At 66.5% G+C, this 171,264-nt stretch carries 178 protein-coding genes, 1 tRNA gene and 1 pseudogene (1 of these 180 running past the window's edge); 53 read left to right on the top strand and 127 right to left on the bottom strand.

Going from position 1 to position 171,264, the window contains the following annotated elements; translation table 11 throughout:
• Window positions 1-511, bottom strand: the 5' portion of a protein-coding gene (fabD, locus tag AC1DNE_RS07250) for an ACP S-malonyltransferase (RefSeq protein WP_441470590.1). It extends 434 nt beyond the left edge of the window; the window shows 511 of its 945 coding nt (coding positions 1-511); its start codon is at window positions 509-511; the stop codon falls past the left edge of the window.
• Between the two features lie 334 nt (window positions 512-845).
• Between fabD and rpsF the strand changes: the two genes are divergently transcribed.
• The 10 genes from rpsF to AC1DNE_RS07300 all read left to right on the top strand — a co-directional run bounded on the left by rpsF (window position 846) and on the right by AC1DNE_RS07300 (window position 10,642).
• Window positions 846-1,277 (top strand): 30S ribosomal protein S6, encoded by a 432-nt coding sequence (rpsF, locus tag AC1DNE_RS07255; protein ID WP_441470591.1) that lies wholly within the window; start codon window positions 846-848, stop codon window positions 1,275-1,277.
• 2 nt (window positions 1,278-1,279) lie between these two features.
• Window positions 1,280-1,525, top strand: coding sequence for a 30S ribosomal protein S18 (gene rpsR, locus AC1DNE_RS07260; RefSeq protein ID WP_038367644.1), 246 nt, complete (start codon window positions 1,280-1,282; stop codon window positions 1,523-1,525).
• A 180-nt stretch (window positions 1,526-1,705) separates the two neighbouring features.
• Window positions 1,706-2,653, top strand: coding sequence for a DUF2232 domain-containing protein (locus AC1DNE_RS07265; protein ID WP_476840996.1), 948 nt, complete (start codon window positions 1,706-1,708; stop codon window positions 2,651-2,653).
• Between the two features lie 32 nt (window positions 2,654-2,685).
• Window positions 2,686-3,249 carry a 50S ribosomal protein L9 gene (rplI, locus tag AC1DNE_RS07270; protein ID WP_441470593.1) on the top strand — a complete coding sequence of 188 codons (564 nt, stop codon included), beginning with the start codon at window positions 2,686-2,688 and terminating at the stop codon, window positions 3,247-3,249.
• Window positions 3,250-3,469: 220 nt separating this feature from the next.
• Entirely contained in the window at window positions 3,470-4,957 is a 1,488-nt protein-coding gene (locus AC1DNE_RS07275) for a replicative DNA helicase (protein WP_441470594.1), read from the top strand.
• Entirely contained in the window at window positions 4,957-6,084 is a 1,128-nt protein-coding gene (gene alr, locus AC1DNE_RS07280) for an alanine racemase (protein ID WP_476765207.1), read from the top strand. The genes AC1DNE_RS07275 and alr overlap by 1 nt, the downstream gene beginning before the upstream one ends.
• A 163-nt stretch (window positions 6,085-6,247) precedes the next feature.
• Window positions 6,248-7,648: a DNA repair protein RadA gene (gene radA, locus AC1DNE_RS07285; protein ID WP_476765120.1), complete on the top strand. Its 1,401-nt coding sequence runs from the start codon at window positions 6,248-6,250 to the stop codon at window positions 7,646-7,648.
• 106 nt (window positions 7,649-7,754) lie between these two features.
• Window positions 7,755-8,372, top strand: a complete 618-nt coding sequence (locus tag AC1DNE_RS07290) for a CvpA family protein (protein WP_441470597.1) — start codon at window positions 7,755-7,757, stop codon at window positions 8,370-8,372.
• A 40-nt stretch (window positions 8,373-8,412) separates the two neighbouring features.
• Window positions 8,413-9,885 (top strand): amidophosphoribosyltransferase, encoded by a 1,473-nt coding sequence (gene purF, locus AC1DNE_RS07295; protein ID WP_441470598.1) that lies wholly within the window; start codon window positions 8,413-8,415, stop codon window positions 9,883-9,885.
• A gap of 16 nt (window positions 9,886-9,901) precedes the next feature.
• The gene (locus AC1DNE_RS07300; RefSeq protein WP_441470599.1) at window positions 9,902-10,642 is read left to right on the top strand and encodes an SDR family NAD(P)-dependent oxidoreductase; all 741 of its coding nucleotides are present in this window, start codon (window positions 9,902-9,904) and stop codon (window positions 10,640-10,642) included.
• 10 nt (window positions 10,643-10,652) lie between these two features.
• Here the strand turns inward: AC1DNE_RS07300 and AC1DNE_RS07305 are convergent, their stop codons facing one another.
• The 4 genes from AC1DNE_RS07305 to AC1DNE_RS07320 all read right to left on the bottom strand — a co-directional run bounded on the left by AC1DNE_RS07305 (window position 10,653) and on the right by AC1DNE_RS07320 (window position 14,304).
• Window positions 10,653-11,057: an NUDIX hydrolase gene (locus AC1DNE_RS07305; protein WP_441470600.1), complete on the bottom strand. Its 405-nt coding sequence runs from the start codon at window positions 11,055-11,057 to the stop codon at window positions 10,653-10,655.
• A gap of 16 nt (window positions 11,058-11,073) precedes the next feature.
• Window positions 11,074-12,171 (bottom strand): NAD(P)/FAD-dependent oxidoreductase, encoded by a 1,098-nt coding sequence (locus AC1DNE_RS07310; protein WP_441470601.1) that lies wholly within the window; start codon window positions 12,169-12,171, stop codon window positions 11,074-11,076.
• Window positions 12,171-13,559: a ribosome biogenesis GTPase Der gene (der, locus tag AC1DNE_RS07315; RefSeq protein WP_441470602.1), complete on the bottom strand. Its 1,389-nt coding sequence runs from the start codon at window positions 13,557-13,559 to the stop codon at window positions 12,171-12,173. Before der ends, AC1DNE_RS07310 begins: the two co-directional genes overlap by 1 nt.
• Before the next feature lie 82 nt (window positions 13,560-13,641).
• Window positions 13,642-14,304, bottom strand: a complete 663-nt coding sequence (locus AC1DNE_RS07320) for a tetratricopeptide repeat protein (protein WP_441470603.1) — start codon at window positions 14,302-14,304, stop codon at window positions 13,642-13,644.
• A gap of 192 nt (window positions 14,305-14,496) precedes the next feature.
• Here AC1DNE_RS07320 and AC1DNE_RS07325 point away from each other — a divergent pair, with 192 nt between their 5' ends.
• Complete coding sequence (locus AC1DNE_RS07325) at window positions 14,497-15,522, top strand: purine-nucleoside phosphorylase (protein ID WP_441470604.1); 1,026 nt, start codon at window positions 14,497-14,499, stop codon at window positions 15,520-15,522.
• A 24-nt stretch (window positions 15,523-15,546) separates the two neighbouring features.
• On the opposite strand, the gene queA is transcribed toward AC1DNE_RS07325, so the two are convergent.
• The 26 genes from queA to AC1DNE_RS07455 all read right to left on the bottom strand — a co-directional run bounded on the left by queA (window position 15,547) and on the right by AC1DNE_RS07455 (window position 38,804).
• Window positions 15,547-16,632, bottom strand: a complete 1,086-nt coding sequence (gene queA / locus AC1DNE_RS07330) for a tRNA preQ1(34) S-adenosylmethionine ribosyltransferase-isomerase QueA (protein ID WP_441470605.1) — start codon at window positions 16,630-16,632, stop codon at window positions 15,547-15,549.
• A 155-nt stretch (window positions 16,633-16,787) separates the two neighbouring features.
• On the bottom strand, window positions 16,788-17,258 hold the full coding sequence (locus AC1DNE_RS07335) for a peptidylprolyl isomerase (protein ID WP_291658294.1): 471 nt from the start codon (window positions 17,256-17,258) through the stop codon (window positions 16,788-16,790).
• A complete protein-coding gene (locus AC1DNE_RS07340; protein WP_441470606.1) occupies window positions 17,258-17,908 on the bottom strand; it encodes a hypothetical protein in 651 nt (216 codons plus the stop codon). Before AC1DNE_RS07340 ends, AC1DNE_RS07335 begins: the two co-directional genes overlap by 1 nt.
• Window positions 17,909-17,933: 25 nt before the next feature.
• Window positions 17,934-18,482 (bottom strand): peptidylprolyl isomerase, encoded by a 549-nt coding sequence (locus AC1DNE_RS07345; RefSeq protein WP_441470607.1) that lies wholly within the window; start codon window positions 18,480-18,482, stop codon window positions 17,934-17,936.
• Window positions 18,483-18,936: 454 nt separating this feature from the next.
• Entirely contained in the window at window positions 18,937-19,167 is a 231-nt protein-coding gene (locus tag AC1DNE_RS07350) for a DUF1467 family protein (protein WP_441470608.1), read from the bottom strand.
• Window positions 19,164-19,556 carry a RidA family protein gene (locus tag AC1DNE_RS07355; protein ID WP_441470609.1) on the bottom strand — a complete coding sequence of 131 codons (393 nt, stop codon included), beginning with the start codon at window positions 19,554-19,556 and terminating at the stop codon, window positions 19,164-19,166. Before AC1DNE_RS07355 ends, AC1DNE_RS07350 begins: the two co-directional genes overlap by 4 nt.
• A gap of 5 nt (window positions 19,557-19,561) precedes the next feature.
• A complete protein-coding gene (gene mce / locus AC1DNE_RS07360; protein ID WP_441470610.1) occupies window positions 19,562-19,966 on the bottom strand; it encodes a methylmalonyl-CoA epimerase in 405 nt (134 codons plus the stop codon).
• Window positions 19,967-20,002: 36 nt separating this feature from the next.
• Window positions 20,003-21,673: a ribonuclease J gene (locus AC1DNE_RS07365; protein ID WP_441470611.1), complete on the bottom strand. Its 1,671-nt coding sequence runs from the start codon at window positions 21,671-21,673 to the stop codon at window positions 20,003-20,005.
• Window positions 21,674-21,932: 259 nt separating this feature from the next.
• Window positions 21,933-22,688, bottom strand: a complete 756-nt coding sequence (locus tag AC1DNE_RS07370) for a biotin--[acetyl-CoA-carboxylase] ligase (RefSeq protein ID WP_441470612.1) — start codon at window positions 22,686-22,688, stop codon at window positions 21,933-21,935.
• Window positions 22,689-22,699: 11 nt separating this feature from the next.
• Window positions 22,700-24,127 carry an NADH-quinone oxidoreductase subunit NuoN gene (gene nuoN, locus AC1DNE_RS07375; protein ID WP_476765117.1) on the bottom strand — a complete coding sequence of 476 codons (1,428 nt, stop codon included), beginning with the start codon at window positions 24,125-24,127 and terminating at the stop codon, window positions 22,700-22,702.
• Window positions 24,128-24,136: 9 nt separating this feature from the next.
• Window positions 24,137-25,651, bottom strand: a complete 1,515-nt coding sequence (locus AC1DNE_RS07380; protein ID WP_441470614.1) for an NADH-quinone oxidoreductase subunit M — start codon at window positions 25,649-25,651, stop codon at window positions 24,137-24,139.
• 4 nt (window positions 25,652-25,655) lie between these two features.
• Window positions 25,656-27,692 carry an NADH-quinone oxidoreductase subunit L gene (gene nuoL, locus AC1DNE_RS07385; RefSeq protein WP_441470615.1) on the bottom strand — a complete coding sequence of 679 codons (2,037 nt, stop codon included), beginning with the start codon at window positions 27,690-27,692 and terminating at the stop codon, window positions 25,656-25,658.
• A gap of 29 nt (window positions 27,693-27,721) precedes the next feature.
• Complete coding sequence (gene nuoK, locus AC1DNE_RS07390) at window positions 27,722-28,030, bottom strand: NADH-quinone oxidoreductase subunit NuoK (RefSeq protein ID WP_061968159.1); 309 nt, start codon at window positions 28,028-28,030, stop codon at window positions 27,722-27,724.
• A complete protein-coding gene (locus AC1DNE_RS07395; RefSeq protein WP_441470616.1) occupies window positions 28,030-28,653 on the bottom strand; it encodes an NADH-quinone oxidoreductase subunit J in 624 nt (207 codons plus the stop codon). The genes nuoK and AC1DNE_RS07395 overlap by 1 nt, the downstream gene beginning before the upstream one ends.
• Before the next feature lie 232 nt (window positions 28,654-28,885).
• Window positions 28,886-29,374: an NADH-quinone oxidoreductase subunit NuoI gene (nuoI, locus tag AC1DNE_RS07400; protein ID WP_038367698.1), complete on the bottom strand. Its 489-nt coding sequence runs from the start codon at window positions 29,372-29,374 to the stop codon at window positions 28,886-28,888.
• Between the two features lie 19 nt (window positions 29,375-29,393).
• Window positions 29,394-29,624 carry a hypothetical protein gene (locus AC1DNE_RS07405; protein ID WP_441470617.1) on the bottom strand — a complete coding sequence of 77 codons (231 nt, stop codon included), beginning with the start codon at window positions 29,622-29,624 and terminating at the stop codon, window positions 29,394-29,396.
• A gap of 2 nt (window positions 29,625-29,626) precedes the next feature.
• Complete coding sequence (locus AC1DNE_RS07410; RefSeq protein ID WP_476765115.1) at window positions 29,627-29,791, bottom strand: hypothetical protein; 165 nt, start codon at window positions 29,789-29,791, stop codon at window positions 29,627-29,629.
• A gap of 32 nt (window positions 29,792-29,823) precedes the next feature.
• On the bottom strand, window positions 29,824-30,876 hold the full coding sequence (gene nuoH / locus AC1DNE_RS07415; protein ID WP_441470619.1) for an NADH-quinone oxidoreductase subunit NuoH: 1,053 nt from the start codon (window positions 30,874-30,876) through the stop codon (window positions 29,824-29,826).
• Window positions 30,877-30,882: 6 nt separating this feature from the next.
• Window positions 30,883-32,961, bottom strand: a complete 2,079-nt coding sequence (gene nuoG / locus AC1DNE_RS07420; protein ID WP_441470620.1) for an NADH-quinone oxidoreductase subunit NuoG — start codon at window positions 32,959-32,961, stop codon at window positions 30,883-30,885.
• Between the two features lie 4 nt (window positions 32,962-32,965).
• Window positions 32,966-34,270, bottom strand: coding sequence for an NADH-quinone oxidoreductase subunit NuoF (gene nuoF, locus AC1DNE_RS07425; protein ID WP_441470621.1), 1,305 nt, complete (start codon window positions 34,268-34,270; stop codon window positions 32,966-32,968).
• 10 nt (window positions 34,271-34,280) lie between these two features.
• Window positions 34,281-35,210 carry an NADH-quinone oxidoreductase subunit NuoE gene (gene nuoE / locus AC1DNE_RS07430; protein ID WP_441470622.1) on the bottom strand — a complete coding sequence of 310 codons (930 nt, stop codon included), beginning with the start codon at window positions 35,208-35,210 and terminating at the stop codon, window positions 34,281-34,283.
• Window positions 35,211-35,500: 290 nt separating this feature from the next.
• Entirely contained in the window at window positions 35,501-36,691 is a 1,191-nt protein-coding gene (locus AC1DNE_RS07435) for an NADH-quinone oxidoreductase subunit D (protein WP_441470623.1), read from the bottom strand.
• Window positions 36,688-37,128 (bottom strand): GFA family protein, encoded by a 441-nt coding sequence (locus AC1DNE_RS07440; RefSeq protein WP_441470624.1) that lies wholly within the window; start codon window positions 37,126-37,128, stop codon window positions 36,688-36,690. The genes AC1DNE_RS07435 and AC1DNE_RS07440 overlap by 4 nt, the downstream gene beginning before the upstream one ends.
• On the bottom strand, window positions 37,128-37,733 hold the full coding sequence (locus AC1DNE_RS07445; RefSeq protein WP_441470625.1) for an NADH-quinone oxidoreductase subunit C: 606 nt from the start codon (window positions 37,731-37,733) through the stop codon (window positions 37,128-37,130). The genes AC1DNE_RS07440 and AC1DNE_RS07445 overlap by 1 nt, the downstream gene beginning before the upstream one ends.
• A gap of 40 nt (window positions 37,734-37,773) precedes the next feature.
• Window positions 37,774-38,358: a NuoB/complex I 20 kDa subunit family protein gene (locus AC1DNE_RS07450; protein ID WP_441470626.1), complete on the bottom strand. Its 585-nt coding sequence runs from the start codon at window positions 38,356-38,358 to the stop codon at window positions 37,774-37,776.
• Between the two features lie 65 nt (window positions 38,359-38,423).
• On the bottom strand, window positions 38,424-38,804 hold the full coding sequence (locus AC1DNE_RS07455; protein ID WP_400510278.1) for an NADH-quinone oxidoreductase subunit A: 381 nt from the start codon (window positions 38,802-38,804) through the stop codon (window positions 38,424-38,426).
• 340 nt (window positions 38,805-39,144) lie between these two features.
• Between AC1DNE_RS07455 and AC1DNE_RS07460 the strand changes: the two genes are divergently transcribed.
• A complete protein-coding gene (locus tag AC1DNE_RS07460) occupies window positions 39,145-39,852 on the top strand; it encodes a YcbK family protein (RefSeq protein ID WP_441470627.1) in 708 nt (235 codons plus the stop codon).
• A gap of 71 nt (window positions 39,853-39,923) precedes the next feature.
• Here AC1DNE_RS07460 and AC1DNE_RS07465 read toward each other — a convergent pair whose 3' ends face one another.
• Window positions 39,924-42,485: a bifunctional acetate--CoA ligase family protein/GNAT family N-acetyltransferase gene (locus tag AC1DNE_RS07465; protein WP_441470628.1), complete on the bottom strand. Its 2,562-nt coding sequence runs from the start codon at window positions 42,483-42,485 to the stop codon at window positions 39,924-39,926.
• Between the two features lie 178 nt (window positions 42,486-42,663).
• Window positions 42,664-43,437, bottom strand: a complete 774-nt coding sequence (pcaD, locus tag AC1DNE_RS07470) for a 3-oxoadipate enol-lactonase (RefSeq protein ID WP_476765112.1) — start codon at window positions 43,435-43,437, stop codon at window positions 42,664-42,666.
• A 117-nt stretch (window positions 43,438-43,554) separates the two neighbouring features.
• Between pcaD and AC1DNE_RS07475 the strand changes: the two genes are divergently transcribed.
• The 7 genes from AC1DNE_RS07475 to AC1DNE_RS07505 all read left to right on the top strand — a co-directional run bounded on the left by AC1DNE_RS07475 (window position 43,555) and on the right by AC1DNE_RS07505 (window position 49,972).
• Window positions 43,555-44,205, top strand: a complete 651-nt coding sequence (locus AC1DNE_RS07475; RefSeq protein ID WP_476765111.1) for a TetR/AcrR family transcriptional regulator — start codon at window positions 43,555-43,557, stop codon at window positions 44,203-44,205.
• 14 nt (window positions 44,206-44,219) lie between these two features.
• Window positions 44,220-45,458 carry a metal-dependent hydrolase family protein gene (locus AC1DNE_RS07480; RefSeq protein WP_476840997.1) on the top strand — a complete coding sequence of 413 codons (1,239 nt, stop codon included), beginning with the start codon at window positions 44,220-44,222 and terminating at the stop codon, window positions 45,456-45,458.
• Between the two features lie 18 nt (window positions 45,459-45,476).
• A complete protein-coding gene (locus AC1DNE_RS07485; RefSeq protein WP_441470632.1) occupies window positions 45,477-46,697 on the top strand; it encodes an ABC transporter substrate-binding protein in 1,221 nt (406 codons plus the stop codon).
• A 74-nt stretch (window positions 46,698-46,771) separates the two neighbouring features.
• On the top strand, window positions 46,772-47,635 hold the full coding sequence (locus tag AC1DNE_RS07490) for a branched-chain amino acid ABC transporter permease (protein ID WP_476765109.1): 864 nt from the start codon (window positions 46,772-46,774) through the stop codon (window positions 47,633-47,635).
• On the top strand, window positions 47,635-48,519 hold the full coding sequence (locus tag AC1DNE_RS07495; RefSeq protein WP_476765108.1) for a branched-chain amino acid ABC transporter permease: 885 nt from the start codon (window positions 47,635-47,637) through the stop codon (window positions 48,517-48,519). The genes AC1DNE_RS07490 and AC1DNE_RS07495 overlap by 1 nt, the downstream gene beginning before the upstream one ends.
• Window positions 48,516-49,274, top strand: coding sequence for an ABC transporter ATP-binding protein (locus AC1DNE_RS07500; RefSeq protein ID WP_476765107.1), 759 nt, complete (start codon window positions 48,516-48,518; stop codon window positions 49,272-49,274). The genes AC1DNE_RS07495 and AC1DNE_RS07500 overlap by 4 nt, the downstream gene beginning before the upstream one ends.
• Window positions 49,271-49,972, top strand: a complete 702-nt coding sequence (locus tag AC1DNE_RS07505) for an ABC transporter ATP-binding protein (protein ID WP_441470636.1) — start codon at window positions 49,271-49,273, stop codon at window positions 49,970-49,972. The genes AC1DNE_RS07500 and AC1DNE_RS07505 overlap by 4 nt, the downstream gene beginning before the upstream one ends.
• Before the next feature lie 65 nt (window positions 49,973-50,037).
• Here the strand turns inward: AC1DNE_RS07505 and AC1DNE_RS07510 are convergent, their stop codons facing one another.
• The 3 genes from AC1DNE_RS07510 to AC1DNE_RS07520 are packed head-to-tail and all read right to left on the bottom strand — an operon-like array spanning window position 50,038 to window position 53,311.
• Window positions 50,038-51,510: a protein adenylyltransferase SelO gene (locus tag AC1DNE_RS07510; RefSeq protein WP_441470637.1), complete on the bottom strand. Its 1,473-nt coding sequence runs from the start codon at window positions 51,508-51,510 to the stop codon at window positions 50,038-50,040.
• Between the two features lie 40 nt (window positions 51,511-51,550).
• Window positions 51,551-52,867, bottom strand: a complete 1,317-nt coding sequence (locus AC1DNE_RS07515; RefSeq protein WP_441470638.1) for an MFS transporter — start codon at window positions 52,865-52,867, stop codon at window positions 51,551-51,553.
• A 45-nt stretch (window positions 52,868-52,912) separates the two neighbouring features.
• The gene (locus tag AC1DNE_RS07520) at window positions 52,913-53,311 is read right to left on the bottom strand and encodes a MarR family winged helix-turn-helix transcriptional regulator (protein ID WP_441470639.1); all 399 of its coding nucleotides are present in this window, start codon (window positions 53,309-53,311) and stop codon (window positions 52,913-52,915) included.
• A 235-nt stretch (window positions 53,312-53,546) separates the two neighbouring features.
• Here AC1DNE_RS07520 and AC1DNE_RS07525 point away from each other — a divergent pair, with 235 nt between their 5' ends.
• The 6 genes from AC1DNE_RS07525 to AC1DNE_RS07550 are packed head-to-tail and all read left to right on the top strand — an operon-like array spanning window position 53,547 to window position 61,033.
• A complete protein-coding gene (locus tag AC1DNE_RS07525; RefSeq protein WP_441470640.1) occupies window positions 53,547-54,392 on the top strand; it encodes a VOC family protein in 846 nt (281 codons plus the stop codon).
• Between the two features lie 59 nt (window positions 54,393-54,451).
• The gene (locus tag AC1DNE_RS07530) at window positions 54,452-56,056 is read left to right on the top strand and encodes an ABC transporter substrate-binding protein (protein WP_441470641.1); all 1,605 of its coding nucleotides are present in this window, start codon (window positions 54,452-54,454) and stop codon (window positions 56,054-56,056) included.
• 56 nt (window positions 56,057-56,112) lie between these two features.
• Window positions 56,113-57,090, top strand: coding sequence for an ABC transporter permease (locus AC1DNE_RS07535; protein WP_441470642.1), 978 nt, complete (start codon window positions 56,113-56,115; stop codon window positions 57,088-57,090).
• A 3-nt stretch (window positions 57,091-57,093) separates the two neighbouring features.
• The gene (locus AC1DNE_RS07540) at window positions 57,094-57,924 is read left to right on the top strand and encodes an ABC transporter permease (RefSeq protein ID WP_441470643.1); all 831 of its coding nucleotides are present in this window, start codon (window positions 57,094-57,096) and stop codon (window positions 57,922-57,924) included.
• Window positions 57,921-59,555, top strand: coding sequence for an ABC transporter ATP-binding protein (locus AC1DNE_RS07545; RefSeq protein ID WP_441470644.1), 1,635 nt, complete (start codon window positions 57,921-57,923; stop codon window positions 59,553-59,555). Before AC1DNE_RS07540 ends, AC1DNE_RS07545 begins: the two co-directional genes overlap by 4 nt.
• Window positions 59,552-61,033, top strand: a complete 1,482-nt coding sequence (locus AC1DNE_RS07550; RefSeq protein WP_476765105.1) for an NAD(P)-binding domain-containing protein — start codon at window positions 59,552-59,554, stop codon at window positions 61,031-61,033. The genes AC1DNE_RS07545 and AC1DNE_RS07550 overlap by 4 nt, the downstream gene beginning before the upstream one ends.
• Before the next feature lie 18 nt (window positions 61,034-61,051).
• On the opposite strand, the gene AC1DNE_RS07555 is transcribed toward AC1DNE_RS07550, so the two are convergent.
• Together AC1DNE_RS07555 and AC1DNE_RS07560 are read right to left on the bottom strand one after the other, a co-directional pair.
• A complete protein-coding gene (locus AC1DNE_RS07555; RefSeq protein ID WP_476765104.1) occupies window positions 61,052-62,335 on the bottom strand; it encodes an NAD(P)/FAD-dependent oxidoreductase in 1,284 nt (427 codons plus the stop codon).
• A 190-nt stretch (window positions 62,336-62,525) separates the two neighbouring features.
• Window positions 62,526-63,710, bottom strand: coding sequence for a MalY/PatB family protein (locus AC1DNE_RS07560; protein ID WP_441470647.1), 1,185 nt, complete (start codon window positions 63,708-63,710; stop codon window positions 62,526-62,528).
• Between the two features lie 326 nt (window positions 63,711-64,036).
• Here AC1DNE_RS07560 and AC1DNE_RS07565 point away from each other — a divergent pair, with 326 nt between their 5' ends.
• Window positions 64,037-65,416: a M20/M25/M40 family metallo-hydrolase gene (locus AC1DNE_RS07565; protein WP_476766384.1), complete on the top strand. Its 1,380-nt coding sequence runs from the start codon at window positions 64,037-64,039 to the stop codon at window positions 65,414-65,416.
• Window positions 65,417-65,500: 84 nt separating this feature from the next.
• Here the strand turns inward: AC1DNE_RS07565 and AC1DNE_RS07570 are convergent, their stop codons facing one another.
• From AC1DNE_RS07570 to cyoA, 5 genes are all read right to left on the bottom strand, one after another.
• Window positions 65,501-66,256, bottom strand: coding sequence for an SURF1 family protein (locus AC1DNE_RS07570; RefSeq protein WP_476766383.1), 756 nt, complete (start codon window positions 66,254-66,256; stop codon window positions 65,501-65,503).
• Between the two features lie 154 nt (window positions 66,257-66,410).
• Window positions 66,411-66,785, bottom strand: coding sequence for a cytochrome o ubiquinol oxidase subunit IV (gene cyoD, locus AC1DNE_RS07575; RefSeq protein WP_476766382.1), 375 nt, complete (start codon window positions 66,783-66,785; stop codon window positions 66,411-66,413).
• Window positions 66,782-67,417, bottom strand: coding sequence for a cytochrome o ubiquinol oxidase subunit III (cyoC, locus tag AC1DNE_RS07580; RefSeq protein WP_476766381.1), 636 nt, complete (start codon window positions 67,415-67,417; stop codon window positions 66,782-66,784). The genes cyoD and cyoC overlap by 4 nt, the downstream gene beginning before the upstream one ends.
• Window positions 67,418-67,426: 9 nt before the next feature.
• A complete protein-coding gene (cyoB, locus tag AC1DNE_RS07585) occupies window positions 67,427-69,427 on the bottom strand; it encodes a cytochrome o ubiquinol oxidase subunit I (protein ID WP_476766380.1) in 2,001 nt (666 codons plus the stop codon).
• A gap of 31 nt (window positions 69,428-69,458) precedes the next feature.
• Window positions 69,459-70,589: a ubiquinol oxidase subunit II gene (cyoA, locus tag AC1DNE_RS07590; protein WP_476766379.1), complete on the bottom strand. Its 1,131-nt coding sequence runs from the start codon at window positions 70,587-70,589 to the stop codon at window positions 69,459-69,461.
• Window positions 70,590-70,725: 136 nt separating this feature from the next.
• Here cyoA and AC1DNE_RS07595 point away from each other — a divergent pair, with 136 nt between their 5' ends.
• Window positions 70,726-72,051 carry an MFS transporter gene (locus AC1DNE_RS07595; protein ID WP_441470654.1) on the top strand — a complete coding sequence of 442 codons (1,326 nt, stop codon included), beginning with the start codon at window positions 70,726-70,728 and terminating at the stop codon, window positions 72,049-72,051.
• A 128-nt stretch (window positions 72,052-72,179) separates the two neighbouring features.
• On the opposite strand, the gene AC1DNE_RS07600 is transcribed toward AC1DNE_RS07595, so the two are convergent.
• Together AC1DNE_RS07600 and AC1DNE_RS07605 are read right to left on the bottom strand one after the other, a co-directional pair.
• Entirely contained in the window at window positions 72,180-72,962 is a 783-nt protein-coding gene (locus AC1DNE_RS07600) for an enoyl-CoA hydratase/isomerase family protein (protein WP_476766378.1), read from the bottom strand.
• Between the two features lie 13 nt (window positions 72,963-72,975).
• Window positions 72,976-74,169 (bottom strand): CaiB/BaiF CoA transferase family protein, encoded by a 1,194-nt coding sequence (locus AC1DNE_RS07605; RefSeq protein ID WP_476766377.1) that lies wholly within the window; start codon window positions 74,167-74,169, stop codon window positions 72,976-72,978.
• Between the two features lie 242 nt (window positions 74,170-74,411).
• Between AC1DNE_RS07605 and AC1DNE_RS07610 the strand changes: the two genes are divergently transcribed.
• Window positions 74,412-76,775 (top strand): heavy metal translocating P-type ATPase, encoded by a 2,364-nt coding sequence (locus AC1DNE_RS07610; protein ID WP_476766376.1) that lies wholly within the window; start codon window positions 74,412-74,414, stop codon window positions 76,773-76,775.
• A 62-nt stretch (window positions 76,776-76,837) separates the two neighbouring features.
• On the opposite strand, the gene AC1DNE_RS07615 is transcribed toward AC1DNE_RS07610, so the two are convergent.
• Window positions 76,838-77,179 carry a hypothetical protein gene (locus AC1DNE_RS07615; protein WP_441470658.1) on the bottom strand — a complete coding sequence of 114 codons (342 nt, stop codon included), beginning with the start codon at window positions 77,177-77,179 and terminating at the stop codon, window positions 76,838-76,840.
• 548 nt (window positions 77,180-77,727) lie between these two features.
• On the opposite strand from AC1DNE_RS07615, the gene AC1DNE_RS07620 reads away from it, so the two are divergent.
• Together AC1DNE_RS07620 and trmFO are read left to right on the top strand one after the other, a co-directional pair.
• Window positions 77,728-77,883, top strand: a complete 156-nt coding sequence (locus AC1DNE_RS07620; protein WP_441470659.1) for a DUF1127 domain-containing protein — start codon at window positions 77,728-77,730, stop codon at window positions 77,881-77,883.
• Between the two features lie 181 nt (window positions 77,884-78,064).
• Entirely contained in the window at window positions 78,065-79,471 is a 1,407-nt protein-coding gene (trmFO, locus tag AC1DNE_RS07625; RefSeq protein WP_441470660.1) for a methylenetetrahydrofolate--tRNA-(uracil(54)-C(5))-methyltransferase (FADH(2)-oxidizing) TrmFO, read from the top strand.
• A gap of 245 nt (window positions 79,472-79,716) precedes the next feature.
• Here the strand turns inward: trmFO and AC1DNE_RS07630 are convergent, their stop codons facing one another.
• The 5 genes from AC1DNE_RS07630 to yajC form a co-directional block, all read right to left on the bottom strand.
• Window positions 79,717-80,604 (bottom strand): phytoene/squalene synthase family protein, encoded by an 888-nt coding sequence (locus tag AC1DNE_RS07630; protein WP_441470661.1) that lies wholly within the window; start codon window positions 80,602-80,604, stop codon window positions 79,717-79,719.
• Between the two features lie 109 nt (window positions 80,605-80,713).
• A complete protein-coding gene (locus tag AC1DNE_RS07635) occupies window positions 80,714-81,091 on the bottom strand; it encodes an Mth938-like domain-containing protein (RefSeq protein ID WP_441470662.1) in 378 nt (125 codons plus the stop codon).
• Between the two features lie 8 nt (window positions 81,092-81,099).
• On the bottom strand, window positions 81,100-82,062 hold the full coding sequence (gene secF, locus AC1DNE_RS07640; RefSeq protein WP_441470747.1) for a protein translocase subunit SecF: 963 nt from the start codon (window positions 82,060-82,062) through the stop codon (window positions 81,100-81,102).
• Window positions 82,063-82,095: 33 nt separating this feature from the next.
• Window positions 82,096-83,706 carry a protein translocase subunit SecD gene (gene secD, locus AC1DNE_RS07645; protein ID WP_441470663.1) on the bottom strand — a complete coding sequence of 537 codons (1,611 nt, stop codon included), beginning with the start codon at window positions 83,704-83,706 and terminating at the stop codon, window positions 82,096-82,098.
• Window positions 83,707-83,794: 88 nt separating this feature from the next.
• On the bottom strand, window positions 83,795-84,070 hold the full coding sequence (yajC, locus tag AC1DNE_RS07650) for a preprotein translocase subunit YajC (protein ID WP_441470748.1): 276 nt from the start codon (window positions 84,068-84,070) through the stop codon (window positions 83,795-83,797).
• A gap of 324 nt (window positions 84,071-84,394) precedes the next feature.
• On the opposite strand from yajC, the gene AC1DNE_RS07655 reads away from it, so the two are divergent.
• Complete coding sequence (locus tag AC1DNE_RS07655) at window positions 84,395-85,279, top strand: ATP-binding protein (RefSeq protein WP_441470664.1); 885 nt, start codon at window positions 84,395-84,397, stop codon at window positions 85,277-85,279.
• Window positions 85,280-85,478: 199 nt separating this feature from the next.
• On the opposite strand, the gene AC1DNE_RS07660 is transcribed toward AC1DNE_RS07655, so the two are convergent.
• The 15 genes from AC1DNE_RS07660 to AC1DNE_RS07730 form a co-directional block, all read right to left on the bottom strand.
• A complete protein-coding gene (locus AC1DNE_RS07660) occupies window positions 85,479-86,861 on the bottom strand; it encodes a peptidoglycan DD-metalloendopeptidase family protein (protein WP_441470665.1) in 1,383 nt (460 codons plus the stop codon).
• Window positions 86,862-87,028: 167 nt separating this feature from the next.
• Entirely contained in the window at window positions 87,029-87,691 is a 663-nt protein-coding gene (locus AC1DNE_RS07665; RefSeq protein ID WP_441470666.1) for a protein-L-isoaspartate O-methyltransferase family protein, read from the bottom strand.
• 19 nt (window positions 87,692-87,710) lie between these two features.
• Entirely contained in the window at window positions 87,711-88,472 is a 762-nt protein-coding gene (gene surE, locus AC1DNE_RS07670; protein WP_441470667.1) for a 5'/3'-nucleotidase SurE, read from the bottom strand.
• 1 nt (window position 88,473) lies between these two features.
• Window positions 88,474-90,033 (bottom strand): serine--tRNA ligase, encoded by a 1,560-nt coding sequence (gene serS / locus AC1DNE_RS07675; protein WP_441470668.1) that lies wholly within the window; start codon window positions 90,031-90,033, stop codon window positions 88,474-88,476.
• Between the two features lie 144 nt (window positions 90,034-90,177).
• Window positions 90,178-90,981: a twin-arginine translocase subunit TatC gene (gene tatC, locus AC1DNE_RS07680; protein ID WP_441470669.1), complete on the bottom strand. Its 804-nt coding sequence runs from the start codon at window positions 90,979-90,981 to the stop codon at window positions 90,178-90,180.
• Window positions 90,978-91,679 carry a Sec-independent protein translocase protein TatB gene (gene tatB / locus AC1DNE_RS07685; protein WP_441470670.1) on the bottom strand — a complete coding sequence of 234 codons (702 nt, stop codon included), beginning with the start codon at window positions 91,677-91,679 and terminating at the stop codon, window positions 90,978-90,980. The genes tatC and tatB overlap by 4 nt, the downstream gene beginning before the upstream one ends.
• 99 nt (window positions 91,680-91,778) lie before the next feature.
• The gene (locus AC1DNE_RS07690; RefSeq protein WP_441470671.1) at window positions 91,779-92,024 is read right to left on the bottom strand and encodes a twin-arginine translocase TatA/TatE family subunit; all 246 of its coding nucleotides are present in this window, start codon (window positions 92,022-92,024) and stop codon (window positions 91,779-91,781) included.
• A gap of 81 nt (window positions 92,025-92,105) precedes the next feature.
• Complete coding sequence (locus tag AC1DNE_RS07695) at window positions 92,106-93,146, bottom strand: ABC transporter ATP-binding protein (RefSeq protein ID WP_441470749.1); 1,041 nt, start codon at window positions 93,144-93,146, stop codon at window positions 92,106-92,108.
• A 245-nt stretch (window positions 93,147-93,391) separates the two neighbouring features.
• Entirely contained in the window at window positions 93,392-94,090 is a 699-nt protein-coding gene (gene scpB / locus AC1DNE_RS07700) for an SMC-Scp complex subunit ScpB (protein ID WP_476766375.1), read from the bottom strand.
• Entirely contained in the window at window positions 94,087-94,917 is an 831-nt protein-coding gene (locus tag AC1DNE_RS07705) for a segregation and condensation protein A (RefSeq protein WP_441470673.1), read from the bottom strand. Before AC1DNE_RS07705 ends, scpB begins: the two co-directional genes overlap by 4 nt.
• 46 nt (window positions 94,918-94,963) lie before the next feature.
• On the bottom strand, window positions 94,964-95,974 hold the full coding sequence (gene nagZ / locus AC1DNE_RS07710) for a beta-N-acetylhexosaminidase (protein WP_476766374.1): 1,011 nt from the start codon (window positions 95,972-95,974) through the stop codon (window positions 94,964-94,966).
• 117 nt (window positions 95,975-96,091) lie between these two features.
• Window positions 96,092-97,186 (bottom strand): TRAP transporter substrate-binding protein, encoded by a 1,095-nt coding sequence (locus AC1DNE_RS07715; RefSeq protein ID WP_441470675.1) that lies wholly within the window; start codon window positions 97,184-97,186, stop codon window positions 96,092-96,094.
• A gap of 184 nt (window positions 97,187-97,370) precedes the next feature.
• Complete coding sequence (locus tag AC1DNE_RS07720) at window positions 97,371-98,969, bottom strand: SPOR domain-containing protein (protein ID WP_476766373.1); 1,599 nt, start codon at window positions 98,967-98,969, stop codon at window positions 97,371-97,373.
• A 97-nt stretch (window positions 98,970-99,066) separates the two neighbouring features.
• Window positions 99,067-100,833, bottom strand: coding sequence for an arginine--tRNA ligase (gene argS / locus AC1DNE_RS07725; RefSeq protein ID WP_476766386.1), 1,767 nt, complete (start codon window positions 100,831-100,833; stop codon window positions 99,067-99,069).
• A gap of 188 nt (window positions 100,834-101,021) precedes the next feature.
• Window positions 101,022-102,275: a deoxyguanosinetriphosphate triphosphohydrolase gene (locus tag AC1DNE_RS07730; protein WP_441470677.1), complete on the bottom strand. Its 1,254-nt coding sequence runs from the start codon at window positions 102,273-102,275 to the stop codon at window positions 101,022-101,024.
• A gap of 86 nt (window positions 102,276-102,361) precedes the next feature.
• On the opposite strand from AC1DNE_RS07730, the gene AC1DNE_RS07735 reads away from it, so the two are divergent.
• On the top strand, window positions 102,362-102,712 hold the full coding sequence (locus AC1DNE_RS07735) for a HesB/IscA family protein (protein WP_441470678.1): 351 nt from the start codon (window positions 102,362-102,364) through the stop codon (window positions 102,710-102,712).
• Window positions 102,713-102,716: 4 nt separating this feature from the next.
• On the opposite strand, the gene AC1DNE_RS07740 is transcribed toward AC1DNE_RS07735, so the two are convergent.
• The 3 genes from AC1DNE_RS07740 to AC1DNE_RS07750 form a co-directional block, all read right to left on the bottom strand.
• A complete protein-coding gene (locus AC1DNE_RS07740; protein WP_441470679.1) occupies window positions 102,717-103,598 on the bottom strand; it encodes an HD-GYP domain-containing protein in 882 nt (293 codons plus the stop codon).
• A gap of 379 nt (window positions 103,599-103,977) precedes the next feature.
• Entirely contained in the window at window positions 103,978-104,592 is a 615-nt protein-coding gene (locus AC1DNE_RS07745) for a cold-shock protein (protein WP_441470680.1), read from the bottom strand.
• Window positions 104,593-104,777: 185 nt separating this feature from the next.
• Window positions 104,778-105,533 carry an SIR2 family NAD-dependent protein deacylase gene (locus AC1DNE_RS07750; protein ID WP_476766372.1) on the bottom strand — a complete coding sequence of 252 codons (756 nt, stop codon included), beginning with the start codon at window positions 105,531-105,533 and terminating at the stop codon, window positions 104,778-104,780.
• A gap of 106 nt (window positions 105,534-105,639) precedes the next feature.
• Between AC1DNE_RS07750 and AC1DNE_RS07755 the strand changes: the two genes are divergently transcribed.
• Window positions 105,640-106,824: an aminotransferase gene (locus AC1DNE_RS07755; RefSeq protein ID WP_441470682.1), complete on the top strand. Its 1,185-nt coding sequence runs from the start codon at window positions 105,640-105,642 to the stop codon at window positions 106,822-106,824.
• A gap of 156 nt (window positions 106,825-106,980) precedes the next feature.
• Here AC1DNE_RS07755 and AC1DNE_RS07760 read toward each other — a convergent pair whose 3' ends face one another.
• Window positions 106,981-107,373 carry a hypothetical protein gene (locus AC1DNE_RS07760; protein ID WP_476766371.1) on the bottom strand — a complete coding sequence of 131 codons (393 nt, stop codon included), beginning with the start codon at window positions 107,371-107,373 and terminating at the stop codon, window positions 106,981-106,983.
• A 293-nt stretch (window positions 107,374-107,666) separates the two neighbouring features.
• Here AC1DNE_RS07760 and AC1DNE_RS07765 point away from each other — a divergent pair, with 293 nt between their 5' ends.
• Complete coding sequence (locus AC1DNE_RS07765) at window positions 107,667-108,641, top strand: VOC family protein (RefSeq protein WP_476766370.1); 975 nt, start codon at window positions 107,667-107,669, stop codon at window positions 108,639-108,641.
• 18 nt (window positions 108,642-108,659) lie between these two features.
• Here AC1DNE_RS07765 and AC1DNE_RS07770 read toward each other — a convergent pair whose 3' ends face one another.
• Window positions 108,660-110,189, bottom strand: coding sequence for a UxaA family hydrolase (locus AC1DNE_RS07770; protein WP_441470685.1), 1,530 nt, complete (start codon window positions 110,187-110,189; stop codon window positions 108,660-108,662).
• Window positions 110,190-110,798: 609 nt separating this feature from the next.
• Between AC1DNE_RS07770 and AC1DNE_RS07775 the strand changes: the two genes are divergently transcribed.
• Window positions 110,799-111,371: a hypothetical protein gene (locus AC1DNE_RS07775; RefSeq protein WP_441470686.1), complete on the top strand. Its 573-nt coding sequence runs from the start codon at window positions 110,799-110,801 to the stop codon at window positions 111,369-111,371.
• A gap of 343 nt (window positions 111,372-111,714) precedes the next feature.
• On the opposite strand, the gene AC1DNE_RS07780 is transcribed toward AC1DNE_RS07775, so the two are convergent.
• Window positions 111,715-112,062, bottom strand: coding sequence for a phasin family protein (locus tag AC1DNE_RS07780; protein WP_441470687.1), 348 nt, complete (start codon window positions 112,060-112,062; stop codon window positions 111,715-111,717).
• Window positions 112,063-112,355: 293 nt separating this feature from the next.
• Here AC1DNE_RS07780 and AC1DNE_RS07785 point away from each other — a divergent pair, with 293 nt between their 5' ends.
• Window positions 112,356-114,020, top strand: a complete 1,665-nt coding sequence (locus tag AC1DNE_RS07785) for an SPOR domain-containing protein (RefSeq protein WP_441470688.1) — start codon at window positions 112,356-112,358, stop codon at window positions 114,018-114,020.
• A 157-nt stretch (window positions 114,021-114,177) separates the two neighbouring features.
• Here the strand turns inward: AC1DNE_RS07785 and AC1DNE_RS07790 are convergent, their stop codons facing one another.
• Both AC1DNE_RS07790 and AC1DNE_RS07795 read right to left on the bottom strand, forming a co-directional pair.
• Window positions 114,178-114,897, bottom strand: a complete 720-nt coding sequence (locus AC1DNE_RS07790) for a DnaJ domain-containing protein (RefSeq protein ID WP_476766369.1) — start codon at window positions 114,895-114,897, stop codon at window positions 114,178-114,180.
• Window positions 114,897-115,634 (bottom strand): VWA domain-containing protein, encoded by a 738-nt coding sequence (locus tag AC1DNE_RS07795; protein WP_476766368.1) that lies wholly within the window; start codon window positions 115,632-115,634, stop codon window positions 114,897-114,899. The genes AC1DNE_RS07790 and AC1DNE_RS07795 overlap by 1 nt, the downstream gene beginning before the upstream one ends.
• 248 nt (window positions 115,635-115,882) lie before the next feature.
• Between AC1DNE_RS07795 and panC the strand changes: the two genes are divergently transcribed.
• Together panC and AC1DNE_RS07805 are read left to right on the top strand one after the other, a co-directional pair.
• Window positions 115,883-116,731, top strand: a complete 849-nt coding sequence (gene panC / locus AC1DNE_RS07800; protein ID WP_476766367.1) for a pantoate--beta-alanine ligase — start codon at window positions 115,883-115,885, stop codon at window positions 116,729-116,731.
• A gap of 117 nt (window positions 116,732-116,848) precedes the next feature.
• Window positions 116,849-117,943: a linear amide C-N hydrolase gene (locus tag AC1DNE_RS07805; RefSeq protein WP_476766366.1), complete on the top strand. Its 1,095-nt coding sequence runs from the start codon at window positions 116,849-116,851 to the stop codon at window positions 117,941-117,943.
• Between the two features lie 9 nt (window positions 117,944-117,952).
• On the opposite strand, the gene AC1DNE_RS07810 is transcribed toward AC1DNE_RS07805, so the two are convergent.
• Together AC1DNE_RS07810 and AC1DNE_RS07815 are read right to left on the bottom strand one after the other, a co-directional pair.
• Window positions 117,953-118,390, bottom strand: coding sequence for a DUF1489 family protein (locus tag AC1DNE_RS07810; RefSeq protein WP_441470693.1), 438 nt, complete (start codon window positions 118,388-118,390; stop codon window positions 117,953-117,955).
• A gap of 65 nt (window positions 118,391-118,455) precedes the next feature.
• A complete protein-coding gene (locus tag AC1DNE_RS07815) occupies window positions 118,456-118,812 on the bottom strand; it encodes a VOC family protein (protein ID WP_476766365.1) in 357 nt (118 codons plus the stop codon).
• A 33-nt stretch (window positions 118,813-118,845) separates the two neighbouring features.
• Between AC1DNE_RS07815 and AC1DNE_RS07820 the strand changes: the two genes are divergently transcribed.
• Both AC1DNE_RS07820 and AC1DNE_RS07825 read left to right on the top strand, forming a co-directional pair.
• Window positions 118,846-119,613, top strand: a complete 768-nt coding sequence (locus AC1DNE_RS07820; RefSeq protein WP_441470695.1) for an SDR family NAD(P)-dependent oxidoreductase — start codon at window positions 118,846-118,848, stop codon at window positions 119,611-119,613.
• Window positions 119,610-120,455, top strand: a complete 846-nt coding sequence (locus tag AC1DNE_RS07825; RefSeq protein WP_441470696.1) for an aminoglycoside phosphotransferase family protein — start codon at window positions 119,610-119,612, stop codon at window positions 120,453-120,455. The genes AC1DNE_RS07820 and AC1DNE_RS07825 overlap by 4 nt, the downstream gene beginning before the upstream one ends.
• 191 nt (window positions 120,456-120,646) lie before the next feature.
• Here the strand turns inward: AC1DNE_RS07825 and AC1DNE_RS07830 are convergent, their stop codons facing one another.
• The 3 genes from AC1DNE_RS07830 to AC1DNE_RS07840 form a co-directional block, all read right to left on the bottom strand.
• Complete coding sequence (locus AC1DNE_RS07830; RefSeq protein ID WP_441470697.1) at window positions 120,647-122,632, bottom strand: acetyl/propionyl/methylcrotonyl-CoA carboxylase subunit alpha; 1,986 nt, start codon at window positions 122,630-122,632, stop codon at window positions 120,647-120,649.
• A gap of 31 nt (window positions 122,633-122,663) precedes the next feature.
• Window positions 122,664-123,356, bottom strand: a complete 693-nt coding sequence (locus AC1DNE_RS07835; protein ID WP_441470698.1) for a cation efflux transmembrane domain-containing protein — start codon at window positions 123,354-123,356, stop codon at window positions 122,664-122,666.
• 157 nt (window positions 123,357-123,513) lie between these two features.
• Window positions 123,514-124,260 (bottom strand): SDR family oxidoreductase, encoded by a 747-nt coding sequence (locus AC1DNE_RS07840; RefSeq protein ID WP_476840998.1) that lies wholly within the window; start codon window positions 124,258-124,260, stop codon window positions 123,514-123,516.
• A 153-nt stretch (window positions 124,261-124,413) separates the two neighbouring features.
• On the opposite strand from AC1DNE_RS07840, the gene AC1DNE_RS07845 reads away from it, so the two are divergent.
• Together AC1DNE_RS07845 and AC1DNE_RS07850 are read left to right on the top strand one after the other, a co-directional pair.
• The gene (locus AC1DNE_RS07845) at window positions 124,414-125,499 is read left to right on the top strand and encodes a Kelch repeat-containing protein (RefSeq protein WP_441470700.1); all 1,086 of its coding nucleotides are present in this window, start codon (window positions 124,414-124,416) and stop codon (window positions 125,497-125,499) included.
• A 188-nt stretch (window positions 125,500-125,687) separates the two neighbouring features.
• Window positions 125,688-126,353: a hypothetical protein gene (locus tag AC1DNE_RS07850; protein ID WP_441470701.1), complete on the top strand. Its 666-nt coding sequence runs from the start codon at window positions 125,688-125,690 to the stop codon at window positions 126,351-126,353.
• Window positions 126,354-126,545: 192 nt separating this feature from the next.
• Here the strand turns inward: AC1DNE_RS07850 and AC1DNE_RS07855 are convergent, their stop codons facing one another.
• Complete coding sequence (locus AC1DNE_RS07855; protein WP_441470702.1) at window positions 126,546-128,153, bottom strand: carboxyl transferase domain-containing protein; 1,608 nt, start codon at window positions 128,151-128,153, stop codon at window positions 126,546-126,548.
• A 212-nt stretch (window positions 128,154-128,365) separates the two neighbouring features.
• Window positions 128,366-129,070, bottom strand: coding sequence for a lipoyl(octanoyl) transferase LipB (gene lipB / locus AC1DNE_RS07860; RefSeq protein ID WP_441470703.1), 705 nt, complete (start codon window positions 129,068-129,070; stop codon window positions 128,366-128,368).
• 134 nt (window positions 129,071-129,204) lie between these two features.
• Here lipB and AC1DNE_RS07865 point away from each other — a divergent pair, with 134 nt between their 5' ends.
• From AC1DNE_RS07865 to AC1DNE_RS07885, 5 genes and pseudogenes are all read left to right on the top strand, one after another.
• Window positions 129,205-129,474, top strand: a complete 270-nt coding sequence (locus AC1DNE_RS07865; RefSeq protein ID WP_441470704.1) for a FliM/FliN family flagellar motor switch protein — start codon at window positions 129,205-129,207, stop codon at window positions 129,472-129,474.
• 126 nt (window positions 129,475-129,600) lie between these two features.
• Window positions 129,601-129,685: transfer RNA gene (locus AC1DNE_RS07870), tRNA-Leu, on the top strand.
• 215 nt (window positions 129,686-129,900) lie between these two features.
• Window positions 129,901-130,674 (top strand): annotated as a pseudogene (locus AC1DNE_RS07875) (glycoside hydrolase family 25 protein); the annotation flags it as partial.
• A gap of 354 nt (window positions 130,675-131,028) precedes the next feature.
• Entirely contained in the window at window positions 131,029-131,967 is a 939-nt protein-coding gene (locus AC1DNE_RS07880) for a glycoside hydrolase family 25 protein (RefSeq protein WP_441470705.1), read from the top strand.
• A 90-nt stretch (window positions 131,968-132,057) separates the two neighbouring features.
• Window positions 132,058-133,050, top strand: coding sequence for a CorA family divalent cation transporter (locus AC1DNE_RS07885; RefSeq protein ID WP_441470706.1), 993 nt, complete (start codon window positions 132,058-132,060; stop codon window positions 133,048-133,050).
• Window positions 133,051-133,105: 55 nt separating this feature from the next.
• Here the strand turns inward: AC1DNE_RS07885 and AC1DNE_RS07890 are convergent, their stop codons facing one another.
• From AC1DNE_RS07890 to AC1DNE_RS07900, 3 genes are all read right to left on the bottom strand, one after another.
• Window positions 133,106-134,719, bottom strand: coding sequence for a M14 family metallopeptidase (locus AC1DNE_RS07890; RefSeq protein WP_441470707.1), 1,614 nt, complete (start codon window positions 134,717-134,719; stop codon window positions 133,106-133,108).
• A gap of 102 nt (window positions 134,720-134,821) precedes the next feature.
• Window positions 134,822-135,808 carry a CDF family Co(II)/Ni(II) efflux transporter DmeF gene (gene dmeF, locus AC1DNE_RS07895; RefSeq protein WP_476766364.1) on the bottom strand — a complete coding sequence of 329 codons (987 nt, stop codon included), beginning with the start codon at window positions 135,806-135,808 and terminating at the stop codon, window positions 134,822-134,824.
• 17 nt (window positions 135,809-135,825) lie between these two features.
• Window positions 135,826-136,092 carry a metal-sensing transcriptional repressor gene (locus tag AC1DNE_RS07900; RefSeq protein ID WP_441470709.1) on the bottom strand — a complete coding sequence of 89 codons (267 nt, stop codon included), beginning with the start codon at window positions 136,090-136,092 and terminating at the stop codon, window positions 135,826-135,828.
• Between the two features lie 207 nt (window positions 136,093-136,299).
• Here AC1DNE_RS07900 and AC1DNE_RS07905 point away from each other — a divergent pair, with 207 nt between their 5' ends.
• Together AC1DNE_RS07905 and AC1DNE_RS07910 are read left to right on the top strand one after the other, a co-directional pair.
• The gene (locus AC1DNE_RS07905; protein ID WP_476766363.1) at window positions 136,300-137,472 is read left to right on the top strand and encodes an isovaleryl-CoA dehydrogenase; all 1,173 of its coding nucleotides are present in this window, start codon (window positions 136,300-136,302) and stop codon (window positions 137,470-137,472) included.
• 134 nt (window positions 137,473-137,606) lie between these two features.
• The gene (locus tag AC1DNE_RS07910) at window positions 137,607-138,125 is read left to right on the top strand and encodes a gamma-glutamylcyclotransferase family protein (protein ID WP_476766362.1); all 519 of its coding nucleotides are present in this window, start codon (window positions 137,607-137,609) and stop codon (window positions 138,123-138,125) included.
• A 117-nt stretch (window positions 138,126-138,242) separates the two neighbouring features.
• Here AC1DNE_RS07910 and AC1DNE_RS07915 read toward each other — a convergent pair whose 3' ends face one another.
• From AC1DNE_RS07915 to AC1DNE_RS07925, 3 genes are all read right to left on the bottom strand, one after another.
• Window positions 138,243-140,036 (bottom strand): ABC transporter ATP-binding protein, encoded by a 1,794-nt coding sequence (locus AC1DNE_RS07915; protein ID WP_441470712.1) that lies wholly within the window; start codon window positions 140,034-140,036, stop codon window positions 138,243-138,245.
• A 317-nt stretch (window positions 140,037-140,353) separates the two neighbouring features.
• Window positions 140,354-140,527: a hypothetical protein gene (locus AC1DNE_RS07920; protein ID WP_441470713.1), complete on the bottom strand. Its 174-nt coding sequence runs from the start codon at window positions 140,525-140,527 to the stop codon at window positions 140,354-140,356.
• Window positions 140,528-140,537: 10 nt separating this feature from the next.
• The gene (locus tag AC1DNE_RS07925) at window positions 140,538-140,951 is read right to left on the bottom strand and encodes a rhodanese-like domain-containing protein (protein ID WP_441470714.1); all 414 of its coding nucleotides are present in this window, start codon (window positions 140,949-140,951) and stop codon (window positions 140,538-140,540) included.
• 133 nt (window positions 140,952-141,084) lie between these two features.
• On the opposite strand from AC1DNE_RS07925, the gene AC1DNE_RS07930 reads away from it, so the two are divergent.
• Window positions 141,085-141,777 carry a DUF599 domain-containing protein gene (locus tag AC1DNE_RS07930; RefSeq protein WP_441470715.1) on the top strand — a complete coding sequence of 231 codons (693 nt, stop codon included), beginning with the start codon at window positions 141,085-141,087 and terminating at the stop codon, window positions 141,775-141,777.
• Window positions 141,774-142,043 carry a DUF3253 domain-containing protein gene (locus AC1DNE_RS07935; protein ID WP_441470716.1) on the top strand — a complete coding sequence of 90 codons (270 nt, stop codon included), beginning with the start codon at window positions 141,774-141,776 and terminating at the stop codon, window positions 142,041-142,043. Before AC1DNE_RS07930 ends, AC1DNE_RS07935 begins: the two co-directional genes overlap by 4 nt.
• Before the next feature lie 2 nt (window positions 142,044-142,045).
• On the opposite strand, the gene AC1DNE_RS07940 is transcribed toward AC1DNE_RS07935, so the two are convergent.
• The 9 genes from AC1DNE_RS07940 to crcB all read right to left on the bottom strand — a co-directional run bounded on the left by AC1DNE_RS07940 (window position 142,046) and on the right by crcB (window position 150,415).
• Window positions 142,046-142,834: a YdcF family protein gene (locus AC1DNE_RS07940; protein ID WP_441470717.1), complete on the bottom strand. Its 789-nt coding sequence runs from the start codon at window positions 142,832-142,834 to the stop codon at window positions 142,046-142,048.
• A 181-nt stretch (window positions 142,835-143,015) separates the two neighbouring features.
• Entirely contained in the window at window positions 143,016-143,519 is a 504-nt protein-coding gene (locus AC1DNE_RS07945) for a lysozyme inhibitor LprI family protein (RefSeq protein WP_441470718.1), read from the bottom strand.
• 51 nt (window positions 143,520-143,570) lie between these two features.
• Entirely contained in the window at window positions 143,571-144,191 is a 621-nt protein-coding gene (locus AC1DNE_RS07950; RefSeq protein WP_441470719.1) for a glutathione S-transferase family protein, read from the bottom strand.
• A gap of 165 nt (window positions 144,192-144,356) precedes the next feature.
• Window positions 144,357-146,357: an acetyl-CoA carboxylase biotin carboxylase subunit gene (locus AC1DNE_RS07955; protein WP_441470720.1), complete on the bottom strand. Its 2,001-nt coding sequence runs from the start codon at window positions 146,355-146,357 to the stop codon at window positions 144,357-144,359.
• Window positions 146,358-146,571: 214 nt separating this feature from the next.
• Window positions 146,572-146,928 (bottom strand): hypothetical protein, encoded by a 357-nt coding sequence (locus AC1DNE_RS07960; RefSeq protein WP_441470721.1) that lies wholly within the window; start codon window positions 146,926-146,928, stop codon window positions 146,572-146,574.
• A 515-nt stretch (window positions 146,929-147,443) separates the two neighbouring features.
• Entirely contained in the window at window positions 147,444-148,121 is a 678-nt protein-coding gene (locus tag AC1DNE_RS07965; protein ID WP_441470722.1) for an HAD-IA family hydrolase, read from the bottom strand.
• Window positions 148,122-148,209: 88 nt separating this feature from the next.
• Window positions 148,210-148,713 carry a hypothetical protein gene (locus AC1DNE_RS07970; protein WP_441470723.1) on the bottom strand — a complete coding sequence of 168 codons (504 nt, stop codon included), beginning with the start codon at window positions 148,711-148,713 and terminating at the stop codon, window positions 148,210-148,212.
• Between the two features lie 110 nt (window positions 148,714-148,823).
• On the bottom strand, window positions 148,824-150,035 hold the full coding sequence (locus AC1DNE_RS07975) for an RluA family pseudouridine synthase (protein WP_441470724.1): 1,212 nt from the start codon (window positions 150,033-150,035) through the stop codon (window positions 148,824-148,826).
• Window positions 150,032-150,415 (bottom strand): fluoride efflux transporter CrcB, encoded by a 384-nt coding sequence (gene crcB / locus AC1DNE_RS07980; protein ID WP_441470751.1) that lies wholly within the window; start codon window positions 150,413-150,415, stop codon window positions 150,032-150,034. Before crcB ends, AC1DNE_RS07975 begins: the two co-directional genes overlap by 4 nt.
• Before the next feature lie 110 nt (window positions 150,416-150,525).
• On the opposite strand from crcB, the gene AC1DNE_RS07985 reads away from it, so the two are divergent.
• Window positions 150,526-150,894 (top strand): hypothetical protein, encoded by a 369-nt coding sequence (locus tag AC1DNE_RS07985; RefSeq protein ID WP_441470725.1) that lies wholly within the window; start codon window positions 150,526-150,528, stop codon window positions 150,892-150,894.
• A gap of 137 nt (window positions 150,895-151,031) precedes the next feature.
• On the opposite strand, the gene AC1DNE_RS07990 is transcribed toward AC1DNE_RS07985, so the two are convergent.
• Together AC1DNE_RS07990 and AC1DNE_RS07995 are read right to left on the bottom strand one after the other, a co-directional pair.
• Window positions 151,032-152,342: a replication-associated recombination protein A gene (locus tag AC1DNE_RS07990; RefSeq protein ID WP_441470726.1), complete on the bottom strand. Its 1,311-nt coding sequence runs from the start codon at window positions 152,340-152,342 to the stop codon at window positions 151,032-151,034.
• Window positions 152,339-153,775: a DegQ family serine endoprotease gene (locus tag AC1DNE_RS07995; RefSeq protein ID WP_441470727.1), complete on the bottom strand. Its 1,437-nt coding sequence runs from the start codon at window positions 153,773-153,775 to the stop codon at window positions 152,339-152,341. The genes AC1DNE_RS07990 and AC1DNE_RS07995 overlap by 4 nt, the downstream gene beginning before the upstream one ends.
• 154 nt (window positions 153,776-153,929) lie before the next feature.
• On the opposite strand from AC1DNE_RS07995, the gene AC1DNE_RS08000 reads away from it, so the two are divergent.
• Entirely contained in the window at window positions 153,930-154,349 is a 420-nt protein-coding gene (locus tag AC1DNE_RS08000; RefSeq protein ID WP_441470728.1) for a BLUF domain-containing protein, read from the top strand.
• Between the two features lie 93 nt (window positions 154,350-154,442).
• Here AC1DNE_RS08000 and rplQ read toward each other — a convergent pair whose 3' ends face one another.
• The 29 genes from rplQ to AC1DNE_RS08145 all read right to left on the bottom strand — a co-directional run.
• Window positions 154,443-154,859, bottom strand: a complete 417-nt coding sequence (gene rplQ / locus AC1DNE_RS08005; RefSeq protein WP_441512834.1) for a 50S ribosomal protein L17 — start codon at window positions 154,857-154,859, stop codon at window positions 154,443-154,445.
• 112 nt (window positions 154,860-154,971) lie between these two features.
• Window positions 154,972-155,988 carry a DNA-directed RNA polymerase subunit alpha gene (locus tag AC1DNE_RS08010; protein ID WP_441470730.1) on the bottom strand — a complete coding sequence of 339 codons (1,017 nt, stop codon included), beginning with the start codon at window positions 155,986-155,988 and terminating at the stop codon, window positions 154,972-154,974.
• Window positions 155,989-156,079: 91 nt separating this feature from the next.
• Window positions 156,080-156,469 (bottom strand): 30S ribosomal protein S11, encoded by a 390-nt coding sequence (rpsK, locus tag AC1DNE_RS08015; protein ID WP_043237079.1) that lies wholly within the window; start codon window positions 156,467-156,469, stop codon window positions 156,080-156,082.
• 116 nt (window positions 156,470-156,585) lie between these two features.
• Complete coding sequence (gene rpsM, locus AC1DNE_RS08020) at window positions 156,586-156,954, bottom strand: 30S ribosomal protein S13 (RefSeq protein WP_126110534.1); 369 nt, start codon at window positions 156,952-156,954, stop codon at window positions 156,586-156,588.
• 454 nt (window positions 156,955-157,408) lie between these two features.
• Complete coding sequence (locus AC1DNE_RS08025) at window positions 157,409-158,608, bottom strand: ABC transporter substrate-binding protein (RefSeq protein WP_441470731.1); 1,200 nt, start codon at window positions 158,606-158,608, stop codon at window positions 157,409-157,411.
• Window positions 158,609-158,839: 231 nt separating this feature from the next.
• Complete coding sequence (locus tag AC1DNE_RS08030; RefSeq protein ID WP_441470732.1) at window positions 158,840-159,433, bottom strand: adenylate kinase; 594 nt, start codon at window positions 159,431-159,433, stop codon at window positions 158,840-158,842.
• 1 nt (window position 159,434) lies between these two features.
• Window positions 159,435-160,772 (bottom strand): preprotein translocase subunit SecY, encoded by a 1,338-nt coding sequence (gene secY, locus AC1DNE_RS08035; RefSeq protein WP_441470733.1) that lies wholly within the window; start codon window positions 160,770-160,772, stop codon window positions 159,435-159,437.
• Window positions 160,773-160,926: 154 nt separating this feature from the next.
• Window positions 160,927-161,403 (bottom strand): 50S ribosomal protein L15, encoded by a 477-nt coding sequence (rplO, locus tag AC1DNE_RS08040; protein WP_441470734.1) that lies wholly within the window; start codon window positions 161,401-161,403, stop codon window positions 160,927-160,929.
• Between the two features lie 12 nt (window positions 161,404-161,415).
• Window positions 161,416-161,610, bottom strand: coding sequence for a 50S ribosomal protein L30 (rpmD, locus tag AC1DNE_RS08045; protein ID WP_476840999.1), 195 nt, complete (start codon window positions 161,608-161,610; stop codon window positions 161,416-161,418).
• 10 nt (window positions 161,611-161,620) lie between these two features.
• Window positions 161,621-162,184, bottom strand: coding sequence for a 30S ribosomal protein S5 (gene rpsE, locus AC1DNE_RS08050; RefSeq protein ID WP_047582054.1), 564 nt, complete (start codon window positions 162,182-162,184; stop codon window positions 161,621-161,623).
• 242 nt (window positions 162,185-162,426) lie between these two features.
• On the bottom strand, window positions 162,427-162,789 hold the full coding sequence (rplR, locus tag AC1DNE_RS08055; protein WP_441470736.1) for a 50S ribosomal protein L18: 363 nt from the start codon (window positions 162,787-162,789) through the stop codon (window positions 162,427-162,429).
• 11 nt (window positions 162,790-162,800) lie between these two features.
• A complete protein-coding gene (gene rplF, locus AC1DNE_RS08060; protein ID WP_441470737.1) occupies window positions 162,801-163,334 on the bottom strand; it encodes a 50S ribosomal protein L6 in 534 nt (177 codons plus the stop codon).
• A 38-nt stretch (window positions 163,335-163,372) separates the two neighbouring features.
• Window positions 163,373-163,771: a 30S ribosomal protein S8 gene (gene rpsH, locus AC1DNE_RS08065; RefSeq protein WP_400506018.1), complete on the bottom strand. Its 399-nt coding sequence runs from the start codon at window positions 163,769-163,771 to the stop codon at window positions 163,373-163,375.
• 13 nt (window positions 163,772-163,784) lie between these two features.
• Complete coding sequence (rpsN, locus tag AC1DNE_RS08070; protein ID WP_199085556.1) at window positions 163,785-164,090, bottom strand: 30S ribosomal protein S14; 306 nt, start codon at window positions 164,088-164,090, stop codon at window positions 163,785-163,787.
• A 36-nt stretch (window positions 164,091-164,126) separates the two neighbouring features.
• Entirely contained in the window at window positions 164,127-164,693 is a 567-nt protein-coding gene (gene rplE / locus AC1DNE_RS08075) for a 50S ribosomal protein L5 (protein ID WP_199085555.1), read from the bottom strand.
• Complete coding sequence (gene rplX, locus AC1DNE_RS08080; RefSeq protein ID WP_377838317.1) at window positions 164,686-165,003, bottom strand: 50S ribosomal protein L24; 318 nt, start codon at window positions 165,001-165,003, stop codon at window positions 164,686-164,688. The genes rplE and rplX overlap by 8 nt, the downstream gene beginning before the upstream one ends.
• Complete coding sequence (rplN, locus tag AC1DNE_RS08085) at window positions 165,003-165,371, bottom strand: 50S ribosomal protein L14 (RefSeq protein ID WP_055730187.1); 369 nt, start codon at window positions 165,369-165,371, stop codon at window positions 165,003-165,005. The genes rplX and rplN overlap by 1 nt, the downstream gene beginning before the upstream one ends.
• 210 nt (window positions 165,372-165,581) lie before the next feature.
• A complete protein-coding gene (gene rpsQ / locus AC1DNE_RS08090) occupies window positions 165,582-165,824 on the bottom strand; it encodes a 30S ribosomal protein S17 (protein WP_441470738.1) in 243 nt (80 codons plus the stop codon).
• 10 nt (window positions 165,825-165,834) lie between these two features.
• Entirely contained in the window at window positions 165,835-166,047 is a 213-nt protein-coding gene (gene rpmC / locus AC1DNE_RS08095; RefSeq protein ID WP_400506013.1) for a 50S ribosomal protein L29, read from the bottom strand.
• 11 nt (window positions 166,048-166,058) lie between these two features.
• Window positions 166,059-166,472 carry a 50S ribosomal protein L16 gene (gene rplP / locus AC1DNE_RS08100; RefSeq protein WP_112581124.1) on the bottom strand — a complete coding sequence of 138 codons (414 nt, stop codon included), beginning with the start codon at window positions 166,470-166,472 and terminating at the stop codon, window positions 166,059-166,061.
• A gap of 18 nt (window positions 166,473-166,490) precedes the next feature.
• Entirely contained in the window at window positions 166,491-167,222 is a 732-nt protein-coding gene (gene rpsC / locus AC1DNE_RS08105) for a 30S ribosomal protein S3 (protein ID WP_149128654.1), read from the bottom strand.
• A 10-nt stretch (window positions 167,223-167,232) separates the two neighbouring features.
• Window positions 167,233-167,613, bottom strand: coding sequence for a 50S ribosomal protein L22 (gene rplV / locus AC1DNE_RS08110; RefSeq protein ID WP_055730183.1), 381 nt, complete (start codon window positions 167,611-167,613; stop codon window positions 167,233-167,235).
• A 3-nt stretch (window positions 167,614-167,616) separates the two neighbouring features.
• Window positions 167,617-167,895, bottom strand: coding sequence for a 30S ribosomal protein S19 (gene rpsS, locus AC1DNE_RS08115; protein ID WP_441470739.1), 279 nt, complete (start codon window positions 167,893-167,895; stop codon window positions 167,617-167,619).
• Window positions 167,896-167,903: 8 nt separating this feature from the next.
• Entirely contained in the window at window positions 167,904-168,746 is an 843-nt protein-coding gene (gene rplB / locus AC1DNE_RS08120) for a 50S ribosomal protein L2 (RefSeq protein WP_441470740.1), read from the bottom strand.
• Window positions 168,747-168,762: 16 nt separating this feature from the next.
• Window positions 168,763-169,074: a 50S ribosomal protein L23 gene (locus AC1DNE_RS08125; protein ID WP_149128651.1), complete on the bottom strand. Its 312-nt coding sequence runs from the start codon at window positions 169,072-169,074 to the stop codon at window positions 168,763-168,765.
• On the bottom strand, window positions 169,071-169,691 hold the full coding sequence (gene rplD / locus AC1DNE_RS08130; RefSeq protein WP_441470741.1) for a 50S ribosomal protein L4: 621 nt from the start codon (window positions 169,689-169,691) through the stop codon (window positions 169,071-169,073). Before rplD ends, AC1DNE_RS08125 begins: the two co-directional genes overlap by 4 nt.
• Window positions 169,691-170,419 (bottom strand): 50S ribosomal protein L3, encoded by a 729-nt coding sequence (rplC, locus tag AC1DNE_RS08135; protein WP_476841000.1) that lies wholly within the window; start codon window positions 170,417-170,419, stop codon window positions 169,691-169,693. Before rplC ends, rplD begins: the two co-directional genes overlap by 1 nt.
• A gap of 69 nt (window positions 170,420-170,488) precedes the next feature.
• Window positions 170,489-170,797 carry a 30S ribosomal protein S10 gene (gene rpsJ, locus AC1DNE_RS08140; RefSeq protein ID WP_043237115.1) on the bottom strand — a complete coding sequence of 103 codons (309 nt, stop codon included), beginning with the start codon at window positions 170,795-170,797 and terminating at the stop codon, window positions 170,489-170,491.
• 66 nt (window positions 170,798-170,863) lie between these two features.
• Window positions 170,864-171,264 (bottom strand): EF-Tu C-terminal domain-related protein (locus AC1DNE_RS08145; RefSeq protein ID WP_476841001.1); only part of this gene is annotated, 401 nt, incomplete at its 5' end.

Raw genomic sequence — 171,264 nt, forward strand, 5'->3', positions numbered from 1 at the left:
CGACCTGGCCGCCGCCATTATCGTTCGCTGCCTCGCAAACTTCGCCCTGAGCGGCATCGGCCGCGATTGCGCGGGCCTGGTCCAACTCGGCACCGAGAAGGGCTGCCATCGCGCCCTGCCCGACCGGAACCGCCTTCTGCATGGCATCGCCGCGGATGCGCAGCAGCCGGGCGGCGTCCGCTATGGAGAAGGTGCCGGCGGCGGCGAGCGCCGAATACTCGCCGAGCGAATGGCCGGCAACGAAAGCGGCGTCGCGCTTCAGATCGAGCCCGGCCTCGGCCTCGAGCACGCGCACCACCGCCAGGCTGACGGCCATCAGCGCCGGCTGGGCATTGGCGGTCAGGGTCAATTCCTCAGAGGGGCCGTCCCACATCACAGCCGATAGCTTCTGCGACAGCGCCGCATCGACCTCGTCGAAGACCGACTTCGCGGCGGGAAAGTTTTCGGCCAGGCTCTTGCCCATGCCGACCGCCTGCGAGCCCTGGCCCGGAAAGATGAACGCTGTGGTCATGCTGTGAAACGCCCCGGTCTTCACCAATGGTCTTATATGACGCGGCTGTCACATCGGTTCCGCCGCCAAGTCAAGCGCGGAGGCCAAGTTTTCCGCATATGCCCGGCACTTCGGGCCAGATTCCGATTGCCATGACGCCCCGAACGCTGTAACGACCGCCTCCTGCTTGTTCGGCCGGAGGCTGAACGGATGGCGCTTGGCCGCTACGGTCTGCGCAGGCTCCGATGGAGTCGTCATCCCGTGTCTCCGCCTTCGAAGAAATCCTGTCGGGCCTTATCCAGGGCTCGGAGGGCTCCGCGCCGAGCGAAGCAGGGTGAAACAAGGAAGGCCACATATGGCATTGTACGAGCATGTGCTGCTCGCGCGGCAGGATGTCAGCGCGCAGCAGGTCGAAGCTCTTGTCGAGCAGTTCAAGGGCGTGATCGAAGCGAATGGCGGCGCCATCCGCAAGGTCGAGTACTGGGGCGTCAAGTCCCTCGGCTATCGCATCAAGAAGAACCGCAAGGCTCACTACACGCTGCTGAACATCGAGGCTCCCTCCGCCGCCGTGCTGGAGATGGAGCGCCAGATGCGCATCAACGAGGACATCCTGCGCTTCATGACCGTCAAGGTCGACGAGTTGGAGGAAGGCCCGTCGGCCATGCTCCAGAAGCGTGACCGCGAGGACCGTCCGGAGCGTGGCGGCGATCGTTTCGAGCGCGGCCCGCGCCGTGATCGTCCGCGTCGTGAAGACGAAGCGACCGAAACCGTCGAAGCGGAGGCCTGAGAATGTCGACTGCATCCGCTGGCGCCCGTCGCCCCTTCTTCCGCCGCCGCAAGTCCTGCCCGTTCTCGGGCGAAGGCGCCCCGAAGATCGACTACAAGGACGTGCGTCTGCTCTCGCGCTACATCTCCGAGCGCGGCAAGATCGTTCCGTCCCGCATCACGGCGGTCTCCGCCAAGAAGCAGCGCGAGCTCGCCCAGGCGATCAAGCGCGCCCGCTTCCTCGGCCTGCTGCCCTACGTCATCCGCTGAGCCGTTCACCCGGTTCCGGATACCGATAATTCCCGGAGGCGCCTCCCGCGCCTCCGGTTCTCGCTTTCAAGATCAACCAGTCGCCTGGCGGTGAAACTCCACCGGGTTCGTTGAGGCCCGAGCGCCTCTCACCCTGCCGAGCCGGAAGGCTTGCGAGCAGCGGGACAGCAGGACGGACGCATGATTCCGATTGTCGGCATCGGCGCGGGCCTCGTTTCGGCCCTGCTTTTTTCAGTGGTGATCACCGGATCGCCGCTGGCGGCGTTGCTGTATTCAGCCGCCCCCCTCCCGATCTTCATCGCTTCGCTCGGCTGGAACCACCGTTCCGGACTATTCGCCACGGCTGCCGGAGCGCTCGCCGTCGCGGTTGCGCTCGCGCCGACGGGCGGCATTGCCTTCGCCCTGATCATCGGCCTGCCGGCCTGGTGGATCGCCTATCTCGCCTTGCTCGCCCGCGGCGACGCCCAGGGCGGGGTCGAGTGGTATCCCCTCGGCAACCTGCTGCTCTGGATCGCCGCCACCGCCGCGATCGCCACTGTCGGCAGCGCGCTGGTGATGACGACCGACTACGAGACCTATCGGTCGGTCATCGCGCGGATGATCGAGAACCTGCTGAACGAGATGGTGCGCGGCAAGATTGTCGCCCTGCCCGCCGACATCCAGGTGAAGGAGCTCGCGCAAAGCCTCGCGCCGGCCGTGCCGCTCGGCATCGGCGCCTCCTTCGTCACCACCATCACCGCCAATCTCTGGCTCGCGGCGCGCACCGTGAAGATGTCCGACCGGCTGCCGMGCCCCTGGCCCTTCATTCCGTCGGCCTCCCTGCCGCGCCAGGCGCTGCTGCTCCTGGCCGGCGCTGCCGTGGTTGCGGCGATGGGCGGCTTCATCGGTGTCGCCGCGACCGCGCTGGTCGGCGCGCTGTTCGCCGCCTTCATGTTCAGCGGGCTTTGCCTGCTGCACGACATCTCGCGCGGCCGCCCCTGGCGGCTGCCGATGCTGGTCTCGGTCTATGTCGCGCTCATCGTGATGCAGGCCGTGCTGACGCCGCTGCTCGCGCTCGTCGGCCTCGTCGATACGCTTTTCGGCCTGCGCAGACGGGCCGCGCTGCCGCCTCCGCCTACCCGTTCCTGAAACCCAGACTTAAGACATCAAGGAGAAGACCCATGGAAGTGATCCTGCTCGAGCGCGTCGCCAAGCTTGGCCAGATGGGCGACGTCGTCCGCGTCCGCGACGGCTTCGGCCGCAACTACCTGCTCGCCCGCGGCAAGGCGCTGCGCGCCACCGAGGACAACAAGAAGCGCTTCGAGAGCCAGAAGCTCGAGCTCGAGACCCGCAACCTCGAGCTCAAGTCGGAGGCCGATTCGGTCGCCGAGCGCCTGAACGGCCAGAGCGTCACCATCCTGCGCCAGTCCGGCGAGTCCGGCGTGCTCTACGGTTCGGTCTCGACCCGTGACATCGCCGAGGCGCTGACCAAGGACGGCTTCCACGTCTCGCGTGGCCAGGTGACGCTGAACACCCCGATCAAGACGCTGGGCCTGCACACTGTCCCGGTCGTGCTGCACCCGGAAGTCGCGGTCACGATCACCGTCAACGTCGCCCGCTCGGCTCAGGAAGCCGACCGTCAGGCCGCCGGCGAGAACGTCACCGCCCGCGAGGAGTTCGATCTCGACGATCTCGGCCTCGAGGTCGGCGCGGCGCTGGCCGAGGCCGGCGACGACGACCGCTGAGCCAAATCGCCTCCGGGCTGAGTCAAGGGCGCCGTGGCAACACGGCGCCTTTTTCGTTCTGTGGCCTGTGCAAAGGCGTGGATCGCGCAGCGTCCTACTGGCATGAGCTGTCGGGGTGCTAATCTAGATGTCTTCCGACTCAGCAGCCGCCTTGCGTTCCGTGTGCCGCGGCCGAATGTCGGCTTGAACCGTAAGCCCGCCCTTACCTATCAAGGCAGCCATGGCCTCCGCGACAGCCCTCGTCACCCGCCTCGAAAACCGCGAGCCGGATTTTCGCGTCCAGCCTCACAACATCGAGGCCGAGCAGGCGCTGCTGGGCGCGATCCTGGTCAACAACGACGCCTTCTATCGCGTCTCCGACTTCCTCCTGCCGGACCATTTCTTCGAGCCGATCCACCAGCGCGTCTTCGAGCTGGTGGCGAGCCTGATTCGTGCCGGCAAGATCGCGACCCCGATCACGCTAAAGACCTTCGTCAACGACCTCGACCTCGGCGAGATCACGCCGAGCCAGTATCTCGCCCGCCTCGCTGCCGAAGCGACGACCGTCATCAATGCCGGCGACTACGGCCGCACGATCTACGATCTGGCCGTGCGCCGGCAGCTCATCGGCGTCGGCGAGGACCTCGTCAACGTCGCCTATGACGCGCCGGTCGAGATGCCGCCGCGCGAGCAGATCGAGGAAGCCGAGCGCAAGCTCTACGAATTGGCGGAAAAGGGCCGCTACGAAGGCGGCTTCCAGAAATTCGACGGCGCGCTTCGCCTCGCCATCGATATGGCGGCGAGCGCCTATCAGCGCGCCGGCGGCCTCTCCGGCATCTCCACCGGCCTGCGCGACGTCGACCAGCGCATGGGCGGCCTGCAGCGCTCCGACCTGCTCGTGCTCGCCGGCCGCCCCGCCATGGGCAAGACCTCGCTCGCCACCAACATCGCCTTCAACATCGCCAAGGCCTGGCGCGGCGAGCGGCAGGAAGACGGCACGATCAAGAGCGTCGACGGCGGCATCGTCGGCTTCTTCTCGCTCGAAATGTCGGCGGATCAGCTCGCGACGCGTATCGTCGCCGAGCAATCCAGCATCTCGTCCTACAAGATCAGGCAAGGCCGCATCACCGAGGGCGATTTCGCCCGGCTCACCGACGTCGCCGCGCAGATCGAGAAGCTGCCGCTCTATATCGACCAGACCGGCGGCATTTCGATCGCACAGCTGATGGCGCGCGCCCGGCGGCTCAAGCGCCAGAAGGGGCTCGACGTCCTCTTTATCGACTATCTCCAGCTCCTTTCCGGCTCGGCCAAGAGCGGGCAGAACCGCGTGCAGGAGCTGACCGAGATCACCACCAGCCTGAAGGCGCTGGCAAAGGAACTGAACGTCCCGATCATCGCGCTTTCCCAGCTCTCACGTCAGGTCGAGAGCCGAGACGACAAGCGCCCGCAGCTCTCGGACCTTCGCGAATCCGGCTCGATCGAGCAGGACGCCGACGTTGTGATGTTCGTTTACCGCGAGGAATACTACCTCAAGGGCAAGGAGCCGCGCCCCGGCACCGAAGAACACAACAAGTGGCAGATCGAGATGGAGGCCATGCACGGCGTCGCCGAGCTGATCATCGGCAAGCAGCGCCATGGCCCAACCGGCGCCGTGGCCTTGCAGTTCGACGCCGATGTGACGCGCTTCTCCGACCGCGCCGACGATCTGCGCCTTCCGGACCGTGAATGATGACAGTCGATTCCCATGATTCCGGCGCCTATGGCGCAACGCTGACGATCGATCTCGACGCGCTGGTCTCGAACTGGCGTCTTCTCGGCGAGCGCGCCGGCACCGAGGCTGGCGCCGTCGTCAAGGCAGACGCCTATGGCCTCGGCATCGAGCCGGTCGTGACCGCGCTGGCGAAGGCCAGCTGCAAAAGTTTCTTCGTCGCGCATCTCTCCGAGGGCATTCGTGCCCGCAAGGTTGCGCCCGAGGCGGCGATCTATGTGCTGAACGGACTGCTGCCCGGAACCTGCGGCGCCTATGCCGAGCATGCGCTCTCGCCCGTCCTCGGCTCGCATGAGGAACTGCTGGAATGGGCCTCGTTCCGACAGACCGGCGCCAGGACACGCCCCGCTGCGCTGCATGTCGACACCGCGATGAACCGGCTCGGGCTCTGGCCCGGCGAAGGACTCAATCTCGCCCGCGAGAAATCCGGCGTGATCGCAGCGGCCGATATCGGTCTGGTGATGAGTCATTTCGCTTCGTCGGAGGACAAGACCGATCCGGCCAATGCCCGTCAGATCGCGGCCTTCGCGGAGATCGCGGCCGCGCTCCCCGATGTTCCGGCCTCGCTCAAGAACTCCTCGGGTCACTTCCTCGAAGACTGCCCGTCCTATCAGCTGACCCGGCCGGGCTATGCGCTCTATGGCGGCAACCCGACGCCCGGAAAGCCGAACCCGATGCGGCCCGTCATCGGGCTGGAAGCGCGGATCATCCAGATCCGCGAGGTCGAGGGCGGCACGCAGGTCGGCTATAACGGCCGCTGGACCGCCAAGGGCAAGCGCAAACTCGCAACGATCAACCTCGGCTATGCCGACGGCTATCCCCGCAACGGCAGCTGGACCGACGCCACGACCGGCGGCTCGGCGCTGCTGGATGGCGTCCTCTGCCCCTTCGTCGGCACGGTCTCGATGGACCTGATCATCATCGACGTCAGCGAGGCTCCGGCAGACGCGGCCCAGCGCGGAGCGAGCGTGACGCTGATCGGCGGCCCGCTCGACCTCGAAGCCGTAGGCGCCGGCGCCAAGACGATCGGCTACGAGGTCCTGACCAGCCTCGGGCGACGCTACGAGCGCCGCTATGTGGGGCTTTGACAGTGAGTCACGCCGTCATTCTCGGGCGAAGCGCAGCGCAGACCCGAGAATCGCATGACGCGAAGGCAGCAGCGCCGTCTTCGGAAGGAGATGCTCGGGTCAAGCCCGAGCATGATGCGGCTGCAATGACATTCGCGCCTTGCCAACCGCGGCTCCCCGGCTGATGGCCAAGCGCGGTCCGACCTACCATTGCCAAGCCTGTGGCGCGGTCTATCACCGCTGGCAGGGCAAATGCGACGCCTGCGGGACATGGTCCTCGCTGGTCGAAGATGCGCAGGTTGCACCCGTCCCGGGCGGCGGAAGGCCGTCCTCGAACGGGCGGGCGCGCGGCCGTGTCTTCGCGCTGGAGACGCTGAAGGGCGAGACGCAGGATGCCCCGCGCATCATCTCCGGTATCGGCGAACTCGACCGCGTCACCGGCGGCGGCTTCGTGCCGGGCTCGGTGCTGCTGATTGGCGGCGATCCCGGCATCGGCAAGTCGACCCTGCTGATGCAGGCCTGCGCCGCGCTCGCCAATTCCGGCAGGCGCGTCGTCTATGTCTCGGGCGAGGAATCGACCGGCCAGGTCCGGTTGCGCGCCGAGCGCATGGGGCTGGCGGAGGCGCCGGTCGAGCTCGCGGCCGAGACCAATGTCGAGGACATCGTCGCAACGCTCGGCCAGGGCCAGCGCCCTGCCCTCGTGGTGATCGACTCGATCCAGACCATGTGGTCGGGCGAGGTCGAGAGCGCACCGGGCACGGTGACGCAGGTGCGTGGCTCGGCGCAGGCGCTGATCCGCTATGCCAAAACCAGCGGCGTCTGCCTGATCCTCGTCGGCCACGTCACCAAGGACGGCCAGATCGCCGGCCCACGCGTGGTCGAGCACATGGTCGATGCCGTGCTCTCGTTCGAGGGCGAAGGCGCCCATGCTTTCCGCGTTCTGCGCGGCCAGAAGAACCGCTTCGGTCCGACCGACGAGATCGGCGTCTTCGAGATGACCGGCAAGGGACTGTCGGAGGTCACCAATCCCTCGGCGCTTTTCCTCTCCGGACGCGACCAGCCGGCGCCGGGTGCGGCGGTCTTCGCCGGCATCGAAGGAACGCGGCCGGTCCTGGTCGAGATCCAGGCGCTGGTCGCGCCGACGTCACTCGGCACGCCGCGGCGCGCCGTGGTCGGCTGGGAGAACAGCCGCCTCGCCATGGTGCTCGCCGTGCTCGAAACGCATGGCGGCCTGCGGCTCGGGCAGCACGACGTCTACCTCAACGTCGCCGGCGGCCTGCGCGTCAACGAGCCGGCGGCCGATGTCGCGGTCGCGGCGGCGCTGGTGTCATCGCTCAGCGGCGCGACCCTGCCGCCTCACGGAGTTTACTTCGGCGAGATCGCGCTATCGGGCGCGATTCGGCCGGTTTCGGTCACGCCGGCCCGCCTGCGAGAGGCCGCCAAACTCGGCTTCGAGGCCGCGCTGATGCCTGCCGGCGGAGCCGATCACGGCGATGGCGGCGGGCTCAATCTGCGCCGTTTCGGCCATGTCACGGAACTCGTTGCCGATATTGCCGCGCGCGCACCTCGCAGAGATGTGAAATGACTTCCCCGAAAGGGTGACGCAGACGGCGGGAACGCGTATAGCAAAGCCGAAACGGTCACTCTATTTGCGGCCGGCCGGCACCAGACCACAGCAAAGCGGCCCTCCCATGCCTGTAACCATTCTCGATCTCGTCGTCATCGGCGTGGTTCTGATCTCGGCTTTGCTCGCTGCCGTCCGCGGCTTTACGCGCGAAGTGCTTGCGATCGCCTCCTGGATCGCGGCCGCAGCGGTCGCCTGGGTGTTCCACCCGCAGCTCCTGCCCTTCGTGAAGCAATACATCCCGGCAAGCTCGGCGCAGGACACGATCGCCCTCGTCGCCTCGATCGCCGCGCTGTTCCTCGCGACGCTGATCGTCGTCTCGATCGTCACGGCCAAGATTTCCGACTTCGTGCTCGACTCGCGCATCGGCGCGCTCGACCGCACGCTCGGCTTCGTCTTCGGCGCCGCGCGCGGCCTGCTGCTGGCGGTGATCGGCTATCTCTTTTTCACCGGGCTGGTCGGCAACGAGAAGATGCCGACCTGGGCCAAGGACGCCAAGGCCAAGCCTGTGCTGGAGGAGACCGGGCGCTCGCTGCTCGCGATGCTGCCGCAGGATGTGAATGCCGATTTCATCAAGAATCTGCTGAAAAAGCAGAAGCCGGAGGAAACCACCGAGGCCCCGGCGGAGGAACCGCGTAGCCCGGCGGCGCCGGCACCGGTTGCACCCGCCCCAACCCGTCCCTAATTGACGCGTAGAGTCACCGTCCCCACGCGTGGAGCTCGCCATGATCTCGCAGACCGAGACTGAGACCGCCTTCGACCCCAATGCCGACCGGCTGCGGGAGGAATGCGGCGTCTTCGGCATTTTCGGCCACTCCGACGCGGCGGCGCTGACCGCGCTCGGCCTGCACGCGCTCCAGCATCGCGGCCAGGAGGCGGCGGGCATCGTCTCCTTCGACGGCAACCGCTTCCATTCCGAGCGCCGCCTCGGTCTCGTCGGCGACGCCTTCTCGGAAGCGAGCGTCATCGACAAGCTCAAGGGCAAGCAGGCCATCGGCCACGTCCGCTATTCGACGACGGGCGAGACCATTCTGCGCAACGTCCAGCCGCTCTTCTCCGAGCTGCATGGCGGCGGTTTCGCCGTGGCGCATAACGGCAACCTCACCAACGGCCTGACACTGCGGCGCAATCTAGTCCGCGACGGCGCGATCTATCAGTCGACCTCCGACACCGAGGTCCTCCTCCATCTCGTCGCCCGCAGCCGCAAGCAGCAATTCGTCGACCGCTTCATCGAGGCGATCCGCCAGATCGAGGGCGCCTATGCCTTCGTCGGCATCACCAACAAGAAGCTGATCGGCGCACGCGATCCGCTCGGCATCCGCCCGCTCGTGCTGGGCGAGCTCGACGGCTGCCCGATCCTGACCTCGGAGACCTGCGCGCTCGACATCATCGGCGCCAAGTTCATCCGCGAGGTCGAGAACGGCGAGGTCGTGATCATCTCCGAGAGCGGTATCGAGAGCCACAAGCCCTTCCCGCCGGTGCCCGAGCGGCCCTGCATTTTCGAGTACATCTACTTCGCCCGCCCCGATTCCATCGTGAAGGGCCGCAGCATCTATGAGCGCCGCAAGGCAATGGGCGCGGTGCTGGCGCAGGAATCGCCAGCCGATGCCGATGTCATCGTGCCCGTGCCGGATTCCGGCGTGCCGGCAGCGCTCGGCTATTCGCAGGCGAGCGGCATCCCCTTCGAGCTCGGCATCATCCGCAACCACTATGTCGGCCGCACCTTCATCGAGCCGACGCAGAAAGTCCGCGAACTCGGCGTCAAGCTGAAGCACTCGGCCAACCGCTCGGTCGTCGAGGGCAAGCGCGTCGTGCTGGTCGACGATTCGATCGTGCGCGGCACGACCTCCTTCAAGATCGTGAAGATGATGCGGGAGGCCGGTGCCCGCGAGGTGCATTTCCGCATCTCCTCGCCGCCGATCACCCATCCCGACTACTACGGCATCGACACGCCCGACCGCGAGAAGCTGCTCGCCGCCACGCATTCGCTGGAGGAAATGCGGCAGTTCGTCGGCGCGGATTCGCTGGCCTTCATCTCGGTGAACGGGCTCTACCGCGCCATGGGCCATGAAGGGCGCGACCCCGCGCGGCCGCAATTCACCGACCACTGCTTCACCGGCGACTACCCGACCTCACTGACCGACGTGATCGGCGAGAGCGCCAAGCAGCAGATCTCCCTGCTGGCCGAAGCCGGCTGAGCCACCGGAAGCCGATATGACCAAGCCTCTCGAGGGGCGCCTCGCGCTCGTCACCGGCGCCTCGCGCGGCATCGGCCGCGCCGCCGCGCTCGCCTTCGCGCGGGCCGGCGCCCATGTCGTCGCGCTCTCCCGTACGGCCGGCGCCCTGGAGGAGCTCGACGACGAGATTCGCGAGATCGGCGGAACCGCCACGCTCGTACCGCTCGACCTCAGCGACGCCACGGGGCTGGAAAAGCTCGGCCCAGCCCTGCTGGAGCGTTGGGGCAAGCTCGACATCCTGCTGGCGAACGCCGGCATCCTCGGCCCTCTCACCCCGCTCGGCCACGCGACCGAGAAGGACTGGGCCAAGGTGCTCGACACCAACGTCACCGCCAACTGGCGGCTGATCAAGTCGCTCGATCCGGCGCTCCGCGCCTCGGATGCAGGCCGTGTCCTGCTGATGTCGTCCGGCGCTGCGCATAAGTGCACGGCCTATTGGGGGCCGTACTCGATTTCCAAGGCCGCGGTGGAAGCGCTGGGGCGCACCTACGCTGCCGAGACGGCAACGACGCCGGTCAAGGTCATGCTGGTCAATCCGGGGCCGCTGCGCACCCGCATGCGCGCCGAGGCGATGCCGGGCGAGGACCCGATGACGCTGAAGACGCCGGAGGATCTGGCGCCGCATCTGGTCAGGCTCGCCTCGCCGGACTGGACCGAGAGCGGCAAGATCTTCGACTTCCCGCAGGGCAAGGTGCTGAGCCCGCAGCTGCCGGCCTGAGCCGGCTGCGTCAGCCCTGCGAGGCCCGCGCGAGTGTGATCAGGTCGGGAATGGTCAGGTTCGGGAGAGCCGCCATTTCCTCCTGGCTGAACCAGCGGATCTCGTCATGCTCGTCGACGAGATTGGCAGCCTCGCCGCCTTCCCAGGCGCGGACCACGTAGATGTGGTGCAGCGCCGCGCCATTGCGCTCGGGAAAGCGCTCGGCTTCCGACAGCACGAGTTCATAGCGGGTCGGCGTCAGCCCGACCTCCTCGCGACACTCGCGGATCAGAGCGCGCTCCAGCGCCTCTCCGGGCTCCACGCGCCCACCGATCGCGTCCCAATGGCCGGGCCAGGCCTGCTTCCAGACGGCGCGCAGCCCGAGCAGCACCTTCCGGTCCCGGTCGACGAAAAGCGCGCTCACGGTTTCGAGCATGCGCGCCCCGCCGTGCTCACTCGGCCCTGAGCCAGCGCAGCAGCCCGGCCTGATCGCCGCTCTCGACCGCCGCCGCGACACGCCGGCCGACCGAGGCTCCGAACTTGTAGCCATGGCCGGAGCAGGCCGAGACAGCCGTCACCCGGCCGATCTGCCGTGAGAGGAACTTGCGGTCCGCGGTGAAGGTGTAGGCGCAGGTCACGACGCGATCGACCCGGTACTCGGCGATGCGTGCGAAGGGCGGCGAGAAATAGTCGCGCAGCATCTCGCCCTCGCCTAGGCGCGGCTCACGCTCCTCGGCCGGCTGGCGCGGGCGCTTGTGGATGCCGGCGCCGAACTTGAGCCCGGTTCCGTCGACCGGCGGCAGGACGTAACCGTCGATCGTGCCGCCGACATCGACGATGACCGGCGCCGCCTGCCAGGCTGCCTTCAGATCCTCCGGCGGGTCGAGATAGACCACCGCGGTGCGATAGGTGGTCAGGGTCTCGGCCAGATCGGGCAGCAGCTTCAGCACCCAGGCCCCGGCCGACACCACGACGCGGTCGAAGCTCGCCTGCTCGCCATCGGCCAGGGTCAGCTTGCCGGCCTCCGGATCGATGGCCGCAACCTCCACGCCCTCGCGAATCATGGCTCCGCGCTCGCGCAGCAGGCGCACCAGCCCGGCCGCGATGCGGGCCGGAAACAGCGCACCGCCCTCCCGGTTGAGGTAGGCGTAGCGGATCGTTGCCGCGTCGAGGAAGGGGTAGCGCCGGGATGCTTCCGCCGGCTCGTAGAGCTCATAGGGCGAGCCGACTCGGTCGAACCCCTGCAGATAGGCGTCGCCTTCGTCATCCGGTGTCTGCGAGACGCCAAGCGTGCCGCAGGGTGCGTAATGGCGCGTGCCGAGATCGGCCCAGAGCTCCTCCCAGGCCTCGAACGCCTCGCTGATGGTGCGGGCATAGCCGTCTGCGCCGGCATAGGCACGGCGGATGATGCGGTGCTGGTCGCCGGAGGCAGCGTAGGGGTTGGGGATCTGCGGCGCCTGCTCGAAGAGCGTGACGTCATGCCCGCGCTTGTTCAGCGACCAGGCGGTGGAAAGCCCGGCGATTCCGGCGCCGACGACCGCGATCCGCATCAGCCCTTGCGCTCCTTGTCGTAGGGATTCTGGCCACCGCGCCGGTGCAGCCGGATCGGCGTGCCCGGCAGGTCGAAGCCTTCCCGCAGGTTGTTCACGAGATAGCGGACATAGGAGATCGGCAGATGCTCGAGCTGGTTGCCGAACAGCGCGAAGGTCGGCGGGCGCGCCTTGGCCTGCGTCATGTAACGAATCTTGATGCGCCGCCCGGCCACGGCCGGCGGCGGATGCGCCGAGAGCACGCCTTCCAGCCAGCGGTTGATGCGCGCGGTCGAGACGCGGCGGTTCCAGACCTCGTAGGCCGAGAACACCGCCTGCATCAGCCGGTCGATGCCCTCACCGGCGAGGCCGGAAAGCGGCACGATCGGCACGCCACGCACCTGCGCGAGCAGATGATTGGCCTTCTCCTTGAGCTCGGCGAGCAGGCCCTGCTTGTCGGCGACGAGGTCCCATTTGTTGAGGCCGATGACGACGGCCCGGCCCTCGCGCTCCGTCAGGTCGACCAGCGTCAGGTCCTGCTTCTCGAAGGGGATGGTGGCGTCGAGCAGCACGACCACGACTTCGGCGAAGCGGATGGCGCGCAGCGAATCCGCAACGGAGAGCTTCTCAAGCTTCTCCTCGATGCGCGCGCGCTTGCGCATGCCGGCAGTATCGAAGAGCTTGACCTTGCGGCCGCGCCATTCCCAGTCGACCGAGATGGTGTCGCGGGTAATGCCGGCCTCGGGGCCGGTCAGCAGACGCTCCTCGCCGATGATGCGGTTGACCAGAGTCGACTTGCCTGCATTGGGGCGGCCGATGATGGTGACGCGTAGCGGCCGGTCGGGATTGTCGTCCTCGTCGGCAACCTCCGCCGGAACGTCCGCCCAGGGGTCTTCCTCTTCTTCCTCGGGCTCGTCCGGGATGAAGGGTACCAGAGCTTCGAGCAGATCGGCCGTGCCCTCGCCATGCTCGGCCGAGAACGGCACGGGGTCGCCGAGGCCGAGCGAATAGGAGTCGATGATGCCGTCAGCGCCCTTCTTTCCCTCCGCCTTGTTGGCGAGCAGGATCACGGGCTTGCCGGAGCGACGCACCAGATCGGCAAAGGGCTGATCCATCGGCGTCAGGCCGAGGCGTGCATCGATCATGAACACCACGACATCGGCCTGGGCGATCGCGGTCTCGGTCTGGGCGCGCATGCGGCCGGCGAGCGAATCCTTGTCCGCCTCCTCGAGGCCGGCCGTATCGATGACCTTGAAGCGCAGATGGCCGAGCGTGGCATCGCCCTCGCGGCGATCGCGCGTGACGCCCGGCCGGTCGTCGACCAGCGCGAGCTTCTTGCCGACGAGCCGGTTGAACAGCGTCGACTTGCCGACATTGGGCCGGCCGATGAGGGCGACGATGGCTGTCATCAGACTTCACATTCCATCGTCACTCCGGCGCGGCCGCAAGACCGGAACGGAGTGACGGAAGCGTTGGGAGCCAGGCTCCGGTTCAGTTCTTCACCGTGACGGGCCCGCCGCGGACGAGAGCGAGATACAGTTCCACGCGCTGGCGCAGCGCCTGCGGAGCCTGAGGATCGGTGATCGCGGCATCGAACCAGCGGCCGGCTTCGTCGAATTGATTGGCCTTGAGCGCGGAGATGCCGAGGAATTCGCGGGCCGAATGGCGCCAGGCCCCCTGCGGGCTCGCCAGCGGCTCCAGTGTCGTCTTGACCTCCGCATAGGGCGAGAGATCGACGCGCAGGATGCCGGCACGCAGCTTGGCGAGGTCGCGATAGGTCGCGTCCAGCGTGGCGTCGTTGGCGAGCGCATCGAAGGCGGCAATGCCGGCAGCCGCATCGCCCTTGGCGGTTTCGGCGGCAAGGCGGAAGCGCGCGATCAGGCGATAGCCGGCGGGCGCGCTGCTGGCGAGTTCCTTCAGGATCGTCTCGGCCTGCGTGCTGTCACCGTCTCGGGAGGATTTCAGGGCCGCTTCGAGGCGCGCGCCCACGGCCTGCGAGGCCTGGTTCTCGCGGTGCAGCCAGAATTGCCAGCCTGCTACCGCGACTACGGCCAGCACTGCGAGGCCGGTGATGAGCCAGCCATATTTCTTCCAAAGCTCCGCCGCCTTGTCGCGCCGGACTTCCTCATCGATCTCGCGAAAAATATCGGCCATTTGACTGTCAAAATCCCTGTTGGGAGCCCGGTAGCATTTTCGAGCGGCGAAGGCGAGCCGGTTCAGCGAACGGATCGTCACGCCTATGACAAAGCCGCGATGGACGCCCCTGCCCGCGCCATGGCAGAAGCGGCGCAGCGCTTGCTGCGCCCGACCCGGACGGCCCTTTCAGTTTTGGCCGTGGAGAGACCCATGAATCAGATCACCGCCAGACGGAGCGGCCTCGCCGCCATGACCCTTGCCGCCTTTGCATTCGGCTCGCTCGCGCTTCCCGCCGCGGCGCAAACCCAGCCGATCAAGGTCAAGGTCTTCGTCGGCGCCATGTTCGAGATCGGTGAGAACACGGGCGACCGGGCGGGCGAATTCCAGCACTGGTACGAGCGTTACTGGAAGGCGAGCCAGCCGCACACGGTCAAAGGCGCGCTGAAGCCGATTTACTGCAACGACGACGGCGTCTGCGGCGCGGTGCTCGGCATGGGCAAGGTCAATTCCTCGTCCTCGATGCAGGCGATTCTGCTCGATCCGGCCTATGACTTCTCCCAGACCTATTTCGTACTCAGCGGCGTTGCCGGCACGCCGCCTTCGCGCGGCACGATCGGCGACGTCTCCTGGGGCAGCTGGCTGGTCGACTACGACCTCGGCCATCGCTGGGCGCCGGAGGAAGGCAAGCCGGGCGAGCCCGTCTTCATGCCGCGCAAGGGCTATGAGAGCTACCGCGTCTTCCAGCTCAACCCGGCGCTCGTCAACTGGGCGGTGAAGCTCAGCTCGGGCGTCAACCTGCAGGATTCCGACTCGGCCAAGCAGTATCGCATGCGCTACCCCGACAAGCGGGCGCAGGCTGCTCCGTCCGTGACGGTTGGCACGCATATGACCGGAGACACCTTCTTCCACGGGCCGGGCCTGTCGAAGGAAGCGCAGTACATGGCCAAGCTCTACGGCGCCGACGACTATGTCATCACCGAGATGGAAGCCGCCGCGATCACGCTGGTGATCAAGCGCCAATTCGGCACCGACCGGATCCTGAGCCTGCGCGGTGCGGTCAATTTCGACCAGGGCAACCCCGACGAGACGACGCTGCAGCATCTCGACCCGGCACCGGGCCAGACCGCCGGCGGCTTTGCCGAGACCGTCGCCAATATCGAAGCTGTCGGCTCGCGGGTGGTCGATCACATCACTGCCAACTGGGCGGAATGGCAGAACGGAGTGCCGGCGAAATAAGGCCCGCCAAAGGGCCCGGGACGCTCAGCCTGCCCGGAAGAGCAGGCTGCCGTCCCCGTAGGAATAGAAGCGATAATTCGCAGCGATCGCATGGGCATAGGCCCGCTTCATCATGTCGAGCCCGCAGAAGGCGGAGACGAGCATGAACAGCGTCGAGCGCGGCAGATGGAAGTTCGTCATCAGCAGGTCGACCGCCCGGAAGCGATAGCCAGGCGTGATGAAGATCGCCGTGTCGCCCGAGAAAGGCCGGATGGTTCCGTCCTCCGCTGCCGCGCTCTCGATCAGGCGCAGCGAGGTGGTGCCGACGCAGACGATCCGCCCGCCCTTCGCCTTGACGGCGTTGAGGGCAGCCGCCGTCTCGGCCGAAACGGTGCCCCATTCGGAATGCATGCGATGCTCGTCGGTATCCTCCGCCTTCACCGGCAGGAAGGTCCCGGCGCCGACATGCAGCGTAACGAAATGGCGTGAGACGCCGCGCGCCTCCAATTCAGCCAGAAGCTTCGGCGTGAAATGCAGCCCGGCGGTCGGCGCTGCCACGGCGCCGTCGTTGCGGGCGAAATTCGTCTGGTAGTCTGTGGCATCGGCGCTGTCCGTCGGGCGCTTGCCGGCGATATAGGGCGGCAACGGCAATTCGCCGAGCCGCGCGATCGCTTCGTCGAGATAGGCGCTGGTCAGGCTGAACCGCAGCTCGATCTCGCCCCCCTCGCTTTTGCCGATCACCTCGGCCTGCAGGCGGCCGAGCTCGCACGCATTGCTCGCCCCGTCCGCATCGAAGACCACGGTCTCGCCGAGCGCCAGCTTCTTGGCCGGCCGGGCGAAGGCGAGCCAGCGATCATCGCTCTCGCGCTTGTGCAGCATGATCTCGATGCGGGCCGAATCGGCGCCGCGATAGCGCCGGCCGCGCAGGCGGGAGGGAATGACGCGCGTGTCGTTGAGGACGAGCGCGTCCCCGGGCTGGAGCAGCGAGACGAGATCGCGAATGCCGCGATCCTCCAGCGGCTCGGGCGCATCCGGGCGCACCACGAGCAGCCGCGCCGCATCGCGCGGGCTAACGGGCCTCAGCGCGATCCGATCTTCCGGCAGGTCGAAGTCGAAGAGACCGACATCCATCGTCAGCAAGACTCTTCCAAAAGCAGCGAGCCCTCATCCTGAGGAACGAGCGGAGCTCGTGTCTCGAAGGATGTGCCAGTGTGTACTGGAACCGCCCTTCGAGACGCCGCGCAAGCGCGGCTCCTCGGGACGAGGGCTCGCCTTGAGCGAAGTCCTCAGGCCGCGTCGGCCATCACCTTCATCGAGACGATGGAATCGGGATCGCGCACCGGCTCGCCGCGCTTGATCTTGTCGACATTGTCCATGCCTTCCACGACCTCGCCCCAGACCGTGTACTGCTTGTCCAGGAAGCGCGCGTCGTCGAACACGATGAAGAACTGGCTGTTGGCCGAGTTCGGATTCTGCGCGCGAGCCATCGAGCAGATGCCGCGGACATGCGGCTCGGCGTTGAACTCCTGCTTCAGGTCCGGATAGCTCGAGCCGCCGGTGCCGGTGCCATGCGGGCAGCCGACCTGGGCCATGAAGCCGTCGATGACGCGATGGAAGACGATGCCGTCATAAAAGCCCTCGCGGGCAAGCAGCTTGATGCGCTCGACATGGCCGGGAGCGAGGTCGGGGCGCAGCTTGATGACCACCTTGCCCTTGGTGGTTTCCATCACGAGGGTGTTTTCGGGATCGAGCGACATTAGCTCTGCCTTTCGTTAGGCGGCACACGGCCGTGGAAACGGATGATGAAGGGTCGCCCCGCGATACTCGCTCCGAGGCCCTTCGACAACCTCATCGGTGTGCAGGAATGGATGGCGGCAACGGCGGAATCGCTGAAGCGCCTCTGGAACTCGGGATCGCCGCGTCGCGTCTCCCAGGTCACGCGCGGCTGCCCGAAGAGGCTGCCGTCGCGGCGCAGGCTGAAGCGAAGCGAAACCATCGCGCCAGTGAGATCCCCCGGCAAGGGCGGCGGATTCCAGCAGCGCCGCAGGGCCGGCGCGATATCGGCCAGCTTGTCGGCGGTCCCCCCCTCTTCCCGCGGCGTCTCGGGCGATACCGAGCCGATCAGGCCGATTTCGCCGTTGCGGCGCATCGGGCTCTGTGCCCCTATGCGGCGCTGCTCCATGCCCGGAATGTCGTTGTCGCCGCCGAACGGCCCGCCGATGCCTGGGTTGTAGCGCTGGCCGCTCTGGGGCGGCAGGATCGGATTCTGGGAGCCGGAAGGCGGCGGCAGCACGGGATTTTGCGAGCCGGAGGCAGGCGGCAGACCGAGGTCGCGCGTATCCTGCGCGCCCGCGCCGCCGCCGAGGATCAGCAGAGTGAGAATGCCTGAAAGGGCCGTCCGCAGCATGGTTCCAGCCCTCCCCGGTTACATCTCACTTGGCGTCGGTGGCCATCCGCATGCGGACGATCTTGTCGGGGCCGGTCACCTGGCCGCTACCCTGCGCGCCCTTCTTGATCTTGCGCACGGCGTCCATGCCGGAGACGACCTCGCCGAAGAGCGTGTACTGGCCGGTCAGCGGGCCGCAACCCTCATAGCAGATGAAGAACTGGGAATTCGCCGAATCCGGCGACTGCGAGCGCGCCATGCCGACGGAGCCGACCTTGTAGGGGGTCGGGGTGAACTCGGCCGGCAGGTTCGGCAGGTCGGACTTGCCGGTGCCGGTTCCGGTCGGATCGCCGGTCTGGGCCATGAAGCCGTCGATGACCCGGTGGAAGACTATGCCGTCATAGAAGCCGCGCTTCACCAGAGCCTTGATCTGGGCGACATGCTTCGGCGCCAGATCCGGCCGCAGGCGGATCGTCACAGGCCCGTCCTTGGTCTCGAGGATGACGGTGTTCTCCGGATCCGGCTTCGGGCTCTGGGCCTGGGCGAAACCGAGCGAGGCGACGACTGCAAGGGCGGCGAGCGAGCTGCGCAGCATGAATATCTCCATGGCCACCGGCGAGCCCGGCGGATGGCCGTAGGTAGCGATATCCTTTGACCGGAACAAGGCACCCTTCCCTCGCGAGCACGGCCGCGGGCACCGGCGAAAAGAACGTTGTTGCACTGCACAAGTGCAATGGAGATCAAACTTGCAAAAATTTCAGGCTGCATTTGTCTAAACTGATGACAGAGCCGTCACAATCAGCTAGACCATCTCCCGCTGGGAGCGCTTTGCTAGACAGGGCGCTGCGGACCAGGTCTCGGGAGGACAAACGCCCGCCTAGTATCCGAGTCGCACGCAACTAGACGCGCGCCGATGCTGCGGTAAAAAAGACTACCCAAGGCAAGGCATTGGCCTTGCCTTTTTCTTTGCCGGCTCTCCGGCGAGCTGCCGGACGAACCTTCCCAGATCGGCTGCAGGTGGAAACGCCCCGCAACCTAGGGCGCCGCGCTCAGATGTCGTAGGTCACCCAGACATACCAGACACCGGCGAAGATCACCGCGGCGATGACCGAGGTGACCGCGGCCTTCTTGAGCAGCCCCGGCAGGATCGGCGCGCCGGGCTCCGTACCTTCGACGACATCCCCTGTCTCGTGCTGGCTGCGGATGCCGAAAGGCAAAACGGCGAAGAGCGTGATCCACCAGATCACGAAGTAGAGCGCGAGGCCGCCGACGACGTTCATGCGCCCCTCCCGGCCAGAGCGATGCAGGAAAATGCCACCCGGGCCTCGGTCGGCACGCCGAAGCGCGCGGTGTGGCGTGCCGGCAGGCCGTTCGGGAAATGCTTCACATATTCGGCGTTGCAGGCGGCATAGTCGGCGGGATCGGTGATCAGCATCGTCATCTGCACGACGCGGTCGAGCCCGCTGCCGGTCTCCGCAAGAATTTCGGCGATGCGGCCGAGCGCGTTGCGGACTTCGTCCGCCGGCGTATCACCGCGATGAATGCCGCGCGCGGGATCGTGCGGCGCCGAATGGCCGGATACGAAGATCATGCCGCCGGCAACGGTCGCCGCGCTGAAGGGACGTGGCGAGCCCGGCTCGGGCTCCCCGACGAAAGCGATCTCGGACATGACGTTCAGGCCTGTTCCAGTTCGACCAGCGTGCCGAGGAAATCCTTGGGATGCAGGAAGAGCACGGGCTTGCCATGGGCGCCGATGCGCGGCTCACCCGAGCCGAGAACGCGCGCGCCCCGCGCCTTCAGCCGGTCGCGCGCAGCGAGGATGTCGTCGACCTCGTAGCAGATGTGGTGGATGCCGCCGTCGGCATTGCGCTCGAGGAACTTCGCGATCGGGGAGTCGGCGCCAAGCGGCTCCAGCAACTCGATCTTGGTGTTCGGCAATTCGACGAAGACCACGGTGACGCCGTGCTCCGGCTCAGGCTGCGGCTGCGACACCCGCGCACCCAGCGTGTCACGATAGAGCGCCGTCGCGGCCGCGAGGTCCTTCACCGCGATGGCGACATGGTTGAGGCGTCCGATCATCTTCGTCTTCTCCAGCCCGGCGGTGCTGCGCCCGTTCTACACCTCGACCACCAGCGCATGCACCAGCGGCTTCTTGCCCCACTCCTCGTTCACGGCACTGCGCACCCCGCGCTCCAGCGCGTTGCGAAGGGCTTCCGGGTCGCGGCGGCGGGCCTTGGGGATACCGTCGAGCAGCTCGCCGACGGTGTCGGCGACATATTCGTCGAAATCGGTGCCGTCGCGGGTGCGCGGCGGCAGGCCGAGCACGGCGATCTCCGGCTCGCCCGCAATACTGCCCTTCTCGTCGACCGCAACCGCAATCGAGACGATGCCCGCGAAGGAGAGCCGCCGGCGCTCCTGCAGCGTCTTCTCCAGCGCGTTCACCAGCAGCGAGCCGTCCTGATAGAGACGGCCGTGCGGGGCTTCATCGACCTTTCGGGCGCCCTCGCCCGAGATCGCCACGACGTCGCCATTGCCGGCGCGCAGCACATGCTTCACGCCGAGGCTGCGGGCGAAGCTCTCATGCTCGGCGAGATGCAGGTCCTCGCCATGGGCGGGAATCGCGATCTGCGGCTTCAGCCAGCCATAGAGCCTGGCCATCTCCTCGCGGCGGGGATGGCCGGAGACATGCACGAGATGGGTGCGGTCCGTGATGATCTCGATGTTGTCGCGCGCAAGCGCATTGAGGATGTTGCCGACCGACTTTTCGTTTCCGGGGATGGTGCGCGACGAGAAGATCACGCGGTCGCCCGGCGAGAGCGCGATCTCGGGATGGTCGTCCGCGGCAATGCGCGAGAGCGCGGCGCGCGGCTCGCCTTGGCTGCCGGTCAGCAGCGCCACGACCTTGTCGCGCGGCAGATAGCCATAGGCATCGACCGGCCGGAAGGCGGGGATACCATCGAGATAGCCACACTCGCGCGCGACGTCGATGACGCGGTCCATGGCGCGGCCGACGACCACGACCTCGCGCTCGGCAGCCATTGCGGCTTCAGCAACGGCGCGCAGCCGGGCGACGTTGGAAGCGAAGGTGGTGACTGCGACGCGACCGGGCGCCGACGCCACGAGCTCCTTGAGCTTGGCAGCAACGTCCGCCTCGCTCGGGCTGATGCCGTCGCGCATCACATTGGTCGAGTCGCAGACGATGGCCAGCACGCCCTCCTCGCCGAGCTCGCGCAGCCGCTTCTCATCAGTTGGCAGGCCGACGCGCGGCGTCGGGTCGATCTTCCAGTCGCCGGTATGGACGACGAGGCCGGCCGGGGTGCGGATGGCGAGCGCGTTCGACTCGGGAATCGAGTGGGCCACGGGGACGTATTCGATGTCGAACGGCCCGAGCGTGATGCGCCCGCCCTGCGGCACGACGTTGATCTCGACATTCGGCGCGCCCGGCTCGGAGAGCCGGCGCGTCGCGAGAAGGCCGGCGGCGAAGCGCGTGCAATAGACCGGCGCGCGGAGGCTGGGCCAGAGCGCGGCGAGCGCGCCGATATGGTCCTCATGGGCATGGGTGATGACGATGCCGAGGAGGTTCGCCCGCTCCTCGATGATGTAGCGCAGATCGGGCAGCACGATATCGACGCCCGGCGCTTCCGGGCCGGCGAAGGACAGGCCGCAATCGACCAGAATCCATTTGCGTCTCCCCTCGGGCCCGAAGCCGTAGAGAGCGGCGTTCATGCCGATCTCGCCGAGGCCGCCGAGGGGAACGAAAACGAGCTGGTCGCTGGAACGGGTCACTGGCAATCCTGAAGGCATGGCAGTCGCCAACAGCGCATCATTGCGCGCCGATGCCGACTTGCCGGGAGGTCTTTCGGGATACGCGGTGCATCCCGGACGAAGCGAAGCGGAGACCCGGGATCCATGCCGGCGCGATTCCGGCTCGCGTTCCGGCATGGATCCCGGGTCGTCCTTCGGCCGCCCGGGATGACCGCGTGGAACCGACGAATTCCTCTAGCATGGTCGCGACGCGGCAGGCCAGCATGGCCGCCCACGCATCTCAGGCCGCTCCGAAGAAGAGATCGCCCGCATCGATGACCCGCCGGCCGGCTTCCGTTTCGAGTTCGAGACGCCCTGTCGGGTCGAGACCGACAAATCGCCCCGCCAGCGGACCGTCAGGCAGGCGGATGGTGATGGCCTCGCCGAGAAAGGCGGCGCGCTCGAGCCAGGCGGCACGGATCGGCCCGAAGCCACCGGGCTGGGACCAGATGGCGAAGCGCTGGGCGAAGGCATCGCTCAGCCCCGTCAGCATCGTCTCGACATTGGCCTGCGGCGCCGCCGCCTTGAGGAAGGTCGCGGGATAGGGCGTGTCGGAGGGGCAGGAGGCGATGTTGACCCCGCAGCCGACGATGACGTTGAGCCGCCCTGCCCGGCTCTCGCCTTCGAGCAGCAGCCCCGAGGTCTTGGCGCGGTCGAGCAACAGGTCGTTCGGCCATTTCAGCTTGAGTCCCGACGCGGCCGGGCCGAGCAGTTTCGCGGCGGCATCGTGCAGGGCGAGCCCCACCACGAAGCCGAGCTGCGGCGCCAGGGCCGGCTCGCAAGGGTCGGTCAGCAGCAGGCTCGCATAGAGATTTCCGGGGGGCGAACCCCATTGCCGGCCGTGCCGCCCTCTGCCCGCATTCTGGCTGCGGGCGACGATCCAGAGCTTGCCCGGCTCGCCCTGATCGAGCGCGCGACGAGCTTCCTCCATGGTGGAGCCGACCTCGTCCCGAATGATCAGCCGGTAGCCCGCGGCGCGGGCGGCCTCACCGAGCACGCGCCCTCGGCTCAGAAGAGCGACTTCGCCGCTGCCTCTGCCGCATTGAAGAGCGGCGCCGGCAGGAGCGAAAGCACCAGCACGAAGATGGTGGAGAACAGCAGCACGGTGCGCACACCGTAATCCGCAGTCTCGAAGTCCGGCTTCGGATCGTCGAAGTACATCACCTTGACGAGGCGCAGATAATAGTAGGCACCGACGACGCTGGTGATCACGCCGACGACGGCGAGCACGTAGAGCTTGGCCTCGATCGCGGCGAGGAAGACGTACCACTTCGCCCAGAAGCCGGCGAGCGGCGGGATGCCGGCGAGCGAGAACATCATCATCGACATCGCGAACGCCATCCAGCGATTGGTACGGGACAGGCCGGCAAGCTCCGAGATGTCCTCGACCAGTTTGCCGTCACGGCGCATCATCAGCACGCAGGCGAAGGCGGCGAGCGTCGTGGCGAGATAGATCGCCATATAGGTCATCACCCCCTGCACGCCGCCGGGGGTGCCGGCGGCAAGGCCGACCAGCGCGTAACCCATATTCGCGATCGAGGAATAGGCGAGCAGGCGCTTGATATTGCGCTGGCCGATCGCGGCGAAGGCGCCGAGCGCCATCGAGGCGATCGAGATGAAGACGATGATCTGGCGCCAGTCCTGGATCGCGCCCGGGAAGGCGCCGACGAAGATGCGGACGACCATCGCCATGGCGGCCATCTTGGGGGCCGAGGCGAAGAAGGCGGCGACCGGGGTCGGAGCGCCCTCATAGACGTCCGGCGTCCACATATGGAACGGCACGGCCGAGATCTTGAAGGCGACGCCGGCGGCGATGAAGACGATGCCGAAGATCAAGCCGATGCCGGCATGCCCGCCCTGCGTCGCCGCAGCGATGCCGGAGAAGGTGACGGTGCCGGTGAAGCCGTAGACCAGCGAGGCGCCATAGAGCAGCATGCCGGAGGAGAGCGCGCCCAGCACGAAGTACTTCAGGCCCGCCTCGGTCGACTTCGCATTGTCGCGGTCGAACGCCGCGACGACATAAAGCGCCAGCGACTGCAGCTCGAGGCCGACATAGAGGCTGATGAGATCGTTGGCCGAGATCATCATCATCATGCCGATGGTGGCGAGCACGACGAGAATGGGGAATTCGAAGCGCATCGCCCCCTCGCGCCGCAGAGTGTCGGCGGAGAGAAGGATCGTGGCGCCGGCGCCGATCAGCGTCAGCACCTTCATGAAGCGGGAGAAGCCGTCGGCGATGAAGCCGTTGTTGAAGGTCAGGAGCTTGCCGCCGGCCGAGACGACCAGCACCAACGCGACCGCAAGCAGCACGAGCGCGAGGCCTTCGAGCAGGCGCGTCGCGCGCTCACCCTGGATCGCGCCGATCAGCACCATCGCGATGGCGCCGACGGCGAGGATGATTTCCGGCAGGGCCGGGCCGAGAGCGGGCAGAGCCATGACGAGACCTTACTGCACGGCCGCCACTGCCGTCTTCGCGACAGTGAGCGCAGCCTGATAGTTCTTGATGAGCGCTTCGGTCGGCGCCGCGAAGGCGTCGAGGATCGTGTGCGGCTGCACGCCGTACCAGATCGTCAGCAGGACGAGCGGGACCAAGATCGCGATCTCGCGGCCGTTCAGGTCCTTGATGTCCTTGAGCTCCGGCTTGACGAGCTCGCCGAAGACGACCCGGCGGTAGAGCCAGAGCGCATAGGCGGCCGAGAGAATGACGCCGGAGGTCGCGAAGAAGGCAACCCAGGGATTGGCGCGGAAGGCGCCGACCAGCGTCAGGAACTCGCCGACGAAACCGGCGGTGCCCGGCAGGCCGACATTGGCCATGGTGAAGACCATGAACACCACCGCATAGAGAGGCATGCGGTTCACCAGCCCGCCATAGGCAGCGATCTCGCGGGTGTGCATGCGGTCGTAGATCACGCCGACGCAGAGGAAGAGCGCGCCCGAGACGAGGCCATGGCTCATCATCTGGAACATCGCGCCCTGGATGCCCTGCGGCGTCAGGGTGAAGAGGCCCATGGTGACGAAGCCCATATGCGCCACCGAAGAGTAGGCGATCAGCTTCTTGATATCCTCCTGCATCAGCGCCACCAGCGAGGTGTAGACGATGGCGATGACGGACAGCGCGAAGACCAGCGGCGCGAAATAATGCGACGCCTCCGGGAACATCGGGATCGAGAAGCGGATGAAGCCGTAGCCGCCCATCTTCAGCAGGATCGCCGCCAGGATGACGGAACCGGCCGTCGGCGCCTCGACGTGCGCGTCGGGCAGCCAGGTATGGACCGGCCACATCGGCATCTTCACCGCGAAGGAGGCGAAGAAGGCGAGCCACAGCCATGTCTGCATGCCGGCCGGGAACTTGTGGGCGAGCAGCGCCGGAATGTCGGTCGTACCGGCGTTCCAGTACATCGCCATCACCGCCAGCAGCATCAGCACCGAGCCGAGCAGGGTGTAGAGGAAGAACTTGTAGGAGGCGTAGACGCGCCGCTTGCCACCCCAGATGCCGATGATCAGGAACATCGGGATCAGGCCGGCTTCGAAGAACAGGTAGAACAGCACGAGGTCGAGCGCCGCGAAGACGCCGATCATCAGCGTCTCCAGGATCAGGAAGGCGACCATGTACTCTGCCACCCGCTTCTCGACCGAGGTCCAGGAGGCGAGGATGCAGAACGGCATCAGGAACGCCGTCAGCACGATGAAGGGGAAGGAAAAGCCGTCGACGCCGAGCTTGAACTTGATGGCATCAGAGACCCAGCCATGGGTCTCGACCATCTGGAAGCCGGGGTTGGCCGTGTCGAAGCGGCTCCAGGCGACGCAGGCGAGCACGAAGGTCAGCACCGTCGTGATCAGCGCCGCCCAGCGAGCGTTGGAGTCGACCGAGGCCTGATCGCCACGCTGCGCCAGGATGAAGGCAGCGCCGACCAGCGGCAGGACCAGAAGACCGGTGAGGATACCGAAACCGAAGGACATCATCTCACCCGCGGGTCACAAGATACCAGGTCACCAGCCCAGCGACGCCGATCAGCATCGCGAAGGCATAGTGATAGAGATAGCCGGTCTGCAGCCGGACCACCCGGTTGGTCACATCGACCACGCGGGCCGAGATGCCGTCCGGTCCGAGGCCGTCGATGACCAGGCCATCGCCCTTCTTCCAGAGGAAGCGGCCGAGCCATTTCGCCGGGCGCACGAACAGGAAGTCGTAGAGCTCGTCGAAGTACCACTTGTTCAGCAGGAACTGGTACAGCGCAGGGTTCGCAGCGGCGAGCTTGCCCGGAATGTCCGGGCGGCGGACATACATCCAGTAGGCGAGCACGAAGCCGGTCAGCATCGCCACGAACGGTGATGCCACGACCCACTTGGGCACCTCGTGCATGGTGTGCAGGATGTGGTTGTCCTTGCCCATGAACAGCGCCGACTTCCAGAAATGCTCGAAGTCGTGACCGACGAAGTACTCCTTGAAGGCGACGCCCGCGAAGATCGCGCCGACCGAAAGCAGGGCGAGTGGCAGCAGCATCACCCAGGGGCTCTCATGCGGCGTGTGATCATGGCCGTGGCCGTGATCGTCATGCGCGTGCTCATTGTGACCGTGTGCGGCATGGTCATGGTCATCATGACCATGCGAGTCATGGCCGTGGCCCCAGCGCGGCGCGCCCTCGAAGGTCATGAAGTAAAGCCGCCAGGAATAGAAGGACGTCATGCAGGCGGCGACGACCAGCAGGATGAAGGCATAGGAGCTGGCGAAGCCACCATGCTCGACCGAGGCATAAGCGCTCTCGATGATCGCATCCTTCGAGAAGAAGCCGGCGAAGCCGAAAACCGTCCCGGGGATACCGACGCCGGTCAGCGCCAGGGTGCCGATCGTCATCGCCGCCGCGGTCAGCGGGATGTGCTTACGCAGGCCGCCCATGCGGCGCATGTCCTGCTCGTGGTGCATCGCGTGGATGACCGAGCCGGCGCCCAAGAAGAGCAGGGCCTTGAAGAAGGCGTGGGTGAAGAGGTGGAAGATGCCGGCGCCGTAATTGCCGACGCCGAGCGCGACGAACATGTAGCCGAGCTGCGAGCAGGTCGAATACGCGATGACGCGCTTGATGTCGTTCTGCACGAGGCCGACCGTCGCGGCGAAGAAGGCCGTGGTGGCGCCGATGACGACGACGACGGTGAGCGCGACGGGAGCATACTCGAAGAGCGGCGACAGGCGCGCCACCATGAAGACACCGGCAGTAACCATGGTCGCGGCATGGATGAGGGCCGAGACCGGGGTCGGGCCTTCCATCGCGTCAGGCAGCCAGGTGTGGAGCAGGAACTGGGCCGACTTGCCCATCGCGCCGACGAACAGCAGCAGGCAGGTCAGGGTCAGCGCGTTCCAGTCATAGCCAAGGAAGCGGAAGCCCTGGTTCACGAACTCGCCGGCGCGCGGGAAGATCGCGTCGAAGGCGACCGAGCCGAACAGCACGAAGACCAGGAACATGCCGAGCGAGAAGCCGAAATCGCCGACGCGGTTGACGATGAAGGCCTTCATCGCCGCGGCATTGGCCGAGGGCTTCTGGTACCAGAAGCCGATCAGCAGATAGGAGGCGAGACCGACGCCCTCCCAGCCGAAGAACATCTGGACGAGATTATCCGCCGTCACCAGCATCAGCATCGCGAAGGTGAACAGCGAGAGATAGGCGAAGAAGCGCGGCCGGTGCGGATCCTCGTGCATGTAGCCGATCGAGTACAGGTGCACGAGCGAGGACACCGTGTTGACGACGACCAGCATCACCACGGTCAGCGTGTCCACGCGGAAGGCCCAGTCGACCTGGAGGCTGCCGGAGGAGATCCAGCTCGCGACCTGGATCCGCGTCGTGGCGGAGCCGAAGCCGACCTGGACGAAGGCGACCCAGGACAGGATTGCCGAGACGATGAGCAGCGAGGTCGTGACGATCTCGGAGCCGCGCGCGCCGATCAGCCGGCCGAAGAGGCCGGCGATCAGGAAGCCGATCAGGGGGAGGAAGACGATCAGGTGATACATGGCCGTGAGGTCCAGGCGCCGGACAGCGCTCAGCCTTTCATCATGTTGATGTCTTCCACCGCGATCGTGCCGCGGTTGCGGAAGTAGACGACGAGAATGGCGAGGCCGATCGCGGCCTCAGCCGCCGCCACCGTGAGTACGAGCAGCGCGAAGACCTGTCCGACGATGTCGTTCAGGAAGCTCGAGAAGGCGACGAAGTTCAGATTGACCGAGAGCAGGATGAGCTCGACCGACATCAGGATGACGATGACGTTCTTGCGGTTGATGAAGATGCCGAGCACACCGAGCGTGAACAGGATGGCGCTGACGGCGAGATAATGGCCCAGTCCGATCGTCATCACGCCATCTCCTCGGGAACGCCGGCGCGCGAGGGCACCTGCTTGACCTCCATCGCCGCGTCCTTGGTACGGGCGTTCTGGGTCGGGACGTGCTGGCGCTTGATGCCGTGCCGCTCGCGCAGCGTCAGCACGATCGCGCCGATCATGGCGACCAGCAGCACGAGACCCGCCGCCTGGAAGTAGTAGACGTACTGGGTGTAGAGCACGCGGCCGAGCGCCTCGGTGTTGGTGACGCCGGCAGGGATCGCGGCGACCGGCGCCTTGACGATCTGCGGGTCGATGACCCAGGCGCCGACGACCAGCAGCAGCTCGACGGCGAAGATGAAGCCGATGAGCGCACCGACTGGCAGATAATTCAGGAAGCCCTGGCGGAACTCGGCGAAATCGACGTCGAGCATCATCACCACGAAGAGGAAGAGCACCGCGACCGCGCCGACATAGACGACGACCAGCAGCATCGCGAGGAACTCGGCACCCAGCAGCATGAACAGCCCGGCCGCATTGACGAAGGCCAGGATCAGGAACAGCACCGAATGCACGGGATTGCGTGAGGTCACCACCATGAAGGCGGATGCCACGGTCACCCCTGCGAAAAGATAGAAGAAAGCCGCTGCGGCATTCATCTCGGCCAGCCCTTCCCGCCCCTTTTCGGCGCGGTCCTCGTTTGGTTCGTGCTCCGGGACTCGGGATCCCGGTGCAATTTGGAGCGTCTATAATCAGGCCCGCCGGACGCGACAACCGCGCGGCGGGTCTGGTCTCATTCCAAGGGCGTCAATCTCGGGCGAAGCGAAGCTCAGACCCAAGAATCTCCTGCAAGAGATGCTCGGGGCAAGCCCGAGCATGACGGCCAGTTCATCATCGATACGGCGCATCCATCGCAATATTGCGCGCGATCTCGCGTTCCCAGCGCGCGCCGTTCGCGAGCAGCTTGTCCTTGTCGTAGAACAGCTCCTCGCGCGTTTCGGTCGCGAACTCGAAATTCGGCCCCTCGACGATGGCATCGACCGGGCAGGCTTCCTGGCAGAAGCCGCAATAGATGCACTTCGTCATGTCGATGTCATAACGGGTGGTGCGGCGCGTGCCGTCGTTGCGGCGCGGACCGGCCTCGATGGTGATGGCCTGCGCCGGGCAGATCGCCTCGCAGAGCTTGCAGGCGATGCAGCGCTCCTCGCCGTTCGGATAGCGGCGCAGCGCGTGCTCGCCGCGGAAGCGCGGCGAGAGCTGGCCCTTCTCGAACGGGTAGTTCAACGTCGCCTTCGGCTTGAAGAAGTAGCGCATCGACAGGCCGATCGCCCCGACGAACTCCTTCAGCAGCAGGCCCCTTGCGGCTTGCGCGAGTGACATCGCCTTCGTCCTTCCATCCTCAGCCGAACAGCGTCCGGCCGATCACGAAACCCAGGATCGGCATGAAGCCGATCGTCATTGCCATCAGCGCCCGCCGCAGGATGCGGATGCGGCGCTCATAATCCATCTTTTCGGCCTCTGTCGTCGAGTGATCCGTGCGCCTCAGCGCCCCGATCACCACGGCCGAGATCAGCCGGTATTCCAGCAGGCCCAGCCCGAAGCCGATCAGGGCGCCGAGGAAACCCGCCATGTTCATGCCGCCAGCAGCCCAAGCCACTGAACAGCCTTGTATCCGCCGAAGCCACCGACAACCGCGGCGGCCACCGCCCGTCCGAGCGCCACGTCAAGCGCATCGAAGATTCGGCTTCGCCGCGCCCACCAGCACGCCGAGCCGTACAGAACCAGTGCTGCGATCATACCGAATGCAATTCCGGAGATCGCAGCCAAACTCACCCGCCGACCGGACCCCAGCCCGTCAACTGCAGCACCAGCGCCACGATCACCACGCTGGCGATCGAGAGCGGCAGGAAGACCTTCCAGCCCAGACGCATCAACTGGTCGTAGCGGTAGCGCGGCACGAAGGCCTTCACCAGCGCGAACATGAAGAACACGAGGCAGACCTTGAGCGCGAACCAGAACACGCCGGGCAGCCAGGTGAAGGGCGGCAGCGCGACCGGCGGGGCCCAGCCGCCGAGGAACAGGATCGTCGTCAGCGAGCACATGGTCATGATCGCCACGTATTCGCCGAGCATGAACAGCAGGTACGGCGTCGAGGAATACTCGACCATGAAGCCCGCCACGAGCTCAGATTCCGCCTCGGCCAGGTCGAAGGGCGGCCGGTTCGTCTCGGCCAGCGCCGAGATGAAGAAGACCACGAACATCGGGAAGAGCGGCAGGAAGTACCAGTTCAGGATGCTGAGCCAGGGCACGCCGAGCGCATGGGCCAGGCCACGGTTCTGCTGGGCTTCGACGATAGCCGAGAGGTTGAGCGAACCGACGCAGAGCAGCACGGTGATGATGACGAAGCCGATCGAGACCTCGTAGGACACCATCTGCGCCGCCGAGCGCAGCGCGCTCATGAACGGGTACTTCGAGTTCGAGGCCCAGCCGGCCATGATGATGCCGTAGACGCCGAGCGAGGAGATCGCGAGGATGTAGAGCACGCCGACATTGATGTCGGCGATCGCCCAGCCTTCCGCCACCGGGATCACCGCCCAGGCGCCGAGCGCCAGCAGGCAGGAGATGAAGGGCGCGAGCAGGAAGATGCCCTTGTTGGCGCCGGCCGGGATGATCGGCTCCTTGAGCGCGAACTTGATCAGGTCCGCGAAGCTCTGGAACAGCCCCCAGGGACCGACGACGTTCGGGCCACGGCGCAGCTGCACCGCCGCCCAGACCTTGCGGTCGGCGAGCAGTATATAGGCGATGAAGACCAGCAGGCAGACCAGCAGCAGCAGGCTCTTGCCGAGGATGATCGCGATATCGAGGACGAGGTCCCAGTTCATGGCCGGTTACTCCGCCGCCTGCTGGTGCCGGCCCGAGGCCAGCGCCGAGCATTCCGCCATCACGGCAGAGGCACGCGCGATCGGGTTGGTCTGGTAGAAGTCACTGACGGCCGGGGCGAAGCCCGCCTTGTCGGTCTTGCCGCCAAGGCCGGCGAGCTTGCCGATCTCCGCTGCGTCGTTGACGGGCAGACCGTCGAGCGCCGCGAAATGCGGGTGCGCCCCGTAGAGCGCCTTGCGCAGGCCGGACAGGGAGTCGAAGGGCAGCGTCTTGCCGAGATGGCCCGAAAGCGCACGCAGGATCGCCCAGTCCTCGCGGGCATCGCCCGGCGGGAAGGTAGCGCGATCCGCCATCTGCACGCGGCCTTCGGTGTTCACATAGGTGCCGGACTTCTCGGTATAGGCCGCACCCGGCAGGATGACGTCGGCGCGATGAGCGCCCTTGTCGCCATGCGTGCCCTGGTAGACGACGAAAGCGCCTTCCGGCACCTCGATCTCGTCGGCACCGAGCAGGAAGAGCACGTCGAGCGCACCCGGCTGGACCATGGCGGCGGCATCCAGACCGCCCGATCCATGAGCGTTTTCTTGCGGCACGAAGCCGAGATCGAGCGCACCGGCGCGGGCGGCGGCGGTGTGGATCACGCCGAAGCCGTTCCAGCCTTCGGCAATCGCGCCCAGCGACTGCGCCGCCTTGGCGGCGAGCGAGAGCACGGCCTCGCCGTCGGCGCGGGCAAGAGCCCCCTGCCCGATCAGCACCATCGGCTTGCCGCCGGCGGATGCGGCGGACTTGACGATATCGGCCAGCGTCTCCGGGCCGGCGCCGAGATAGTCGTAGGAATAGGTCAGGTCGGCCTTCTCGCCGATGACGCCGATCTTGAAGTCACCGCGCAGCCAGCGCTTGCGGATGCGGGCATTCAGGATCGGGGCCTCGCGGCGCGGGTTCGAGCCGATGATCAGCAGCGAGGTCGCGTCCTCGATGCCGGCGATGCCGGCGTTGAGGAGGTAGGAGGCGCGGCCGAACTTCGGATGCAGCTTCGTGCCGTCCTGGCGCGCGTCGAGATTGGCTGATCCGAGCGAGGCGATCAGCGCCTTCAGCGCGAACATCTCCTCGACCGCGGCCAGATCGCCAGCGATGGCGCCGATCTTCTCAGGCGCGGCAGCCTTCACCTTGGCGGCGATGGCGGCGAAGGCCTCGTTCCAGCTCGCCGGGCGCAGCCGGCCGTTCTCGCGGATATAAGGCCGGTCGAGGCGCTGGGTCTTGAGACCGTCGGCGACGTGCCGGGTCTTGTCGGAAATCCACTCCTCATTCACCGCCTCGTTGAGGCGGGGCAGGATGCGCATGACTTCCTTGCCGCGCGAGTCGACGCGGATGGCCGAGCCCACCGCGTCCATCACGTCGATGCTCTCGGTCTTGGAGAGCTCCCAGGGGCGGGCCTTGTTCTGGTAGGGCTTCGAGGTCAACGCGCCGACGGGGCAGAGATCGACGATATTGCTCTGCAGCTCCGAGCTCATCGCGTGCTCGAGATAGGTCGTGATCTCCATGTCCTCGCCGCGGCCGATGGCGCCGAGGTCGGAGGCACCGGCGACCTCGGTGGTGAAGCGGACGCAGCGCGTGCACTGGATGCAGCGCGTCATCGTCGTCTTGACCAGCGGCCCGATATACTTGTCCTCGACGGCGCGCTTGTTCTCGGCATAGCGCGACGTGTCCGCGCCATAAGCCATCGCCTGGTCCTGCAGGTCGCATTCGCCACCCTGGTCGCAGATCGGGCAGTCGAGCGGATGGTTGATGAGCAGGAACTCCATCACCCCTTCGCGCGCCTTCTTGACCATCGGCGACTTGGTCGAGACGACCGGCGGCTCGCCGTTCGGGCCAGGGCGCAGGTCGCGCACGCCGATGGCGCAGGAGGCCTGCGGCTTCGGCGGGCCACCCTTCACCTCGACGAGGCACATGCGGCAGTTGCCGGCGATCGAGAGCCGCTCGTGGAAGCAGAAGCGCGGCACCTCGACGCCCGCCGCCTCGCAGGCCTGGAGGACCGTGTATTCGGCGGGTACGTCGACCTCGATGCCGTCGATGAGGAGTTTCGTCATGGTCTCACTCCGCCGCCATCAGACGCACAGGCTCGCTGTGCGGGTTGGCGGCATAGTCGTCGATGCGCTGCTCGATCTCGTGCCGGAAATGCGCGATCAGGCCCTGGATCGGCCAGGCCGCGGCGTCGCCGAGCGCGCAGATGGTGTGGCCCTCGATCTGCTTGGTGACGTCGAGCAGCATGTCGATCTCGCGCTTCTGGGCGCGGCCTTCGGCCATGCGCTCCATGACGCGCCACATCCACCCCGTGCCCTCGCGGCAGGGCGTGCACTGGCCGCAGCTCTCATGCTTGTAGAAATGGCTGATGCGGGCAATGGCGCGGACGATGTCGGTCGACTTGTCCATGACGATCACCGCCGCCGTGCCGAGGCCGGAGCGCAGCTTCGAGAGCGAGTCGAAATCCATCGGCGTGTCGATGATCTGCTCGGCCGGAACCATGCGCACCGAGGAGCCGCCGGGGATGACCGCCTTCAGATTGTCCCAGCCGCCGCGAATGCCACCGCAATGCTTGTCGATCAGCTCGCGGAAGGGGATGCCCATCGCCTCTTCGACGTTGCAGGGCTTGTTCACATGGCCCGAGACGCAGAAGAGCTTGGTGCCGACATTGTTCGGGGTGCCGATCGAGGAGAACCAGCTCGCGCCGCGGCGCAGGATGGTCGGCGCGACCGCGATCGACTCGACGTTGTTCACCGTCGTCGGGCAGCCGTAGAGGCCCATATTGGCGGGGAATGGCGGCTTCAGCCGCGGCATGCCCTTCTTGCCCTCGAGGCTCTCCAGCAGCGCCGTCTCTTCGCCGCAGATATAGGCGCCGGCGCCGTGATGCACATAGAGGTCAAAGGGATAGCCGTGGACGTTGTCCTTGCCGATGAGCTTGGCCTCATAGGCCTCGTCGACAGCGCGCTGCAGCGCTTCGCGCTCACGGACATATTCGCCGCGGATGTAGATATAGGCCGCATGCGCGCCCATGGCGAAGGAGGCGATCAGGCAGCCCTCGACCAGCGTATGCGGGTCGTTGCGCATGATCTCGCGGTCCTTGCAGGTGCCGGGCTCCGACTCGTCGGCGTTGACGACGAGGTAATGCGGACGCCCGTCGCTCTGCTTGGGCATGAACGACCATTTCAGCCCGGTCGGGAAGCCGGCACCGCCGCGCCCGCGCAGGCCGGACTTCTTCATCTCGTCGATGATCCAGTCCCGGCCCTGCTCCAGCAGGAACTTGGTGCCATCCCAGGCGCCACGCTGGATCGCACCCTTCAGGGTACGGTCATGCAGGCCGTAGAGATTGGTGAAGATGCGGTCGCGATCTGCGAGCATGATCTGATCCTCACTCCGCCGGCTTGTCGCCGCTCTTGGCGGTCTTGGCACGCGAGCGGGTCGTCTTCGGCTTGCCGTCGGCGGACGGCGTGTCCTGGGCGGCGCTGCTCGGCTGGGCGGGCTCCGAAGGCTTTGGGCGGCCAGCGGCGGCGGTCTCGCTTGCAGGCTTGCTGGCGACGGCGGCCGGCGTGGCTTCGGCCTTCTTGGCGTCGGCTTCGGCAGTCTTCTTCGCTTCCGCCTCGGCTGCAGCCTTGGCGGCTGCGGCTTCGGCCGTGGCTTTGCGCTGCTCGGCGATGCGCTTCTGCCAGTCGCCGGCGCCGATCATCGAGCCGTCATAGAGGGCCTTGTCGGTCAGGGTCTGCGGACCGCCTTCGGGCTCGGAGCCGGTGCGGCCGTTCTGCGGGCCGGGCTGGGTCGGCCGGCCGTTGCGCAGGTCGTCGAGAAGCTGGCGGAAATTGGCCGGCGTCAGATCCTCGTAGTAATCGACGTTGATCTGCGCCATCGGCGCATTGCAGCAGGCGCCGAGACACTCGACTTCCAGCCACGACAACTTGCCGTCGGCGGTGACGGTCGATTGCGGGCCGATGACGTCTTCGCAGACCTTCTTCAGCGCTTCCGCGCCGCGCAGCGCGCAGGGCGTCGTGCCGCAGAGCTGGACGAAATACTCGCCCACCGGCTGCAGGTTGAACATGGTGTAGAAGGTCGCGACCTCCAGCACGCGCATCGGCGCCATGCCGAGGCGCCGGGCGACGGTCTCGATCACGGCGCGCGAGACCCAGCCCTCCTGCTCCTGCGCCTTCCACAGCAGCGGGATGACGGCCGAGGCCTGGCGGCCCGCCGGGTACTTGGCGATCTGCTGGTCGATCCAGTTCTCGTTCGCCGGGGTGAAGGCGAAGGAGGCCGGTTGGACAGGATCAGGTGCGAGACGACGGACGGACATTCGGCTTTCTCAACCCTGGCAATAGCTTCGATAGTGGGCGGCAGCGCGCGGCAGAGCCGGCGCACAACGCCCATAATTCGGATCCTGGCCGCCGCAACTGCAGCTGAAGACCGGATCCGTACAACGGCGGACATAAATCCAAGAGCACCAGCTCACATAGCCTGGCTGATCCTTGGCAACATAGCGAAACCCGGCCTTCTCGAGCTGCTGATAGGTCGGACGGCCCTGCGCCGACGCGCCGCAAGCGGCGATCGCGCACCCGACCAGACCGATCAAGACAGCGGCCAATCTCACCGATCGACCTCCCCAAACACGATGTCCAGCGAACCGAGAATCGCGGAGACGTCGGCGAGCATGTGCTTGCGGCACATGAAATCCATGGCCTGGAGATGGGCGAAGCCCGGGGCCTTGATCTTGCAGCGATAGGGCTTGTTGGTGCCGTCCGAGACCAGATAGACGCCGAACTCGCCCTTCGGCGCCTCGACGGCGGCATAGACCTCGCCGGCCGGCACCTTGTAGCCCTCGGTGTAGAGCTTGAAGTGGTGGATCAGCGCTTCCATCGAGCGCTTCATCTCGCCACGCTTGGGCGGCACCATCTTGCCGTCGAGCGAGGAGACCGGGCCGCCGCCATCGGCCGCCAGCAGCTTGTCGCAGCACTGCTTCATGATGCGCACCGACTGGCGCATCTCTTCCATGCGGATGTGGTAGCGGTCGAAGCAGTCACCGTTCTTGCCGACGGGGACGTCGAATTCCATCTCCTCGTAGCATTCGTAGGGCTGCGACTTGCGCAGGTCCCAGGGCGCGCCGGAGCCGCGCACCATCACTCCCGAGAAGCCCCATTTCCAGCAGGTCTCGAGGTCGACCACGCCGATATCGACGTTGCGCTGCTTGAAGATGCGGTTGTCGCTGAGCAGCCCTTCGAGGTCGTCGCAGACCTTGAGGAACGGATCGCACCACTCGGCGATGTCGTGGATCAGCGAGACCGGCAAGTCCTGATGCACGCCGCCGGGGCGGACATAGGCCGCATGCATGCGCGCGCCGCAGGCCCGCTCGTAGAAGATCATCAGCTTCTCGCGCTCCTCGAAGCCCCAGAGCGGGGGCGTGAGGGCGCCCACGTCCATCGCCTGCGTGGTGACGTTGAGCAGATGCGAGAGGATGCGGCCGATCTCGGAATAGAGCACGCGGATGAGCTGGCCGCGGCGCGGCACGGTCACGCCGACGAGACGCTCGACCGCCAGCGCAAAGGCATGCTCCTGGTTCATCGGCGCGACATAGTCGAGCCGGTCGAAATAGGGCACGGCCTGGAGATAGGTCTTGGCCTCGATCAGCTTTTCCGTGCCGCGGTGCAGCAGGCCGATATGCGGATCGACGCGCTCGACGACCTCGCCGTCAAGCTCCAGCACGAGGCGCAGCACGCCGTGCGCCGCCGGATGCTGCGGGCCGAAATTGATCGAGAAGTTACGGATGTTGTGCTCGGTCATTGCCGGCCTTCCTGCTGCGCCTGGAAGCGCGCCATCACTTCTGCGCCCGTCAGCCGCGGGCGCTCGCCGGCGAAGTCGTAGAGCGCCGGCTTCTCATCGATGAAGATCTCTTCGAGGAACTTGAACGAGCTGGTGTCGTCAAAGCTCTGGAAAGCCACGGCAACATGGTCCCCGCCCTCGCGCAGCCGCCAGAACAGGCTCGAACCGCAATTGCGACAGAACTGGCGCATGCCCCAGTCGGAGGAGACATAGCTGCCGAGCTGGCTCCCGTCCTCGATCGTGACCTCGCCGCAGGGCACGGCCATGAAGACCCCGCCGCTCCAGCGCCGGCACATGCCGCAATGGCAGACGTCCATCTCGTGCTTCGTCGGCACGGCGCTGAACCGCACCGCGCCGCACAGGCAGCCGCCGGACAGTTTTTGCGCCGCAGCCGCCATCACGCCCCCTTCGCCTTCTCGTCACCCGGCAGCACGTAGTCCGTGCCTTCCCACGGCGAGAGGAAATCGAAGTTGCGGAATTCCTGGTTGAGCTTCACCGGCTCGTAGACGACGCGCTTCTGTTCGTCGTCGTAGCGGACCTCGACGAAGCCGGTCAGCGGGAAGTCCTTGCGCAGCGGGTAACCCTCGAAGCCGTAGTCGGTGAGGATGCGGCGCAGGTCCGGATGGCCGGAGAAGAGGATGCCGTAGAAGTCGTAGGCCTCGCGCTCGAACCAGTTCGCCGCGGGGAAGACATCGATCACGGAGGGAACCGGCGTCGCCTCGTCGGTCTGGACCTTCACGCGGATACGCCGGTTATGGTGCGGCGCCAGCATATGATAGACGACGTCGAAGCGCTTCTCGCGGCCCGGATAGTCCGCGCCGGCGATATCGGTGAAATTGACGAAGCGGAAGCGCGGATCGCTGTAGAGCACCCGCAGCACCTCGACGATCGAAGCCGCCTCGGCATGAACTGTCAGCTCATCGAAGGCGACGACCGCGTCCGTCACCGCGCCGGGCAGCGCGGCCTTGATCTCTTCGCCGAGTTTTACGAGCGCTTCGCTCATCGTCTCACCCTATCGCCTGCAGCATCGACCGACGGAGCGCTCAGCGCTCGATCGTGCCGGTGCGGCGGATCTTCTTCTGCAGCAGCAGCACGCCGTAAAGCAGCGCCTCGGCCGTCGGCGGGCAGCCCGGGACATAGATGTCGATCGGGACGATGCGGTCGCAGCCGCGCACCACCGAGTAGCTGTAGTGGTAGTAGCCGCCGCCATTGGCGCAGGAACCCATCGAGATGACGTAGCGCGGCTCCGGCATCTGGTCGTAGACCTTGCGCAGCGCCGGGGCCATCTTGTTGGTCAGGGTGCCCGCCACGATCATCACGTCCGATTGGCGCGGTGAGGCGCGCGGCGCGAAGCCGAAGCGCTCGACGTCGTAGCGCGGCATCGAGAGCTGCATCATCTCGACGGCGCAGCAGGCCAGGCCGAACGTCATCCACATCAGCGAGCCCGTGCGGGCCCAGTTGATCAGATCGTCGGTGGCGGTGACGAGAAAGCCCTTGTCGGCGAGCTCGTTGTTGATCTCGACGAAGAACGGATCACGCGTGCCGACCGGCTTCCCGTCCGGGCCGAGAAGCCCCCGCGGTGCCTGCGCGACGAGCGGGTCGCCGCGATCGATCGCTGTGATTGCCATAACCTAACCCTCGTGAACCTTTGCCTGCCAGATAGGAAGCGGAACTCCGCCCCGCGATCCGACAGTCAGTCCCACTCCAGCGCGCCCTTGCGCCACTCGTAGACGAACCCCACGGTCAGCACGCCGAGGAAGATCATCATCGACCAGAAGCCATACCAGCCGAGACTGCCGAAGGCGACGGCCCAGGGGAACAGGAACGCGACTTCGAGATCGAAGATGATGAAGAGAATCGCGACCAGATAGAACCGGACATCGAACTTCATGCGGGCGTCGTCGAAGGCGTTGAAGCCGCATTCGTAGGCCGAGAGCTTTTCCGCATCCGGCTTCGAATAGGCGATCGCGAAGGGGGCGATCAGCAGGGCCAGGCCGATGACCGCCGAGACACCGATGAACAGCACCAGCGGCAGGTAGTCGCTCAGGATCGATGACACCGGAAGAGCTTGCATGGTCGAACTCACTTCAGACGGCCGCGGGGCGGCTCGCTGTCCCAGTCGCTTAGACCCTCGATTAGAATGAAGCAAGACTCCGCCGCGCCGCACAATCGCGCGAGCGGGTTGAATGCAGCGCAGGATGGGGCAGAATTCGTCTGCGTCCGCACACCCTCTCCGCCGTTCTGGGCGGAATTCCGTCGGAAACGCGTATTTTCAGCTGCAGGGACGGGCAGAAATCCGTTCACCGTGCCGAATCGTTCCCGGCCGGCAAGCCTGCCACGCCCGAAAGGCCTTCGATGTCTAAGCCGTTTCAGCCCGCCTTCGCGCCGAATCCGGCAATGGTTCCCGCGGCGCGATGAAGCCCGCCTGCCTGCGCGCCGCGGTCGTCCCGGCGCTTGCCCTTCTGCTTTCCACAACATCGGCCATGGCCCAGGAGGGCGAGCGCGTCCGCGCGCCCTTGCCGCCGCAGCGGCCGTTCGATCTCGATCTGGAGGGCACGCCGAAACTGCCGGACATCATCGTGCCGCGGGCCGCTTCCACGACAGCGCCGTCACCCCGCAGCGCCGCTCAGGACACGCCTCCTGCAGCGCCGGGGCCCGAAACACCTGAGAGCACTCCCGCCTCCGTAACCCCGCCCGCCGAAAGTACTCCGCCCGCCCCCGGCGAGCCGGACGACGATGAAGGCGTGGAATGGCCGAAGCTGACGCCGGGCCAGAAGGCCGGCGCCGAGCCCGACTTCGACCCGAACGAGAAGCCCGAGCGGCCGGGAATCTCGACCGATCCCGGCACCTCGATCACCTGCCTGCCCGACCAACTGAAGCAGACCCTCGGCAAGATCGTGGATCGCTATGGCGCGGTGAAGGTGACTTCGACCTGGCGGCCGCCCTGGCGCGCGCGGCGCGGCTCCTATCACAAGGGCTGCCAGGCCATGGACTTCCGCGTCCCGGGCGTGCGCCCGCGCGTCGTCCTCGAATGGGTGCGCAGCCTGCCGGAGGTCGGCGGGCACCATGTCTACTGGAACGGGCTGATCCACATCGACACGGGACCGCGCCGACCCTGGTAGGGAGCGGCGCTCCCGCCATCTTCCCTGTTTGAGCGGCCGCGAACGCGGCCGCTCATTCCTTTCAACCGGGATCAGGGCCCTTCGGCTGCCTCCGAATGGCCCGGCGCATCCAGCCGCAGCGTGACCCGCTTGACCGAAACATCATCGGGGTCGAGCGCAATCTCGAAACCGAGGCTGTGACAGAGAGCGAGCATCGGCCCGTTCTCCGCCAGCACCTGGCTATGCACGCGGCGGATGCCCTCGGCCCTGGCCCAGTCGATCATCAGCATCATCAATGCGCGGCCAAGCCCCATGCCTTTCAGGTCCGAACGCAGCAGGATCGCGTATTCGGCCTCGACATGTCCGGGGTCGGCATGGAGCCGGACCGCTCCGGCAGCGTCGCCGCTGCCGTCCTCTGTGGCGATGAAAGCCATCTCACGCGCGTAGTCGAGCTGGGTCAGGCGCGCGAGGAAGCTGTGGCTGAAGGATTTGAGCGGCGCGAAGAAGCGCAGCCTCAAATCCTCCGGCGTCACCCTGTTCAGCATCGCGCCGATCAGGAGTTCGTCTTCCGGCTTGATCGGGCGGACCGAAAAGCTCCGCTCGCCCAGCTCCAGCCGCCTCGTCCACGCAGCCGGATAGGGGCGGATCGCCGGGCGCCGGCGGCGCGTGGGGTCGGGTTCCAGCGCGATGCGGGCATCGACCGTGACGGCGCCGTTCGCATCGGCCAGGATCGGATTGAGATCGAGTTCGCGGATCTGCGGCAGCTCGGACGCCATCTTCCCCAATGCGACCAGCACCATGGCGATCGCGCGCCGGTCGGCCGCCGGGACATCGCGATAGGCCGCCAGGATACGCGAGACGCGGGTTCGCGAGATCAGGCTCTCGGCCGAAGCGAGATCGAGCGGTGGCAGCGCGACATGCGTATCGGCGATGAGCTCCGCCGCGGTTCCACCCCGGCCGAAAACGATCACGGGACCGAAGCAGGGATCAGTGGCGAATCCGGCGATCAGCTCCCGTGCCTTGGCGCGGTGCGCCATCGGCTGCACCATGAAGCCGGTCAAGCGTGCCTGCGGCCGCTGCCGGCGAAGGCGCTCCGCCATCTGCTCCGCGGCCGCGCGCACCGCGCCTTCGTTGCCAAGGTCGAGTTCGACGCCGCCGACATCCGATTTATGCGGAACGTCGGGGGAGACGATCTTGAGCGCGACAGTTCGTCCTGCCTCGAACTGCGCCCTGGCTGCCGCAACCGCCGCCTCGGCATCGGGGGCGATGACGAGATCGAGCGTCGGGATCCGGAACAAGGCGAGCAAACGCGTCACCTCATCCGGCTCGAGCCAGCTGCGTCCTTCTCCGAGCGCCCGCTCGATGATTGTCTCGGCGGCGGCGACGTCGGGCGGGTCGTCGTCATCGACCGATGGCGGCGTTGCCATCAGCTCCTTGATCAGCCCGGCATGACGGGTGAGGTGCTGGAACCCTACGACCGCCTCTTGCTCCGTAGCGAAAGAGGGAATCCCGGCGGCGGCGAAGATCGCCGCTGCGCTCTCTCCCGCTCCGATCCAGGCAGCGAGCACGGGCTTGGCCCGCGCGTCCCGGCGGGCACGAACGACCGCCCGGGCGCAATCCAGCGGATCAGCTGGCGCGACCGGCGCGTTGAGCGCCAGCACCGCGTCGACCGTTTCCTCCGCCAGCAAGCGCGAGACCGCTTCATAATAGTCCTGCGGGCTACGGACGATCTCAGGCTCCCGGCGCGGCGGCTGGGAGCCTGCCGCCTGCCGCAACCTGCCAGCGGCCAGCGCGGCGAGCCCCTCCCCGTTGCTGACGATGGCAAGCCGGCCGGCATCGGCCGACCGGGCCCGGCCGAGCGTCTCCGCGGCGGCGAAGAGTTCGTCGAGATCGTTCACGCGCAGCAGCCCGGCGCGATGAAAGGCTGCGTCATGCGCGGCATCGCTGGTCACGATCAGCCCGGCGTGGGTCAAGGCCGAGGAGGTGCCATCGGGGCGCGGTGGCTTCAGAACCAGCACGGGCTTGATCCGCGCGGCAGCGCGTGCCGAGGACAGGAAACGCGCGGCATCCGTGACCTCGTCGATAGCCAGCAGAATGGTGCGTGTGTGCGGATCGGCGGCAAAATGATCGAGGCAATCGGCGATATCGACATCCGCCCCCTCGCCTACGACCACGGCTCCTGACAGGCCGATCTCGCGACGCCCCGCCCAGGACAGGATGCCGGCGGCCACCGAGTTGGACTGCGCGGCCAGCGCCAGCGTGCCGGCGGAAAGATGCGTAGGCACTGCGGTCGCATTGAGGCCTAGGCGGGGAGCCGCGATCCCGAGGGACGACGGCCCGACCAATCTCACCCCCGCGGCACGGGCGGCCGCGCACAGCCGGTCGCGATCGGCGGCGTCCCCGTCCGGCACCAGCAGACCGGCGCAGCCGCGCTCCCCTGCCGCGGCCAGCGCCCGTTCCGCAGCCGCGCTGGAGGCGATGACGAGATCGGAAGGCGGCATGGACGGCAGGTCGTCCTCCCCGGAGAGCACGACCAGCTTGCCCCGATAAGCGCCCGCCTGGATTTGCCTTGCCAGCTCATCCGGTTCGGCAGCGCCGGCAATCACGGTGATTGTGGCAGGCTCGAGCAGGCGCTTGATCAGGGCGAGCGTCATCGGTCGGCCATGTCCGTTTGCAGCGGTGCGATCAGAAACGATCCTGGCCGCTCCGGCCAGGTGTCATCGACAGCTTTCACATACGATCGCGCACATCCCGTGACGAGCCTCTCGAACGAGCTGGCACGTCACAGTTCTCCCATGTCCGCGACCAAGACGCGACGACCTTCCGTTCCCATCATCCGAGAAATGCATCGACCTCGGCGCCGAATTGCTCGGCCTGCTCGATATTCGAGATATGGGCCGCGTCCAGCAGGCACTTGCGGGCGCCGGGTATCGCCACTCGGATAGCCTCGCCATCGGCCGGTGTCGTGGCCGGGTCCTTCGATCCGACGATCACGAGAACCGGATTCCGGATCGACTTGATCGACTCCCGCTGGTCCATGTCGCGGATCGCCATGCACGACCCTTGATAGCCGATGACGGGCGTCCCCAGAATCATGGCCCGCATCCTCTCCATGGTCTCGGGAGCCGCAGCGCGGAAGGATTCCGGGAACCAGCGCGCGATCGTCGCCTCGACGAGCGCTTCCATGCCGCCACTTTCGGCTGCCGCGACGCGGCCGTTCCAGAGATCGGCCGGCCCCATATAGGCGGCGGTATTGGCCAGGACCGCCCGCTCGATTCGGTCCGGCGCATGGGTCAGCAGCCACATGCCGACCATGCCACCCATCGAGAGCCCGCAAAAATGTGCGCGTGCGACGCCGAGTGCATCGAGCACGTCGAGCGCGTCCCGCCCCAGTTGCTGCATCGTGTAGGGAGCCGGCGAAACGATGCTGCGGCCATGGCCGCGCTGATCGTAGCGGATCACGCGGAAGCGCTTCGACCAGAGCGGAATCTGGTCGTCCCACATGGACATGTCCGAACTGAGCGAATTCGAGAGCAACAGCGCAGGCGCCGTATCGCTGCCGTCGATGCGCACTTCGAATTCCTCATGGCCGATCTTGATCCGCATCGCCGTCGCTCCGTCCGTTTCGGTCTCTTTGTGTGCTGGGGATATCATTGTGCGCAACAACAGAAAAAAGAAACATGCATGCTTGTCTGTTTGTTTCACGCCGACTAAGGTCCCCGGATGCCGCCATCAGCCGAGAAGCAGCGCCGGACTCAGGAGGAACGCTCGACGGAAACGCGGGCGCGGCTCGTCGAGGCGACGCTCGACCTCCTGGTCGAACGCGGCTACGCGCTTGCGACGACAGCAGATATTGCGGCCCGCGCAGGCGTCACCCGTGGCGCGCTGAACCACCATTTTTCCGGCAAGGACGATCTGATCGTCCAGTCCGTGAGCCATCTGCTCCGGAGCTGGATCGACGAGATCCGCGAGGTCGCCGAACTCGTCAAAGCCGGAAGCCTGTCCCTCTCCGAATTCGTCGATCGGATGTGGGAATTGTTCTCCGGCAAGCTGTTCCTGGTCACGCTCGAGCATGTGACGGCCGCGCGCCACAATCCCTACCTACGCGAACAGCTGGTTTCGGTGACGCGCGAATTCCATGCGGCGCTCGACGGCACCTGGCAGGATTTCTTCGACGGAACCGGCCTGCAGAAGCCTGAGGTCGAGGCCGCCTTCAACGCCACGCTCTGCCTGATGCGCGGCATGAGCCTGCAGACCATCCTGCGCGACGACCCCGCCTATTACGCGCGCCTTCTCGGCTTCTGGAAGACGGTCCTGGCCGAGCACTCGCAGAGCAGCCGCGCAAGCGAAGGCGCCATTTCCGTTCTGACATAGCAAGGCAGACTCCAGTGACACAGGCGATCATCTTCGAGAATGCAAGGCTGCTCGACGGGTCCAGCCCGGAAGGCGAGCATGACCGCTTCGTGCGCATCGAAGGCGGGCTGATCCGCGAGGTCTCGGACCGTCCCATCGCCGACGGCGGCGCGCGGCGCATCGATCTCAAGGGCCGGACCCTGATGCCCGGCCTGATCGACTGCCATGTCCATGTGATCGCCAATTCCGCGAATTTCGGCCAGAACGCGCTCCTCCCGGATGCGCTCGTCGCCTTGCAGGCCGTAAAGCTGATGGGCGAGATGCTCCATCGCGGCTTCACCATGGTCCGCGACGTTGGCGGCGCGACCTATGCCCTCGTCGAGGCGCAGGAGCAGGGCCTCTATGTCGGCCCGCGCCTCGTCATCTGCGGCAAGGCCCTGTCGCAGACCGGCGGACACGCCGATTTCCGCGGCCGCTACGACAACCGCGAGCCCGACTACCAGACCCATCAGCTCGGCTCGCTCGGGCGCATCTGCGACGGCGTCGACGCCTGCCGCGCGGCCGCGCGCGACGAGATCCGCCAGGGCGCGCAGTTCGTGAAGATCATGGCCAATGGCGGCATCGCCTCGCCGACCGATCCGATCGCCTTCCTCGGCTTCAGCGATGCCGAGATCGCCGCGATCGTCGAGGAAGCCCACAACGCGCAGACCTATGTCGCCGCGCATCTCTATACCGACGAGGGCATCGCGCGGGCCGTGAAGCTCGGCGTCCGTTCGATCGAGCACGCCAACCTCGTCCAGGCCGCGACCGCGCGCCTCATGCATGAGCGCGGCGCGATCGCTTGCCCGACGCTCGTCACCTATGAGGCGCTGAACAACGAAGGCGCCTCCTACGGCCTTCCCCCCTCCTCCGTCGCCAAGATCGACGACGTCCGCCTGCGTGGACTGGAATCACTCGAGATCATGCGCGAGGCCGGCGTGACGATGGCCTACGGAACGGACCTGCTCGGCGCCATGCATCGCCACCAGTCGGAGGAGTTCGTCATCCGCGGACGCGTGCTCCCCGCCATCGAGGTCATCCGCTCGGCAACCGTCAATGCGGCCGAGCTGATCGGCATGACCGGCAAGATCGGCACCATCAAGCCCGACGCCTATGCAGACTTCATCGTGGTCGACGGCGATCCGCTGGCCGACCTCTCGCTCCTGACGGGACAGGGGCGCAACATGCCGGTCATCATGAAGAACGGCGACTTCATCAAGAACGAACTGAACTAACCAAAAAGGGAACAGGCCATGACCACCAACCGTCGTCAGTTCATCGGCACGCTGGGTGCCGCTTCGGCGCTGATCGCAGCGCCTTCCGTCCTGCGCGCACAGTCGCAGGGCGTCTTCCGCATCGGCGCGCTCTGCCCGGTCACCGGCGCCGGCGCGCCTTACGGCTCCGGCATGCAGAAGATGATCATCGCCGCGGCCGAGATCGTCAACGCCGCTGGCGGCGCGGCCGGCCGCAAGATCGAGGTCGTCGCGGAGGACACGCAGACCAGCCCGCAGGCCGGCGTGCTCGCCGCGAAGAAGCTGATCGACGTCAACAAGATCCAGGCGCTGTTGGGGACGTGGTCGTCCGGCGTCTCGCTGGCGGTGCTGCCGCTGACCAACGACGCCAACATCATCATGATGAATACCTCCGGCGCGCCGGCCCTGTCCGTGCCTCCCGCCAACGCCAAGGGCCTGGCCTATCGCTTCCAGGCCACCAATGATCGTTTCGGCAGGGCCTTCGCCGAGATCTGCGTGAAGGAGGGCTTCAAGCGCCCGGCCACCATGGCCTTCAACAACGCCTCCGGCATCGGCAATACCGAGGGCTTCCGCAAGGCCTGGGAGGCGAAGGGCAACAAGGTCGTCGAGAACGTCGTCTACGAGCCGAACCAGGCCTCGTACCGTTCCGAGCTGCAGAAGGTGCTGGCCGCCAATCCCGACGTGATCGTGACCGGCTCCTACCTCTCCGATACCACGATCATCATGCGCGAATGGTTCCAGACCGGGCAGCCGGTCAAGTGGATCATCCCCGGCTGGGCAGCCAACCCCGATCTGGTGAAGGCGACCGGCCCCGAGGTCGTCGAGGGCGTGATCTCCGTCGACTCGGTCTCCAACGAGACGGCGCCGTCCTTCAAGGCCTATGAAGAAGCCTATCAGAAGGCGACCGGCCAGTCCGGCCAGTCGAACATCTTCAGCGCCATGACCTGGGACATGGTCCATGCGCTCGCCCTGGCGATCGAGGCCGCCGGCTCCACCGAGACGGCGGCGATCAATGCCAAGATCCGCGAGGTCTGCAACCCAGACGGGACGAAGGTCTACGGCTACGCCGAGGGCAAGGAAGCGCTGAAGAAGGGCAAGATCAACTACGAGGGCGCCTCCTCCGTCCTGGATTTCGACCAGTACGGCGATGTCTCCCCGTCCTTCGGCGTCTTCTTCATCGAAGGCGGCAAGCTCAACCGGCGCTACGTCGTCAACATCTGACGCATCGCCCCTGCAGGCCATCGCCTGCAGGGGCCGCAGGCTCCGGCCGCGGCGATGCCCGACCAGGTTGCTCCATGTTCTATGCTCAGCTTTTCATAAACGGGTTATTCCAGGGCCTCGTCATCGGCCTGGCGGCGCTCTCGATCACCCTCGTCTTCGGGATCGCACGCTTTCCCAACGCTGCGACCGGTGACTCCATGACGCTCGGCGCCTATGCGGCGCTGGCCGCCCACAAGGCCAGCGGCTCCTTCATCGTGGCCGGGCTCGGTGCGGCCGGCGCGACCGGAATCGTCCTGCTCCTCGCCTATTGGAGCGTGTTCCGGAAGCTCGCAAACCGATCGGTCGTCGCGCTTCTCGTCGCCTCGATCGGCGTCGCCTTCGTGCTGCGGGCGGCGCTCGGCGTCGCCTTCGGCCATGGCCAGCAGGTCTTTCAGGTGCCGCTCTCGCGCCCCTATGTCTTCGGCGGACTGCGCATACTGCCGCTCGACCTGCAGATGGCGCTGGTCGCGCTCATCACCCTGATCGCCGTCTTCGGCCTGCTCTACCTCACCGCGATCGGGCGGCAGATGCGTGCCGTAGCGGACAACCGCGACCTCGCCCGCGTCTCCGGCATCCGGCCGGGCCGCGTCATGATCGCGCTCTGGCTGCTTGCCGGCGCCGTCGCCGGCATTGCCGGGATGATGCTCGGCATGAAGACGATCGTGACCCCGGAATTCGGCTGGGAAATGCTGCTGCCTGCTTTCACCGCGGCGATCCTCGGCGGCATCGGCTCACCGGTCGGCGCGGTCGTCGCCGGGCTCATCCTCGGCGCGATGCAGGAGGTTTCGACCCCCTTCGTCGGCTTCACCTACAAGATAGCCATCGCCTTCCTGATCATGCTCGCCGTCCTGCTGGTCAGGCCGCGCGGATTGTTCGGTCGCGTCGAGGGAGTGCGCTGATGGAAGCCTATCTCGTCGCGATCGGCATCATCGCGCTGATCTACGTCCTGCTCAGCCTCGGGCTGACGCTGCAATACGGGCTCACCGGCCTGATCAATTTCGGCCATGTCGGCTTCTTCGCGATCGGCGCCTATGCCAGCGCACTGCTCGTCATGAACGGCGCGCCGTTCATCGTCGGCTTCGCGGGCGCGGCCCTGTTCGCGGCAGTGGCGGCGTGGCCGATCGGCCTGGTCTCGCTGCGCCTGCGCGACGATTACTTCGCCGTCGTCACGCTGGGATTCTCGGAGGTCGTGAGGATCGTCCTGACCAGCGAGCGCTGGCTGACCAATGGCGTGCAGGGTATTCCCGGCATTCCGCGGCTCTATTCCGGCCTCGGCGGCGCTGCCGGGCAGCTCGCCACCTTCGCCACCATCCTGGCCGTCACCGTGGTCGCCGCCTGGATGATCCGCCGCATCGCGCGCTCGCCCTTCGGCCGCATCATCGAGGCGATCCGCGACAACGAGGAAGCGGTGCAGGCGCTGGGCAAGGACCCGCCGCGCTTCAAGATCCAGGTGCTCGTGGTCGGCGCGGCGCTCGCCGGCATCGCCGGCGCCTTCTACGCCCACTACATCACCTACATCGTGCCCGAGCAGTACATCCCGCTCGTCACCTTCTATGTCTGGATGGCGATCATCATGGGCGGCGTCGGTCGCGTATCCGGCGCGGTGATCGGCTCGGTAATCCTGATGGCCTTCCTCGAAGGCTCCCGCTTCATCCGCGACATCGTGCCGGGCATCTCCGAGGTTGACATGGCCTCGGTCCGCATCGGCCTCGTCGGCCTGCTGCTGATCCTGTTCATTATCTATCGGCCGCAGGGGCTCATGGGGGATTACACCAAGCGATGAGCCTCGAAATCCGCAACATCACCAAGTCCTTCGGCGGCTTTCAGGCCCTCGACGGCGTGCGCCTCACCATCGAGACCGATGCCCTGTTCGGGATCATCGGCCCGAACGGCGCGGGCAAGTCGACACTGTTCTCGGTCATCTCCGGCTTCGTCCCGGCCGACGCCGGCGAGATCCTGCTGAACGGCGAGCCCATCGACGCACTCTCCCCGCCGCAGCGCGCCCGCGCCGGCATGGTCAGGACCTTCCAGGTTCCGCGCGAGTTCTCGCATCTGACGGTGCGCGAGAACCTGATGGCCTCCGCCCCCGATCAGACCGGCGAGAGCCTGCTCGGCCTGTTCTTTCGCCCCGGCCAGGTCCGCAAGGAAGAAGCGGCGATCGCCGAGACCGTCGAGCGCACCATTGCCTTCCTCAAGCTCGGCAAGGTCGCCGACGTGCCATCGGGCAAGCTCTCCGGCGGCCAGAAGAAGCTGCTCGAACTCGGCCGCGCCCTGATGGTCGAGCCGAAGCTCATCCTCCTCGACGAGCCCTTCGCCGGCGTCAATCCGGTGCTGATCGGCGAGATCATGGAGCGGATCGAGGAGCTGAACGCGCGTGGCATCGGCTTCGTCATCATAGAGCACGATCTGCAGGCGCTGACCCGGCTCGTGCCGCGGCTCGCCGTCATGGATCGCGGCAAGGTTCTGGCCGAGGGCGCGCCCGCCGCTGTCCTCGAGGATCCCGTCGTGCGCGAAGCCTATCTCGGAGGCGTGTCGTGACGCTGCTGGAAATCAAGGACGTCCGCGGCGGCTACGGCGAGGTCGACATCCTCAACGGCATCTCGCTGTCGCTGCAGAAGGGCGAGATCCTAACGGTCGCCGGCACCAACGGCGCCGGCAAGTCGACGCTGGCGAAGGCCATCGTCGGCCTGCTGCCGCGCGTCTCCGGCGGCATCCGGTTCGAGGGGCGCGACCTGCTGCCGCTCGCGACCGAGGATCGTATCGCGGCCGGCATCGGCTATGTCCCGCAGGTCGCCAACGTCTTCGGCTCGATGAGCATTCTGGAGAACCTGCAGGTCGTCGTCGGCGTACGCGATCAGGCACAGCGCATCCGCGAGCTCTTCGAAGCGTTCCCGCTGCTCGGCGAACGCAAGCGTGCGCGCGCCGGCTCGCTCTCCGGCGGCGAACGCCAGCAGCTCGCCTTCGCCCGCGCCCTGATGACGCGCCCGCGCCTGATGATCCTCGACGAGCCGACGGCGGCCCTTGCCCCCGCCAAGGTGGCCGAGGCCTTCGCTCTGATCAAACGCCTGCCCGAGCTCGGCGTCTCGGTTCTGGTCGTCGAGCAGCGCGCGCGCCAGTCGCTCGCGATCTCCGACAATGGCTGCATCCTCGACGGCGGCAAGGTCGCGCTCGCTGGCCCCGCCCAAAGCCTGCTCGACGATCCGAAGGCAGCAGAGCTTTATCTCGGCCAGCACTGACGAAGCGGCCGCTGTCCAAACGGCAGCGGCCTGCAAGCCCGGGTCATCCCTGGAGGCGCAAAACGCTAGGTGCCGCAGAAGGTTGCCAGCACGCGCTCATGCACGGCCGGCGGCTGAGCGTAGTCTTCACGGCCCGGTTGCTCATCATAGGGTTTCGCCAAAACGGCGAGCAATTCCACGAACGGGGCCAGATCGTCCCGTTCCACGGCTGCCTGGATCACCGCCTCGACCCGGTGGTTCCGCGGAATGAACAGCGGATTGACGCTTCGCATCGCGCGCTGCCGCTCTTCCGCGGAGGGGCTCTCCTGCTGCAGCCGCTGCTGCCAACGGCCGTACCAATCGTCGAACTCTCCGGGATTGCCGAAGAGCTCGCGGCAGCTCTGCCCGTTGCCCCCGGCATCATCGCTGAGCCGCCGGAAGGTCAGCGTGAAATCCGCCTGTCCGCGCTGCATCGTGTCCAGCAGTCCCTTGATGAGCGGGACGTCATCGGGCTCTTCGGTCGCGAGGCCAAGCTTGCGGCGGAAGCCGGCGATCAGCGCGGCCTGGAACAGTTCATTGAAGCGGTTGACCGCGTCCTGCGCGATCGCGACGGCCTTTTCCTGGTCATCCGCCAGCAGCGGCAGGAGCGCCTCCGCGAGCCGCGTCAGGTTCCACAGCGCGATCGGCGGCTGGTTGCCATAGGCGTAGCGTCCGTGCTCGTCGATCGAGCTGAAGACGGTCGCCGGATCGTAGCTGTCCATGAAGGCGCAGGGGCCGTAATCGATGGTCTCGCCCGCGATCGACATGTTGTCGGTGTTCATCACGCCATGGATGAAGCCGATCAGCATCCAACGCGCAACGAGATCGGCCTGCGCGGCGACGACGGCTTCCAGCAGGGCAAGATACGGCGCTTCGCTCTCCGCCGCCGGCGGGTAGTGCCGCGCGATGACGTGGTCGGCGAGGAGGCGCAGCGCCTCGACATCGCGCCGCGCTGCGAAGAACTGGAACGTCCCGATCCGGATATGGCTGGCGGCAATGCGGGTCAGGATGGCGCCGGGCAGCAGCGTCTCGCGCCGAACCGTCTCGCCAGTCAGCACCGCCGCGAGCGCCCGTGTCGTCGGCACGCCGAGCGCGGCCATGGCTTCGCTGACGATGTATTCGCGCAGCACCGGCCCCAGCGCCGCCCGCCCGTCGCCGCGCCGCGAGAACGGCGTCGGGCCGGCTCCCTTGAGCTGGATGTCGCGGCGCTGGCCGTCACGGTCCACCACTTCGCCAAGGAGGATGGCCCGGCCGTCACCGAGCTGCGGGCTGAAGCCGCCGAACTGATGCCCGGCATAGGCCGTCGCGATCGGGGTCGTGCCCTCGACGAGGCTGTTGCCGGCGAGCAGGGCCAAACCGTCCTGCCCTTTCAGCCAGCCCGGATCGAGGCCAAGCTGCCGCGCCAGCGCCTCGTTCAGCTTGATCAGCCGGGGTGCCGCGACAGCAGTCGGGTTCACCGCGGCATAGAACCGCTCCGGCAGGCGCGCATAGGAGTTGTCGAACGGAATCGCGATCATCATCCGTAGATATGCGCGCCAGCCGGCATGGCAACGTCAACCCTCACGCAGCCACCGGGACGAGGCCCCGCTCGCGCGGCTCGCGCACCGACACGATTGCCACGGCAGCGATGAGGCAGAGCACGCCGGCAATGAAGAAGGCCGGCAGGTAGCTCGCATAGACCGTGCGGCTGAAACCCGCCCCCCAGGCGGCGGTAGCGGCGCCGAGCTGATGGCCGGCGAAGATCCAGCCGAAGACGAGGTTGGCGCGTTCGCCGAAGCGGTCGGCCGCGAGCTTCACCGTCGGCGGCACCGTCGCCACCCAGTCGAGCCCGTAGAACACCGCGAAGATCGAGAGCTCGTAGAAGCTGAAGCTGGTGAAGGGCAGATAGATCAGCGAAAGCCCGCGCAGGCCATAGTACCAGAACAGCAGCTTGCGGCTGTCGAAGCGGTCGGACAGCCAGCCCGAGCCGACCGTGCCGGCGAAGTCGAAGACACCGATGATCGCAAGCATGCCGGCTGCGGCCACCGGCGCCATGCCGAAATCGCCGCAGAGCGAGACGAAATGGGTCTGCACCAGGCCGTTCGTGCTGGCGCCGCAGACGAAGAAGGTGCCGAACAGCGCCCAGAAGATGCCGGAGCGCGAGGCGTCCTTGAGTGCGACAAGCGGCGAGGCCAGCATCGCGCCCAGCGTCGCGGGTGCTGCTGGCGGCGCTGCCGTCGGAGCTGTCGCGCCATAGGGCGCCAGCCCGATATCGGAGGGCCGGTCGCGCATCAGGATCAGCACCGCGACAGCGGCGAGCAGCAGCATGACGAGCACGACGGCGAGCGCGCTGCGCCAACCCACCGTCTCCGTCAGCGAGGCGAGCAGGGGCAGGAAGACGAGTTGGCCCGTCGCCGTGCTGGCCGTGAGCAAGCCGATCACAAGACCGCGCCGTGCCGCGAACCAGCGCGTCGCGACTGTCGCGCCCAGCACCATGGCCGTCAGCCCTGTGCCGAAGCCGACCACGACGCCCAGGAACAGCATCAGCTGCCACAGCGTCGTCATGACGAAGGAGCCGAGCACACCTGCGGCGATCAGCGTCAAGGCGACGGCCGCGACGCGCCGGACGCCGAAGCGGTTCATGAAGGCAGCGGCGAACGGCCCGATCAGCCCGAACAGCACCAGGCGGATCGCGAAGGCGGACGAGATCTCCGATGTCGACCAGCCGAACTCCTGATGCAGCGGGCCGATCAGGACGCCGGGCGCACCGACGGCGCCGGCCGTCACCAGCATGGTCAGGAAGGTGACCGCCGCGACCACCCAGCCATAATGGATGCCGCGGCGGGCGAAGAAGCGGGGTAATGCCGAGTTCTCGGCGGAGACGGCTATCTGCGACATGAGAGCATCCAATTTATGGGTATATACCCGCTTAAGATTAAACGATCAGAGAAGATCGCTCAGCTCGTTGAGAGCCTTGAGACGCTCGGCGCCAAGACGCCCGGTGATATCCTGCTGGCACGTCTCCCAGAGCGGAGATGCCTCCTCCAGAATCGCCTCCCCCTGCGCGCTCAGCGACACGACCAGCTCCCGCTGATCTTCGCCGCGCCCCAGTTGTACGAGGCCCATCTTCTCGACCACGCGGATATTGCGCCCCATGGTCGATCGATCGAGTTCCAGAAGCCGGCCCAGTTCCGTCAGGCTGACTGGCTGATGCCTCCGGACGTTCCTGAGGATCGCGAACTGGGCGATGTTGATCCCCACCGGCGCCAAAGCGGCGTCGTAGAGTCCCGCAATCTTGCGGGTCACGGTCTTGAGGCGTGTGCAGTAACAGGCGATGGACATCGTTGCGGGTATATGCCCGCTTCGCTGCAAAATCAAGCGCGATTCGACGACCGCGCCGCGGCGTATCCAGCGCAGCCGGCCCGCATGGCACCGACCGCAAAAAGGAGATCATTCATCTCTAAAATCGGAAAACAACGATAAGGACATTCCCCATACCGCCCGACTAGATTGCCGACCGAAGAAGGAAATTCTTCGCTTACGCCGCTGCAGGGCGGCAATATATCGGACCGGCCGGATGTCTCTCGATCATGTTCTCGGTGTCGACCATGTCGTCGTCGCCGTTCGCGACCTCGCTCTCTCGGCCAAGGCCTGGGAAGGGCTCGGCTTCACCGTCTCGCCGCGCGGGCTACATTCGCCGCATATGGGCTCGGCCAATCACACGATCATGCTGCAGGAGGATTATCTCGAACTGCTCGGGATCGTCTCCGACACCGACCAGAACAAGCCCACGCGCGATTTCCTGGCGAAGCACGAAGGTGTCGAGCGCATAGCCTTCACCACCGACGACGCCGCGGCCGGAGCAGCCGAGATCACGGCGCGCGGCTTTCCGGCGATCGGACCAGTGCATTTTGGCCGGCCGGTGCCGCTTCCCGGCGGTGGCGAGGCCGATGCCAAGTTCAACGTCTTCCGCTGGCCGCTCGACGAGCAGCCCGGCGGCATCCGCATCTTCGCCTGCCAGCACCTGACGCGCGAGAACGTCTGGATCCCGGTTCTCCAGCAGCACGCCAACGGCGCCGTCGCGCTGCGTCGCATCGAGATCCTGTCGGCCGATCCGCAGGCCGCCGCGGCACATCTCTCGCGGCTGATCGACGAGCCTGCCCGGCAGGAGGGCGCTGCGTGGCGCGTCGCCTCCGGGCGCTCGCGCGCCGACATCCTGTTCTATACCGCCGAGACTTTCGCCGAGCGCTATCCCGGCGCCGTGCGGGAAGGCGCGGCGCCGAAGGGCGTCGCTGCGCTGGTGCTGGCGACGCGCGATCTCGACGCCGCCGCCAAGGCCTCCGGAGCGATCCGCCACGGCGACGCCGCCAGCGTCCCCGCCGCTCGCGCCTCCGGTTCCGTGCTCAGCTTCGTGCCTGCCTGACCGGCACGGCTCCTGCATTCCGTCTTTCAGCCTCCGAGCTCAGATCGTCGAGGATCCCCATGGACTTCACCCGCCGTTCCATCCTGATGACCTCCGCCGCCATCGCGGCCAACGTCGTCAACCCGTTCAAGGCCTTCGCGCAGGAGACGCCGCGTAAGGGCGGCGTCTTCGGCGTTCACTACGGCGCCGAGCAGCGCCAGCTCAACCCGAGCCTGCAGGCCTCGACCGGCGTCTACATCATCGGCGGCAAGATCCAGGAGCCGCTGGTCGATCTCGATGCCAACGGCAACCCGGTCGGCGTCCTCGCCGAGAGCTGGGAGGCGACCCCGGACGGCAAGACCATCACCTTCAAGCTGCGCAAGGGCGTGACCTGGCATGACGGCCAGCCATTCACCTCGGCGGACGTCCAGTTCACCGCGATGGAGATGTGGAAGAAGATCCTGAACTACGGCACCACGCTGCAGCTCTTCCTCACCGCCGTCGACACGCCCGATCCGCACACCGCGATCTTCCGCTACGAGCGGCCGATGCCGCTGAACCTGCTGCTGCGTGCCCTGCCCGATCTCGGCTACGTCTCGCCGCGCCATCTCTACGAGGGCAAGGGCGACATCCGGAACAACCCGGTGAACCTCGCGCCCATCGGCACCGGCCCGTTCAAGTTCGTCTCCTACGAGCGCGGACAGCATGTGATCGCCGACCGCAACCCGAACTACTGGCGCGAGAACGCGCCCTATCTCGACCGCATCATCTGGCGCGTGATCACCGACCGTTCGGCCGCCGCCGCCCAGCTCGAAGCCGGCCAGTTGCACTACAGCCCGTTCTCGGGACTGACGATCTCGGACATGGCCCGCCTGTCGCAGGACAAGCGCTTCATCGTCTCCACCAAGGGCAATGAGGGCAACGCCCGTACCAACACGATCGAGTTCAACTTCCGCCGCAAGGAACTCGCCGATATCCGCGTGCGCCGCGCCATCGCGCACGCACTGGATATCCCGTTCTTCATCGAGAACTTCCTCGGCGACTTCGCCAAGCGCGGCACCGGGCCGATCCCCTCGGTCTCGACCGGCTTCTACCCGGCCGACAACGGCCCGCAATATCCGTTCGACAAGGCGCTGGCGGTCAAGCTGCTCGACGAGGCCGGCTACAAGCCCGGCCCTGGCGGCACGCGCTTCTCGCTCCGGCTGACACCCGCCCCCTGGGGCGAGGACATCTCACTGTTCTCCACCTTCATCCAGCAGTCGCTGGCGCAGGTCGGCATCAAGGTCGACATCGTGCGCGTCGACGGCGGCGGCTTCCTGAAGAGCGTCTACAACGACTGGGATTTCGACCTCGCCACCGGCTGGCACCAGTACCGCAACGATCCGGCCGTCTCGACCACGGTCTGGTATCGCTCCGGCCAGCCAAAGGGCGCGCCCTGGACCAACCAGTGGGACTGGAAGGACGAGGCCGTCGACAAGATCATCGACGACGCGGCGACCGAGGTCGATCCGGCCAGGCGCAAGGCGCTCTATGGCGAGTTCGTGCGCAAGGTGAACACCGAGCTGCCGATCTGGACGCCGATCGAACAGATCTTCGTCACCACGATCAGCGCCAAGGCCCGCAATCACTCGAACACCCCGCGCTGGGGTTCGTCGAGCTGGCACGACCTTTGGTTGGCCGAGTAAGAACTGGAGAGCGGGCCGGCCTCTCGCGCGGCCCGCGACAACACGGCGCGTAGACCATGCGTATTCTCACCCTTGCGGGGCGGCGGCTCGCCGCCTCGATCCCGACGCTGTTGCTGATCCTGATCGGCATCTTCCTGCTGCTGCAGTTCGCACCCGGCGACACTGTCGACGCCATGATGGCGCAGATGGGTGGCGGCGACGCCAAGCTCGCGCAGGAACTGCGCCGCTTCTATGGGCTCGACCTCTCCACCGCCGAGCGGCTCGGCCAGTATCTCTGGCGGCTGGTCCGCTTCGATCTCGGCCATTCCGCCATCTACGGCAAGCCGGTCGCCAGCGTCATCGCCGAGCGCCTTCCCGCGACGCTGCTGCTGATGGTCTCCGCGCTTTCCTTCGCCTTCTTCGCCGGCATCGTATTCGGCGTCCTCGCCGCGCGCGACGTCAATCGCTGGCGGGATACGCTCATCTCGACGCTCGGCCTGATCTTCTACGCCACGCCCTCTTTCTGGTTCGGGCTGATGGCGATCGTGGTGTTCTCCGTGCATCTGCAATGGCTGCCGGCCGGCGATTTCGAGGATATCGGCGCTGGCCTCACGGGTTTCGCCCGCACGCTCGACATCGCGCGCCACCTCGTCCTGCCGACGCTGACGCTCGGGCTGATCTATCTCGCCATCTATCTGCGGCTGATGCGCGGCGCGATGCTGGAGGTCCTCAACCTCGATTTCGTCCGCACCGCCCGCTCGAAGGGCCTCGACGAGACGCGGGTCATCACCCGCCATGTCCTGCGCAACGCGCTGCTGCCGATGGTGACGCTGATCGGCCTGCAGGCCGGCACGATGCTCGGCGGCTCGGTCGTCGTCGAGAGCGTCTTCTCGCTGCCCGGCCTCGGCCGCCTCGCCTATGAATCGGTAATTCAGCGCGATCTCAACACGCTGCTCGGCATCGTCTTCGTCTCGGCGCTGCTGGTGATCGTCGTGAACTTCATCGTTGACCTCCTCTACGCGCGGCTCGATCCGCGCATCGCGCCGGAGGGCTGAGCAATGGACGCCCTCAAGCGCTATTTCCGCAGCCCGCCGGCGGTGATCGGCCTCGTCCTTCTGCTCCTCGTCATCGCGATGGCAGCGAGCGCCGGCTGGCTCTTCCCGCGCGATCCGCTGGCGCTCGCCGGCCGGCCGCTGCAATGGCCGCTCGCCAATCCGCGCTTCCTGCTCGGCACCGACAATTCCGGCCGCGACATCGCCGCCCAGATCTTCTACGGCGCGCGCATCTCGCTGCTGATCGGCATCGTCGCCACGGTCATCGCGGTCGCGATCGGCATCGTCATCGGCGCGCTGGCCGGCTTCTATGGCGGCAAGGTCGACACCGTGCTGATGCGCATCACCGAGGCCTTCCAGACCCTGCCGAACTTCCTGCTGCTTCTGGTGCTCGTCGTCGTCTTCGGCTCGACGCTGCCGACGGTCATGGTCGCGATCGGCATCGTCTCCTGGCCGGCACCGGCCCGCCTCACCCGCGCCGAGTTCCTCTCGCTGCGTAACCGCGAATTCGTGCAGGCCGGGCGCACCATCGGCCTCTCCGATCTCAAGCTGATCTTCGGCGAAATCCTGCCCAACGCGCTGCCGCCGGTCATCGTCTACGCCAGCGTCGTCATGGCGGTCGCTATCCTGCTCGAAAGCTCGCTCGCCTTCCTCAAGCTCTCCGACCCCAACGTCGCCTCATGGGGCAATCTGATCGGGCTCGGCCGCGACGTGCTGCGCGTGCAGTGGTACGTCTCGGCCATCCCCGGCTTCGCGATCGTGCTCACCGTGCTCGGCGTCTCGCTGGTCGGCCAGGGACTGAACGACGCCCTCAACCCGAGGCTCAAGGGACGATGAGCGCGATCCTTACCCTCGACAGACTGACTGTCGGCCTGCCGGAGGGAGCCGACCGGCCCCACGCAATGAAAGACGTCTCGCTGGAGCTGAAGGCGGGCGAGATCGTCTGCGTCGTCGGCGAATCCGGCTCCGGCAAGTCGATGACCGCCAATGCGATCATGCGGCTCCTGCCCACCGGCGTCGCGATCGAGCGCGGCCGGATCCTTTTCGAAGGCCGCGACATCGCCGCGCTGAGCGAGGCCGAGATGCGAAAAATTCGCGGCGCCGGCATCGCCATGATCTTCCAGGAGCCGATGACGGCGCTGAACCCGCTGCGCTCGATCGGCGACCAGATCGGCGAGATGCTCAGCATCCATACCGCTCTCGACAGGCGCGCGATCGCGGCCCGTGTTCAGGACCTCCTGACGGAAGTCCAGATCCCGGAGCCCGAGCGCGCCGCCAAAGCCTATCCGCACGAACTCTCGGGCGGCCAGCGCCAGCGCGCCATGATCGCAATGGCGCTCGCGCTCGACCCGAAGGTACTGATCGCGGACGAGCCGACGACGGCGCTCGACGTCACCACCCAGGCACAGATCCTCAAGCTCATCCGCGAGCTGCAGGCGCGCAAGGGCACCGCCGTGCTCTTCATCACCCACGACTTCGGTGTCGTCGCCGAGATCGCGGACCGCGTCGTGGTGATGCAGCACGGGCTCGTCGTCGAGCAGGGCGAACCCAAGACCGTCCTGAGCCGTCCCAGCCACCCCTATACCCGCCAGCTCATCGCGGCCGTGCCGGCCCTGAAGCCGCCGCCGCCACGTCCGCTTTCGGACGAGCCGATCCTGACGATCGAGAACGTCTCGAAGACCTATCGCACCGGCGGCTTCCTCGGCCGTGGCCAGCGCGTCACCCATGCGGTGAAGAACGTGACGCTCGCCCTGCCGAAGGGCGCGACGCTCGGCATCGTCGGCGAGTCCGGTTCGGGCAAGTCGACGCTGGCGCGCTGCATCATCCGGCTGATCGACCCCGATGCCGGCGCGATCCGCCTGAAGGGCGAGGATCTGACCAAGCTCTCGCGCTCGGAGATGCGCGCGCGCAGCCGACACATCCAGATGGTGTTCCAGGACCCCTTCGCCTCGCTCAATCCCCGCCGCAAGGTCGGTGACCTGGTCGCGCAGGGCCTCGTCGTCAACGGCATGCCGCGCCGGCAGGCTTTGGAGCGCGCCCGCGAGCTCTTCGGCCTCGTCGGGCTCGATCCCGCAGCAGCGGACCGCTATCCGCACGAGTTCTCCGGCGGCCAGCGCCAGCGTATCGGCCTGGCGCGGGCTCTTGCGCTCGAACCCGACGTCCTCGTCGCCGACGAGCCGGTCTCGGCTCTCGACGTCTCCGTACAGGCGCAGGTGCTCAAGCTCCTCGCCGATCTGCGCGAGCGGCTGGGGCTCTCCATCGTCTTCATCACCCATGACCTGCGCGTCGCGTCGCAGGTCTGCGATCTCGTAGCGGTGATGAAGAACGGCGAGGTCGTGGAGGCCGGCACGGTGGCCGAGGTGTTCGGCCAGCGCAAACACCCCTACACGCAGGCGCTGCTCGCCTCGATCCCCGGCCAGGGCTTCGGCACGGCCGAGGCCCTCCGCAAAACGGCGGAGGTTCCATGATGAAGCGCATCGCGACGCCGGTGCCGATCGCCGGCGGCCTTGCTCGGCATGAAGCGCAGGTGAAGCGCGACCTCGCCTTGCTTGGCTTCCCGGCCAAGCCCTGGCTCCATCCGCGGACGATAAATGCGAGCGAGCCGGTTCTCGACGTCGCCATCATCGGCGCCGGCATGAACGGTATCGCCGCGGCTTCGGCACTTCTGGCCAAGGGCATCGTCAACATCCGCGTGTTCGACGCCAACGAGCCGGGGCGCGAAGGCCCGTGGAATCGCTATGCGCGCATGGACACGCTGCGCTCGCCCAAGACGCTGACCGGGCCGGCCCTCGGCATCCCCTCGCTGACCTTCGCCGCCTGGTACATGGCGAGCTTCGGCGAAGCGGCGTGGGAGGCCCTCTACAAGATACCCAATGCCGTCTGGGTCGATTATCTCGGCTGGCTGCAGCGCGTGCTGGATCTGCCGGTGCAGCACCGGACCACGCTGTCGAAGCTGCGGCCGCATGACGGCCTGCTCGCCCTCGATATCGAGACAGCGGAGGGAGCGAAGACCGTCTTCGCGCGCCATGTCGTTCTGGCGACCGGGCGAGGCGGCGCCGGCGGCGATGTCTGGCCAGACATCGTACCGTTGGCGCTGAAGCCGGCCTTCGCAGCCCACAGCAACGACCCGATCGATTTCGACAAGCTGCGCGGCAAGTCGGTCGGCGTCATCGGCGGCAGCGCCTCGGCCTGGGACAATGCCGCAACCGCGCTGGAGCAAGGCGCGGCAAGCGCGGCGATGTATCTGCGCCGGCCGCATCTGCCGCAGATCAACAAGGGGCGGGGCTCGGCCAACCCCGGCTACTTCCACGGTTGGGGTGCCCTGCCGGATGCCGAGCGCTGGGCGCTCGCGGCCTATCTCGACGATAGGCTGGCGCCGCCGCCGCACGAGACTGTGTTGCGCGCCCTGAGATCGGACGGGCTCGACATCCGTTTCCGCCACAGCGTGGCGGCCGTCCGCCGCGAAGGCGAACAGGTCGTGCTCGACATCGACACGCCCGCGGGCCGGATCGAACGTCGTCACGATTTCCTCGTCGTCGCCACCGGCTTCCAGATCGACGCGGCCAGCATCGCGGAACTGGCGGACTTCGCGCCGCATGTCGCGCGCTGGAGCGATCGCTACACACCGCCGACCGGGCTCGCCCGCCCCGCCCTGGCGCGGGCGCCCTATCTCGGCCCGGGCTTCGAGCTCCAGCCGCGCGACGCCGATGCACCGGCCGAACTCTCGCGCATCCATCTCGTCAATCACGGCGCCCTTGTCAGCCATGGCGCAATCGCGAGCGACATTCCCGGCGTCGCCATCGCCGGAGAGCGCGTCGCGCAGGCGCTCGTCGCCGGCTTCTTCCGGCAGGACATCGCCGAGGTCCGGCGCGATCTCGAAGCCTTCGACGAGCCGGAGCTGAAGGATACGCCGTTCTTCAGGCCGGAGGATTTCCCGCATTCCTGACGCGGACGGTGCACGCCATCAGCGCGGGCCGGTTTCGCTGCCCTTCGTCTGCCCCTGCGTGATCAGGCGGGCGCTGCGGTGCCCGCTGACATAGATCCACAGCCAGTTCAGCGCGACGGCGAGGCGGTTGCGCAGGCCGATCAGGAAGAAGATGTGCGCGATGCCCCAGGTCCACCAGGCGATGCGCCCCTTCAGCTTGATCCAGCCGAAATCGACGATGGCCGCACGCTTGCCGATGGTCGCAAGATTGCCGGCATTGCCATAGGCGAAGGGCGGCGGCGCGGCCTTGCCCTTCAGCCGCGCCGTGATCACCCCGGCGACATAGCGCCCCTCCTGCTTGGCCGCAGGCGCGACACCCGGCACCGGCTTGCCGTCCGCTGACACGACATGGGCCGTGTCTCCGACGACGAAGATGCTGGCGTCGCCGGGGACGGTGAGGTCGGGCTCGACCATCACCCGCCCGGCCCGGTCGGCCGGCGCTCCCAGCCATTCCGCCGCCGGCGAGGCTGCAACGCCCGCTGCCCACAGGATCGTCTTCGCCGGCAGGAAGGTGCCCCCAAGCTCGATACCGTCCTCGGTGCAGCGCGACACCGCACGGCCGGTCTTGACCTCGACGCCGAGCCGGGTCAGCGCGCGGTCCGCATAAGCCGAGAGGCCTTCGGTGAAGCCCGCCAGGATGCGCGGGCCCGCCTCGACCAGAACCACCCGCGCGCTGCGGGTATCGAAATTGCGGAAGTCGGTGCGCAGCGTGTCATGCGCCAGCTCGGCGATCGTGCCGGCGAGCTCGACGCCCGTCGGCCCCGCCCCGATGATGACGAAGGTCAGCAACTCGGCGCGCCGGGCCTTGTCCGTCTCCCACTCCGCCTGCTCGAAGGCCGACAGCACGCGCCGCCGGATCTTCGTCGCATCCTCAAGCGTCTTCAGGCCGGGCGCATAGGGCTCCCATTCGTCATGGCCGAAATAGGCATGGCGCGCCCCGGTCGCGAGGATCAGGCTGTCGAAGGCGAGCGGCGGCTCGCCTTCTATAAGCACGTTCTTTGCGTTCCTATCGACGCCGACGACGCTGCCCAGGAGCGTGGTGACGTTCGGATAGCGGCGCAGCAGCGAGCGGACCGGCCAGGCGATCTCGGAGGTCGGCAAAGACGCCGTCGCGACCTGATAGAGCAGAGGTTGAAAGAGGTGGTGGTTGCGCCGGTCGACGACCGTGATCCTGACCGGCGCGCCGGCAAGGTTGCGCGCTGCTTCCAGCCCGCCGAAGCCGGCCCCGACGATGACGACGTGGTGGGGGGCGGCAGCCGTCATCGGCTATCCGATGCCGGCGAAGCTGCGGCGACGATATCCGGAGATGCGTCTCATGAGGTCTCCCGCTCCAACCAATAAGCCGGTGCGGGCCCGGCGAAAAGCGGAGAGATCAATGCGGGGCGCGACAGCCGTCCCGCATCAGGCGCAACGCGCGTTCTGCCTGCCAGGCGCGGCGGCCCGGCAAACAGCGCTACTGCAGGTCCCGGAAGGCTTCCTGCAGCCGCTCTACGGCCTCGACCACCGTGGCGCGCGGCGTGGCAAGATTGAAGCGCAGGAAGCTGTCGCCACCCGTGCCGAAGCTCGGGCCGTGGTTTACCGCGATCTTCGCCTGCTTCTCGACACGGGCGGTGAATTCCGCACGTTCCATGCCGGTTCCGGCAAGATCCACCCAGGCGAGATAGGTCGCCTCGAGCGGCATCGAGCGCAGGCCGGGGATGGCATTCACCCCGTCGTCGAACAGCTTCCTGTTGCCGTCGATATAGGCCACGAGCCGGTCGACCCAGGCCGCGCCCTCCGGGCTGTAGGCGGCGGTCGCCATCGCCATGCCGAAGGAGTTGGGCGAGATGCCATGCGCGTTCATCCGCGCGCGGAAGCGCTCGCGCAGAGCCTCGTCGGGGATGATGACATTGCCGATATGGGCCCCGGCGATGTTGAAGGTCTTGGTTGTCGCCGTCATCATCACGAGGCGGTCGACGATGTCGGGCGCCGCGAGCGGCATTACTGTGTGCCGATACCCCGGCATGACCAGATCGTGGTGGATCTCGTCGGCGACGAGTATCAGATCGTGGCGCTTGCAGAACGCCGCGATCTCGCGAAGCTCGTCGGCGGTCCAGACGCGCCCGCCCGGATTATGCGGCGAACACAGGATCAGCATCCGCTCGCGGCCGGTCATCTGCGCGTCCCAGCCGGGAATGTCGAGGACGTAGCGGCCGTCCTCGACCGGGAGCTGGCACTCGACGACCTGCCGGCCGGCAGAGCGGATGATGCGGGCGAAGGCGTGGTAGACCGGCGTCATCAGCACGACGCCGTCGCCCGGCGCGGTGAAGGCATCGACGCAGAGGGCCGTGCCGTTGACCAGGCCGTGGGTGGTGAAGATCGCCTCCGACGCCACCTCCCAGTCATGGCGGGTCTTCATCCACCAGCGGATGGCGTCACTATTGGTGCGGTCATCGCCGAAATAGCCGTAGACGCCATGGCTTGCCATGCGCTCCACCGCCTGCTGGACGCAAGGAGGCGGCCGGAAATCCATGTCGGCCACCCACATGGCGATGCCGTCGGAAGCCGACACGCCATAGTTCTTCTCCATCGTGTCCCATTTGGCGGAATGGGTTCCGCGGCGGTCGATCAGCTCGTCGAAGTCCGGCATTCTAAACATTGATTATCCCCAGAAGCGGCCGCGAGTGTTTGAATCCGGTCCGCTTCCGCCCGTTTTGCCGCGTCGGATCGCGGGCGTAAACCGGCGAAACCACCACGGCAGCTTTCGAAAATCAGCATGACGACGCGGACGAAGAGCGCGGCGACGGTCGACCTCCCGGCTTGTCCTTGCCGCATGGCCGCTGCGGCGGGAATGGCGAGGCGTTCCGGTTGAGAGGCGCAGGATCACCGCCTAGGCTGGCCGCGCTCCCGCTCGGGAGCCGGCCCGACCTGCGGGCCGTCCTTGATTCACAATCGCAACGTTTTTCCGCAAAGGCCTACAACGCAATGGCTTCCTCCGACGCCTTGGCTCCGGTCTTCGATCATATCGAAGCCAACCGCAGCACCTTCCTCGACCGGCTGATCGACTATCTGCGCCACCCGAGCATCAGCGCCGAGAACATCGGCATCGCCGAGGTCGGGGCTCTCTTGGTCGAGATGCTGACGGAGATCGGGCTCGAGACCAGCCTCGTGCCGACCGAAGGACACCCCATGGTCGTCGCCCGCTGGGAGAAGGCGCCGGGCAAGCCGACGGTGCTGCTCTACGGCCATTACGACGTGCAGCCACCGGACCCGCTCGACAAGTGGGTTTCCCCGCCCTTCGAGCCCACGATCCGCGACGGCCGCCTCTATGCGCGCGGCGTCGGAGACAATAAGGGCCAGCACTTCGCCCAGATCCTGGCAATCGAATCCCATCTCAAGGTCCATGGCGAACTGCCCTGCAACGTCATCCTGCTGCTGGAGGGCGAGGAGGAGATCGGCAGCCCGCGCATCGCCGGCTTCGTGCGCGCCAACCAGGACAAGCTGAAGGCCGATCTCGCCGTCACCGCCGACGGCCCGCGCCATTCCAGCGGCGCGCCGACCATCAAGTTCGGCTCACGCGGCGTCGTCTCCTTCGACCTGCGCTGTCGCCATGCCAGCCGCGACGTCCATTCCGGCAATTTCGGCGGTGTCGTACCGAACCCGATCTGGACGCTGGTCCACCTGCTCGCCACCATGAAGAACGCCAATGGCGAGATTACCATCGAGGGCCTGCACGACGACGTCCAGCCGCCGACCGCCGAGGATCTGGAGGCGATCGAGCGCCTGCCGCTCGATATTGAGGCGTTCAAGCAGGGCCTCAGCCTCAGGCGCCTCGACGCACCGCTCGACCGGCCCTTCTATGATCGCCTCTGCTTCCAGCCGACGCTGACGATCAACGGCTTCCACGGCGGCTATGGCGGGCCGGGCACCAAGACCGTGCTGCCGAACGAGGCGCTGGTGAAATGCGACATCCGGCTCGTCGAGGCGCAGGACCCGGAGGATATCCTCCGCAAGGTCAGGGCGCATGTCGAAAAGCACGCGCCGGAGGTCGAGTTCATCGTCGAGGAAACCGGCATGCAGCCCTCGAAGACGCAGATCGCCTCGCGCTATACCGCGCCGCTGCGCCGCGCCTTCGTCGCCGCCCATGGCGAGGAGCCGCTGCTGATCCCGGCCGGCTTCGGCAGCCTGCCGAACTACGTCTTCACCAAGATCCTCGGCATCCCCGCCTATGTCACGCCCTATGCCAACCATGACGAGGCCAACCACGCGCCGAATGAGAACATGACGCTGGATTGCTTCCAGAGCGGCATCAGGACGGGCGCGGCGCTCCTGCACGAGTTGGGGCAGTTGCAGAACAAGGACTGATCGCCCACCCAAAACTCCCCCGTCATTCCGGGGCAAGTCCGGAATGACGGCGTGTTCCCGAAGCATGCTGGATGCACGCCGAGTCTACGAGGCCGACATTTCCTCGTCGGCCTTGCCCCTCAGCAGGAAGATGCCGGCACCGGCGCTCATCAGGGCGAGGCAAAACCAGGTCAGCGCATAGACCAGATGCGCGTTGCGGAAATTGACCTGGGTCATGCCGCCCTGCGGCAGCGGCCCAGGCTCGGAGGCCGCATCGGCATCGACGAAATAGGGTGCGACCTCGCCCAGGCCTCGCGCCGAGGCGATCGCGGCAACGTCGCGTGAATACCAGCGCCCCGCGGCAGGATCGTTGGCGCGCAGGAAACCGCCTGTCGGCTCGGTGAGCCGCAACAGCCCGACCACCCTCGCCTGTTCGCCGGCAACCTTGCGCCGGTCCTCAGCCCCGCGTCGATCCTCCGGCACGAAGCCGCGATTGACGAGGACGGTGAAGCCTGAATCGGCGCGGAACGGCGCGAGCACCCAGAAACCCGGACCGCGCTCGGTCACGGCCATCGTCAGCGTCTCCGGCGCATCGAGATAGCGCCCCTGCAGAGCGACACGGCGGTATTCGTCGGCAGCTTGGTTGATCGCAGGCCACTCCGATGGCCCTGGCGCAGCCACGGCCGGCGCATGGACGCGCGCATCGACGCGGGCGATCAGGTCGAGCTTCCAGCTCCGCCGCTGGACCTGCCAGACTCCGAGGCCTGCGGCGACCAGCGCAACCAGTGCGAGCGCAAGAACGAAGATGAGGCGGGCGACGCGCGGGCGGCGCCTCGCTCTTGGTACCGGCGGCGGCGTCATCGCGGCGCGTCCAGAGACTGTTTGGCAACTCGCTGTGGGGAGTCGAATGGCGGTGTTTTCGAGAACCGGAGCGGAGCGCGCATCAGTACGTGAGCACCGGAAGCGCAGAAAACGCCATCAATCGACCGCCGCAGCCGACTTGCCAAGCGGGCTCTCACATCTTGTGCAGCTCGGTCGGCATCATGTTGGTGTTGAGGTGGTACATCACCCACAGGGAACCGGAGAGCGCAATCGCCACGATGACGATCGTGAAGATCAGCGCCATCATCGTCCAGCCGCTTTCGGAGCGGCTGTTCATGTGCAGGAAGTAGACCATGTGGACGACGATCTGCACGGCGGCAAAGCCCATGATCACGATCGCGGTCAGCACCGAATTGCTGAGCACATCGTTCATGACCAGCCAGAACGGGATCGCGGTCAGGACAACCGAAAGAAGGAAGCCGGTGATATAGCCGCGCAGGCTGCCATGCGGCTCGCCATGGCCGCCGTGCCCGTCTTGATGCTCGGCGTGGTTCTGGCCAGCGCTCATTTCAGCACGCCCATCAGGTAGACGAAGGTGAAGACGCCGATCCAGACGACGTCGAGGAAGTGCCAGAACATGCTCAGGCACATTAGCCGGCGCCGATTGGCCTCGATCAGCCCGCGGCGCCTGACCTGGACCATCAGCACCGTCAGCCAGATCAGGCCGAAGGTGACATGCAGCCCATGCGTGCCGACCAGCGTGAAGAACGAGGACAGGAAGGCGCTGCGCATCGGCGTCGCGCCCTCATGGATCATATGCGCGAACTCGTAGAGCTCGATCGCGAGGAAGGCGAGCCCGAAGAGCCCGGTGACCACGAGCCAGGCCTGCATCGCCGCCTGCCGGCCCTTGTCCATAGCGAGCATGGCGAAGCCGTAGGTGATCGAGGAAAGCAGCAGCATGGTGGTGTTGACCGCCACCAACCTGAGGTCGAACAGGTCGGCGCCCGAAGGCCCCGCCGCATAGTTGCGCCCAAGCACGCCGAAGGTCGCGAAGAGAACTGCAAAAACCAGGCAGTCGCTCATCAGGTAGAGCCAGAAGCCGAGCATGGTCGAGCCGCCGGAGTGCTCGTGCTCGTCTTCCGTCACATAGAAGGCCGGAACACCGTTTGCAGCCTGCGCTTCCGCTCTCGCCTTAGCCATCATCGCCCCTCAGGCCCCGCTAAGCTGTTCGGTGCGCGAATCTTCTTCGCGCAGAACGGCTTCGGCCGGGATGTGGAAGTCGCGGTTGTAGTTGAAGGTATGCGCGATCGCCGTCGCCAGGACGCCGACGAAGCTCAGCGCCGCCAGCCACCAGATGTACCAGATCAAGGCGAAGCCGCAGATCGTCGCGAACCCCGCGATGATCAGACCGGCACTGGTGTTCCGCGGCATGTGGATCGGCCGGAAGCCGCCGAGCGGGCGCTTGTAGCCGCGCTTCTTCATGTCGGCCCAGGCGTCGAGGTCATGCACGATCGGCGTGAAGGCGAAGTTGTAGGCCGGCGGCGGCGACGAGGTCGACCATTCCAGCGTGCGCCCGTCCCAGGGATCGCCGGTCGTATCGCGCAACTCCTCGCGGCGCAGGATGCTGACGCCGATCTGGATGATGAAGCACAGGATGCCGAGCGCGATCAGCACCGCTCCTGCAGCCGCGAGCACGAACCAGATCTGGAGCGAGGGGTCTTCGAAACGGCTCAGGCGCCGCGTCACGCCCATCAGGCCGAGCACATAGAGCGGCATGAAGGCAACGTAGAAGCCGATCACCCAGAACCAGAAGGAGAGCAGGCCCCAGAACCGGTCGAGCTTGAAGCCGAAGGCTTTCGGGAACCAGTAGGCGATGCCCGCGAAGACGCCGAAGACCACGCCGCCGATGATGACGTTGTGGAAATGGGCGATCAGGAACAGGCTGTTGTGCAGCACGAAATCGGCCGGCGGCACCGCCAGCATGACGCCGGTCATGCCGCCGATGACGAAGGTCAGCATGAACGCGACGAGCCACATCATCGGCAGCTCGAAGCGGATGCGGCCACGATACATCGTGAACAGCCAGTTGAAGATCTTCGCGCCCGTCGGGATCGAGATGATCATCGTCGTGATGCCGAAGAAGGAGTTCACGCTGGCGCCCGAGCCCATCGTGAAGAAGTGATGCAGCCAGACGAGATACGACAGGATGGTGATGACCACCGTCGCATAGACCATCGAGGCGTAGCCGAAGAGGCGCTTGCCGCAGAAGGTCGAGGCCACCTCCGAATAGACGCCGAATATCGGCAGGATGAGGATGTAGACCTCGGGATGGCCCCAGATCCAGATCAGGTTCACGTACATCATCGGGTTGCCGCCGAGGTCGTTCGTGAAGAAGTTGGTGCCGACATAACGGTCGAGCGTCAGCAGCGCGAGCGTCGCCGCCAGGATCGGGAAGGTCGCGACGATCAGCACGTTGGTGCACAGCGCCGTCCAGCTGAAGACCGGCATCTTCATCAAGTCCATGCCGGGCGCGCGCATCTTCACGATGGTCGCGATCAGGTTGACGCCCGACAAGGTGGTGCCGACGCCCGCGATCTGCAGCGCCCATAGGTAATAATCCATGCCGACCCCGGGCGAGTAGGCAGCCCCCGAGAGCGGCGGATAGGCAAGCCAGCCCACCTTGGCGAATTCACCGACGAAGAGCGACATCATCACCAGAACGGCGCCGCCCACCGTCATCCAGAAGCTGAAATTGTTCAGGAAGGGGAAGGCGACGTCGCGGGCGCCGATCTGCAGCGGCATGACGTAGTTCATCAGGCCCGTGACGAAGGGCATCGCCACGAAGAAGATCATGATCACGCCATGGGCCGTGAAGATCTGGTCGTAATGGTGCGGTGGCAGGTAGCCCTCGTTGCCGGCGAAGGCGATCGCCTGCTGGCCGCGCATCATCAGCGCGTCGGCGAAGCCGCGCAGCAGCATGATCACGCCCAGGATCATGTACATGATCCCGATCTTCTTGTGGTCCACGCTGGTGAACCACTCGTGCCAGAGATAGCCCCAGAGCTTGTAGCGGGTGACGAGCGCGATGAGCGCCAGTCCGCCGAGCGCGACCGCCGCGAAGGTCCCGAGCAGGATCGGCTCGTGATAGGGGATCGCTTCGAGCGTGAAGCGTCCGAACAGCAGCTTCCACCAGTCGGGGTAGGAGGTCATGGTTCCCTCGCTCGCTACGCGCGCAAGCGCTTCAGTTGGCGACGCGGGCGGTGACGCCCGCGGTGCCGTAGACATCGGTCGGCGTGCAGATCGCCGTCACGAAGGGTCGTGGCGGCATCGGCTGCCCGCCCCTGCGCACGCTCTTGTCGTACTCGAGCGATGCGACGATATGGATGCCTTCCTTGCCGCCGCCGCCCTTGGCATCCATCGCCATCATGTCGCGCGTGCACATCTTGGCGCGGTCGACACACATGTTGAGGATGGCGCCGAAGAGATCGGACGGGACGTCACGGAACTGGCGCACCGGCTCGCGCTCGCTGGGACGCTCCAGCACGAGATACTCCTCGCGCCCGAGCGGCTTGCCGTTGCCGATCGCGCCCTGCACCCACTCGCCGAAGCCCTTCTCGTCGACGCCCCGGAATCGGAAGCGCATGTCGGAGAAGCCGGCGCCGCTGTAGTTCGCAGAAAAGCCCTCGAAATCGCCGGGATGATTGATCACGGCGTTGAGCTTCGTCTGCATGCCCGGCATCGCGTAGATCTGGCCGGCGAGCGCCGGAATGAAGAGCGAGTTCATCACCGAAGAGGAGGTGATGCGGAACTCGATCGGCTGATCGACCGGCGCCACCACCTCGTTGAGCGAGGCGATGCCCTGCGCCGGGTAGAGGAACAGCCATTTCCAGTCGAGCGCCACGACCTGGATGACCAGCGGCTGCTTCCTGGGTCCGTTCCCGCCCGCTTTCGCTTCGACGGCCGGCTTGTTCGCGCTGATGCGGTCGAGCGGCCGATAGGGATCGAGCAGATGCGTGCCCATCCAGGTCATCGCGCCGATGATGACGATGATCAGCAGCGGCACCGACCAGATCACCACCTCGAGCGGCAGCGAATGGTTCCAGTCCGGGTGATAGGTGGCATTTGCCGAGGCGCGGTAGCGCCAGGCGAAGAAAATCGTCAGCGCCATCACCGGAATGATGATGAGCAGCATCAGCGCCGTGGAGGCGAGCATGAGGTTTCTTTGCTGCATCGCAACATCGCCCGACGGCGACAGCAATACCCACTGGCATCCGCCAAGCAGCGCAAAAACCGGCAAAGCCGCTAAAAATCGAAAGATCCGCAAGAGACTCGTGACCTCCCTCTTCCGGGAACAGCCGTTCTCTATTCCCATTCTTTCGCACCGCACATCGGACAATCTGTCCCATTGCGGCCGTTTGACGGGTGGCTTCTATCCACCGTATCCATTTGTATGAGGTGCGGGCAAGCCCGGTCGTTCCGGTGAGCCCCCCAGCGAGGAATTCGCGGTCATGAGCGCTGACGCGGCGAGCCATTCATCGGGGCATCTGACGGACGAGCACGGACGGGATCACGTGACGCCCGCCGATATCGCGCTCGGCGTCATCATCGGCCGGACGTCGGAGTATTTCGACTTCTTCGTTTTCGGCCTCGGCTGCGTGCTGGTCTTCCCCGAACTGGTCTTCCCCTTCGTCGACCGGCTCACCGGCACGCTCTACGCCTTCGGCATCTTCGCACTCGCCTTCGTGACGCGCCCCTTCGGCTCGGTGCTGTTCTTCGCGATCGACCGGCGCTACGGCCGGGCGACCAAGCTCACCGCGGCGCTGTTTCTCCTCGGCGGCTCGACGGCCGCCATCGCCTTCCTGCCGGGCTACGAGACGATCGGCATCTGGTCCGTCGTCATCCTCGCCGGTTTCCGCCTGCTGCAGGGCATCGCGCTCGGCGGCGCCTGGGACGGGCTGTCCTCGCTGCTCGCCCTCAACGCGCCGCCTAACCGGCGCGGCTGGTATGCGATGCTGCCGCAGCTCGGCGCTCCCTTCGGCTTCATCCTCGCCGCCGGGCTCTTCGCCTATTTCGAAGGCGCACTCTCGAAGGAGGACTTCCTCGGCTGGGGCTGGCGCTACCCCTTCTTCGTCGCGCTGACGATCAACGTCGTGGCCCTGTTCGCCCGGCTGCGCATGGTCGCGACCCATGAATTCGCCGAGTTGATGGAAACGCGCGAGCTGGTGCCGGTGCCGGTGTCCGAACTCATCCGCGCCCATGGCTGGACGCTCGTCATCGGCGCCTTCGTGCCGCTGGCGAGCTTCGCGCTCTTTCACCTCGTCACCATCTTCCCGGTGAGCTGGATCAACCTCTACACCGACCGCTCCGTCTCGGAGTTCCTGCTGGTCCAGGGCGCGGGCGGCGTGGTCGGAGCGGGCGCGATCGTCACATCCGGCCTGATCGCCGACCAGATCGGCCGTCGCAACACATTGCTCCTGTCCGGCTCGATGATCGCGCTGTTCAGCCTGTCGAGCATCGTCGCACCTCTGCTCTTCGGCGACAGCCTGGCGGGCCAGACGATCTACGTCATCATCGGCTTCGGCCTGCTCGGCCTCTCCTACGGCCAGACGGCCGGCGCGGTCGCCTCGAGCTTCGGCACGCAGTATCGCTACACCGGCGCGGCCCTGACCTCCGACTTCGCCTGGCTCATCGGCGCCGGCTTCGCGCCGCTGGTGGCGCTGACCGTGTCGAGCACCTTCGGCCTCGCCTGGGTCGGCGTCTACCTGCTCTCCGGCGCGCTCTGCACGCTGGCGGCGCTGACGATCGACCGCAGGCTGGAGAGCCGCTACGGCTGAGCGGCCTTCAGCGCGTCATTCTCGGGCGACCGCAGGGAAACCCGAGAATCGTCACGAGGTTTGGGTTCCCGACCGGGCTTGTCCAGTGATGCTCGGGTCAAGCCCGAGCATGACGGTTATGGCCGCGATCAGCGCCCCGTCCAGTTGGGCGGACGCTTGCCGAGGAAGGCTTCCATGCCCTCGCGGAAATCGGCGCTGGTGTAGCAGAGCGTCACCAGATCACGGCCGTCGAGCCCTTCGGCGGTCGCGGCCGTCAAACGGCGCATCGCTTCCTTGGTGGCGCGCATGGTCAGCGGCGCATGGCCGGCGATGGTCTGCGCCAGCGCGCCCGCCCGGTCCATCAGCGCAGCGTGGTCCGGCAGCAGCTCGCTGTAGAGACCGATGCGCTGCCCCTCCTCCGCCTCGACAAGCCGCGCGGTGAAGACGATGTCCTTGACCCGCGCCGGGCCGAGCATCGCGTAGAGCCGCGCATAGTTCTCCATCGACAGGCAGTTGCCGAGCGTGCGCGCGATCGGGAAGCCGAAGCGCGCCGTCAGGCTCGCGATCCTGAGATCGCAGGCGAGCGCGATCGCCGCGCCGCCCCCCGTCACCGCGCCGGAAATCGCGGCGAGTGTCGGCACCGCACAGCGCTCGATCGTCCCGATCACGGTCTCGATGCGCTCCTCATAGGCGAGCGCGTCGTCGGCACTCTCGAAGGCGCGGAACTGGGAGATGTCGGTGCCGGCGCCGAACGCCTTGTCGCCGGCCCCGGTCATGATGATCACGCGCGGATCGCCATGATCGGCCGGATCGCGGCAGATCTCGGCAATGCGCTCATACATCGCGAAGGTCAGCGCGTTGCGCGCCTGTGGCCGGTTGAGCGTGATCGTGCCGACCCCATTCTCGACCGCATATCGAATTTCGTCGCTCACTTGAGGGTCTCCGTCAGATCACGCCTTCGGCCCGCAGTCTTGCGAGCCCTGCTTCGTCATAGCCGAGCCCGGCCAGGATCTCGTCATTATGCGCTCCGGCCGAAGGCGTCGGGGTCGCGACATCGGCGGGCGTGCGCGACAGCGTCACCGGCTGGCCGACGAGGCGGATATCGCCGAGCTCGGGGTGGCTCACCGGCCTGGCGATGCCGAGATGGCGCACCTGCGGGTCCTCGAACATCTCGTCGACCGCATAGATCGGCCCCGCCGGAACGCTGTTGCGATCCATCGCCTCCAGCCAATGAGCGCTGTCGGCCTCGGCGAATATCTCCTCGATCACCTCCCTCAGCTCCGGCCGGCGCGCAAAGCGTTTCTCCATGCTGTCGTAGCGAGCATCCGCGCCCCATTCCGGCCGTCCGATCGCGCGGCAGAAGGAACGCCATTGTTCCTCGCCTCCGACGCCGAGATTGATCGCGCCGTCACGCGTCCGGTAGACGCCCATCGGCGTCTGGTAGGGGTGATCATTGCCGGCCTGCGGCGGAACGGAGCCTTCGACGAGATAGCGCGCCGCCTGGAAATCCATCATCGCGATCTGGGCTTCGAGCAGCGAAGTCTGCACCCACTGGCCCTTTCCGGATGCGGCGCGCTCCTGCAGCGCCACCAGCGCGCCGACAGCGCCGTAGAGTCCCGCCGAGGAATCGGCGAGCGCGATGCCGGCCCGGACCGGCCCCTGCCCCGGCAGGCCGGTCACCGACATCATCCCGCCCATGCCCTGCGCGATCTGATCGAAGCCCGCGCGGGTCCGGTATGGGCCGGACTGGCCGAAGCCGGAGATCGAGACCAGAATCAGCCGTGGATTGCGGGCGTGCAGCGTCTCGAAATCGAGCCCGAGCCGTTCCTTCACATCGGGCCGGAAGTTCTCGACGAGCAGATCGGCGTCGTCGACGAGCCTCATCAGGATCGCTCTGCCCTCCGGCGTCTTCAGATTGAGCGCCAGCGAGCGCTTGTTGCGGTGCAGGTTCTGCATGTCGTAGCCGAGGCGCGGCCCGCTCATGTTCTCGTTTGGATCGACGCCCGGCGGGCTTTCCACCTTGATCACGTCGGCGCCGAAATCGGCGAAGACGCGCACACAGGTCGGCCCCGCCCGCACCCGTGTCAGATCCAGCACGCGGAGGCCCGCAAGGGCTGTCGATGGTCTCGGCTGCGCCATTTTTCGTTCGCTCCTCCCGGTAGCGAACTATCCGGTTCTCTTCCCGAGCCCGTCAATCGCCTTGTGCATACTGCATGCAGACGTCGCGTGCATGACAGGAACCGCTTCATTTCCCGCGCTTCGGCTTCGTCATGGCGCCTTGTTCCGAGGAAGGCAGAGCCCGAAATTTTCCGCTTGAACCTGAAGTGGCTACAGCTTGTAGAGAAGAAGTCCCGCAGCGAAGCCAGACGGAGACTCAAGATATGGCCGCCCCATCCCCAGCCGAAACCAAGACCCTGTCCTGGAAGGTCGGCGGCATGGATTGCGCGAGCTGCGCGACGAAGATCCGCGGCGCGGTCGAACGCCTTCCGGGCGTCAGCGACGTCAGGCTCTCGGTGATGTCGGAGACGCTGACGCTCTCGCTCGACGCGGACCAGACCACGCCAGAGGCGATCGAGAAGCGCGTCAGCGGCCTTGGCTACACCACCGCGGCGCTGGCGAAGGCTCCGGTGGAAAAGCCGACCGCGAAGGGCAGCTGCTGCGGCCACGACCATCATGACCATGACCATGGCGGGCACCAGCATGACCATGCCGGGCACGAGCATGGCGACACCTGCCGCCCTGGCCATGCGCACGACCATGACCATGGCCACGATCACGCCGAACACAAGCATGGCCCGAAGGCGGCCAAGGCAGCCGCGGCCAATGACCATGGCCACGGCCTCCCCGGCCATGTCCATGAAGTGACGCCCGATGGCGCCCGCTGGTACCAGACTGGCAAGGGCCGCCTCGTCATCGGCACAGGCCTGCTTCTCGGCGCCGCCTACGCAGCCCGCCTGCTCTGGGCAGATATCGGTCACTGGGCCTTCATCCTGGCCTGTATCGTCGGTGTCCTGCCGGTCGCGCGGCGTGCCTTGGCAGCAGCCCGCGCCGGCATTCCCTTCACCATCGAGATGCTGATGACGATCGCCGCCATCGGCGCGCTCTTCATCGGCGCAGCCGAGGAAGCGGCGCTGGTCGTCTTCCTCTTCGCCGTGGGCGAGGTTCTCGAAGGCGTCGCAGCCGACCGCGCCCGCGCCTCGATCCGGGCACTGGGCGATCTCGTTCCCAAGACCGCCCTCGTCGAGGAGAACGGCGCGACCCGGCAGGTCGATGCCGCCAGCCTGAAAATCGGCCAGATCGTGCTCGTCCGCCCGGGCGACCGCATCCCGGCCGACGGCGAGATCACCGACGGCATCTCCGGCATCGACGAGAGCCCGGTCACCGGCGAATCCGTGCCGAAGACCAAGGGCATCGGCGAGCCCGTCTTCGCCGGCTCGGTCAACCGCGAGGCCGCGCTGCGCGTACGCGTCGACAAGGCGGCCGAGGACAACACCATCGCCCGCATCATTCGCCTCGTCGAGGAGGCGCAGGAAGCGCGCGCGCCGACCGAGCGCTTCATCGACCGCTTCTCGCGCTGGTACATGCCGGCCATCGTCGGGCTTGCGCTGCTGGTCGCGCTCGTACCGCCGCTCGCGTTCGGGGCTGAATGGTCGGTCTGGATCTACCGGGCTCTGGCTCTGCTGCTGATCGGCTGCCCCTGCGCGCTGGTCATTTCGGTGCCGGCCGCGATCGCCGCCGCGCTTTCGGCCGGCGCCCGCCAGGGCCTGTTGATGAAGGGCGGCGTCGTCATCGAGACCGCCGCCAAGACCGGCCTCGTCGCCTTCGACAAAACCGGAACGCTGACTCAAGGCAAGCCGCGTGTCACCGACGTCGTCGCCCTCGCCGTCAGCGAAACGGAGGTCCTGGCGCTGGCCGCCGCCGTCGAGCACGGTTCCGCCCATCCGCTCGCCGAAGCCGTGCTCGAACGCGCCCGCGCCGACGGCATCGCCTATGCGCCGGCGGCCGAGGCAGCGGCCCTCGCGGGCCAAGGCGTCACGGGCAGCGTCGGCGGCCGTTCGATCTTCGTCGGTGCTCCCCGCCACGCGGAAAAGCGGGCTGCGTTCGACAAACGCGCACGCCTTGCCGCCGAGGAGCTTGAAGCCGCCGGCAAGACCGTCGCTGCCGTGGTGGTCGATGGCGCGCTCGCCGGCTTCATCGCCTTGCGTGACGAGCCACGGGAGGATGCCGCCGCCGCCATCGCCGAGCTCAAGGCGATGGGCATCCGCTCGGCCATGCTCACCGGCGACAATGCCCGCACGGGCGCCGCAATCGCAGGCCAGCTCGGCATGGAGCACAAGGCCGAGTTGATGCCGGACGACAAGGTCACAGCGATCAAGGCTTTCGCTTCGCAAACCCCGGTGATGATGGTCGGTGACGGCATCAACGACGCGCCGGCCCTTGCGGCGGCCAGCATCGGCGTCGCCATGGGCTCAGGGACCGATGTCGCGCTGGAGACTGCCGATGGCGCGGTCTTGAAGAGCCGCGTCCGCGACGTCGCGGCGCTGATCCGGCTGGCGCGCGCGGCGATGGCCAACATCCGCGCCAACATCACGATCGCGCTCGGACTGAAGGCCGTGTTCCTGGTCACCAGCGTGCTGGGCTACACCGGCCTCTGGGTCGCGATCCTCGCCGACACCGGCGCGACCGTCATCGTGACCGCCAACGCGCTGAGGCTGCTGCGCTTCGACGCAGGCAAGACCGGCTGACAACCGAAGCTGGATCGAACCTCGAACAACGGAGCCGGGCAGAAGGCCCGGCTTCACCGCGTCTAGACTCTGATGTCGGCGAAGGCCCCGTTCCGGCGTTCGTTCTTCGCTTCCATCTGCCGGAGCATCTCTTCGCGGACCTTGGCCATCACGTCGGCCTTGGCCTTCGAATCGAGTTTGTTGAACTGCTCCTCGGTCATGCCGAGCTTGTCGAGGATCGCCTTCTGGACCCGCTCTTCCGGCGTCATCCGGGCGATCTTCAGGAACTCGGCCTCGGTCGAGGACGAGGAGGCCGCGGTGGAGGCGGTGGAATCCTGCTTCGAGTCGCCTTCCGCCGTCGGCTTGGTCGCATAGGCAGTGGGTAGATTGATCGGCCAGTTCGAGGTCGAGAACGAGACGGACATCGCGCGCTCCTTTCTGCTGGGCAGGGACACGCAATCTCCGGACCGCCTCTGGAAATCAAGAATTTATCCGCGATTTCAATTCACTACCTGATCAGCAACGAGAAGAAGCGATTGCCGTGCCCAGCGAATCCGGCAATTTCTGCCCGGCAAACATCGCCTCCCGCCTGGATTAGACGGGCGATCGGCAACCGCCTCGGCCGCGCGGGCCGCGGCTCATTTTGCAACGCAAAATTGCCGCACCCGAACGGTGCTCGATTGAGCAAGTGCAATATGCCCACCAGATAGTCAGACGATACGGCGCCTGTCCCAGAATGGCGTCACTGCCCAATTCATAGGCAGAGAATCAACCATATTTCGGCCACAACCCTTACCTGAGCGCAGGTCGACCTCACAAAAATGACCGGAAACTTAATTGGCCATGCGAAAAAAGCATAACAGAGCTGACCAGCAGCCACTGTTAGAGGCAATCGGCCTCCCTTATATGCACTGCACAACGAAATTATCGCTGTGGGCACCGCCCCGCTCCGGAATACGCAAGGAAAACCACCATGTTCGTCACGATGATCGCCGCCAAAATTCGAGCCTACCTCCGCTATCGCGAGACCGTTCGCGAGCTGTCCCGCCTGACCGACCGCGAGCTCGACGATCTCGGCCTGTCGCGCTCGGAGATCACCTTCATCGCCCGCTCGCACGCGTCGGCCTGAAGACCCTGATTTCGAACCGCCGCGCATCGGCGCGGTGCGTTCTGTGTAGTTTCTCCCGGGTTCGGGTTTCCCCTCCCCCCGAACTTGGTCGAAGAGCGAATGCCCGCCTCACGGCGGGCATTTTGCATTTCAGGCCTGCTTCTCGCTTGACCTCGAAGCCTGCTGCGGACACATCGCAGCCATGGAACCAGTACACATCATCGGCGGCGGTCTCGCCGGCTCCGAAGCCGCCTGGCAGATCGCCGAGGCCGGCGTCCCGGTCGTCATCCACGAGATGCGCCCCGTGCGCGGTACCGACGCGCACAAGACCGACGGGCTCGCCGAGCTCGTCTGCTCGAACTCCTTCCGCTCCGACGATTCGTCCAGCAACGCGGTCGGCCAGCTCCATTGGGAGATGCGCCGTCTCGGCTCGCTGATCATGGCCAAGGGCGATGCCCATCAGGTGCCGGCAGGCGGCGCGCTCGCGGTCGACCGCGACGGCTTCTCGCAGGCCGTCACCGCCGCGCTGGAGAGCCATCCGCTCGTCACCATCGACCGCGGCGAGATCGCCGGCCTGCCACCGGCCGAATGGGACAATGTCGTCATCGCCACCGGTCCTCTGACCTCGCCTGCCCTGGCGCAGGGCTTGCAGTCGCTGACCGGCGAAGATTCGCTCGCCTTCTTCGACGCCATCGCGCCGATCGTCCATTTCGATTCGGTCGACATGGACCAGGCCTGGTTCCAGTCACGCTACGACAAGGCGGGGCCGGGAGGCACCGGTGCCGACTACATCAACTGCCCGCTCGACCGCGACCAGTACGAGGCCTTCATCGACGCGCTGCTCGCCGCCGAGAAGACCGAGTTCAAGGAGTGGGAGGGCACGCCCTATTTCGACGGCTGCCTGCCGATCGAGGTGATGGCCGAACGTGGCCGCGAGACCTTGCGCTGGGGCCCGATGAAGCCGGTCGGCCTCACCAACAAGCATAACCCGACCGTCAAGGCCTATGCCGTGGTGCAGTTGCGCCAGGACAATGCGCTCGGCACGCTGTTCAACATGACCGGCTTCCAGACGAAGCTGAAATATGGCGAGCAGGCCGCGATCTTCCGGATGATCCCGGGCCTGCAGAATGCCGAGTTCGCTCGGCTCGGCGGCATCCACCGCAACACCTATCTGAACTCGCCGAAGCTGCTCGACGGGCACCTGCGGCTCAAGGCCGATCAGCGCCTGCGCTTCGCCGGTCAGATCACCGGTTGCGAGGGCTATGTCGAGAGCGCCGCCACCGGGCTCCTCGCCGGACGCATGGCCGCAGCCGAGCGGCTTGGCCGCGAGCTGCCGCTGCCGCCTGCGACGACGGCTCTCGGCGCGCTGGTCAATCACATCACCGGCGGCCATATCGTCACCATCGACGAGGGGCCCCGCTCCTTCCAACCGATGAACATCAATTTCGGGCTGTTCCCGCCGATCGAGGGCGTTGCGACGACCGGCCCCGACGGCAAGCGCCTGAAGGGCCCGGCCAAGAGCGTCGCCCGCAAGCAGGCGCTCACCGCGCGCGCAAAGGTCGAGATGGACGCCTGGACGAGCAGCGTCGAGGCGAAGGCAGCCGAGTAGAACACTCCGTCATTCCGGGACAGGCCGAAGGCCTGAGCCCGGAACCCATGAACACGACGCCGTTCCAGAGGCTCATGCTCGCCCTTGTGACGAGCATCCACGTCTGCTCGAGACAGGCCCGGCCATGGCGGCAAACGGCATGCTCATGGGTTCCGGGCTCTTCGCCGACGCGAAGCCCTGGAACGACGATATGCTTCCGCGTCGCGAGATGCTCGGGTTTGGCCCGAGCGCGACGGCGCTTGCTTCTAAGCTTTCCGCGCCGCCCGCCACAGGATCCACTGTCGGCGCCAGGCCGGCAGGGTGATGATGGTCCGGTAGGGATCGTATCCCCTCGCCTCCATCCGCCGGAGATAGGGCTCCACCAGAGCCACCGGCAGGAAGGCCGGCTTCAGCGTCGGCGGAATCGACTCGCCGAGGCTCGCGAGCTTCTTCAGGTGGTTGCGGGCGATCTCGCGCAGTTCCTTGAGCGTGTAGAGCACGCCCGGGCCGCCCCGCCCGCGCACGATGTCGTCACGCGTGACGCCGTTGCGGGAAAGGATGTCCGCCGGCAGGTAGACCTGCCCTTCGGCCGCATGCCACGGGAAAGCGCGCATCAGCCCGGTCAGCGCATAGGCGACGCCGGCATGGCCGCAGGCCGTCGCCCCGCCCGGATCGCGTCCGCCTGCCAGGATCAGGCAGGCGAGTCGGATCAAGGCGCTGGAGGTTTCGCCGGCATAGCCCTCCAGGTCGCGGAGAGAGGGCATCGGATCGTCGTAAAGGTCGAAGATCCGGGCATCGATCAATGCCGTCAGCGGCGCGATCGGCAGGCGGTAGCGCCGGACCGTGTCGAGCAGGGCCGCGGCCACGGGATGCGCCTGCGTCTCGCCGGCCGGCTGGCCTTCCAGCACGTCGCGCCACCATTGCAGCCTGACCTCGCCCGGCAGCGGCTCGCTGACCAGCGCCCTTACCCGTGCAATCTCGAGGCTGAAGGCATAGAGGGCGTAGAGCGCCGCCCGGCGGTCTTCGGAGGCGTAGAGACCGGCGATATAGCGATCCTGATCCTGCTCGCGCACGAGCGTCGCGCAATGGGCATAAGCCTCCGGCAAGCGCGCCGGCGCGATCTCCCTGCGATCATCAGTCTCGGTCTGCGGCATTGTCCCGCCTCGGCCCGCCATCGTTAGGCCGCCCCTAATGTAGGGCACTCGCCCTGCCCCTGCTACGCGTCGCTCGCATGGCCGGCTTTCCAAACTGCCGGCAGGGTTCCTAGTCGATCGCGATCAACGCAGCGGCGACGCGTCGGTCCTCTGCGACGAGGATATTGTAGGTGCGGGCAGCCGCGCCTGTCGCCATACCCTCGACGGTGATCCCGGCCAGCCTCAGCGGATCACGCAGAACGGGCGGAATGAAGGCAATGTCGGCCCCTGTCCCAATCAACAGGAAGTCGATGCTCTCGGCCTCGTCCAGCACCGGCTGCAGGCTCTCGATCGTCACCTCGGAAAAGCGCGTCACCGGCCAGATGCGGATGCCCGCCGGCGTCGCGATAATCGAGCCCTTGTGGCTCATCTCCGCGAAGCGGAAACCGCCCGCCCCGATCGCGTCGAGCGGGAAACGGCCGGGAACGAAGCCGTCGAAGCGCGGCATGAAGCCGCTCAGGCCTTCGCCTTGGCGGCCGACGAAGCCTTGGCGCGCGCCGCCTCCTGCGCTTCCTCGCGGGCGCCGGCCGAGCGGACATCCATATAGAGCAGCACCGGCGTCGAGATGAACATCGCCGAATAGGTGCAGATCACCACGCCGAAGAGCATCACGAGCGCGAAGCCCTCGATCGCGGTGCCGCCGAACAGCACCAGCGCCAGCAGCGACAGGAAGGTCGTCGTCGCCGTCATCGCCGTGCGCGACAGGGTCGAGTTGACCGACAGGTCGAGAAGCTCGGCAACCGGCATCGTCTTGTAGCGGCGCAGCAGCTCGCGGGTACGGTCGAACACCACGACGGTCTCGTTCAACGAGTAGCCGACGATGGTCAGGATCGCCGCGATCGAGGTCAGATTGAACTCGAGCTGGGTGATCAGGAAGAAGCCGATCGTGAGCACGATATCGTGCAGCGTGCCGAGGATCGCGCCGATCGCCAGCGGCATCTCGAAGCGGAACCAGAGATAGATCAGCACGCCGACGATCGCGAGCACGACGCCGAGCGTTCCCGCCTGCACCAACTCGCCCGAAACACGCGGGCCGACCGTCTCGACGCGGCGGAATTCATAGTTCGAGGCGAAGGCCTCCCGTGCCTTCACCACGACAGCCTGCTGAGCCGTCTCGCCGCCCGGCTGCATGCCGAAGCGCATCGAGACCTCGCCGCCCGTGCCGAATTCCTGCACCTCCGCTTCGCCGAAGCCGAGCCCGTTCGCGGTATGGCGGATCTGGCCGATGTCGACGGCGCCCGCCTTCGACTGCATCTCGATCAGCGTACCGCCTTTGAAGTCGATGCCGAAATTCAGGCCGACCGTCAGGAACAGCACGATCACGAGGACCGAATAGGCAGCCGACAGCGGATAGCTGAAGCGACGGAACCAGACGAATTTGAAGCGGGTGTTATCGGGAACGATACGAAGCAGGCGCATGCGCATGGCCAATCTCCTGAAGGGTTGGCAGCGTCAGAACGGGAGGTGCTTGGGCTTGGCCCAGCGATACCAGAGCGCGATCAGCATCCGGGTCAGCGTCACCGCCGTGATGACGGTGGTGAGGATGCCCAGGATGAACACGACCGCGAAGCCGCGCACCGGGCCGGAGCCGAGCGAGAACAGCGCCACCGCCGCGATCAGCATGGTGACGTTGGAATCGATGATCGTGGCGAAGGCGCGCTGGAAGCCGGCCTCGAGGGCCGAGACGAGGCTGCGTCCCTGATGTTCCTCCTCGCGCATGCGTTCATAGATCAGAACGTTGGAGTCGACCGCCGTGCCGATGGTCAGCACGATGCCGGCGATGCCGGGCAGCGTCATCGTCGCGCCGAGGAAGGACATCAGCCCGAAGATCAGGCCGACATGGACCAGCAGCGCGATGCTCGCGATCAGGCCGAAGATGCCGTAGGTCGCCAGCATGTAGATCACCACCATCACGGTCGCGATCAGGGTCGCCATCTTGCCGGCGCGGATCGAGTCGGCGCCGAGGCCGGGGCCGACGGTGCGTTCCTCGACAATGGTCATCTTGGCGGGCAGTGCGCCGGCGCGCAGCAGGATCGAGAGGTTGTTGACCTGCTCGACCGTGAAGTTGCCGGAGATCTGGCCCGAGCCACCCGTGATCGGCGACTGGATCACCGGCGAGGAGATCACCTTGTTGTCGAGCACGATCGCCAGCGGGCGGCCGAGATTCTCCGTGGTGATCTGGCCGAAGCGCTGGGCGCCGCGGATGTTGAAGCGGAAGTTCACGATCGGCTGGCCGCTGCGCGAATCGAAGGCCGGCTGCGCGTCGATCAGGTCGGCGCCGTCGACCGATGGCTGGCGCAGCACCGGGACGGTCTGACCGCCGGCATCCTGCGAGGGCAGCATGTCGACTTCGCTGCTGTTGGCGTCGCCGACGAGGCGGAACTCCAGCTTGGCCGTGTCGCCGAGGATCTGCTTCAGGCGCTGCGGATCCTGCAGGCCCGGCACCTGGACCAGGATGCGGTCGAGGCCCTGGCGCTGGATGTTCGGCTCGGTCGTGCCGAGCGCGTCGACGCGCCGGCGCAGAACCTCCATCGCCTGCTCGACGGCGCGGCGGATACGCTCGTTCGAGCCGGCTTCCGTCACCGTCAGCTGGATCAGCCCGTCAGGCTGCTCGGCAATGGCGATCGACTGGTTGCCCGAAGGGCCGAAGGCGCCGAGCGTGCCAATCGGCTGGGCGAGTTCGCGCAGCTTCGGCAGCACGCGGGCGCGCTCGGCCGCGTCCGGGACGCGCACCTGCACACCGCGTGTCGTGGTCTGGATGCCACCTTGAATGCTGATGCGCTCTTCGCGCAGGACGCGGCGGACGTCGTCGCGCAGCTGGGTCACCTGGCTGCGGACCAGCTCGGCCCGGTCGATCTCGAGCAGGACGTGCGAACCGCCCTGCAGGTCGAGGCCGAGCACCACCGCATGGATCGGCAGGAAGATGCGCGGAATCCAGGACGGCGCGTTCTCGGCAATGGACTTGCGCGTCTCCGGGGAGAACAGGTTCGGCACGGCGAGCCCGCAGCCGACGATCAGCACGAGCAGGACGAGAATGACCTTGCGGGCCTGGAGACGAAGCATCTGCGTGAACAGCCTTGTTGTCGTGCCTCAGATCACGTCGCATTCGGACGCTTCCGTCCGAATGCGAAAACGCGATCGATTGTCAAAGTCAGCTTTTGACCGGCTCGCTCTTGGAGCGGACGTCCTGAATCATGCCGCGCACGATGCGCACGCGCACGCCATCGGCAATCTCGGCCTCCAGCTCGCCGTCGTCGACGACCTTCGACACCTTCGCGATCAGGCCGCCCGAGGTCACGATCGTGTCGCCGCGGCGGACGTTCTTGATCATCTCCTGATGGGTCTTCGCCCGCCGCTGCTGCGGCCGGATGATCAGGAACCACATGATAACGAAGATCAGCAGGAACGGCACGAGCTGGATCAGCATGTCGGCGCCGCCACCGGCTCCTGTCGCCTGGGCGAAAGCGGGGGTGATCACTGAAGGACTCCTCTCTAACGACGGCGCAGCAGGCCGCCGGCCGCAAGACGCGGCAATAGCATCGCCCGGCCAAAATCGCGCGGACTATAGCCAGCAACGCCGTGAAATCAATCGGACATGCCCGGTCTCTCGGGCATGGCTCCTCACCTATGGGCTTGCTGCCATTCGCGCAATGCCCCTTGCGCTCGATCCACGACGCGGTTTAGCTAGCCATCGGAACCGTACCGGACGGTACGGTACGGTTCGACAGGATGAAACGAAGGCGCCAGTGCCATGACCACGACCGCGATCACCCCCGACCAGACCCTCGCGACGCTGCTGCGGATCGCCGATGCGCTCGAGCGCATCGCTCCGCCGCGGCACAAGCCGGCCGACCTCAAGGCCGCCGACGCCTTCGTCTGGCAGGCGGCAGGCTCGGAGCTGGTGCCGGTGCCGAAGGTCAACCGCGTGGCGCTTTCGCTGCTGCGCGGCGTCGACCGCGTCCGTGACACGCTGGCCGAGAACACCGAGCGCTTCGCCAAGGGCCTGCCGGCCAACAATGTGCTGCTCTGGGGCGCGCGCGGCATGGGCAAGTCCTCGCTGGTCAAGGCGGTGCATGCCGACACCAACCAGCATCTGCCCAAGGGCGCCCTGCCGCTTAAGCTGATCGAGATCCACCGCGAGGACATCGAGAGCCTCCCTGCCCTGATGAGCCAGCTGCGCAACGATCCGCACCGCGCCATCGTCTTCTGCGACGATCTGTCCTTCGACAGCGACGACACATCCTACAAATCGCTGAAGGCGGTGCTGGACGGCGGCGTCGAGGGCCGGCCGGAGAATGTCGTCTTCTACGCCACCTCGAATCGCCGCCACCTGCTGCCGCGCGACATGATGGACAACGAGCGTGCGACCTCGATCAACCCGGGCGAGGCGATCGAGGAGAAGGTCTCGCTCTCGGACCGCTTCGGCCTCTGGCTCGGCTTCCACAAATGCAGCCAGGACGAGTATCTGGAGATGATCAACGGCTATGCCGGCCATTTCGGGCTAGCGGTCGGCCCCGAGGAGTTGCGCCGCGACGCTCTGGAATGGGCGACGACGCGCGGCTCCCGCTCCGGCCGCACCGCCTGGCAGTACATTCAGGACCTTGCCGGCCGGCTGGGCAAGAAGCTGGAGGGATGAGGATACGTCATTCTCGGGCTTGACCCGGGAATCTCATGACCAGAAGGCACCGGCTTCCGAGATACTCGGTCAAGCGCGAGCAGGACGGCCTGGGGCAAACGAAAACGGGGCGGCCCTTCCTGGGGCCGCCCCGTCCTTTTTTCGATCGGGAGGGTCTCGCGAACCGATCGAAGGCTTAAATCTTGCGCCCGGGCCCGGCTCAGTTGTTGAGGTAGGGCGTCGGGTCGACCGGGCTCGAGCCCTTGCGCAGCTCGAAGTGGAGCTGCGGCGAGGAGACGTTGCCGCTCTGGCCCGAATTCGCCACCACCTGGCCGCGCTTGACGGTGTCGCCGCGCTTCACCTTGAGCTCGCCATTGTGGGCGTAGGCCGAGACATAGCCGTTCGGGTGGCGGATCAGGACGAGGTTGCCGTAGCCCTTCAGCTCGCTGCCGGCATAGGCGACGGTGCCGCCCTCGGCCGCCTTGACCGGCGTGCCTTCCGGAACCGCGATGTTGATGCCCTCGTTGCCGCCCTTGCTGTAGCCGTTGATCACGCGGCCGCGAGCCGGCCAGCGGAAATCAGCCTTGTCACCCGAAGACGCCTCCTCTTCCTGCTTGGGCAGGCTGGCGGTGGTCTTCGGCTCGGATGCAGGCTCGGCCTTCGGGATCGCAGTCGGCTTCGGCACTGCGGTCGGCTTCGGCTCGGCGGCAGGCGCGTTCGCCACCACGACCGGCTTCGCCGGCTGCTGAGCAGGAGCGGCGGCTTTCACCGGCTGCTGGACGGGCGCGGGCTTCGCCTCAGCGGTAGGCTTCGCGGCGGGCACGGCCGCCACGGCGGTGCCGACCTTGCGGGCATCGGCCTTGGCCTTGGCTTCGGCAGCGAAACGGGCACGGGATTCGCGCATGGCCTGAGCGTCTGCTGCGGCCTTCGCCTTGGCTTCCGCGGCAGCGGTCGCCTTGGCATCGGCAGCGGCCTTGGCCTGTGCCTTCGCATCGACAACCGGAGCGGGCTGACGGACCGGAGCCGGGCCGGCGACGAAACGTTGCGAAGGAGCCGGAGCCGGGGCGGCCTGGGGGGCCGGCGCAGCAGCAGCAACCGAAGCGGGGGCGCCGCTCGCGTTATAAACCGGGATCGTGATCCGTGTGCCCGGCGGCACGTTGGCGCTGCTCAGCCCGTTGGCGGACATGAGCGCCGCACGCGGCACGCCGTAGCGCGACGAGATCATGTCGAGGTTTTCGCCCTGCGCGATCACGACCGGCGTGCCGCCCTGCGCCGACCAGCCGGTGGCGCTGCCGGAAACGGCCTGCGGCGGCGCCGAACTCAGCGCAACGGCAGACTGCGGCGGCGGCAGGGGCTGAGCCCGCACGACCGGGGCCGACGGAACCGGCTGCAGCGGCGCGCTGGCAGAGCGCCCGATCGAACCGGTGGTAGCCGGGTCGCGAGCAGGCGCCGGGGCCTGTGCAGTCCTGAAGGGGTTGTCGAAAGGAGTCTCGGTGAAGCGCAGCGCATCCGAGGAGCAGGCGCTGACACCGACGGCAAGCAGGCACACCGTCGAAAGGCGACGGAGAGCGCGATGATTGATCGATCCGGCTTGGCTACGCATGAACAGAGTACTCGCGAACGACGCAACTCGATGACGGTCATTAAACTCCCGTTGAGGTTACGAAAGCGTTTCGCTGGCGAAGCCGTCTTCACTTTTTTGGATTTTCGCCGGCGGCGCTGGCCCCCCTTGCCATGTCACCGCGCGCCGCCGGTTGGTGCGGCCAGGCGTCAGAGCGCGCGCGAAATCCCGGGCACCAGCGGCGGCAGGCGCAGCACCGGCCCGGTCGCATGGTCGAACTGGTCATCGCCGAGGCGCGTGACCACCACCCGCCGTGCCACCCCCTCGATTCGCAGGGCGCCGACCAGCCGCCCGCCATTCGACAGCCGCATCAGCAGCGCCTCGGGCACCGTCTGTGTGACACCGTTGACGAGGATACGGTCGAAGCGGCCGAGCGTGCGATCGGGCTGGAAACCGTCCGCATGGCGCAGATCGATCAGTTGGCCGAAACCGCTGCCGCTGACCCGCTCATGCGCGGCGAGCGCCAGCGAACGATAACGCTCCAGTGAAACCACCTCGCCGCCCAGCGCCGCGAGCAGCGCCGAGACGTAGCCGGAGCCCGTGCCGACTTCGAGGACGCGCGCGCCGATTTGCATATCGAGCGCGCCGAGCAGATTGGCGACGGTATGCGGCGCGGTCATCGTCTGGCCGCAGGGCAGCGGCACCGAGACGTCCTCGCGCGCGAGATCGGCAAAGCGGGACGGCGCGAACCGATCGCGCGGCACCCGCTCCATCGCGCGTAGCAGCGGGAGGTCGCGCACCCCCCGCGCCCTCAGCGACAGCAGGAAGGCGACGGTGCGTTCGCCCTCGCTGGCCGGCGCCTCCTCGCTCATACCCCCTCCCCACCGCCTCTCAGGCGAAGACCTGCGCGAAGCGGGTCAGTGTCGGCTCATGGGTCAGGTCGAGTTCCAGCGGCGTGATCGAGATTCGGTTCTCGGCCATCGCGCGCAGATCGGTGCCGTTCGCCGGCTCCTTGCGGCTGCGCTGGAAGGCGATCCAGTAATACGGATTGCCGCGCCCATCCTTGCGGGGCTCGAGCTGGACCAGTTCCTGATCGCGCCGGCCCTGCACCGTGACGGAGACGCCCTGCACCTCGCCCGGCCCCGCATTGGGGAAGTTGAGGTTGAAGAGCACGCCCTCGGGAATGCCCTCCTCCAGCAGCCGGCGGATGATGCCCGGCGCGTGATGCTCGGCGCAGTCCCAGCGGATATTGGTGCGGTCGCCCGGCGTATAGGCCTGACTGACGGCGATCGACGGGATGCCGAGCAGCGTGCCCTCCATCGCGGCCGCAATGGTGCCGGAATAGGTCACGTCCTCCGCGACGTTGGAGCCGCGGTTGACGCCCGAGAGCACGAGATCGGGCTTGGCCTCGGCCAGGATCGAGCGAACGGCCATTATGACGCAGTCGGTCGGCGTGCCCGCCACGGCAAAGCGCCTCTCGCTGATCTGGCGGAGTCTCAATGGGTTCGACAGCGACAGCGAATGGGCGACGCCGGACTGGTCGCTCTCCGGCGCCACGACCCAGACGTCGTCCGAAAGCTGGCGCGCGATCCGCTCCAGCACCTCGAGCCCTTCGGCATGGATGCCGTCGTCGTTGGTTACCAGAATACGCATGTCAGGCCGCCTTCTCGATCTTCGTCACGCCGCGCATATAGGGCACCAGCACCTCCGGCACGGTGATCGAGCCATCGGCGTTCTGGTAGTTCTCCATCACCGCGATCAGCGCGCGGCCGACGGCCGTGCCCGAGCCGTTGAGCGTGTGCACGAAGAACGGGCCCTTGCCGTCCCTTGTCTTGTAGCGGGCATTCATGCGCCGCGCCTGGAAATCGCCGCAGACCGAGCAGGACGAGATCTCGCGATAGGTCTTCTGCCCGGGCAGCCAGACCTCGATGTCCCAGGTCTTCTGCGAGGCGAAGCCCATATCGCCGGTGCACAGCGTCATCACGCGATAATGCAGGTCGAGCTTCTTCAGCACGTTCTCGGCGCAGGCGAGCATGCGCTCATGCTCCTCGCGCGACTTTTCGGGGGCCGTGATCGAGACGAGCTCGACCTTCTCGAACTGGTGCTGGCGCAGCATGCCGCGCGTGTCGCGGCCGGCAGAGCCGGCCTCGGCCCGGAAGCAAGGCGTGAGCGCGCTGAATCGAAGCGGCAGCTCCTCCTCGGAAAGGATTGATTCCCTTGCCAGATTGGTCAGYGGCACCTCGGCGGTCGGAATCAGCCAATGTCCGCCGCCGAAGGCCTCGCCCCATTGCTCGGCACGGGCCTGCCCATGGCGCGCGACGGCAAGGTCGCGACGCTGCTTCTCGAAGAACGTCGTGATCTGATGGCGTTCTTCCGCAGAGATCTTGTCGTCGTAGAGTGCCTGCATCACCGAGTTGAATGTCGCCTGCTCCAGCTTGCCCTCCTCGGAAGCCCAGCTTTCCGCCAGCGACTCCCAGAGTTCGGCGGCTCGGCCATGGTCCTTCAGATGCTCGGGCATCTCGAAGGCGACGGCACGGAACTGGTCGCCCGCGAATTTCGGCAGCTGCGCGGTGCCGAACATTGCATCGTCGCGCACCAGCAGCGGCGGGTTCACCTCGGTATAGCCGTGCTCCTCCGTATGTGTATCGAGCATGAACTGCCCGATCGCCCGCGAGAGCCGCGCGATCTGCTTCTCCAGCACGACGAAACGCGAGCCCGAGAGCTTCGCGGCCTTCTCGAAATCCATCTGGCCGAGCGCTTCGCCGAGCTCGAAATGCTGCTTCGGATCATTGACACCCTTGAGCAGCCCGCGCTCATCTGGCTTCACGCCATGCATGTGCAGCACGACGTTGTCATGCTCGTCGGCACCATCGGGCACGTCGTCGAAGGGTATATTCGGGATGGCGGCGAGCTTCTCGTCCAGCGCCTCCTTGGCGGCCTTCTCCTCGGCCTCCAGTGCCGGCTGCTCTTCCTTGAGCGCCGCGACCTCGGCCTTCAGCTTCTCGGCGAGCGCGACATCCTTCGCGCCCATCGCCTTGCCGATCTCCTTGGAAAGCGCGTTGCGGCGCTCCTGCACGCCCTGGGCCTTGGCGATGGCGGAGCGACGGACATCATCGAGCGCGAGCAACGACGACGACAGCGGCTCCAGGCCCCGTCGAGTCAAGCCTCCATCGAACGCCGCGGCGTTCTCGCGAATCCATCTGATGTCGTACATCGTCGTCCGGCCGTGCATCGCTGCGGAATGCAGCGCAGGATGCTCTAGACCGGGACGACGCGTGAGGGAACAGGGTTCCTCGCCTCAACGCCCCGTCATTCCGGGCGAAACGCCGGAATGACGGAAGACGTTGCGCAAAAGGCCCTACTCGGCAGCCTCTTCAGCCGCCTCTTGCTTCTTCTCGACGCGGCGGACCGAGAAGATCGAGAGCTCGTAGAGCAGCAGCATCGGCACGGCCAGCATCAGCTGCGAGATCACGTCCGGCGGGGTCAGCACCGCCGCGACGACGAAGACGAAGACGATGGCGTAGCGGCGCTTGTCCTTGAGGAACTGCGAATCGATGATGCCCGCCTGCCCCAGCAGCGTCAGGATCACCGGCAGCTGGAACGCGACGCCGAAGGCGAAGATCAGGGTCATGATCAGCGAGAGATATTCGCTGACCTTGGGCAGGAGCGCGATACCGGCCTGCGTCTCGGTCGCTGCCTGCTGCATGCCGAGCGAGAACTTCATCAGCACCGGCATGGCGAAGAAGAACACCAGCGCCGCGCCAAGCGTGAAGAACACCGGCGTCGCCACGAGATAGGGCGCAAAGGCCGCCTTCTCGTTCTTGTAGAGGCCGGGCGCCACGAATTTGTAGATCTGCGTTGCGATCACCGGGAAGGCGAAGAAGCCCGCACCGAAGGCCGCCACCTTGATGTGCGTGAACAGCAGCTCGAGCGGGCCGGTATAGATCAGTTGCGCATTGGCTGCACTGCCGGCCGCCCAGACATAGGGCAGCACCAGCAGGTTGTAGATTTGCGTCGAGAAACCGAAGCAGATGAAGAACATGATGAGGAAGGCGATCAGCGACTTGATCAGCCGCGAGCGCAACTCGATCAGATGCTCGATGAGCGGCGCGCGCGAGGCCTCGATCTCATCGTCGCCCTCGCGAGGATTGGCGACGCTCATGCGGAAGTCTCCTCACCCTTGGCGGTATCGGCCTTGGGCTTGCGCTTGCGGGTGGGCTTCGGCGTGTCCTGCGTCGCCTCGCTCGAAGTAGCCTCCGGGGCGGGCGCTTCAGGCTCCTCCGGTGCATCCGCCGCGACCTTGGTTCGGCGCGAGCGTGCCGGCTTCGCCTTCTCGGCAGTCTCGCTCACCTCGGCAGCGGGTGCGGCTTCGGCAGCCGGGGCGCTATCGGCCACAGGCTCGTCCTGAGCCTTCGCCTTGCGCGTCCGCTTCGGCTTGGCGGCCGGAACAGGCTCGTCGGCGGGCGTCGGCGTCTCGGCGGCGATGTCGACCGGCGGCAACTCCGGCGTCGGCAGCGCAGCAAGCTTCGCCTCGGCCTCCTTCAGCGCCGCGTCATCGGGCGCAGCGGTCTCGCCCGCGCTCGACGCCGAAAAATCCTTCGGCTCCTCGATCGGCTTATAGTCGCTGTTGAGCGCGCTCGACACCGACCCGCCGACATCCTCGACCTGTTTCTTGAGGTCGGCGAGTTCGGCCTCGCGCATCGCCTCGTTGAACTGCCCCTGGAATTCGGTCGCCATGCGGCGAATACGGCCGACCGTCTGGCCGACCGTGCGCAGGGCTTTGGGCAGATCCTTGGGGCCGATCACCACCAGCGCCACCGCGCCGATCAGCACCATCTCGCTCCAGGCGATGTCGAACATCGACGGCTCGTCCTCCCGGCGCGCCTCCGTTCGGCCGTCAAGGCCGAGGGATCAGAACGCGCGCATCACCAAAACCGCGTCCAGCGGACGCAAGCCGCATCAGCCCTTGTGCTCGGCCTTGGCCTGAGCCTGCGCAGCCGTGTTGCTGGCCTGGGTATGGTCGATCACCTTGGGGTCGACATTCGTCGCGCTCGGCGTCGGCTCATCGTCCTCCGCCATCCCCTTCTTGAACGATTTGATGCCCTTGGCGACATCGCCCATCAACTCGGACACCTTGCCGCGCCCGAACAGCAGCATCACGATGACGCCGACGACGATCCAATGCCAAATGCTCACGCCACCCATGGCGAAACTCCTCCGAAATTGCCTCGACCGGGGGAAATCCCCAACCCAATCCCTGCCCGGTCGATCGCTCGGCGGCGGAACCTATTGATCTGCCGCCGGAAACACAAGGACTTCGTCGGACGGAATCTCAACGCCGACCTCGTCGCCCACCGCGATCTCATCCGACAGCCCCGCCCGCACCGAGAGCGCACGGTCGAACCCCTCCACGGCGATCAGCAGATGATCGACCTCGCCGAGGAAGCGCCGTGTGACGAGCCGCCCGGGCAGGTAGTAGCCCTTCGGCACGATCCGCACCCGATGTGGCCGGATGCAGGCGATCGCCTCGCTTCCCTCCGGCAGCCCCGGCGCCGCGAAGCGCCCCAGCGGCGTATCGATCGCGCCTCCCGAGACGCGACCTTCGACCTCGGTAAAATCGCAGAAAAATCGGGCGGCAAAGAGGCTGGCGGGCTTCCGATAGAGTTCCTCGCCCGTGCCGATCTGGACGATGCGCCCGGCCCGCATCAGCACGATGCGGTCGGCGATCCGCATCGCATCCTCCGGATCATGCGTCACGATGATCGAGGTAGCACCGGTTTCCTCCAGCAGCGCCGCGGTTTCGTCGCGCACCACGTCGCGCAGCCGCCGGTCGAGATTGGAGAAGGGCTCGTCCATCAGGAGCACGCCGGGACGCGGCGCAATGGCACGCGCCAGCGCCACGCGCTGCTGCTCGCCGCCGGAGAGCATATGCGGAAAGGCCCCGTAGAAATCGGCAAGGCCGACGCGCGCGAGCGCCCTGAGCGCGGTCGCCTCCGCCGATGCGGCGCTCTGCCCGCGCAGACCGAAGCAGACATTCTCGCCGACGGTCAGATGCGGGAACAGCGCGTAGTCCTGGAAGACGAAGCCGACGCCGCGATGCTCCGGCTCGACGAACCGGCCGGGCGCCGAAACGTCGCGCCCCTCCAGCAGCACCCGTCCGGCGCTCGGCCGTTCGACACCCGCGGCGAGCCTCAGCAGCGTCGTCTTGCCGCAGCCCGATTGGCCGAGCAGCGCAACGATCTCGCCCGGATTTACCGCCAGCGAGAGATCGGACAGCGCCGTCACCTCCCCGAAACGCTGCGTGACGCCCTCGAAGCCGAGTGCCATCGGAATCGCCGCGCCGGCTGTCCCGCGCCGGCCCCAGCCGAGCCAACCCGCCTTGATCTCGCTGCGTGCCAACCTCGTCTCACCTCTTCACAAACTCGCCGTCATCCCGGACAAGCCGCGAAGCGGCGCCGATCCGGGATCCATGCCAGAGCGCTTCCGGCATGAGGTTCAGGCATGGATCCCGGGTCTCCGCTTCGCTCCGCCCGGGATGACGCACCGGGCAATCGGCGCGCGAATAGCTGCCCTCACCCCTGTTGCGGCCCGCCCTCGCCGTCGTCAAGCGGGCTGAACAGGTCGCCGAGCGGGTCCTCGTCGTCGCGCAGGCCCGGATCATCGTCAGGAACCGGCACCTGCAGGTCGCGTGTCAGGCGCCCCTCGACGAAGCCGGTTCCCTTCAACTCCTCCAGGCCCGGCAGGTCGTCGATCCGGTCGAGGCCGAAATGGTCGAGGAAGCCGGGCGTCGTGCCGTAGGTCACAGGACGCCCCGGCGAGCGCCGCCGCCCGCGCAGGCGGACCCAGCCGGCCTCCAGCAGAATGTCGAGCGTGCCCTTGGCGGTGGCGACGCCGCGGATCTCCTCGATCTCGGCCCGCGTCACCGGCTGGTGATAGGCGATGATCGAGAGAACCTCGAGCGCGGCGCGCGACAATTTGCGCGGCGGCTCGGCCTCCGCCGCGAGCAGATATCCGAGGTCAGGCGCCGTTCGGAAGGCCCAGCCGCCCGCGACCTGGCGCAGGTTGACGCCGCGCGTGGCATAGCTTTCCACAAGCCGGGCCAGCACCTGCTCGACCGCGATGCCGGCCGGGATCGCGCGGCCCAGAGCTTCTGCCGACAAGGGCACGGCCGAAGCGAAGAGCAGCGCCTCCACAATGCGCTGTGCCTGGGCGAAAGCTTCGACGCCGCCGCCGTCCTCGGCGTCCAGGGTGTCGACCGGCGCGGCGGTCATGACGCATCCTTGCCGGCGAAGGGCAAAATCCGCGGGCGCGCCGAACGACGGCGCAGCTCGATCGGCGCGAAAGCCTCGTCCTGCCGCAGGTCGAGGACCCCTTCCCTGACCATTTCGAGCATGGCCGACAGGGCCGAGGCCCTGACCGTCGCCTGCATCTCCCGCGCCGGCAGGCCATGAGACGTCATGTACTGCGTCAGATAGCTGTCGAGTTCGGTCCAGTCACCGGCCTCGCCGACCAGTCGCTGCAAGGCCTCGCGGGCCTCGACCAGCGACCAGACGACGCGATGGCCGACCGAGATATGCCCCTGCACCCGCTTCTGCCGCTGCTGCGCATAGGCCGCGAGCAGATCGTAGAGCTCGGCTTCCCAGACAGGCCGGGCGCCTGCGACGATCTCCTCCGGTGCGCCGCGAGCGAAGACGTCCTGGCCCAGCCGCTCGCGCGCGGCGAGCTTGCGCGCTGCGGCGCGGATCGCTTCCAGCCGGCGCAGGCGGAGCGCCAGCGCCGTGGCGAGATCGGCCGCGCTCGGCTCCTCGCCCTTGGGCGGTTCGGGCAGCAGCAGCCGCGATTTCAGATAGGCGAGCCAAGCCGCCATCACGAGATAATCGGCCGCGAGTTCCAGCCTGAGCGCCCGCGCCTGCTCGACAAAGGTGAGATACTGCTCGGCGAGCGCCAGGATCGAGATGCGATGCAGATCGACCTTCTGGCGGCGTGCGAGATCGAGCAACAGGTCGAGCGGCCCCTCATAGCCGTCGACATCGACGACGAGTGACGGCTCGCCTTCACGGCGCGCGGCGTCCTCCTCGAATGGCAACTCGGCCGTCATCTGAGGCCCTGCCCCGCTGTCATCCCCGAGGTGCAGATTTGGCTGTTCAGGCGCTCAACGCAAGCGCGGCCGCCAATTCCGCGCGCGCAGCCCCGAGATCGATCGGCTCCGGCTCGTGCCGGATGCGGCCGAGCGCAGCCGCGGCGCGGCGGGCGCGGGCCCCGGTCATCTCCGGCACCGTGCCGGCGATGGCGACCATCTCTTCCATGATGCCGTGGCAGTGCAGGATCACGTCGACGCCCGCGCGAATCGCGGCGCGGGCCTTGGCCTCGAAGGAGCCGGAGAGCGCTTTCATCGAAATATCATCGGTCATGATGAGCCCGTCGAAGCCGATCTCGCCGCGCATGATCTCGCGCACGATCTTCCGCGAGACCGTCGCCGGATGCTTCGGATCGAGCGCCGTGAACACGACATGTGCCGTCATCGCGAGCGGCATGTCGGCGAGATGCCGGAACGGGCGGAAATCATGCGCCCGCAGCTCGTCGAGCGATGCGTCGACGACGGGCAGGTTGTGATGGCTGTCGGCCCGCGCCCGGCCATGGCCGGGCATATGCTTGACGACCGGAAGCACGCCGCCAGCGATCAGCCCTTCCGCCGCGGCCCGGCCGAGCCGCGCCACCTGATCGGGATCATGGGCATAGGCGCGGTCGCCGATCACATCGTGACTGCCGGCGACTGGCACGTCGAGCACCGGCAGGCAGTCGACATCGATGCCGACGCTCTTCAGGTCATGCGCCATCAGCCGCGCCGAGAGCCGGACGATCTCGCGCTGGCGGACGGAATCGTTGATGGCGAGGAAAGCGCGCGCCGAGGGATATTTCGGCCAGTTCGGCGGCCCCATGCGCTGGACGCGCCCGCCCTCCTGATCGATCAGGATCGGCGCAGGCCAACCGACGGTCTCGCGCATCTCGGCCGTCAACGCGGCGACCTGCTCTGGCGTCTGCGTGTTGCGCTTGAAGAGGATGAAGCCCCAGGGGCGGGCATCCCGGAAGAAGGCCCGCTCATCCGCGGTGAGACTCGTGCCGAGGCAGCCGGCGATGAAGGCGCGCGATGTCATGGCACCGGGTTACGGCATCGGCCCGAAAAGTGGAATGCGGTTTTCGGGCAATGCCGATGCGAGAATGCAGAAAGCGGCGCGGGCGCGGTCAAGAACGATCCGCGCCCGCGTGCAAACTCACTTCACCTGCTGATAATTCTGCGCGTTGAACGCGTCGAACGGCAGCTCCGCGATGCGGAACCAGAGCTGCTCCTTCTTCCAGTACGGCAGGAAGGAATCGTAGAAGGTCTTGAAGTTGGGATTGCTGGCGGCGAGTTCGCCATACATGGCGAAGGCCTCCTTGAACGCGGCCGCCATCACCTCCTGCGGGAAGGGCCGCAGCTCGGCGCCGGTACCGGCGAGGCGAATCAGCGCATCGGGATTGTTGTGGTCGTACTTCGCGACGCAGAGCGCATTGGCCTCGGCGCAGGCCGCTTCCACGATCGCCTTGTAGGACGCCGGCAGTTCGTTCCACTTGTCCTGGTTGGCGAGAAAGCTGACATTGGCGTTCCCCTCCCAGAAGCCCGGATAGTAGTAGTACTTGGCGACCTTCACGAAGCCGAGCTTCTCGTCGTCATAGGGGCCGGAGAACTCGACGGCATCGAGTGTGCCGCGCTCCAGCGCCGGGTAGATGTCAGCGCCGCCGATCGTCTGCGGCACGACGCCGAGGCGCGCCATGATGCGCCCGCCAAGGCCGGCGATGCGGAACTTCAGCCCCTTCAGATCCTCCAGCGACTTGATCTCCTTGCGGAACCAGCCGCCCATCTGCGCGCCGGTGTTGCCGGACGGGATGGTGTAGATGTTGTAGTTCTTCATGAAGGCGCGGCAGAGTTCCAGCCCGCCGCCCTGATAGAGCCAGGCATTCTGCTGGCGGGTGTTGAAGCCGAAGGGCAGCGAGGTCTCGAAAGCGAAGGCGGGATCCTTGCCGATATAAAAGCTCGCCAGCGTGTGGCTGCACTCGACGGTGCCGTTCTGCACGGCGTCGAGAGCCTGCAGGGCCGGCACGATCTCGCCGGGCGCAAAGACCTGAATCTGGAAATTGTTGTCGGTCGCCTCGGCGACGCGCTTCGCGACATGGGTCGAGATACCGTAGAGCGTATCCAAGCTCTTCGGATAGCTCGAGGTCAGCCGCCAGTTGATCTTGGGCTGCGACTGCGCGATGGCGGGCGCAGCGATGGCCGCGCTGCCGGCAGCGCCCGCGCCTGCGACCTTGACGAAATGACGGCGATCCATGGGGTAACCTCCAGCTAGCAATGGCCGCCGTGATGGTCGAGGCAGCCTTCTGTTGTTGGCAGGCTACTCGCACGGTCGAAGCGGCGAAACAAGCGCACCCCTCCCCCCGCCATGCGCCGGTCTCAAAGCAGAACGGCGGCACCCTGCGGATGCCGCCGCCCGATTTTCAACCTGTTCTGCGCGCTCAGTTCTTCGAGATGAAGCACTGCCCGCCAGCCGCCTGGAGCGCCGAGCACATCGTCGACGCATCCTCGCGGGAATAGGGTCCGACGCGCAGGCGATAGACGGTCTTTCCGCCCGCCAGCTCCGTCTTGCGGACGATCGGCGACTGACCGCCGAGCTGCTGCGGATATTTGCGCTGCAGAGCGGCGAAGGTGGCGCGGGCCTCGGACTCACTGCCCGGTGCGCCGAGCTGCACCACGAAATCGCCGGTGCCGGCGCGTACCGCGGCCGTTGCCGGAGCGGCATCGGGGGCGGCGGACGCCGGAGCGCTGGCAAGACGGGTCGGGGCCGCCGGCGTGGTCGCAGCAGGCGGGGTCGTCGCGCGCTCCTGAACCTTGGGAGCGGCAGGAGCGGGAGCCGCAGCCGACCGCTGCGGCGAGGGCTGGGCGCTCGCCGTGGCAGTGCCGAGCGAGCGGCTCGGGGCCGAGCCCGTCGCGATCGGCTGATTGCCGTCGATGCCGGCCGGAACCGGGGTTCCATCGGGACGGATCGCGACCGTACGGACCTTGCGCGGCTCGCCGAGCCCCGGCACCGGCGGCATCGGGGTCAGGCCAGGCTCGGCCGGCGTGATGCTGCGTTCCGGTGCGCTCGGCGCGGCAGCCAAGGCCGACCCGGCACCAGGCCCGGGCATGACGACGCGGGGCGGCATCGAGCGGGCAGCCTGCTGCACGTCGACCGGCTGCTCCTCGTTGTTGACCAGCTTGCTCTGGCCCTGCGGAGCCTCGGCATTGCGCTCGTAGATCTGCTTGTTCTGGTTCGGGATCTCGGCGCCGCCCGGATTGGCGGGCTCGACCTTGACCGGGCTGCGATCGGCCGTGATCATCGGCGGCTGGCCGTCCTTGGTCGCAGGGCCGCCGCGCAGAGCGAAGGTCGCACCGACGCCGATGAGGCCGACGGCAATGACCGCTGCGGCCGCCCAGAGCCCTTTGCGCGAGCGGCGCGACTCCAGATCCGGCAAATCGTCTTCGGCATATTCGTGGACCGGAGCGCCGTGCTGGGCTTGGCCATAGGAATGCTGGGCCTGCGCGTAGGAATATTGCGCAGGCTCCTCGTCATAGGCCGCCGGCATCGCATGGGTACCGACCTCCTCATCGAGGTCGCGGGCCGGCACGCCTCCCCGCATCGGCGCGGGCTGGGTGTAGGGCAGCGGTTCGGGAAGGTCGTAATCGTGGTGCTGAGGCTCGGCACGGATCTGTTGCGGCACGACCGGAGCTACGGGAGCCGGCGCCGGCCGTCTCGGCTCGGCCTGCCGCAACAGCGCCTCGAATTCATCGAGCGCGCCACGCAGTTCCGCCGGCGGCGCAGCCTGCACGGGCACGGCTGGCGCGGGAGCCGGCGGCACCACCTCGAAGCTCGGCTCCTGCCGGGAACCCGGCCGCGAGGCCGGCGCGCGGCGCTCGGCAAAGATATCCTTCAGCGGATCGTCCTGTCCGACGATGCGGGTCAGCTCCGCCAGCGGATCAGGCGCATGGCCGGCGCGCGGCGCCTGCCCCGCCCCGCGAAGCTGGCGCTCGAGATCTTCAAGATCGAGCGCGAAACGATTCCTAGCGGGCTCACTCATGGTACGATCCATTGCAGCACAAGCTGCCTCCCCCTATGGAAAAGGCGATACCCCGTGCGGTCAACTTGACCTCGTGCGCGCCGCCGGAAAACGACCGTCAGCGCATCTCTTCCGGCGCCGCAACTCCGGCGACAGCCAGTCCGGAAGCAAGGACGCTGCGCACCGAGTGCACGAACGCCAATCTTGCCAAGGTCGACTTTCGGTCAGTTTGATTAACGAATCGTAATTGCGGCGAGTCTTTGCCCTTGTTCCACAAAGAGTGGAAGGCGCTCGCCAGTTCGTGGACGAAGAATGCCACGCGATGCGGCTCGTGAGCTGCCGCTGCTCCTTCGATGATTCGCGGATAGGCCGCGATCGCCTTGATGATCCCGACCTCGGCCTCGTCGGTCAGAATCGCGAGATCGGCCCCGGCCAGCGCCTCCGACGAGAGATCGAGATCGGGGAAAACCTCGCGCGCCTGACGGAAGATCGAGGCGCAGCGCGCATGCGCGTACTGGACGTAGAAAACGGGATTGTCCTTCGACTGCTCGACCACCTTGGCGAGGTCGAAGTCGAGCGTCGCGTCGTTCTTGCGGAAGATCATCATGAAGCGCACCGCGTCGCGGCCGACCTCGTCGATGACCTCGCGCAGCGTGACGAAATCGCCGGAGCGCTTCGACATCCGCACCTGCTCGCCATTGCGCAGCAGGCGCACGAGTTGGCAGAGCTTGACGTCGAGCGAGCCCTGCCCGCCCGTCACTGCCTTAACGGCCGCCTGCATGCGCTTGACATAGCCGCCATGGTCGGCGCCCCAGACGTCGATCATCTCGGAGAAGCCGCGGACGAACTTGGAGCGGTGATAGGCGATGTCGTTGGCGAAATAGGTGTAGCTGCCATCCGACTTCAGCAGCGGCCGGTCGACGTCGTCGCCGAACTGCGTGGCGCGGAACAGCGTCTGCTCGCGATCCTCCCAGTCCTCGTCCTTCTGGCCCTTCGGCGGCGGCAGCCGGCCTTCGTAGACAAGGTCGCGCGAGCGCAGATCCTCGATCGTCTCAGCGACGGCGTCCTTGTTCCCGTCGACATTCTGGAGCGAGCGCTCCGAGAAGAAGATCTCGTGGACGACGCCGAGCGCCGCAAGGTCGTCGCGGATCATCGCCATCATGCCGTCGATCGCCGCCTTGCGGACGAGCGGGAGCCATTCGGCCTCGGGCTTGTCCTTCAGCCCCGCGCCATGCGCTTTCGCCAGCGCCTCGCCGACCGACTTCAGATAGTCTCCGGGATAGAGCCCCTCCGGGATCGCCCCGATATCCTCGCCCAGCGCCTCGCGGTAGCGCAGGAAGGCGGAGCGGGCGAGCACGTCGACCTGTGCGCCAGCATCGTTGATGTAGTACTCGCGGGTGACGTTGTGCCCGGCGAAGGCGAGCAGGCTCGCCAGCGCGTCGCCGAAGACGGCGCCGCGGCCATGGCCGACATGCATCGGCCCGGTCGGATTGGCCGAGACGTATTCGACATTGACCCGGGGCTCGGATCTCGGCTTGCCGCGCCCATAGTCCATGCCGGCTTCGATCGCGGCCTTGAGGACCGCGGTGAACACAGCCGGCTGCAGCGTCAGGTTGATGAAGCCGGGGCCGGCGATCTCCGCCTTGACGATCTCCGGATCCTTCGACAGCTCCTCGACCAGCAGCGCGGCCAGCGCGCGCGGATTGGTGCCGGCATCCTTGGCCAGCACCATCGCGGCGTTGGTGGCGAGGTCGCCATGGGCCGGATCCTTGGTCGGCTCGACCACGACGCGCGCGAGGTTGAGCCCGGCGGGAAGCGCGCCTCGCTCGGCAAGAGCCGAGAGCGCGGCATGGAGGCGGGCGGAAAAGATCTCGAACAGGTTCATCGTGGTCACATCTTGTCCGTTGAAAGCCTCTGAGCCCTCATCCCGAGGAGCAGCCCAGGCCGCGTCTCGAAGGATGCTCCAGGTGATTCCGGAGCCTCCCGGAGCATCTTTCGAGATGCGCTTGGACGAAGCGCTCCCCAGGATGAGGGCTCATCCAGGCTCGAACATATTTGTACAGGCGCCCGGCCCTATCGCAGCGAGGGGGTGACGTCAAACAGGCGGCGGTGCTCGTCGAGCGCGTACCAATCCGTCATGCCGGCGATATAGTCGGCGATGCGGCGCATCCGGCGGTGATCGTCGAGCCCGTCGCAGCCGGCCGCCCACTCCTCCGGCATCGCAGCCGGATCGGAGCTGAAGCGGGCGAACAGCTCGCGCACCACCTGCGCCGCCTGCTCCCTGATCGGCGCGATCCGCGGGTGCCGGTACATGTTGGGGTAGAGGAATCCCTTGATGTCGCGGTCGGCATCCTCGATCGCAGGCGAGAAGGCGACGACCGGCGCATCCGCGCGCCGGATCGCATCGGCGTCGGCAGGTGCCAGCACCGCCAGTCGCGCCTGCGCCTCCCGGATCACGTCCTCGACGAATCGGGTGATCACCCGGCGGACGAGCTCATTGGTCAGGCGCGGCCGCTCCAGCCCGGGATGCAGCCGCTCGATCTCGTCCAGCAGCTCCGCCAGGAACGGCACGGCTCTGAGTTCGGCATGGCCGAACAGCCCGGCCCGCAGGCCGTCGTCGATGTCGTGGGCGTTGTAGGCGATGTCATCGGCCAGCGCCGCCGCCTGCGCCTCGGCCGACGCATAGCTGTCGAGCCAGAGATCCTGACGCTGCTGGTAGTCGACGATCGCGACCGGGATGCCGGCCTTGGCATAACGCGCAGTCGGCCTGCCCTCTCGGTCGAGCAACGGACCGTTGTGCTTGACCAGCCCCTCCAGCGTCTCCCAACTCAGATTGAGCCCGTCGAAATCGGCATAGCGCCGCTCCAGCCGCGTCACGATCCTCAGCGTCTGGGCGTTGTGGTCGAAGCCGCCGAAGGCCGCCATGCACTCTTCCAGCGCGTCCTCGCCGGTATGGCCGAAAGGCGTGTGGCCGAGGTCATGTGCCAGCGCCAGCGCCTCGGCCAGATCCTCGTCGAGGCCGAGCGCACGTGCCAAGGCGCGAGCGATCTGCGCCACCTCGATCGTGTGGGTCAGTCGCGTGCGATAGTGATCGCCTTCGTGCGAGACGAAGACCTGCGTCTTGTGCTTCAGGCGGCGAAAGGCGGTCGAATGGATGATGCGGTCTCGGTCGCGCTGGAACTCGCCGCGCGTCGCCGAGGCGGGCTCACCGATAAGGCGCCCGCGGCTGGTGCTGGAGCGGCAGGCATAAGGCGCGCGCCAGCGCTCTCCCGGCTCGATGCCGGGCGGCGAGGAGAAGCCGGAAGGCGGGCTCTGTGGATGCGGCATGGCTGCCCCGTCACGGCCCCGTGCTTGTAGAGGCGCTGCCGGGCCATTACCTTTCCCGGCAACCAAGGTGCAAGGAGCATCTGACCATGTCGACCGATCTTGCGGTCAATCCGCGCGGCATTGCGGTGACTGCAAACGCAGCGAAACGAATTCTCTCGGTAATGGCAAACGAGCCGCCGGGCTCGATGCTGCGCGTCAGTGTCGCCGGCGGCGGCTGTTCGGGCTTTCAGTACATCTTCGATGTCGGCCGGGAGAAGGCGCCCGACGATCTCGTCATCGAGCGCGACGGCGCCACCGTCCTGATCGACGAAACATCGCTCGATCTGCTGGAGGGCTGCACCATCGATTTCGTCGACGACCTGATCGGCCAGTCCTTCCGCATCACCAACCCGAACGCAACGAGCTCCTGCGGCTGCGGGACGTCCTTCGCCGTCTAGCGCACTAGCCGACACCCCCGGAGCGACGTGTGGGTGCCGTGCGCGTCTCGACACGCCGCCCGAGCCGCGCGGTGGATGCCGCGACGATCACCTCTCCAAAGACGCGGACCAGATCCAGGTCGAGCTTGCTCTCCATGCCGATGAGGATGGCATAGGCCTCCTCGGGCGGCATCGGCGCTCTGTAAGGTCGCCGTTCGATAAGCGCCGCGTAGATGTCGCAGATCGTGATCACGCGGACAGGATCGGAGATCTGTTTTCCGCTCAAGCCCTGCGGATAGCCTGATCCGTCGAGGTATTCGTGGTGAGAGAGCACCGCGGCGAGAACCGTCGGTGCGAACCCGCCCTGAGCCACGAGCATGTCGTATCCGATCTGCGGATGTTGCCAGATGATCTTGCGCTCTTGCGCCGTCAGTTTGCCGGGCTTGCGCAGGATATCGAGCGGAATCCGTGCCTTGCCGATATCGTGCAGCACGGCCGCGCCGGTGATCAGCCGCCGATCGGCTTCGCCGAATCCGAGACGGTGAGCGAAGGCGGCCACCAGCCCCGAGACGAGCAGGCAATGCTGATAGGTGGCGTCATCGTGCTGCCAGACGAGATCGAGCCACGCGTCGAGATCCCCGCCTTCGGCCGCCCTGTTGAGAGCCTCGACACTGCCGTTGATCGCCGCAATCGGTATATGCCCATCGCTCGCGGCCGCGTCGAGCAGATCGCCGAGCGCTGCCGAGGCTGCGATGAAACGGCGCTGAATCCCGGCGCCGGCGCTCGTCGGAGCGGCCGAGCCGAGCAAATTGCCGACCTTGTCCAGCAGAACGGACCGAGGCGTATCGACGGGCAGGACCTCGCGCGCGCCGAGTGCATGGGCCTGCGTCTGGGAACGCGGCGACATGTCTCTCAGCAAGAAAAGGCAGGGCGCTCCCGCGTGTCGATAGGGCGCCAGCACGGTGCGCGCCGTCTCGATGGCGCCCCGGCCCGACAGATCGAGATCGACGACGAGCAGCCGTCCGCGCTCCCTGGCGGAGCTAACCTCGTCCGGACCGGTTGCCGAACATGCTCCCCAAAGCGAGAGCGTGCGCTGTAGCGACTGGCGCCGGCCTTCGTGATCGCTGACGAGAACGAGAATGGGGAGGCCTCCCGAGAAGGCCTCATCATAACCGTGCCGATTGAGGAAGCGTAAAAGCGGACTGCCGGCTTAAGCCGATAGCCGGGGAAGTCCCCAGCAACAGGTCGGCGACACCCCCGGTTGCGCTGTCATGCTTAGCGGTTCGTCAATGCGAAACGGCAGCGCCGCCCTGCTCCAGCCGGACCTCGGCGGCCATCAGCCCCTTCGGTCCGGGTCCGTAGCGCACCAGTACGGTCTGTCCCGGGATCAGCTCGACGAGGCCATAGCGCCGCAGCGTCTCCATATGCACGAAGATGTCGGGCGCGCCTTCGCCCTTCGAGACGAAGCCGAAGCCGCGCAACCGGTTGAACCATTTCACCACCATGCGCTCGAGTCCGCTGGTCGGCGTCACGGCGACGTTGGTGCGCGCCATCGGCATCTCGGAGGGATGGCGCCCGGAGGAGGTGTCGATCGAAAGAACCCGCACAGCCTGGCGACCACGGTTCTTCTCGACCGCTTCGAGCACAATGCGAGCGCCCTCCGCTATCGTATTGAAACCATCACGCTTCAGAATGGTGACGTGCAGGAGGATATCGGTACCGCCCGCCTCGGGAACGACGAAGCCGTAACCCTTCGAGACATCGAACCATTTGACGTAGCCGGCGATCTCGACCGGAACCTCGGAAGCGTGACCGCTTGGTCCATCGAGCCGCATGACGCGGTTGAGTGACTGGATGGGACCCATCGGTGGCCGCCCGCTCTCACCGAATTCGTCGGACATGTGCCGCTCACCCCCACGCACAACGCTTGATTCGTGTTGCCACGATAGCATCGCTGCGGATTCGGTATACAGCCCGCAAATGGTCGTCCACATCATCCGCGGGCTCCGGTGTTGCCGAAATAGCCCGCTCATGCTCGCGCGGCTGTCGGGCCGGCCTCCGACCGCACGGGTCACACCCCTTCGGCTCAGGAGGCGAGCCGCCGCAACGCAACTCCGCTCTCCGCGCGGATGACGAGATCGGCGATCGGGTCGAGCTCCGTCGGCTCGCGGTTGAGGATGACGAGCTTGGCGCCCTGCCGCTTCGCGATCACCGGCAGCGTTGCCGCCGGGTAGACGACCAGCGAAGACCCCACGACGAGGAAGAGGTCGCATTCCAGCGCGAGCGCCTGCGCCCGCATCATCGCCTCCTGCGGCATCGCCTGGCCGAACGAGATCGTCGCCGACTTCACCGGCCCCGTGCACATCATGCAGCTCGGCGGCTCGCCGCTCGCCTCGAAGGCCGGGCGGATCGCCGCCAGTTCATGCCGCCAGCCGCAGGTGAGGCAGGTGGCGTAGGTGCCGTTGCCGTGCAGCTCGATCACCTGATCGGCCGGCACGCCGGAGGCCTGGTGCAGCCCGTCGATATTCTGCGTCACGATGGCCGGGGAGCGCCGGTCCGCCACCAGCCGCGCCAGTGCCCTGTGGCCGACATTGGGCCTAGCCTCGCGATAATGGTCGTCCATCGCGAATTTGCGGCGCCAGGCCTCGATGCGCGCTTCGCGGCTCTGCACGAAGGCCTCGAACGGAATCGGCTTGTTGACCATCCAGGGCGAACCGGGCGAGCGGAAATCCGGCACGCCCGACTCCGTCGAAATTCCCGCGCCGGTGAAGCTGAGAATGCTGTCCGCCCGGTCGAGCGTGGCATGGAGCTCGGCGATCGCGTCCTCGGTCTCGTCCTGCATGGGGCCGCCCGCTCGGTTGAATGGAAGCCTTGCAGATATGGACCGCGCTTGCGACGCTTCCAAGGCGATTGACGGAACGGGGCGCACGCCCCAAACCAGTCGGATCATGCCGACGACCGCACCCGCCTCGTTCAATCCCGATCTCATCGACACCGGGCCCCCGCCAATCCCTGAGGCGCAGGGTTGGGCGCGGGCTTATGACGGACGCTTCGGCCCGCTGATCGACCTGTCGCAGGCAGTTCCCGGCTCGCCGCCGCCTCAGGCGCTGCTCGACAAGCTTGCCGAAGCCGCCGCCGATCCTGCCGCCACGCGCTATGGCGGTATTACCGGCGACTCCGGGCTGCGCGAAACCTATGCGGCGGAGATTTCGCGCGTCTACGGCGCGTCCTTCGCCCCCGGCGAAATCGCCGTCACCTCGGGCTGCAACCAGGCCTATGTCGTCACCATGATGGCGCTCGCCCGCGCGGGCGACAACGTGCTGCTGCCGACGCCCTGGTACTTCAACCACGAGATGACGCTGACCATGCTCGGCGTCGAGGCGCGCCCGCTACCCTGCGCGCCGGAGGCCGGATTCGTGCCGGACGCTGCGACGGCCGACGCACTGATCGACGATCGCACCCGCGCGATCGTACTGGTCACACCCAACAACCCCACCGGCGCGGTCTACCCGCCCGAGACGATCGCCGCCTTCGCCGCGCTCTGCGCCCGGCGCGGCATCTGGCTCGTGCTCGACGAGACCTATCGCGACTTCCTGCCGGCGACAGTTGCCAAGCCGCATGAGGTCTTCGCCACAAGCGGCTGGCAGGATTCCGTGATCGGCCTCTACAGCTTCTCCAAGGCCTATGCCGTTCCTGGCTGGCGGCTCGGCGCCATCACAGCCGGCGACGCCGCCCTCGCCCAGATCAGCAAGGTGCTCGACTGCGTCCAGATCAGCCCGGTTCGGGCCGGACAGACTGCCATCACCTGGGGCATCGACGGTATCCGCGACTGGCGCGAGCGCAACCGGGCCGAGATCAACGACCGCGCCGCACTGTTCCGTCAGGCGATGGCGCCGCTGAACGACTGGCGCGTGCTCTCGGCAGGCGCCTATTTCGCCTATGTCGCCCACCCCTTCGAAGGCACCCCGGCGGCCGATGTGGTGCGCCGGCTGGTCGAGGAGCGCGGCGTGCTCGCCCTGCCCGGCCCCTATTTCGGCCCCGGGCAGGAGAACCATCTGCGCATCGCCATCGCCAATGTCGCGGCCGAGCGGATCGGCCTGCTCGGCGACCGGCTCAAGGGTTTCTCGATCTGAGAGGTTTTCCGAGAGCGTCGCTGAACCGTCATGCTCGCCCTCGTGGCGAGCATCCACGTCTTGGATACCGCCATTGACGATGGAAGACGTGGATGGTCGGGGCAAGCCCGACCATGACGCGAGAGTCGGCCGGAGCCTCCGGACAGGAAGTCGCTTCTACCGGAAAAGCGCCTGAAAGCGATCGCGATAGGCGAAGACAAGCAGCAGTCCCAGCACCGTCATGATGAGCGCGACGGGGATGCCCTGCGGGTTCAGCACGAGGTGGAAGAACACGATCACCGTCATGATAGGTGCAAGCAGCACGAGGCCGAAAGCCGGCGCCAGGTTGAGCAGCAGGCTCAGCCCCCCGGCGAGGTTCACCACCTTGACCATCGGCCAGATGAAGCCCGAGTTCTGAAGCGCCGCCTCGAAGGCCAGCCCGCGTTCGCTCGTCGGCGGATGAATGAGATTGGTCCCGGTCGCCAGCCACCAAAAGCCGTCGACGGCGCTGACGAGGAAAAGCAGCCCGAGCAGAACACGCGGGATCGTAACGAGAAACACGGTCTTCATGATGTCCCCAACCGATGACAGAGAAGCCGGCACGCCTCAACGGCCGCGCCGGCCCGGTTCTTGGTCGCGGTCGGGACCGATCCGGTTCAAAGCGCGGCGAGAATTGGGAGCGTAGACCTTCCGTCCCCAAGACTAACCTGAAAACGAGACTTGCCCGAAAACGAGGCCTCCCCGACGGCGTGACTTGCCCGAAAAGCCGGCCCGGCGACATCCGCCCACGCGCTTGTGAGGTGCACGCCGCCAGATTTCATGGCCTTGAAGCGCATCCAGCCACTGCGCAAAGCCTCCCAACGATGAACAGCGCCCTCGCCCGCCGCACCTTGCTTCAGCTCGCCGGAGCCTCGTCGCTCACAGCCGCCGCCTCCTTCGCCGCCCGGGCCGAGGGCGGGCCGGTCTCAGCGCCGCCAGCGGGGCCTGGCTTCGCCAGCAAGACGCCGATCCGGGTGGGCGCCGCGGCGCTCAAGGTCCGCGATGTCGAGCGTGTGACCAGCTACTACCGCGACGTCAGCGGCCTGTCCGTGCTGGCGCGCGGCGCCGCCTCCGTCACCCTCGGCACCGGCGAAGGCGCCCTGCTCACGCTGGAGCCGCGGCCGGACGCGGCGCTGGAGCCTCCCACCTCCGCCGGGCTATTCCACATCGCTTTCCTGATGCCGAGCCGGCGGGATCTGGCGCGCTGGCTCGTCCATGTCGCGCGCAATCGCACGCCGCTGACGGGCTTCGCCGACCATAGCGTCAGTGAGGCCGTCTACCTCAACGATCCCGAAGGCAACGGCATCGAGGTCTATGCCGACCGCTCTGCCGAAGGCTGGCGTTGGGACAACGGTCGCATCGTCATGGGCACGCATCGGCTCGACGTCGACGACATCCTGTCGCTGACCGACACGAGCGCGAGCGACTACACCAGGGCGCCGGAGGGGCTGCGCATCGGGCACATCCACCTGCGCGTCGGCGATGTCGATGCGGGCGACCGCTTTTATCGCGATCTGCTCGGTCTGGCGCCGACGAGCCGGCGCGATACCGCGAGCTTCCTGTCCTCGGGCGGCTACCACCATCATCTGGCGCTGAACACCTGGAACAGCGCCGGCGCCGGACGGCGCGACGACGGCAGAACCGGCCTCGCCTGGTTCTCGCTGATGACGGAAAAGCCGGAGCTTATGGCCGCTCAGGCCGACCGCCTCGCGGCGGCCGGCATCGCGACGACGCCGCTGTCCGGCGGGTTCGAGAGCCTCGACCCCTGGGGCACGCGCGTCAGGCTGCTGCAGGGCTGAGCGAGCCCCGCCCGGCCCTCACATCGTCGCGCCGATCTGCCAGGGCACGAACTCGGCATCGCCATAACCGAGCTGTTCGGACTTGGTCTTCTCGCCCGAGGCGACCTTGAGCAGCTTCTCGAAGATCTCGCGGCCCTTCTGCTCAAGCGAGACGCCGTCGAGCACATCGCCGCAATTGATGTCCATGTCGTCGATCATCTTCTCGTAGATCGGCGTGTTGGTCGCGAGCTTCATCGAGGGCGTCGGCTTGCAGCCATAGGCCGATCCGCGGCCGGTGGTGAAGGCGAGGATGTTGGCGCCGCCGGCCACCTGCCCCGTGGCTGCGACGGGATCGTAGCCGGGCGTGTCCATGTAGACGAAGCCCTTCTCCGTCACCGGCTCGGCATAGTGATAGACCGCCGAGAGCGTCCTGGTGCCGCCCTTGGCGGCCGCGCCCAGCGACTTCTCCAGGATGGTGGTGAGCCCGCCCGCCTTGTTCCCCGGCGAGGGGTTGTTGTTCATGCTCATGCGGGCGCGCTCGGTATAATCCTCCCACCACTTGATGATACCGACGAGCTTTTCGCCGACTTCGCGCGTCGCGGCACGGCGCGTCAGCAGATGCTCGGCGCCATAGATCTCGGGAGTCTCGGAGAGGATCGCCGTGCCGCCATGCTCGACGAGAATATCGACGGCGGCCCCAAGCGCCGGATTGGCGGTGATGCCGGAATAACCGTCCGAGCCGCCGCACTGCAGCGCAAGCATCAGCTCGGAGGCCGGCACCGTCTCGCGCACCGCCCTGTTGGCGATCGGCAGCATCGTCTTCAGCGCGTCGATGCCGGCGGCGACGGCCTTCTTCGTCCCGCCCGTCTCCTGGATCGTCAGCGTGCGGAAGACGTCGCTTTCGCTGATGCCATAGGCTTCCTTCATGCGGCTGATCTGGAAGCCCTCGCAGCCGAGTCCGACGACCAGCACCGCCGCCATGTTCGGGTTGCAGGCATAGCCCCAGGTGGTGCGCTTCAGCACCTCGAAGCTCTCGCCATTATAGTCGATGCCGCAGCCCGTGCCGTGGGTGAGCGCGATCACGCCGTCGACATTCGGATAGTCGTCGAGCAGGCCGGAACGCTTCACTTCCTCGGCCATGAAGCGCGCCGCCGAGGCCGAGCAGTTCACCGAGGTCAGGATGCCGACATAGTTGCGCGTGCCGGCCTTGCCGTTGGCGCGACGGAAGCCCTGGAAGGTCGCCTGTTGCTCGATCGGCAGCACGAATTCGGGCTTCGCCTCCGCAGCGAAGGCGTAGTCGCGATCGAAGGCGTGGAAGCCGGTATTGTGCTCGTGCACCCATTCGCCGGGCACGATATCGGCCGTCGCGAAGCCGATGATCTGGCCGAACTTGCGGATCGGCTGGTCCTTGGCGATCGGGGCGATCGCCATCTTGTGCCCGCGCGGGATGCGCTTCAGCGCCTCAACGCCCGCCGCCGTCACGCCGGCATCGACCGGGTCGACGGCGACGACGACGTTGTCGGCGGCGTTGAGCTTGAGCGTGCGGGGCGGCACTGATTTGTCGAGCATGGCGAGAACCGAAACCTCCGGCACCGCGACGGCGGCGCACACTCCTAGAAATGCGCCCAACCGGCCGCGTTTTCAATCGGTTCAAAAGAGGAAACGGCCATGCGCAGCCGTGATGATGCGAAAAGCTGTCGGCTTAGCCGTGTAGGTCGGCTTTCGACCCCTAAGAGACGTCGTAAGCAAGGCAGCGAACGAGTTTCTACGGCTTATCATCTCAGAGCTCTCTGCTCGTCCAAGCAGGCCTCATAGTGCCAGCGCCAGTCCCATGTTCGTGATGCAGAATTTTCGGCGACAGCACGGGTCGCGTTTTCAGCGCATAGTCGAGCGTCGTCCGTTTTCCGCAAGAAAATCTCGCGGTTAATCTGCCCGTAAAGGGACAAGCTGATCAGAGTAGTCGCAGGTAACGACAGAAGCAGCGCACAAAGCCACGCTATCCCCGCAGGACGAGACATTCGCGAGCGTCGTTGATGCGGAAGCAGACGCCATATGGCGGCTACGGAAATCAAGGCGCCGATCAACAAGCCGATGGCCAGCCCGATGGCGAGGGAGATAGTCATGTAGGCTGTAGTGGCACCACCCACGTCCGCTGTCGACCCAACTGAGACATTCGTCATGTCGGGCGGCTTGACACCTATAGCCCAATATAGAACCACACCGAATTTAAGAGCTGCCGACTGGGGATTGGAAATGAATGTTGGCCTGATTGGATGCTTTGCGAGTGCTCTGGCATTGGCTGGATGCCTGTCGGCTGAGGATCTCCGCAAAAGGACCTCCCTGCCAGCGCCGGAGCGTCATTCCACCGTAAAAATCCGAAAACAGGTCGCGTTGTCAGCACTTCGCGTTGGGGGATTCAGTCCAGAGACTGTGCTCGAAAACGTGAAGGCGCCGAAGTTCAGCGCCTTCCATGTTGAGGCAACCAGCTCAGGTGGAAAAGCCTATACGGAGTTCTGCATCGACGAGCCGCTCGGAACGCCTTCGGGGATCATCACATATGTCAAGCACTTCAAGGTCAAAGTCACTCTGTTCGAGGAGGCGGATGGGACGTTGACGGTACTTTCTGCCAGGAACAACAACTGCTTCAAGGAGCCTAACCAGCCATTTCCTGAGCTTCTGGAGATGTCACGCGCTGTCATCGATTACGAAAAGCGCCGCCCCGCCCCGTCAATACCTGAGAACAATCGCTAAGTGGCGGAGGCCCTGCGAAGTCGGCCTCCTTGGCATGGAAGCCATTGCCGCGAAGACAGCCCCTATTATCACGCGCTTCATGATGAGATCCGGGGTCATGCTCGTCAAACAACGAGCACTTAACGGCGAAGTTCTTCACGGCCGCAGGCAAGGGCGCTGGCAGGTGTCCGGATTAACACACCCCGGCGGCCGAAACACGAGAATGTCAGCTATCGACCCTCAACGGACATTCGGACACGAGGAGCCACACGACCCAAAGAAAAACCCCAGCCTTGGGGGCCGGGGCTCTCAAACGCACTCGAACTCTCTCGAGATCAGGCTGCCTTGCGGCAGCCTGCCGGCATCACGCCTTCGGAGCGGTCGGGACAGCCTTCGCAACGATGCCCTCGAACGGCTTGTAGGCGTCCTTGGCGAGAGCGGTGTAGAGCTCGCCCATCTTGGTGAGCTGGGCGACCGCGCCCTCGAAAGAGGTCTTGATGTAGTCGGCCTGGATCTCCAGGGCCTTGTCGAAGGTCTTCACGCCGGCGAGCTTCTCGAGCGTGGCGGTGCCAGCCTCGAAGGACTTCTTGGCGTAATCAGTCGCCTCGACGGCGATCGTCTGGACGCTCTTGGAGGTAACACCGAAAGCCTTCAGGGCCGCATCGACGTTCTCTTTGGAGGCCTTCTGGATGGTCTCAAACTGCTGGATCATGGGTCGTCTCTCCTGGCACCCCGGGTGCCGCCTCAGAGTGAATGGGCCAGAGCGGCCGTCGTGTCGCCCCAAGGTCGTATGAAGAGTTCACCACCGGGACTGCCTGCATATTGTGCATTGCAACATGAAAGTCAATAGGACGCTGCAATGCACCAAACGCAGATCGTTCCGGTCGCAACCGTTTAAGTTTTAACGGCTCCGTAACCGCATCCTCCTAATCTCGCCCTACTGTGTCCTGCGTGCCACGAAAAATGAGCGCGGGACGGGAACGACAGTGAGTTCGAGGCGAGTTCATGGTTCTGGGTTGCGTTGTGTTTCAGCGGCCGCGTCTGCGGGCCGTTGTCGGGCTGATCGGCATCGCCGCAGTCGCGGCCACGATGGCCTCCTCCCCGGCCGAGGCGCGCAAGCGCCGGCATCATGCTGCAGGCGGCGGCTACACGCCGCCCTACGCGGCGATGGTCGTCGATGCCAGGACCGGCCGCACGCTGCACGCGGTCAACGAGGATGCCGCGCGCATCCCGGCCTCGCTGACCAAGGTCATGACGCTCTACATGCTGTTCGAGCAGATGGAGCGCGGCCGCTTCTCGATGGATTCCGAGCTCAAGGTCTCGTCCTATGCCGCCTCGCAGCCGCCGACCAAGCTCGGCCTGCGCCCCGGCTCGACCATCGCGGTCGAGGACGTCATCAAGAGCATGATCACGCTCTCGGCCAACGACTCCTCCGTCGTCGTCGCCGAGAACATCGCCGGCTCCGAGGAAGCTTTCGCCGAGCAGATGACGCGCAAGGCCCGTTCGCTGGGCATGAACTCGACGCGGTTCTACAACCCCCACGGCCTGCCGCATTCGCCGCCGAACCTGACGACCGCGCGCGACCTCACCATCCTCGCTCGCGCCATCCAGGAGCGCTTCCCGAAATACTACCCGCTGTTCTCGACGCGGGCCTTCCAGTACGGCAGCCGCACCATCCGCGGCCATAACCGCCTGCTCGGCAAGGTCGAGGGCGTCGACGGCATCAAGACCGGCTATACCCGCGCATCCGGTTTCAACCTGATGACCTCGGCCAAGTCGGACGGCCGGCACGTCGTCTCCGTCGTGCTCGGCGGCCGCTCCGGCGCCTCACGCGACAAGATCATGACCGATCTCGTGCTGGCCAACCTGCCGCGCGCCGCGACCAGCGGCCGCTCCTCGGTGATGGTCGCCGAGGCGCCCGAGCCCGAGGAGCGTCCGCGCTTCGAGGAGCGCCCGCGCGCCGCGGCCGTCCAGCAGGTCGCCGCCGAGCCGGCGCCGATCCCGGTTCCGCGCCCGCGGCAGCAGACCGAAGAACAGCAGCCGCTGCCGGCTGCAGCCCGCGCCTATGCCCCGATGCCGACGACGACGCCGATCGCCCCGCCGCGCCCGGTCGCCATGGGCGCCCAGCCGGTGCAGCTCTCCGGCATGCGCCCGGTCACCGCGACCACGACGCCGTCCGCCATGCGCTGGTCGATCGGCGCCCAGCCGGCCGACGCCAAGGTTCTGCGCCCGCCGGCGAATGTCGACGTCACCTCTTCGATCACCAAGGCGCCGGAGCCCGTCGCCGAGCCGGTGGAGGTCGCCGAGGCCAAGGCCGAGATGCCTGCCGCCAGCGTGGCCCGCAAGGCAGACGCTGTTCCGGCGAAAGCGCAGGCTCCCGAGCCCGCCCCCGCCATGTCACACCAGGCGGCCGTCGTCGCCTCCGGCAAATGGGTGATCCAGCTCGGTGCGACCGATGACGAGGGCAAGGCCAAGGAGATCCTGGCCCGCGCCCGTGCCAAGGCTTCCGGCTCGCTCGCCAGCGCCTCGCCCTTCACCGAGAAGGTCGAGAAGGGCGGCTCCACCCTCTTCCGCGCCCGCTTCGCCGGCTTCGACGATCCCAAGGACGCGCAGAACGCATGCGCGCAGCTGAAGCGCGGCGGCTTCTCCTGCTTCGCCACCCGCAGCTGAGCATCGGACTCAAAAGTGGAATCCGGTTTTCGGGAGAATCCGATGCGCAATCGCAAAGACAGATCGCCGAACCTGCGTCCGTCAGGACGCAAGGCGAGCTGACCGGCCAGGGAAAGGAGTTCACGCCATGTCGCAGACGCACTCCCCTCACCCCTCGCTATCGCTGCTTCACAAGGACGTCCTTGGCCTGGTTGACGCGAGCGGCAAGGCCGCTGGTGCCCCCGGCATCCGGGTGGATGCGCTTCATCAAAGCCCGGTGGGCTTCGCGGACCGCCTCCTCGCTCGCCCCCGGCTGAAGCCCCAGGATCTCGTAGGCCTCCTGCTGCGTCATCGCGCCCGCGCCCGGCGCGCCGCGCTGCCCCGCGTCGCGATCACGCTGAGCGTCTTCACGCCAGCCGGGCGACCGGCGGTCGAGATATGCCTCTAGCAGGCGTGCTCCATCGGGATCGCGCGCCAGGCATTCACGCATCAGCGCGCTGAGTTCGCTCATCGTCAGGCCGTCGAGCGCGCGCCCCGCATAGGTGCCCGCCCTAACGCTGCCGGTCATCGCGCCGCTGTCGTGGTCGAGCTCCATCTCCAGCAGCGTCGAGCCGACCTTCGACGTCGCGCCCGCCGTCGGCCCGGACCTGTCGGCCCAGGGAAAGCGGATGCCACCCGGCCCGGTCGCGCTCCAGCCGAGCAGCCAGGCGCCGACGCCGCCGAGGAAGATCGCCATATCCATCCGGCCGCGCACGATCAGCAGCCCGGCTACGCCGAGCGAGGCGACGCCGCCGATGGTCTTCATCACCCGCGCCAGCGCCTTCGGATTGGTCCCGGCGAAGAGCTTCGCCAGCCACCAGACCAGGATCAGGACGGCGACGCCGTAGAGCAAACCCACTAGCGCCCTCCGTCCATGGCGGCGATCAGCCCCTTCACCGCCGGGCTCGATCCGGCGAGCCGCAACATCGCCTCCCGGCCGCCGGCAGCATAAGCAGCCGCACCGCGCAGGAGTTCCAGCAGCGAGGCCGGCGCGTTGACGTCGAAGCGCGCATGGGCGCCACCGGTCAGCCGCGCGATCGTCGCGAAGGCCGCGCTCGCGGCTGGATCGAACCCCTCCTGGAAAACGAAGCCGCGGATGCCGCGCAGGCCGAGCTCTCCTGCCAGCGTCGCCAGCGCATCGACATCCTCTTCCATTGCGTCGCCGACAAAGACGAAAGCGCGCACCGGCACCTTTGCAGCCTCGTCACGGACATGGCGCAGAACGCGGGCGATCTGTGTCTGTCCGCCGTCGCAAGCAATCCTGCGCATCAACCCGGTCAGCCGCTCGGGCTCGCCGACCCATCCCGATGCCCGGCATTCGCCGATGCCCCGGAAATAGACGAGCTGGACGGCCAGCCCGCCGCTCTGTCCGGTGACCTCGAACATCCGCGCCTGCAGCGAACAGGCGAGATCCCAGCTCGGCTGGCGGCTCATCGTGGCGTCGAGCGCGAAGACCAGCCGTCCCGCCTGGCCCGTTGCCAGCGGCGCCAGCCGCTTCGCCGCTCCGAGGAAGCGGTCGATTTCCCCTGGCTGCGAATGCCCTGTCGGCGTGGTCGCGGCGGCCTTGCCGACAGCGCGATCGTTCTTCTCGTTCATCAACCCATCGATCCGACGGAATCGTTCCGTTCGTTCTGATATTGGCCATCGCCACCGCATTTGCTACCCGTCCCGGACGGAGGTCGGCCTGTTCCTCTCAGCCCTCATCCTGAGGAGCGGACGAAGTCCGCGTCTCGAAGGATGCTTCAGATGGTTCCGGAATCTCCTGGAGCATCCTTCGAGACGCCGCGAGGCGGCTCCTCAGGATGAGGGCTGCGAAGATCGACGCAGACGAGAAAGAGAAGTCCATGGCTGGGATCACGGTATTCGAGACGGTCGCCGCGATGCGCGAAGCCGTCGCCGGCTGGCACGCGGCCGGCGAAAAGGTCGCGCTGGTGCCGACCATGGGCGCGCTGCATGAGGGCCACATCGCGCTGGTCACCGAAGGCCAGCGGCACGCAAGGCGGGTCATCGTCTCGATCTTCGTCAACCCGACTCAGTTCGCGCCGCACGAGGATTTCAAGAAGTACCCGCGCACCTTCGACGACGACTGCGCCAAGCTCCTCGCGGCCGGCGCGGACGCCGTCTTCTTCCCTTCGGTCGAAGAGATGTATCCGGCGGGCTTCGCCACCCGGGTGCTGTTGCTGGGTCCGGCCGCCGTCGGCCTCGAAGACCGCTTCCGCCCGACGCATTTCGAGGGCGTCGCGACGGTCTGCTGCAAGCTCTTCACCCAGTCGCGCGCAGATTGCGCGATCTTCGGCGAGAAGGACTATCAGCAGCTCAAGGTCGTCACCCGCATGGCTGTTGATCTCGACCTCGGCATCGCCGTCGTGCCGCTGGCGACGATCCGCGAGGCGGACGGCCTCGCCATGTCCTCGCGCAACCGCTATCTCTCGGCCGAACATCGGGCGCTCGCACCGGTCCTCCACCGCGTGATGCAGGACCTCGCCACCCGCATCCGCAACCGCGACGAACTGTTCAAGGCGGTCGCCGACGCGCAGAACGCAATCATTACCGCCGGCTTCGAGCTCGATTATCTGGAAGCACGCCACGCCGAGACACTCGCGCCGATCACCTCGCTCGCCGACGGCCCGATCCGCCTGCTGCTCGCCGCCCGTATCGGCAGCACGCGCCTGATCGACAACATCCCGGTCTGAACGCCGCCGCGACCATGATTGCGGCGTCAAACGGAAACGCTACGCTGGCAGGGCTCGGGAAACCGTCGGGCCAGCCGTCGGCATCCTGAAAACGCCCGAGCCAGAGGAGAGCGGTGGATGATCCATGCATCGGGGAGCGCGGCGCGCGGCCGAAACACTTTCCTGCGCCGGGGCGCCGCCATCGTTCTCGCTTGCGCGCTGCTCGCCGACACGGCTGCCCAGGCCTGCACCCGCTTCGTCTATTTCGGAGCGAATGGCAGGGTCGTTACCGCGCGCTCGATGGACTGGAAGAGCGACATCGCCACCAATCTCTGGATTCTGCCGCGCGGCGTCGCGCGTACCGGCGAGACTGGCGCGAACACCGCGCGCTGGACGGCGAAGTACGGCAGCGTGATCGCCTCGGCTTACGACATCTCCAGCAGCGACGGCGTCAACGAGGCCGGGCTCTCGGCCAATCTGCTTTGGCTGGTCGAGTCCGAATATCCCAAGTTCGAAGCCGGCTCGAAGCCGGGGCTCAGCATTTCCCTCTGGGCGCAATATGTGCTCGACAACTTCGCCACGGTGAGCGAGGCCGTCGTCGCACTGCGTGAGGAGCCCTTCACCATCATCACGGACGCGATGCCGGGCGAGGACCGCCTCGCCACCGTGCATCTTTCGCTTTCCGATTCGAGCGGTGACAGCGCCATCGTCGAATATGTCGGCGGTAAGCAGGTCATCCATCATGACCGCGCCTATCAGGTGATGACCAACTCACCAATCTTCGAGAAGCAGCTCGCGCTCGCCGAGTACTGGAAGCAGATCGGCGGCACCGTGATGCTGCCGGGCACCAACCGGGCTTCCGACCGCTTCGTCCGCGCCGCCTTCTATGCCAACGCCATCCCGAAGGACCCCGACCCGAACCGGGCCGTCGCCAGCGTCTTCAGCGTCATCCGCAATGTCTCGGTGCCGTACGGGCTGACGACGCCCGACCAGCCGAACATTTCGTCGACGCGCTGGCGCACCGTCTTCGACCATGCCCGCAAGCTGTATTTCTTCGAGTCCGCGCTGACGCCGAACACCTTCTGGGTGGACCTCAAGAAGATCGACTTCTCGACTGCGGGCGGCACCCGCAAGCTCGATCTCGGCACGGACCAGGACCACACCTATTCCGGCGACGCGACCGGCAGCTTCGTCCCGGCCAAGCCCTTCGCCTTTCTCGGCCTGAAGGGTTGAGCCCGTCGCTTACAGAAGCCCGAGCCCAGCGAGCTCTCGCCGCAGCTCCTCCGGCATCTCGCCGAGATCGCCGCCATGCTCGGAAAGATCGCGTGGCGCGTCCTTGGCCTGGAGATAGCGCCAGCCCTGGAAGGGGCGGAACGGGCGCGGCTCGACCGGAACCACCGCCGGTTCCATCACAAGATGGCAGCGGCCGATGCCGTCCGCATCGGTGAAGGGGCGTATGTCGGTCAGGCGCTGGCGCGCCGAGATCTGCCCCTTGATCACCCAGTAGAGCGAGCCGCCATCGAGGATCTCCTCGATCTTCTTCGGCACCATGCGCGTCGTATGAAGCTGCTCGATCGGTTCGCCGCGCGCCTGGCGCTGGGCCACGCGCTGCTCGATCCATTCCTCGAGATCGCCGATCGATTCCGCGCCGACGCAGAGCTTGAGCAGGTGCAGGGACATGGTCGCTAAAATAGGCTTCGGAGAGCCGACCGGCCAGCCTCTCCGGCCTTTCTCCACAGATCGCCTCAGGCGCGATGCGCCAGCACATTGACGAGCCGCCCGAACGGGTCGCGCAGGAAGAAGCGCCTGACACCCCAGGGCTCGTCAGCCGGCCCGTACTCAATCGGCAAGCCAGCCGCCTCGACCCTGGCGAACACCGCATCGAGATCATCGACCTCGATCGACAGGTCCGGCACCGGCGCACCCGAGCCGCCCTCGCTGGCGAAGCTGAGCTGTGGCCGGGCCGCGTCGCCATCGGCGGCATAGGTCTGGATCCAGCCGTGGTCCATGACGGGGTGCATGTCAAAAATGCCCCCGTAGAAGGGTTTTGCCAGCCCCGGTTCGGCGGCTAGCATGTTCGCCACGATACGCTTCACCGTCATGCTCTTTTCCTCGACAGGCTACGGACGATCATCATGCGCGGACTCACAGGCAAGGCCATCCTCGTCACCGGCTCCTCAACCGGCATAGGCTATGCCATGGCCGAGCGCCTGATCGCCGAAGGCGCGAAGGTGCTGATCCACGGCCGCGACCGGGCCGACGTCGACGCGGCGGTCGCCCGTCTCGGCACTGCCGCCAGCGGGATCACCGGCGACCTCGCCGAGCCTGCCACGGCACAGGCCATCGTCGATGCCACGGTCGGCGCCTTCGGCCGCATCGACGGGCTTGTCAACAATGCGGGCATCTATCCGCGCGGCATCCTCGGCGAGACCACCGCCGCCTTCTTCGACCATATGTTCGCGATCAACACCCGTGCGCCGCTGCTCTGCGCCGAGGCGGCGATCGGCGCCTTCCGGGCCCAGAAATCGCCGGGCGCCATCGTCACCGTCGGCTCGATCAACGCCTATTGCGGACTGTCGAACCTGACCGTCTATTCGATGTCGAAGGGAGCGCTGATGACGATGACGCGCAACCTCGCCAACACGCTCGGCCCCGAGCGAATCCGCGCCAACCAACTCAATGTCGGCTGGACCTGGACCGCCAACGAGGACGCGACGCAGCAGCGCGAAGGCCAGCCGCTAGGCTGGCAGAACCATGTCCCGCTCCGCCATGCGCCGACCGGCCGCATCATGCAGCCGGAGGAGATCGCCGCGCACACCGCCTTCTGGCTCTCCGACGACAGCGCGCCCGTTTCCGGCCAGATCTACGAGGCCGAGCAGTTCCCGATCATCGGCCGCGGATGAACGAGATTTCTCCAAGGCCGTTCGAGCCCTGGCTCTCGCGCTGGAGCCTTGTCCCGGACGGCGCGCCGATCGCAACGCGCGCCAGCCGCCTTCTGCCCGTCCTGCGGCACGGCGCGCCCGCCATGCTCAAGCTGCCCGAGGCCGAGGACGAGCGGCGCGGCTACCTGCCGCTGGTATACTGGAACGGCGACGGCGCCGCCCGCCTGCTCGCCCGCAGCGAGAATGGTGAGGCGATGCTGATCGAGCGTGCCACCGGTCGGCGTTCGCTGGCCGCCATGGCCCGCAGCGGCGCGCAAGGCGACGACGAGGCGACGGCCATCCTCTGCGACGCGATCGCCGCCCTGCAGAAGCCGCGCGGCCCGGCCCCCTGCGGGCTGATCCCGCTCGAAACCTGGTTCAAGGATCTCTTTCCGATGGCGGACGAACGCGGAGGCCTCCTCGCCCGCTCGGCCGCGGTTGCGAACGAACTCCTCGCCGCCCAGCGCGAGGTCATGCCGCTGCACGCCGACCTGCATCATGACAACGTCCTCGATTTCGAGGGACGCGGCTGGCGCGCCATCGACCCGAAATCCGTGATCGGCGACCGTGCCTTCGAATACACCATCCTGTTCTGCGACCCAGACCTTGCCGATCCACAGCCGCCCGTCGCGGTCGCGCCGGGCGCCTTCGAGCGGCGGCTGGAGATCGTGCTGGCGAAATCCGGACTGGAGCGAGGGCGCCTGCTGAAATGGATCGTCGCCTGGTGCGGCCTCTCGGCCGCCTGGTTCATGGGCGACGACGATCCGCTGGCGGAGGTCAATTTGACCATCTTGGAGAAGGCGGCCGCAGCGCTCGCCAATTAGCGCTCCCTTTAGTCCAATCCTCGTCATCCCGGACGCAGCGAAGCGGAGATCCGGGATCCATGCATGAACCGTTCCGGAACGGATCCCGGATCGGCGCGGCTGCGCCGCTTGTCCGGGATGACATAGGGGGGGACGGCAGAGCCCTGAATCAAAACCTCAGCGATCGCCCACAAGCGATTCCATCGATTCGGCTATTCGCCGATCACGACCACCTTCGCACCCTCGGCCACCTGAGCTCCCGGCTCGCCCACGACCTCGCTGACCGTGCCGTCGCGTGGGGCTGTCAGCACATGCTCCATCTTCATCGCCTCGACGATGGCGAGGCGCTGGCCCTTGGTCACCGCCTCGCCGGCTGCGACGAAGAGAGCGACGAGCTTGCCGTGCATCGGCGCCTTGACCACGCCGCCGGAGCCGGCAGCCGCGTCGAGATCGACCTTGAAGGAATCGAACAGGGACACCGCCGTCTGGCGGCCGCGATGCAGGGCGAACCAGATGCCGCCTTCGCCCTCGGCCAGTGCGATCTCGTGCTCGCCCTCCCCGATCTCGTGACCGGGCAGGCTGACGCGCGCATCCTCGCCATGCCATTCGATCTGCGCCTCGATGCGCTCGCCATCGACCAGCAGCGGCAACCCGAGTGGCTGGCGCGGCATCAGCGAGAAGGAGTCGGGGTCGAGCCAGGGCGAGCGCGCCTCTCCTTCGGCCCGGCCGGCCGCCTCGATCATGCCGTCGGCCTGCCGCTCCTCTTCGAGCTGCAGGGCCGCCGCCGCCACGGCTGCTGCGTCGAGCGGCTGCGACTCGGCCCCGAGCGCGCTCATGTTGCGGTCGATGAAGCCGGTATCGAACGGCCCGGTCCGGAAGCCCTGGGCCTCGGTCAGCTTCTTCAGGAAGGCGAGATTGGTGCGCGGCCCGGCGACGACCGTTTCTCCCAACGCCGCACCCAACCGGTCGAGCGCCTCGTCGCGCGTCGCGCCATGGGCGATCACCTTGGCGATCATCGGATCGTAGAACGGCGTCACGGTATCGCCGGCTTCGACACCGGTATCGACGCGGATGCCCTCGCCCTCCGGGAATTGCAGCGCCCAGAGCTTGCCGGTCGAAGGCAGGAAGCCCTTCTCCGGGTCCTCGGCATAGAGCCGCGCCTCGACCGCATGGCCCGACGCCTTGACGTCGCCTTGCGTGAAGCCGAGCGGCTCGCCCGCCGCGACCTTGAGCTGCAGCTCGACGAGGTCGAGCCCGGTGATCGCCTCCGTCACGGGATGCTCGACCTGGAGACGCGTATTCATCTCCATGAAGTAGAAGCGGTCGGCCCGCAGGCCGTCACGGCCATCGGCGATGAACTCCACCGTGCCGGCCCCGACATAGCCGACAGCCTTCGCCGCTTCCGTCGCCGCCTTGCCCATGGCGGCGCGCACTTCGGCCGTCATGCCCGGCGCCGGCGCCTCCTCGATGACCTTCTGGTGGCGCCGCTGCAGCGAGCAGTCGCGCTCGTAGAGGTGGACGACATTGCCATGGCTGTCGCCGAAGACCTGGATTTCGACATGGCGCGGCGAGAGCACGTATTTCTCGACCAGCACGCGGGCATCGCCGAACGCATTCTGCGCCTCGCGCTGGGCGCTGGTCAGGGCATCGGTGAAGTCCTCGGCCCGCTCGACCTTCTTCATGCCCTTGCCGCCGCCGCCAGCGACCGCCTTGATCAGCACGGGATAGCCGATCCGCTCAGCTTCTTCAGCCAGGAAGCCGGCATCCTGCTCGGCGCCGTGATAGCCCGGCACCACCGGCACATCGGCCTTCTCGACCAGCGCCTTGGCGGCGTCCTTCAGCCCCATCGCCCGGATCGCGGAAGCCGGGGGGCCAACGAAGACGATGCCAGCCGTAGCGCATGCGTCAGCGAACTCGGCATTCTCGGAGAGGAAGCCGTAGCCGGGATGGATGCAGGCTGCTCCAGCCTCCTTCGCCACGGCGAGAATCGTGGCAGCGTCGAGATAGCTCTCGCGGGCCGGTGCCGGGCCGATATGGTAGGCCTCATCAGCCATCTGCACGAACAGTGCCTCGGCATCGGCGTCCGAATAGACGGCGATGGTGTGCAGGCCCAGCCGCTTCGCGGTGCGAATGACCCGGCAGGCGATCTCGCCGCGATTGGCGATCAGGATGGAGGGCAGCTTGGCGGCGATCGTCATGGCGGCGGCATCCTCGAAAGACGTGCCGCCTTTATAGCCCGCCCGCCGCTTCTGTCTGCGCCTTGTTGCGCAAACCCGGTTGGGACGCTTCCGAATCCGCGCCCCGTCGCAGCGAGCGCCAGATCGCCCAAGTCGCCTGGAAGCAGAGCCCGGCGACGAAGAGATCGAACAGATATTCCGGCCAGCGCACCGGCGCGACACGCGCGGCAAGCCCGACCAGCGCGAAGCCCGTCGTCGAGATCGCATCGTTGCGGCTCGACAGCCAGGTCGCTTTGATCACTGGGTTATCCTCGCGCCGGAAGCGCCAGAGCGCGGCGATGACAAGCAGCGCGATGACGATGGCGCTCGCGGCGGCGAAGCCCAGCGTCCAGATCTCGATCGGTCGCGGGCGGAGGATCTTGTCCCAAAGGTCGTAGAGCGTGTGCAAACCGGCGACGGCCATGACGGCGCCGATCGCAACCGCCGCCAGCCGCTCGGCCCGCGCATCGCGGCCGAACACGACCGCCGCGATGCCGTAGAGCGCGACGTCGTAGACCCAGTCGACCGCGTCCTTGAACAGCTGGGCGTTGCCGATGGCGAGCGCCCAGGCGACGGTCGCCACCGCCTGCACGAGGATGCCGAGCGCGATGCCCCAGATCGTCAGCGTGTAGGCGCGGGCGAGCGCGGGGCTCGATGCCGAGCTTCCCGCGCCATCCTCATGGCCGGGCTCGTCCCGGCCATCCATGTCTTGCGTCCCTTCGACCACCCTCGCCCCTGTCATCCCGGACAAGCCGCGTAGCGGCGCCGATCCGGGATCCATGCCGGAGCGCGAGTCGGCAAGGCTCAGGAATGGATCCCGGGTCCACGCTGCGCTCCGCCCGGGATGACTGGCAAGGGCGGAGTTAACCGCGCCCGACGAGCGGGGCCTTCGTCGCCATCACCGTGACGAAGAGCGGCAGCCCGGCCATGTGCAGCACGGTGGTGGCGACGTGGTCGACATCCATCACCGGTTCGACCTTCACCGAGCCGTCGGCCTGCGGCACGCCGGTCGTCATCTTCTTCGCCATGTCGGTCAGGGCGTTGCCGATATCGACCTGGCCGACGGCGATGTCGTATTTGCGCCCGTCGAGCGAGGCGGTCTTGGTCAGGCCGGAGATCGCGTGCTTGGTCGCGGTGTAGGCCACCGAGTTCGGCCGCGGCACCTGTGCCGAGATCGAGCCGTTGTTGATGATGCGGCCGCCGCGCGGCTCCTGGTCCTTCATCGCCTTGAAGGCGGCCTGGGTGCAGAGGAAGGGCCCGGTCAGGTTGGTGTCGACGACCTTCTGCCAGTCCTCAAGCGAGAGGTCCTCGAGCAGCACGCCGCCCGGCGCGTTGACGCCGGCATTGTTGAAGAGCACGTCGACCCGGCCAAAGGCCTCCCTGGTCTTCGCGAAGAGGTTCTCGACCGAGGCCTTGTCGGTCACATCGGTCGAAACCGCGAGCGCCCGGCCCTTGTCGACGCCGGAGAGCGCGATCGTCTCCTCCAGCGCATCCGCCCGGCGCCCGGCCAGCACGGTGCGGTAGCCATCCTTCAGGAAGGCGATGGCGACCGACCGCCCCACGCCCGAGCCGGCACCGGTGATGATCGCGACCTTATTATGCCCAGACATGCGTTTCCTCGTGTTTCCCTAGGCCTAAATCGTTTGAGATGGCGAACGACCATAACGGCCGGAACCGCTCGGGGGAACTGTGCGGCGGCCCGCGCTCCATGCACTTGCCGCCCGCCAGCCCTGCCTTATCGTTGTAGTCGGGAGGACGACGCGATGACCAGCCTGAACCGCCGCCATCTGCTCGCTGCCGGCGCCGCTGCGCTCGCCGGCCCGGCGCTGGCCCAGCAGCCGGGCCACGAGCATCACGGCCCGCAATACGAGCGGCTCGCCCAGCCGGGGCGGATCGAGAAGCCCGCGCTTGCCGCGACGCAGAACGTCTTCGATTCGCCCGCGCCGAAAGCCACCGCGCCCGGCCGCTGGACCCCGAAGGCGCCGCTGCCGCTGCCGCGCTCCGAAATGGCCTGGGCAACGGCCTTCGAGGACAGGATGCATGTCGTCGGCGGCTATGGCGAGCAGCGCACGGACCGGGCCTATCACCATGTCTACGATCCCAAGGCCGACAAGTGGCAGGACGGCGCGCCCCTGCCCCAAGGCGCCAACCATGTCGGCGTCGCCTTCCTCGATGGCAGGCTCTACGCCATCGGCGGCTTCCTCGAGCAGAACCGCAAGCCGCATCCGCGTTGCTTCACCTATGACCCCAAGGCCGATCGCTGGGCGGAGATCGCGTCCCTGCCCCGCGCCGCCGGCTCCACCGCGGTCGTCGGGCTAGGCGGTGTGCTGCATGTCATCGGCGGCGCGATCGGCGAGACCACCGAGACCAAGCGCTCGATCGACTGGCATCTGGTCTATGACCCCACGGCCGACCGCTGGAGCGAACGCACGCCCCTGCCCACCGCCCGCGACCACACCGGCACGCTCGCCATCGGCAACCTGATCCATGTCATCGGTGGCCGGGTCGATTCCTTCCATACCAACTCGAACCTCCACCATTCCTACGATCCGGCCGCGGATAAATGGACGATGCGCACGCCCGCGCCGACGGGCCGCTCCGGCCATGGCGCCGTGCTCTATCGCAGCAAGGTCTTCGTCATGGGCGGGGAAGGCACCAATCGCGTCTTCGGCCAGATGGAGGCCTATGACCCTGCCGCCGACGCCTGGGAGCAATACGCGCCGATGCTGACGCCGCGCCACGGGCTTGGCGCCGCGCTGGTCGGCGATGCGATCCATGTCGCCGGCGGCGGCCCGATCATGGGCGGCGGCGTGCAGAGCGCGGTCCACGAGGCGTTTTCGCTGGGGTGACACCGGAACCCGGCCTGCGCAACCGCCCGAAACGGCTCCGGGAGCTCTTTGGCGAAGCAGAACCCAGCGGCGCCTCCGCTCTCCGAGTGCAGTTGTGTTAAGATAACCTTGGAACGGCCACGGGATTTCGAGGAGCAACCGGACGACCAACGTATCCAAAATCATGGACGACGATGGGAGGACCAACGATGGGCACAGGATGCGTTACGCTTGCCGCAGCCCTCGGGCTGCTGGCGCTGGCCGGCGGTGTGGCTAAAGCCCAGACGGCAGAGATGAGCTTTTTCGTCACCAGTGCCGGCTCCGGCAAGGGCGCGGACCTCGGTGGCCTCGAGGGAGCAGATGGGATTTGCCAGCGTCTCGCCCAGGCGGTTGGCGCCGGCAGCAAGACCTGGCGAGCCTATTTGTCGACGCAAGCAACTGGTGACGCGCCAGCGGTCAATGCGCGTGATCGTATCGGCGCCGGTCCTTGGCGTAACGTCAAGGGAGTGGTGATCGCCGCCAGCGTCGCAGATCTGCATGGCGCTGCAGCGAATCTCACCAAGCAGACCGCGCTGACAGAGAAAGGCGAGACCGTAAACGGCATCGGCGACAAGCCCAACGAGCACGATATGCTGACGGGCTCGCAGATCGACGGCACAGCATTCGGTCCGGGTGAGGACCGTACCTGCGGCAACTATACCAAGAGCGGCACGGAGGGGGCTGTGATGATGGGCCACCATGACCGCACGGGGCTCGATCAATCGCCGCCCGCGAAATCCTGGAACATGTCGCACCTCTCGCGAGGCGGCTGCAGCCAGGATGCTCTGAAAAGCACAGGCGGCGCCGGCCGCTTCTACTGCTTCGCTACCAACTGACGCGATTTCGCGCGGCGGCCGCCGAAGGTCACAACCGACGATCGGCGCCGTTCGCGCGGACGACGCCGCGGATTTGCGCGCCTTCCTAACCGCGATCCATCCGGTCGCCCTACGTCGGAGGCTGTGGAGCCGCCCGAGATTCTCGGGTCTCTCTGCCGTCGCCCGCGAATGACGGAGGCGGCGCGCGGCGGATCACATCCGGAACACGCCGAACTTCGTCTCCGGGACCTCGGCGTTGAGCGTGGCTGAGAAGGCCAGAGCCAGCACCCGGCGGGTCTCGGACGGCAGGATGATGCCGTCGTCCCAGAGCCGCGCCGTCGCGAAATAGGGCGAGCCCTCCTCCTCGTATCTGCTGCGGATCGGCGCCTTGAAGGCTTCCTCGTCCGCCGCCGGCCAACTCTTGCCCTCGGCCTCGATATTGTCGCGGCGGACGGTCGCGAGCACGCTCGCCGCCTGCTCACCGCCCATCACCGATATCCGCGAATTCGGCCAGGTGAACAGGAAGCGTGGGCTGTAGGCGCGGCCGCACATGCCGTAATTGCCGGCACCGAAGGATCCGCCGACCAGCACGGTGATCTTCGGCACTCGCGCCGAAGCCACCGCCGTGACGAGCTTGGCGCCGTCCTTGGCGATGCCGCGGGTCTCGACGTCGCGGCCGACCATGAAGCCGGTGATGTTCTGCAGGAAGAGCAGCGGAATGCGCCGCTGGCAGCACAGTTCGATGAAATGCGCGCCCTTCAGCGCACTCTCCGAGAACAGGATGCCGTTATTGGCGATGATGCCGACCGGGATGCCGTGGATGCGCGCGAAACCCGTCACCAGCGTCGTGCCGTAGAGCTTCTTGAACTCGTCGAACTCCGAACCGTCGACCAGCCGCGCGATCACCTCTCGGATATCGTACTGCTTCTTGAGATCGGTCGGGACGACGGCTTCCAGCTCGGCCGGGTCATAGAGCGGCTCGACCGGCTCGGCGATGTCGATATCCGGCCGCTTCACGCTGTTGAGATTGCCGGCGATGCGCCGGGCGATGGCGAGCGCATGGGTATCATCGCCGGCATAATGATCCGCGACACCCGAGAGCCGGGCATGGACGTCGGCGCCGCCGAGATCCTCGGCCGAGACCACTTCGCCGGTCGCAGCCTTCACCAGCGGCGGGCCGCCGAGGAAGATCGTGCCCTGCTTCCTGACGATGACCGTCTCGTCCGACATCGCCGGCACATAGGCGCCGCCGGCGGTGCAGGAGCCCATCACCACCGCGACCTGCGGGATGCCTTCGGCCGAAAGCGTCGCCTGATTGTAGAAGATGCGGCCGAAATGCTCGCGGTCGGGGAAGACCTCGGTCTGGTGCGGCAGGTTCGCGCCGCCGGAATCGACGAGGTAGATGCAGGGGAGACGGTTCTCGCGCGCGATCTCCTGGGCGCGCAGATGCTTCTTCACCGTCATCGGATAGTAGGTGCCGCCTTTGATCGTCGCGTCGTTGCAGATGATCATGCACTCGCGGCCGGCGACACGCCCGATTCCCGCGATCATGCCAGCGGCATGGACGTCGCCCTCATACATGCCGAAGGCAGCGAGCGAGCCGATCTCGAGGAAGGCCGAACCAGGATCCGTCAGACGCAGCACGCGCTCGCGGGGCAGCAACTTGCCGCGGGCCGTATGACGCTCGCGGGACTTGGCATTGCCGCCGAGCGCGGCAGTGGCGCGGTGCTGCTGCAATTCATCGCGCAGGGTTGCCCAGGCTTCGGCATTGGCGCGCGTTTCGGCCGAACTCAGATCGACCTTGCTTTCGATGACCGGCACAGCGCGCTCCCTCGACGACAATCCTTGCCCGAGGTTATGGCGCGCCACGTCTCAAACGCCAACCGGCACGGACGCCCGGACGCATCCCGGCAAATCCGCGCCGGGCGCTGCCGCTCATTCTCTCATCTTGTTGATCGAGCCGGTCACGGACGGCGCAGCGATTGCCCAGCCCCCCGGCCGAGGACGGGGTTAGGCATGGCTAACGAAGAGCATCAGGCCGGAGCCGTCGGCCCGAAGACGCGCTCGAAGGCCTCGCGCAACACCGAATCGGCCTCCGGCATCGTCACCGGCAGACCGAGATCGACGAGCGAGGTCACGCCATGCTGGCTGACGCCGCAGGGCACGATGCCGCCGAAATGCGAGAGATCGGGATCGACATTGAACGAGATGCCGTGGAACGACACCCAGCGGCGGACGCGGATACCGATCGCGGCGATCTTGTCCTCGACGGCTGCACCCTTCTCCGGCCGCCTAACCCAGACGCCGACCCTGTCCTCGCGGCGCTCGCCACGGATGTTGAAATCGTCGAGTGCACCGATCAGCCAGCCTTCGAGCGCAGCGACGAAGCGGCGCAGATCGGGCTGGCGCCGCTTCAGGTCGAGCATGACATAGGCCACGCGCTGGCCGGGGCCGTGATAGGTGAACTGCCCGCCCCGCCCCGACCGGAAGACCGGGAATCGCTCCGGCGCGATCAGATCCTCGTCGCGTGCCGAGGTGCCGGCCGTGTAGAGCGGCGGGTGTTCGACCAGCCAGACGCGCTCGCGCGCCTTGCCGTCGGCAATCAGGCCGGCGCGCAGCTCCATCTCGGCGACGGCCTCGTCATAGCCGGTCAGCCCCTCGGCCACGACCCATTCGACAGGCTCGGAGACCCCCTCCGGCAGGAAGGAGACGGCCAGTTCCTCACGCATCTTCACCATGGCTTAACCATGTTCCGTTCAATCTTTCCCAGCCGGACACCCGGCGCGACCATCGGCAAGCCTGATGCGCCGAAAACCGGCAGGCAGGCAAGTTTCGCTGGTCCAATTCTGAAGTAGGGTTCCGGAGGCAGGACTTGAAGGCCGATCTCGATCTCGTTCCTGTCGAGCTCACTGTCGTGCTGGGGCAGACCCAGATGCCGATCTACAAGCTGCTCCGACTCGGCCGCGGCGCCATCATCGAGCTCAACGCCAGCGAGACCGACGAAGTCCAGATTCTCGCGAACAACCACCCCTTTGCCAAGGGAATCGTCGTCGTCAGCGGCGCGAAGATCTCCGTCGAGATCACCCAGATGCTGAAGCGCCCGACGATCTACACGCTGCAGAGCGTCGCCGAGGCCGCCTGAACCGGCCCATTCTGGGGAAAATTCGATATCGTTCGTTTTTCCACAGTGACACCCTTGTGGCGGCGGATTCGATTTGCTAGATCGGCGCCGCTCCCTGGTTGCACCGCCCGCAACCGGAAACGAGCTGCGGTCGTGGCGGAATTGGTAGACGCACTACCTTGAGGTGGTAGCGGGGAGACCCGTGGAGGTTCGAGTCCTCTCGACCGCACCAAATTCGGATGATGTCCAGCGAAAGGCGACCCTCGGGTCGCCTTTCGTGTTTCCGGCGACATCGCGAGGCGTTGCGACGAAAGCTTTGCGGTCGACCGCAACACCGAATCGCGTCCTTGGGGCGGAATCACGGGGCTGCCGCGGATTGGGCTGACAGGCGGCAGAACTTTGGTAACGTAAACCGGCCGTCAAGCATTCTCCGCAATTCTCCGCGAGATGAACTCCCACCGCATGCAGCGCTCCCGCCTCCTGCCCTTTCTGGCTGCCGCCGCTTTCGCGGCCCTCGGCGGCTGCGTGGCGCTCGACAACTATCCGTCGAAGGGCGATGCCCGGCCTCATCCCGGCGTTGCGGCCGCCCATAGCTACCCGATTCACGGCATCGACATCTCGCGCTGGCAGGGCGATATCGACTGGGCTTCGGTTAAGGCGGCCGGCACCCGTTTCGTCTACATGAAGGCCACCGAGGGCGGCGACCATGTTGATCCTGCCTTCCAGCGCAACTGGGAGGGCGCGCGTCGCGCCGGCATCCCGCGCGGCGCCTACCACTTCGTCTACTGGTGCCGTCCGGCGCACGAGCAGGCAGTCTGGTTCAAGCAGCAGATCCCCAACGACGCCGATGCGCTGCCGCCGGTGCTCGACGTCGAATGGAACGGCCACTCCCGCACCTGCCCGCAGAAGATCGACCGTGAGCTGGCGCGCGAGAAGATCCAGCTCATGCTGAGGGAGCTGGAGCAGCTCACCGGCAAGAAGCCGGTGATCTACACGGACATCACATTCCACCGCGAGGTCCTGGAAGGGCAGTTCAACGAGTATCCCTACTGGATCCGCTCGACGGCAGCCCTGCCGGAAACGCGCTACAACAACCGCACCTGGGGCTTCTGGCAGTTCACCACCACCGGCCGCGTGCCCGGCATCAAGGGCGACGTCGACCGCAACGCGTTCTTCGGCACGGAAAGCCAATTCGCCGGCTGGCTGCGCGGCGAATACGACATCGGCACGCGCATTTGGGACAAGCGGGAGGCTGCTCCGCAACCGGCAACGGCTCCTGCGCCTCAGCAAGCCCCCGCGCCGGCTCCTGCTCCCGGCCCGGCACCGCTGCCGGCGCCGGAAGTACCGAGCGATGTGCCGGTCGCGCGCATCCCGGGCAGCGCTCCCTCCGTCGCTTCGGCCTTCCAGTCGAGCCGCATGGCCGCGAAGGCGGCTCAGGAGTCCGACCTCGACGATTGAGCAGGCCGCCAGCCCGGCGGTTAACCAAGGCTGAAACTCTTCGTTAGACTGCGCTGCAATTCTAACCGCTGCTTAACCACGCTCCCGCCATCTGGAGATGTGATGCGGGAGGAACACATGCCAGCGGGCAAGCTGACCAGCGGACGGACCGGGCTTGCAGCCCTTGCCCTTGCGGCGCTTCTGACCTGTTTTGCCGAGCCGGCACTGGCGCTCTATCCAAAGAAGGGCGACAGCGCCCCGCATCACGGCGTCCGCGATGCGCGGCGCAAGGTCATCCAGGGCATCGACGTCTCGCGTTGGCAGGGCGAAATCGACTGGGCGAGGGTCAAGGACGCCGGCACCCGCTTCGCCTTCATCAAGGCGACTGAAGGGGGCGACCACCTCGATCCGAACTTCAGGCGCAACTGGGCGGAAGCGAAGAAGCACGGCATCCCGCGCAGCGCCTATCACTTCGTCTGGTGGTGCCGTTCCGCGAAGGATCAGGTGCGCTGGATCAAGAAGCACATCCCGCGCGACCCCGATGCACTGCCGCCCGTCCTCGACGTCGAATGGCAGAACGATTCGCAATGCACCCGCAAGATCTCGCGCGAACTGGCGCTCGCCAAGATCGCCGAAATGCTGAAGGGTCTGCGCGAGCACACCGGCAAGAAGCCGATCATCTATACCGACATCAATTTCCACGAGGACGTGCTGGAGGGCGAACTCAAGGATCACCCCTTCTGGCTGCGCTCGACCGCCGCGCCACTGGCCAAGCGCTATGACAGGGATCGCTGGGAGTTCTGGCAGTTCACGACCACAGGGCGCGTGCCCGGCATCTCCGGAGATGTCGATCGCAACGCCTTCTTCGGCAGCGAGCGCGAGTTCGAAGCCTGGCGCCAGGGCCGCTTCGACATCGGCTCGCGCAAATGGCATGGCGGTGAGCCGAAAGTCGCCGAACACAAACCACTGCCGACGCCGGCGGGCGCCCGCGCGCCGAAGGCTGCGGGCGGGACGCAGCTCAAATTCGTCCCGCCGGGGCGCATCCCACCCGCGCGCACGGCCGCGAACCGCAACTGAGCTTCAGGCGACAACTGTCACGTCGCTGTCACATATGCGGCGCCCTTAGGCGCGCCGCCGACCAGCCTGCGGCGGTAGCGGAAGCAGACCATGCCCGGCGACGTGCAATCCCAATCCGGTATCATCTGGGCCTATCGCTTCGATGAGAACGGACAGCCGAGCAGGATTCCCCGCGAAGCGCTGCCGAGTCTTGCTCCGACGGAAGGCTTCGTCTGGCTGCATCTCGACCTCGTCCACACCCGCGCGCAGGCGTGGATTGCCGAGCAGGCCCTGCCGGACGCAACGCAGGAAGCTTTCCTTTCCCACGAGCAGCACCAGCGGCTCGACCATTCCGCCAACCTCGCCTGGGGCGTCTCGCACGATCTGATCCGCGACATCGCCGACAAGTCGGAGGATGTCGGCGCGCTACGCTGGATCATCAGCGACAAGTTCCTGCTGACCGGCCGCCGCGAGGCGCTGCATTCGATCCGCATGACGGCGGAAGCGCTCGACCGTGGCGAGCCGGCTGCGAGCCCGGCCGGGCTGTTCGAGCAGATCATCGAATACATCATCGACGACATCACAGATGCCGTCGTCCGTCTCGTCGAAGAAACCGACAGCGTCGAGGACCATATCCTGCTCGACAGGCTCCATGACGGGCCGCAGCGCGTCGGCGCCGTGCGCCGGACAGCCGTGCGCCTGCATCGCCAGCTCAGTGGACTGCATGTGCTGTTCCGCCGCTTCGCCGAGACCCAGTCCGGCCGCAGCGCCCCGGACGCGGTCAAGGCGGCGGCATTGCGGCTGCTCCAGCGCATCGACGGCCTGCACCATGATGTCCAGTCTGTACAAGATCGTGCTCGGCTGCTGCAGGACGAGATCGCCGCCCGCTCGGCCAGCCGCACCAACCGACAGCTTTATGTCCTCTCGCTGCTCACGGCGCTGTTCCTGCCCGCAACCTTCATCACCGGCCTGTTCGGCATCAATGTGAAGGGACTGCCCTGGGTCGAGTCGGATTTCGGCGCCGGCTTCGTGACCATGTCCTGCATCTGCGCCGCGCTGTTCACGCTGATCCTGCTGCGCCGCCGCGGCGTGATCGGCGACTGAGCCCCTGGAGCACCCGCCGATCAGGTTGCTCCAACCTGATCGGCGCGGCTCTGGGTCATGGACCCGCGAGAGCTGCTGCCGGCCGCTCCGTGATGCGGATCACGTCAAGCACCCCACCTTCGACCACCGGCAGAACCCGGTTCGCCGCGAGCCCGGTCTGGCTCTCCGGTTCCAGCATCACCGGCAGCAGCGCCGCCAGGGGCTGGTCGAGGCCGATATAGACGTCGCCGGGCTCGAGCTGAATCGAAGCCTGCTCGAGTGCGTAGCTGCCCTTCACGATCTGCCCGGCACCGGTGTCGTCACCGCGTCCATCCTCCTTGGCGCCGAGCTCGACCTTGACGACGCGGTAGCGCTCGCCCGCCACCGTCTCCGCCCTGGCGACCGTCTGCGTCGTAAGGCCGAGCCTGCGTAGCGCTTCGATCGCATCGCCATCCTTCGCGGGCAGGACGTAGCCGGCCGGCCGCGGACGCGTCAGCGTGGTTTCCATGTCGAGGGAGGAAAGCCATTTCACCTCGACCACCCGATCCTGCCCCGTTACCGGATCGATGAAGGTCAGCTTGCGCTGCTCCGGCTGCTGCCGCGCCGTGACGATGAAGGGCGTGCCGGGCCTGATCGCGACAACCTCGGCCTCCGCCCGGCGTGTCGCCGCCAGGATGTCTCCGGGCTGCCGGGCCGCAAGCGTCAGCATCGCCTCGGCAGCGACGACATGGGAATGGACCCGCCGCGCCAGATGTGCCCGGCCAAGCCCGACACCGCGCGTCTCCAGCAAAAGGCTCACCGCATTGCGCAATCCGGCAACGTTGCGCCCGGTATCGGCCCCGATGCTGCCCATCGCCACCGGCGAGGCCGGATTGGCGCCATCGGTCGTGTGATACCAATCGTAGGTGACGCCGGCCGCGTCGAAGGCGGTGCGGAGCGACGGCAGCACGACCTCGTCCTGGATCTGCTTCAGCGCCGGCGCGAGGTTCGGCACCGTCGCGGCCTGGATCATCCCGTCGATCCGCACCAGCCCGCCGGTCTTCTCGACCCAGCGCCCGCCGACAGTGAACTCGTGACAGTCGAGGAGGATGTCCGGGCGATAACGCGTGAACAATGCGGCGATCGCCCGGATCTCGGGGGTGCGCAACTGGGTGTGGTCGCGGTTGGGATCGACTCCATCTGCCAGGGCGCGGCGAAAGCGGTCAGCTCCATCGGGATTGCCGCGCGGCACGATCACGACATCGACCGCATCGAGCAGCGGCGTGAGATCACCAGCGCCGAGCCGCTCGGCCAGCACCAACATCGCCTCGCCGCCGGCCGGCTCGTTGCCGTGCTGCTGGCCGATCAGCATCACCACCGGCCTCTGGCCCTTGCCGACCGTATCGACGCCATGGCGCGTGAACACCAGGGCGGGCATGTCGCGTCCCTCCTGGCTCTTGGCCACGATCGACAGCGTCATCAGCGGCGCGCGGGCAGCGAGCCCGGTCAGGAACGCCATCATCTCGCTTTGGCTGGTAAAGTCAGCCTTGCCGGACGCGAAGGCCGGGGTGGTGTAGATGACAGGCGGATCGGGATAGCGCTCCGCCGCGGCCGCACTCTCGCGATAGGCGGATTCGGGCTTGAACTGGGCCTGGGCCATGCCGCCCAGCGCGACGATCAGACAAGCCGCGAGGATGTTCCGACCGCTCATGGCGCCCTCCCGGCCCGGTGCATCGGCGGCCATCCTAGACGTCGAGCCGCGCGCCCCGCAATGTCCGCGGGAGGTCCCGCAGAGATACGAAGACGGGTGCCTTCACGCAGCGGCAGGATGCGTGTTCACCTCGACCGTGACATGCGAGAGCGTGGGCAGATCGGCGAGCAGCGCCTTGTAGGCTGCGGGGGGCTTGGGTTGGCCGGTGACGATCGAGACGATCGCGCTGCGATGCCCCGGCCCGACCTGCCAGAGATGCAGGTCGGCGATCTCGGCTCCCTCGGCGGCGAGCCTCTCGCCGATGCGCGTTGCCAGCGCCTCGTCGGGCACCGTATCGAGCAGCACGGCGCCGGAAGCGCGCAGCAGCCCGATCGACCAATGCGCGATGACGCAGGCGCCGACGATGCCTATCACCGGATCGAGCCAGACCCAGCCATAGAAGCGGCCGCCGAGCAGCGCCGCGATCGCCAGGATCGAGGTGAAGGCATCCGCGAGCACATGCATGTAGGCGGCGCGCAGATTGGTATCCGCGCCATGGCCGCCATGGGCGTGGTGATGGCCATGATGGAGATGATCGTGATCATGGCCGTGATGCCCACTGCCGCCATGACTGTGACCATGATCATGGTCATGCCCGTCGCTCAGCAGCCAGGCGCTCACGAGATTGACCAGAAGACCCAGCACGGCAATCACCGTCGCCTGGGTAAAGTCTATCGCGATCGGCGAGTAGAGCCGCAGCGCCGACTCCCAGGCGACGGCAAGTGCGATGAACATCAGCAGCAAAGCGCTGGCGAAGGCGGCGAGATCCCCAAACTTGCCCGTTCCGAAGCTGAAGCGGCGGTCGCGCGAATGCTGCCGCGCGAAGCGATAGGCGAAGGCCGCGATGCCGAGCGCCGCCGCATGAGTCGACATGTGCCAGCCATCGGCCACCAGCGCCATCGAGCCGAAGACCGTGCCGGCCACGATCTCGACAACCATGGTGACGGCCGTCAGGCCGACGACAAGCCAGGTCCGCCGTTCGTGGCGATCATGCGCACTGCCGAGGAAGACATGCTCGTGCTGGGCGGGAAAGCTGTTGGCATCCGACATCGGTTCGTTCCGCTGCGTCAGAGATATTTGGTGAGGGCCTTGAGCTCGTCGAGCGACTTGCGCGCCTCAGGCGTCGAGACGTGGGCGTGGTCGAACAGGTGATGCTCGATATGGTCGAAGATCAGCAGCGACTTGACCTTCTCCAGCGCCTTCTCGACCGCCTGGAGCTGCTGCACCACCTCGGGGACGGCCCTGCCCGTCTCAACCATCCCGACAACGGTGCCCAGATGGCCCTGCGCGCGGCGCAGGCGGTTGATGATGTCGGGGTCCATCGCGTGGCTCATGCTTGTATCCTATCCCCCTGGATAGGATATGCAACACCGAACCTCCGTGGCTGGATCGGTGTATTGCCGGTGCCGGCCGCGAGGCCCGGCTACGGCATCGACGCCAAACTGCGCCGGGCGCGCCTGCGCACTGACGCACCGCCGCCGACGCGGCTATAACGAGCGCAAGGGAGCCCCGCTCCCACCGATCTTCCGGGAGGTTCCGCCATGCTTGCCAACGCGCCGCGCCCGTTCAATTTCGACCTCGGCGAGACCGCCGACGCCATCCGCGACACCGTCCACGCCTTCGCGCAGGAGAAGATCGCCCCGCGGGCCGAGGAGATCGACCGCACCAACCAGTTCCCGCGCGATCTCTGGCCGCAGATGGGGGCTCTCGGCCTGCACGGCATCACGGTCGAGGAAGATTATGGCGGCTCAGGCCTCGGCTATCTCGAGCATTGCGTCGCGGTCGAGGAAGTCAGCCGCGCCTCGGCCTCGGTCGGCCTTTCCTACGGCGCCCACTCGAACCTCTGCGTCAACCAGATCCGCCGCAACGGCAACGAGGCGCAGAAGCGCAAATACCTGCCCAAGCTGATCTCCGGCGAGCATGTCGGCGCGCTCGCCATGTCCGAGCCCGGCTCGGGCTCCGACGTCGTCTCGATGCGCACCCGCGCCGAGAAGAAGGGCGACCGCTACGTCCTCAACGGCAACAAGATGTGGATCACCAACGGCCCGATCGCCGAGACGCTGGTGGTCTACGCCAAGACCGACCCGGAAGCCGGCTCGCGCGGCATCACCGCCTTCCTGATCGAGAAGGGCATGAAGGGCTTCTCGACCCATCAGAAGCTCGACAAGCTCGGCATGCGCGGCTCCGACACCTGCGAGCTCGTCTTCCAGGATTGCGAGGTGCCGGAGGAGAACGTGCTCGGCCAGGTCGGCCGCGGCGTCAACGTGCTGATGAGCGGGCTCGACTACGAGCGCGTGGTGCTGGCGGCCGGCCCGCTCGGCATCATGCAGGCGGCGCTCGACGTGGTCATGCCCTATGTCCATGAGCGCAAGCAATTCGGCCAGTCGATCGGCGAATTCCAGCTCGTCCAGGGCAAGGTCGCCGATATGTATGTCGCGATGAATTCCTGCCGCACCTATGTCTATTCGGTCGCCAAGGCCTGCGATCGCGGGGAGACGACCCGAGAGGACGCTGCCGGCGCCATCCTGATCGCGGCCGAGAGGGCGACGCAGGTCGCGCTCGACGCGATCCAGTTGCTCGGCGGCAACGGCTACATCAACGACTACCCGACCGGGCGATTGCTGCGCGACGCCAAGCTCTACGAAATCGGCGCCGGCACCAGCGAGATCCGCCGCATGCTGATCGGCCGGGAGCTGTTCAACAAGACGAAGTAAGGATCAAAGGTGCCGGCATGCTCGGGCTTGACCCGAGCATCTCAGGACGAGATGCCTCAACAGACAGGGCGGCAACGCGTCCCGAGATTCTCGGGTCTGCGCTGCGCGCCGCCCGAGAATGACGCGAGGCCTCAATGCCCCTCTATTTCGCCTACGGCCTCAACATGGACCCGGCCGGGATGGCACTGCGCTGCCCGAACTCGCGCGCGCTCGGCCCCGCTCGCCTGCCGCGCCATCGCTTCATCATCACCCGCGACGGCTATGCCTCGGCGATCCGCGATCCGCGCGACGAGGTGCACGGCGTACTCTGGGATTGCTCGCTCGGCGACACGCGCGCACTCGACAAGTTCGAGGACATCGCCAGCGGCCTGTATGTGAAGATCAGCCAGCCGGTGATCGTGCCGGGCGGCGCCAAGCGCGCACTGATCTATATCGGCCGCTCAGCCGATCCGGGAAAGCCGAAGCCCGGCTACATGGAGACGGTCATCGCTGGAGCAAAACAATTCGGCCTGCCAGAGACTTACATCGCCAACCTGAATCGTTTTCTGACCAAACCGACTCTCGATCTGAAGCCGTTGAATCAGGATATGAACGCGCCGCTGCCGCCCGGCCCGGTGAAGGGTGTCAGGCCCCGCGCGCTCGCGCCGAAGTGACGGCCGAAACGCCGTCATGCTCGGGCTTGACCCGAGCATCTCGTAACGACAAAGCGGCTGGTGTGTCACGAGATTCCCGGGTCCGCGCCGAGCGCGGCCCGAGAATGACGTCTTGTGTTACACCGCCAGCCCCTTCGCCAGCTCGCTGACCTGCTTCTCGAACAGCGCGCGATAGGCGCCGTCCTCGCGGGTCAGAAGGTCCTCGTGCGGCCCCTCCTCGACCACCCGGCCGCGATCGAAGACCAGGATGCGGTCCATGGCCCTGACCGTCGAGAGCCGGTGGGCGATCACGATCGTGGTACGGCCTTCCATCAGGCGCTCGATCGCCTGCTGGATCAGCGCCTCCGATTCCGAATCGAGGCTCGAGGTTGCCTCGTCCAGGATCAGGATCGGCGCATCGGCCAGGAAGGCGCGGGCAAGCGCGACACGCTGGCGCTCGCCGCCCGAGAGCTTGATCCCGCGCTCGCCGACGAGCGTGGCGTAGCCCTTGGGCAGGCGCATGATGAACTCATGCGCGTTGGCGAGCCGTGCCGCCTGCTCGATCTGCGCCTGGCTGGCGCCGGGCCGGCCGTAGGCGATGTTCTCGGCCAGCGAGCGGTGGAACAGCACCGGTTCCTGCTGCACGATCGCGATCTGCCTGCGCAGGCTGTCCTGCGTGACATCGGCGATGTCCTGCCCGTCGATCGCGATGCAGCCTGATGTCACGTCGTAGAGCCGCTGCACCAGCTTGACGAAGGTCGTCTTGCCGGAGCCGGAGCGGCCGACGAGACCGACCTTCTCGCCGCCGCGGATGGTCAGCGAGAAGTCGCGATAAAGCGGATCGTGATGGCCGCCATAGTGGAAGGTCACGTTCTCGAAGGCGATCTCGCCCGCCGTCACGCCCATCTCCACAGCGCCCTTCCGGTCCGGCACGCCATAGGGAAGATCGTGCATCCAGACGAGTTCCTCCATGTCGTTGACCGAGCGCTGCAGATTGTGGACGTGCTGCCCGACATCGCGCAAATAGCCATGGACCACCGCATAGGCCGTCAGCACGAAGGCGACATCGCCCGCACTCGCCTGCCCATTCATCCATAGCCAGATCACGAGGCCGATCACCGCGGCCCGCAGGAACAGCAGCACGACGAGCTGACCGGTGCCCGACCAAGTGCCGCGCACCCAGGCGCGCTCCGTCCTGAGGCTCCATTTCGCCATCACGTTCGCGAGGCGCAGATCCTCGCGCGCTTCCGCGCCATAGGCCTTCACCACCGGGTTGCAGGTGATGGCGTCGGCCAGCGCACCGCCGAGGCGGGTGTCCCAGGCATTGCCCAGCCGCGCCGCCGGCGCCACGAAGCGCAGCGAGAGCGCCAGCGTCAGCCCGATATAGGCCAGCGCACCAAGCGCAACGACGAGCCCCATCACCGGCCAGTGCCAGGCCAGCAGCGCGGTCATGCCGAGCAGGATGACGAGCGACGGCAGGAGCGCGATCAGGATCGTGTCGCTGAGCAGGTCGAGCGCCCACATGCCGCGGGTGATCTTGCGCACAGTCGAGCCGGCAAAGTTGTTGGCATGCCAGTCGGTCGAGAAGCGCTGCAGGCGCGCGAACGCCTCCTGCGCCACGTCGCGCATCGTGCGCAGCGTCATGGTGGTGATGCCGATATAGGCGAAATGCCGCCCGAACACGGTGATCGCGGCGAGCACCATCATCGCGCCGAGCGCCCACAGCGCCGCATCCACGGCGTCGACACCGCTCGCCACCGCATCGACGAGGCGGCCGGCATAGACCGGCGTGAACAGCTCGGCCAGCGTGGCGACAATGGTGACGCCCGCAACCCAGGTGACCTGCCCCGGCTGGCGCGCCCAATGGCGGAAGGTGAAGCCGAGAACGGCCCGGAACGGCTCCCGCCGCCCGGTTTGAGTATCAAGAGACATAGCGTCATTCGGCACCGAAACGGCACCGACTCCGGATCAGGCAGAGACGACGACGCGCGCCGCCTCCGGCAATGAATGAAAATGGTCTGGAAAAGGCTCAGGAGACCGCCGGTTGGCGGGCCTCGTGCGAAACCGACCTAGTGTCGAGGTGGTCGCAAGGGAGTGACAGCGGTGGTGACGATTACCATTCAGCCCTCCCTTTCTTGAGTTGGAGCCAGACCGTGAAGATGCCTGATTTGTAGGCACGGCGCAAGCCGTCCGCCCATGCACCGGCCGCACAGGACACTTTCGCCCGATTCAAATCGGGCGACGGGCGGTCACCAGAACAGCGCGAGGAGCCGGGCTGCGATCACCAGAAGAAAAGCGGCGATGATCGTCGCCAGCACCTGCTGGCGCTTGGCGCGATTCGGGAATTGTCGCGCGAGCAGCTTTCCGAGCGGCTTGCGGAAGATGAAAGCCGCAACCAGCAGAACGATGACGATATGGGACAAGGCTCGAGACTCAGCCCTTCCGCTCGGCGGCAGAGGTCTCGACCGGCGCACCCGCCTTCTTCCAGGCAGTGAAACCGCCGGCGACATGGGCGACCGGCTTCAGCCCCATCTCCTGCGCCGTCTTTGCCGCCAGCGCCGAACGCCAGCCGCCACCGCAGAAGAAGACGAAGCGCTTGTCCTCCTGAAAGACCGGCTTAGCATACGGGCTTTCCGGGTCGATCCAGAATTCGAGCATGCCGCGCGGGCAATGGAAGGCACCGGGCATGCGCCCTTCCCGCTCCAGCTCGCGAGGATCGCGTAGATCGACGAAAACCACGTCGTCGCGGCCGTGGAGCGCCTGCGCCGCCTCGATCGACAGCGTCGCGACCTCGCTCTCCGCTTCTGCGACCAGGGCCTTGTAGCCCTTGGTGATGGTCTGCGGCATCGCTGCGCCCTCCCGATTCCGCGCGCACCGTGGCGGCTTGCCGCCGCAGCGTCAATGCCGTGCCGCTTGTCGGCAGCGCGGCCTCCGCACAAGCTGCTTGCCTGGTCGGCGGGTGAAGTGGCAGAGCGACAGCATGCTCGGTTTCAGCAATCTGGACGTCATCGCCCTGGTGTTCTTCGCCGCCTCCTGGGTGGGATACCACTATGCCGTCGAACTCGGCCCCCACGCGGCCAAGACGCTGAACATGCGGATGAACTTGCGCCGCGCCCGCTGGATCAACGAATCGATGGGGCGCGACAACCGCATTGTCGACACTCAGGTGATGAACGGCCTGCAGAACGGCACGGCCTTCTTCGCCTCGACCTCGCTGATCGCGATCGGCGGCACGCTCGCCCTGCTGCAGTCGACCGACCGTGTCGTCGCGATCTTTTCCGATCTGCCCTTCGTGCCGGTGACGCAGCGCGCGGTCTGGGAAATGAAGGTGATCGGGCTTGCGGGCGTCTTCGGCTACGCCTTCTTCAAATTCGCCTGGGCCTACCGGCTGTTCAACTACTGCGTCATCCTGCTCGGCGCTCTGCCGCCAAAGGACGAGCCCAACAAGATCGCGAAGGCTCATGCCGTGCATGAGACGATCGAGATGAACATCGCCGCCGGCCGCCACTTCAACCGCGGTCAGCGCGCCTTCTTCTTCGCGCTCGCCTATCTCGGCTGGTTCCTTGGACCGGTCACCTTCCTCGTTTTCACAGGGGCCGTATTGGTCGCGATGTATCGCCGCCAGTTCGCCTCCGACGCCGCCCGCGTCTTCAACTATCCGAGCCAGTCATGAGCATCGACCCCGAGGCAATCGAGACCGCGATCCTCTCACTGCTGGCGCAGCAGGGGGGCGGCCGGACGGTTTCCCCGATGGATGTCGCCCGCGCACTCGGCAGCGACCACCCGGACGATTGGGGGCCGCTGATGCAGCCGGTGCGCCGCGCGGCGGTGAAGCTGATGAAGGAAGGCCGGATTGTCATCACTCGCAAGGGCCGGCCGGTCGACCCCGACGATTTCCGCGGCGTCTACAGGCTCACCTTGCCCGCCGACGATGCCTGACCTCACGGCGCCGGAAAGAGCGCGTCGGTGTAGCCCGCCAGCCGATAGGCGATGAGTCCGACCCATTCCTTGAAGCCGTTGTCGGAAATCTCCAGAGCCCTGTGCGCTCGACTATAGGGCCGAATGAAATCATCCGGCTCACCTTTCGACCAATAGTCGACCGGAAAGGCCTCGACCGGAAAGTTCGCCTTCCGGAAAACGCCCATCGAACGCGGCATATGCCAGGCTGAGGTCACCAGAAGCCAGCGTTCGCCTGGTTTCGGATCGACGAGACGGCGGGTGAAAGATGCGTTTTCGCGGGTATTGCGTGACTTGTCCTCGAGAATAAGCCGCTTTGGATCGAGCCCGAGGCCCTCGAACAGCAGCTTGGCCCCGTCGGCTTCGGTCGTTGTCTCTTCCGAGATCAGGTTGGCCGCGCCGCCGGTGAAAACCACCTTCGCCTCGGGATGAAGCCGCGCGAGCTCGACCGCCTTGGTCATGCGCGCCGCGGCAGAATTCAACACCAAATCGCCGCGCGCCACACCGACCGCACCACCGAGCACGACGATGCCGGTCACCGGCCCCTTGGCTGCATCCTGCTGCGGAAAGCGGTCCTCCAGCGGCCGGATGACCGCGCGCGACAATGGGCTGAAAGCCATCAGCCCAAGCGCAACCACCGACAGCAGCCCGAGCCAACGCGCCGGACGCGCAAAGCGCGTGAAGGCGAGCAGCGCCGAGAGGCCGGCGAGCAGGATGGCGAAATTGACCGGCGAGAAGACGAACCAGGCCAGCTTGGACAGGACGAAGAACATTGCTGGCTCGCGGCTTCAGACGGGTCACGAACAACTGCCGTCCTCCACCGTATAGTCGCAGGCGGACGCGGCACTCCAGCGCTTTCGGATCGCCACCATCCGCCAGATGGTCACAAACGCGACAGGCGACCGGCCTGGTGCATGCGCCGATCAGGCTGTTGCAACCTGATCGGATCAGTCTCTAGCGAATGATCTGGGGCGGGGATTGCGGCTGGCGCCCCGCCTGCGGGAGCCCCTTGGCAAGCTCGATGGCGCGCTCGGCAACCTCGCGCAGCTCGCAACCGGCCTGCCGCCCGGCTTGCAGTTCCTCGCGCTGGCTGGCGCCATAGAGCGCGCATTTCTGCGAGACATAGCTTTCCCAGGTGAGTTGCACGGCAGCCAGACGGCTGCGCTGGCCCGCATCGAGCGAGCGCCCGGTCACCTGCAAAGCGAGCGTCAGACGCTCGCGCCACGCCGCCTCTTCGCGCCGCGCGCAGGCGGCTTCGGCTCCGCGTGGATTGCTGCTGGCCGCCCCGACACAGGCGATGGCCACAGTGCCGACGCAGGCCGAAGGCGACGCGCCGTTATCGCGCAGGCAGCCTGCGAGGGACAACAGGTCGCCACGCAAGCTCGGCGAGCCCTGCGCCACGGCCGAAGTGGCCGCGCCGAGTGAACATAAAAGCAGAGCCGCGCGCAGACCGTTCATGCGGGGCATCATGACAGGGCTGCGGCCCGGATCAAGCACCGCGGCGGCGCCTCACGTGATCGGCAACGGCAGCGCCACCTGAGCCGCCGGGCGCGCAAAGAGCGCCTCGTACCAGCGGCGCACCGCTGGCCGCTCGACCCGGTCGACGGGCATGTTGAACCAGCGATGCGCGCCACAACCGACGGTGATATCGGCGACGCCGAAGCGCTCGCCCGACAGGAACGGCTTGTCCGCCAGTTGTGCCTCGAGGATCGTCATCAGCACCTCGGCCCGCTTCATGCCGTCGGCGATGGCCTTGGGATCGGTATAGCCCGGCACCTTGCGCACCACGCCCCAGAGCACCGGCGCCAGCGCCGGCTGCAGTTCGGACAGCATCCAATCCATCCAGCGCTCGGCCTCCGCGCGCCGCACGACGTCCGCTTCCCCGATATCTGCAGCGCCATAGCGCGCCGCCAGATAGCGCACGATGCTGTTCGACTCCCACAGGCGGAACTCGCCATCCTCCAGGACCGGGATCTGCCTGTTGGGGTTCATCGCGCGATATTCCGGCGTGTCGAGCCCGCCGAAAGGCCCGCCAACATCGATGCGCTCGAAAGCCTGCCCGGTCTCGCCGGCCGCCCAGACGACCTTCTGGACATTGATCGAGCTCAACCGCCCCCAGATCTTCAGCACGACAGGCTCCTCAATAGCTTCACACAGCCCTCATCCTGAGGAGCGCTTCGCAGAAGCGCGTCTCGAAGGATGCTCCAGATGGTTCCGGAGCCTCCTGAACGATCCTTCGAGACGCAGCCTTCGGCTGCTCCTCAGGATGAGGGCTCCGAATACCTTTTTAAGCGCTCAGGCGAATTCCATGATGACGGCGTCGACGGCGAGCGAATCGCCTTCCTTCGCCAGGATCTTGGCGATGGTGACGTCCTTCTCGGCGCGCAGCACGTTTTCCATCTTCATCGCCTCGACCATGGCGAGCGGCTCGCCCGCCTTGATCTCCTGCCCCACAGTGACCGAGATCGCCTTCACCAGGCCCGGCATCGGGCAGAGCAGGAACTTGCCGGTATCGGCCGCAACCTTCTCCGGCATCAGCGCGGCGAGCTCGGCCTCGCGCTGCGTGTAGACATGGGCGTTGGCATAGGCGCCCGCATGGCCGAGCGCGACGCCGTTCAGGATCGGCCGGACCTGCGCCGCGACCTTCACCCCGTCGAGCGTGCCGTGCCAGACCGGCTCGCCCGGCACCCAGTCGCTGACGACGCTGACGCTGCGACCCGGGAAGCCGATGACGACCGCCCCGCCCTGCTCCGTCACCTCGCCCTCGAAACGCTCTGCCCCGAGCTGGACGATGCGCTGCCGATCGAAGGCGACCTTGCGCCAGCCTTCCATCTGCGCCGAGACATGGCGCTTGCGCTGGTTGAGCTTGTGGTCGCAGGCGATGGCGATCGCCGCCATGCGCTGCGCCGTCTCGCCCTGCGGCTCGGGCAGGGAGAAGCCCTCGGGAAACTCCTCGGCGATGAAGCCGGTCGAGAGATTGCCGGAAATCCAGCGCGGATGCTGCATCACCGCCGCGACGAAAGGAATGTTGTGGCGGATGCCGTCGATGGCGAAGGCATCGAGTGCGCGCGCCTGCGCCTTGATCGCGGCCTCGCGCGTCGGCGCATGCGTGACCAGTTTGGCGATCATCGGGTCGTAATAGATCGAGATCTCGCCGCCCTCGAAGACGCCGGTGTCGTTGCGCACGGTCGCCTCGCCATCCGGCCCCTCCGCGGGCGGCCGGTAGGTGACGAGCCGCCCCGTCGAAGGCAGGAAGTTGCGGGTCGGGTCCTCGGCATAGACGCGGCTCTCGACCGCCCAGCCATCGAGCTTCACATCCTCTTGGCCGATCGCCAGCTTCTCGCCATAGGCGACGCGGATCATCTGCTCGACCAGATCGATGCCGGTGATCATCTCCGTCACCGGATGCTCGACCTGGAGCCGGGTGTTCATCTCGAGGAAGTAGAACGACTTGTCCTGGCCGGCGACGAACTCGACCGTGCCGGCCGAATCGTAATTCACCGCTTTGGCCAGCGCGACCGCCTGCTCGCCCATCTTCTTGCGGGTGGCCTCGTCGAGCAGCGGCGACGGCGCCTCCTCCAGCACCTTCTGGTTGCGGCGCTGGATCGAGCATTCGCGCTCGCCGAGATAGATGACGTTGCCGTGCTTGTCGCCGAGAACCTGGATTTCGATATGACGGGGGTCGACGATGAACTTCTCGACGAAGACGCGGTCGTCGCCGAAGGAAGACGCCGCCTCCGATTTGGCCCGCGCGAAGCCCTCAGCCACCTCGCCGGCCGAATGGGCGATGCGCATGCCCTTGCCGCCGCCGCCAGCCGAAGCCTTGATCATCACGGGATAGCCGATCTCGTCGGCGATGGTCACGGCGTGTTCGGGGCTCTCGATGATGCCGAGGAAGCCCGGAACCGTGGAGACCTTGGCGGCAGCCGCCGCCTTCTTCGATTCGATCTTGTCGCCCATCGCGGCGATGGCGCCGGGGTTGGGACCGATGAAGACGATGCCGTTATCCTTCAACGCCCTTGCGAAGGCCTCGCGCTCGGAGAGGAAGCCGTAGCCGGGATGCACGGCCTCGGCGCCGGTCTGCTTGCAGGCGTCGATGATCTTGTCGATCAGCAGATAGGACTGCGCCGCCGGCGCCGCGCCGATATGGACCGCCTCATCCGCCATCTCGACATGCAGCGCGTCGCGATCCGCATCCGAATAGACGGCGACCGTCTTGATGCCCATGCGCCGGGCCGTCTTGATGACACGGCAGGCGATCTCGCCGCGGTTCGCGATCAGGATCTTCGAGAACATGCGCGGCATCCCCCGGCTTCAGACCAAACTGCAATAGCCGGGGTGTATGGGACGCCGCAACCGCCGTCCACCGATGCGAAAGTCGGCAATCGCATCGGACCGACCGGCGGAAGCGCCGTTTCAGCCCGAAGCTTTGACAAACAAATAGCTCACCGCGCGTCTGGAAGGGCGCGCGGTGAGCTATAGGCTAGGCCGTTGTGCGCGGATGCGCAGGTCAGTTCGCGAGCAAAGCCCGAGTCGTGCTGCCAGCCGCGACCCGTGCGACCGCCTTCGCAGCGCCCTTGGCGAAGGCGAAGGCAAGCAGCCCCTCGTCGCAGTGCTCGGCTTCGCGAGCGATCTCGAAGGCGATGCGCTGGGCCGTCACGGTCGGCCCTTCGCCGGCAGAAAGGGTCGTTACCAGCCAATGCGCCTTGTCGCGATCGATCACGCCGGTCGGGCGGTTCTCCCAGACGGCGAAGTCGACGACCAGCGCCACGAGGTAATCTGCATAAGCCTTGCAGCTTTGCACCACGGCCCGGTCGAGGGCCACCAGCACATCGATGATGTCGCGTGTCATGACGATGTCGTTCAAGATGTTCCTCTGAAGCATCTTGACGTCTTCATCATCGATAGCGCGACGATCCATCACACGATCGACGAATTCACGAAGCTCATGATCCATCATGCTTGAACCCCTGTCCGGCGTTGTTGTTTGCCGGTATGTCCCTGTTGTGGGAACACCATGCACCCGCCCCCCGCATCAGGTGGTTAACGCGCAAATCTGAACGGTTATTCAGGTTAAACAGAACTGAGTCGGTTTGGTTGCGAGGGTGTTACTGCCCGGCACGGAACCGCTCCGGACAGGCTGCGGCACCGGACACTTTTGCCCCCGGTTTCAAACGCGGAACCTCGATCCCACTGGCTCTTGATCGAGCGCGATCCGGCGCGGCTCCTCGCACCGAAGGGCCGCCGCATGGCTCCTGATCGGGCGGTACATCATGATTCTTGTCGAGAAGCCGACTTGTCCGAAAAGCAGATTCCACTTTCCGGTCGAACGCTCGGGCACGCGTGATCCGATCCGGTTATTTCAACCTGATCGGCCCGGCTCTAGGCCATGGCGGTCTTCGGCAATCCCAGCGTTCCAGGCAGTTCCGGGAACGCGCGCAGCACATGCTTGGCGCCGAGCGCGACGAGGCTGTCGACCGGCTGGAAGCCCCAGGACACTGCGACGGGCACGACGCCCGCCGCCACCGCCATCTCGATATCGAAGGAGCTGTCTCCAACCATCGCAGTGCGCTCAGGCGCTGCGCCAGTCTCCGCCAGCGCACGCTGGATCATGCCGGGATGCGGTTTCGAAGGCGCGTCATCTGCCGACTGCACGGTGTCGAACAGCCCCTCCCAGCCATGCCGGGCGACAATGAACTCGGCGCCCTTGCGCGACTTGCCGGTGGCGATGCCGAGCTTCAGCCCGGTATGGCGCTTCAGTTCCGCCAGCGTCTCTGCCACACCTGGAAACAGCGGCTCATCCAGCGAAGGATCGCTCTGTGCCTGCAGGCGCATCGCGCCGAAGACCTGGCGATAGGTCTCGGTGAGCACATCGTCGGGCTGGTCGAGCCCGGCGAGGCGCGCCATCGCGATATCCAGCGTCAGCCCGACGATGCCGAGCCCCGCCTCGCGCCCCGGATGCACCCGGCCGCAGCGCCGGAACGCCTCGTACTGCGCCCCGAGGATGATCGCCTCGGAATTGATCAGCGTGCCGTCGAGATCGAAGATGATGAGATCCATGACGGCGCTTTAGCGCAACCGGGCGCCGCAAGCCATTGCAGCACCGTCATGGCATTGTCCCACCGGGCTATGCAGCCTCACTCCCGGCTCAGCCCCTTGCCTCCCGTGCGCAGGCATCCACGGCCTTGCGCAGATCGGTTCCATCCAGCCCCTTGGCCCGGGCCTCCTTGCGGCACTCGGAACGCTGGGCGAGATCGGGCCGCTTGGCGTTGAAGCAGGCCGTCAGCGCAGCAACCCGCTCCGATCCCTGCAGATTGCGGCCATCGACCTCCTCCTTGCAGGCGACCCGTGCTGCAACTGCCGTGGGCTTGCCGTCGCGGGTGACGCCGTCCTGCGCGTAGAGCCGCACGCCCGGGAACTTGGCCTGCAGGCACAGGCGCATGGCGGCGCGCAGATCGTCCCCGGACAGCGCGACATTCTCGGAGAGACAGTCCTGCCGCGCTTTCGCACGCTCCGCCTGAGGGATCGATTGATCGGTGGCAGCCGCAGCTGTGACAGCCGGGGCCGAGGGTTTGGCTGGTGCAGCTGTCTGTGCTTGTGCGGCCCCCGCAAGGCCGAAAAGGAAGGCGGAAACAATCAAAACCGAACGCATGGTCAGCCCCTCCTATGACGAGAACATAATTAGAACAGAATGCGTTTTGTTCCGCAACTGTTCTTCCTCATCTCATCAATCAGGAAGAGTGCGATTCGTCGAACGATGCCCTATTCGTCCGGTGCTTCGACGATCGGGTCGTAGGGCGCATCATCGAAGCCGAGCAGGTTCCAGCTCTGGCGCATATGCGGCGGCAGCGGCGCGCTGACATCGATGGTGCCCTTGCCGCGCGGATGCGGCAGCACGATCCGCCGCGCCAGCAGGTGCAGCTTGTTCTGGATGCCGCCGGGCAGCTCCCAGTTCTGGATATTGAAGTATTTGGGATCACCGATGATCGGATGGCCGATATGGGCGGCATGCGCGCGCAGCTGGTGGGTGCGCCCGGTCACCGGCTTCAGCGAAAGCCAGCCGAGCTTCTGCGCGGCAGTCTCGACCACCGCGTAATAGGTCACGGCATGCATGGCTCCGTCCTCGCCATGCTTGGCCACTGCCATGCGCTGATCACCGTCATAAGCCTCCTCGCGCGCGAGATAGGTCGAGATCCGGCCCTGGCGGACGCGCGGCACCCCGGCCACCAGCGCCCAATAGACCTTGCGCGCCGAACGCGAGCGGAAGGTCTTGGCGAGCGTCGCCGCCGCAAAGCGGGACTTGGCGATGACGAGGCAGCCGGCCGTGTCCTTGTCGAGGCGATGGACGAGGCGCGGCTTCTGCCCGTCCTTACCGGTCAGCGCATCGAGCATCTGGTCGACATGCCTGGTCGTGCCCGAGCCGCCCTGCACGGCCAAGCCCGCTGGCTTGTTGAGGACCATGACGTCGTCGTCCTCATAGAGCGTGATCGAGCGCAGGAAGCCGATGGTGTCGGCATCGGCCTTGGCCGAGCGCGGCCGTTCCGCCTGCTGCTCCAGCTTCAGCGGCGGGATGCGCACCGTCTGGCCTTCGCTGAGCCGGTCCTTGCTGTCGGCGCGCTTGCCGTCGACGCGCAGCTCGCCCTTCCGGACGATGCGCTGGATATGGCTGAAGGAGAGCTGCGGGAAGCGCGTCTCAAGGAAGCGGTCGATCCGCATCTCGTTTTCGTCCGGCGTCACCACGAGCTGCTGAACGCCGGTGGAGAGCACCTGCGCCGTCTCAGCCTTGACTTCGGCGCGCGTCGGCTTGGCAGCCGGACGCTGCGGACGTGGAGCGCGCTCCTCGCCCTCCGCCGGGCGCGCGGCGGCGCGGCGCCTGGCGTCATGGCTCGGCCTCTTGCCGCGCGGCGCCTCGGCCGCACGCGGCCTGCCGCCACGTCCCGGACCGTTGCCCGGCCCCTTGCCACCTGTCCTCATGACAGCCCCCGCATCACCGCAAGCCCGCCGACCAGCGCCGCCAGCGACACCACCACGGAACCAAAAACATACACCATCGCCGCCATCGTCTCACCGCGGTCCCAAAGGAGCACCGCATCGAGCGAGAAAGCCGAGAAGGTCGTGAATCCACCGAGTACGCCGGTCGCCAGGAACAGCCGCAATCCATGCGGCGTCCCCTCGCCCGCCCGGAAGGCGAACCAGCCGACGACCACACCCATCAGGGCCGAGCCGAGAATGTTGATCGCCATGGTCCCATAGGGAAAGTCCATGCCGAGCCAGCGCGGCGAGACAAGGTTGATGCCATGGCGCAGCACGCCGCCGATGCCGGCGCCCAGAAAGACGAGTGCGGTGGAAGTCATCCCTGTGAAATAGAGTGCACCGCCGCCGCGCACAAACGAAATCCGCCGCAATTGACTGCGCTTCTGCGGACGCCTCGCCTCGATGCCGCGGGGCGGCTGAGGCGACGGCGATGAACGGGCGGAATTCGACTGCGGCACAGGCGCGCCGGGCGCTGCTTCGGGCAGTGGCGGCGCTCACACTCTCCGGCATCGGCGGCACCTTAGCGGCGGCGCAGCAGGGCCCGGCTTCGGACTGGCCGACGGAGAAATGCAACCGCTACAGAAAGGCTTACGAGCAGGCCTTGAATCGCCAAGGCAAGCAGGGACTGGGTCCGGACTTCCTCGCCAGCCACGATGCGTTCCTCGCCTCGAACTGTCAGGCTCGCGCCGAGGTCTGCGCGCGTAGCAAGCAGGAACTTGAGCTCGCCAACAAGCTGGTGCTGATGGCGATGAACAGCGGCCTGTCCGGCACGTTCCTGCCGTTCTACTGCAGAGGATAGGCGTCCGGGCGCCGTCCCTCCGGACAAGCGGCGAAGCGGTGCCGATCGGGAATCGATCATAGAGCTCAGCGCCCTGCGATGGGTTCCGGGACTCCGCGGCGCTTCGCCCGGGATGACCGGCTACTTGTCGGTGTGCCTCAGTCCTCGCCGCGCTCGTGGCGCAGCCGCTCCCAGTATTCCAGCCGCTTGCGGAGCTCGCGCTCGAAGCCGCGCTCGGGCGGATCGTAGAAGCGCTGGCGGCCGAGCGCGTCGGGCCAGTAATTCTGGCCCGAGAACGCATCGGGCTGGTCGTGGTCATAGGCGTAGTCGGCGCCGTAGCCCTCCTCGCGCATCAGCTTCGTCGGCGCGTTGAGGATGGTCTTGGGCGGCATCAACGATCCACGATCCTTCGCCACCCGCACCGCCATCTTGTAGGCCGTGTAGGCGGCGTTCGATTTCGGCGCCGTCGCCAGATAGATCACGCAATTGGCGAGGGCGAGTTCGCCCTCGGGCGTGCCGAGCTGCTCATAGGTCTCGGCCGCAGCCCGGGCATGGAGCAGCGCCTGCGGATCGGCGAGCCCGATATCCTCGACCGCCATGCGCACCAGCCGGCGCGCCAGGAAGCGCGGGTCTTCGCCGGCATCGAGCATGCGGGCGAAATAATAGAGCGCCGCATCGGGGTCGGAACCGCGCACCGTCTTGTGCAGGGCCGAAATCAGGTTGTAGTGGCCGTCCTGCGCCTTGTCGTAGATCGGCGCCCGACGCTGGATCACGTCGGAGAGGCCGTGCTCGTCGAGAATCTCGCCCGGCTTGGCCGCCCGCCAGATCTCCTCGGCCAGCGTCAGCACCGCGCGCCCGTCGCCGTCGGCGAAACGCGCGAGCGCCAGCCGTGCCTCCGGCGTCAGCGGCAGTTCCCTGCCTTCCAGCACCTCGGCCCGGCCGAGCAGGAAGAGCAGCGAGCCCTCATCCAGCGACTTGAAGGTCAGCACCCGCGCCCGCGACAGCAGCGCCGCATTGAGCGCGAAGGACGGGTTTTCGGTCGTCGCGCCGATCAACGTGATCGTGCCGTCTTCCATGACCGGCAGGAAGGCGTCGAGCTGGGCGCGGTTGAAGCGGTGGATCTCGTCGACGAAAAGCAGCGTGCCTCGGCCACCGAGCCGGCGCCCGCGTGCAGCCTCGAACACCTTCTTCAGGTCCGCGACGCCCGAGAATATCGCGCTGATCTGCTCGAATCCGAGATCGACCAGACCCGCGAGCAGCCGTGCCACCGTGGTCTTGCCGGTGCCGGGCGGTCCCCAGAAGATCAGGCTGCCGATCGTGCCGGAAGCGACGAGCCGGGTGAGCGCGCCGTCCGGCCCGGTCAGATGCTCCTGCCCGGCGACCTCGCCGAGCGTCGTCGGCCGCAGGCGATCGGCGAGCGGGCGGGGGCCGGACTTGTCCAGCCCCGAGGCAGAGAAGAGGTCGCTCACCCCGGGAAGACCGAGGTGATCGTCTGGCCGTTGCGGGTGATCGTGACCTCCCAGGCCCGCTTGCGGTCCTTCAGGATCGTCTCGACCTCGCGCGAGTTGGTCATGCGCTCGCCGTTGAGCGCCATGATGACGTCGCCCTTCTGGAAGCCGACATTGGCGGCGTTGCTGCCTTCCTCGATCTCGCTGACGACGACGCCGTCGTTCCCGGTATCGATCGACAGCTCCTCGGCCAGCGCCGGCGAGAGATTCGCCACCGTCAGCCCCGACAGCGGCGAACGGCTCGTCAGCTTCACGGCGTCGCGCGGACGGGTCTCTGGCGCCGCCACGAGCTTGACCGGGATTTCGACCTTCTTGCCGCCGCGCAGCACCATCAGGACCGTCGAGCCGCCGATCGGACGGGTGGCGAAGCGGTAGCCGAAGGCTTCGGGGTCATCGACCGCGAGTCCGTCGACCGTGAGAATCACGTCCGAGCGGCGCAGGCCCGCCTGCTCGGCCGGTCCCTTCTCAACGATGCTGGCGACGACCGAGCCGGCCGGCCGGTCCAGTCCCAGCCCGTCGGCGACGTCGGCGGTCAGGCTCTGCAGACGAGCGCCGAGCCAGGGGCGGCGCACCGTCTTGGCGCCGGCCTTGGCGCTGTCGACGACGAGGCGCACCATCGCCGCCGGAATTGCGAAGCCGATGCCGACGCTACCGCCGGAACGGGAATAGATCGCGGTATTGATGCCGACGACACGGCCCTTCATGTCGATCAGCGCGCCGCCGGAATTGCCGGGATTGATCGCCGCATCGGTCTGGATGAACGACTGGGCGTCGCCCACGCCGATCTGCGTGCGGGCGAGCGCCGAGACGATGCCCTGCGTCACCGTCTGGCCCACGCCGAAGGGATTGCCCATGGCGAGCACGATATCGCCGACCTGAAGCTCGTCGCTGTCGGCGAGCTCGATCGCGGTCAGGCTCTTGGTGTCGGCGACCTTCAGAACGGCGAGATCGGTGCGCGGATCGCGCAGCAGGATCGTCGCCTCGACCTCGCGCTTGTCGGCAAAGGCAACCTTCACTTCGCTCATGTTCTCGATGACGTGGTTGTTGGTCACCACGAGACCGTTGCCGGCGTCGACGACGACACCCGAGCCGAGCGAGCGCTGCACCCGCTCCCGCGGCACGCCGAAACCGCCATCGCCGAAGAAGCGGCGGAAGAAGGGATCGTCCATGAGAGCGTTCTGCGGCCGCTTCTCGACGCGCGCACCGTAGACATTCACCACCGCGACGGCCGTCCGCTTCACCAGCGGCGCAAAGGAAAGCGAAATTTGCTCGCGGCTGTCAGGAACCTGCCGCGCCTGGCCGAGCGCGGGCCAGGGTGCGACGACCGCCCCGAGCGCGCATGCGAACGCGGCGGCGGCCAGCCCTCTGCGATATCCTGCGAAGCGTTCGGTCATACTGTCCTCATCCTGAAACAAAAAGCCGCCTGCAAACGTTAGGACTGACGCGACGCACCCGGCGTCTGTCAGTATACCCACCCCGCGCACTGCGGTTCCTCACCGACATGTTGTGCAACTCTTCAGGCTTCGCAAGCGGCCAGGGATATATCTCATGGGCCTGATCCGGCTTGTCTACGCCAGCCACAGCCTGCTCGGCGACTCCAGCCAACGCGCGCAACTCGACAGAATTCTGGCGACTGCGCGTCGCTTCAACCTCCAGAACCGCGTAACCGGCTTCCTGCTCGCCACCCACGGCTCCTTCGCGCAAGTGCTGGAGGGCACGGACGCCGATGTCCGTGAAACTTACGGCCGCATCATGGCGGATCCGCGCCATACCGACCTGCGGATCCTGCGCGAAGAGCCAGCGATGGAACGGCTCTTCGCCAACTGGGCCATGGGCGTGGCCGAGCATGACGAGACCACTCACTTCATCTTCGGCCTCTACGGCGTGACGCCGGAAAGAGATCTCGCCGCCCAGCCGCTGGAAATCATCGTCGATCTCGCCGGCGAGCTCTCCCGACGGCCGGCTTGAAAAGCGCGCTCATCTCGACAAGCCTTGGAGCCGAAACGAAAAAGGGCGGCCCGAAAGCCGCCCTTTTCCTAAATCGAACTGAACAGAGGCCGATCAGGCCGCCTCGTCTTCCGCCGTGAAGACCGGGCCGGAATCCTTGCCCTTGGCCTCGACGTCGCGGTCGACGAACTCGATGATCGCCATCGGGGCGTTGTCGCCGAAGCGGAAGCCCGCCTTCATGATGCGCAGGTAGCCGCCGTTGCGCTCCTTGTAGCGCGGGCCGAGAACCGCGAAGAGCTTGCCGACCAGCTCGACATCCTTGATCTGCGAGATCGCCTGGCGGCGGGCATGCAGGTCGCCACGCTTGCCGAGCGTGATGAGCTTCTCGACGACCGGACGCAGGTCCTTGGCCTTCGGCAGCGTGGTGGTGATCTGCTCGTGCTTGATCAGGGCCTGAGCCATGTTGGCGAACATCGCCTGGCGATGCTCGGCCGAGCGGTTGAAACGACGACCGCGGAAACCGTGACGCATTGTTTGGCTCCTTCGTTGCTTACGGCCGCCGTGCCACGGAACGGCCGTTCCTTATGCTCCGGCTCGCATGAGCCGGGCCAAAAGGCGCAGGCAAGGCCTGCGCCGTCGTTTTTCAGTAGTGCTCTTCGAAGCGCTTGGCCAGCTCTTCGATGTTTTCCGGGGGCCAGCCCTGGACGTCCATGCCCAGGTGCAGGCCCATGGTCGCCAGCACTTCCTTGATCTCGTTCAGCGACTTGCGGCCGAAGTTCGGGGTGCGCAGCATCTCGCCCTCGGACTTCTGGATGAGGTCGCCGATATAGACGATGTTGTCGTTCTTGAGGCAGTTGGCCGAACGCACCGAGAGCTCGAGCTCGTCGACCTTCTTGAGCAGCGCCGGGTTGAAGGGCAGCTGCGGCGCAGTCGAGACGGCCTCTTCCTTGCGCGGCTCCTCGAAGGTGATGAAGACGGCAAGCTGGTCCTGCAGGATGCGGGCGGCGAGCGCCAGCGCATCCTCGGGCGTGACCGAACCGTTGGTCTCGATCGCCAGCGTCAGCGAATCCTTGTCGAGGTTCTGGCCCTCGCGGGTGTTCTCGACGCGATAGGAGACCTTCTTGACCGGCGAGTAGAGGCTGTCGACCGGAATCAGGCCGATCGGCGCGTCCTCGGGACGATTCTGCTCGGCCGGGACATAGCCCTTGCCAGTGTTGACCGTGAACTCCATGCGGATCTCGGCCCCGTCGTCCAGCGTGCAGAGCACGAGGTCGGGGTTGAGGATCGCGACGTCGCCGATGGTGTTGATGTCACCGGCAGTGACGGTACCCGGGCCGGACTTGCGCAGGGTCATGCGCTTGGGACCCTCGCCCTGCATCTTGACCGCGATGGCCTTGATGTTGAGGACGATGTCGGTCACGTCCTCGCGGACGCCCGGGATCGAGGAGAACTCGTGGAGAACGCCGTCGATCTGGACGGCGGTCACGGCCGCGCCCTGGAGCGACGACAGCAGCACGCGACGGAGCGCATTGCCGAGCGTCATGCCGAAGCCGCGCTCAAGCGGACGCGCGATCACGGTGGCCAGACGCTTCGGGTCGTCTCCGACCTTCACTTCGAGCTTGTTCGGCTTGGAAAGATCCTGCCAGTTCTTGCTGATCACGACCGCACTCCTGGTGCTGAATTCATCTGGCGGCCACCGCCGCCCCGGACAGGCGCCCGCCCCTGCGGGCGCCTCTTGCAATGGTCAGGCGTCAGACGCGACGGCGCTTGCGCGGACGGCAGCCATTGTGCGGGATCGGGGTCACGTCGCGAATCGAGGTCACGGTGAAGCCCGCGGCCTGGAGAGCGCGAAGAGCCGACTCGCGGCCCGAACCCGGACCCGTCACCTCGACCTCGAGGGTGCGCATGCCGTGCTCGGCAGCCTTGCGGGCGGCATCCTCGGCCGCAACCTGCGCGGCATACGGGGTCGACTTGCGCGAGCCCTTGAAACCCATCGTGCCGGCCGAGGACCACGAGATCGTGTTGCCCTGCGCGTCGGTGATGGTGATCATGGTGTTGTTGAACGAGGCGTTCACATGCGCGACGCCGGAGACGATGTTCTTACGTTCGCGACGACGGACGCGCTGGGCTTCCTTGGCCATATCTCTTCTTCCATCCTTCAGGCGCGCCCGTCATGCCAGGCGCTGGGGATGCCGGCGGCCCGTCAGCGGACCGGCCGGCGTATAGACAGCGGGCCGGATCACCGGCCCGCCGAAACTCACTTCTTCTTGCCGGCGATCGGCTTCGCCTTGCCCTTGCGGGTGCGGGCGTTGGTGTGCGTGCGCTGGCCGCGGACCGGCAGCGAGCGGCGATGGCGCAGGCCGCGGTAGCAGCCGAGGTCCATCAGGCGCTTGATGTTCATCGAGACTTCGCGGCGCAGATCGCCCTCGACGAGGTAGTCGCGGTCGATCGTCTCGCGGATTTGGAGAACCTCGGCGTCGGTCAGCTGGTTGACGCGGCGCTCGGCGGCGATGCCGACCTTGGTGCAGATCTCCTGCGCCTTGGCGGCACCGATGCCGTGGATGTACTGCAGGCCGATGACGACGCGCTTGCCGGTGGGAATGTTGACGCCCGCGATACGAGCCATGGTCTCATCTCCATGTCGGCCGAAGCATCCGTTGATGCACCGGCGGTGGGGAATATCCCGCGTCCGGTGGAGGCCGGCTCATGCAGGACGTTGAACGGCTCCACGCGATAATGCGACGTCGTCCCTTCTCGCAAAGGCAACGGCATCGCTCGCATGAAACCGGATGGCGGGTCGTTAACTGGTTGATCGTCCCGAGTCAACCCGCTGCAACCAAGAAGCATGCCAAGGCCAGCAAAGCCAAGGCCGGACTGGATATTCGCCGTCATGCTCGGGCTTGACCCGGTATCTCGTGACGAAGGAGGTTCTCGAACCTCCTCCTGCAAGAGAGTCTTGGGTCCGAGCTGCGCTTCGCCCGAGAATAACGTCCCATTCTCGGGTCGGTCGCGAGCGCACGACCGTCCTTCCAGGCGCATTACAACTATACGCCCGGAATGACGCGCCTGAGTGCGAACTTTTACTTCTTCACGAGGCTGCACTTGCTCTCCGACAGCGGCGCGATGATCTCGGCTGCCGGGATCTTGCGGACGACCTTGAAGTAGTCCCAGGGCGCTTTCGAATCGCCCGGCGCCTTCACCTCGACCAGCAGCATATCGTTCATCAGCCGGCCGTCCTCCCGAACCTTTGCACCGGGCGCGTAGAAGTCGTCGACCGGCAGTTCCTTCATCTTGGCCGCGACCGCGGGGCCCGCGGCCGTGCCCGCCGCCTTCACGGCCTTGAGATAGTGCAGCACCGAGGAATAGACGCTGGCCTGGATCATGCCCGGCATCTTCCTGGTCCGCGCCATGTAGCGGTCGGCGAAAGCGCGGCTCGGCTTGTCGGCGTCGTGGTAATAGGCGGTCGTCGTGATCAGGCCCTTGGCCTTGTCGAGCCCGAGACCGTGGACGTCGCTCAGCACAACGACCATGGCGGCGAGCTTCTGGCCGCCATCGACCAGGCCGAATTCGCCGGCCTGCTTGATCGAGTTGATCGTGTCCGTGCCGGCATTGGCAAAGGCGACGATCTTGGCCTTGGAGGCCTGTGCCTGAAGCAGGAAGGAGGAGAAGTCGGGCGTCGAAAGCGGTGCGCGCACCGTGCCCAGCGTCTTGCCGCCATTGGCCGCGACGATCGCCTCGATATCCGCCGTGAGCTGATGGCCGAAGGCATAGTCCGCGGCAAGGATGTACCAGCTGTTGCCGCCCTCGCGCAGGACTGACAGCGCCGTACCCTTGGCCGAGGTCGCCGTGTCGAAGGTCCACATGAAGCCGGTCGCCGAGCAATCCTCGTTGAACAGCCGCGTCGTCGCCGGGCCGTTATAGAGCGCGACCTTCTGCCGTTCCTTGGCGATGCCGGCGACTGCGAGCGCCACCGCCGAATTGGTCAGGTCCGCGATCGCGGTGACGCCGTCGACGTCATACCAGCGCCGTGCCAGGCCGGCCGCGATGTCGGGCTTGTTCTGATGATCGGCCGCGACGATCTCGATCGGCTTGCCCAGCACGGAGCCGCCGAAATCCTCGATCGCCAGCTTCGCAGCCTCGACCGAGCCGAGGCCGCCGAATTCGGCGTAGTTGCCCGACTGGTCGTTGAGGATGCCGATCTTGACCGCATCCTGCGCCCGCGCGGCCGCCGGCATCAGCGCCAGCGCACTCGCGAACAGCATTGCACCCCATCTGGTCATGCGCCTGCTCCCTGTCCTGCACCGGACCGGAAGGTCGCTTCGCCTACCGGTCGAAGGTGCTCCACGCCGCTTTTCGCGGCTTGAGCCCAGCACATCCGCCCGAGGTGGGCCTGTCAACGCACAGGTGGAGCGAGAAAAGGCAAAGGCTGGCGCGCAAAACCGCACCGGAATCGAAAAACCCGGACGGGCCATCGCCCATCCGGGTTCGAATTTCTCTTCGCTGCTTGCGGATCAGCCCTGGGCGGCCACCGACAGCGCGTTCGCAATCGCTTCCGAGACGCTGTCGATCGGCTGCATGCCGTCGATCGCCGTCAGCTGGCCGCGCTTCTCATAGTAAGGCGCGACGATCGCCGTGTCGCGGTTATACGCCTCAAGCCGGGTCTTGAAGACCTCCGGATCATCGTCCTTCCGGACCGGCTGGCCGGCCGCCCTCGCCTCTTCGGCGCGGCGGACGATGCGGTCCACGAGCTTGCTCTGGTCGACCGTGAGCTCGAGCACCGCGTCGAGCTTCAGCCCTTTGCCCTCGAGCATCCGGTCGAGCGCTTCGGCCTGCGCCAGCGTGCGCGGGAAGCCGTCGAGGATGAAGCCCTTCTTCGCGTCCGGCTCCTCGATGCGATCAGCGACGATGCCGATGACGATATCGTCCGAGACGAGACCGCCCGCATCCATCACCGCCTTGGCCTTTTGGCCGATCGGCGTGCCGGCGGCGACGGCTGCGCGCAGCATGTCGCCGGTCGACAGTTGAGGAATACCGTGCTTCGCGACGATGCGCGCCGCCTGAGTGCCCTTGCCCGCCCCCGGCGGCCCCAGGAAAATCAACCGCATCTTAGCGCCTCGCTCCTCGCAATTTAGCCTTCTTGACCAGCCCTTCGTACTGATGGGCCAGCAGGTGTCCGTGGATCTGCGCCACGGTGTCCATCGTCGTCGTCACCACGATGAGCAGCGAAGTGCCGCCCAGCAGGATGATCGGGATCTGAGCATAGGTGATCATGAACTCGGGGATAAGGCAGACGATGGTCAGATAGCCGGCGCCGAGAACGGTGATGCGCGAGAGGATGCGGTCGATATGCTCGGCGGTGCGCTCGCCCGGGCGGATGCCCGGCATGAAGCCGCCATGCTTCTTGAGGTTGTCCGCCGTTTCGACCGGGTTGAACACGATCGCGGTGTAGAAGAAGCAGAAGAAGATGATCAGCGCCGCATAAAGGACCATGAACAGCGGCCGGCCATGGGCGAGATAGGTCGCGATGATCGACAGGAAGCCCGTGCCACCCGAGGCCTGCGAGAAGCTGGCGATCGTCGTCGGCAGCAGCAGCAGCGACGAGGCGAAGATCGGCGGGATCACGCCCGAGGTGTTGAGCTTCAGCGGCAGGAACGAGGTCTGACCCTCATACATGCGGTTGCCGACCTGGCGCTTCGGATAGTTGATCAGCAGGCGGCGCTGCGCACGCTCCATGAACACGCAGAACGCGATGACGCAGACCGCCATCACCAGGATGCCGAGCAGCAGCCCGGTCGAGATCGCGCCCTGGCGTCCGAGTTCGAGGGTCTGGGCGAGCTGTGACGGGAATTCCGCGATGATGCCACCAAAGATGATCATCGAGGTGCCGTTGCCGATGCCGCGGCTGGTGATCTGCTCGCCCAGCCACAGCAGGAACATGGTGCCGCCGACGAGAGTGAGCGTGGTCGAGAGCAGGAAGAACGGCCCCGGCTCGAGGACGAGATTGCCCGAGCCCTGCAGGCCGACGCCGATCGCATAGGCCTGGAATACGGCCAGCACGAGGGTCAGGTAGCGGGTGTACTGGTTGAGGGTCTTGCGGCCCTGCTCGCCTTCCTTCTTCAGCGCCTCGAAGCTCGGGATGACGCTGGAGAGCAGCTGAACGATGATCGAGGCCGAGATATACGGCATGATCGCCAGCGCGAAGATGGCGAGGCGGCCGACGGCGCCGCCCGAGAACATGTTGAACATGCCGAGCACGCCGCTCTGCGACTGGCGGAACAGGTCGGCGACCGCGTCCGGGTTCATGCCCGGCAGCGGGATGTAGGTACCCAGCCGGTAGACGACCAGCGCTCCCAGCGTGAACCAGATTCGCTTCTTCAGTTCGTCCGCCTTGGCGAAGGCCCCGAAATTGAGGTTTGCCGCAAGCTGTTCAGCCGCCGATGCCATGCGTCCGGTCCTTGGGTCTCAAGTCAGTCATTGAAGCACATCCCCCGCCGCCCCAGCGGTGCAATTTTCGGGTTTGTGCCTTGCGTCAAACAGTCGAACGGCGGCCTGGGCGCTGGCCCGGCCGCCGTTCGCAAACGTCATGTAGGCGCTAGGATCACGCCTGTGAAGCGGCAGCCAGAATCTTGACCGTGCCGCCGGCCTTCTCGATCGCCGCGACGGCCGACTTCGACGCGCCAGCGACCTCGAAAGCGAGCTTGGTCTTGAGCTCACCGACGCCGAGGATCTTCACGCCGTCCTTGGCCTGGCGGGTGATCACGCCGGCGGCGACGAGCGCCTCGACGGTCACGGCGCCCTTGGCGTCGAGCTTGCCGGCTTCCACTGCCTGCTGGATGCGGCCGAGGTTGACCTCGTTCAGATCCTTGGCAAACAGGTTGTTGAAGCCGCGCTTCGGCAGGCGACGATACAGCGGCATCTGGCCGCCCTCGAAGCCCTTGATGGCGACGCCGGCGCGCGAGGTCTGACCCTTCACGCCGCGACCACCGGTCTTGCCCTTGCCGGAGCCAATGCCACGGCCGACGCGGATGCGCTGCTTCAGAGCGCCTTCGTTGTCACGAATCTCATTGAGTTTCATGTGTCGCCCTCCTCACTTCGCGTCGATGACGCGCACGAGGTGCTTCACCTTCTCGACCATGCCACGCACCRCGGGGGTGTCCTGGAGGGTCGAGCGGCGGCGGATCTTGTTCAGGCCGAGACCGATCAGGGTCTGGCGCTGGGTGGCCTCGCGGCGGATCGGCGAACCGATCTGCTCGATGGTGAAGGTCTTCTCAGCCTTTGCCATGATTCCCCCCTCACGCTTCCGCGGCCGCATCCGTGCCGGCATCGCGGCGACGGGTCTGCAGGGCCGAAACCTTGAGCGAGCGACGAGCCGCGACCGAGCGCGGGCTATCCTCGTTCTTCAGCGCGTCGAACGTGGCGCGCACGAGGTTGTACGGGTTGGAGGAGCCGAGCGACTTGGACACGACGTCCTGCATGCCGACCGCCTCGAAGACGGCGCGCATCGGACCGCCGGCGATGATGCCGGTACCGGCCGGAGCCGCGCGCAGCACGACCTTGCCGGCGCCGTGGCGGCCCTGCACGTCGTGATGGAGGGTGCGGCCCTCGCGCAGCGGAATGCGGACGAGGCCGCGCTTGGCGGCTTCCGTCGCCTTGCGGATCGCCTCGGGAACCTCACGGGCCTTGCCGTGGCCGAAGCCGACGCGGCCCTTCTGATCGCCGACGACGACGAGCGCGGCGAAGCCGAAGCGACGTCCGCCCTTCACCACCTTGGCGACGCGGTTGATGTGGACGAGCTTATCCACGAACTCGGAAACTTCCGTTTCCCGGTCCTTACGCTCACGCGGCTCTCTAGCCATGTGTATGTCCTCTTACTTGCGCGGACGAAGGTCGAAGCCCCGCCGCTCGCTCGAGCCTAACCCCATGCCTCATTGCACGGGGAAGCTGTGCATCGGGCCGAAAAGTGGGAACCACTTTTCGGAAGAACCCGATGCCTTAACGCATCGATCGTCGTGACCGCGCCCATTCTGGCGCGCGATGATCGAGAAACGGATACCGCCCGGCCGGCGTAGAACGCCTGACCGGGCGAAACCCGATAACCTCAGAAGCTGAGGCCAGCCTCGCGGGCTGCATCGGCCAGCGCCTTGACGCGGCCATGGTACATGTACGGGCCGCGGTCGAAGACCACATCCGTCACGCCGGCCTTGACCGCGCGCTCGGCGACGATCTTGCCGATCTGGCCGGCCGCCTCGACATTGGCGCCGGATTTGATCTGCGCACGCACGTCCTTGTCGAGCGACGAGGCCGAAGCGAGGGTGACCCCCTTCACGTCGTCGATGACCTGGGCGTAGATCTGCTTGCCGGTGCGATGCACCGAGAGGCGCGGGCGACCGTTGGCAACCGCCTTGATCGCGCGGCGGACGCGGGCCTTGCGGCGCGCAGTCACATCGTTCTGCTTGCTCATGGCTGGCGTCCTTACTTCTTCTTGCCTTCCTTGCGGAAGATGAACTCGCCGGCGTACTTGACGCCCTTGCCCTTATAGGGCTCGGGGCCACGATAGTCGCGGATTTCCGCGGCGGTCTGGCCGACGACCTGCTTGTCGATGCCGACGACGACGATTTCCGTCGGCTTCGGCGTCGTGATCGCGACACCGGCCGGGATTTCGTAGTCGATGTCGTGGCTGTAGCCGAGCGACAACTTCAGCACCTTGCCAGCGACAGCGGCCTTGTAGCCGACGCCGTTGATCTCGAGGCGCTTCTCGAAGCCGGCGGTGGTGCCGATCACGAGGTTGCTGATGCGGGCGCGCGAGGTGCCCCAGAGCGCACGGGCGCGCTTCGACTGCGAACGCGGCTGAACCGCGATCGCGCCGTCCTCCATGGCGACCGAGACGTCCTCGGGCACCTCGAAGGAGAGCTCGCCCTTCGAGCCCTTGATCTTGACGAGCTGGCCGGTGACCGAGGCGGTGACGCCCGCGGGAACCGAGACCGGCTTCTTACCGATACGAGACATTTGGATTTCTCCTGAAAATGAGCGGGGCGCCTGAAAGGTCAGAAGACCTTGCAGAGCACTTCGCCGCCCACGTTCTGCTCGCGGGCCACATGATCGGCCATCACGCCACGCGGCGTCGAGACGATCGTCACGCCGAGGCCGTCAGCCACGCGCGGCATGGTCTCGACCGACGAGTAGACGCGGCGGCCGGGCTTCGAAACACGCGAGATCGACCGGATGACCGGCTGGCCCTCGTGATACTTCAGCTCGATGTCGAACTCCGTCCGGCCATTGCCGAACTCGGTCTGGCTGTAGCCGCGGATGTAGCCCTCGGACTGCAGCACGTCGAGCACGCGAGCACGCAGCTTCGAGCCCGGGGTGGAAACACGCGACTTGCGACGCAGCTGCGCATTGCGGATGCGGGTCAGCATATCGCCGAGCGGATCAATGATCGCCATTGTCCAGTCCTCCTTACCAGCTCGACTTCACGAGGCCGGGAACCAGCCCCTTGTTGCCGAGCTCACGCAGCGCGACACGCGACATCTTCAGCTTGCGATAGAAAGCGCGCGGACGGCCCGTCACCTCGCAACGATTGCGAATGCGGATCTTGGCCGAGTTGCGCGGCAGTTCGGCCAGCTTCAGGCGAGCGAGGAAACGCTCGTCCATGGGCTGGTTGTCGTCATTGGCGATCGCGAGAAGGCGAGCCCGGCGGCCGGCGAATTTCTTCACCAGCTTCCTGCGGCGCTCGTTGTTCTCGACGGAGCTTTTCTTAGCCATCGATCTCTCCTGGTTTCCGCGTATGAACGCTTAGGTTCACTGCCGGAACGGGAAGTTGAAGTGCTTGAGCAGAGCGCGCGCTTCGTCGTCCGACTTCGCAGTCGTGCAGACGATCACGTCCATGCCCCAGACCTGGTCGACCTTGTCGTAGTTGATCTCGGGGAACACGATGTGTTCCTTGATCCCGAGCGCGAAATTGCCGCGCCCGTCGAACGACTTCGGGTTCAGGCCCCGGAAGTCGCGCACGCGCGGCAAGGCGATGGTGACGAGCCGATCGACGAACTCGAACATCTTGGTCTTGCGCAGCGTGACCTTGCAGCCAACCGCCATGTTCTCGCGCAGCTTGAAGCCGGCGATGGCGAGGCGGGACTTGGTGATGACCGGCTTCTGGCCAGCAATCATGGCGAGGTCGCCGGCGGCGTTGTCGACCTTCTTGCGGTCGGCAGTCGCTTCACCAACACCCATGTTGATGACGATCTTCTCGATCGTCGGCACTTCCATGACGTTCTTGTAGCCGAATTCGGCGATCATCGCGGGACGAACGACGTCCTCGTAATGCTTCTTCATGCGCGGCGAGAGAGCCGCCTGCTGAGCCTCAGCCATCGATCAGATCCCCCGAACGCTTGGCGAAACGAACCTTGCGGCCGTCATCGAGCACCTTGAAACCAACGCGAGTCGGCTTGCCGTCCTTCGGATCGGCCACGGCGATGTTCGACAGGTCGATGGTGGCCTCCTTCGAGATGATGCCACCCTCGGACGTCTGCGACTGCTTGGTGTGCTTCTTGACGAGGTTGACACCACGCACGACGGCGCGGGCATCCTTCGGCAGAACCTGCAGCACTTCGCCCGACTTACCCTTGTCGCGGCCAGCAAGCACGACGACCTTGTCGCCCTTCTTGATTTTCGCAGCCATCACAGCACCTCCGGCGCCAGCGAGATGATCTTCATGTGGTTCTTGGCGCGCAGCTCGCGCGGAACCGGTCCGAAGATACGCGTGCCGACCGGCTCCTTCTGGTTGTTGATCAGCACGGCCGCATTGCGGTCGAAGCGGATCACCGAACCGTCGGCGCGCTTGACGTCCTTGGCGGTGCGAACGACGACCGCCTTCATGACGTCGCCCTTCTTCACGCGGCCGCGCGGGATGGCTTCCTTGATCGAAACGACGATGATGTCGCCGACACCGGCGTACTTGCGCTTCGACCCGCCGAGAACCTTGATGCACATCACACGACGCGCGCCGGAATTGTCGGCGACGTCGAGATTCGTCTGCACCTGGATCATGGCCTTGATCCTTCCAATCTGTGTATCAGGCGGTTTCCCGAGCGGCCTCAGCGCTGCTTGGGACTACGACTGACGGGGGTCGATCGCCCCCTGGCCTCAAAACAAAACATGATCCGCAAAAGTGGTTTCCACCTTTGCGGAGAGACATGTCCGGCTTCCTTCAGGCGCCCTGCCCGCCCCTGATTCGGGGCCGGGCAAAGCCGTCTCGTCTCACGCCTTGGGGGCGCCGTCGAGCACAACCCAGCTTTTCAGCTTGGAAATCGGCTTGGACTCCTCGATCCACACCGTATCGCCGACCTTGAACGAACCCGCCTCGTTATGGGCGTGATAGTTCTTCGTACGGCGAACCGTCTTCTTGAGGAGCGGGTGCGTATAACGCCGCTCGACCTTAACCACAACAGTTTTGTTCTGCTTGTCGCTGACGACGACGCCCTGGAGCACGCGCTTAGGCATTATCTTCTCCTCACGCGCTGGCCGCAACGGCCTTCGACCGCTGCAGCGTCTTGATGCGGGCGATGTCCTTGCGCAGTTCGGTGACGCGCGCGGTGTTCTCGAGCTGGCCCGTCGCCCTCTGGAAGCGCAGGTTGAACTGCTCCTTCTTCAGCTTGAGCAGCTCGTCCTGAAGCTGGTCCGTGCTCATCGACTTCAGGTCGGAAAGACGCTGTGTGCTTTTCATGTCGCCCTCCCTCACTCGGCGATGCGCTGGATGAACCGGGTCTTGATCGGCAGCTTGGCGGCGCCGAGACGGAGCGCTTCGCGAGCGATCTCCTCCGACACGCCGTCCAGCTCGAACATGATCCGGCCAGGCTTGACCTTGGCCGCCCAGAACTCGGGCGAACCCTTGCCCTTACCCATGCGGACTTCGGTCGGCTTCTTCGAAACCGGCACGTCAGGGAACACGCGGATCCAGACGCGGCCAACGCGCTTCATGGCGCGGGTGATCGCGCGGCGAGCCGCTTCGATCTGACGAGCGGTAACGCGCTCAGGCTCTTGTGCCTTCAGGCCGAACTGGCCGAAGTTGAGGTCCGTGCCGCCCTTGGCGACGCCGGAAATGCGTCCCTTGAACTGCTTACGGAACTTGGTGCGTTTTGGTTGCAGCATGGCTCTTCTCGATCAGCCTTACGCAGCCTGCTCGCGACGATCGCGATCGCGGTGATCACGGTCGCGGCCGCCGGAACGGCCGCCCTCGTCGGAAAGGCGCTTGTCCTGGGCCATCGGGTCGTGTTCCAGGATCTCGCCCTTGAAGATCCAGACCTTGATGCCGCACGTCCCGTAGGTCGTGAAAGCGGTGGCGACGCCGTAATCGACGTCGGCGCGCAGCGTATGCAGCGGCACGCGGCCCTCACGGTACCATTCGAGGCGGGCGATCTCGGCGCCGCCGAGACGGCCCGAGCAGTTGATGCGGATGCCCTCGGCGCCCAGACGCATGGCCGACTGCACGGCGCGCTTCATGGCGCGACGGAAGGCGACACGGCGCTCGAGCTGCTGCGCGATCGAGTCGGCAACCAGCGTGGCGTCGATCTCAGGCTTGCGCACCTCGACGATGTTGATCGTGACATCGGCCTTGGTGAGCTTCGAGACTTCCTTGCGGAGCTTCTCGATGTCGGCGCCCTTCTTGCCGATCACCACGCCCGGGCGAGCCGAGTGGATGGTGACGCGGCACTTCTTGTGCGGGCGCTCGATGATGATCTTCGAGACGGCAGCCTGCTTCAGCAGCTTCATCAGGGCGGCGCGGATCGCCATGTCCTCATGCAGCAGCTTGCCGTACTCGCCCTTGTTGGCGAACCAACGCGAGTCCCAGGTACGGTTGATGCCGAGGCGCAGGCCGATCGGATTGATTTTCTGACCCATCGTTCTCTCCTCAGGCCTGCGCTGCCTGCTCGCGCACCACGATCGTGATGTTCGAGAACGGCTTCATGATCCGGGCGCCACGGCCGCGGGCGCGGGCGTGGAAGCGCTTCATGACGAGTGCCTTGCCGACGAAGGCCTGGGCGACGACGAGATCGTCGACGTCAAGGTCGTGATTGTTCTCGGCGTTGGCGATCGCGCTCTGCAGGCACTTGCGAACGTCGTTCGCGATACGCTTGCGCGAGAACTCGAGATCGGCGAGCGCCGTAGAGACCTTCTTGCCGCGGATCAGCTGAGCGACGAGGTTCAGCTTCTGCGGCGAGACGCGCAGGTTGCGGGCGACCGCAACCGCTTCGTTCTCAGGCAGCGCACGGGGGGCGGATGCTTTACCCATGGCTTACTTCCTCTTCGCCTTCTTGTCGGCAGCGTGGCCGTGGAAGGTGCGCGTCGGCGAGAACTCGCCGAACTTGTGCCCCACCATTTCCTCGGACACGGACACCGGCACATGCTTCTGTCCGTTGTACACGCCGAACGTCAGACCGACGAACTGCGGCAGGATCGTGGAGCGACGGCTCCAGATCTTGATGACTTCATTTCGGGCTGAGGTCCTGGCGACCTCGGCCTTCTTCAGGAGGTATCCGTCGACAAACGGACCTTTCCAAAGCGAACGCGCCATGACGGACCTCAGTTCTTCTTCTTGCGGGCGTGACGGCTCGACACGATGAATGTGTCGGTCCGCTTGTTCGAGCGGGTCTTCTTACCCTTGGTCGGGAGACCCCAGGGCGTGACCGGATGACGGCCACCCGAGGTCCGGCCCTCACCACCGCCGTGCGGATGGTCGACCGGGTTCATCGAGACGCCGCGGTTATGCGGACGGCGGCCGAGCCAGCGCGAGCGACCAGCCTTGCCGTCGTTCCGGTTCATGTGATCCGGGTTCGAGACGGCGCCGACGGTGGCATAGCAGAGGCCCGAGATCAGGCGCTGTTCGCCCGAGTTCAGGCGGACGATGACGTAACCCTGGTCGCGACCGACGATCTGGGCGTAGTTGCCGGCGGAGCGGGCCAGAGCGCCGCCCTTGCCGATCTTGAGCTCGACGTTGTGGACGATCGTGCCGATCGGCAGCGAGCCCATCGGGGCCGCGTTGCCGGGCTTCACGTCGACATTGTCGCCGGCGACAACGGTGTCACCAACGGCCAGGCGCTGCGGCGCCAGGATGTAGGACTGCTCACCGTCCTGATACTTGATCAGGGCGATGAACGCCGTCCGGTTCGGATCGTACTCGAGCCGCTCGACGGTCGCCGGGATACCGGCCTTGCCGCGACGCTTGAAGTCGACGAGGCGCAGCGTGCGCTTGTGGCCACCGCCGCGGAAGCGGACAGTGATACGGCCGAGATTGTTGCGGCCGCCCGAGGAGCTCTTGCCCTCGGTCAGGGTCTTGACCGGCTTGCCCTTGTAGAGCTCGCTGCGGTCGACGATCACGAGCTGGCGAAGGCTCGGCGTGATCGGCTTGAAGTGCTTCAAAGCCATGATGGCGATCCTTCCCTCAGAGGCCCGTGGTCACGTCGATCGAGTGGCCCTCTTCGAGGGTCACAACGGCCTTCTTGACGTCCGAGCGCTGGCCGAGGCGGCCACGGAAGACCTTGACCTTGCCTTCGGTGACGATCGTGTTGACGCTCTTGACCTTGACGTCGAAGAGCTTCTCGATCGCCGCCTTGATCTGCGGCTTGGTCGCGGTGCGGGCAACCTTGAAGACGACCTTGTTGTGCTCGGAGAGCATCGTCGCCTTCTCGGTGATGACCGGCGCCACGATCACATCGTAGTGGCGCGGGTCGAGGTTCTTGGCTGACTGGCTCATTTGAAGCGCGCCTCCAGCGCATCGACAGCGGCGCGCGTCAGGACGAGCTTGTCACGACGCAGGATGTCATAGACGTTGATGCCCTGAACCGGCAGCACGTCGACATTCGGGATCGAACGAGCGGCCAGGCCGAAGTTCGTATCGATCTCGACGCCACCGACGATCAGCGCGCTCGACAGGTCGAGCTTGCCGAAATGACCCAGCAACACCTTGGTCTTCGGCTCGGCGAGCGTGGCATCGTCGATCACGATGATGCCGGCTTCCTTCGCCTTGGCCGAGAGCGCATGGCGCAGAGCGAGCGCGCGGACCTTCTTGGGAAGGTCGTGAGCGTGGTCGCGCAGCACCGGACCGAAGGCCTTGCCGCCGCCGCGGAACTGCGGAGCCGAAGCCGCGCCGTGGCGAGCGCCGCCGGTGCCCTTCTGCTTGTAGATCTTCTTGCGGGTGCGATCGACTTCCGAGCGGCCCTTGGACTTGTGGGTCCCGGCGCGGCGCTTGGCGAGCTGATAGCGAACCATGCGGGCGAGGAGGTCAGCGCGCGGCTCGAGGCCGAACACCGCATCCGACAGCTCGACCGAACCGGCCGACTTGCCCTCGAGAGTGGTGATATCGAATTTCATCACGCGTTCTCCTCAGCCTGGGCCGCAGGAGCCTCTTCCGCCTTGCCCTCGCCGGCAACCTTGAACTTGCCCGGCAGCGGCGCATCCTTCKGCAGGGCGCGCTTGACGGCGTCGCGGACATGGATCCAGCCGCCGGCGACGCCGGGAACGGCGCCCTCGACGAGGATCAGGCCACGCTCGACATCCGTCTGGACGACGCGCAGGTTCTGCGTGGTGACACGCTCGGCGCCCAGGTGGCCCGGCATCTTCTTGTTCTTGAAGGTCTTGCCCGGGTCCTGACGGCCACCGGTCGAACCGATCGAACGGTGCGAGACCGAAACGCCGTGCGTGGCGCGCAGACCGCCGAAGTTCCAGCGCTTCATACCGCCGGCGAAGCCCTTGCCGGTGGTCGTGCCGGAGACGTCGACGAACTGGCCGACGACGAAGTGGTCCGCGGTCAGCTCGGCGCCCACGGGGATGAGCGCGTCATCGCTGACGCGGAACTCGACCACCTTGCGCTTCGGCTCGACCTTGGCGACCGCGAAGTGACCGCGCTCAGCCTTCGAGACGTTCTTCACCTTCGCCGTGCCGGAGCCCAGCTGCACGGCCACATAGCCGTTCTTCTCTTTCGTGCGATGCGCGACAACCTGGCAGCTGTCGAGCTTCAGCACGGTGACCGGGATGTGCTCGCCGGCATCCGTGAAGATGCGGGTCATCCCGACTTTCTGTGCAATCACACCGGAACGCATCGGTGCATACCTTCTTCTGGGGTCATGTCCATCCGGGGGAGCCGGAAACAGAGGACCCGTTCAATCGGATCAGAGCTTGATTTCGACGTCGACGCCGGCGGCGAGATCGAGCTTCATGAGGGCGTCGACCGTCTGGGGAGTCGGATCGACAATGTCGAGGACCCGCTTGTGGGTCCGCATCTCAAACTGCTCGCGCGACTTCTTGTCGATGTGCGGCGAGCGGTTGACGGTGAACTTCTCAATGAGCGTGGGCAGCGGAATCGGTCCGCGGACCTGAGCGCCCGTCCGCTTCGCGGTCGACACGATCTCGCGCGTCGAAGCGTCGAGGATGCGGTGGTCGAACGCCTTGAGGCGGATTCGAATGTTCTGACCGTTCATGGTCTTGTTCTCTCCGTGACGTGAAAAGGCGAAGGCCCGAAGGGCCCGCGCCCTCACGAAAACGCGTTACGCAATGATCGAAGCGACGACGCCGGCGCCGACGGTGCGGCCGCCTTCGCGGATGGCGAAGCGCAGCTTCTCTTCCATCGCGATCGGGGCGATCAGCGTCACCTCCATCGAGATGTTGTCGCCCGGCATCACCATCTCCGTGCCCTCAGGCAGCGTCACCACGCCGGTCACGTCCGTCGTGCGGAAGTAGAACTGCGGGCGGTAGTTGGTGAAGAACGGCGTGTGACGGCCACCCTCTTCCTTCGTCAGGATGTAGGCCTCGGCCTTGAACTTCGTGTGCGGCTTCACCGAACCCGGCTTGCACAGCACCTGGCCGCGCTCGACGTCCTCGCGCTTCGTGCCGCGCAGCAGCGCGCCGATGTTGTCGCCCGCCTGGCCCTGGTCGAGCAGCTTGCGGA

Source organism: Allobosea sp. 05L423 (assembly GCF_056397745.1).

Excerpts from the sequence above, each read along its gene's own strand:
- AC1DNE_RS07890 (WP_441470707.1), bottom strand. The coding sequence starts at position 134,719 with ATGAGCGGTCGGAACATCCTCGCGGCTTGTCTGATCGTCGCGCTGGGC.
- AC1DNE_RS07345 (WP_441470607.1), bottom strand. The coding sequence starts at position 18,482 with ATGCTGCGCAGCTCGCTCGCCGCCCTTGCAGTCGTCGCCTCGCTCGGT.
- AC1DNE_RS07750 (WP_476766372.1), bottom strand. The coding sequence starts at position 105,533 with ATGCAGGACGAGACCGAGGACGCGATCGCCGAGCTCCATGCCACGCTC.
- AC1DNE_RS07925 (WP_441470714.1), bottom strand. The coding sequence starts at position 140,951 with ATGCCGCAGACCATCACCAAGGGCTACAAGGCCCTGGTCGCAGAAGCG.
- cyoA (WP_476766379.1), bottom strand. The coding sequence starts at position 70,589 with ATGGGAATAGAGAACGGCTGTTCCCGGAAGAGGGAGGTCACGAGTCTC.
- AC1DNE_RS07500 (WP_476765107.1), top strand. The coding sequence starts at position 48,516 with ATGAGCCTCGAAATCCGCAACATCACCAAGTCCTTCGGCGGCTTTCAG.
- rpsM (WP_126110534.1), bottom strand. The coding sequence starts at position 156,954 with ATGGCTCGTATCGCGGGCGTCAACATTCCCACCGGCAAGCGCGTCGTC.
- rpsC (WP_149128654.1), bottom strand. The coding sequence starts at position 167,222 with ATGGGTCAGAAAATCAATCCGATCGGCCTGCGCCTCGGCATCAACCGT.
- AC1DNE_RS07995 (WP_441470727.1), bottom strand. The coding sequence starts at position 153,775 with ATGACCGAACGCTTCGCAGGATATCGCAGAGGGCTGGCCGCCGCCGCG.
- rpsS (WP_441470739.1), bottom strand. The coding sequence starts at position 167,895 with ATGGCGCGTTCGCTTTGGAAAGGTCCGTTTGTCGACGGATACCTCCTG.
- AC1DNE_RS07755 (WP_441470682.1), top strand. The coding sequence starts at position 105,640 with ATGCCGACGACCGCACCCGCCTCGTTCAATCCCGATCTCATCGACACC.
- rplP (WP_112581124.1), bottom strand. The coding sequence starts at position 166,472 with ATGCTGCAACCAAAACGCACCAAGTTCCGTAAGCAGTTCAAGGGACGC.
- AC1DNE_RS07450 (WP_441470626.1), bottom strand. The coding sequence starts at position 38,358 with ATGGCAATCACAGCGATCGATCGCGGCGACCCGCTCGTCGCGCAGGCA.
- AC1DNE_RS07380 (WP_441470614.1), bottom strand. The coding sequence starts at position 25,651 with ATGTCCTTCGGTTTCGGTATCCTCACCGGTCTTCTGGTCCTGCCGCTG.
- secF (WP_441470747.1), bottom strand. The coding sequence starts at position 82,062 with ATGCGCCTGCTTCGTATCGTTCCCGATAACACCCGCTTCAAATTCGTC.
- rplO (WP_441470734.1), bottom strand. The coding sequence starts at position 161,403 with ATGAAACTCAATGAGATTCGTGACAACGAAGGCGCTCTGAAGCAGCGC.
- AC1DNE_RS07845 (WP_441470700.1), top strand. The coding sequence starts at position 124,414 with ATGACCAGCCTGAACCGCCGCCATCTGCTCGCTGCCGGCGCCGCTGCG.
- nagZ (WP_476766374.1), bottom strand. The coding sequence starts at position 95,974 with ATGACATCGCGCGCCTTCATCGCCGGCTGCCTCGGCACGAGTCTCACC.
- rplI (WP_441470593.1), top strand. The coding sequence starts at position 2,686 with ATGGAAGTGATCCTGCTCGAGCGCGTCGCCAAGCTTGGCCAGATGGGC.
- AC1DNE_RS07555 (WP_476765104.1), bottom strand. The coding sequence starts at position 62,335 with ATGACGGCTGCCGCCCCCCACCACGTCGTCATCGTCGGGGCCGGCTTC.
- AC1DNE_RS07900 (WP_441470709.1), bottom strand. The coding sequence starts at position 136,092 with ATGAGCCACGCGATGGACCCCGACATCATCAACCGCCTGCGCCGCGCG.
- AC1DNE_RS07525 (WP_441470640.1), top strand. The coding sequence starts at position 53,547 with ATGTCTCTCGATCATGTTCTCGGTGTCGACCATGTCGTCGTCGCCGTT.
- AC1DNE_RS07440 (WP_441470624.1), bottom strand. The coding sequence starts at position 37,128 with ATGGCGGCTGCGGCGCAAAAACTGTCCGGCGGCTGCCTGTGCGGCGCG.
- cyoB (WP_476766380.1), bottom strand. The coding sequence starts at position 69,427 with ATGACCTCCTACCCCGACTGGTGGAAGCTGCTGTTCGGACGCTTCACG.
- AC1DNE_RS07305 (WP_441470600.1), bottom strand. The coding sequence starts at position 11,057 with ATGCTCGAAACCGTGAGCGCGCTTTTCGTCGACCGGGACCGGAAGGTG.
- cyoD (WP_476766382.1), bottom strand. The coding sequence starts at position 66,785 with ATGAGCGCTGGCCAGAACCACGCCGAGCATCAAGACGGGCACGGCGGC.
- AC1DNE_RS07490 (WP_476765109.1), top strand. The coding sequence starts at position 46,772 with ATGTTCTATGCTCAGCTTTTCATAAACGGGTTATTCCAGGGCCTCGTC.
- AC1DNE_RS07745 (WP_441470680.1), bottom strand. The coding sequence starts at position 104,592 with ATGTCCGACGAATTCGGTGAGAGCGGGCGGCCACCGATGGGTCCCATC.
- AC1DNE_RS07560 (WP_441470647.1), bottom strand. The coding sequence starts at position 63,710 with ATGTTTAGAATGCCGGACTTCGACGAGCTGATCGACCGCCGCGGAACC.
- AC1DNE_RS07335 (WP_291658294.1), bottom strand. The coding sequence starts at position 17,258 with ATGTCGCTCGATCCCGAAAACACCCTCGTGATGGAAACCACCAAGGGC.
- nuoL (WP_441470615.1), bottom strand. The coding sequence starts at position 27,692 with ATGTATCACCTGATCGTCTTCCTCCCCCTGATCGGCTTCCTGATCGCC.
- AC1DNE_RS07510 (WP_441470637.1), bottom strand. The coding sequence starts at position 51,510 with ATGATGATCGCGATTCCGTTCGACAACTCCTATGCGCGCCTGCCGGAG.
- cyoC (WP_476766381.1), bottom strand. The coding sequence starts at position 67,417 with ATGGCTAAGGCGAGAGCGGAAGCGCAGGCTGCAAACGGTGTTCCGGCC.
- AC1DNE_RS07935 (WP_441470716.1), top strand. The coding sequence starts at position 141,774 with ATGAGCATCGACCCCGAGGCAATCGAGACCGCGATCCTCTCACTGCTG.
- AC1DNE_RS07820 (WP_441470695.1), top strand. The coding sequence starts at position 118,846 with ATGCGCGGACTCACAGGCAAGGCCATCCTCGTCACCGGCTCCTCAACC.
- rpsE (WP_047582054.1), bottom strand. The coding sequence starts at position 162,184 with ATGGCTAGAGAGCCGCGTGAGCGTAAGGACCGGGAAACGGAAGTTTCC.
- rplR (WP_441470736.1), bottom strand. The coding sequence starts at position 162,789 with ATGAGCAAGCAGAACGATGTGACTGCGCGCCGCAAGGCCCGCGTCCGC.
- rplB (WP_441470740.1), bottom strand. The coding sequence starts at position 168,746 with ATGGCTTTGAAGCACTTCAAGCCGATCACGCCGAGCCTTCGCCAGCTC.
- secY (WP_441470733.1), bottom strand. The coding sequence starts at position 160,772 with ATGGCATCGGCGGCTGAACAGCTTGCGGCAAACCTCAATTTCGGGGCC.
- dmeF (WP_476766364.1), bottom strand. The coding sequence starts at position 135,808 with ATGTCGGATGCCAACAGCTTTCCCGCCCAGCACGAGCATGTCTTCCTC.
- AC1DNE_RS07530 (WP_441470641.1), top strand. The coding sequence starts at position 54,452 with ATGGACTTCACCCGCCGTTCCATCCTGATGACCTCCGCCGCCATCGCG.
- AC1DNE_RS07545 (WP_441470644.1), top strand. The coding sequence starts at position 57,921 with ATGAGCGCGATCCTTACCCTCGACAGACTGACTGTCGGCCTGCCGGAG.
- rplD (WP_441470741.1), bottom strand. The coding sequence starts at position 169,691 with ATGAAATTCGATATCACCACTCTCGAGGGCAAGTCGGCCGGTTCGGTC.
- AC1DNE_RS07620 (WP_441470659.1), top strand. The coding sequence starts at position 77,728 with ATGTTCGTCACGATGATCGCCGCCAAAATTCGAGCCTACCTCCGCTAT.
- AC1DNE_RS07905 (WP_476766363.1), top strand. The coding sequence starts at position 136,300 with ATGCTTGCCAACGCGCCGCGCCCGTTCAATTTCGACCTCGGCGAGACC.
- AC1DNE_RS07715 (WP_441470675.1), bottom strand. The coding sequence starts at position 97,186 with ATGGATCGCCGTCATTTCGTCAAGGTCGCAGGCGCGGGCGCTGCCGGC.
- AC1DNE_RS07985 (WP_441470725.1), top strand. The coding sequence starts at position 150,526 with ATGAACGGGCGGAATTCGACTGCGGCACAGGCGCGCCGGGCGCTGCTT.
- lipB (WP_441470703.1), bottom strand. The coding sequence starts at position 129,070 with ATGGTGAAGATGCGTGAGGAACTGGCCGTCTCCTTCCTGCCGGAGGGG.
- scpB (WP_476766375.1), bottom strand. The coding sequence starts at position 94,090 with ATGACCGCCGCGCCGGTCGACACCCTGGACGCCGAGGACGGCGGCGGC.
- AC1DNE_RS07880 (WP_441470705.1), top strand. The coding sequence starts at position 131,029 with ATGCCAGCGGGCAAGCTGACCAGCGGACGGACCGGGCTTGCAGCCCTT.
- AC1DNE_RS07540 (WP_441470643.1), top strand. The coding sequence starts at position 57,094 with ATGGACGCCCTCAAGCGCTATTTCCGCAGCCCGCCGGCGGTGATCGGC.
- rpsR (WP_038367644.1), top strand. The coding sequence starts at position 1,280 with ATGTCGACTGCATCCGCTGGCGCCCGTCGCCCCTTCTTCCGCCGCCGC.
- AC1DNE_RS07350 (WP_441470608.1), bottom strand. The coding sequence starts at position 19,167 with ATGAACGTCGTCGGCGGCCTCGCGCTCTACTTCGTGATCTGGTGGATC.
- AC1DNE_RS07310 (WP_441470601.1), bottom strand. The coding sequence starts at position 12,171 with ATGCGGATCGCGGTCGTCGGCGCCGGAATCGCCGGGCTTTCCACCGCC.
- AC1DNE_RS07915 (WP_441470712.1), bottom strand. The coding sequence starts at position 140,036 with ATGTCTCTTGATACTCAAACCGGGCGGCGGGAGCCGTTCCGGGCCGTT.
- AC1DNE_RS07290 (WP_441470597.1), top strand. The coding sequence starts at position 7,755 with ATGCCTGTAACCATTCTCGATCTCGTCGTCATCGGCGTGGTTCTGATC.
- AC1DNE_RS07805 (WP_476766366.1), top strand. The coding sequence starts at position 116,849 with ATGATCCATGCATCGGGGAGCGCGGCGCGCGGCCGAAACACTTTCCTG.
- nuoN (WP_476765117.1), bottom strand. The coding sequence starts at position 24,127 with ATGGCTCTGCCCGCTCTCGGCCCGGCCCTGCCGGAAATCATCCTCGCC.
- AC1DNE_RS07475 (WP_476765111.1), top strand. The coding sequence starts at position 43,555 with ATGCCGCCATCAGCCGAGAAGCAGCGCCGGACTCAGGAGGAACGCTCG.
- rplX (WP_377838317.1), bottom strand. The coding sequence starts at position 165,003 with ATGGCTGCGAAAATCAAGAAGGGCGACAAGGTCGTCGTGCTTGCTGGC.
- AC1DNE_RS07825 (WP_441470696.1), top strand. The coding sequence starts at position 119,610 with ATGAACGAGATTTCTCCAAGGCCGTTCGAGCCCTGGCTCTCGCGCTGG.
- AC1DNE_RS07495 (WP_476765108.1), top strand. The coding sequence starts at position 47,635 with ATGGAAGCCTATCTCGTCGCGATCGGCATCATCGCGCTGATCTACGTC.
- AC1DNE_RS07410 (WP_476765115.1), bottom strand. The coding sequence starts at position 29,791 with ATGATCGCAGCACTGGTTCTGTACGGCTCGGCGTGCTGGTGGGCGCGG.
- AC1DNE_RS07730 (WP_441470677.1), bottom strand. The coding sequence starts at position 102,275 with ATGCCGCATCCACAGAGCCCGCCTTCCGGCTTCTCCTCGCCGCCCGGC.
- AC1DNE_RS07810 (WP_441470693.1), bottom strand. The coding sequence starts at position 118,390 with ATGTCCCTGCACCTGCTCAAGCTCTGCGTCGGCGCGGAATCGATCGGC.
- panC (WP_476766367.1), top strand. The coding sequence starts at position 115,883 with ATGGCTGGGATCACGGTATTCGAGACGGTCGCCGCGATGCGCGAAGCC.
- nuoK (WP_061968159.1), bottom strand. The coding sequence starts at position 28,030 with ATGACGATCGGACTGGGCCATTATCTCGCCGTCAGCGCCATCCTGTTC.
- AC1DNE_RS07570 (WP_476766383.1), bottom strand. The coding sequence starts at position 66,256 with ATGACGCCGCCGCCGGTACCAAGAGCGAGGCGCCGCCCGCGCGTCGCC.
- AC1DNE_RS07690 (WP_441470671.1), bottom strand. The coding sequence starts at position 92,024 with ATGGGTGGCGTGAGCATTTGGCATTGGATCGTCGTCGGCGTCATCGTG.
- yajC (WP_441470748.1), bottom strand. The coding sequence starts at position 84,070 with ATGCTGATCCAGCTCGTGCCGTTCCTGCTGATCTTCGTTATCATGTGG.
- AC1DNE_RS07455 (WP_400510278.1), bottom strand. The coding sequence starts at position 38,804 with ATGCAAGCTCTTCCGGTGTCATCGATCCTGAGCGACTACCTGCCGCTG.
- AC1DNE_RS07325 (WP_441470604.1), top strand. The coding sequence starts at position 14,497 with ATGAATCAGATCACCGCCAGACGGAGCGGCCTCGCCGCCATGACCCTT.
- nuoI (WP_038367698.1), bottom strand. The coding sequence starts at position 29,374 with ATGTCACTCGCGCAAGCCGCAAGGGGCCTGCTGCTGAAGGAGTTCGTC.
- AC1DNE_RS07460 (WP_441470627.1), top strand. The coding sequence starts at position 39,145 with ATGAAGCCCGCCTGCCTGCGCGCCGCGGTCGTCCCGGCGCTTGCCCTT.
- alr (WP_476765207.1), top strand. The coding sequence starts at position 4,957 with ATGACAGTCGATTCCCATGATTCCGGCGCCTATGGCGCAACGCTGACG.
- AC1DNE_RS07655 (WP_441470664.1), top strand. The coding sequence starts at position 84,395 with ATGACCACGACCGCGATCACCCCCGACCAGACCCTCGCGACGCTGCTG.
- AC1DNE_RS07840 (WP_476840998.1), bottom strand. The coding sequence starts at position 124,260 with ATGTCTGGGCATAATAAGGTCGCGATCATCACCGGTGCCGGCTCGGGC.
- AC1DNE_RS08030 (WP_441470732.1), bottom strand. The coding sequence starts at position 159,433 with ATGCGGTTGATTTTCCTGGGGCCGCCGGGGGCGGGCAAGGGCACTCAG.
- AC1DNE_RS07945 (WP_441470718.1), bottom strand. The coding sequence starts at position 143,519 with ATGAACGGTCTGCGCGCGGCTCTGCTTTTATGTTCACTCGGCGCGGCC.
- AC1DNE_RS07885 (WP_441470706.1), top strand. The coding sequence starts at position 132,058 with ATGCCCGGCGACGTGCAATCCCAATCCGGTATCATCTGGGCCTATCGC.
- radA (WP_476765120.1), top strand. The coding sequence starts at position 6,248 with ATGGCCAAGCGCGGTCCGACCTACCATTGCCAAGCCTGTGGCGCGGTC.
- AC1DNE_RS08125 (WP_149128651.1), bottom strand. The coding sequence starts at position 169,074 with ATGAGCCAGTCAGCCAAGAACCTCGACCCGCGCCACTACGATGTGATC.
- nuoH (WP_441470619.1), bottom strand. The coding sequence starts at position 30,876 with ATGAACTGGGACCTCGTCCTCGATATCGCGATCATCCTCGGCAAGAGC.
- surE (WP_441470667.1), bottom strand. The coding sequence starts at position 88,472 with ATGCGTATTCTGGTAACCAACGACGACGGCATCCATGCCGAAGGGCTC.
- argS (WP_476766386.1), bottom strand. The coding sequence starts at position 100,833 with ATGAACCTGTTCGAGATCTTTTCCGCCCGCCTCCATGCCGCGCTCTCG.
- secD (WP_441470663.1), bottom strand. The coding sequence starts at position 83,706 with ATGCTTCGTCTCCAGGCCCGCAAGGTCATTCTCGTCCTGCTCGTGCTG.
- AC1DNE_RS07565 (WP_476766384.1), top strand. The coding sequence starts at position 64,037 with ATGGCTTCCTCCGACGCCTTGGCTCCGGTCTTCGATCATATCGAAGCC.
- mce (WP_441470610.1), bottom strand. The coding sequence starts at position 19,966 with ATGATCGGACGCCTCAACCATGTCGCCATCGCGGTGAAGGACCTCGCG.
- AC1DNE_RS07300 (WP_441470599.1), top strand. The coding sequence starts at position 9,902 with ATGACCAAGCCTCTCGAGGGGCGCCTCGCGCTCGTCACCGGCGCCTCG.
- AC1DNE_RS07760 (WP_476766371.1), bottom strand. The coding sequence starts at position 107,373 with ATGAAGACCGTGTTTCTCGTTACGATCCCGCGTGTTCTGCTCGGGCTG.
- AC1DNE_RS07815 (WP_476766365.1), bottom strand. The coding sequence starts at position 118,812 with ATGACGGTGAAGCGTATCGTGGCGAACATGCTAGCCGCCGAACCGGGG.
- tatC (WP_441470669.1), bottom strand. The coding sequence starts at position 90,981 with ATGAGCGTCGCCAATCCTCGCGAGGGCGACGATGAGATCGAGGCCTCG.
- rpsJ (WP_043237115.1), bottom strand. The coding sequence starts at position 170,797 with ATGAACGGTCAGAACATTCGAATCCGCCTCAAGGCGTTCGACCACCGC.
- AC1DNE_RS07665 (WP_441470666.1), bottom strand. The coding sequence starts at position 87,691 with ATGAGCGAGGAGGCGCCGGCCAGCGAGGGCGAACGCACCGTCGCCTTC.
- AC1DNE_RS07520 (WP_441470639.1), bottom strand. The coding sequence starts at position 53,311 with ATGTCCATCGCCTGTTACTGCACACGCCTCAAGACCGTGACCCGCAAG.
- AC1DNE_RS07770 (WP_441470685.1), bottom strand. The coding sequence starts at position 110,189 with ATGCTCGACAAATCAGTGCCGCCCCGCACGCTCAAGCTCAACGCCGCC.
- queA (WP_441470605.1), bottom strand. The coding sequence starts at position 16,632 with ATGGATGTCGGTCTCTTCGACTTCGACCTGCCGGAAGATCGGATCGCG.
- AC1DNE_RS07320 (WP_441470603.1), bottom strand. The coding sequence starts at position 14,304 with ATGGCCGATATTTTTCGCGAGATCGATGAGGAAGTCCGGCGCGACAAG.
- rplE (WP_199085555.1), bottom strand. The coding sequence starts at position 164,693 with ATGGCTGAGGCTCAGCAGGCGGCTCTCTCGCCGCGCATGAAGAAGCAT.
- AC1DNE_RS07835 (WP_441470698.1), bottom strand. The coding sequence starts at position 123,356 with ATGGATGGCCGGGACGAGCCCGGCCATGAGGATGGCGCGGGAAGCTCG.
- AC1DNE_RS07485 (WP_441470632.1), top strand. The coding sequence starts at position 45,477 with ATGACCACCAACCGTCGTCAGTTCATCGGCACGCTGGGTGCCGCTTCG.
- rpsF (WP_441470591.1), top strand. The coding sequence starts at position 846 with ATGGCATTGTACGAGCATGTGCTGCTCGCGCGGCAGGATGTCAGCGCG.
- AC1DNE_RS07780 (WP_441470687.1), bottom strand. The coding sequence starts at position 112,062 with ATGATCCAGCAGTTTGAGACCATCCAGAAGGCCTCCAAAGAGAACGTC.
- rplQ (WP_441512834.1), bottom strand. The coding sequence starts at position 154,859 with ATGCGTCACGGTTTCCGCGGTCGTCGTTTCAACCGCTCGGCCGAGCAT.
- AC1DNE_RS07975 (WP_441470724.1), bottom strand. The coding sequence starts at position 150,035 with ATGAGGACAGGTGGCAAGGGGCCGGGCAACGGTCCGGGACGTGGCGGC.
- AC1DNE_RS07355 (WP_441470609.1), bottom strand. The coding sequence starts at position 19,556 with ATGTCCGAGATCGCTTTCGTCGGGGAGCCCGAGCCGGGCTCGCCACGT.
- rpsK (WP_043237079.1), bottom strand. The coding sequence starts at position 156,469 with ATGGCCAAGGAAGCCCAGCGCGTCCGTCGTCGCGAACGTAAGAACATC.
- nuoE (WP_441470622.1), bottom strand. The coding sequence starts at position 35,210 with ATGTCCGTCCGTCGTCTCGCACCTGATCCTGTCCAACCGGCCTCCTTC.
- AC1DNE_RS07850 (WP_441470701.1), top strand. The coding sequence starts at position 125,688 with ATGGGCACAGGATGCGTTACGCTTGCCGCAGCCCTCGGGCTGCTGGCG.
- AC1DNE_RS07395 (WP_441470616.1), bottom strand. The coding sequence starts at position 28,653 with ATGAATGCCGCAGCGGCTTTCTTCTATCTTTTCGCAGGGGTGACCGTG.
- AC1DNE_RS08025 (WP_441470731.1), bottom strand. The coding sequence starts at position 158,608 with ATGACCAGATGGGGTGCAATGCTGTTCGCGAGTGCGCTGGCGCTGATG.
- AC1DNE_RS07785 (WP_441470688.1), top strand. The coding sequence starts at position 112,356 with ATGGTTCTGGGTTGCGTTGTGTTTCAGCGGCCGCGTCTGCGGGCCGTT.
- AC1DNE_RS07550 (WP_476765105.1), top strand. The coding sequence starts at position 59,552 with ATGATGAAGCGCATCGCGACGCCGGTGCCGATCGCCGGCGGCCTTGCT.
- AC1DNE_RS07740 (WP_441470679.1), bottom strand. The coding sequence starts at position 103,598 with ATGTCGCCGCGTTCCCAGACGCAGGCCCATGCACTCGGCGCGCGCGAG.
- AC1DNE_RS07595 (WP_441470654.1), top strand. The coding sequence starts at position 70,726 with ATGAGCGCTGACGCGGCGAGCCATTCATCGGGGCATCTGACGGACGAG.
- AC1DNE_RS07955 (WP_441470720.1), bottom strand. The coding sequence starts at position 146,357 with ATGTTCTCGAAGATCCTGATCGCGAACCGCGGCGAGATCGCCTGCCGT.
- AC1DNE_RS07720 (WP_476766373.1), bottom strand. The coding sequence starts at position 98,969 with ATGAGTGAGCCCGCTAGGAATCGTTTCGCGCTCGATCTTGAAGATCTC.
- nuoG (WP_441470620.1), bottom strand. The coding sequence starts at position 32,961 with ATGACGAAACTCCTCATCGACGGCATCGAGGTCGACGTACCCGCCGAA.
- AC1DNE_RS07695 (WP_441470749.1), bottom strand. The coding sequence starts at position 93,146 with ATGGCACTCGGCTTCGAGGGCGTCACGCAGCGTTTCGGGGAGGTGACG.
- rpsQ (WP_441470738.1), bottom strand. The coding sequence starts at position 165,824 with ATGCCTAAGCGCGTGCTCCAGGGCGTCGTCGTCAGCGACAAGCAGAAC.
- AC1DNE_RS07965 (WP_441470722.1), bottom strand. The coding sequence starts at position 148,121 with ATGGATCTCATCATCTTCGATCTCGACGGCACGCTGATCAATTCCGAG.
- AC1DNE_RS07275 (WP_441470594.1), top strand. The coding sequence starts at position 3,470 with ATGGCCTCCGCGACAGCCCTCGTCACCCGCCTCGAAAACCGCGAGCCG.
- crcB (WP_441470751.1), bottom strand. The coding sequence starts at position 150,415 with ATGACTTCCACCGCACTCGTCTTTCTGGGCGCCGGCATCGGCGGCGTG.
- AC1DNE_RS07635 (WP_441470662.1), bottom strand. The coding sequence starts at position 81,091 with ATGCCGCGCTTCGACGGCTTCGTTCCCGGCCGTTTCCCGCTCGACGCG.
- rpsN (WP_199085556.1), bottom strand. The coding sequence starts at position 164,090 with ATGGCTAAGAAAAGCTCCGTCGAGAACAACGAGCGCCGCAGGAAGCTG.
- trmFO (WP_441470660.1), top strand. The coding sequence starts at position 78,065 with ATGGAACCAGTACACATCATCGGCGGCGGTCTCGCCGGCTCCGAAGCC.
- AC1DNE_RS07765 (WP_476766370.1), top strand. The coding sequence starts at position 107,667 with ATGAACAGCGCCCTCGCCCGCCGCACCTTGCTTCAGCTCGCCGGAGCC.
- rplF (WP_441470737.1), bottom strand. The coding sequence starts at position 163,334 with ATGTCTCGTATCGGTAAGAAGCCGGTCTCGGTTCCCGCGGGCGTCACC.
- purF (WP_441470598.1), top strand. The coding sequence starts at position 8,413 with ATGATCTCGCAGACCGAGACTGAGACCGCCTTCGACCCCAATGCCGAC.
- AC1DNE_RS07340 (WP_441470606.1), bottom strand. The coding sequence starts at position 17,908 with ATGCTGCGGACGGCCCTTTCAGGCATTCTCACTCTGCTGATCCTCGGC.
- AC1DNE_RS07630 (WP_441470661.1), bottom strand. The coding sequence starts at position 80,604 with ATGCCGCAGACCGAGACTGATGATCGCAGGGAGATCGCGCCGGCGCGC.
- AC1DNE_RS07465 (WP_441470628.1), bottom strand. The coding sequence starts at position 42,485 with ATGACGCTCGCCCTGATCAAGCGCCTGCTCGAGCCTGCCACAATCACC.
- AC1DNE_RS07535 (WP_441470642.1), top strand. The coding sequence starts at position 56,113 with ATGCGTATTCTCACCCTTGCGGGGCGGCGGCTCGCCGCCTCGATCCCG.
- AC1DNE_RS07445 (WP_441470625.1), bottom strand. The coding sequence starts at position 37,733 with ATGAGCGAAGCGCTCGTAAAACTCGGCGAAGAGATCAAGGCCGCGCTG.
- AC1DNE_RS07660 (WP_441470665.1), bottom strand. The coding sequence starts at position 86,861 with ATGCGTAGCCAAGCCGGATCGATCAATCATCGCGCTCTCCGTCGCCTT.
- rpsH (WP_400506018.1), bottom strand. The coding sequence starts at position 163,771 with ATGGCGATCATTGATCCGCTCGGCGATATGCTGACCCGCATCCGCAAT.
- AC1DNE_RS07775 (WP_441470686.1), top strand. The coding sequence starts at position 110,799 with ATGTCGGGCGGCTTGACACCTATAGCCCAATATAGAACCACACCGAAT.
- AC1DNE_RS07940 (WP_441470717.1), bottom strand. The coding sequence starts at position 142,834 with ATGTTCTTCGTCCTGTCCAAGCTGGCCTGGTTCGTCTTCTCGCCGGTC.
- AC1DNE_RS07615 (WP_441470658.1), bottom strand. The coding sequence starts at position 77,179 with ATGTCCGTCTCGTTCTCGACCTCGAACTGGCCGATCAATCTACCCACT.
- AC1DNE_RS07830 (WP_441470697.1), bottom strand. The coding sequence starts at position 122,632 with ATGACGATCGCCGCCAAGCTGCCCTCCATCCTGATCGCCAATCGCGGC.
- AC1DNE_RS07610 (WP_476766376.1), top strand. The coding sequence starts at position 74,412 with ATGGCCGCCCCATCCCCAGCCGAAACCAAGACCCTGTCCTGGAAGGTC.
- AC1DNE_RS07705 (WP_441470673.1), bottom strand. The coding sequence starts at position 94,917 with ATGACGGCCGAGTTGCCATTCGAGGAGGACGCCGCGCGCCGTGAAGGC.
- AC1DNE_RS07930 (WP_441470715.1), top strand. The coding sequence starts at position 141,085 with ATGCTCGGTTTCAGCAATCTGGACGTCATCGCCCTGGTGTTCTTCGCC.
- AC1DNE_RS07795 (WP_476766368.1), bottom strand. The coding sequence starts at position 115,634 with ATGAACGAGAAGAACGATCGCGCTGTCGGCAAGGCCGCCGCGACCACG.
- AC1DNE_RS07515 (WP_441470638.1), bottom strand. The coding sequence starts at position 52,867 with ATGTCGCAGATAGCCGTCTCCGCCGAGAACTCGGCATTACCCCGCTTC.
- AC1DNE_RS07970 (WP_441470723.1), bottom strand. The coding sequence starts at position 148,713 with ATGCGTTCGGTTTTGATTGTTTCCGCCTTCCTTTTCGGCCTTGCGGGG.
- rpmC (WP_400506013.1), bottom strand. The coding sequence starts at position 166,047 with ATGAAAAGCACACAGCGTCTTTCCGACCTGAAGTCGATGAGCACGGAC.
- tatB (WP_441470670.1), bottom strand. The coding sequence starts at position 91,679 with ATGTTCGACATCGCCTGGAGCGAGATGGTGCTGATCGGCGCGGTGGCG.
- AC1DNE_RS08000 (WP_441470728.1), top strand. The coding sequence starts at position 153,930 with ATGGGCCTGATCCGGCTTGTCTACGCCAGCCACAGCCTGCTCGGCGAC.
- der (WP_441470602.1), bottom strand. The coding sequence starts at position 13,559 with ATGACAGCCATCGTCGCCCTCATCGGCCGGCCCAATGTCGGCAAGTCG.
- AC1DNE_RS07405 (WP_441470617.1), bottom strand. The coding sequence starts at position 29,624 with ATGGCGGGTTTCCTCGGCGCCCTGATCGGCTTCGGGCTGGGCCTGCTG.
- nuoF (WP_441470621.1), bottom strand. The coding sequence starts at position 34,270 with ATGCTCGCAGATCGCGACCGCATCTTCACCAATCTCTACGGCCTGCAT.
- AC1DNE_RS07435 (WP_441470623.1), bottom strand. The coding sequence starts at position 36,691 with ATGACCGAGCACAACATCCGTAACTTCTCGATCAATTTCGGCCCGCAG.
- rplN (WP_055730187.1), bottom strand. The coding sequence starts at position 165,371 with ATGATCCAGGTGCAGACGAATCTCGACGTCGCCGACAATTCCGGCGCG.
- AC1DNE_RS07735 (WP_441470678.1), top strand. The coding sequence starts at position 102,362 with ATGTCGACCGATCTTGCGGTCAATCCGCGCGGCATTGCGGTGACTGCA.
- AC1DNE_RS07605 (WP_476766377.1), bottom strand. The coding sequence starts at position 74,169 with ATGGCGCAGCCGAGACCATCGACAGCCCTTGCGGGCCTCCGCGTGCTG.
- AC1DNE_RS07910 (WP_476766362.1), top strand. The coding sequence starts at position 137,607 with ATGCCCCTCTATTTCGCCTACGGCCTCAACATGGACCCGGCCGGGATG.
- rplV (WP_055730183.1), bottom strand. The coding sequence starts at position 167,613 with ATGGGTAAAGCATCCGCCCCCCGTGCGCTGCCTGAGAACGAAGCGGTT.
- pcaD (WP_476765112.1), bottom strand. The coding sequence starts at position 43,437 with ATGCGGATCAAGATCGGCCATGAGGAATTCGAAGTGCGCATCGACGGC.